This is a genomic window from Paeniglutamicibacter sulfureus, assembly GCF_030512175.1.
Lineage (GTDB): Bacteria > Actinomycetota > Actinomycetes > Actinomycetales > Micrococcaceae > Paeniglutamicibacter > Paeniglutamicibacter sulfureus.
Map to the genome: position 1 here is coordinate 801,314 of NZ_JAULBL010000001.1, position 230,686 is coordinate 1,031,999.

Annotated in this window: 198 protein-coding genes, 9 tRNA genes, 3 pseudogenes and 4 riboswitches (1 of these 214 only partly in view); of the genes and pseudogenes, 75 read left to right on the top strand and 135 right to left on the bottom strand. The window is 64.8% G+C overall.

Annotated features, from left to right (window positions below; all coding sequences use genetic code 11):
* Positions 1–414, bottom strand: the 5' portion of a protein-coding gene (locus tag Q2T94_RS03520; protein WP_264268490.1) for a cupin domain-containing protein. The gene continues 162 nt to the left of window position 1, outside the view; the window shows 414 of its 576 coding nt (coding positions 1–414); the start codon lies at positions 412–414; the stop codon falls past the left edge of the window.
* A 161-nt stretch (positions 415–575) separates the two neighbouring features.
* Between Q2T94_RS03520 and Q2T94_RS03525 the strand changes: the two genes are divergently transcribed.
* From Q2T94_RS03525 to Q2T94_RS03545, 5 genes are all read left to right on the top strand, one after another.
* Entirely contained in the window at positions 576–2,102 is a 1,527-nt protein-coding gene (locus tag Q2T94_RS03525) for a sodium:solute symporter family protein (RefSeq protein ID WP_302262901.1), read from the top strand.
* A gap of 127 nt (positions 2,103–2,229) precedes the next feature.
* Entirely contained in the window at positions 2,230–2,808 is a 579-nt protein-coding gene (locus tag Q2T94_RS03530) for a DinB family protein (RefSeq protein WP_302262902.1), read from the top strand.
* A 12-nt stretch (positions 2,809–2,820) separates the two neighbouring features.
* A riboswitch (SAM riboswitch) is annotated at positions 2,821–2,932 on the top strand.
* Between the two features lie 18 nt (positions 2,933–2,950).
* Positions 2,951–3,223: a hypothetical protein gene (locus Q2T94_RS03535; RefSeq protein ID WP_264268493.1), complete on the top strand. Its 273-nt coding sequence runs from the start codon at positions 2,951–2,953 to the stop codon at positions 3,221–3,223.
* Between the two features lie 240 nt (positions 3,224–3,463).
* Positions 3,464–4,567, top strand: coding sequence for a VIT1/CCC1 transporter family protein (locus Q2T94_RS03540; protein WP_302262903.1), 1,104 nt, complete (start codon positions 3,464–3,466; stop codon positions 4,565–4,567).
* A gap of 195 nt (positions 4,568–4,762) precedes the next feature.
* A complete protein-coding gene (locus tag Q2T94_RS03545; protein WP_302262904.1) occupies positions 4,763–6,169 on the top strand; it encodes a DUF222 domain-containing protein in 1,407 nt (468 codons plus the stop codon).
* 117 nt (positions 6,170–6,286) lie between these two features.
* Here the strand turns inward: Q2T94_RS03545 and Q2T94_RS03550 are convergent, their stop codons facing one another.
* From Q2T94_RS03550 to Q2T94_RS03585, 8 genes are all read right to left on the bottom strand, one after another.
* Positions 6,287–7,159 (bottom strand): sugar phosphate isomerase/epimerase family protein, encoded by an 873-nt coding sequence (locus Q2T94_RS03550; protein WP_302262905.1) that lies wholly within the window; start codon positions 7,157–7,159, stop codon positions 6,287–6,289.
* Between the two features lie 59 nt (positions 7,160–7,218).
* Positions 7,219–8,253: a Gfo/Idh/MocA family oxidoreductase gene (locus Q2T94_RS03555; protein WP_302262906.1), complete on the bottom strand. Its 1,035-nt coding sequence runs from the start codon at positions 8,251–8,253 to the stop codon at positions 7,219–7,221.
* Complete coding sequence (locus Q2T94_RS03560; RefSeq protein WP_302262907.1) at positions 8,250–9,305, bottom strand: Gfo/Idh/MocA family protein; 1,056 nt, start codon at positions 9,303–9,305, stop codon at positions 8,250–8,252. The genes Q2T94_RS03555 and Q2T94_RS03560 overlap by 4 nt, the downstream gene beginning before the upstream one ends.
* 74 nt (positions 9,306–9,379) lie before the next feature.
* Positions 9,380–10,321 (bottom strand): ATP-binding cassette domain-containing protein, encoded by a 942-nt coding sequence (locus tag Q2T94_RS03565; RefSeq protein WP_302262908.1) that lies wholly within the window; start codon positions 10,319–10,321, stop codon positions 9,380–9,382.
* A gap of 28 nt (positions 10,322–10,349) precedes the next feature.
* Entirely contained in the window at positions 10,350–11,405 is a 1,056-nt protein-coding gene (locus Q2T94_RS03570) for an ABC transporter permease (RefSeq protein ID WP_302262909.1), read from the bottom strand.
* Between the two features lie 72 nt (positions 11,406–11,477).
* The gene (locus Q2T94_RS03575; RefSeq protein WP_302262910.1) at positions 11,478–12,473 is read right to left on the bottom strand and encodes a substrate-binding domain-containing protein; all 996 of its coding nucleotides are present in this window, start codon (positions 12,471–12,473) and stop codon (positions 11,478–11,480) included.
* A gap of 336 nt (positions 12,474–12,809) precedes the next feature.
* The gene (locus Q2T94_RS03580; protein ID WP_302262911.1) at positions 12,810–13,805 is read right to left on the bottom strand and encodes a substrate-binding domain-containing protein; all 996 of its coding nucleotides are present in this window, start codon (positions 13,803–13,805) and stop codon (positions 12,810–12,812) included.
* Positions 13,806–14,048: 243 nt separating this feature from the next.
* Positions 14,049–15,074: a LacI family DNA-binding transcriptional regulator gene (locus tag Q2T94_RS03585; RefSeq protein ID WP_302262912.1), complete on the bottom strand. Its 1,026-nt coding sequence runs from the start codon at positions 15,072–15,074 to the stop codon at positions 14,049–14,051.
* 139 nt (positions 15,075–15,213) lie between these two features.
* Between Q2T94_RS03585 and Q2T94_RS03590 the strand changes: the two genes are divergently transcribed.
* The 4 genes from Q2T94_RS03590 to iolB all read left to right on the top strand — a co-directional run bounded on the left by Q2T94_RS03590 (position 15,214) and on the right by iolB (position 19,380).
* A complete protein-coding gene (locus Q2T94_RS03590) occupies positions 15,214–16,395 on the top strand; it encodes a Gfo/Idh/MocA family protein (protein ID WP_302262913.1) in 1,182 nt (393 codons plus the stop codon).
* 114 nt (positions 16,396–16,509) lie between these two features.
* The gene (locus Q2T94_RS03595) at positions 16,510–17,580 is read left to right on the top strand and encodes a Gfo/Idh/MocA family protein (RefSeq protein WP_302262914.1); all 1,071 of its coding nucleotides are present in this window, start codon (positions 16,510–16,512) and stop codon (positions 17,578–17,580) included.
* A gap of 128 nt (positions 17,581–17,708) precedes the next feature.
* Positions 17,709–18,449, top strand: a complete 741-nt coding sequence (locus Q2T94_RS03600) for a GntR family transcriptional regulator (RefSeq protein WP_302262915.1) — start codon at positions 17,709–17,711, stop codon at positions 18,447–18,449.
* A 37-nt stretch (positions 18,450–18,486) separates the two neighbouring features.
* A complete protein-coding gene (iolB, locus tag Q2T94_RS03605; RefSeq protein WP_302262916.1) occupies positions 18,487–19,380 on the top strand; it encodes a 5-deoxy-glucuronate isomerase in 894 nt (297 codons plus the stop codon).
* 212 nt (positions 19,381–19,592) lie between these two features.
* Here iolB and Q2T94_RS03610 read toward each other — a convergent pair whose 3' ends face one another.
* From Q2T94_RS03610 to Q2T94_RS03635, 6 genes are all read right to left on the bottom strand, one after another.
* Positions 19,593–20,525, bottom strand: a complete 933-nt coding sequence (locus tag Q2T94_RS03610) for an intradiol ring-cleavage dioxygenase (protein ID WP_302262917.1) — start codon at positions 20,523–20,525, stop codon at positions 19,593–19,595.
* 42 nt (positions 20,526–20,567) lie between these two features.
* Positions 20,568–21,506: an aldo/keto reductase gene (locus Q2T94_RS03615; RefSeq protein WP_302262918.1), complete on the bottom strand. Its 939-nt coding sequence runs from the start codon at positions 21,504–21,506 to the stop codon at positions 20,568–20,570.
* A 96-nt stretch (positions 21,507–21,602) separates the two neighbouring features.
* On the bottom strand, positions 21,603–22,682 hold the full coding sequence (locus tag Q2T94_RS03620; protein WP_302262919.1) for a maleylacetate reductase: 1,080 nt from the start codon (positions 22,680–22,682) through the stop codon (positions 21,603–21,605).
* Between the two features lie 86 nt (positions 22,683–22,768).
* Complete coding sequence (gene mmsB, locus Q2T94_RS03625; RefSeq protein ID WP_302263356.1) at positions 22,769–23,938, bottom strand: multiple monosaccharide ABC transporter permease; 1,170 nt, start codon at positions 23,936–23,938, stop codon at positions 22,769–22,771.
* Between the two features lie 59 nt (positions 23,939–23,997).
* Entirely contained in the window at positions 23,998–25,536 is a 1,539-nt protein-coding gene (locus tag Q2T94_RS03630) for an ATP-binding cassette domain-containing protein (RefSeq protein ID WP_302262920.1), read from the bottom strand.
* A gap of 69 nt (positions 25,537–25,605) precedes the next feature.
* Positions 25,606–26,757, bottom strand: coding sequence for a substrate-binding domain-containing protein (locus Q2T94_RS03635; RefSeq protein WP_302262921.1), 1,152 nt, complete (start codon positions 26,755–26,757; stop codon positions 25,606–25,608).
* Positions 26,758–27,009: 252 nt separating this feature from the next.
* Here Q2T94_RS03635 and Q2T94_RS03640 point away from each other — a divergent pair, with 252 nt between their 5' ends.
* The 4 genes from Q2T94_RS03640 to iolG all read left to right on the top strand — a co-directional run bounded on the left by Q2T94_RS03640 (position 27,010) and on the right by iolG (position 31,863).
* Positions 27,010–28,620 carry an IclR family transcriptional regulator gene (locus Q2T94_RS03640; protein WP_302262922.1) on the top strand — a complete coding sequence of 537 codons (1,611 nt, stop codon included), beginning with the start codon at positions 27,010–27,012 and terminating at the stop codon, positions 28,618–28,620.
* Between the two features lie 158 nt (positions 28,621–28,778).
* Entirely contained in the window at positions 28,779–29,879 is a 1,101-nt protein-coding gene (locus Q2T94_RS03645) for a Gfo/Idh/MocA family protein (protein ID WP_302262923.1), read from the top strand.
* Positions 29,876–30,757, top strand: coding sequence for a sugar phosphate isomerase/epimerase family protein (locus tag Q2T94_RS03650; RefSeq protein WP_302262924.1), 882 nt, complete (start codon positions 29,876–29,878; stop codon positions 30,755–30,757). Before Q2T94_RS03645 ends, Q2T94_RS03650 begins: the two co-directional genes overlap by 4 nt.
* An 89-nt stretch (positions 30,758–30,846) precedes the next feature.
* On the top strand, positions 30,847–31,863 hold the full coding sequence (iolG, locus tag Q2T94_RS03655) for an inositol 2-dehydrogenase (RefSeq protein WP_302262925.1): 1,017 nt from the start codon (positions 30,847–30,849) through the stop codon (positions 31,861–31,863).
* A 165-nt stretch (positions 31,864–32,028) separates the two neighbouring features.
* On the opposite strand, the gene Q2T94_RS03660 is transcribed toward iolG, so the two are convergent.
* Both Q2T94_RS03660 and Q2T94_RS03665 read right to left on the bottom strand, forming a co-directional pair.
* A complete protein-coding gene (locus Q2T94_RS03660) occupies positions 32,029–33,021 on the bottom strand; it encodes a Gfo/Idh/MocA family oxidoreductase (RefSeq protein WP_302262926.1) in 993 nt (330 codons plus the stop codon).
* Positions 33,022–33,151: 130 nt separating this feature from the next.
* Entirely contained in the window at positions 33,152–34,183 is a 1,032-nt protein-coding gene (locus tag Q2T94_RS03665; RefSeq protein WP_302262927.1) for a LacI family DNA-binding transcriptional regulator, read from the bottom strand.
* A gap of 159 nt (positions 34,184–34,342) precedes the next feature.
* Here Q2T94_RS03665 and Q2T94_RS03670 point away from each other — a divergent pair, with 159 nt between their 5' ends.
* Positions 34,343–35,545: a phytanoyl-CoA dioxygenase family protein gene (locus tag Q2T94_RS03670; RefSeq protein ID WP_302262928.1), complete on the top strand. Its 1,203-nt coding sequence runs from the start codon at positions 34,343–34,345 to the stop codon at positions 35,543–35,545.
* A gap of 16 nt (positions 35,546–35,561) precedes the next feature.
* Here Q2T94_RS03670 and Q2T94_RS03675 read toward each other — a convergent pair whose 3' ends face one another.
* Together Q2T94_RS03675 and Q2T94_RS03680 are read right to left on the bottom strand one after the other, a co-directional pair.
* Entirely contained in the window at positions 35,562–36,332 is a 771-nt protein-coding gene (locus Q2T94_RS03675) for a TIM barrel protein (RefSeq protein WP_302262929.1), read from the bottom strand.
* Positions 36,329–37,417: a Gfo/Idh/MocA family oxidoreductase gene (locus Q2T94_RS03680; RefSeq protein ID WP_302262930.1), complete on the bottom strand. Its 1,089-nt coding sequence runs from the start codon at positions 37,415–37,417 to the stop codon at positions 36,329–36,331. Before Q2T94_RS03680 ends, Q2T94_RS03675 begins: the two co-directional genes overlap by 4 nt.
* Positions 37,418–37,533: 116 nt before the next feature.
* Here Q2T94_RS03680 and Q2T94_RS03685 point away from each other — a divergent pair, with 116 nt between their 5' ends.
* Positions 37,534–38,535 carry a LacI family DNA-binding transcriptional regulator gene (locus Q2T94_RS03685; protein WP_302262931.1) on the top strand — a complete coding sequence of 334 codons (1,002 nt, stop codon included), beginning with the start codon at positions 37,534–37,536 and terminating at the stop codon, positions 38,533–38,535.
* Positions 38,536–38,572: 37 nt separating this feature from the next.
* On the opposite strand, the gene Q2T94_RS03690 is transcribed toward Q2T94_RS03685, so the two are convergent.
* From Q2T94_RS03690 to Q2T94_RS03735, 10 genes are all read right to left on the bottom strand, one after another.
* A complete protein-coding gene (locus Q2T94_RS03690) occupies positions 38,573–40,072 on the bottom strand; it encodes a sugar porter family MFS transporter (protein ID WP_302262932.1) in 1,500 nt (499 codons plus the stop codon).
* Between the two features lie 1,043 nt (positions 40,073–41,115).
* Positions 41,116–42,081 carry a sugar phosphate isomerase/epimerase family protein gene (locus tag Q2T94_RS03695; RefSeq protein WP_302262933.1) on the bottom strand — a complete coding sequence of 322 codons (966 nt, stop codon included), beginning with the start codon at positions 42,079–42,081 and terminating at the stop codon, positions 41,116–41,118.
* Between the two features lie 66 nt (positions 42,082–42,147).
* On the bottom strand, positions 42,148–43,032 hold the full coding sequence (locus Q2T94_RS03700; RefSeq protein WP_302262934.1) for a sugar phosphate isomerase/epimerase family protein: 885 nt from the start codon (positions 43,030–43,032) through the stop codon (positions 42,148–42,150).
* Positions 43,033–43,055: 23 nt separating this feature from the next.
* Entirely contained in the window at positions 43,056–44,069 is a 1,014-nt protein-coding gene (locus tag Q2T94_RS03705) for a Gfo/Idh/MocA family protein (RefSeq protein WP_302262935.1), read from the bottom strand.
* Positions 44,070–44,137: 68 nt separating this feature from the next.
* Positions 44,138–45,070 carry a sugar phosphate isomerase/epimerase family protein gene (locus Q2T94_RS03710; protein WP_302263357.1) on the bottom strand — a complete coding sequence of 311 codons (933 nt, stop codon included), beginning with the start codon at positions 45,068–45,070 and terminating at the stop codon, positions 44,138–44,140.
* A gap of 133 nt (positions 45,071–45,203) precedes the next feature.
* Complete coding sequence (locus Q2T94_RS03715; protein WP_302262936.1) at positions 45,204–46,724, bottom strand: CoA-acylating methylmalonate-semialdehyde dehydrogenase; 1,521 nt, start codon at positions 46,722–46,724, stop codon at positions 45,204–45,206.
* Positions 46,725–46,767: 43 nt separating this feature from the next.
* Positions 46,768–48,699, bottom strand: a complete 1,932-nt coding sequence (iolD, locus tag Q2T94_RS03720) for a 3D-(3,5/4)-trihydroxycyclohexane-1,2-dione acylhydrolase (decyclizing) (protein ID WP_302263358.1) — start codon at positions 48,697–48,699, stop codon at positions 46,768–46,770.
* A 30-nt stretch (positions 48,700–48,729) separates the two neighbouring features.
* Positions 48,730–49,653 carry a Cgl0159 family (beta/alpha)8-fold protein gene (locus Q2T94_RS03725; RefSeq protein WP_302262937.1) on the bottom strand — a complete coding sequence of 308 codons (924 nt, stop codon included), beginning with the start codon at positions 49,651–49,653 and terminating at the stop codon, positions 48,730–48,732.
* Positions 49,650–50,648, bottom strand: coding sequence for a 5-dehydro-2-deoxygluconokinase (gene iolC / locus Q2T94_RS03730; protein WP_302262938.1), 999 nt, complete (start codon positions 50,646–50,648; stop codon positions 49,650–49,652). The genes Q2T94_RS03725 and iolC overlap by 4 nt, the downstream gene beginning before the upstream one ends.
* A 186-nt stretch (positions 50,649–50,834) precedes the next feature.
* Positions 50,835–51,251 carry a tautomerase family protein gene (locus tag Q2T94_RS03735; protein WP_302262939.1) on the bottom strand — a complete coding sequence of 139 codons (417 nt, stop codon included), beginning with the start codon at positions 51,249–51,251 and terminating at the stop codon, positions 50,835–50,837.
* Between the two features lie 314 nt (positions 51,252–51,565).
* Here Q2T94_RS03735 and Q2T94_RS03740 point away from each other — a divergent pair, with 314 nt between their 5' ends.
* Together Q2T94_RS03740 and budC are read left to right on the top strand one after the other, a co-directional pair.
* Positions 51,566–52,573 carry a sugar phosphate isomerase/epimerase family protein gene (locus Q2T94_RS03740; RefSeq protein ID WP_302262940.1) on the top strand — a complete coding sequence of 336 codons (1,008 nt, stop codon included), beginning with the start codon at positions 51,566–51,568 and terminating at the stop codon, positions 52,571–52,573.
* Positions 52,462–53,310 (top strand): annotated as a pseudogene (gene budC, locus Q2T94_RS03745) (meso-2,3-butanediol dehydrogenase); the annotation flags it as partial. The gene Q2T94_RS03740 and the pseudogene budC, both read left to right, overlap by 112 nt.
* 100 nt (positions 53,311–53,410) lie before the next feature.
* On the opposite strand, the gene Q2T94_RS03750 reads toward budC, so the two are convergent.
* Both Q2T94_RS03750 and Q2T94_RS03755 read right to left on the bottom strand, forming a co-directional pair.
* On the bottom strand, positions 53,411–54,370 hold the full coding sequence (locus Q2T94_RS03750; protein WP_302262941.1) for an ROK family protein: 960 nt from the start codon (positions 54,368–54,370) through the stop codon (positions 53,411–53,413).
* 140 nt (positions 54,371–54,510) lie between these two features.
* On the bottom strand, positions 54,511–55,716 hold the full coding sequence (locus tag Q2T94_RS03755; RefSeq protein ID WP_302262942.1) for an LOG family protein: 1,206 nt from the start codon (positions 55,714–55,716) through the stop codon (positions 54,511–54,513).
* A 104-nt stretch (positions 55,717–55,820) separates the two neighbouring features.
* Between Q2T94_RS03755 and Q2T94_RS03760 the strand changes: the two genes are divergently transcribed.
* Positions 55,821–59,153 (top strand): DEAD/DEAH box helicase, encoded by a 3,333-nt coding sequence (locus Q2T94_RS03760; protein ID WP_302262943.1) that lies wholly within the window; start codon positions 55,821–55,823, stop codon positions 59,151–59,153.
* A gap of 90 nt (positions 59,154–59,243) precedes the next feature.
* On the opposite strand, the gene Q2T94_RS03765 is transcribed toward Q2T94_RS03760, so the two are convergent.
* From Q2T94_RS03765 to Q2T94_RS03785, 5 genes are all read right to left on the bottom strand, one after another.
* Positions 59,244–61,418: a bifunctional polysaccharide deacetylase/glycosyltransferase family 2 protein gene (locus Q2T94_RS03765; protein WP_302262944.1), complete on the bottom strand. Its 2,175-nt coding sequence runs from the start codon at positions 61,416–61,418 to the stop codon at positions 59,244–59,246.
* Complete coding sequence (locus tag Q2T94_RS03770) at positions 61,415–61,975, bottom strand: hypothetical protein (protein WP_302262945.1); 561 nt, start codon at positions 61,973–61,975, stop codon at positions 61,415–61,417. Before Q2T94_RS03770 ends, Q2T94_RS03765 begins: the two co-directional genes overlap by 4 nt.
* A 178-nt stretch (positions 61,976–62,153) precedes the next feature.
* Entirely contained in the window at positions 62,154–63,197 is a 1,044-nt protein-coding gene (locus tag Q2T94_RS03775) for an L-idonate 5-dehydrogenase (protein WP_302262946.1), read from the bottom strand.
* Positions 63,198–63,234: 37 nt separating this feature from the next.
* Positions 63,235–64,641 (bottom strand): Nramp family divalent metal transporter, encoded by a 1,407-nt coding sequence (locus tag Q2T94_RS03780; protein ID WP_264268502.1) that lies wholly within the window; start codon positions 64,639–64,641, stop codon positions 63,235–63,237.
* 175 nt (positions 64,642–64,816) lie between these two features.
* Positions 64,817–65,872 (bottom strand): zinc-dependent alcohol dehydrogenase family protein, encoded by a 1,056-nt coding sequence (locus Q2T94_RS03785; protein WP_302262947.1) that lies wholly within the window; start codon positions 65,870–65,872, stop codon positions 64,817–64,819.
* 229 nt (positions 65,873–66,101) lie between these two features.
* Between Q2T94_RS03785 and Q2T94_RS03790 the strand changes: the two genes are divergently transcribed.
* The gene (locus Q2T94_RS03790) at positions 66,102–67,130 is read left to right on the top strand and encodes an agmatine deiminase family protein (RefSeq protein ID WP_302262948.1); all 1,029 of its coding nucleotides are present in this window, start codon (positions 66,102–66,104) and stop codon (positions 67,128–67,130) included.
* Between the two features lie 107 nt (positions 67,131–67,237).
* A riboswitch (SAM riboswitch) is annotated at positions 67,238–67,370 on the top strand.
* A gap of 22 nt (positions 67,371–67,392) precedes the next feature.
* A complete protein-coding gene (locus Q2T94_RS03795; RefSeq protein WP_302262949.1) occupies positions 67,393–67,677 on the top strand; it encodes a hypothetical protein in 285 nt (94 codons plus the stop codon).
* A gap of 19 nt (positions 67,678–67,696) precedes the next feature.
* On the opposite strand, the gene Q2T94_RS03800 is transcribed toward Q2T94_RS03795, so the two are convergent.
* The 7 genes from Q2T94_RS03800 to Q2T94_RS03830 all read right to left on the bottom strand — a co-directional run bounded on the left by Q2T94_RS03800 (position 67,697) and on the right by Q2T94_RS03830 (position 75,108).
* The gene (locus tag Q2T94_RS03800) at positions 67,697–68,704 is read right to left on the bottom strand and encodes a PDR/VanB family oxidoreductase (protein ID WP_264268506.1); all 1,008 of its coding nucleotides are present in this window, start codon (positions 68,702–68,704) and stop codon (positions 67,697–67,699) included.
* Complete coding sequence (locus tag Q2T94_RS03805) at positions 68,701–69,852, bottom strand: aminotransferase class I/II-fold pyridoxal phosphate-dependent enzyme (protein ID WP_302262950.1); 1,152 nt, start codon at positions 69,850–69,852, stop codon at positions 68,701–68,703. The genes Q2T94_RS03800 and Q2T94_RS03805 overlap by 4 nt, the downstream gene beginning before the upstream one ends.
* A gap of 38 nt (positions 69,853–69,890) precedes the next feature.
* Entirely contained in the window at positions 69,891–70,658 is a 768-nt protein-coding gene (locus Q2T94_RS03810; RefSeq protein WP_264268508.1) for an amino acid ABC transporter ATP-binding protein, read from the bottom strand.
* A complete protein-coding gene (locus Q2T94_RS03815; RefSeq protein ID WP_264268509.1) occupies positions 70,655–71,611 on the bottom strand; it encodes an amino acid ABC transporter permease in 957 nt (318 codons plus the stop codon). The genes Q2T94_RS03810 and Q2T94_RS03815 overlap by 4 nt, the downstream gene beginning before the upstream one ends.
* A complete protein-coding gene (locus Q2T94_RS03820; RefSeq protein WP_264268510.1) occupies positions 71,608–72,507 on the bottom strand; it encodes an ABC transporter substrate-binding protein in 900 nt (299 codons plus the stop codon). The genes Q2T94_RS03815 and Q2T94_RS03820 overlap by 4 nt, the downstream gene beginning before the upstream one ends.
* A gap of 161 nt (positions 72,508–72,668) precedes the next feature.
* Positions 72,669–74,345 (bottom strand): HAL/PAL/TAL family ammonia-lyase, encoded by a 1,677-nt coding sequence (locus Q2T94_RS03825; protein WP_302262951.1) that lies wholly within the window; start codon positions 74,343–74,345, stop codon positions 72,669–72,671.
* Entirely contained in the window at positions 74,323–75,108 is a 786-nt protein-coding gene (locus Q2T94_RS03830) for an IclR family transcriptional regulator (protein WP_264268512.1), read from the bottom strand. The genes Q2T94_RS03825 and Q2T94_RS03830 overlap by 23 nt, the downstream gene beginning before the upstream one ends.
* 185 nt (positions 75,109–75,293) lie before the next feature.
* Between Q2T94_RS03830 and Q2T94_RS03835 the strand changes: the two genes are divergently transcribed.
* Entirely contained in the window at positions 75,294–76,502 is a 1,209-nt protein-coding gene (locus tag Q2T94_RS03835; RefSeq protein WP_264268513.1) for a cytochrome P450, read from the top strand.
* A 93-nt stretch (positions 76,503–76,595) separates the two neighbouring features.
* Here the strand turns inward: Q2T94_RS03835 and Q2T94_RS03840 are convergent, their stop codons facing one another.
* The 4 genes from Q2T94_RS03840 to pcrA form a co-directional block, all read right to left on the bottom strand.
* Positions 76,596–77,807 (bottom strand): alpha-hydroxy acid oxidase, encoded by a 1,212-nt coding sequence (locus Q2T94_RS03840; RefSeq protein WP_264268514.1) that lies wholly within the window; start codon positions 77,805–77,807, stop codon positions 76,596–76,598.
* A gap of 195 nt (positions 77,808–78,002) precedes the next feature.
* Positions 78,003–78,905, bottom strand: coding sequence for a succinate--CoA ligase subunit alpha (gene sucD, locus Q2T94_RS03845; protein WP_264268515.1), 903 nt, complete (start codon positions 78,903–78,905; stop codon positions 78,003–78,005).
* Between the two features lie 16 nt (positions 78,906–78,921).
* Complete coding sequence (sucC, locus tag Q2T94_RS03850) at positions 78,922–80,091, bottom strand: ADP-forming succinate--CoA ligase subunit beta (RefSeq protein ID WP_217388367.1); 1,170 nt, start codon at positions 80,089–80,091, stop codon at positions 78,922–78,924.
* A gap of 239 nt (positions 80,092–80,330) precedes the next feature.
* A complete protein-coding gene (gene pcrA / locus Q2T94_RS03855; protein ID WP_302262952.1) occupies positions 80,331–82,736 on the bottom strand; it encodes a DNA helicase PcrA in 2,406 nt (801 codons plus the stop codon).
* 73 nt (positions 82,737–82,809) lie between these two features.
* Between pcrA and Q2T94_RS03860 the strand changes: the two genes are divergently transcribed.
* Together Q2T94_RS03860 and Q2T94_RS03865 are read left to right on the top strand one after the other, a co-directional pair.
* On the top strand, positions 82,810–83,445 hold the full coding sequence (locus Q2T94_RS03860; RefSeq protein ID WP_302262953.1) for a hypothetical protein: 636 nt from the start codon (positions 82,810–82,812) through the stop codon (positions 83,443–83,445).
* Between the two features lie 97 nt (positions 83,446–83,542).
* Positions 83,543–83,619, top strand: a tRNA-Arg gene (locus tag Q2T94_RS03865).
* Positions 83,620–84,089: 470 nt separating this feature from the next.
* Here the strand turns inward: Q2T94_RS03865 and Q2T94_RS03870 are convergent.
* The 5 genes from Q2T94_RS03870 to Q2T94_RS03890 all read right to left on the bottom strand — a co-directional run bounded on the left by Q2T94_RS03870 (position 84,090) and on the right by Q2T94_RS03890 (position 88,220).
* Positions 84,090–84,929 carry an IS3 family transposase gene (locus Q2T94_RS03870; protein ID WP_255257244.1) on the bottom strand — a complete coding sequence of 280 codons (840 nt, stop codon included), beginning with the start codon at positions 84,927–84,929 and terminating at the stop codon, positions 84,090–84,092.
* Between the two features lie 11 nt (positions 84,930–84,940).
* Positions 84,941–85,432: a helix-turn-helix domain-containing protein gene (locus Q2T94_RS03875; protein ID WP_255257245.1), complete on the bottom strand. Its 492-nt coding sequence runs from the start codon at positions 85,430–85,432 to the stop codon at positions 84,941–84,943.
* A gap of 98 nt (positions 85,433–85,530) precedes the next feature.
* A complete protein-coding gene (locus tag Q2T94_RS03880; RefSeq protein ID WP_302262954.1) occupies positions 85,531–86,118 on the bottom strand; it encodes a recombinase family protein in 588 nt (195 codons plus the stop codon).
* 167 nt (positions 86,119–86,285) lie between these two features.
* Positions 86,286–87,506 carry a hypothetical protein gene (locus Q2T94_RS03885; protein WP_302262955.1) on the bottom strand — a complete coding sequence of 407 codons (1,221 nt, stop codon included), beginning with the start codon at positions 87,504–87,506 and terminating at the stop codon, positions 86,286–86,288.
* Between the two features lie 138 nt (positions 87,507–87,644).
* Positions 87,645–88,220 carry a hypothetical protein gene (locus tag Q2T94_RS03890; RefSeq protein WP_302262956.1) on the bottom strand — a complete coding sequence of 192 codons (576 nt, stop codon included), beginning with the start codon at positions 88,218–88,220 and terminating at the stop codon, positions 87,645–87,647.
* A gap of 32 nt (positions 88,221–88,252) precedes the next feature.
* On the opposite strand from Q2T94_RS03890, the gene Q2T94_RS03895 reads away from it, so the two are divergent.
* Positions 88,253–88,546: a hypothetical protein gene (locus Q2T94_RS03895; protein WP_302262957.1), complete on the top strand. Its 294-nt coding sequence runs from the start codon at positions 88,253–88,255 to the stop codon at positions 88,544–88,546.
* Between the two features lie 46 nt (positions 88,547–88,592).
* On the opposite strand, the gene Q2T94_RS03900 is transcribed toward Q2T94_RS03895, so the two are convergent.
* Positions 88,593–89,726: a MarR family transcriptional regulator gene (locus tag Q2T94_RS03900; protein WP_302262958.1), complete on the bottom strand. Its 1,134-nt coding sequence runs from the start codon at positions 89,724–89,726 to the stop codon at positions 88,593–88,595.
* Positions 89,723–89,935 (bottom strand): helix-turn-helix domain-containing protein, encoded by a 213-nt coding sequence (locus Q2T94_RS03905; protein ID WP_302262959.1) that lies wholly within the window; start codon positions 89,933–89,935, stop codon positions 89,723–89,725. The genes Q2T94_RS03900 and Q2T94_RS03905 overlap by 4 nt, the downstream gene beginning before the upstream one ends.
* A 265-nt stretch (positions 89,936–90,200) precedes the next feature.
* Between Q2T94_RS03905 and Q2T94_RS03910 the strand changes: the two genes are divergently transcribed.
* Positions 90,201–91,433 (top strand): tyrosine-type recombinase/integrase, encoded by a 1,233-nt coding sequence (locus tag Q2T94_RS03910; protein ID WP_302262960.1) that lies wholly within the window; start codon positions 90,201–90,203, stop codon positions 91,431–91,433.
* A 700-nt stretch (positions 91,434–92,133) separates the two neighbouring features.
* On the opposite strand, the gene Q2T94_RS03915 is transcribed toward Q2T94_RS03910, so the two are convergent.
* The gene (locus tag Q2T94_RS03915; RefSeq protein WP_302262961.1) at positions 92,134–93,363 is read right to left on the bottom strand and encodes an ROK family transcriptional regulator; all 1,230 of its coding nucleotides are present in this window, start codon (positions 93,361–93,363) and stop codon (positions 92,134–92,136) included.
* 207 nt (positions 93,364–93,570) lie between these two features.
* Here Q2T94_RS03915 and Q2T94_RS03920 point away from each other — a divergent pair, with 207 nt between their 5' ends.
* Positions 93,571–93,972: an NUDIX hydrolase gene (locus Q2T94_RS03920; protein ID WP_264268519.1), complete on the top strand. Its 402-nt coding sequence runs from the start codon at positions 93,571–93,573 to the stop codon at positions 93,970–93,972.
* 10 nt (positions 93,973–93,982) lie between these two features.
* On the opposite strand, the gene Q2T94_RS03925 is transcribed toward Q2T94_RS03920, so the two are convergent.
* The 13 genes from Q2T94_RS03925 to Q2T94_RS03985 form a co-directional block, all read right to left on the bottom strand.
* Entirely contained in the window at positions 93,983–95,839 is a 1,857-nt protein-coding gene (locus tag Q2T94_RS03925; protein WP_302262962.1) for an ABC transporter ATP-binding protein, read from the bottom strand.
* Positions 95,840–96,290: 451 nt separating this feature from the next.
* Positions 96,291–98,612 carry an FdhF/YdeP family oxidoreductase gene (locus Q2T94_RS03930; protein ID WP_302262963.1) on the bottom strand — a complete coding sequence of 774 codons (2,322 nt, stop codon included), beginning with the start codon at positions 98,610–98,612 and terminating at the stop codon, positions 96,291–96,293.
* A 72-nt stretch (positions 98,613–98,684) separates the two neighbouring features.
* On the bottom strand, positions 98,685–99,518 hold the full coding sequence (fdhD, locus tag Q2T94_RS03935; RefSeq protein ID WP_264268522.1) for a formate dehydrogenase accessory sulfurtransferase FdhD: 834 nt from the start codon (positions 99,516–99,518) through the stop codon (positions 98,685–98,687).
* A gap of 63 nt (positions 99,519–99,581) precedes the next feature.
* Positions 99,582–100,781, bottom strand: a complete 1,200-nt coding sequence (locus Q2T94_RS03940) for a molybdopterin molybdotransferase MoeA (RefSeq protein WP_264268523.1) — start codon at positions 100,779–100,781, stop codon at positions 99,582–99,584.
* 10 nt (positions 100,782–100,791) lie between these two features.
* Positions 100,792–101,070 carry a DUF6457 domain-containing protein gene (locus Q2T94_RS03945; protein WP_264268524.1) on the bottom strand — a complete coding sequence of 93 codons (279 nt, stop codon included), beginning with the start codon at positions 101,068–101,070 and terminating at the stop codon, positions 100,792–100,794.
* A 15-nt stretch (positions 101,071–101,085) separates the two neighbouring features.
* Positions 101,086–101,754, bottom strand: a complete 669-nt coding sequence (gene mobA / locus Q2T94_RS03950) for a molybdenum cofactor guanylyltransferase (RefSeq protein WP_264268525.1) — start codon at positions 101,752–101,754, stop codon at positions 101,086–101,088.
* Positions 101,751–102,248 (bottom strand): HNH endonuclease, encoded by a 498-nt coding sequence (locus Q2T94_RS03955; RefSeq protein WP_264268526.1) that lies wholly within the window; start codon positions 102,246–102,248, stop codon positions 101,751–101,753. Before Q2T94_RS03955 ends, mobA begins: the two co-directional genes overlap by 4 nt.
* Before the next feature lie 825 nt (positions 102,249–103,073).
* On the bottom strand, positions 103,074–103,796 hold the full coding sequence (locus tag Q2T94_RS03960; protein WP_302262964.1) for a GNAT family N-acetyltransferase: 723 nt from the start codon (positions 103,794–103,796) through the stop codon (positions 103,074–103,076).
* 44 nt (positions 103,797–103,840) lie between these two features.
* A complete protein-coding gene (locus Q2T94_RS03965) occupies positions 103,841–104,704 on the bottom strand; it encodes a F510_1955 family glycosylhydrolase (protein WP_302262965.1) in 864 nt (287 codons plus the stop codon).
* A 90-nt stretch (positions 104,705–104,794) separates the two neighbouring features.
* Positions 104,795–105,412: a DUF305 domain-containing protein gene (locus Q2T94_RS03970; RefSeq protein WP_302262966.1), complete on the bottom strand. Its 618-nt coding sequence runs from the start codon at positions 105,410–105,412 to the stop codon at positions 104,795–104,797.
* Between the two features lie 100 nt (positions 105,413–105,512).
* Entirely contained in the window at positions 105,513–105,971 is a 459-nt protein-coding gene (locus Q2T94_RS03975; protein ID WP_302263380.1) for a hypothetical protein, read from the bottom strand.
* The gene (locus Q2T94_RS03980) at positions 105,905–108,025 is read right to left on the bottom strand and encodes a heavy metal translocating P-type ATPase (protein ID WP_302263359.1); all 2,121 of its coding nucleotides are present in this window, start codon (positions 108,023–108,025) and stop codon (positions 105,905–105,907) included. The genes Q2T94_RS03975 and Q2T94_RS03980 overlap by 67 nt, the downstream gene beginning before the upstream one ends.
* Positions 108,026–108,472: 447 nt before the next feature.
* Positions 108,473–109,048, bottom strand: a complete 576-nt coding sequence (locus Q2T94_RS03985) for a TetR/AcrR family transcriptional regulator (protein WP_302262967.1) — start codon at positions 109,046–109,048, stop codon at positions 108,473–108,475.
* A gap of 119 nt (positions 109,049–109,167) precedes the next feature.
* Here Q2T94_RS03985 and Q2T94_RS03990 point away from each other — a divergent pair, with 119 nt between their 5' ends.
* Both Q2T94_RS03990 and Q2T94_RS03995 read left to right on the top strand, forming a co-directional pair.
* Positions 109,168–109,395 carry a hypothetical protein gene (locus Q2T94_RS03990; RefSeq protein ID WP_302262968.1) on the top strand — a complete coding sequence of 76 codons (228 nt, stop codon included), beginning with the start codon at positions 109,168–109,170 and terminating at the stop codon, positions 109,393–109,395.
* A 2-nt stretch (positions 109,396–109,397) separates the two neighbouring features.
* Positions 109,398–109,913, top strand: a complete 516-nt coding sequence (locus tag Q2T94_RS03995) for a DUF2269 domain-containing protein (protein ID WP_302263360.1) — start codon at positions 109,398–109,400, stop codon at positions 109,911–109,913.
* Positions 109,914–109,980: 67 nt separating this feature from the next.
* On the opposite strand, the gene Q2T94_RS04000 is transcribed toward Q2T94_RS03995, so the two are convergent.
* Together Q2T94_RS04000 and Q2T94_RS04005 are read right to left on the bottom strand one after the other, a co-directional pair.
* On the bottom strand, positions 109,981–111,234 hold the full coding sequence (locus tag Q2T94_RS04000; protein WP_302262969.1) for a YibE/F family protein: 1,254 nt from the start codon (positions 111,232–111,234) through the stop codon (positions 109,981–109,983).
* A gap of 145 nt (positions 111,235–111,379) precedes the next feature.
* On the bottom strand, positions 111,380–111,529 hold the full coding sequence (locus Q2T94_RS04005) for a DUF305 domain-containing protein (RefSeq protein WP_302262970.1): 150 nt from the start codon (positions 111,527–111,529) through the stop codon (positions 111,380–111,382).
* A 1,480-nt stretch (positions 111,530–113,009) separates the two neighbouring features.
* Between Q2T94_RS04005 and Q2T94_RS04010 the strand changes: the two genes are divergently transcribed.
* Both Q2T94_RS04010 and Q2T94_RS04015 read left to right on the top strand, forming a co-directional pair.
* Positions 113,010–113,426 (top strand): four-helix bundle copper-binding protein, encoded by a 417-nt coding sequence (locus tag Q2T94_RS04010; protein WP_302262971.1) that lies wholly within the window; start codon positions 113,010–113,012, stop codon positions 113,424–113,426.
* Positions 113,427–113,546: 120 nt separating this feature from the next.
* Positions 113,547–113,901 (top strand): annotated as a pseudogene (locus Q2T94_RS04015) (IS30 family transposase); the annotation flags it as partial.
* Positions 113,902–114,061: 160 nt separating this feature from the next.
* Here Q2T94_RS04015 and Q2T94_RS04020 read toward each other — a convergent pair.
* From Q2T94_RS04020 to Q2T94_RS04030, 3 genes are all read right to left on the bottom strand, one after another.
* Positions 114,062–114,913, bottom strand: coding sequence for an NlpC/P60 family protein (locus tag Q2T94_RS04020; RefSeq protein ID WP_302262972.1), 852 nt, complete (start codon positions 114,911–114,913; stop codon positions 114,062–114,064).
* 5 nt (positions 114,914–114,918) lie between these two features.
* Positions 114,919–115,072: riboswitch (cyclic di-AMP (ydaO/yuaA leader) on the bottom strand.
* Between the two features lie 127 nt (positions 115,073–115,199).
* The gene (locus Q2T94_RS04025; RefSeq protein WP_302262973.1) at positions 115,200–116,123 is read right to left on the bottom strand and encodes a M23 family metallopeptidase; all 924 of its coding nucleotides are present in this window, start codon (positions 116,121–116,123) and stop codon (positions 115,200–115,202) included.
* 87 nt (positions 116,124–116,210) lie between these two features.
* Positions 116,211–116,384: riboswitch (cyclic di-AMP (ydaO/yuaA leader) on the bottom strand.
* A gap of 92 nt (positions 116,385–116,476) precedes the next feature.
* The gene (locus Q2T94_RS04030; RefSeq protein ID WP_264268529.1) at positions 116,477–117,172 is read right to left on the bottom strand and encodes an iron-dependent transcriptional repressor DtxR; all 696 of its coding nucleotides are present in this window, start codon (positions 117,170–117,172) and stop codon (positions 116,477–116,479) included.
* Positions 117,173–117,369: 197 nt separating this feature from the next.
* Between Q2T94_RS04030 and serC the strand changes: the two genes are divergently transcribed.
* On the top strand, positions 117,370–118,491 hold the full coding sequence (gene serC / locus Q2T94_RS04035) for a phosphoserine transaminase (RefSeq protein WP_302262974.1): 1,122 nt from the start codon (positions 117,370–117,372) through the stop codon (positions 118,489–118,491).
* A 179-nt stretch (positions 118,492–118,670) separates the two neighbouring features.
* On the opposite strand, the gene Q2T94_RS04040 is transcribed toward serC, so the two are convergent.
* Together Q2T94_RS04040 and Q2T94_RS04045 are read right to left on the bottom strand one after the other, a co-directional pair.
* On the bottom strand, positions 118,671–119,186 hold the full coding sequence (locus tag Q2T94_RS04040) for a DUF3027 domain-containing protein (RefSeq protein ID WP_302262975.1): 516 nt from the start codon (positions 119,184–119,186) through the stop codon (positions 118,671–118,673).
* A gap of 4 nt (positions 119,187–119,190) precedes the next feature.
* Positions 119,191–119,574 (bottom strand): cold-shock protein, encoded by a 384-nt coding sequence (locus Q2T94_RS04045; protein WP_264268532.1) that lies wholly within the window; start codon positions 119,572–119,574, stop codon positions 119,191–119,193.
* A 251-nt stretch (positions 119,575–119,825) separates the two neighbouring features.
* On the opposite strand from Q2T94_RS04045, the gene Q2T94_RS04050 reads away from it, so the two are divergent.
* The 5 genes from Q2T94_RS04050 (at position 119,826) to Q2T94_RS04070 (ending at position 123,849) form a co-directional block, all read left to right on the top strand.
* A complete protein-coding gene (locus tag Q2T94_RS04050; RefSeq protein WP_302262976.1) occupies positions 119,826–120,056 on the top strand; it encodes a hypothetical protein in 231 nt (76 codons plus the stop codon).
* Between the two features lie 133 nt (positions 120,057–120,189).
* Positions 120,190–120,900, top strand: coding sequence for a response regulator transcription factor (locus Q2T94_RS04055; RefSeq protein ID WP_217388348.1), 711 nt, complete (start codon positions 120,190–120,192; stop codon positions 120,898–120,900).
* Between the two features lie 52 nt (positions 120,901–120,952).
* Entirely contained in the window at positions 120,953–122,422 is a 1,470-nt protein-coding gene (locus Q2T94_RS04060; RefSeq protein WP_310289501.1) for a sensor histidine kinase, read from the top strand.
* Between the two features lie 185 nt (positions 122,423–122,607).
* Positions 122,608–122,898, top strand: coding sequence for a WXG100 family type VII secretion target (locus tag Q2T94_RS04065; protein WP_264268534.1), 291 nt, complete (start codon positions 122,608–122,610; stop codon positions 122,896–122,898).
* Between the two features lie 54 nt (positions 122,899–122,952).
* On the top strand, positions 122,953–123,849 hold the full coding sequence (locus tag Q2T94_RS04070) for a DUF4031 domain-containing protein (RefSeq protein WP_264268535.1): 897 nt from the start codon (positions 122,953–122,955) through the stop codon (positions 123,847–123,849).
* A 17-nt stretch (positions 123,850–123,866) separates the two neighbouring features.
* Here Q2T94_RS04070 and Q2T94_RS04075 read toward each other — a convergent pair whose 3' ends face one another.
* From Q2T94_RS04075 to Q2T94_RS04090, 4 genes are all read right to left on the bottom strand, one after another.
* Entirely contained in the window at positions 123,867–124,625 is a 759-nt protein-coding gene (locus Q2T94_RS04075; protein WP_302262977.1) for a phosphotransferase, read from the bottom strand.
* Positions 124,626–124,839: 214 nt separating this feature from the next.
* Positions 124,840–126,477 (bottom strand): chaperonin GroEL, encoded by a 1,638-nt coding sequence (gene groL, locus Q2T94_RS04080; RefSeq protein WP_264268537.1) that lies wholly within the window; start codon positions 126,475–126,477, stop codon positions 124,840–124,842.
* Between the two features lie 280 nt (positions 126,478–126,757).
* Entirely contained in the window at positions 126,758–127,417 is a 660-nt protein-coding gene (locus Q2T94_RS04085) for a LytR C-terminal domain-containing protein (protein ID WP_302262978.1), read from the bottom strand.
* Positions 127,418–127,511: 94 nt separating this feature from the next.
* Positions 127,512–127,808: a DUF3263 domain-containing protein gene (locus tag Q2T94_RS04090; RefSeq protein WP_264268539.1), complete on the bottom strand. Its 297-nt coding sequence runs from the start codon at positions 127,806–127,808 to the stop codon at positions 127,512–127,514.
* Between the two features lie 135 nt (positions 127,809–127,943).
* On the opposite strand from Q2T94_RS04090, the gene Q2T94_RS04095 reads away from it, so the two are divergent.
* Positions 127,944–128,717, top strand: a complete 774-nt coding sequence (locus Q2T94_RS04095) for a uracil-DNA glycosylase (protein WP_302262979.1) — start codon at positions 127,944–127,946, stop codon at positions 128,715–128,717.
* On the opposite strand, the gene Q2T94_RS04100 is transcribed toward Q2T94_RS04095, so the two are convergent.
* Positions 128,714–130,543 carry a threonine/serine exporter family protein gene (locus Q2T94_RS04100; RefSeq protein WP_302262980.1) on the bottom strand — a complete coding sequence of 610 codons (1,830 nt, stop codon included), beginning with the start codon at positions 130,541–130,543 and terminating at the stop codon, positions 128,714–128,716. The genes Q2T94_RS04095 and Q2T94_RS04100 overlap by 4 nt on opposite strands.
* Before the next feature lie 199 nt (positions 130,544–130,742).
* Here Q2T94_RS04100 and Q2T94_RS04105 point away from each other — a divergent pair, with 199 nt between their 5' ends.
* Positions 130,743–131,801, top strand: a complete 1,059-nt coding sequence (locus Q2T94_RS04105) for an LLM class flavin-dependent oxidoreductase (protein WP_302262981.1) — start codon at positions 130,743–130,745, stop codon at positions 131,799–131,801.
* Between the two features lie 77 nt (positions 131,802–131,878).
* Here Q2T94_RS04105 and Q2T94_RS04110 read toward each other — a convergent pair.
* Positions 131,879–131,955, bottom strand: a tRNA-Val gene (locus Q2T94_RS04110).
* A 477-nt stretch (positions 131,956–132,432) separates the two neighbouring features.
* Between Q2T94_RS04110 and Q2T94_RS04115 the strand changes: the two genes are divergently transcribed.
* A complete protein-coding gene (locus tag Q2T94_RS04115; RefSeq protein ID WP_302262982.1) occupies positions 132,433–133,017 on the top strand; it encodes a GNAT family N-acetyltransferase in 585 nt (194 codons plus the stop codon).
* A gap of 64 nt (positions 133,018–133,081) precedes the next feature.
* Here the strand turns inward: Q2T94_RS04115 and scpC are convergent, their stop codons facing one another.
* Complete coding sequence (gene scpC / locus Q2T94_RS04120) at positions 133,082–134,653, bottom strand: succinyl-CoA:acetate CoA-transferase ScpC (RefSeq protein WP_436836814.1); 1,572 nt, start codon at positions 134,651–134,653, stop codon at positions 133,082–133,084.
* A 979-nt stretch (positions 134,654–135,632) separates the two neighbouring features.
* A complete protein-coding gene (locus Q2T94_RS04125) occupies positions 135,633–136,913 on the bottom strand; it encodes a glycosyltransferase (RefSeq protein WP_302262983.1) in 1,281 nt (426 codons plus the stop codon).
* Between the two features lie 148 nt (positions 136,914–137,061).
* Between Q2T94_RS04125 and Q2T94_RS20510 the strand changes: the two genes are divergently transcribed.
* On the top strand, positions 137,062–137,679 hold the full coding sequence (locus Q2T94_RS20510) for a hypothetical protein (RefSeq protein WP_367281517.1): 618 nt from the start codon (positions 137,062–137,064) through the stop codon (positions 137,677–137,679).
* Positions 137,680–137,984: 305 nt separating this feature from the next.
* On the opposite strand, the gene Q2T94_RS04135 is transcribed toward Q2T94_RS20510, so the two are convergent.
* Genes Q2T94_RS04135 through uriH form a run of 3 tightly spaced genes read right to left on the bottom strand, consistent with a single transcriptional unit; the run spans position 137,985 to position 141,355 of the window.
* Entirely contained in the window at positions 137,985–138,956 is a 972-nt protein-coding gene (locus tag Q2T94_RS04135) for a ribokinase (protein ID WP_302262984.1), read from the bottom strand.
* Entirely contained in the window at positions 138,957–140,378 is a 1,422-nt protein-coding gene (gene uriT, locus Q2T94_RS04140) for a uridine transporter UriT (protein WP_302262985.1), read from the bottom strand.
* The gene (gene uriH / locus Q2T94_RS04145) at positions 140,375–141,355 is read right to left on the bottom strand and encodes a uridine-preferring nucleoside hydrolase UriH (protein WP_302262986.1); all 981 of its coding nucleotides are present in this window, start codon (positions 141,353–141,355) and stop codon (positions 140,375–140,377) included. The genes uriT and uriH overlap by 4 nt, the downstream gene beginning before the upstream one ends.
* 190 nt (positions 141,356–141,545) lie before the next feature.
* Here uriH and Q2T94_RS04150 point away from each other — a divergent pair, with 190 nt between their 5' ends.
* The gene (locus Q2T94_RS04150; RefSeq protein WP_264268547.1) at positions 141,546–142,589 is read left to right on the top strand and encodes a LacI family DNA-binding transcriptional regulator; all 1,044 of its coding nucleotides are present in this window, start codon (positions 141,546–141,548) and stop codon (positions 142,587–142,589) included.
* Between the two features lie 8 nt (positions 142,590–142,597).
* On the opposite strand, the gene Q2T94_RS04155 is transcribed toward Q2T94_RS04150, so the two are convergent.
* Positions 142,598–143,143: an RDD family protein gene (locus tag Q2T94_RS04155; RefSeq protein WP_302262987.1), complete on the bottom strand. Its 546-nt coding sequence runs from the start codon at positions 143,141–143,143 to the stop codon at positions 142,598–142,600.
* 175 nt (positions 143,144–143,318) lie between these two features.
* Between Q2T94_RS04155 and Q2T94_RS04160 the strand changes: the two genes are divergently transcribed.
* On the top strand, positions 143,319–144,221 hold the full coding sequence (locus Q2T94_RS04160) for a dihydrodipicolinate synthase family protein (protein ID WP_302262988.1): 903 nt from the start codon (positions 143,319–143,321) through the stop codon (positions 144,219–144,221).
* A gap of 566 nt (positions 144,222–144,787) precedes the next feature.
* Here the strand turns inward: Q2T94_RS04160 and Q2T94_RS04165 are convergent.
* On the bottom strand, positions 144,788–145,432 hold the full coding sequence (locus tag Q2T94_RS04165) for a cob(I)yrinic acid a,c-diamide adenosyltransferase (RefSeq protein WP_302262989.1): 645 nt from the start codon (positions 145,430–145,432) through the stop codon (positions 144,788–144,790).
* Positions 145,433–145,538: 106 nt separating this feature from the next.
* Here Q2T94_RS04165 and Q2T94_RS04170 point away from each other — a divergent pair, with 106 nt between their 5' ends.
* A complete protein-coding gene (locus Q2T94_RS04170; RefSeq protein ID WP_302262990.1) occupies positions 145,539–147,305 on the top strand; it encodes a BCCT family transporter in 1,767 nt (588 codons plus the stop codon).
* 66 nt (positions 147,306–147,371) lie between these two features.
* Here the strand turns inward: Q2T94_RS04170 and Q2T94_RS20640 are convergent.
* Positions 147,372–147,587: pseudogene (locus Q2T94_RS20640) on the bottom strand (DUF7255 family protein); the annotation flags it as partial.
* On the opposite strand from Q2T94_RS20640, the gene Q2T94_RS04175 reads away from it, so the two are divergent.
* Entirely contained in the window at positions 147,492–147,725 is a 234-nt protein-coding gene (locus Q2T94_RS04175) for a hypothetical protein (protein WP_302262991.1), read from the top strand. The pseudogene Q2T94_RS20640 and the gene Q2T94_RS04175 overlap by 96 nt on opposite strands.
* A gap of 83 nt (positions 147,726–147,808) precedes the next feature.
* Here Q2T94_RS04175 and Q2T94_RS04180 read toward each other — a convergent pair whose 3' ends face one another.
* Complete coding sequence (locus Q2T94_RS04180; protein WP_302262992.1) at positions 147,809–148,063, bottom strand: hypothetical protein; 255 nt, start codon at positions 148,061–148,063, stop codon at positions 147,809–147,811.
* Positions 148,064–148,090: 27 nt separating this feature from the next.
* Complete coding sequence (locus Q2T94_RS04185) at positions 148,091–148,645, bottom strand: hypothetical protein (protein ID WP_302262993.1); 555 nt, start codon at positions 148,643–148,645, stop codon at positions 148,091–148,093.
* Positions 148,646–149,129: 484 nt separating this feature from the next.
* On the opposite strand from Q2T94_RS04185, the gene Q2T94_RS04190 reads away from it, so the two are divergent.
* Positions 149,130–150,695, top strand: a complete 1,566-nt coding sequence (locus Q2T94_RS04190) for a hypothetical protein (protein WP_302262994.1) — start codon at positions 149,130–149,132, stop codon at positions 150,693–150,695.
* A 157-nt stretch (positions 150,696–150,852) separates the two neighbouring features.
* Positions 150,853–150,975: a hypothetical protein gene (locus Q2T94_RS04195; RefSeq protein WP_302262995.1), complete on the top strand. Its 123-nt coding sequence runs from the start codon at positions 150,853–150,855 to the stop codon at positions 150,973–150,975.
* 414 nt (positions 150,976–151,389) lie between these two features.
* Here the strand turns inward: Q2T94_RS04195 and Q2T94_RS04200 are convergent.
* Positions 151,390–151,466 (bottom strand) — tRNA-Thr (locus tag Q2T94_RS04200).
* A 173-nt stretch (positions 151,467–151,639) separates the two neighbouring features.
* Positions 151,640–152,434: a DsbA family protein gene (locus Q2T94_RS04205; protein WP_302262996.1), complete on the bottom strand. Its 795-nt coding sequence runs from the start codon at positions 152,432–152,434 to the stop codon at positions 151,640–151,642.
* A gap of 221 nt (positions 152,435–152,655) precedes the next feature.
* Here Q2T94_RS04205 and Q2T94_RS04210 point away from each other — a divergent pair, with 221 nt between their 5' ends.
* From Q2T94_RS04210 to Q2T94_RS04225, 4 genes are all read left to right on the top strand, one after another.
* Entirely contained in the window at positions 152,656–154,131 is a 1,476-nt protein-coding gene (locus tag Q2T94_RS04210; protein WP_264268572.1) for an alpha,alpha-trehalose-phosphate synthase (UDP-forming), read from the top strand.
* 162 nt (positions 154,132–154,293) lie between these two features.
* Complete coding sequence (gene otsB, locus Q2T94_RS04215; protein WP_302262997.1) at positions 154,294–155,076, top strand: trehalose-phosphatase; 783 nt, start codon at positions 154,294–154,296, stop codon at positions 155,074–155,076.
* A 56-nt stretch (positions 155,077–155,132) separates the two neighbouring features.
* The gene (locus tag Q2T94_RS04220) at positions 155,133–156,257 is read left to right on the top strand and encodes an ABC transporter ATP-binding protein (protein WP_302262998.1); all 1,125 of its coding nucleotides are present in this window, start codon (positions 155,133–155,135) and stop codon (positions 156,255–156,257) included.
* 143 nt (positions 156,258–156,400) lie between these two features.
* A complete protein-coding gene (locus Q2T94_RS04225) occupies positions 156,401–157,732 on the top strand; it encodes a DUF4032 domain-containing protein (protein WP_302262999.1) in 1,332 nt (443 codons plus the stop codon).
* 222 nt (positions 157,733–157,954) lie between these two features.
* On the opposite strand, the gene Q2T94_RS04230 is transcribed toward Q2T94_RS04225, so the two are convergent.
* From Q2T94_RS04230 to Q2T94_RS04245, 4 genes are all read right to left on the bottom strand, one after another.
* A complete protein-coding gene (locus Q2T94_RS04230) occupies positions 157,955–159,859 on the bottom strand; it encodes a glycoside hydrolase family 13 protein (protein WP_302263000.1) in 1,905 nt (634 codons plus the stop codon).
* A gap of 5 nt (positions 159,860–159,864) precedes the next feature.
* Positions 159,865–160,791, bottom strand: coding sequence for a sugar ABC transporter permease (locus Q2T94_RS04235; protein ID WP_264268578.1), 927 nt, complete (start codon positions 160,789–160,791; stop codon positions 159,865–159,867).
* A complete protein-coding gene (locus tag Q2T94_RS04240) occupies positions 160,791–162,404 on the bottom strand; it encodes an ABC transporter permease subunit (RefSeq protein WP_264268579.1) in 1,614 nt (537 codons plus the stop codon). The genes Q2T94_RS04235 and Q2T94_RS04240 overlap by 1 nt, the downstream gene beginning before the upstream one ends.
* A 144-nt stretch (positions 162,405–162,548) precedes the next feature.
* Complete coding sequence (locus Q2T94_RS04245) at positions 162,549–163,868, bottom strand: sugar ABC transporter substrate-binding protein (RefSeq protein ID WP_264268580.1); 1,320 nt, start codon at positions 163,866–163,868, stop codon at positions 162,549–162,551.
* Positions 163,869–164,145: 277 nt separating this feature from the next.
* Here Q2T94_RS04245 and Q2T94_RS04250 point away from each other — a divergent pair, with 277 nt between their 5' ends.
* From Q2T94_RS04250 to Q2T94_RS04260, 3 genes are read left to right on the top strand one after another with little or no spacing between them, the layout of a single operon-like run.
* Entirely contained in the window at positions 164,146–165,897 is a 1,752-nt protein-coding gene (locus Q2T94_RS04250; RefSeq protein ID WP_436836821.1) for a glycoside hydrolase family 13 protein, read from the top strand.
* Positions 165,898–165,952: 55 nt separating this feature from the next.
* Positions 165,953–166,984, top strand: a complete 1,032-nt coding sequence (locus Q2T94_RS04255; RefSeq protein ID WP_264268582.1) for a LacI family DNA-binding transcriptional regulator — start codon at positions 165,953–165,955, stop codon at positions 166,982–166,984.
* Positions 166,985–167,037: 53 nt separating this feature from the next.
* Entirely contained in the window at positions 167,038–168,792 is a 1,755-nt protein-coding gene (locus tag Q2T94_RS04260; RefSeq protein WP_302263002.1) for a glycoside hydrolase family 13 protein, read from the top strand.
* 302 nt (positions 168,793–169,094) lie between these two features.
* Here Q2T94_RS04260 and Q2T94_RS04265 read toward each other — a convergent pair.
* From Q2T94_RS04265 to Q2T94_RS04300, 8 genes are all read right to left on the bottom strand, one after another.
* Positions 169,095–169,171: transfer RNA gene (locus tag Q2T94_RS04265), tRNA-Pro, on the bottom strand.
* 71 nt (positions 169,172–169,242) lie between these two features.
* Entirely contained in the window at positions 169,243–170,625 is a 1,383-nt protein-coding gene (locus Q2T94_RS04270; protein ID WP_302263003.1) for an FAD-binding oxidoreductase, read from the bottom strand.
* A gap of 69 nt (positions 170,626–170,694) precedes the next feature.
* Positions 170,695–171,195, bottom strand: a complete 501-nt coding sequence (locus tag Q2T94_RS04275; protein WP_302263004.1) for an SRPBCC domain-containing protein — start codon at positions 171,193–171,195, stop codon at positions 170,695–170,697.
* A 255-nt stretch (positions 171,196–171,450) separates the two neighbouring features.
* Positions 171,451–172,206, bottom strand: coding sequence for a GlgB N-terminal domain-containing protein (locus Q2T94_RS04280; protein ID WP_264271219.1), 756 nt, complete (start codon positions 172,204–172,206; stop codon positions 171,451–171,453).
* A gap of 246 nt (positions 172,207–172,452) precedes the next feature.
* On the bottom strand, positions 172,453–173,454 hold the full coding sequence (gene rlmB / locus Q2T94_RS04285; RefSeq protein ID WP_264271218.1) for a 23S rRNA (guanosine(2251)-2'-O)-methyltransferase RlmB: 1,002 nt from the start codon (positions 173,452–173,454) through the stop codon (positions 172,453–172,455).
* A gap of 105 nt (positions 173,455–173,559) precedes the next feature.
* Positions 173,560–175,029 carry a cysteine--tRNA ligase gene (cysS, locus tag Q2T94_RS04290; protein WP_302263005.1) on the bottom strand — a complete coding sequence of 490 codons (1,470 nt, stop codon included), beginning with the start codon at positions 175,027–175,029 and terminating at the stop codon, positions 173,560–173,562.
* 54 nt (positions 175,030–175,083) lie between these two features.
* A complete protein-coding gene (gene ispD / locus Q2T94_RS04295; RefSeq protein WP_302263006.1) occupies positions 175,084–176,352 on the bottom strand; it encodes a 2-C-methyl-D-erythritol 4-phosphate cytidylyltransferase in 1,269 nt (422 codons plus the stop codon).
* Between the two features lie 137 nt (positions 176,353–176,489).
* Positions 176,490–176,972, bottom strand: coding sequence for a CarD family transcriptional regulator (locus Q2T94_RS04300; protein ID WP_105551679.1), 483 nt, complete (start codon positions 176,970–176,972; stop codon positions 176,490–176,492).
* A 309-nt stretch (positions 176,973–177,281) separates the two neighbouring features.
* On the opposite strand from Q2T94_RS04300, the gene Q2T94_RS04305 reads away from it, so the two are divergent.
* Positions 177,282–177,812: a hypothetical protein gene (locus Q2T94_RS04305; protein WP_264271214.1), complete on the top strand. Its 531-nt coding sequence runs from the start codon at positions 177,282–177,284 to the stop codon at positions 177,810–177,812.
* Between the two features lie 223 nt (positions 177,813–178,035).
* Here the strand turns inward: Q2T94_RS04305 and Q2T94_RS04310 are convergent, their stop codons facing one another.
* Both Q2T94_RS04310 and Q2T94_RS04315 read right to left on the bottom strand, forming a co-directional pair.
* A complete protein-coding gene (locus Q2T94_RS04310; protein WP_264271213.1) occupies positions 178,036–178,716 on the bottom strand; it encodes a response regulator in 681 nt (226 codons plus the stop codon).
* Positions 178,713–179,930, bottom strand: coding sequence for a sensor histidine kinase (locus tag Q2T94_RS04315; RefSeq protein WP_264271212.1), 1,218 nt, complete (start codon positions 179,928–179,930; stop codon positions 178,713–178,715). The genes Q2T94_RS04310 and Q2T94_RS04315 overlap by 4 nt, the downstream gene beginning before the upstream one ends.
* A 181-nt stretch (positions 179,931–180,111) precedes the next feature.
* Between Q2T94_RS04315 and phoU the strand changes: the two genes are divergently transcribed.
* A complete protein-coding gene (phoU, locus tag Q2T94_RS04320) occupies positions 180,112–180,771 on the top strand; it encodes a phosphate signaling complex protein PhoU (RefSeq protein WP_302263007.1) in 660 nt (219 codons plus the stop codon).
* 246 nt (positions 180,772–181,017) lie between these two features.
* Here the strand turns inward: phoU and Q2T94_RS04325 are convergent, their stop codons facing one another.
* Together Q2T94_RS04325 and Q2T94_RS04330 are read right to left on the bottom strand one after the other, a co-directional pair.
* Positions 181,018–181,320, bottom strand: a complete 303-nt coding sequence (locus tag Q2T94_RS04325; protein ID WP_071214863.1) for a DUF4193 domain-containing protein — start codon at positions 181,318–181,320, stop codon at positions 181,018–181,020.
* A gap of 304 nt (positions 181,321–181,624) precedes the next feature.
* Positions 181,625–182,368, bottom strand: a complete 744-nt coding sequence (locus tag Q2T94_RS04330) for a phosphoglyceromutase (RefSeq protein WP_264271210.1) — start codon at positions 182,366–182,368, stop codon at positions 181,625–181,627.
* Between the two features lie 86 nt (positions 182,369–182,454).
* Here Q2T94_RS04330 and Q2T94_RS04335 point away from each other — a divergent pair, with 86 nt between their 5' ends.
* The 3 genes from Q2T94_RS04335 (at position 182,455) to Q2T94_RS04345 (ending at position 185,499) form a co-directional block, all read left to right on the top strand.
* Positions 182,455–183,312 carry a class I SAM-dependent methyltransferase gene (locus tag Q2T94_RS04335; protein WP_302263008.1) on the top strand — a complete coding sequence of 286 codons (858 nt, stop codon included), beginning with the start codon at positions 182,455–182,457 and terminating at the stop codon, positions 183,310–183,312.
* 67 nt (positions 183,313–183,379) lie between these two features.
* Entirely contained in the window at positions 183,380–183,847 is a 468-nt protein-coding gene (locus Q2T94_RS04340) for an LpqB family beta-propeller domain-containing protein (protein WP_264271208.1), read from the top strand.
* The gene (locus Q2T94_RS04345) at positions 183,844–185,499 is read left to right on the top strand and encodes a DUF5671 domain-containing protein (protein WP_302263009.1); all 1,656 of its coding nucleotides are present in this window, start codon (positions 183,844–183,846) and stop codon (positions 185,497–185,499) included. Before Q2T94_RS04340 ends, Q2T94_RS04345 begins: the two co-directional genes overlap by 4 nt.
* Positions 185,500–185,536: 37 nt before the next feature.
* On the opposite strand, the gene Q2T94_RS04350 is transcribed toward Q2T94_RS04345, so the two are convergent.
* Both Q2T94_RS04350 and Q2T94_RS04355 read right to left on the bottom strand, forming a co-directional pair.
* A complete protein-coding gene (locus tag Q2T94_RS04350) occupies positions 185,537–185,839 on the bottom strand; it encodes a DUF2516 family protein (protein WP_264271206.1) in 303 nt (100 codons plus the stop codon).
* 18 nt (positions 185,840–185,857) lie between these two features.
* Positions 185,858–186,994: a trans-sulfuration enzyme family protein gene (locus Q2T94_RS04355; protein ID WP_302263010.1), complete on the bottom strand. Its 1,137-nt coding sequence runs from the start codon at positions 186,992–186,994 to the stop codon at positions 185,858–185,860.
* Between the two features lie 65 nt (positions 186,995–187,059).
* On the opposite strand from Q2T94_RS04355, the gene tmk reads away from it, so the two are divergent.
* From tmk to Q2T94_RS04375, 4 genes are all read left to right on the top strand, one after another.
* Positions 187,060–187,773, top strand: coding sequence for a dTMP kinase (gene tmk, locus Q2T94_RS04360; protein ID WP_264271204.1), 714 nt, complete (start codon positions 187,060–187,062; stop codon positions 187,771–187,773).
* 2 nt (positions 187,774–187,775) lie between these two features.
* Positions 187,776–188,924 (top strand): DNA polymerase III subunit delta', encoded by a 1,149-nt coding sequence (locus Q2T94_RS04365; protein WP_264271203.1) that lies wholly within the window; start codon positions 187,776–187,778, stop codon positions 188,922–188,924.
* A gap of 65 nt (positions 188,925–188,989) precedes the next feature.
* Positions 188,990–190,516, top strand: coding sequence for an alpha/beta hydrolase (locus Q2T94_RS04370; RefSeq protein ID WP_302263011.1), 1,527 nt, complete (start codon positions 188,990–188,992; stop codon positions 190,514–190,516).
* Positions 190,517–190,597: 81 nt separating this feature from the next.
* Positions 190,598–190,670 (top strand) — tRNA-Thr (locus Q2T94_RS04375).
* 463 nt (positions 190,671–191,133) lie between these two features.
* Here the strand turns inward: Q2T94_RS04375 and Q2T94_RS04380 are convergent.
* The 8 genes from Q2T94_RS04380 to Q2T94_RS04415 form a co-directional block, all read right to left on the bottom strand.
* Positions 191,134–191,481 carry a J domain-containing protein gene (locus Q2T94_RS04380; protein WP_264271201.1) on the bottom strand — a complete coding sequence of 116 codons (348 nt, stop codon included), beginning with the start codon at positions 191,479–191,481 and terminating at the stop codon, positions 191,134–191,136.
* Between the two features lie 226 nt (positions 191,482–191,707).
* Positions 191,708–192,130, bottom strand: a complete 423-nt coding sequence (locus Q2T94_RS04385; protein ID WP_302263012.1) for an Hsp20/alpha crystallin family protein — start codon at positions 192,128–192,130, stop codon at positions 191,708–191,710.
* Between the two features lie 261 nt (positions 192,131–192,391).
* Entirely contained in the window at positions 192,392–193,237 is an 846-nt protein-coding gene (locus tag Q2T94_RS04390; protein WP_302263013.1) for an aldo/keto reductase, read from the bottom strand.
* Between the two features lie 92 nt (positions 193,238–193,329).
* Complete coding sequence (locus Q2T94_RS04395) at positions 193,330–193,782, bottom strand: hypothetical protein (protein ID WP_264271198.1); 453 nt, start codon at positions 193,780–193,782, stop codon at positions 193,330–193,332.
* A 91-nt stretch (positions 193,783–193,873) separates the two neighbouring features.
* Complete coding sequence (locus Q2T94_RS04400) at positions 193,874–194,587, bottom strand: proteasome activator (RefSeq protein ID WP_302263014.1); 714 nt, start codon at positions 194,585–194,587, stop codon at positions 193,874–193,876.
* A gap of 191 nt (positions 194,588–194,778) precedes the next feature.
* The gene (locus tag Q2T94_RS04405; protein WP_302263015.1) at positions 194,779–195,027 is read right to left on the bottom strand and encodes a YbdD/YjiX family protein; all 249 of its coding nucleotides are present in this window, start codon (positions 195,025–195,027) and stop codon (positions 194,779–194,781) included.
* A 2-nt stretch (positions 195,028–195,029) separates the two neighbouring features.
* A complete protein-coding gene (locus tag Q2T94_RS04410) occupies positions 195,030–197,276 on the bottom strand; it encodes a carbon starvation CstA family protein (RefSeq protein WP_302263016.1) in 2,247 nt (748 codons plus the stop codon).
* A gap of 123 nt (positions 197,277–197,399) precedes the next feature.
* A complete protein-coding gene (locus tag Q2T94_RS04415; RefSeq protein WP_302263362.1) occupies positions 197,400–198,377 on the bottom strand; it encodes an NAD(P)H-quinone oxidoreductase in 978 nt (325 codons plus the stop codon).
* Positions 198,378–198,575: 198 nt separating this feature from the next.
* Between Q2T94_RS04415 and Q2T94_RS04420 the strand changes: the two genes are divergently transcribed.
* Both Q2T94_RS04420 and Q2T94_RS04425 read left to right on the top strand, forming a co-directional pair.
* A tRNA-Ser gene (locus tag Q2T94_RS04420) sits at positions 198,576–198,663 on the top strand.
* A 163-nt stretch (positions 198,664–198,826) separates the two neighbouring features.
* Positions 198,827–199,612 carry a VOC family protein gene (locus tag Q2T94_RS04425; protein ID WP_302263017.1) on the top strand — a complete coding sequence of 262 codons (786 nt, stop codon included), beginning with the start codon at positions 198,827–198,829 and terminating at the stop codon, positions 199,610–199,612.
* Positions 199,613–199,671: 59 nt separating this feature from the next.
* Here Q2T94_RS04425 and Q2T94_RS04430 read toward each other — a convergent pair whose 3' ends face one another.
* Positions 199,672–201,705 (bottom strand): FAD/NAD(P)-binding protein, encoded by a 2,034-nt coding sequence (locus Q2T94_RS04430; protein WP_302263018.1) that lies wholly within the window; start codon positions 201,703–201,705, stop codon positions 199,672–199,674.
* A gap of 103 nt (positions 201,706–201,808) precedes the next feature.
* Positions 201,809–202,906 carry a type I restriction endonuclease gene (locus tag Q2T94_RS04435; RefSeq protein WP_264271193.1) on the bottom strand — a complete coding sequence of 366 codons (1,098 nt, stop codon included), beginning with the start codon at positions 202,904–202,906 and terminating at the stop codon, positions 201,809–201,811.
* Positions 202,907–203,050: 144 nt separating this feature from the next.
* Here Q2T94_RS04435 and Q2T94_RS04440 point away from each other — a divergent pair, with 144 nt between their 5' ends.
* Complete coding sequence (locus Q2T94_RS04440; RefSeq protein WP_302263019.1) at positions 203,051–205,261, top strand: prolyl oligopeptidase family serine peptidase; 2,211 nt, start codon at positions 203,051–203,053, stop codon at positions 205,259–205,261.
* On the opposite strand, the gene Q2T94_RS04445 is transcribed toward Q2T94_RS04440, so the two are convergent.
* On the bottom strand, positions 205,251–205,691 hold the full coding sequence (locus Q2T94_RS04445) for a hypothetical protein (protein ID WP_302263020.1): 441 nt from the start codon (positions 205,689–205,691) through the stop codon (positions 205,251–205,253). The genes Q2T94_RS04440 and Q2T94_RS04445 overlap by 11 nt on opposite strands.
* A 138-nt stretch (positions 205,692–205,829) precedes the next feature.
* On the opposite strand from Q2T94_RS04445, the gene Q2T94_RS04450 reads away from it, so the two are divergent.
* Positions 205,830–205,918: transfer RNA gene (locus Q2T94_RS04450), tRNA-Ser, on the top strand.
* A 155-nt stretch (positions 205,919–206,073) separates the two neighbouring features.
* Here Q2T94_RS04450 and Q2T94_RS04455 read toward each other — a convergent pair.
* The 3 genes from Q2T94_RS04455 to Q2T94_RS04465 form a co-directional block, all read right to left on the bottom strand.
* Entirely contained in the window at positions 206,074–207,051 is a 978-nt protein-coding gene (locus Q2T94_RS04455; protein ID WP_302263021.1) for a hypothetical protein, read from the bottom strand.
* Positions 207,052–207,308: 257 nt separating this feature from the next.
* Positions 207,309–207,593, bottom strand: a complete 285-nt coding sequence (locus Q2T94_RS04460) for an SCO4226 family nickel-binding protein (protein WP_302263022.1) — start codon at positions 207,591–207,593, stop codon at positions 207,309–207,311.
* A gap of 135 nt (positions 207,594–207,728) precedes the next feature.
* On the bottom strand, positions 207,729–209,864 hold the full coding sequence (locus Q2T94_RS04465) for a RecQ family ATP-dependent DNA helicase (protein WP_302263023.1): 2,136 nt from the start codon (positions 209,862–209,864) through the stop codon (positions 207,729–207,731).
* Between the two features lie 119 nt (positions 209,865–209,983).
* On the opposite strand from Q2T94_RS04465, the gene Q2T94_RS04470 reads away from it, so the two are divergent.
* The 4 genes from Q2T94_RS04470 (at position 209,984) to Q2T94_RS04485 (ending at position 213,916) form a co-directional block, all read left to right on the top strand.
* On the top strand, positions 209,984–211,471 hold the full coding sequence (locus Q2T94_RS04470) for a phosphomannomutase/phosphoglucomutase (RefSeq protein ID WP_264271187.1): 1,488 nt from the start codon (positions 209,984–209,986) through the stop codon (positions 211,469–211,471).
* The gene (locus Q2T94_RS04475; protein ID WP_264271186.1) at positions 211,468–211,950 is read left to right on the top strand and encodes a hypothetical protein; all 483 of its coding nucleotides are present in this window, start codon (positions 211,468–211,470) and stop codon (positions 211,948–211,950) included. The genes Q2T94_RS04470 and Q2T94_RS04475 overlap by 4 nt, the downstream gene beginning before the upstream one ends.
* A gap of 159 nt (positions 211,951–212,109) precedes the next feature.
* Positions 212,110–212,556 carry an RrF2 family transcriptional regulator gene (locus tag Q2T94_RS04480; protein WP_367281518.1) on the top strand — a complete coding sequence of 149 codons (447 nt, stop codon included), beginning with the start codon at positions 212,110–212,112 and terminating at the stop codon, positions 212,554–212,556.
* Between the two features lie 178 nt (positions 212,557–212,734).
* On the top strand, positions 212,735–213,916 hold the full coding sequence (locus Q2T94_RS04485; RefSeq protein WP_302263025.1) for a globin domain-containing protein: 1,182 nt from the start codon (positions 212,735–212,737) through the stop codon (positions 213,914–213,916).
* Between the two features lie 141 nt (positions 213,917–214,057).
* On the opposite strand, the gene Q2T94_RS04490 is transcribed toward Q2T94_RS04485, so the two are convergent.
* The 3 genes from Q2T94_RS04490 to Q2T94_RS04500 all read right to left on the bottom strand — a co-directional run bounded on the left by Q2T94_RS04490 (position 214,058) and on the right by Q2T94_RS04500 (position 217,919).
* On the bottom strand, positions 214,058–215,341 hold the full coding sequence (locus Q2T94_RS04490) for an alpha/beta fold hydrolase (protein WP_302263026.1): 1,284 nt from the start codon (positions 215,339–215,341) through the stop codon (positions 214,058–214,060).
* Positions 215,338–215,865 carry a PadR family transcriptional regulator gene (locus Q2T94_RS04495; protein ID WP_264271182.1) on the bottom strand — a complete coding sequence of 176 codons (528 nt, stop codon included), beginning with the start codon at positions 215,863–215,865 and terminating at the stop codon, positions 215,338–215,340. Before Q2T94_RS04495 ends, Q2T94_RS04490 begins: the two co-directional genes overlap by 4 nt.
* A gap of 224 nt (positions 215,866–216,089) precedes the next feature.
* A complete protein-coding gene (locus tag Q2T94_RS04500; protein ID WP_302263027.1) occupies positions 216,090–217,919 on the bottom strand; it encodes a phosphoenolpyruvate carboxykinase (GTP) in 1,830 nt (609 codons plus the stop codon).
* Between the two features lie 308 nt (positions 217,920–218,227).
* Here Q2T94_RS04500 and Q2T94_RS04505 point away from each other — a divergent pair.
* Positions 218,228–218,304 (top strand) — tRNA-Arg (locus tag Q2T94_RS04505).
* Between the two features lie 409 nt (positions 218,305–218,713).
* Positions 218,714–218,787: transfer RNA gene (locus Q2T94_RS04510), tRNA-Arg, on the top strand.
* 74 nt (positions 218,788–218,861) lie between these two features.
* Here Q2T94_RS04510 and Q2T94_RS04515 read toward each other — a convergent pair.
* Complete coding sequence (locus tag Q2T94_RS04515) at positions 218,862–219,533, bottom strand: esterase/lipase family protein (protein WP_302263028.1); 672 nt, start codon at positions 219,531–219,533, stop codon at positions 218,862–218,864.
* A gap of 217 nt (positions 219,534–219,750) precedes the next feature.
* Positions 219,751–220,776, bottom strand: coding sequence for a lactonase family protein (locus tag Q2T94_RS04520; protein WP_302263029.1), 1,026 nt, complete (start codon positions 220,774–220,776; stop codon positions 219,751–219,753).
* 154 nt (positions 220,777–220,930) lie between these two features.
* On the opposite strand from Q2T94_RS04520, the gene Q2T94_RS04525 reads away from it, so the two are divergent.
* Genes Q2T94_RS04525 through Q2T94_RS04535 form a run of 3 tightly spaced genes read left to right on the top strand, consistent with a single transcriptional unit; the run spans position 220,931 to position 224,651 of the window.
* Positions 220,931–221,737 (top strand): ABC transporter ATP-binding protein, encoded by an 807-nt coding sequence (locus Q2T94_RS04525; protein WP_302263030.1) that lies wholly within the window; start codon positions 220,931–220,933, stop codon positions 221,735–221,737.
* Positions 221,734–224,052: a YhgE/Pip domain-containing protein gene (locus Q2T94_RS04530; protein WP_302263031.1), complete on the top strand. Its 2,319-nt coding sequence runs from the start codon at positions 221,734–221,736 to the stop codon at positions 224,050–224,052. Before Q2T94_RS04525 ends, Q2T94_RS04530 begins: the two co-directional genes overlap by 4 nt.
* The gene (locus tag Q2T94_RS04535) at positions 224,049–224,651 is read left to right on the top strand and encodes a TetR/AcrR family transcriptional regulator (protein ID WP_302263032.1); all 603 of its coding nucleotides are present in this window, start codon (positions 224,049–224,051) and stop codon (positions 224,649–224,651) included. The genes Q2T94_RS04530 and Q2T94_RS04535 overlap by 4 nt, the downstream gene beginning before the upstream one ends.
* Positions 224,652–224,670: 19 nt before the next feature.
* Here the strand turns inward: Q2T94_RS04535 and Q2T94_RS04540 are convergent, their stop codons facing one another.
* From Q2T94_RS04540 to Q2T94_RS04560, 5 genes are all read right to left on the bottom strand, one after another.
* The gene (locus tag Q2T94_RS04540; RefSeq protein WP_302263033.1) at positions 224,671–226,386 is read right to left on the bottom strand and encodes an ABC transporter ATP-binding protein; all 1,716 of its coding nucleotides are present in this window, start codon (positions 226,384–226,386) and stop codon (positions 224,671–224,673) included.
* The gene (locus Q2T94_RS04545) at positions 226,383–227,546 is read right to left on the bottom strand and encodes a DUF1611 domain-containing protein (RefSeq protein WP_302263034.1); all 1,164 of its coding nucleotides are present in this window, start codon (positions 227,544–227,546) and stop codon (positions 226,383–226,385) included. The genes Q2T94_RS04540 and Q2T94_RS04545 overlap by 4 nt, the downstream gene beginning before the upstream one ends.
* 183 nt (positions 227,547–227,729) lie before the next feature.
* Positions 227,730–228,677: an EamA family transporter gene (locus tag Q2T94_RS04550; RefSeq protein WP_302263035.1), complete on the bottom strand. Its 948-nt coding sequence runs from the start codon at positions 228,675–228,677 to the stop codon at positions 227,730–227,732.
* Between the two features lie 3 nt (positions 228,678–228,680).
* Positions 228,681–229,202 (bottom strand): SixA phosphatase family protein, encoded by a 522-nt coding sequence (locus Q2T94_RS04555; RefSeq protein ID WP_302263036.1) that lies wholly within the window; start codon positions 229,200–229,202, stop codon positions 228,681–228,683.
* Between the two features lie 111 nt (positions 229,203–229,313).
* Positions 229,314–230,111: a winged helix-turn-helix domain-containing protein gene (locus Q2T94_RS04560; RefSeq protein ID WP_264271170.1), complete on the bottom strand. Its 798-nt coding sequence runs from the start codon at positions 230,109–230,111 to the stop codon at positions 229,314–229,316.
* Positions 230,112–230,686 lie beyond the last annotated feature (575 nt).

A 230,686-nucleotide genomic window follows, 5' to 3' on the forward strand; every position in this document is an offset into this window, starting at 1 on the left:
ATGGAGCACCTCCACCTCGCAATCCACCGAGTAGAGCTCCTTTTCACCCTCGCCGTGCGGGGCAATGACGGCGCGAATCACCTGCAGGCGCCGCTCCGAACGCGCCGTCACCAACCTTTCGACAATTCCTTCGCCTCCCAGTGAGATGCGAGGGGCCTCGGCAAGCCTGACCACGTGGGTGTCCGGCTGGGTGAAAAGCTCCCCGACCTCCAGGGACAGTACCTGGCAAAGGGTCACCAGCGATGCCACCGAGGGGCTGGTCAAATCGCGCTCCACCCGGGAGAGAAAACCCTTGGTCAAGCCCGTGGATTCGGCGATCTGGTCAATGGTCAGACGCTGGGCATGACGCGCCGCCCGGATCCGCGAGCCGATGGCGAGGGCAGCACTGCTGGGCTCAACGGGCAGGGCTTTCATCGGCGCGGGTCTCCAGGTGGGCTCGAGGGAAATATTGCGTTCATACAGCTTAGGTGCAATTGACGTGTGCGACACCTCACATTAGCCTGTAGAACAACAAAAGTTTACCCCTAGGCATCCCAGAGTTGCACCCAAGTTCATTCCCAGCAAAGGCTCCCCCCATGGAATTCATCAATGGCACGATCGTTGCCGTCTATTTGGCGGCTATGCTCATCTTCGGCTGGTGGGGAAAATCGCGCACCAAGAACAGCAGCGACTACCTCGTGGCCGGCAGGCGGCTCGGCCCGTTCCTGTACACCGGCACGATGGCGGCGGTCGTCCTGGGCGGGGCCTCCACCGTCGGCGGCGTCGGCCTCGGCTACAAGTTCGGGATCTCCGGCATGTGGCTGGTCGTGGCCATCGGCGCCGGCGTCATCCTGCTCTCGCTGCTCTTCGCACCCACCCTGCAGCGCCTGAAGATCTTCACCGTCTCGCAGATGCTCACCCTGCGCTACGGCAGCAAGTCCGCGACGAACACCTCGGGTATCGTCATGCTCGCCTACACACTGATGCTCTGCGCAACCTCCACCAGCGCCTATGCGACGATCTTCGTGGTCCTCTTCGGCTGGGAGCGCTGGCTGGCCATCGCCATCGGCGGGGTCATCGTGGTCATCTACTCCACCATTGGCGGCATGTGGTCGATCACCCTGGCCGACCAGGTCCAGTTCGTCATCAAGACCGTGGGCATCTTCTTCCTGATGCTGCCCTTCGCACTGAACGCAGCCGGCGGCATGTCAGGGATCCGCGAACGCGTCGGGGCGGAGTTCTTCAGCTTCACCGGCATCGGCGTCCAGACGATCATCACCTACTTCGTGGTCTACACCCTGGGCCTGCTCATCGGCCAGGACATCTGGCAGCGCGTGTTCACCGCCAAGACCCCGAAGGTGGCCCGCTGGGGCGGCACCACCGCCGGCATCTACTGCGTGCTCTACGGGGCAGCCGGCGCCATCATCGGCATGGCCGCCAAGGTCGCCTTGCCGGAGATCATCGGCGCTGACACCAACAAGGACGTGGTCTACGCGGAGGTCGCCACTCAGCTGCTGCCCGTCGCCGTCGGCGGACTGGTGCTGGCAGCCGCTGTGGCAGCCATGATGTCCACTGCCTCCGGCGCGCTGATTGCCGCTGCCACAGTGGCCCGCACCGACGTCACCCCGTTCGTGGCCAGCTGGTTCGGCAGGCACGTGAAGGTGAACACCAACGAAAACCCGGAGCACGACGTGCGTGCCAACCGCATCTGGGTGCTGCTGCTGGGCATTGTCTCGATCGTGCTGGCCATCATGGTCTCCGACGTGGTCGCGGCACTGACCATTGCCTACGACATCCTGGTGGGCGGCCTGCTGGTGGCCATCATCGGCGGGCTGGTCTGGAAGCGCGGGAATGGGCTGGGGGCCGCCGCCTCGATGGCTGCCGGAACCATTGTCACCTTGGGCACCATGATCGTCCTGGAAATCCAGGCCGAACAGCGCTTTGACGGCATCTACGCGAACGAGCCAATCTACTTCGGATTGATTGCCTCGGCACTGACCTTCATCGTGGTCTCCCTGATCACGCGACCCACCTCCGCGGCGGTCATCACCCGCTGGAACGCCCGGGTCGCCGGCCATGCCGACGCCGAGGGCGCGGAAATCACCGAGGTCGCCGGCCGCTAGCACCGGATTCACGGCACGGACCGCATCCCGAAGGGAGCCCGTCTCCGCGCACTGCGCGCGAAGACGGGCTCCTTCCTTTCGCCGCAGCCCTTCCCCGGCGGGCCCCGTCGCTCCTAGGCTGGGCCGCATGGACAATCTCAAGGACCACCTCACCACGTACCTGGACAGCACGCGCGAAGCCATGCTCTGGAAGGTCGAGGGGCTCAGCGAGCAGGAAATGACCCGCCCCATGGTCGGGACGGGCACCAACATCCTGGGCCTGATCCAGCATCTGGCCACCGTCGAGTACGGCTACTTCGTCGAATGCCTCGGGTTCACGGTCGAGGATGAACGCCACGACGCGCTGATGGCCGATCCGGAAGTCAGCGCCGACATGTGGGTGCCCGCCGATGTCCCCTGCTCCGAGATCCTCGATTTCTACCGCCGCGCCATCGCCGCAGCAAACCACAACATCGCAGCCCTCCCCCTGGATGCACCGGCCACGGTTTCCTGGTGGGTGCCGGAGAAACGCGACACCACGCTCGGGCGCCTGCTGCTGCACATGAACGTGGAGACCGCACGCCATGCGGGCCATGCCGACATCGTGCGGGAGCTCATCGACGGTTCCACCGGAATGCGCCGGGACAACACCAACATTCCTCCCTACGACCCCGTTGCCTGGACGCAATTGCACGCAAATATCTTGCGGGCCTCCGAATCACGGTAAAGTGGACCACAGCTTCACGAGACGCGTCGGCAAGCTCCGACTCAGACGCGCACCAACCCCAGGTTCATGGGTGGTTCGGATGAAGAAGCGGTCGCGGACCACTTGGCCCCGGCAAGAGCTCACGAAAGGCTTTCGCCCCCACATGGCACCTTCCATCCCCGTTTTGCCCCTGCTCGATGTCCACCGTGCGGTCGTCGAGCTGCGCCTTGCCGGTTCCTGGCACAGCTACCACGTTGCGGACGCACCTTCGCTGGCCGCGGCCCTGGCCAATGCCGTCGGCTCGCCGCGCTTCGACGCCCACGCGAGGGAGCTGTCGGTGCGCATCCCCCGGGCCGGAAAGCCCGCCGGACAGGCGTTGTTTTTTAGTCTCAACGAATTTTCACTTGTCCTGCCAACGGCTACACTCGTGGGTTGAAGGGGAGTAGTTCCCAGACCCGCCGGCACGGCGGGACAGCGGTGCGTCGACATACTGGTTACAGCGTTGTAACCCGGCAATCCACCCGGGGCCACGGGCAATCCAGCCCGGCCCGGGCGAACGAGACCTTCGGTCCACACATTGGTGGCCCGAGGCTCAACGTACCCAAAAAGAAATCCTGCTGGGCCTCCCCATCGCATGGCCTCCCGAGGCCGTGAACGCCCACATGAGGATGAGAGCATGACGCAACAAGCGCCGACCCCCACTCACGCCCAGATCAAGCGCTGGCGCCAGTACCTGGCCGACGAAATCGCCGAAGGCGCGGTCTACCGCGAACTGGCCAACAAGCGCCAGGGTGAGGAACGCGCAGTCCTGCTGGGACTGGCAGCCGCCGAAACCCGACACGAGGAACACTGGCGCTCGCTGCTGGGCGAGAACGCCGACAAGCGCACCCGGCCCTCGATCCGGCGCACCATGCTCCGCTTCCTGGCCCGGCACTTCGGTTCGGTCTTCGTCCTGGCCCTGGCCCAGCGTGCCGAGGGCAACTCCCCCTATGCCGCAGACACCGATGCCAGCCGCCAGATGGCCGCCGACGAACTCGTCCACGAGGAGGTCGTGCGCGGCCTGGCCACCCGCGGCCGCAACCGGCTTTCGGGCAACTTCCGGGCGGCGGTCTTCGGCGCCAACGACGGCCTGGTGTCCAACCTGGCCTTGGTCATGGGCATCGGCGCCACGGGCGTGGCAACCTCCTTCGTGCTCTTCTCCGGCATTGCCGGGCTGCTGGCCGGGGCCCTGTCGATGGCCGCGGGCGAATACGTCTCGGTGCGTTCCCAGCGCGAGCTGCTCTCGGCTTCCAAGCCCACGGAGGTGACCCTGGCCGCGGCGCCGGACCTCGATCTGGATGCCAACGAGCTGGTATTGGTCTACAAGGCCCGCGGCATGAGCGACGAGGACGCAGCACACCGGGCCGCCGAACGCATGGGCATCTACTCCTGCGACTGCAACCCCTCCACGTCGCTCCGGTCCGAGCTCACGGTTGCCGCCGATAGCCGGGAACACGAGGAAATCGGCTCCGCCATGGGTGCGGCTTCCGCGTCCTTCTGCTTCTTTGCCTCCGGGGCGGTCATCCCGATCCTTCCGTTCATTTTCGGCATGGACGGCACCCCCGCGATCCTGCTCTCCGCCGTGCTGGTGGGCATCGCCCTGCTGGCCACCGGCGGCGTGGTCGGCTTGCTTTCCGGCGCATCCCCGGCCAAGCGCGGACTGCGCCAGCTGGCCATCGGCCTGGGCGCCGCGGCGGTCACCTACGTCCTCGGACTGCTCTTCGGCAGCTCCGTGGCTTAGCGGCACCACTGCAGGGACACTGGCACGTGCCGCCACTTTCATGGATCGGGGATCCGGCGGCACTCTTTCCTCGCTGTGCCCGAACGGGATGGCACTCGCCGGGAACGCAGTCGCCCACGATCCTTACTAGAACATATTTTCTAATATTCATGAAAATATCTTCCAATTGTCGGCTACTGGTTCTAAAATTGAAGTATGGCAACGACGTCATCGAGCGGTACCCCTTCTGACGGCACCACCGGTGGTGCCGTCAGGGACCTGGGCTACGATGCGCTATTGCACGACGGGGCGGACATGGACGCACTGGTTGCCGAACACTTGGCCCGCACCGGCACCGACGGGATCCTGTCCCTGGCCGCCGCGGTGAACGGAGCCCCGGTACTGACAGGAACCCATGAGGCGGTGACCGCCGTCGGCGCACTGGAAACCTTGAAATGCGCCGCCACGGCGAAGCAGGCCGACCACAGCGTCGCCTACCAGGATTCCTTGGTCGCCGATCGACAGCGCGCCGGGGTCAGGGAGAAAAACCCCGCATGGGGCTCAAGCGGGGACGTAGCCCTGATGCTGCATTTGTCCCCGAAAAGCGGAACCAAACGCACGAACGACTTCCGGATACTTGCCGAAGACCTGCCACACTGCCACCAGGGGCTGCGCCGCGGCATCATGACTTGGGACCAGGCGCACGTGGTAATCAGCGGCACCCGGAGCCTCAAGATCGAAAACCGGAGAATGATCGACGAGCTGCTGTGGGAGGACACCCACACCTGCTTCGAGGCCGGAACTGCGTCGCTGCGTGAGCTGGTCAACTACTGGGCCCTCGTCCTTGAACCTGAAACCGCCGAACAAGAGGAAGAAGACGCCACCGAGAAGCGGTATGTCAGCGGCTACCAGGTGAACGAAAACACCGTGCGGATCGTCGGTGACTTCCCGCTGGACCAGGGCGTTCCCATCCTGCAGGTCCTCAACCGCGAAATGGAACGCCCCCGGAAGCCCGGGGACGACCGCACCAACGCCCAGGTCGCGGCAGACACCGTCTTCGAGGCGATCACCGACACCAAGGCCACCGGCTCCAGGCCGGTGGAGCTGTTGCTGATGATGGACCCGGAAAGCCTCACCGGTGCCAGTGATGAACCGGCACTGATCCCGGGCCACGGATACATCAGCGCCACCAGGGCCCGGTCACTGGTGGCCGGCGACCCAGAGCACCCACTGAACACCTGGTACCGGCGCCTCTATGCAGCCCCGGACACCGGCAAATTGGTCGCGATGGATTCGGCCGCCCGCAGCTTCGCCGGAAACCTCAAGCGCTTCATCACCCTCCGCGACCAACGCTGCCGCACCCCTCACTGCAACGGCCGCATCGAGGAACTCGACCACGTCGTGCAGGTTCGCCGCAACGGGAAGACCACCGAGATCAATGGTTCTGGCCGCTGTCGAACATGCAACCGGACCAAGGAAGCGCCCGGATGGCACGAGGAGCCTCTGCCCGGACGAGGCCGCCATTCCTTCAAAATCACCACCCCGAGCGGCCACAGCTACACCTCCACGGCCCCGCCACCGCGGCCCGGCACCGGCAGTCGCCGGCCACCCCAGCGGATTTAGCCGCCCGCCGCCACGGGCGGGAAATCCACACCCAACGCCACCGGGGATGCAGCCACGCATCCCCGGCACACCCATGGGCCCAGGGCTGCAGGAGGCCCTGAATAAGTCGGCGAGCGCCTACAACCCCAGCAGGAAGTCGATCGAGGCGCGGACATCGGTCTTGGCCGCGGCGCCGTCCAGGGCCGACTCCAGCACCGCATCCTGTTCCATGACATACCAACCCTCGTAGCCGGCATCCTTGAGCAGTCCGACGATCTCGGCGATCTCGCAGTCGCCCTGACCCAACGGCACGAACATGCCGTCCTTGACTGCCTGCACGAATCCGAGCTCCCCGCTTGCCACCTGGGCGGCAATCCCGGAGCGCACGTCCTTCAGGTGGGCGATGCCAACGCGCGAAGCATGGTGGCGCACCAATTCCAGCGGATTGGTGCCACCCACCAGCAAATGGCCGGTGTCCAGGCAGATCTGCGCCGTGGTGGTTTCCAGCAGCCGCTGCACGCTGGCCGCCGATTCGACCATGGTGCCCACATGCGGGTGCAACACGGCCAGGATCCCGACTTCGGCGGCCAGGTCCACCACTGCCTGGAGGTTTCTCTCGAACACCGCCCATTGCGCCTCGTCCATTTCATGGTGCGCCTCGTAGTCGCCGGTTCCGGCGTCCGCCGCCAGCACCAGCACGGAGGCACCCGCCACGGAGAACGCCTTCAATTCGGCCTCGACCAGCGGCATCGGATCCACCGCCGGATCGTGGAGCACCACCGGCAGGAAACCACCCACCGCCTTCATCCCGTATCCCTCAAGGTGCGCGGCGCGTGCCGAGGGTTCGGTTGGCAGGAAACCGAGCGGGCCGAATTCGGTGGCCTTGATGCCCAGTTCCCGCATGTCCCCCAGTACTTGTTCGGGGCTTAGCTGCACTCCCCAATCGGCGGCCTCGCACACGCCCCAGGAAATCGGGGCGGCCGCGAGCTGGTTGGCGATGGTGGTGGTCATGGATGGGGTTCCTTAAGACGTGGGAGGCTGATTCGTTCTTGGTGTTGACAGGGTGGGTTCTAGGAGGCGGGAACCATGGCAACGGAAACCGGCGCCCCGGTGCGCAAGGACTCCTGGGCTGCGTCTGCGACCCGCGACGCGGCCACGGCGTCCCATGGCGAGCATGGGTTGTCCCGTTCGCCCAGTACATACTCGATGAAGGCCACGAGTTCGGCACGATAGGCGTCGTCAAAGCGCTCGATGAAGGTCTGGTGTGCGGTACCCGCGGGAAAAGCGACGCCTTGCTCGGCCGAACGCAGGGCTGACTTCTCGTCGAGTCCCACCACCACCGTGTCCTTGGACCCCTGGATTTCCAGGCGCACGTCATGGCCGGCCCCGTTGTAGCGGGTGGCGATCGCAGTGGCCACGGTTCCGTCCTCAAAGGTCAGCACGGCCAGCGCGGTGTCCACGTCGCCCGCGGCTCCGATTCCCGGGTCCCCGTTGTTCGAAGCCTTGGCGTAGACTTCGACGATTTCCTTGCCGGTGATCCAGCGCAGGATGTCGAAGTCATGGACCGAGCAGTCGCGGAAGAGCCCGCCGGAAGAGGCGATGAACTCCAGGGAAGGCGGGAACATGTCCCCAGTGATGGCGCGCATCGAGTGGATCCACCCGATGTCACCGGCTTCGAGGCGGCGCTTGGCCTCTAGGTAGCCGGCGTCAAACCGTCGCTGGTGGCCGATCTGCACGCGTCCGCTCGCGGCGGCGATTTCCTCCAGCAACGGCAGGGCCGCTTCCACGTCGCCGGCCACGGGCTTTTCGCAAAAGACCGGCAGGTTCGCGGCGATGCCGGCCCGGATCAGGTCCGGATGCGTCATGGTCCCGGTGGCAATGAGCAACGCGTCCACCCCGGCATCGATCATTCCCTGCACGGAGTCGAAGAAGTTGGCGCCCAGCCCCTCGGCCACGGTGCGCGCGTAGTCGGCGGCGACGTCAGTGATCCACAGATTCACGTCCAGGCCGCGTTCGGCCAGCTGCGGGCGAAGCGTATTGAGGTTGTTGGCGTGCATGGTGCCGATGCGGCCGACTCCGATGAGCCCGAGGTTCAGTGTCTTCATGGTTTCTGCTTCCGTTTGGCGGTGTCTGGGAATTCTATGCCGGTCTGGCGGCGGATCTCGTCGGCCAGTTCGAGTGTGGTCAAGGTGTCTTCCAGCGGACGCTGCGGCGTCTGCTGCAACCCCGCTGCGATGCTTCGGGCCACGGCTGCGGCCTCATAGTGCAGCCCCTCGAAGTGCGCTCCGGGGGTGTCCTCGTAGCGCAGTTCGCGCCCGTCAAAGTGGCGCAGCGTGAAGCCCCCGGGCATGTTGAAGGGGCCGTCGATGTGCAGTGTGGCCTCGGTTCCGGTGACCACTGCGTCGGTGGGGGTGAAATTGTAGAGCTGGGTGTTCACGATGCCCTGTGCACCTGAAGAAAATCCCAGGACGGTGGAGAGTTGTGAGTTGACTCCCGCGGGGTGCGCGGTGCCGATGGCGGCAACGGTTTCGGGGGCGCCAAGAACCCGGGTGGCGAATGCCAGGGGGTAAGTCCCCAGATCCATCAGCGGTCCGCCGGCGAGCGCGGGGTCGAAGATCCGATGGCCGGGTTCGAAGTGCTCGCCGTATTCGGCCAACACATTCACCAGCGTCCCCAGGGCTCCCGATTCCAGTAGCTGGGTGATCACGTCGAACTTGGGCAGGAAGAAGGTCCACAGGGCTTCGGCGGCGAAGACGTTCTTGGCGCGGGCGGCCTGCACCATGGCGCGGACCTGTTCCGCGGTGATTCCCATGGGCTTTTCCACCAGTACGTGCTTTCCGGCCTCAATGGCGGTCATCGCCACGTCGAAGTGCTGGGGGTGCGGGGTTGCCACGTAGACGATGTCAACGTCCGGGTCCTGCGCCAATTCCTTGTAGCTTCCGTGGCTGGCTGGTATTGAGTGCTTGGCGGCGAATTCGGCCGCACGTGCGGCCGACCGTGAGCCGACGGCCGTGATGTTCTGTGTGGAGTGGGCCTTTACCGACTCGGTGAATCGTTCGGCGATCCAGCCAGGACCGGCGATTCCCCAGTTCAGAATCGGTGCGTCTCGTGAATCGGGGACCCGGGATTCGGGAAGTGCGGCGGGGAATCCGCTCATGTGTACTCCTGTGCTTTCTGGCTTTGTCGACGTGGCTAATTGCTGGCTATGCTGGCTGCTGCCGGGACCGGAGGCTACGAGTGGCGCCCCGCGGCCGGGACATCTACGGTTTCGGCAACCTCTGCCTTGACCTCGGCCAGCACGTCGTCGTGTCCTCCGGTCTGCTCGAGCTCATGGGCAAGTTCAGCCAGTTCCGCGCCGCCGGCCATTTGGCTGGTCAGCTCGTCGATGGTGATGTCCTTCTTGTCGTAGTAGCCGATCGACTTGCCGCGCTTGAGCAGCAGGAAGCGGTCGCCGACGGGGAAGGCGTGGTGCGGGTTGTGGGTGATGAAGATGACGCCCAGGCCGCGGTCACGCGCCTGCAGGATGTAGCGCAGCACCACACCGGACTGCTTGACGCCCAATGCCGCGGTGGGTTCGTCGAGAATCAGCACCTTGGCACCGAAATGCACTGCGCGCGCAATCGCGACACACTGGCGTTCGCCGCCGGAGAGTTGTCCGATGGGCTGCTCCACGTCCCGCAGGTCGATGCCCATGGCGGCGAGCTCGTCCTTGGTGATTTTCTTCATCTTCTCCACATCAAGACTCTTGAACGGGCCCACCCCCTTGGTGAGCTCCGACCCGAGGAAGAAGTTGCGCCAGATCGGCATCAGGGAGACGACGGCGAGGTCCTGGTAGACGGCTGCAATGCCGGAGTCCAGTGCCTCTCGCGGGGAATTGAGCTTGCGTTCGGCACCCATGATCTCCAGTGTGCCGGTGGTGTGCTGGTGAAGCCCCGCAATGATCTTGATCAAGGTCGATTTGCCGGCCCCGTTGTCACCCAACACGCAGGTCACGCGTCCGGTGTCCACGGCCATGGTGACGCCGGTCAGGGCGATGATGTTGCCGTAGTGCTTGCCCACGTCCTTGAGCTCCAGCAGGTGCACCGGGGTGTGGGTGAGCGGGTCGGTCTGTTCCTGCAGCAGCGTCGCCTGGTCGATGCGTTCGAGGGCTGGGGAATTATTGGTGTTCGTCATGGGATTGGCTCCTTGGTTCCTTGCGCTGCTACTTGGTCTCGGCACGTTTCTTCACGACCAGATTCACGATCGTGGCCAGCAGCAGCATTAGGCCCAGGAAGAACTTGAACCAGTCCGGGTTCCACTCGGCGTAGACGATGCCCTTGTTGGCCATGCCGAAGATGAAGGCGCCGATGGCCCCGCCCACTGCCGAGCCGTAGCCGCCGGTGAGCAGGCATCCGCCGATGACGGCGGCGATGATGTAGAGGAATTCGTTGCCGATGCCCTCACCGGACTGGACCGTGGCGAAAGCGAAAAGATTGTGCATTCCCAGGATCCAGGCACAGAAGCCCACCCCCATGAACAGTCCGATCTTGGTGCGGATTACCGGTACACCCACTGCGCGTGCGGCATTTGCGTCGCCGCCCACGGCGAAGATCCAGTTGCCAATACGGGTTCGCAGCAGGATCCAGGAGGCCACTGCCACCAAAGCGATCCAAATGAACACGGTGATCTTCACTTCGACCCCGGCGATGTTCACCGATGAGGCGAAGATCGCCCGTGCCGATTCGAACCCATCCATGTCGGCGATCGACGGGGTGGAAACCGAGCCTCCGATCAATCGGGTCAATCCCAGGTTCAGGCCGGTCAGCATCAGGAACGTGGCCAGCGTGACAATGAAGGAAGGAAGGTTGGTCTTGATCAAGATCCAGCCGTTGATGAATCCGACGGCCAGCGAGACGACGAGCGCGAGCACCACACCCACCCACACATTGGTTCCGAAGTACCAAGAAAAGAGGGAAGCACTCAGTGCCGAGGAAATCACCGCAACGCCGGTGGAAAGGTCGAATTCTCCACCGATCATCAGCAGCGAGACGCCCACCGCCATGATCCCGATGGTCGAGGACCCGTAAAGCACCGTGGCGAAGGATGAAGGCTGCAGGAATACAGGGGCCACGAAAGCGAAGAAAGCGAACATGGCAACCGCGCCGACGAGGGCACCGAATTCCGGGCGACCCAACAGCGTGGAGATGGCGCCTTTGGACGCCACCCGCTCATCGGCCACCTTGGGGGCGGTCGGCGGGGTGAGGAGTGTGTTCGTCATGATGTGAATTACTTTCCGTTGGTCCGTGGTGGCGGTGGTTTAATCCACCGCCACCACGTGGGTCTTTGACTGTTAGCGGATACCCTGTTCGGCGAATTCGAGGACCGCTGCGGCGTTGTCCTTGGAAATGATGGCCGGACCCGTCAGCACCGGCTGGCCGCCGCCGATCTCGAAACCGCCGCGGGTGTTCTGCCATAGCGCATCCACGGCGCCGTATCCCTGCAGCCAGGGCTGCTGGTCAACAGTGAAAAGGACGTTTCCGTCGACGATTTGCTGGGCGAGTTCGGGGTTCATGTCAAAGGACGCAACCTTGGCATCGGAATTGGCGCCGGCAACCGACTTCAGGATGGTCAGGGTGAACGGTGCGCCGAGCCCGATGACGACATCGACGTCCTTGCTGGCCTGGAGCTTGGCCGTGACAGTTGACTGGACTTGGGTCATGTCGGTGCCTTGCACGTAGAGGATCTCCGATCCGGGGACCTTTTCCTTGACACCCGCACAACGATTCTCAAGGCCGACGTGACCTTGTTCCTGGATGACACAAACGGGGTGCTTGAAGCCGTCGGCCGCGAGCTTCTCGCCGACGGCCTCGCCTGCGAGTTTTTCATTGGAACCGAAGTGGGTGAAGGCGCCGAGTTCCTTGTAGCGGTCTTCGCCTGCGTTCAGGCTTACCACCGGGATACCGGCATCGCGGGCCTTTTTCAGTGCAGACGCCAGCGCGTCGGGCTTGGCAAGCGTGACGGCTATGCCATCGACCTTCTGGTCGACGGCTTGTTCGATGAGCTGGGCCTGGCGTCCGCCGTCCGGGTCCGAAAGGTATTGCAGGTCGACGTTGTCCTTGACGGCCGCTTCCTCGGCACCCTTGCGCACGGTGTCCCAGAAGGTGTCACCGGGTGCAGCGTGGGTGATTAGGGCGACATTGATTTTCGGTGTCGCGGCAACAGCGCCTGCATCGCCACCATTGGCTGTTTCAGGTGCCCGACCGCCGCCGCTTGAGCACGCTGCCAGGCCGAGGGCAGGGACAATGAGCGCTGCCACCGCGGCTTTGCGCCAGGAAAACTTTGACATTGCAAGAATCTCCTTGAGTCGTGGGCTCGCCTCGTTGATCCAAGACGGCCAAAGGGGCTCCAGCCAAGTGTCGGAGGCGCCATTGGCGCCAACAAGCTTTTCCCTTTTCATCGATCATCGTGACTACAGTCACACATGTCAAGAGATTGTCAGGACATATTTACATCAGCTCTTATTTTGGGGTGATTGTTACGCACGCGTGAGGCCGCTTTACGACGGGCGGAACACTACTCAAGTCGCGGAAAGTCGAGGAATTCTTGTGGCGCGACGCCCCGGGCCACCACGGCAACGGAGGTAGCAAAACGAGGACCCTCCGCCACCCGTCACCGTCTTCCGTTAGCGGAGGCCTTCCTCGGCGAACTTCAGCACGGCCTTTGCGTTGTCCGTGTCCACAATGCTCGGGCCAGTCGGCACCGGCTGCCCACCACCAAGCGCAAAGCCGCCCACGGAATCGAGCCAAATCGCGTCGATCGACTCATAGCCCTGGAGCCACGGCTGCTGATCAACAGTGAAGAGGATCTCGCCGTCGACGATCTTCTGGGCCATTTCGGCATTCATGTCAAAGGATGCGACCTTGGCCGAGCTATTGGCTTCGGCAACTGATTTCAGCAGCGTCAGGCTGATGGGCGCACCCAGCCCGATGATGACGTCCACGTCTTTCGATGTTTGCAGCTTCGCGGTCGTCGTCGACTGCACCTGGGTCATGTCGGTGCCCTGGACGTAAAGCACCTCGGTGGCGGGGATCTTGGACTTCACCCCGGCGCAGCGCGCCTCGAGCCCCACGTGCCCCTGGACCTGGATGACGCAAATGGGCTTCTTGTAGTTCTCTTCGAGAAGCTTTTGCCCCACGGCCTCTCCGGCTGCACGTTCGTTGGAGCCGAAATTCGCGAAGGCACCCAACTCCTTGTAGCGGTCCTCGCCGCCGTTGAGGCTGGTGATGGGAATGCCCGCCGCCTTCGCCTTGGCCAAGGCGCCGGCCACGGCGTCCGGCTTGGCCAGGGTCACGGCGATGCCGTCAACGCCCTGGTCCACGGCCTGCTCGATGAGCTGGGCCTGGTTCCCGCCCTCGGGGTCACTGAGGTACTGCAGGTCGATGTTGTCCTTGGCAGCCGCGGCCTCCGCACCCTTGCGGACAATGTCCCAGAAGGTGTCCCCGGCCGGGGCGTGGGTGATCATCGCAACCTTGAGACGCGGGGTGTCGGCGACGGCACCCTGTGCCGAGGCGTCCGGCTCGGGGGCGCGCCCGCCCTGACTGGAACAGGCGGTGAGGCCGAGCGCGGGAATCAGCAAGAGCGCGGCCGAAGCCGTGCGCCAGGAAAATTTTCTGGACATGGGAATGCTCCTCGAAATGAAAGTGAATTGATTGCGATTGCGATTGCCTCGGGAACTGGCAGGTGTGTGCGGCGGGACCTCGGGTCGGCCACTCGTTCGTTCACAATCGAGCATGATTTGTTAATTTTGAGAAGTCAATAGATTGTCAGGACAAATATTTTTACCAATATAAAATGGCATGCCAAAGAAATGTCATTCATCTATTCAATGATTGGCGCGCCTTGTGCGCTTGGGCGCGGCCCCCTAGCTAGCCACCCTCGCAGTGGATCCGCGCACCACGAGCCAGGGTTCCACCAGGCATTTGGCCTCTACCTGCTCCGCTCCGTCGAAGCGCGCCAACAGTGCCAAACCGGCCTGCCGCCCGACTTCAAGGTTCAGGGCATCCACCGTCGTAAGCCGCAACAGGTTGGAGGATGCCAGCGGGGAATTGTCGTAACCGAGGAGGGATATGTCCTCCGGAACCCGCAGCCCCAGGTCCCTGATGGCCGCAGCCGCGCCCATGGCCATCGAATCGTTGGCCGCAAAAACAGCAGTCGTCTCGGGATTGGCCTGCAGCAGCATCTTGGTGAAGTGAAATCCGTCCTGCTCAGAAGTTCCCGCATCCCCCAGCACCACGGATTCAACCCCGGCCTCATGAAGCGCGTCGACAAATCCCGCGGCGCGCTCGCGCGCCGAACCGCCGCCGCCAGTCACATGGCCGATCTTCCGGTGCCCCAGGCCCAGCAGATGGTCGGCCGCCAGATTGCCTCCGCGCTTGTCGTCACTGGTAACGACGTCCGCCCCGGGAATCTGCCGGAGCCGGTTCCCGGCCAAGACGGAAGGCACGCCAATCCCATCGCCCATCTCCGGGCTCGGTTCGGAAGCAACGACGATGCCGTCGACCCGCATGGCCAGAAACCCCTCCAATGGCGAAGCATCCACATGGGCATTGAACGACCTGTCGGCCACCGCCACCCGAATGCCGCGTTCGGCCAGGACCTCCTGCATGCCTTGCAGGAAGTCGACAAACCACAGATTTCGGTAATCGTCGATGATGACCCCGATGGTTCCGGTGCGACTTCCGGCTAGCGCGGCTGCAGCCCGGCTGGGTCGATAGTTCAGTTCGGCAATTGCGGCATCCACTGCCGCACGTCGTTCCGCCGAGACGTTGGGTGAACCGCGGAGCACCAGGGACACCAAGGACTTGGACACCCCGGCCTGCTTGGCGACGTCGTAGATCGTTGGGCGCGACGCACCCTGGGGGCGGATGGACGCGGTTTTCTCGTTCACTTTCAAATCCTTCCGGAAAAAAGATTGACAGGACATATGGACAACCGTAGCGTTCATATGGAGCGCTCCAACAGTCTAGGGCATCATCAGCAAATGTCACCACCAGCCCCCCACTTTTTAGTTTCCGAGGAGACACCCAATGTCGAATGAAATCAGGGTTGCCGTCATCGGTGCCGGAATGGCCGGCAAGGCCCACGCCGCCGCCTTCCGCAGCGCCTCCACGCTCTACTCCCCCGTCCTGCCACCCATCAGGCTCGTCTCCATCGGGGACATGAACCCGGAATTCGGTTCGTTGGCCGCGCGCCGCTTTGGCTACGAACGCACGGACAGCAGCTGGCAGGCCATTGCCGAAGCCGACGACATCGATGTTGTCAGCGTCGTGATCGCCAACTCGCTGCACCGACAGGCCGTCGAGGGACTGCTGGCAGCCGGCAAGCACGTGCTGTGTGAAAAGCCGCTGAGCGACACCATGGATGACGCCCGCGCCATGGCCGAGCTCGCCTCCAAGGCCAGCGGGATCGCACGCGTCGGCTTCACGTTCCGCCGCACCCCAGGCATCGCCTACATCCGCGATCTGATCCGCACCGGCGTGCTGGGCGAAGTCCTGCACTTCAGCGGCCGCTACTGGACCGACTACGGATTCGATGCTGCAGCACCCATGAGCTGGCGCTACAAGGGCGGGGCCGGTTCCGGCGCCCTGGCCGACGTGGGAAGCCATCTGGCCTATGCCTCCGAGTTCCTTTGCGGCGACATCACCGCAGTCAGCGGCGGACGGCTGAGCACCGTCATCAAGGAACGCCCCCTGCCCCTGGGCGCCGTCATGGGCCACGACCACACCCCGGTCAGCGACACGTTCGAACCGGTGGAAAACGACGACTACGCCGCCTTCTCCGCGGAATTCGCCAACGGCGGCTCCGGCGGCTTCGAGGTTTCCCGCGTCGCCGCAGGCCACGCAAACTCCTTGATCTTCGAGGTGTTCTGCGCCAACGGGTCGGCCCGCTTCGACCAGCGCCGTCCCGCCGAGATCGAACTCTTCCTCAACGAGGGCGCCAGCGCACAAAACGGCTACCGCCAGGTCATCCTCGGCCCGGAGCACCCGTATCTGGCCGGCGGCCTGCCCATGGATGCGCCCAGCGTTGGATTCGGCCAGAACGAGGCCTTCGCCTACCAGGCACGTGCATTCCTCGAAGAGGTTGCCGGTGTATCCGAAGCGGAGTCGCTGCCGCGCTGCGCCACCTTCGAGGAAGGCGTGCGGAACATGGAGGTCCTGGCCGCGGTCGCCGCCTCGGCGCAGTCCAATGGAAAGCTCGTCAACATCTAGCGCAGCCCGGGGCCAACGTGCGGCGGCTGGCACAGAACGGTGCCCGCCGCCGCGGACCAACACATGCCAGGTGCCACGGCCCCGGCAAGCACCTAAGGGGATGTGACACCTGCCATGAACGAAGAACCCGATATCCGCATTGGATTGGTTGGCTACGGCTGGGGAGGAAGATACTTCCATGCCCCCGTCATCGAAGCCGCCGCCGGTGCCGTGTTGGCCGGTGTCGTGACAACCTCGGCTGCACGGCGCGCCGATCTGGCTATCGAGCACCCCGGGGTCCGTGCCCACGACTCCCTTGATTCCCTGGTGGCATCGGGGATCGATGTCCTGGTGCTCTCGGTGCCCGCCCCCGGGCGGGAAAACCTGGTCAGGGAGGCCTTGGGCTCGTGCGCAGTGGTGATCCTGGACAAGCCCTTTGCCATGGATGCCGGCCAGGCAAGGGAGTTGGCCGCATATGCCGAGGTTTCCGGGGCACGCCTTGGCGTCTACCAAAACCGTCGTTGGGACACCAACATCGCAACGCTAGGCGCGGTGCTTGCCGAGGGTCGGCTCGGTCCGGCGCACAGCCTGGAATCGGTGTTCGACCAAAACGAACCACGATCCGTCGAATCGGCCTCCAGCGGAGGAGCCCTGTTGGATCTGGGCAGCCACTTGGTGGACCAGGCGCTTTGGCTCTTTGGCCCGGTCGACAACGTTGCAGCGGGCATGACGTGGACGCCCACCTCATGGGGAATCAACGACTCGGCGTTCACCATGCGCCTGGACCATGCCAGCGGCGTCACCAGCTGGCTGTCCGCGAACAAGCTGGCGGAACAGGGGCAACGGTTGCTCAGGGTTCAGGGTGCGGAAGGCCAGCTCACGATTCGGGGCAACGATATCCAAGCCGAGGCCCTGCTGGAGGGACGACGCCCAGCGGACAGCCACGCCAACTGGGGCTTCGACCCAGTCGAAGCCACTCTGGCCATCGGCGGCCGAACGGCGGGGGTGGCCTCGGCCCAGGGACGGTACCACGCCTACTACGAGTTGCTGGTCGATTCCGTGCGCTACCAGACACCCCTGCCGGTGTGCGCTTGCGAGGCCGTTGCCTGCGTGCAGGTTTTGGATGCGGCCCGGCTCAGCGCCACCCTGGGCGGCACCGAGGTCCCCGTACCGAAGGCGAAAAACGAACCGTGTCCGCAATGCTGAACCCCTGACCTGAACCGAGGGCGATGCACCCTCCTCCGCGAGCATCTGGACTGCTATGCTCAACTCAAGTTAGAATGTCTTATCAAACTATTCGTGCGGAATGCCGACGGGTTTCATGGAGGAAACAATTGAGCTTGGACCTGAATATCCAGATTGATCGTTCGTCTCCCGTGCCGCTGTACCACCAGATCGTCCAGGGCATCGAGACCGCCATCCACGACGGAACCCTGGAAGCCGGCAGCCGCCTGGAGAACGAGATCGATCTTGCGCAGCGCCTGAACCTGTCGAGGCCAACCATGCGCAAGGCCATGGACGAATTGGTTCGTTCTGGGCTTCTGGTGCGCAAGCGCGGCGTGGGTACCCAGGTGGTGTCGAGCCAGGTGCGTCGGCATTTGGAGCTGTCCAGCCTCAACGACGACCTCGAACGTTCCGGGAAGACTCCGACCACCGAGTCGCTGAGCTTCAGCCACGGACCTGCCGACAAGCGCGTGGCCGACCTGATGAAGCTCCCGGCCGGGGTGCAGGTTTACCACTTCACGCGCCTGCGCAGCGTAGACGGCAGCCCGCTGGCGCTGATGGAAAACTGGGTGCGCGACGACATTGTCACCATCGACGAGCAGTCGCTCAACGAGCACGGGCTCTACCAGATCCTGCGCGATGCCGGAGTGAATTTCCGACTCGCCAACCAGCGGATCGGCGCCATGATCGCCAACGACTACCAAGCCCCGCTGCTGAAGGTCGCTGAAGGCTCCGCCCTGGTGACCATGGAACGCACGGCTGTCGATGACACCGGCCGCAGTGTGGAGACCGGCAGCCACGTGTACCGCGCTGATTCATACAGCTTTGAAATGACTCTCGTCCAGCGTTAGAAATGCCGGGCACCACGAACCTCGAAAGGGCAAAACCTTGACAGATTGGGTATATCCGGCCGGAACAGCCATCGACGGAGCATGGCAAACATCCATCGGCGCAGCGGATTCGCAGCTGGATGTCGCCGGCTGGGCGCACACCGGCATCAAGATTGCGCAGCTTTCACCCGGCGAATCACTATCGATGCCTGCAGCGGCGGAGGAACGCATCATCGTCCCACTGCAAGGGGCCTTCACCGCCGCGGTTGACGGTCAGGACCATGAACTTGCGGGGCGCTCCTCGGTGTTTCACGGGCCTTCGGACGTCCTTTACACCGGCATCAACACCGCGGTAACGGTCTCTTCGGTGGCCGGTGGCCGCTTTGCCGTCGCTCTTGCACCTGCCGAGGCCGCCTACCCCACACGACTGGTAACGGCGGCCCAGACGCCGGTGGAACTTCGCGGATCGGGCAACTGCTCCCGGCAGGTCCACAATTTTGGCACGCCCGCGGCGCTGGAGGCCGACCGTTTCATTGTCTGCGAGGTCATCACCCCGGCAGGCAACTGGTCTTCCTATCCACCGCACAAACACGACGAGGAAAAAGAGGGAGAAACCAACCTCGAGGAGATCTACTACTTCGAGACCCGGGTGGCGAAGGATTCCCCGGCACCTGAGACAACCGACCCCATCGGATACGCCCGCGTCTACGCCTCGGATGGGCGACCCATCGACGTGACCACGGAGGTGCGCACCGGTGACGTGGTCTTGGTTCCCTACGGCTGGCATGGTCCGGCCATGGCGGCCCCGGGCTACGACCTGTACTACCTCAATGTCATGGCCGGGCCGGGCCGGGTGCGCGAGTGGCTGATCAGCGACGACCCGCACCACGGCTGGGTCCGCGGCACCTGGAACGAGGAATCGATCGACCCACGTCTGCCTTTCACACCGTAGGCACATGAAATCAAGGAGCCGGTTTCCCCATTGCGGGGAAACCGGCTCCTTGTTGTAGGTCCCGCTGCGGAAGAACGTCGCGCGGGAATTTTCAACTCACGGGGGAAGGCCCTGTATCCCTACAGGGTCTCCCCTTCCAACGACCCGTCAGGAGCCTCCGCGCCTGATTCAGGCCATGAGAAGTGGGCTATCCACAAGCGGGTCGCAGTTCCTCAAGCCACCTCGGGGGCCAATACGATGTCGAATCGCACCCTTGACCAGTCGCTGTCCTCGAGTTCGCGTCCGTCGGGCACCGGAGTGCCCGGGAGTTGGTGGTCGAAGTCCTTGACGAGGCTGTCCTTGACGCCAAAAACGGTGTCGGACTTGATCAGTTCGTCGCCGCGCACGAAAATATGCGTCACCAGGGTGCGGAAACCGGGGGCAGTCACCATGAAATGAAGATGCGATGCCCGCATGGGCGACCGGCCGGTGGCTTCCAGCATCTTGCCGACCGGGCCGTCGTGTGGAATCGGGTACGGAGTTGGCGTCAGGCCCCAGAAGTTGTAGCTCCCTGCCTCGTCGCTAAAGAGGTGTGCCCGGCCCGAAACCCGGTCATCGGTGTACTGGACATCGTAGAATCCGTCTTCATCGGCCTCCCACACCTCAATGCGTGCGTTGGGAATGGCGTTTCCCTCCACATCCTTGACGCTGCCTTCCACCCAGCAGGGCTGTCCGACACCGGCGCCGGCAATGTCGCCGCCATTGGCGATGAGGGGGGCATCGTCAACAAAGAACGGCCCGAAGACGGTGGCCTCGGTGGCGTTGCCCACGGCTTCGTTGTTGACGTTGATCGTTTGCATGGAAGCGCCCAGAACATCCGAGAGCAGGATGAACTCCTGGCGCCGGTCGTCGGTGATGTGGCCGACCGCGGTGAGAAATTCAATGGACCTTTCCCACTCGGCTTCGGTGAGCCGGACCTCGCGGATGAAGGCGTGCAGGTGGCGCACCAGTGACTGCATCAATTGCTTGGTCCGCGGCTCGGTGCATTGTTCGAAAGACCGGAGAACATTTTCGATCAGTCGTACTTCAACGTCCATCTGCGCCGGGGAAATTGCCGCCCGGCGGGCTTCGTCCGCTGTGCGTGCTACTTCAATTGAACTGCTCATGTTGTTTCCTCCTCTTAGTTGGTGGCCATGCACCAAAGGTGTTTACGGCTGTGAAGCTTCATCAAGAAGCTGCACTTCGGCTTCGGTGAGGGTCAGGTGCATGTTGGCCACCAGGGGCATCAGCTGTGCCACGGTGCGTGCACTGGCGATCGGCGCGGTGATCCCGGGTTTTGCCCTGAGCCAGGCCAGGGCAATCGGGGCGAAGGGGCACGTCCGGTCGGCCGATACCTGCGCGAGGGCGTCAAGAACATTTTCTCCACGAGCCGTCAAATACCGGCCTGCGTCGGCGGCCCGAACGCTGTCGACCTCGGCCGTGCCACGATATTTCCCGGTCAGGAATCCGTGCGCGAGCGAATAGTACGGAAAGACGTCTAGGGAGTGTTTTTGCGCCAGCGGTAGGAGCGATGCCTCGACGTCGCGTTCCATGAGATTGTAGTGGGGTTCGAGGGCCACGGGAAGGGGGAAGCTTTCGCGTTCGCTGATCTCAAGCCACTGGGCGATCCGCTCCGGTGAATAGTTGGAGATGCCGATGGAGCGGATCTTGCCTTGGTCGACGAGCCCCGACATTGCCTCGATGCTTTCCACCAGAGGGGTGGACGGGTCATCGAAATGTGCGTAGTAGATGTCGAGGTAATCGAGCCCGAGTCTGGTCAACGATCCGTCGATGGCTGCGTTGATTGTCGCCGGAGCCATCCCCGAGAGCTGCGGATGGTGACTCACCTTCGAGGCCACCAGGATTTTGTCACGGTCATCGCGTTGCGCCAGCCACGACCCAATGATGGTTTCGGCCTCGCCGCCCGAGTTCCCTTCGGCCCAGAACGAGTACGAGTCAGCGGTGTCAATGAAGTTCCCGCCCATCTCCACGTACCCGTCCAGGATCCGGTGGCAGACCTCGACATCGGCCGTCCAGCCAAAAACGTTGGTGCCGAGCACCAGGGGTGCTACCTTGATTTGTTGTGAAACTGCTAGCTGTGAAGACATGGTCCAACTCCAGAAAGTACGGGGGTGCGCCAGGAGCGCACAAGGGATGCTTGGCGCGCCGCGTCCCGACCTGAACGCCGCACTGGTCTGAGGTGGCTAGGCCGAAGGATTTTCACGTGGCTTGTCCCCTGCCCAGGCATCACGAAGGATCCCTCGAACCGCGGCCAGATCAATGGGGCGGGGGTTGCCGTAGGAGTAGCTGGTGACTTCCTCGGCAATCCGCTCGATGTCTTCCTCGAGCATTCCCAGCTCGGCCAGCGACCGGGGGGCTCCGAGTTCCTCGGCCAGGTCCCACAATGCCAGTGCCGGATCCTCCACATCCCCCAGGGCCCGGGACAGTGCCTGTTTCGCCTGCGAGGCGGCCGGCTGGTTGAAGGCCAACGCGTAGGGCAAGACCACCGTGTGGGTCTGGGCATGGGGAAGGTTCAGGGTTCCGCCCAGTGCGTGGCAGAGCTTGTGGTGAAGCGACATCGTCGTCGCCCCGAGGCAAGCGCCGCAGAGCCACGACCCGTACAGGGCATTGCTCCGGGCTTCCAGGTCGGCGGGGTCCTTCACGATGAAAGGCAGCGCCTCGACCAGGGCGCGGACCCCGTCTTCGGCCATCAGGGAGATGATGGGGGTCGCATCCGGTGCGTAGAGGGCTTCGACCGCGTGCGCAATGGCATTGATGCCGCTGGTCACCGACATGGCTGCCGGCAATGTTGCGCTCAGTTCCGGGTCGTAGACGACGCTGCGCGGAAGCACCCGGGGATCCCTGCCGGTCTCCTTCCGTCCATTGGTCGTCAGGCCCCAGACGGGGGTCATTTCCGAGCCCGCATACGTTGTGGGAACGGCGACAATCGGCAGGTCGTGGTTCAGGGCGATGGCCTTGCCCAGGCCGATGGCCGAGCCCCCGCCCACGGTGACGCAGCCGTCGGCGCCCACCCGTGCGGCCTCGTCGCTGGCGCGTTTCGCTGCTTCGGCGGGCACGTGCATCACCGCTTCGGCCAGTACGCCCACGGCGCGCGAGCCGAGTACCTGGGCGATTTGGTCTCCGGTGTCCTTCTGCTCGGGTGAGCACAGGACCAGGACCCGCTTCAGTCCTAGGTGGTCAAGCTCGGCCGGCAATTCGGAGAGCGATCCGGCTCCGAACCGGACTCGCATGGGAAGGGCGTCATAGGTGAATTGCGTGGTCATTGAATGGACTCCTCCAGGGGATACTTCGTATGCAAGGTGTTTCCGGGTCCGCCGTCGGTGGCATTCCGGAAGTGGTGTTCGCGGGTTTAGTGTGCCCCGGCGCGGCGCTTGTTCCAGATGTCAAAGGCCACCGCGAGCAGGAGCACCAGCCCCTTGACGACGGACTGCAGGGACTGGTCGATGCCCATCAGCTGCATGCCGTTGCTCATGACGGCCATGATCAGGCCTCCGGCCATGGCACCGACGACCTTTCCGACGCCACCGGTGACAGCGGCGCCGCCGATGAAGGCCGCCGCGATGGCATCGAGCTCGAACATGTTCCCGGCACCGGGCTGGGCTCCATTGGTGCGCGAGGAAAAGACGATGCCGGCCACGGCCGAGAGCAGTCCCATGTTGACGAAGATCCAGAAGTTCACGGCACGGACCTTGACGCCCGAGAGCGAGGCGGCGGCCAGGTTGCCGCCAATGGCGTAGATCTGGCGACCGAAAACGGTGTGCTGCATCATCATGGTGTAGGCCATGATCAGGACGGCCAGCATGATCAACACGACCGGCAGTCCGCGCGCCGAGGCCAGCTTCCAGGCGAATGCCATCACGAGCACTCCCACGGCCAGGATCTTGAGGGCAAACATTGACAGGGGCGGGACCGGCTGGTGGTAGCCCATGCGGGCCTTGCGCGAGCGGTATTGGCTCACGGCGAACCCTGCGACACCGAGGGCGAAGACGACCAGGGTGAAGACGTCGTATCCGTTTCCGCCGAGCCACCCGTTGATGAATCCGGAGGCGATGACCCCGTATCCTTCGGGGAATGGTGAAAGCGAGACATTGTCTAGGACGAAGAGGGTCAGGCCCCGGAAGAGGAGCATGCCGGCAAGGGTCACGATGAAGGCCGGAATGCCGACGTAGGCTACCCAGAAGCCGTGCCAGGCACCGATCAGCAGCCCGGCGGCCAGCGCCGCCAGGACACCTACCCACCAAGGCATCCCGAACTTGATCACCGTGATGGCCGAGATGGCGCCGGTCAAGGCCACGACGGAGCCGACCGAGAGGTCGATGTGCCCGGCGATGATCACGATGACCATGCCGATGGCCAGGACCAGGATGTAGGAGTACTGCAGGACGATGTTGGTGATGTTGCCGGCCGACAGTGAAGCCCCGCCGGTGATGAGGGCGAACAGGGCGACCAGTGCCACGAGGGCGACATAGATCCCGCTGGTGCGCAGGTTGCGGGTCATGGCAAGGCGAACGTCGTCCATGCCGTTTTTTCGGGGAGGCGGTGCAACGGAGCCCATGGGTCCGCGCGGGGCTGTGACAGTCATCCTATTGCTTCCTTTTCTTTGGTCATGAGGGTCATGAGTCTTTCTTCAGTTGCTTCCGCTACCGGGAGTTCGCCGGTGATCCGTCCACCGGAGAGCGCATAGATCCGGTCACAGGTGCCCAGCAGTTCCAGTAGGTCCGAGGAAATCACCACGACGGCCTTGCCTGATTCCACGAACTCGTTGATCAGGGTGTAGATCTCGAACTTCGCGCCCACATCGATCCCCCGGGTGGGTTCATCGATGATCAGCACCTCCGGGCCAGTCAGCAGCCACTTGGACAGGACGACTTTCTGCTGGTTGCCGCCCGAGAGCTTCCCGACCACCGATTGGACGTTCGGGGCCTTGATCCGCATCGAATCCATCGAGTGCCTGGCGAGCTTCGCTTCCAGGTTCGCGTCCACGAATCCCCGCTTGGCCAGCTTGGGCAACGCCGCCCCGGAGATGTTGCGGGCAATCGTATCGAGCAGGTTCAGACCCAGTTGTTTCCGGTCCTCGGTCACATACGCCAACCCGTGGCCGATCGCCTCGGCCACCGTGCGGGGGGCAACGGGATTGCCGTGCATCAGCGCCTGTCCGGAGATGAAGCGACCGTAGGAGCGTCCAAAGACGCTCATGGCCATTTCGGTGCGCCCGGCACCCATGAGGCCAGCGATGCCCACGACTTCGCCGGCGCGCACCTGGAAGGAGGCACCGTCAACCACGAGCCTGTCCTGTTGCGGGTGGCGCACCGTCCAGTCCCGGACCTCCAGCACCACCTCGCCGGGGGTCGGGTTCCGTTCCGGGTAGAAGGATTCGAGGTCCCGGCCCACCATGCTGCGCACAATGCGGTCCACGTTGACCTCGGGCGCGGCCATGTCCAGTGTTTCGACGGTCTGTCCGTCACGGATCACGGTCGTGCGGTTGGCCGTTGCCTCGATCTCGTTGAGCTTGTGCGAAATGATGATCGAGGTGATTCCCCGTTCCTGTAGTGCGCGCACCAGGCCGAGCAAATGGGCGGAGTCGTTGTCGTTCAGGGCCGCCGTCGGCTCATCCAAGATCAGGAGCTTGACGTCTTTGGCCAGTGCCTTGGCAATTTCCACCAGTTGCTGCTTGCCGACGCCCAATTGCGCGACCGGGGTCGTTGATTCTTCGTGGAGCCCCACACTCTGGAGCAGCTGCGTGGCCTCGGCATGGGTCCTGTGCCAATCGATCAATCCCCCAGTGCGTCGGCGTTCGTTGCCCAGGAAGATGTTTTCGGCAATCGACAGGTGGGGAACCAACGCCAATTCCTGGTGGATGATGACGATTCCTGCACGCTCGGAGTCACGGATGCTCGAAAATTCGCAGATTTCGCCCGCGAAGAGGATTTCACCCCCATAGGTACCATGTGGGTAGACGCCGGAGAGCACCTTCATGAGCGTCGACTTGCCGGCGCCGTTTTCGCCACAGATGGCGTGTACTTCTCCGCGCTCCGCGGAGAAGGTGACATCCGCCAGTGCCTTGACACCGGGAAAACTCTTGGTGATGGAACGCATTTCCAGTATGTAGTCAGGCACGGCGCTGTCCTATCGCTTCTCTATACATGGGGATGGGGTGAGGGATTCCTGGTGGTCGGCAGGGACCCGTTAGAGCTGGCCGGCCTTGATCTGTTTCGTGGTGTAGTAGTCGGAGTCCACCAGGAGCTTCTTGATGTTGTCCTTGAAGACCACGTCGATCGGCATGAGGTAGGACGGGACCGCTCCGGCACCGTTGTCATACGATGTCGTGTCGTTGAGCTCGGGCTCCTCGCCATTGAGCAGGGCCTGCGTCGCTTTCACTGCCTGGGCGGCCAGCAACTTGGTGTTCTTGAAGACCGTCGCGTACTGGACATCGTCGTTGATCAGCTTCACCGATGCGATTTCGGCGTCCTGGCCCGTGGTGATCGGCATGGGTTGTGTTGCCTTGTCATGCTTCGGTCCGTAGCCGGAGTTGCCCAGCGCCGTAATCGCTCCGCGCGCGACGCTGTCGTTGGGTGTCAGGACGGCATCAAGTGTTGTTCCGTCGGAGTAGCTGGAGGTGATCAAGTTGTCCATGCGGGACTGGGCTTCCTGCTGCGACCAGTCCTTGGTCGCGATCTGCGACAGCTTCGTCTGGCCCGACTTGATCACGATCGTGCCGTTGTCGATGTATTTCTGCAGCACGGACATGCCGCCGTCGTAGACGAAGGTTGCATTGTTGTCATCGAGCGATCCACCGAAGAGTTCGACGTTGAACGGGCCCTTGGCCTTTCCCTCGGACCCGTCCTTGTTCAGGATGCCCAGGCCCGTCAACAATGCCTTGCCCTGTTCGGCTCCGACCTTGTAGTTGTCAAAGGTGACGTAGAGGTCAACATCCGGGCTGTTCCGGATCAACCGGTCGTAGGAAATGATGGGTATCTCGGCATTGACCGCGGCTTGGAGCTGCGGCGCCAGGGCCGTGCCGTCAAGCGGGGCAAGGATCAGCAAATCGGCGCCCCGCGTGATCATCTGGTCCACTTGCTGCTGTTGCGTGGGAATATCGCCGTTCGCATACTGCAGGTCCACTTGGTAGCCGAGGTCCTCCAGCCCCTTCTGGATGGCACGCCCATCGGTAATCCACCGCTCCTCGTCCTGGCTGGTCAGGGACACCCCGATGCGGGTGTCGGCCGGGTCCTGGCTCTGCACGTTTGTTGCCGCACCGCCTGCGCCCGTTCCGCCGCAACTTGAAACCAGCAAGGTTGCGGCCACTGCGGCACCAGCCAGAAAAATTCGTCTTTGCATGTCTACTCCCAAAGTTTTAAACGAGCTGCTTGTCGTGGGTGCGTTGCCGCCAGGATCCTATGAAGACTTATAGTCACTAGTGGCATACACTGGACAACGTGTTCAGACAGTATCACATGATCTGGATCACTGCGAGGGCTGTCGACGGAGAGCGTTGCCGGAATTTTCCCTTTCGAGAGGATCAGGCAAAATTGGACTCATCGGCTCCGCAGGAATGGGTAAGTCGTGAAGAGACAAGTCAAGGAGCAATAGATGAAACCCGCAGCGAACATGATTCAGCTGGTCATGAAGGCGACGCAGGTGGTCGATGAAATCTCCAACCTCGGACCATCGACATCGGCCGAACTGGCCAAGGCCGTGGATGAGCCCCGCCCCTCGGTCTATCGCATTGTTTCCGCCCTTGAGCAGGCGGGCCTGGTAAGGCGCTCCGAGGACGGACCGGTGGAACTCGGGACACGGATCCTGCATCTCGGGGAGGCCGCTGCAGATGCGCTGATGGACCGGGAAATCCTGGCCGGACAGCTCAACGCCGTCCAGCGCCAGCTCGGACTCACGGCATCCTTTTGGATCCCGCGCAAGGAGACCGCGGTATGCCTGGAGCAGGTCGACGCCACCGATGTCGACCTCTACGGACTCTCCTCCGGACGCATCCTTCCCCTCTATGCGGGGGCGGCATCCCATGTGCTCCTGGCCTTCCAGCCCGAGGAAGTCCTAGACAGCGTGCTGGGCGCCGCGCCCTACCAACCCTTGTCGTCACGAACCCCGCTTGAGGCCGAAACGCTGCGGAAGCACGTGGAGGAAACCAGACGCCAAGGGTGGCGCCTGGAGGTCAATGAGGTCGTTGACGGGATTGCCGCCATCAGCTTCCCGGTGCTGAATCCCGATGGCACGGTGTTCGGTTCGCTCACGGCCGCCGGCCTGGTGGACCAGGTCCTCTCCCTGCAGGGCCAGGCCCGGGACGTGATCGCCCGGGCCGCGCAAACCCTGACCGAATCCATGCGCGACTTCGCGCCCCAACCCACTCTGCGCGTCCTGAGCACCACCCCCTCCAACAGCACATCGATCATCGCCAAGGCCAATGCGCTCATGGAGGCCCTGGCCAACGAGCGCGTCTGCACCTCCGCCCGACTGACCGAACTGCTCGACGAGCCGGTAAGTTCGGTCTATCGCATGCTTGCCACCCTCGGCGAAGCCGGCTGGGTCGAACAACTGGGGCCCCGCGGCGCCTTCCGGATCGGCAGCAAGCTCATCTCGCTGTCCGGCAAATTGCTCAACGATCTTGACCTGCGCCGCGCGGCGGTCCCGGTCCTTCGCTCGATCCATGAGGCCACGGGCGAAACGGCCTTCATGTGCATCCGGCGCAACACCCGGGCCGTCTGCATCGAGCGCATCGACGGCAAGCGCGTGAACAGCCGCTTGCTGGCGCTGGGCGGCTCGCTTCCCCTGCATACCGGAGCGGCTCCCCGCGCCCTCTTGGCCTTCGAGGATCGACAGGCCTGGGAAAGCTACTTCGCCATCGTTTCGCAGAACAACGACGTCCAATTCGATGTGCGCTCCCGGACGAAGTTCTACGCGGACCTCGAGGCGATTCGCTCTGCGGGGTACGCCATGAGCGACGACGAGCTGACCCCGGGCATTGCTGCCATCGGTGCCCCGATCTTTGACCACAAGGGCCACGTGGTCGCATCCCTGTCCGTTAGCGGCCTGCGCGAGGGCATCCTGGCGGAACCGGAAGGCGCCCAGAGCGTGATCGAGGTTGCCAGGGACGGTGCCCGCAGGCTCTCGGAGTATCTGGGTGCCCCGACCTCTGCGCTCGGCCATGAGCCTTCACTGGTTGGCCAGCCTGTCCATTCCGTGACTTGACCCTCGCTCATGTGACGTGCAATACTTTGGACACACTGTCCAATAGATGCGACTAGGTCGGAGTATTCAACCTGGTTTCCGCATGGCCATGACCCACCAGGACCCGAGCCCCTTCGCAGAACGAAGCGGCTCGGGAAACAGCTACAGGAGAAAACTCGATGAAACCTATCGTTGTGGGACTACTGGGAATCACCCACCCGCACGCATCTGCCCGGGTCAGGGCATTGCGTGAAATTGAGAACGTGGAAGTGGTTGCCGCCGCCGACACGGATCCACGGTTGGGCTACTTCGCCGAGAAATACGATGTCGAGCTTCGGGACATCGACGGGGTGCTCGACGACGAGCGCATCAACGCCGTCATGATCCATTCCAAGAGCAAGGACATGGTCCCCCACGCCCTTCGCGCCCTGGCGGCCGGCAAGTCCGTGGTCGTTGAAAAGCCCGGCGGCGGAACGGTCGAGGACCTCCTGCAGCTGGCCGAAGCCGAACGAGGGGTCCCCTCGACCCAGGTGGTCCAGGTGGGCTACAACGTGCGCCTCGCCGAATCGATCACCCGGGCAAAGCAACTGATCGATGACGGCGCCATCGGCGAGGTCGTCACAGTTTCGGCGCGTGGCGCGGCCATGGTAGGCGAGCATACCACCGAGCACCTGAACCAGCCGGCCGACATGGGCGGGGTCCTATGGATCCTGGGTTGCCACATGCTCGATTCGCTGGTCCACATGTTCGGCGCACCGGAGTCCGTCAACGCCCGCGTACACAAGTCCACGCGCCTCTCGGATGAAAAAAGCCGGGAAGATTCCGCATCGGTGCTGCTGAACTACCCCGACATGTCCGCCACTTTCAGCTTCGATGGCCACGACAAACTCGAATGGTTCGAGAGCTCCCGCATTTTCGTCTACGGAACGCGAGGAATGCTCGAAATCGGCATTCTTCCCCAGCGTTTGCGCGTTTACCTGGACGAGCCCGCCGCAGGGCTGGCTGCAGGCTGGACCGAGTGGACGGAAAGCCATTTCACCCCGCCCTTCGCGCGGACCGAAAGCAACAAGTTCTCCGAACTTCCGGAGCTGGAGAACATCAGCAATTTCCGCACCGAGATGCGTGGCTGGGTCAACAGCATGCGCACCGGTGCACCGAATGTCGCCCCGGTATCCGATGCCCTGAGCGTGGCCCGCATCGTTGATGCCTGCTACCGCTCGAGCAACAACAACGGCGGCATGGCCAACATCGTCGAACCAACACTTATCGAGGTGCCATGAGCATGCAGAACAACGAATCCATGAATCCGAACCCGCAGCTGATTGCCACGTGTTGGACCAGCGCCGGGGATGCCGCGCCGCTGGGCCCCACCGAATGCAGCCCGCTGGCCATTTCTGACCGCATCGCCGCCATTGCAGAAACCGGCTGGGCCGGCATCGGCCTGGTCCATGACGACCTGCTGGCGGCCCGCGACACCATCGGTTATGAGGAGCTTGGGCGGCAGATCAAGACCGCCGGCCTCGGCATCGTCGAGGTTGAGTTCATCAACGGATGGTGGACCACCGGTGCCGAACGCAAGGCCGCGGACAAGGTCCAAGCCGAACTTTTCGAAGCAGCGATCCTGCTGGGCGCCAGGCACATCAAAGTGGGGGCCGGCAACGCCGACGAACCGCTGCCCCTCGAATTGATGACCAGCGCATTCTCCGATCTTGCGGATCAGGCGGCCGAGGCCGGCATCCGCCTGGCCCTGGAAGCGACCCCCTTCTCCAACCTGCGCACCACCGCCGAGGCCATCCAGGTGGTGGACAAGTCCAACAGCGCCTCCGGCGGGCTGATGATCGACATCTGGCACACCGCCAAGTCGGGACTGTCCCACGAAGAACTGTGGGACATGGTTCCCATGGACCGCGTGTTTGCGGTGGAAATCGACGATGGTTTCCACACCACCGTTGGAACCCTGTTCGAGGACACCATCAACAACCGCGCATACTGCGGCAAGGGCGATTTCGATCCCGCAACCTTCGTCAGGCTGGCCATCGAGGGCGGCTACCAGGGGCCGTGGGGCGTGGAGATCATCTCCCGCGAGCACCGGGAAACCCCCATGCGCGAAGGGCTCCAGCGGGCCTTCGACACAGCAATCGCCGCATTCCCCGCCTAGCCACCACCGCCACCCGGGTGCACCGGGGTCCCTCTTCGCCACCCGACGAACCCAGGATCACGCTTCACCGTCCCTGAAAGGACCACAACATGACTTCACCACGCCCCCTGCGCATGGCACTTTTCGGCTCCGGCCGCATTGGACAGGTCCACGCCCGCAACCTTGCAGCCCACCCTGACATCGAGCTGGTACTGATTGCCGATCCGTTCATTGACGCCGCCCGCAAGCTTGCGGAACAGACCGGAGCACGCGCCGTGCAGGACCCGGATGAGGTGTTTGCCGAGCCCGGCCTGGACGCCGTGATCATCGGCTCGCCGACAAGCACCCACGTCGACCTGATCACCCGCGCAGCGGCCCACGGGCTCGCCGTCCTGTGCGAAAAGCCCATCGACCTGGATCTGGCCACCGTCATGGAATGCCGCGACAAGCTGAAAGACACCACGGTGCCCATCATGCTCGGCTTCAACCGCCGGTTCGATCCGAGCTTCGCTTCCATCAATTCCCGCGTCGCCGCCGGAGAGATCGGGTCGTTGGAACAGGTCACCATCATCAGCCGCGACCCGGCCCCGGCACCGCGCGACTACATCGAAACCTCGGGCGGAATCTTCCGTGACATGACCATCCACGACCTGGACATGGCACGCTTCTTCGTTGAGGACATCGTCGAGGTCACGGCGGTGGGCTCCAACCAGTTCAGCAGCGACATCGAGGAGCTCGGGGACTACGATTCCGCCGTGGTCACGCTGCGCGGCAGCCGGGGCGAGCTCATCACGATCACCAACTCGCGTCACTGCGCTTACGGATACGATCAGCGGCTGGAGGCCTTCGGATCCGAGGGCATGCTTGAAGCCAAGAACATCACCCCGACCACGGTCCGCAAGTACGGCGCGTCCGGCACCGCCGAGGGCGAGGCCTTCATGCCGTTCTTCCTGGAGCGCTATGCCCAGGCCTACAAGGCGGAACTGGATGCCTTCGCCATGGCAATCCGTTCGGGGACGCCTTGCTCCCCAAGCTTCGAGGACGGGGTCGCCGCGCTGGTGCTGGCCGATGCGGCCCTCGAATCCGCGCGCACCGGCAAGACGGTGAAGCTCAAGCCCATCGCTTAGCAGTTTGGTGAACTGCCCATCGGCCACATGCCACGTGCGTGGTTTCCCGGTAGGGGAACCACGCACGTGGCATGTGGTTTCACACCGGTATGGCCGGCGGGTTCGGCGACGCCTGGTGAGGGTGCGTCGTGGTCCGCCACCCACATGAGGACAACACCGGCCCGCTCAGTAGGCAACAGGCACGAACTGTCCCCCGCGGCGCATCGATTCGACCATGGCCTCACCGACCAGCGAGGCGTTCAGGCCGTCCGTGCCCGAGGCCAGCGGGTTCGGGGCGCCGTCGGTGATGGAACGGATCCAGTCCTGGAGTTCGGTCCTGTATGCCTCGGCAAATCGCGGCCTCCAGTCCGCGGGGTATTCCACGAAGTTCTTGCCGTCCCGGTTGAATTCGACGTTGGCAGGTTCGCGTAGCGACACCGTGCCCTCCTCGCAGACCACCTCGCATTGGGTCGAATAGCCGTGCCGGGCATTGAGGTACAACTCCAGGGTCGCCAACACGCCGTTCGCGGTCCTCAGCAGCATGAATGCGGGATCTTGGAAGCCCTCGGCGTGTGCGCTGCCGGCACCGCCCGGGATCCAGGCAACCTCGGTGATGGCGCTGCCGAGCAGCCACGGCAACGAGTCCAGCTCGTGGATGGCCGAGTTCATGATCGCCGATTCGTTGCTGGTCCCCGGGGCAGATGAGACATTGCGGCTGACGCAGTGGACCATCAGCACCTTGCCCAGCGTGTCTTCCTCCACGATCCGGCGCAGGCGGAGATGCCCCGGGTCGAAGCGGCGCATGAATCCGACGCCCAACAGGCTCTTTCCCGCCCTCTGGCTGGCGGCACGGGCGGCGTCGACGATGGCGCGGCTGTCGGCGGCATTTTGGGCCAGCGGTTTTTCGCACAACACGTGTTTCCCTGCCCGCAAGGCTGCCAGGGCCAGCTCGGCGTGCGTGGAGTCATGGGAAGCGATCAGCACGGCATCGACATCCGGGTGGTTGATCAGCTCCAGCGCATTGTCGGTGCTGAATCCACCATGGGCGTGTTCCCTGGCGCGGGCCGCATCAATGTCGGCGACACCCGCCAATGAAGCTCCGCCGATGTTTTCGGCGAGGTTGCGGGCGTGGTCGGCTCCCATGATGCCGGCCCCGATGACTCCTACGCGTACGGGCATGGACTGTCCTTTGGGTTTGTGTGGATTGGGCACCGACCGAAAGCGTCAACCGGCATAGGAAGAGTCTTACCGCCTGCAATCACCGTGTCAATCATTGTTCTGACATTAAGACAATTTAGGCGCTTTGGTTCTACCGCGCGGAAGATGCAGGCATGTTGTAGGGCGTATGGATGTCTATCGGCGAGCGCTCGGGCTCCCACGCGCCGGGCAGTGCACCGTGGTGGTGCATCAGCGCACGGCACGCTCCATGCATATCGGTGCGCAGGTTGTGCCCCAGGACCGCCTGCATCGATCCGCGGGCCAGCAACAGGGAATTCTCCTGGTTCAGGTCATGGCCAAGCAGAACGGTGCCATGTATTCCGTTCCGTTCGATGGCGCGGGCCAAGCCGGAGTTTCCGCCACCGATCGAATAGATCCCGGAAATGGCCGCATGCCTCGCATAGAGGTCCTCCAAGTGGCATTCGGCCGTTGCGTCGATTCCGTCCGAGTCCGGCAATTCATGGACTCTGCGTCCGGGTGCCAGCGCACGCATCGTGGCACGGAAGCCCATCTCCCGTTCCTCTTCGCCGCGGAAACTATCATGGCTCGCCGTCAGTGCGATGTCCCCTGGCCGTTCACCCAGCCAGGAACACATCAGGTAGGCGGCGGTGGAACCCGCGGCCCGGTTTTCCGGTCCCACATAGGCGATCCTTGCCGTGGAGGGCAGGTCGGTCACCACCGTCACCACCGGGATGCCCCGGGCGGCGAGCCGTTCGACGGCGTCGGCTATTTCCGGGGAATCGACCGCCTTGAGCAGCACTCCATGCGAACCCCTGCGGGCCACGGCATCCAGTTGCCTGGCGCATTCGACAGCACCCCAGCGTTCCCTCAGGTGGAAACGGGCCCGGAATGCGGCGGGGCGCAGCAACGGAAGCTCCGCTTCGAGGGCGCTGCGCAGGGCCCCACTGAAACGCGCGGGCGCATCAACCACCAGGTCGATCACGAAGCTGCGGCCGGAAAGCTCCAACTGGGTTTGCTGGCTATCGAGTTCCGCGATGGCGCGCGTGACCTGGCCCACCGTCCCCCGGCGCACCCCCGGGCGCTCGTGCAGCACCCGGTCGACGGTGGCCACGCTGAGCCCCGCCTGTCTGGCGATCTCCTTGAGGGAAAACCGGTGAGCCATTTTCGATCCCTTCCTGAGGTGTTTTTGAGGTGTTTGGGGCTGGTTCACCACGGTGCCACGAAAGCAGAATGGGATGCAAGGGCAACACAGCCCATCCACCAACCGGGATCTTCCCGGCGTCGCCCCGATTCCCCTTGAGTACCGTGAAAGGACCTCGCCATGACCACCACCCCGATCCCGACCGACAGCGCCGCACGCTGGTTCCGAGCCGAGGACTGCAATCTTGATGACTTCAAGCGCATCACCTCCCAGTGCACGTCCCTGGCCGACTACCCGTATGCCGATGCCGTGGAACAGAATGTGCTCGTTTACGGACCCCGCCTGCATTCGTACCTTGAATCGACGGACGAACGCGCGGACGTCCAGGCGGAACTGGCCAAGGCGCTGACGGATGGTCCGGGCATTGTGGTGTTCAAGGGAGCATTCCCCGATATTTCGGTCGTGGACCGCGCCACACTGGCCTTCAACAAGCTCATCGATGCCCAGAAGGCATCCGGCGTCCAGGGCGGCGACCACTTCGCCAAGCCCGGGGCAAACGACAGGATCTGGGGTGCCCTGGACAAGCTGGCGCTGGCCGACCCCGCGGTGTTCGCCGAATATTATTCCTCCGACATCCTTGCCCTGGTGTCGCAGGCCTGGCTGGGACCCAACTACCAGGTGACCTCCCAGGTCAACGTCGTCAACCCCGGGGGTGTGGCGCAGCGGGCGCACCGCGATTACCACCTGGGTTTCATGTCCGCAACGCAGGCCGGCGCCTACCCTGCGCATGCCCACCTGCTCACCCCGGCGCTCACCTTGCAAGGTGCCGTCGCGCACTGCGACATGCCGCTGGAATCCGGGCCGACCCTTTACCTTCCGCATTCTCACAAGTACGCGGCCGGCTACGTGGCATTCCACCGCGAGGACTTCACCGAGCACTTCCTGCAGCACCATGCGCAGCTGCCCCTGGAGAAGGGAGACGCGGTGTTCTTCAACCCCGCACTCTTCCACGGTGCCGGCACCAACGTTTCAACCGACATCAAGCGCATGGCGAACCTGCTCCAGGTCTCCTCGGCCTTCGGCCGCGCCATGGAAACGGTGGACCGCACGGCCATGAGCAAGGCCCTGTACCCGGTGCTGCTGGAACTCAAGTCCGCGGGGGCCTCCGAGGCCGCCCTGCACAACATCATCGCCGCCTCGGCGGAGGGCTACGCCTTCCCCACCAACCTGGATCTGGACCAGCCGATCGGCGGGCTCGCCCCGCAGTCGCAGGCCGAGCTGGTGGCCGAGCACCTCGCGCGCTCCGGATCCCCGGCCGAGCTCAACGAGGCCTTGGACGCACAGGGAGCCCGGCGCCTGGGCACCGGGTTCCCTCCGGCCTAGCCTGGGATTGCCGGCTTCAGGAGAAAGCGTTCCTGAAGCCGGCAAGGGCTTCCTCCGGATCCCCGGAGGCCCAGCCCTCGAACCCCACGGGGCCCGAGTATCCCAGCGAGCGCAGCTCGGCCGCGATCGCCGGATAGTTGATCTCCCCCGTGCCAGGTTCGCAACGTCCCGGCACGTCTGCCACCTGGACCTCGCCGAGATGGGGCAGGGAATCGCGCAGCAGCTGGATGAGGTTCCCCTCCCCGATCTGTGCGTGGTAGAGGTCAAGCATCATCTTCACGTTGGGGTGCCCCACGCCGGCCACCAGCGCCAGGGTGTCCTTGGCCCTCCCCAGCGGAATCCCGGGGTGGTCCAGGATCGTATTGAGGTTCTCGAGCACGAACACCACCCCGTGTTCGGCGCCGAGGGCACCGAGCTTCTCCAGCGTGCGCGAAGCGGTCAGCCACATTTCCCCGGTGGCGCGATGGCGCGGGTTTGCCGCCTGGCCGTCGATAAGTTCCGCGGGGTGGATGACCAGCCGCTCGATGCCCAGTTCCAGGGCCGTGGGGATCAGTTCCGCCGCGGTTCGCAGCACCTCCGCGCTTCCCTCGGGGTCGATGAGGCTTCCGGCGGAGTAGCCTGTCATCGAGCCGAAGTTCGCGCCCGTCGCTTTCAGGGCCGCGAGATCCCTGGTGCGCGAATCCCACATCTCGATCCCGAAGCCCAACGCGTGGAGCTTCTCCACGCGTTCGACGAAGGGAAGATCGAGGAACACCATTTCCGCACAGACCGCCAAGTCAAGGCTCACAGGACACCGCCCGTGGTTTCGCGCTCGAGCACCACGGGCGCACCCGTGCGCACGGACTCGACACAGGCCAGGGCGATTTCCAGTGCGTCGATGGCTGCCTGCGCCCCGGGCGTGGGCACCGTCGGGGCCTCGCCAAGGCCCTTGCGCGCGGCGATGAGGCGGGCGAAGTGCGCCAGTTCGTCGCGGTAGGCCTGGGCGAAGAGCTCGGTGTTCACGCGCGTGGTGGGCGCCAGCGCCCCGGCCGCGGTGTAGCTGCCGCTGTGGAGCTGCACCGGGTTGCCGGCCACGGCCATTCCCGCGGAACCGAAGATTTCCCCGCGCACGTCGTAGCCGTAGAGGGCGCTGAAGCTGGCCTCGGCCACGGCGATCGCTCCGTTGTCGTAGCGCAGCGTCACCACTGCGGTGTCCAGCAGACCCGCCTCGCGGTAACCGGGTTCGACCAGGGCATCGGCGATGGCGCGCACCTCGGTCACCCTGGCACCCTCGTTGTACCAGTTCAGCGCGTCGAAATCGTGGATGAGGGTTTCGGTGAAGATGGTGTTGGGCTTGATGTGGCCTGCATTTGCGATGCCTTCGGCGACTCCCGGGTCGCGGGTCAGCGAGCGCATCAGCTGCACCTCGCCCAGGTCCCCGGCCTGGATACGCTTCTTGGCCTCGGCGAAGTCGGAGGCGAAGCGCCGGTTGAAGCCGATCTGGAATTCGACGCCTGCACGTTCAACGGCATCCAGGGCCGCGTGCAGTTCCTCGAGCCCGTGGCCGGCTGGCTTCTCGCAGAAGATGTGTTTTCCCGCGGCCGCAGCCTGGACTATCAGTGCCGAATGGACGGCCGAGGGTGCCGCGATGAGCACGCCGTCGATATCGGGATCCGCGAAGAGATCGGCCGGGTCGGTGGTGTGCTTGGAAATGCCCAGCTCGGCGGCCAGCGCCGCCGCGGCTCCGGGAGCCGGATCGGCCAGGGCCTCGAGCCTCACCCCGGGCAGGTGGCCTGCCAGCGTGCGGGCATGGAAAGCACCGATCCATCCGCAGCCGATGACGGCAATGCGGATGGTTTCCTTGGCCGGGGGTACTTCAAGTGAGTATGACATTGCGGGGTATCATCCTTCTATTCTAGAACGTTCTAGTTTCTGCTTTCCCGGCAACTATGCCACACTGTGAAACAATCGTCTAGATCGTTCTAGGTGAATACACGGAAGGCACCCCCATGGCCCCGAGCACCCCCACGCCCCGACGCCCCACCCTTGCGGATGTGGCCCGGGAATCCGGCGTCTCCGTGGCTCTGGCCTCGATCGTCATGCGCGGTGCCGAGGGCGCCAGCGAGGCCTCACGCACCAAGGTCAAGGCCGCCGCGCTGGCGCTTGGATACCGGCCGGATTCGCGCGCGCGTTCACTGCGCAGCCACCACAACCGGACCGTCGGCGTGGCCCTGCGGCTGGGCGAGCCCGTGCATGCCGAGCTGGCCGATGCCCTGTACGCCGAGGCCGACGCCCGGGGCTATGAGATCATCCTGGGCGCGATCGGGGGCAATCGCGACGAGCGCCGCGTCATGGATACCCTCATCGATGCGGGGGCGGAGGCCATCATCGGCATCTCCCTCACCCTCACGGCGGCACAAATGGCCCCGGTGGCCAGCCAGGTGCCGGTGGTCAGCCTGTTGCGCGGCTACCGCCAGCTGCCCTCGGTGCTCACCGACGAGGCCGCGGGAATCGACGAACTGGTGGCGCACCTGTTGCATCTCGGGCATCGCCGGCTGCTCCATCTGGATGGCGGCCCCGCCGTGGCGGCCGCCCAGCGGCGCACCGCCTTCGAGCGGGCCGTGGCCCGCGCGGCGGGCAACGTCGCCGGAACCGTGCTCGGCGCCGGACCAGACGAGGCCACCGCCTTCGACGTGTTGGACGCATACCTGCGGGAGACCGCGGCCGACCAGCGGGCCACCGCGGTGCTGGCATTCAACGACAGGGCCGCACTGGGCGTCCGCAGGGCGATCGACCTGGCCGGCCTCCGGGTGCCCGACCAGATCGCGCTGACCGGGTTCGATGACAGCGAATTCGCCCGGCTGGCCCATGCCGACCTGACCAGCGTGCGCCAGGATGTCGCCGCGCTGGCCTCGGCCGCGCTGGCCGCGGCCACGTCACCCGGCGCAGCCTCCAGCCGGCATGCCCCGCACCTGGTGGTGCGGGGCAGCAGCGCCACCTCAAAACATTGACGGACCACCGATAGGGGCGGTCCGGGTGCACCGTGACTTACGCGTTGGCTTCGGCGTCTTCCGCCCGAACGAGGTAGATCGCGCCGGTGGAGACGTCGCCCTCGAGGGCCTCGAGGGTACGGCCGCGGGTCTCCGGGACCTGGGTGGCCACGAAGAGCAGGGCGAGCACACCGATCCCGGCGAAGAGGAAGAATGAACCGGTGATCCCGATCCCCGAAACCAGCGACGGGAAGAACAGGGCCAGGAAGCCGTTGGTGGTCCAGCCGAAGAACACGGAGATGCCGATGCCCAGGCCGCGCATGTGCAGCGGGAAGATCTCGGCCAGCCACACCCACACTGCGACATTCAGGAAGGTCTGCATCGAGAAGACGAACGCAACGACGAGAACGAGGATCACGATGGGACGGGCGGCGCTGCCCTCGGGCAGCAGCATGCCGGCAACACCGACCAGCACGTGGCAAATAGTGGTCAGCGACAGACCGATCAGGAACGTCTTCCGGCGGTCCAGGCGGTCCATGTTGCGCAGGGCAATGACGCCACCGACCACGGCAACCACACCGAAGGCGATATTCGCGAGCACCGCCTGCTGGGAGGACATGCCGGACTCCTCCAGCACGCGGGTGCCGTAATACATGATCGAGTTGATGCCGGTCAGCTGCTGGGCCATGGACACGCCGATGCCGACGAGAATGATGCGCATGAGCCACTTGTTCGTCACCACGGCCTTGATGCCGATCGGTTTGTTTCCCTTATTCTCCGCGGCGGCGGTGCGCTCGACATCGTGCAGTTCGGCCAGGGCCCGTTCCGCGGGGCGCACGGTTTTCAGCACCCGCAGCGCCTCGGCGTAGCGGCGCTTCTCGACAAGCCAGCGCGGGGATTCGGGCATCCGCAGCATACCGATGAACAGTGCGACGGCCGGAACCGCACAGACGGCGAACATGATGCGCCAGATGCCATCGATGGTGCCGCCAAGGGTCGCGGCGATGATCGCATTGACGACGAACGCGGACAGCTGGCCAACGACGATGGCAAGCTCGTTGCGCCCGGTGATCGACCCGCGGATCTCGTAGGGGGCGATCTCGGCCAGGTAGACCGGGACGACGGTGGAGGCGCCGCCCACGGCAATGCCCAGCATGATTCGCCCCGCCACCAGAATGGCAAAGCCGGCCGGTGAGAACGTGCCGGGTTCCGGGCCGCCCGGGGAGAAGATCACCAGCAGTGTGCCGACGAAGAACAGCACCGCCAGCATGATGATGACCTTGCGGCGCCCCCACATGTCGGAAATCTGACCGCAGACCAGCGCGCCGAAGGCGGCGGCGAACACCAGCGAACTGATGACCACGCCGATCTGGATCAGGCTCAAGCCCAGCTCCTCGGCCATCGGCCCCTCGGCGCCGTTGGCCACGCCGGTGTCGTATCCGAACAGGAGGCCACCGAAACAGGCGACGATCGAGATCAGTCCGATTCGCTTCCGATGCGGTCCCGGCGTCAATGGGGGCAGCTTTGCCCCCGCCAAGACCTGATGCTTTTCGGACATGGGAACTCCTTTGTTGTGACCGGTTGAAGTGCGTGGGGTCGGTGGAAACTCGAGGATTCGAGGAGACCGGGAATGCGATCCGGGTGACCGGAGCATTGTGCTTCACCACCGAAGGGAGTGACGCGCTTCACGGAATCAATATGTAAGGACATTACGTCATTAGATTGTTCGATGCAATGGATCGCAAGAAATTCGCACCCAGAAAACCCCACCTCCGGGCCCCGGGATGGCCTCGGCGTCGGCGTTCAAATATGGATAACCCCTAGTGGAAGCGCGACGCCGCTTTGCCGCGGTGCAGAGCCCCGTCGAAAACGGGCAGGCAGACTTGTGCGGAGACGGCCTGGCTTCCGGCTACGGTGACCCTGACGCCCCGGTGACCGCAACGATAATCCCCATGTCGCGCACCCTCGGCGAACGCTGCGCAGCACGGCTGCGATTCGCCCTCCGGCAGCCCGGCGACCTCCCCGGCGAAGGCGCGGGCCTGGTGACCCACGGTGGCCGGTGCGCCCGGACCGGCCCCGTCCCGGTGGAGCCGGGGCGCCGGCCACGCCGATTCAGTCCGTCCGGCGATGTACTGCGGGGAGGAACCAGGGCGTTTGAAACCGGAGCGATCGGCCCCTGCCTGCCCGAACCCGGACTTGCCCCGCCGGCCGGGACCAACCGGACTTCGGGGAGCCCAGATAAATACAGGATCTTGGCCGCGCGGTACACCACGGCACGGGCAGTGCCAGCCATGCCCGCGCCGATGACGGCGACTCCGACGGAATCGCTGAGGAAACCTCGTGGATGATGTGTTGATCTTGATGTGTGGTCCGCAGGCAGGAGAGCGACCCGGCTTTGGACTTGGCATGTTGCAACCGCTCCACGCTGGATTTCCAGTGCCGGTGATCACGGATTTCATGGAACGGCACGCTGCCAGGGGAACGTGCAGACAAGGGGCGGGCTCTCCGATATCCATGTCCGATGCCCGGCCTGCGGGCGCGCGCATAACAAGCGATACCGGACCGCCAACGGAAACGCATTGCCTCTTGTCGCAAACCGTTCTAGACGTCGGCCGGCTGCCAGTCCGGTGCCGCACGCAGCGCCACCTTGCCCAGCAGTGCGGCCGCCCGACGTACCCCTTCCTCGGAGTTGACCAGCACGTCCTCGTGCTCGATATTCAGCGTGCCGTCATACCCGGCAGCGCGCAGCTGGTACACGAAATCGGCCCAGAAGGCCTCACCGGCCGGATGTCCCAGGCCCAGCGTCACGTAGTTCCACGCTCGATCCTGCGGCAGCGTCATGGCCGTGCCGTCGTGCAGACCGTTGGCCGCGACGATCGGCGCGTTCAGCCGCACGTCCTTGGCATGGACATGGACGATCGATCCGGCCAAGTCGCGAATCACGCTCGGGATATCGGCGCCCATGGCCATCAGGTGCGAGGGATCCAGGTTGACTCCGATTGACCCGCTGCCCACGGAATCGATCAGCCGCCGGGCGGTCGACGCGTTGTAGACCAGCTGCGCGAAGCACGGCTCGATGGCCAGTTGGACGGACTGCTCCGCGGCGAAGGACGCAAAATCCCTCCAGTACGGAATCGCGACCTGCTCCCACTGGTATTCCAAGATCGCCACGTTCTCCGGAGGCCACGAGCTGGTTACCCAGTTCGGTGAACTGTCCCCCGCCGCCGCGGGCAATCCGGACATGCATACGACGGTGGGCACCTCCATAAGTCGCGCCAGGCGGACCGTTTTGCGCAATACCGCGTCCTGCGCCGGACCCGACACCGGGTGCAGCTGGTTCCCGTTCGCGTTCAGTGCGCTGATGCGCAATCCGTGCTCGGCGACCTTGCGCAGGTAGTCCGCACGCGCCGTCTCGGAGTCCAGCAAACGGTCCAGGTCCAAGTGGGGCGCCTGGGACCAGTTGCCCGTGGGCAACTCGATCGAGCTGAGTCCCAGGTCAGCGGCGATGTCCAAGACGTCATCGAAGCCGCGTGAGGACAGCGAGTCCGTGATCATTCCTATCTCCACGGCGGAGCACCTTCCCGTTACCGTGCTTGAGTCCAGCCCTTCGGGGCCGGGCGCAAGCGGTGATGACTAGACTCGTGCGGCGTGGGCCGCGGCCACACTGCTGCGCATGGTTTGCAGCTGGTACTTGGCGACTTCCTTGGCATTGTCGTTCTCGGCAAAGACGCACGAAACCATGACGGTTTCCTCGCGCGAGGTGAAACCGTTCTCCGCCAGGCCGCCGAAGAATTCCTCCCAGTTCACGTCTCCGTCACCAATCTTCAGGTGCTGGTGCACACGGACCGCGTTCCCCGGGGGGTTGGTGATGTAGCGCAGCCCGTGCGAGGCCTGGTGGTCCATGGTGTCGGCAACGTGCACCACACGCAGCCTCTCGCCGACGGCCGCCATGATGTCCAGCGGCTGATCCTTCATGTGGAAGGTGTGTGCCGCGACGTAGGCGAAGGACAGGTTCGGGGAGTTGACCCCGCGGACCATGCGCCAGCCGGCCAGTCCTTCCTCCACGAAGTCGTCGGGGTGCGGGTCGAAGGCCACGTTGATGCCCTCGGACTCGAAGAGCGGGACAAGTTCCTCCATGGAACGGTAGAAGGCGGCCTCGGATTCCTCGGGTTGTTCCGGGCGGCCGGAGAACTCGGTGTTCATCTGGTTCACGCCCAGGTCCACGGTGATCTGGATGGCGCGCTTCCAGTAGCGCACTGCCGCCTCGCGCAGCACCGGGTCCGGGGAGGACCACTTGTGCACCGGCAGCACCGAGGCGATCTCGACGCCGGCCTTCTTGCAGGCGGCCTTCAGGTCGGAGACCAGTGCGTCGTCGGCCTTGGGGTGCGTGAAGAAGGGCAGCAGGTCCTTGTGCGGGGTCAATTGCAAATACTTGTAGCCGAGTTCGGCGGCCAGCTCCGGGAATTCCAGCAGCGAGTGTGTGTGGTGGAACGGTGTCGGGTCAAGGGCGATCTTCATGGTGTGGTTCCTAGGTGTTTCTGCTAGCTGTACAGGGCTGGCTTCTCGTTGAGTTTCACCGCGACGCGTTCGCCGGTGCGCTGGGCTTCGACACCGGCCTCGCAGCAGGCTGCGGTGGCGTAGCCGTCCCAGGCGCTGGGACCGCCGAGTTCACCGCGTGCGGCGGCGTCGACCCAGGCTTGGATCTCGGTGTCGTATGCGGCACCGAAACGCTCCTCGAAGCCGGGGGTCACCCGTCCGCCCCACTGGCCTGCGGTGCGCACATAGGGGCCCGCATCGTTGCCGATGGACACGATGCCGGTCTCGAAGGAAGCCTGGGTGGCGACCTCGTAGCCGAACTGGGCATTGACGTAGATTTCCACGTCCGCCAGCACCCCGGATTCGGTTTCGATGAGCACGTGCTGTGGGTCGTGCTGCCCTTCCGGGGCGTTCTTGGTGGCCTTGCCCAGGCGTACCTGCACCGAGGTGATTTCCTCGCCGGTGAAGAAGCGGATGGCGTCGAATTCGTGGACGACCGAGTCGTTGATCAGCATCTCGTTGGTGAAGCCGGCCGGGGTGTCGGGGTTGCGGTGCTGGTGGTGCAGCATCAGCAGTTCGCCCAGTTCGCCCGAGCGGATGAGCGTTTCCAGCTGTGCGTACTCGGCGTCGTAGCGGCGCATGAATCCGACCTGGATGCGCTTGCGGCCCAGCTTCGCCTCGGCCTGGACGATCCCCCAAGACGATGCGGCGTCGGGGGTCAGCGGCTTTTCGCAAAGGATCGGGATGTCGCGCTCCAGGGCCTTGAACAGGATGTCCTGGTGCAGGAAGCCGGGGGTGGCGATCAGGATCGCATCAACGTTCGCCGAGTCCAGTGCTGCCTGGGCGTCGGTGAGCGCCACGGCACCCTCGATCCCGGCGATGGCGGCGGAGGCCCGGGCCTCGTCGATGTCGACGACGGCGGCGACCTCAGCGCCGGAGATGCGGTGGTGCAGGCGTTGGATGTGGTCGGCGCCCATGCGTCCGGCCCCGATGACCGCTACGCGCAATGGTGAACTCATGTTAGGTGTTTCCTTGTCCTTGGGGCCCGCGGGGGCGAAGCGTGGGGGTTCGGTGGTGTTCGGTTGTTCTAGCGCACGCGGGTGCGTGAGCCGCAGGAGAGCAGGTGAGCTGCGGTGCGCTTGGCAATGGGCATCGGCACCGAGAAGTCGATGACCGGGTACATGTCCTGCTCCACGATCCCGTACACCGGCTTGTCCAGGGCCTCGACGGCCTCGATGACGGCGCGCAGGTCCGGCAGCCCGTTCGGCGGCTCGACCATGACCCCTGCCTTGTTGGCCGCCGCCCACGTCATGTTGGACTCGCGCACCTTGGCCAGCACCACCGGGTCGATCTGCTTCAGGTGCAGGTAGCCGATGCGCTCGGGGTGATTGGAAATCAGCTCAAGCGAGGACGCTCCCCCGTATTCGGCGTGCCCGGTGTCCAAGCACAGGTTGGTGAAGGCCGGATCGGTGTGCTGCAGGAAACGCTCGATGTCGTCCTGCGCGCAGACGTGGGAGTCGGCATGGGAGTGGAACTGTTGCTTCAGCCCGAAGTCCTCGGCCAGGATCTTCCCCAGCCGGTCGTGGCCCTGGAACAGGGCATCCCAGCCACCTGCGGAGAGTTGCTCGTCCTCCACGGCTTCCCCGGTGACGTCATCGCGCCACATGGCCGGGATGACCACGATGTGCTCCCCGCCCATGGCGGCGGTGAGTTCGGCGACCCGGCGGGCCGGTTCCCAGGCCTCGTCCCAAGCCGCGGCGCTGCCGTCCAGTCCGCGGTGGAAGGCGGTGAACACCGTGCCGGCACAGACGTTCAAGTCGCGGGCCGCCAGTTCGTCGGCCAGGCGGGACGGATCGGTGGGCAGGTATCCGTAAGGTCCCAGTTCGATGGTCTTGTACCCGGATTCGGCGACCTCGTCCAGGAAGCGTTCCCAGGGCGTCTGCTTCGGGTCCTCCGGGAACCATACGCCCCAGGAGTCCGGCGCGGTGCCAATGATCAACTTGTTTTTGATGTCCAGCATCATGCGGACCTTTCGTTCATGAAGCGGGGGGGCTGCGAGGCAATTCGGGGTTCCGGCGGCGGGAGGCGTTTCCCGCCGCCGGTACACCCTCCCCCCAGGGGGGTGTTGGTCCCCGGGGGAGAACGGGGCGGTGCTAGTTGGAAGGGAACGCGAAGGAGGCGTTGGATTCTTCCTTGTGTTCGGGCCAGCGCTGGGTGACTGCCTTGCCGCGCGTGTAGAAGCGCACGCCGTCGGCACCGTAGATGTGGTGTTCGCCGAACAGCGAGTTCTTCCAGCCGCCGAAGGAGTGCCATGCCACCGGGACCGGCAGCGGGATGTTGACCCCGACCATGCCAACGTGGACGCGGCGCATGTAGGTGCGGGCGTCTGCGCCGTTGGAGGTGAAGATCGCCGTGCCGTTGCCGTACGGGTTGGCGTTGACGACCTCGATGGCCTCGGCCAGGGTGTTCACGCGGACGACGGCCAGGACGGGTCCGAAGACTTCCTCGGTGTAGGCGGTCATTTCGGTCTTGACCTTGTCGATGATGGTCGGGCCGACGAAGAAGCCGTTCTCGTGGTCGGCGACGACCAGGTCGCGGCCGTCGACGATGATCGCTGCTCCGGCTTCCTGCGCCTCGCCCACGATCTTTTCGATGCGGGTCTTGGAGGCGGGGGTGATGACCGGGCCCATGTCGGCCTCGGCGTCCAGGCCGTGGGAGACCTTGATGTCCTTGGCGCGGGCAACCAGCTTGTCCACCAGCACGTCCGCTGCGGGGCCGACGGCAACGGCCACGGAGATGGCCATGCAGCGCTGTCCGGCCGAGCCGAAGGCGGCGGCGGTGAGGTGGTCGGCGGCGAGTTCCATGTCGGCGTCGGGCATGATGACCGCGTGGTTCTTCGCCCCGCCCAAGGCCTGGACGCGCTTGCCGTTGGCGGTGGCCGTCTCATGGACGTACTTGGCGATGGGGGTGGAACCGACGAAGGAGATCCCGTCGATGAGCGGGTGGTGCAGCAGGCCGTCGACGGTTTCCTTGCCGCCGTGCAGCACCTGGAACACGCCGTCGGGCAGGCCGGCTTCCTTGAAGAGCCGCGCCATGAAGACCGCTGCGGAGGGGTCGCGCTCGGAGGGCTTGAGGATGAAGGCGTTGCCCGCGGCGATCGCGACCGGCGCCATCCACAGCGGGACCATGACCGGGAAGTTGAAGGGTGTGATGCCCGCGACCACGCCGAGCGGCTGGCGGAAGGAGAACACGTCGATGCCGGTGGAGACCTGGTCGGAGTATTCGCCCTTGAGCGACTGCGAGATGCCGCAGGCGTACTCAACGACCTCCAGGCCGCGGCCGATCTCGCCGGCGGCGTCGGAGAGGACCTTGCCGTGCTCGGAAGTCACGATGCGGGCCAGCTCGTCGGTGTTGGCGGCCAGCAGTTCGCGGAACTTAAAGAGCACGGCGGTGCGCTTGGCGATGGAGGCGTCCCCCCAGGAATCGGCCGCGGCGCGGGCGGCAACCACTGTTGCCTCCAGGTCCCTGGCGGAGGCCAGGGCCAGGTTGGCGGTGACCTCGCCGGTGGCCGGGTTGTACACCGGCTGGGTGTTGCTGCTGTCGCCGGTGGTTTCGGCGCCGTTGATGAAGTGCTTGATGGTGGTCACCGCGGTGGCCTGGGTGGTGGTGCTCATGTCGGCTTTCCTTCTGTGGTGGGGGGGAAGTTGGTTGGGGGCATTAGCCCAGGTAGTTTCGCTGGCGGGCCTTGTGCCCGGAGTAGGTCTGGAAGGCGGCCCGGGTACTCTCGAGGTCGGATTCGCCGGAGACCGGCACGTCCCACCAGGATTCGGAATCCGGGGCGTCCAGCAGCGGGTCGGATTCGACGTGGATGAGGATCGGTCCGCTGCCTTCCGGCGCCGCCTTGGCGGTGGCGATCGCCGCCGCGAGCTTGTCGATGGCGTCGGTGCCCGGTTCAATCCTGATGACGTTTACGCCCAGGGACTCGGCGTTGGTGGCCAGGTCGATCGGCAGCTTGGCCCCGGCGTCGAAGGAATGCGTTTTTGCGTCCAACTCACGGTATTGAGTGCCGAAGCGCTGGGAACCCAGGGATTCGGAGAGCGAGCCGATGGAGGCGTAGCCGTGGTTCTGGATCAGCACGGTGATCAGCTTGATCCCCTCGGCCACCGCGGTGACCAGTTCGGTGTGCATCATCAGGTAGGAGCCGTCCCCGACCATGACCACGACATCGCGGTTTTCCGCCGCGCCGCGGGACGTTTCGTCGATGACCGCGCGCTTGACGCCCAGCCCGCCGGCGATCTCGTAGCCCATGCAGGAGAACGCGTACTCCACGTGGTAGCCGTGGGCGTCCTTGATGCGCCACATCTTGTGCAGGTCCCCGGGCAGGGAACCGGCGGCGCAGATGACCACGTCGCGTTCGTCCATGGCCCCGTGGACCGCGCCGATGATCTCGTTCTGCGCCGGCAGCGGGTTGTGCCGGGTGGCGAAGGCGGTATCCACGGTGGCGTCCCAGCGTTGCTTCTCGGAAGCGACCACGGCTTCCAGGTCGGCCCCGACCCGGTACCCGCCCAGGGCGGTGTTCAGTGCCACCAAGGCCTTGCGGGCATCGGCGACGATGGGCAGCGCCGTGCCGTGCTTGTAGGCGTCCAGCGGTGCGACGTTGATGTTGATGAAGCGCAGCCCGGGGTTCTGGAACGCGGTGCGCGAGGCGGTGGTGAAGTCCTCGTAGCGGGTGCCGATGCCGATGACCAGGTCCGCCTCGGCGGCAAGCGCGTTGGCGGCGGTGGTGCCGGTGGAACCGATAGCGCCCAGGGAGTGCGGCGAGTCCCAGGCGATGGTCCCGACCCCGGCCTGCGTGTAGGCCACCGGGATGCCGGTTTTCTGCGCCAGTTCCAGCAGCGCATCCTGCGCGAAGGAGTACAGCACCCCGCCGCCGGCGACGATCAACGGACGCTTGGCGGCCTTGATTAGCTGCGCGGCGCGGGCGATGTCATCGGCCTCGGGTTCGGGGCGGCGGATCTTCCAGTCGCGTTCGGCCAGGAATTCCTCGGGCACCTCGAACACCTCGGCCTGCACGTCCTGCGGCAGGGAGATGGTCACCGCGCCGGTCTCGACCGGGTCGGTGAGCACGCGCAGCCCGTTCATCATGGCGGAGAAGAGCTGCTCGGGGCGGTTGACCCGGTCGAAGTACTTGGACAGCGGGCGGAAGGCGTCGTTGACGGTGATGTCGTAGCCGTGGGAATGCTCGAGCTGCTGGAGCACCGGGTCCGCCGCGCGGGTGGCGAAGGTGTCGGAAGGCAGCAGCAGCACCGGCAGCCTGTTGGCCGTGGCCAGTGCCGCGCCGGTGAGCAGGTTCGAGGAGCCCGGGCCGATGGAGGTGGACACCGCGTAGGTGGCGCGGCGGCGGACGTGCCGGGCGTAGCCGACGGCCTGGTGCGACTGGGCCTGCTCGTTGCGTCCCTGGTAGTAGGGCATCAGGGACGGGTCCCGCACCTGGAACTGCTTCAGCGCCTGGCCGACGCCGGCCACGTTGCCGTGCCCGAAGATGCCGAACATGCCCGGGATGAGCCGTTCGCGGTAGGCCTGCCCGCCAACGTTGTCCACGGTGTACTGCCTGCCCAGGAATTCCACGACGGCCTGGGCGACCGTCATTCTGCGTGTAGCCATTGCTTTGCGGTGCTCCTACTCGGCGGGGATGGTGGCGTGGTTCAACAGGGAAGCGGCGGTGGCCACCGCCGAGGCGACGTCGCCGTCTGCCGGGTAAAGCAGCGTGCGTCCGACCGTCAGGCCTTGGACTCCCGGCAATGCCAGTGCGGCCGCCCAGGTGGCGAACACCTCGTCGGGAGAGCCCTCAGGGTCCCCTCCCAGCAGCACGGTGGGCAACGTGGTGGCGGCCATGACGCGTTCCATGTCCGGGACCACCGGAAGCTTCATCCAGGTATAGGCGCTGGTGCCGCCAAGCCCGGAGGCGATGCCCACCGACTTGATGACGGCGTCGGGACCCAGGTCGTTGCGGACCCGCCCGTTGTGCCATTCGGAGAGGAACGGCTCGACCATGGCGATGAGCTTGCGTTCGGCCAGCTCATCGATGGCGTGGGCGGTGGCCTCGAGTGTCACGGCGGTCGCGGGGTCGCCCAGGGCAATTCGGGTGAGCATCTTTCCGCCGTCGGCGCCGATGTCCGCCAGCGCCTGTGCGGTGTGGCCGGTGAAGCGGTCGTCGAACTCGTTGACGTATCCGGAGAGCCCGCCGCGGTTCATCGAGCCGAAAACCAGCTTGTGGTCCAGCGCACCGAGCAGCAGCAGGTCATCGAGGATGTCGGGGCTTGCCAGCACGCCGTCAACCGCGGGGTTTTGCAGTGAGATCTGCAGCCTGTCGAGCAGGTCGCGGCGGTCGGCCATGGCCATCGTACGGTTGCCGACCGATAGTGCGCCGCGGGCCGGGTGGTCTGCGGCGATGATGAAGTTCTGCCTCCCGGTCCGCGCCCCCTCGTGGCGGATACGGGTGGCAGCCGCACGGGCCACGGCTCCCGGGTCCTCCAGGCGGATGGTGGTCAGGTGCGCGTAGCGGCGCGGGTCCTCGCGGTCGATGGCCGGGTTGTTGCTCATGGGGAGACCTCGATGGTTGCCGGCCCGGGTACGGTGCGGCCGCGTTCGGCCAACAGCGCGTTGACCTCGGATGGGGTGGGCATGTCGTCGGAGCAGGCCAGGCGGGAGGCGACAATGGCGCCTGCCGCGTTGGCGTAGTCCAGGACCTGTTCAAGGGGCCAGCCGGAGAGCAGTCCGTGGCAGAACGCACCGCCGAAGGAGTCCCCCGCGCCGAGGCCATTGACGGTCTGCACGGGAACCGGGGCAGAGACCACGCGTTCGGTGCGGGTCTTGGCCATGACGCCCTCGGGGCCGAGCTTGACCACGGCGATCTCCACGCCGGCGGCCAGCAGGCGGTCGGCATGCTCGTCGGGGGTGCCCTCGCCGACTGCCACCGCGCATTCCTTGTCGTTGCCGATGGCGACGGTGACGTGGGGCAAGACCTTGGCGACCTGGGCGCGGGCGGCTTCCTCCGATTCCCAGAACATGGGGCGGTAGTCCAGGTCCAGGACCGTGAACTGGTTTGCCGCCAGCGTCTCGCGTGTCCTGAGCTCATGCGCGGCGATGTGGGCGCCTGCGCTTGGCTCCTGGCTGAGTCCGGTGACGGTGGACCAGAAGATCCGCGAGCTTCGGATGGCATCGACGTCCAATTCCTCGGCGGTGATCTTCCAGTCCGGTGCGGTGGGGAAGCGTCCGTAGAAGTAGAGCGGGAAGTCTTCCGGCGGCATGATGGCGCAGAAGGTGACCGGCGTCTGCAGCCCGGGGACCCGACTGACATGCCTGCGGTCAACCTGGAACTTGTCCAGCTCGCGCTCCAGGTAGCTGCCGAACTCGTCGTCACCAATCCGGGTGATGACCGCGGTACGGCGCCCGTGGCGGGCTGCGGCCACCGCCACATTGGTTGGCGAACCACCCAGGTACTTGCCGAAGCTGTTAACCTCGCCGAGGGGAACACCGATGTCGTTCGGGTAGACGTCGACGCTGATGCGTCCGATGGTGAGTACGTCGTGGGTCACGCGGATCGACGTCCTTTCTTGTCTGGTTCCTGGCTGACCGGTTGCCCATCAGCCTCGAAGATCTCTGTGCTGTGAGTCAAGCCACAGGCAATACTCTGCACCATAAACTTTGTCCTGTCAAAGGTTTGTACTGTCATATTTACAACGAGCGTAACGTGACGGACGGCGGGATCGGACCATGCGCCCTCACGGCGCCTCCCCGGCGCCGGGAACTGCCAGCTCGCCGGTGGAATACTGGGCCCGGCCAAAACCAAACGACCAGTCCTCGGCACCGTTTTCCGAGTAACCGATGAAAACGTCCTCGCCGGCCACGCCGACGGCCCGGAGTTCGCGTGCGATCGCGGCAAACAGCGCGGCCTTGGCCTCCCCGGAGCGCCCGCGCTGGGTGAAAACCTGGATCATCACCACCGCATCACTGCGGCCAAACCCGAGCCCGGCATCCAGGGCGACGATCTGCCCGCGTGGATGCTCGGTCATGACGTGGAAGTAGTCACCCTCCGGGATGCGATACTCCCCCACCACCGCGGCATGGATCGCCCTGCTGAGCGCAGCCAACCCTTCGGGCGTGCGCCCCTCGGCGACATCAATGCGAATCATCGGCATGGGTCCGACCCCTCTTTCAGTTCAAGTCCACCGACCCGTCTCGGTCCGGCGGGTCCTGAAAACAGTTTGTCCTGACATACTTACAAAGTCAAGAGTGAATTGTCATTCACCGCGCGAACGCCCCCCTTCCGCATCCATGTATGGACAACGTGACCTTGTGTGGATATATTTTAGGTGCGTCACGTTTTGGAGCGCTCCAAGATTGCGTGTCAGTCTCCAGCTGCAGACGTCGCCCGCCACCGCGGCGGCGGTCATCGGCCGCCCCTACACGGACAGCTGCAAGCCCTTCCCCATCCAAGAAAGCTAGGAAAGCCATGAAACTCGGTGTCTACAACGCCATCCTGCACGACCGTTCGCTACCCGAGGCGCTTGAAGCCATTGCCAAGGTTGGATTGACCGGCATTGAAATCAACACCGGAGGTTTCCTGCCGGCGGTGCACGTGCCGACGTTCGACGAGATCCTCTCCAGTGATATTGCCCGCGACGAATACCTGGGCCTCTTCGAGGGCACCGGCGTCTCGATCGCGGGACTCAATTGCAACGGCAACCCACTGCACCCCAACCCTCTGATCGGCCACGCCCACGCCGAGGATATCCGTCGCTCCATCCGCCTGGCCGAACGCCTGGGCCAGGACCGCGTCGTCACCATGTCCGGCCTGCCCGGCGGGGAACCCGGCGCCACGACACCGAACTGGATCGTCAACGCCTGGAACTCCGCGGCACTTGACGTCCTTGACTACCAAATGGGCGTGGCCGCCGACTTCTGGAAGGAAACCGACAAGCTCGCCGCCGACCACGGGGTGAAGGTGGCCCTTGAGCTCCACCCGCAGAACGTGGTCTTCAACCCGGCCGGCATCCGCGAGCTCGTCGAACGCACCGGTGCGACCCACGTAGGCGTCGAACTCGATGCCTCCCACCTCTTCTGGCAGCAGATGGATCCCGTGGCGGTAATCCGCGACCTGGGCCCGCTGGTGTTCCATGCAGCCGCCAAGGACGTTCGCGTCAACCCGTCGGCCGCCATTTACGGGGTTTTGGACAACCGCTTCCGCAAGCTCGACCCGTCCGAGCCCCGCACCAACCTGGGCGGCGACGAGTGGGCCAACGAGTGGCCGAAGGATGCCGCCTGGGACTTCGTGGCGCTGGGCAAGGGACACGACACCGCGTACTGGACCGAGTTCCTGCGCGCGCTGCAGGAGGTCGATCCCGAGATGTGGGTCAATATCGAGCACGAGGACGTGTCCCTAGGTCGCATCGAGGGCCTGGAAGTGGCCTCAGCCGTACTGCGCGAAGCCAACGCCACCCTGGAGGTTTCGGTCCGTTGATCGCCTGGGCGCGCTACCCGTACGAAGGCAAGGTCGTGCTGGTCACCGGCGCCGGCTCGGGCATCGGGCGCGGCATCGCCCAGGGGTTCCTGGAGCAGGGCGCATGCGTGGCGGTGCTGGGCCGCACCACCGACTCGTTGCGCACCACTGCCCAAGACCATCCGGAAGACCGGTCCCTGGTGCTGGCCTGCGATGTCACCGATCGCTCCGAGGTCGAGCGGTCCGTTGCCGAGTTGCTGGCACGTTTCGGCCGCCTGGACATCGTCGTCAGCAATGCCGGCTGGTGCGAACCCAGCGAACTCGAGACGTTCGAGGACGATGTCTGGGCGCGGATGCACGCTGTCAACGTGGACGCATTCATCTTCCTGGCCAGGGCGGCCCTGCCGGCGTTGAAGGCCAGCCACGGCAACGTCGTGGCCGTTTCCTCGGTCTCGGGAATACGCGGGGATTGGAACCAGTTCGCCTACAACGCCACCAAGGGCGCGCTCAACGCCATGGTCCAAAGCCTGGCCCTGGATCTGGGCACCCATGGGGTGCGGGTCAATGCCGTGGCCCCTGCCTTCACCGATACGCAGCTGACCCGCCAGAGGCTGGAGGACCCGGAATTCGCCGCCCGGCTGCTGGACAGGCTGGCCCTGGATCGGCCGGCGACACCGGCGGACATCGCCCGGACAGTCTTGTTCCTGGCCAGCCCGGACGCCGGTTACATCACCGGGGCCATTATTCCCGTCGACGGCGGAACGACCGTCTTCGGGAACGCCTCGCCCACTTTAGGACACAATGTCCGGAGGCCGGGTTCCACGACCGCGCGGAACCCGCCTTCGGCGTTCCGGGTCTTCAGCCGCGGGGCAGCCGTGCCAGGTCAGCGGCACCGACGAGACCTGCATCCGGTCCCAGCTCGGCCCGGGCGATTTTCGCAAAGGGCCTATACCCCCGCCCGCTCAGCGCCTTTTGGTAGGCGCTGGTCGCCGTCTCGATCAGTGAGGGCGAGGCCGATCCCAGCCCTCCGCCGATGATCATGATTCCGGGGTCCAGCACAGCGGCAAGGTTCGCCAATCCCAGACCGAGCCATTCACCGGCCTCGGCGACGAGGTCGCCACATGCCGGATCTCCGGCTTCCGCCAGACGCGTGACCATTTCCCCAGTCACCGCAGAGGCGTCCCCGTTGGTTTCGGCCCGAAGCGCGTGGGCCACCGGGGAGTTGGAACCGGCCAGGGCCCGCCCCTCGCGTCCCAGCGCGTTGCCCGAGGCGTATTGTTCCCAGCACCCGCGGTTTCCGCAGGCACAGCGATGTCCGCCGGGAACCAGCGTCTGGTGTCCGAATTCCCCGGCGACGCCGAACCTGCCGCGCTGCAGCTTCCCGCCCAGGACGATGGCTCCGCCGATTCCGGTTCCCAGCGTCAGGCAGAGCATTTCGTTTTCGCCACGCGCCGCACCGAAGCGGTGTTCGGCCCAGCCGGCCGCATCGGCGTCATTGCTCAACATCACGGTGCGCCCCAGTGCGTCCTCAAGTCGTGCGCGCAGGGGTTCGTTGCGCCAGGCAAGGTGGGGGCTGAAGAGCACGGTGCTCCCGCTGGAATCCATCCATCCGGCCGCGCCCACACCGACCACGGCCCGGGGCGCCTGCTCACCGAGCTTTGTCACCAACTCGACAACCGTCGCCTCAACGGCGCGTGCATCGTGGCCGGGCGTGGGCCGACGGAGCCGGCCCATCACTGTGCCGTCGCGGGTCACCAGACCTGCCGCAATCTTTGTTCCACCGATATCGACGCCGATGGCTAGGTCTTCCGCTGGCATGTGCCCTCTTCGGTTTTTGCGTGTGCAACGAACCCACGGTGACAGCCCGGCGTGGCGGTCAGGAATTTGGCCGGGGACAGTCGCGGACTTGGGGAAATTATCTTTAGTATCCTACCTTTTACCGCCGCTGGCCGTGGCACTCATGCCAGTCCCCGTACACCGGAAATCGAACCGTCGTTGAGCTCCACCAAAATGCGCACTGCCTCGGACGGCTCGTCGACCAGGAAGACCATGTCCTCCATGGCCCGACCGCGGGCCAGGTCCACCAGCAACGGGTAGGCCGGCAGCGTCCGGGTCCAATAATCGATTCCCACCAGCACCATCGGGCTGATGCTGCCGGCCGCCCCGTAAAAGTTCTCGCAGGCGTCCTGGAAGATTTCCTGCACGGTCCCCGCGGCCCCGGGCATGAACACGATCCCTCCGGAACATTTTTCCAGCAGCACCGCCTCGCGGGTGGCATTGGCGAAGTACTTGGCAATGTGGGTGGCGAACATGTTCGGTGGCTCATGGCCGTAGAACCAGGTCGGGATCCCCAGGTTCGCCAGCCCCACGGGCCAGCGTTCGCGCACGCGTGCGGCGGCCCGCGCCCAGCGGGTCACCGACGAGGCGAACCCGGGCTCGACCGCCAGCATTTCCAGCGCCTCGGCAAGGTTCTCGGTGCTGCCCGCGCCCAGATAGGCGCCCAGGTTCGCTGCCTCCATGGCTCCGGGCCCGCCGCCGGTGGCGACGATGAACCCCGCACCGGAGAGCGCGTAGCCGAGTCGGGCCGCCGTCGCGTAACCGTCGCTGCCGCGCTGTTGCGCATGACCTCCCATGACGCCGACCAGCGGTGCATGGGCCAGTGCCCCGTCGCGGATCTGCGATTCCAGCCGCGCGCCGATGGCGTGGTCGTGCAGCGTGGAGGAAAGGGCCGCGTTCAACGCGTCGTGCGCCCCGGCCCCGTAGCGGTGCGAGAGCCAGGCGTAGATCCGCGCATCCGGGACCGTTTCGTAGGACCCGGTCTCCAACCCCGCATAAAGTTCGCCTCCGGAGTACAGTTCCCCGCGATAGGGATCGAAAGGCAGGCCCGGGATCTCGGGGAAAACCAGCGCCCCTCCCCCGCGCAAGCGGCGCTCGATCTTGCCCTCGATCTCGCACCCCATGAACACCGAACCGGCGGCCCGCAGTTTTTCCAGCATCGCGCCCCGGGCACGCAGGTCAACGGATTGCACGTGCCAGCCGTGCATGGAAGCGGCCAGGCGTTTGTCGGTGAGGGCCAGAGCGGCCGCTGCGTGCCTGTCGAAATCGGCCAGCGACGCAATCTCGATGACGCGCGGGAGCGGGTGCAAGGCCGGAGTGCTGTCCATGACATCAAAGACTAGGCGAATTTCACGGCCAGGGCCCGCATTGGTCGTCCACCTCCGCCCGGTCGCGGTTCGTGCTGGGGTGCCAGACGTGAAACGATAGGAGGATGACCGAATCTGCTTTTCCCATGGTCGATGCGCGTGAAATCCTGCGTGTCGTTGGCGGTGTCTCCTTCACCCGCGGCAAGGTGCTGGCCACCGACGCCGCTCTGAGCGAGTTCCTGTGGGATCCGGATCAGCAGAACCTGTCCGGGACGGTGTCCGAGGACGGCGAACCCGCTTGCGGCGTGGGCATCACGCTGGCGATGAAAAAGGGCGAGCGCGTCATCGACGACGCCACCTGCAACTGCGGCGATGCGCCCAAGTGCCGCCACGTGGCCGCCGTGCTCATTTACTCCAATTCCATGCACCTGCGGGCCAAGGACGTGGTGTACCGCAACACCGCCGTCGCGGTCCCGGCGTGGCAGCAGTCCCTGCAGCAACTGCTTGCCCCGGCCCCGGCAGCCGCCAAGTCCCTGGGCGGACCCAACTCCAAGCACCCGGTGTTGCAGATGGGCCTGCAGTTCGAGCTGCAGGACACCACGCTTTCGGCACACCAGCAGTGGGCCCCGGGTTCCGGGGTGGGGCAGCTGAAGGTGGCCTCCCGGCGCTGGCGCCTGGGCGTGCGCCCGGTGGTGCGTTCCGGGTCCGACCGCTGGGCGCGGTCGAACCTGCGCTGGAACACCATCAGCTTCAAGACCTTCGGGTTGAACCTGGATGTCGAACAGCACCGCTGGTTCTGCCAGTTCGTGCCGCTCTACCGAGCCAAGGGCGAACTCTACTTCGGCGAGGACAACGACTGGCTGTACCTCGACGAGTATTCCTCGGCACTGCTCTGGGAGCTGCTGGCCGAGGCCAGGTCCCTGGGCGTGGCGCTGGTGGGAACCCGGACGTACACCAGGATCCTGCTGGCTTCCCCGGCCCAGGTGGCGCTGGGCACCCGCGCGGCCGAGGACGGCCTGGCGCTGGCCCCCTCGGTGTCCCTGGGCGGGCACGGCTTCATCCTCGATGCGCACACCGCCGCCGGTTCCATCGGCAGCCACGGCGTGTATGTTGCCAACGAGGACCAGAGCGAGATCTTCCTGGGCCAGGTCCCCGGCGGGCTCAGCCATAGCGAGCTGGCCATGCTGCACCACCCCGAGACCCTGAACGTGCCGGCGGCGGAAACCGAGGAGTTCTTCTCCCGCGTCTACCCGCGACTGGCCCGCAAGTTGCGCGTGACCAGCCCCGACGCCTCCGTCGAGCTGCCCCCCGTGCTGCCGCCCAAGCTGGTGGCCAAGATCCGCTACGGCTCGCGGGAAACCGTCGACGTGGACTGGGTCTTCGACTACAACGGCATGGTCGTGGATGCCGCAGACCGCGACACCCTGGTGGAGTCCGCCCTGGAATCGGCGGTGCTGGAGATCCTGAACCGGCACCCCGCCTTCGAGTCCTCGGTGCTCGGGCCCCGGCATTTCCAGGGCCTGGAGGTCATCGACTTCGTGCGCCGCGTGCTGCCGGAGCTCACCGAGGTCCAGGACCTGGTGCTCTCGGAGGCCGGGACCCGCCCGGAATTCCACGAACTCACCGAGGCGCCGGAGCTGGTCATCACCACGGTGGAATCGGACCGCCGCGACTGGTTCGACCTGGGCCTGCTGATCTCCATCGGCGAGCGGCAGATCCCCTTTGCCGACATCCTGCGTGCCCTGATCCAGGGACACACCAAGCTGTTGATGCCTGACCGCAGCTACTTCTCCCTGGCCGATCCGCTCTTTGACAAGCTGCGCGCCCTGGTCTCCGAGGCCGGCGGGCTGCGGGACATGAAGGACAAGGAAGCGGACATCTCGCTGACCCCCTACCAGTTCTCCATGTGGGAGGAGCTGGAGGACCTGGCCTCCCGCATCGAGGGACCCGACGCGTGGGTGGGCGCGCTGAACTCGCTGGTGAACCTGAAGACCACCGAGGTGGCCGACCTGCCCCCGACGCTGAATGCGACGCTGCGCCCCTACCAGGTGGAGGGCTTCGGCTGGCTGGCCACGCTGTGGCGCAACGGCCTGGGCGGGGTGCTGGCCGATGACATGGGCCTGGGCAAGACCCTGCAGACCCTGGCGCTGATCCTGCACGCGCACCAGGTGTGGGAGAACCCCGCGGCGTTCGAGGGCATCAGCGCCCAGGCCGGCGTGCGCGCTCCCTTCCTGGTGGTCGCCCCCACCTCGGTGGTCTCCAACTGGAAGGACGAGGCGGCGCGCTTCGCCCCGTCCCTGCGGGTCGTGGCCATCACCGACACCGAGTCGCGCGCCGCCGCCTCGCTGGCACAGTTGGCCAAGGACTACGACGTGGTCGTCACCTCCTACACGCTGCTGCGCCTGGACGACGACGCGTATGCGGACATCCCCTGGGCCGGGCTGATCCTGGACGAGGCGCAGTTCGTGAAAAACAAGGCCACCAAGGCACACCATGTGGCCAGGGACATGCCCGCCCGCTTCAAGCTGGCGATCACCGGCACGCCCATGGAGAACAACCTCATGGAGCTCTGGTCGATCTTCGCCATCGTCTCCCCCGGGCTCTTCCCCTCGGCCGTGCGCTTTGCGGAGAACTACCAGCGCCCCATCGAGCGCCAGGGACTGGCCGAGCCGCTGGTGCGCCTGCGCCGTCGGATCCGCCCGTTCATGTTGCGCAGGACCAAGGACGCGGTGGTCACCGACCTGCCGCCGAAGCAGGAACAGGTACTGCACGTGGAGCTGGGCGAGGAGCATCGCCGGGTCTACGACACGCACCTGCAGCGCGAGCGCCAGAAGGTGCTGCGCCTGGTCGATGACATGGACAAGAACCGGTTTACGATCTTCCAGTCCCTGACCCTGCTGCGCATGCTCTCGCTCGATGCCTCGCTGGTGGACCCGGAGTACGCGCACGTGCCCAGCGCCAAGCTCGATGTGCTCTTCGAACAGCTGGAGGACGTGCTGGCCGAGGGCCACCGTGCGCTGATCTTCTCCCAGTTCACCTCCTTCCTGAAGAAGGCCGCTGACCGGTTGGATGCCGCGGGGGTGCCCTACGCCTACCTGGACGGGTCCACGCGCAAGCGTGCCGAGGTCATCGACTCGTTCAAGTCCGGGGTCGCCCCGGTGTTCCTGATCTCGCTGAAGGCGGGCGGCTTCGGGCTGAACCTCACCGAGGCCGACTACTGCTTCCTGCTGGACCCGTGGTGGAACCCAGCCGCCGAGTCGCAGGCCGTGGACCGGGCGCACCGCATCGGGCAGACCCGCAACGTGATGGTCTACCGGATGGTCGCCAAGAACACCATCGAGGAAAAGGTGGTGGCGCTGCAGGACTCCAAGCGCCAGCTCATCTCCTCGGTCATGGACGAGGGCGCGGGCTTCGGCAAGGTGCTCAACGCGGACGACATCCGCGAGCTGCTGCGCTAATCCCTCCCCTTGTTTCGGGGCCACATGCCTGATCGAGGGGACGACGCCCGCCGGGCCTGCACCATGTTGCGCAGTGCAGGGCTTCCGGGCCTAGGAACGTTCCTGGGCGGCTTGCGGGACCCGCAGGCTGCCGTAGCGCTCCATCCGGTGCCAACGCAGGCGAACACCGGTGAACGCGGTGACCACCGACTGGATCACCACCAGGTACATCAGCTGCCGATAGACGAACTGCTGCAGCGGGAGCGTCCACAGGGCGTGCAGGGGCTCGCGGTCAAGCTTGAACGCATAGCCGGCCATGACCAGTTGGATCAGCAGGAAGAGGGTCCACACCACGGCGATCCGGAGCGGATCCAGGAAGACCAGCCCGTAGATGGCGAACACATCGACCACCGGCGCGAACAACGGAAGCAGCACCTGGAAGACCATCAGGTAGCCGATCCCCCGACGCCCGAGCTTGCCGGCAGGTCCCGACTGGGCCATGGCCCCGCGGTGCTTCCACATGGCCTGCAAGGTGCCGTAGCACCAGCGGTACCGCTGCTTCCACAGGGCGCCGAGGGTGGCAGGCGCCTCGGTCCAGGCCAGCGCCTCGTCCTCGTAGACGACGCGCCAGCCGTCGCGGGACAAGGCCATGGTGAGGTCGGTGTCCTCGGCCAGGGTGTCGTCGCTGACGCCGCCCACCCGGTCCAGTGCCTCGCGGCGGAACGCCCCGATCGCGCCGGGGACAGTGGGCATGCATTCGGCGACGTCGAACAGGCGGCGGTCCAGGTCGAACCCGACGACGTATTCAATGTGCTGCCATGCGCCCAGGATGCCGCCGCGGTTGGCAATCTTGGTGTTGCCGGAGATGGCGCCCACCTTTGGATCGGCAAAACGCTGGAGCAGGAGGTGGACGGTGTCGGGCTCGAAGACGGTGTCGCCGTCGACCATCACCACCAGTTCGTGGTTGGCCGCCGCAATGCCGGCGTTCAAGGCGGACGGCTTTCCGCCGTTCTGCTTGCGGATGACCACCACTCCGGGCAGCCCGAGTGACTCGACGATGTCGGCGGTGCCGTCGGTCGATCCGTCGTCAACGACGATGACCTCCACCGGGTGGTGCGAAGCGGCGATGGACCGCACTGCCGCTTCGATTCCGGCCGACTCGTTGTACGCGGGAACGATCACGCTGGCAGGTTCGAGGATCTCCTTGCGCATCGGCTGTTCGAACCACCCGCGGTCGCGCTCGGCCTCGCGGCCCAGCCGCTCGGCGCGTTTGTGCCGGGCGGCCACGACCATCACCAGAACGGCCCGCAACAGCGTCAACACCCCGGCCGCCACGAGCGCCCAGGAAATCGCCACGACGACGGCCTCGGTGATCCTGATGCCCCACACAAAGGCATGGCCCGTGACGGTGTCGGCGGTGGATGCGGGCCGGCTGCTGTCCACGCCGATCGAGCCGCCGACCGTGGTGAAGCGATGGCCCTGGTCGGACGACCCTTCCAAGGCCGCATCAAGGGCGGCGAGGGTCTGGGACCTGTTTCCGCCGCCGTCGTGCATCAGGACGACTTCCCCGGCCGCTTCCAGCATGGTGAGCCGATCGGCGATCACCTCGGCGCCGGGGCGGACATTGTCGGCGCTGTCGTGGCTGCTCAGGACAGTGAGGTACCCGTCGTCCGCGGCGGTATCCATGAAGCTCCATTGGACCTGGGTGAGCGCCGCATTGTCGTAGCTGGCCGGCGGGCGCAAGAGGGTCGGGGAGTGCCCGGTGATCCCCGTGATGACTTTCTGTGCCCCGCGGATCTCAAGCTGGCGCCGCCAATCGGGCACCGCGGCTAGGTCGCTGTTCGTGAGCGTCTGGATGCCGATCTCATGGCCCTCCGCAAACATGCGACGAATGAGCTCGGGGTGCCTGACGGCCGCGGAACCGGTCACGAAGAAGGTGGCATGGACACGGTGCTCGCGCAAGGTGTCAAGGATCCTCGGTGTCCACATCGGGTCCGGCCCGTTGTTGAACGTCAGGGCCACGGAGTCGGCGGACGGTGCGGTGGTGCGCACGCCCTCCCCCCGCGGATCCACAATGGGGCCACCCTCCAGGACGGCACCGGGGGTGTTTCCGGCGTTGGAGGCGCGCGCGGAACCGGGGGGAGCGTCACTGTCCACCGGGTGGTTGATGTATCCCTGGATGGCCAAGGCCAGGCCCAGCGTCAGCATGACGGCCGACAGGAGAACCCAGTGCGCCCCGATCCCGTCGCTGCGTGCGGGGCGCCTGGAGCGGCGTCCCGAACTCATGGCCGGGCCTCGCGTGTCGGCTTGGCGGTGGCCCGGCTCGGCTTGGTGTCACTTCGACCCGGGGCTGCTGCGCTCTTTCCGGGGGCGCTCTGCGCGACGGCGGTGCTTGGGGCAGGATCCGTCGGTTCGGCACTCGTCTGCGCTTCCGTACCTTCGGGATCGGCGCTTTCGGTTCGCTGTGCGGAGGCCGAGGTCTCTGCTGCGCTGCCCGGCGCGGATGTTCTCTGCTGTGGTGCGGCGGGACCCGGCGTTTTCCGAGCGGTGGATGCCTCTCGGGGCAGCGGTGCCGGCGATGGATTCGTGGAGGGTTGCTCCCGCAGCGCCACCGTTTCCGCTCCCGCGCCTGCTTCGGCCCGCGGAGGCAGTGGCGGAGCCGCAACCGTGGAACCTCCCAGCAAGGCGAACAGCATCACCAGGGCGTACATCGACATGAATCCCACGGTGATGACTCCGACCGTCAAGACCTGCTGTCGGCGTCTGCCCGACGGGTCGACAAAAATGGGTTCATGCGTTGCGGCGGACGGTGCTTGGGCATGGGGTTTAGTCAAGTCAGGCATCGGGATTTACTGTAGTACACGGCCCCAAAGGTCACAAAAGCATCACGATTGCAAGAAACGGTGCCCAAGGACACATGTTTGACCTGCGATTATGTCCTCCAAGCGCACCGGAGCCCGGCGGTGCAGCGGGGCCGCGGGCCACCGGGCAAGGTACTGGATTCGAGCCGGAGCCGTGTCCCTAGCCCAGGCGAATCATGACCTTGGAGGAACCCGAGGAGCGGTCGGCGGCGAGGTCGAATCCGGCCAGTGCCTCGGCGAGCAGGACCTCGTGCGTCATCAACGGTGAGACGTCCACGCCGGAGGCCATGAGGTCGAGCGCCTCGGAGATCTCATCGACAAAGCGGTAGGAACCGCGGTAGTCGATCTCGCGAGTCACGATGTTCCCCAGCGCCGCGGAGATTTCCCCGCCAGGCAGGTTTCCGACCTGCACCATGACCCCGCCGCGGCGCACCGCGGCGATCACGCCGCCCAGCGCCCGAGGGGCGCCGGAGGCCTCGATGGCCACATCCACGTCCTGCGGCAGGACTCCGCCTGACGCGGGGTTCACGCACTGATCCGCTCCCATCCGCGCGGCAATGTCCAGGGCAGCATCCGAGAGGTCCGCGGCAATGACCGTGGCGGCCCCGGCCGCCTTGGCCGCCGCAACCGCCAGCGCGCCGATCGGTCCGGCGCCGTTGACCAGCACCGTCTTTCCCGCCACGTCTCCGGCGCGGGCCACCGCATGCAGCGCCACGGCGAAGGGCTCGGCCAGTGCCGCTTCCTTGAGCGAGACGCCCTCGGGCACGACGCGCAGCTGCTCGGGGCGCACCGCGCGGAGGCGGCTGAAGCCGCCCTGCTCGTGCGGTTCGAATGCCGCCGAGCCGAAGTAGCGCACCTCGGGCCACAGGTTGGTGCGGTCCGCGGTGTCGGCGGGCACCTGGTGCTCGCCAACCAGGGTTGCGGGGTGCATCGTCACGTTGCTGCCGATGCCGATCCCGCGCGCCGCCAGCGCCGCAGCGGCGTCGGGACCGATTTCGGCGACCGTTCCGGAGACCTCGTGACCCAGGACCAGCGGGGCCGAGAGCACCGCGGTGCCCGAGGCGCCGGACTTCCAATAGGCGATGTCCGACCCACAGATCCCGCCCCATTCCATGGCCACCAGGACCTGCTCGGCGCCGCAGACGGGATCCGCGATGTCCTCGACCCGCAGGTCGTCCTTGCCGTGCACAACAACTGCCTGCATGTGAGAGGTACTCCTTGATACTGCGCCGTGAGGCGGATTAGAACATGTTGACAAGACCCATGACGCCGACGAAGAACACGGCGACTGCGGAGAGGACCAGCATGGCCGTGAAGGCCTTGCCGTCCTTGACACGCGGGTCTGTCTGCTTATGCGAGAGGTAGATGGTTGCCGCGGCGACACCCATCAGGAAGATGGCGTTGAGGATGCCGGCCAGGACAATCAGGGCCAGCGGAGAGGAGACGACGGTGCCAAACAAGCCCCAGACGATGGGGAGCACGATCATGATGACGCGCATCCAGCGGTCGCGCTGTTTGCGGTTGTTCCAGTCGAAGGCCCCGAACACAGCGAGGGTGTTGCCGACCTGGCGGCCGAGCGACGGAACGTTGGCGATGATGGTCTTGAACAGCGCGATGCCGGCACCGACCAGGAACACCACGGCACCCCATTGGCCGACGTTGGTGGAGAAGATGGAGGAGATCGTTGTCATGACCTCGTCGCCCTTGGGCTCCAGGCCCTGCGGGTGCAGCACCGCGGCACCGAGCATGTAGAGGGCGGCGGTGGATACGGTGTAGACGACCCAGGAGACCCAGGCATCGAGCTTCATCACGGAGATCCAGCCGCGGGCCCGCTTGACCCAGGCTTCGGAGCCGTCGTTGGGGCCGGTCCAGGAGGCGTAGCCCTTTTCCACACACCAGTAGGTGTAGGCGGTGATCTCGCCGGCACCCACACCGGTGAGGCCGAACATGGACAGGGCCACGCCGATGGAGCCCAGCGCGATCTGGAAGCGCATGCCGTCGGCCAAGTCGCCGACGTTCCAGCTGAATTCGGTGCCTTGGATGGCGAAGACCATCACGACGGCGAAGATCGTCACCAGGAAGACCAGCACCGTGGAGATGCCCTCGACCACGACGTACTTGTTGCCCAGGTGGATCGCGATGGCGATCACCACCAGGATGGCCACCCAGGTGCCGATGGACAGGAACGAGTACGGGTCCGGCCCGATGGGCAGCAGCGAGGAGAACGCGAAGGCCGAGGCGGTGATGACACCGGCCTGGCTGGTCAGGAACTGCACGAACATCAGCAGGATGAGCCAGGCCATCCAGCCGCGCTTGCCGATCCGCGGCGGGACCTCGTCATAGCCGGTGACGGCGACCTTGCCGGTGGAAATGGACCAGCGGCCCAACTCGATCTGCACCCATACCTTGATGAAGGTGGAAGCCAGCACCAGCCAGAGCAGCATGAAACCTGCCTTGGCACCGAGCGTGGTGGCGGTGAGCAGCTCGCCGGAACCGACGACGGCGGCCGATGTGATCATGCCCGGGCCAAGGAACTTGAACCTGTCCCGCCAGCGGGTGGGCGGGTCCATGATGGACCGGGGATCCAACGCGTACGGGTCGACCGTTTCGTCGCCCAGCGGGCGCGACTCGGGGGTGGTGATAGACATACCGCTCCTTTGAGGTGTGCAACCGGCCTTGAAAGGCCGAAATCATCGGGGGTTCCCCCGCGGCCTCCTGTGCCAGCCGGGTATTGACCTCAATTGACGATCGCCGAGAGAACCAATAAGTATGATATTAGCCACGCACCTCGGAAACAAATCTACGTCCGCTGCGGCCTCCAGATTACGGAATGAGCATCACCTTGATGGCCCGACGCTCATCCATTGCCCTGTACGCCTCCGGAGCCTGCTCGAGATCCATGACCGAGTCGAAGACCAGGCCCGGGTTGATGCTCCCTTCCAGCACGTCGACGAGCAGTTCGGGAAGATAGGCGCGGGTACTGGCGGCCCCGCCAGCCACTGAGATGTTCTTGGAGAACAGCACTGACATCGGCAGCGGGTCATCCCCGTGCGGGACGCCCACGAAGCCCAGGGCACCGCCGGGCCGGGTGCAGCGCAACGCCTGGTCCATGGATTCGGCGGTGCCGACGCATTCGAGCACGGAGTCCGCCAGCACACCCCCGAGCAGCTCGCGCACCTTCGCCGCCGCCTCGGCGCCGCGCTCGGCGACAATGTCGGTGGCCCCGAACGCCCTGGCCAGTGCCGCGCGGTCGGAGTGCCGGGACATGGCGATGATGCGCGTGGCGCCCAGTCGCTTGGACGCGAGCACCCCGCACAAACCCACGGCCCCGTCACCGACCACCACCACGCTCCGGCCGGGTTCGACACGGGCCCCGAGGGCTGCGTGGTGGCCGGTGCCCATGACGTCCGAGAGCGCCAACAGCGACTTGGACAGCGCCTGGTCGGGCTCCGTGACCCCGGGGACCGCGACGAGCGTGCCCTCGGCATTGGGCACCCGCACCATCTCGCCTTGCCCGCCGTCCACGGGCAGCCCGTGCTCGTCCACCCCGCCCCAATGGGCCCGGTGTTCGCAAGCGACCTGGACGCCGTGGCGGCACGGAGGGCAGGCGCCGCAGCTATTGGCCCAGGGCGCCACCACGAAGTCGCCCACGGTCAGGGTTGAAACCCCGTCGCCGACCGCCTCGATACGGCCGATGAACTCGTGGCCGATGCGCCGGGGCCTGGGCGTTTGGCTGACCCCGCGATAGGGCCAGAGGTCCGAGCCGCAGACGCACGAGGCGGTGACGCGCACGATGGCGTCGGTGTCGGCGAGCAATGTCGGCTCGGGGCAGTTTTCGACGCGGATGTCCCGCGGTCCGTGGATCAGGGTGGCGCGCATGTGTTCCTCCGCAAAGTGGTGGGCCGGCAATGGTTCCACCCTATGCCCAGCCTGCTGCCGCTACTCGGATACCAGCGCTGGCTTCCCGCGGAGAGGCGCACACCCCTTGCGCACGCTCCGGTCAACCAGCATAATAAATGAACGATATTCATTTAGCGTAATGGCCATCCCATGCACCTTGTCCGGCGCCGGCGTATCGCGCACCACCTACCAAGCAGGAGCACACACCATGAGTTGGTCAATGCCCGCCGAGACCTCGGCCCAGAAGCGCGTCTGGATGGCCTTCCCCCACGAGGGATACACGCTGGGCGTCACCGGGGCCGAGGCCCACGCGGCTCGCTCGACCTGGGCCAACGTCGCCCACGCGGTGGCCGGGTTCGCCCCGGTCGTCATGGTGGTGGACCCCGCCGACGTGGAAATTGCCGCACGCTATCTCGATGAGCGCATCGAGGTCCGCACGGCCGAGCTCAACGACGCCTGGATGCGCGACATCGGGCCGACCTTCGTTACCGACGAGCACGGCGGGCTCGCCGCGGTGGACTGGGTGTTCAACGGCTGGGGCGCCCAGGACTGGGCTGCCTGGGACAAGGACGAGAAGATCGGTGCCATCGTGGCCGAGTGGGCCGGCGCGCCCCGCATCGCCTCGACCCTGGTCAACGAGGGCGGCGGCATCCACGTCGACGGGCAGGGCACGGTGCTGGCCACCGAGACCGTGCAGCTGGATCCCGGGCGCAACCCCGGCATCACCAAGGCCGAGGTCGAGGAGGAGTTCGCGCGCACCCTGGGCGCCACCAAGGTACATTGGCTCCCGCGCGGGCTGACCCGCGACAGCGAGGAATTCGGCACCCGCGGACATGTGGACATCGTGGCGACCATCCCCTCCCCCGGCACCGTGCTGGTTCACATGCAGGAGGACCCCGAGCACCCGGACTATGCGGCCAGCCGGGAAATCGCCGCGTCCTTCCGCGGCGCCACCGACGCCAGGGGCCGCGAATTCACCGTCATCGAGGTCCCTGCCCCTGCGACGCTGCGCGACACCGAGGGGTTCGTGGACTACAGCTACATCAACCACCTGGTCGTCAACGACGGGGTGGTGGCCTGCACCTTCAACGATCCCAACGACGAAAAGGCCCTTGCCGTCCTTTCCGACGCCTACCCGGGGCGCAAGGTCGTGGGCGTGGATGCCCGTGAGCTATTCGCCCGCGGCGGCGGCATCCACTGCATCACCCAGCAGGAGCCGATGCCGACGGCGAAATGAACCCCTCTCGGGATGGCAAGGTCACTCGCCGTCACAGATGACCGTTTGTTGCTCCCCGCACGTCCGCGCTGGCAAAACGTCCCCGCTTCGCCGTAGGGTTGGATCAGCTTCACGAGTTCTGGTTGCCGCATAGGCATAGCTCCGACTAAAACAGACGCCAACCCCATAGTTGCACGGTGGGTGGTTCGGATGACGAAGCGGCCCTGTCGCGCATCCCGCACGAAAGGGCAAGGACAACGAACCCCAAGGACGTGTGCACATCATGTACGGCCCCACCCTGACTTCCGCCCCCACGGATAACCCGCTTCCGCGCTTCACCGGCGACTGGATCGCCGCCTGGCTCCACCTCGACGCGGACACCGACCTGCTGCACATTGGCGCGGGTCCCGACGAGTGGGTGCTCGAGGCACTGGCCCCGCGCAAGCTCTCGGCCGCATTGGTCGGCCGCGGCCCCGTCGAGGTCCAGTTCAACCCCGAGCTGCTGGTTCTCCTGCTGCCCGGGGCCCACGAACTGGTCGGCAGCTCGTTCTTCCGCCTGCGCGCCTGACGCCCCGCCGGGCCTGGTGCTAGATGTCCAGCACCAGGCGCCCGCCCTTGCAACGCGACACGCAGATCATCATGGTGTCGCCGGCCTCCCGCTCCTGATCGCTGAGCAGCGAATCGCGGTGGTCGATCTCCCCCGCGACCACCGGGGTCTCGCAGGTCCCGCAGATGCCCTCCCGGCAGGAGTTCAGCACCTGCACCCCGACTTCTTCCAGTGCGGTGAGGATGCTGGTGCCCACCGGAACCTGCACCTGAAGGCCTTCGGTCGTCTCTACGGTGAATTCATGGTCTCCCGCGGCAGGCGCGCTCGCGGCCGCGTCGGCGACAAAGCGTTCAAAGTGGAACCGTGCGGGGTCCTGCCAACCGGTGGTGAGCGTGGCGATGTAGTCCAGCAGCGGGCCGGGGCCGCACACATAGGCGTGGAATCCCGCCGCCGGGCCGCCGAGCAGCTCGCCCAGGGGATAGAGCCCGGATTCGTCGTCCGCGTGCACGTGGACCTTCTCGCCGTACTGTGCCAGTTCGCCGGTGAAGGCCATGGAGCTGCGGCTGCGCCCCAGATAGACAAGGCGCCACGGCACCCCGGAGGCCTCGGCCGCGCGCAGCATGGGCAGGATGGGCGTGATGCCGATGCCCCCGGCGATGAACACGTATTCGGGTGCGGGCCCGAGCGCGAAATTGTTGCGCGGGCTCCTGACGCGCAGCTGCTCGCCGGGCTTCAGTTGGTCGTGGATGTAGGCGGATCCGCCGCGGCCGGCGGGCTCCCGCAACACCCCCAGCCGCCAGCGCGGCTCCCCGGGGGCGGAGCACAGGGAGTATTGGCGCAGCAGCCCGTTGGGGAGCATGACGTCGATGTGCGATCCCGGACTCCAGTCCGGCAGGGCGAGCCCGTCCGGGCGGGCAATGCCCAGGGAGAGAACCGATTCGGATTCCCGCCGGATGTCCACCACGTCCACGACGAAGAACCCGTCCTCGCTCGTCTGGCTGGTCGCCACCGGTTCCTCGATGATGTGCTTTTCACTTGTGCTGATCACGATGCACCTCCAGTGCTGTGGATTGGGTGGGTGGTGAGTACTGTCTGCGGCGTTTGAGGGGGCCGCGCCGCTGCCGGCTCGTCCAAGGCGGCCAGGATTGCGAGGGAGGCCAGACGCGGGCCAATGGTCACCCGCACTCCCGCGCCGTCGAAGGCCCGGACCGACACCCCGTGCGCGGCGCACGCGCGTTCGATGACGGTCGCCAGCCGGCCGTCTTCCGGGATCCAGAGGAAGTTGCCTCCGCTGCATGGGACGCCAATACCGCGGGCCTCCAGTTTCCGGTGCAGGAATTCGCGTTCGCCCGCCACCGCGGCCACGGTGCCGAGCAGGTAGTCGGTGTCGGCGAGGGCCGCCACGGCGCCGGCCTCTGCCACCGCGCTCAGCCCAAAGGGCGGGGCCACCTTGCGAATGGCGCGGACGATGCCCTCCCCTCCCAGCAGGTATCCGGCCCGCGCCCCGGCCAGGGCATGGGCCTTGGAGAAGGTCCGCAGGATCACCAGGTTCGGGTACTTGGGCAGCAGCATCAGGGTGTCGCCACTGGATTCGGAGAACTCGATGTAGGCCTCGTCGAGCACCACGAGCACCCGGCCCGGAACCCTCGCGAGGAAGGATTCGACTTCGTTGATCCCCAGCACCGTTCCGGTGGGGTTGTTGGGATTGCACAGCAGCACCACCGCGGTGCGTTCGGTGATGGCACGGAGCATGGCCTCCGGGTCGTGGCGATGGGCCGCGTCCAGCGGCACCTGGACGCCCCGGGCCCCTGCCAGCGTGACCAGGATCGGATAGGCCTCATAGCTGCGCCAGGCGTACAGCACCTCGTCGCCCGGCCCGGCGAACGCGGCAAGGACCTGGCCCAGCAGGGCCAGGGACCCTGCCCCCACCGCAACCTGGGTGCCGGGCAGCCCGAGCGTGTCGGACAGCGCGGCCACCAGCCGGTCCCCGGCCAGGCTCGGATAGCGGTTGGAGCGTTGCACGCTGGCCGCCATGGCCGCAACGGCAGCGGGCGAGGGCGACATCCAGGATTCGTTGGAGGAAGCCACCCACCGCACCTTCCCCGCGGCCGGCGAGCGCGAATAGTTCGGCAGCAGGTTCACCAGGTTGCGCGGCCGTGGTGTCGCCTCGCGTGCGCCGGATTGCTCGTGGGACATCTGGTCCTTCCTTCTCCGGGTGGATTCCATCGACGCCCTTAGGCCAAGACCTTGGACAGGAAGGCCTGGGTTCTGGGTTCGCGGGGGTCCTCCAGGACCTGCCTGGGGCTGCCGGATTCCACCAGCTGCCCGTCCGCCATGAAGTGCACGACGTCCCCGACTTCCTTGGCGAAGCCCATTTCGTGGGTCACCACGATCATGGTCATCCCCGAAGCCGCCAGGGAAGTCATGACCTCCAGCACCTCCCCCACCAGCTCCGGGTCGAGCGCGGAGGTCGGCTCGTCGAAGAGCATGAGCTTTGGCTTCAGGGCCAGGGCCCGGGCGATGGCCACGCGTTGCTGCTGGCCCCCGGAGAGCTGCGCGGGGTAGTGCTGGTACTTGTCTGCCAATCCCACCCGGTCCAGCAGTTCCATGCCTTCGGCCATGGCCTTCGCGCGCGATTTGCGCTGCACGATGGTCGGTCCCTCAATCACGTTCTCCAGGGCGGTCCGGTGCGGAAACAGGTTGAATTGCTGGAAGACCATGCCGACGGATGCACGTTGCCTGGCCGTTTCGTTTTCCTTCAGCTCGTGCAACTTGTTCCCCGAACGGCGGTATCCAATGCGCTCCCCGTGGACCCACATTTCCCCGTCACTGATTTTTTCCAGGTGGTTGATGCACCTCAGGAACGTGCTCTTGCCCGAGCCGGATGGCCCCAGCAGGCACGCGACCTGTCCGGCCTGCACCTCAAGGGTGATGCCCTTGAGGATTTCCAGGTGGCCGAAGGACTTGCGCACATTGTGGGCGCGCAGGACTGGTTCGTTCATTTGCTTGGCTCCAATTCCGGCTCGATGCTTGGCGCTGCCTTTGGTCCCGCGCCGGGGCCGGTTGCCGAGGCAGCGGGCGCCGCGGGCTTCTTGCCCTTGATGGGTGAGAAGCCCCGTTCAAAGTGGCGTTCGATGAAGTACTGGCCCACGGAAAGCACCGCGGTGACCGCCAGGTACCAGATGGCCGCCACGATGAGCAGCGGAATGGTCTGGAAATTGCGCGAGTAGATGATCGACACGCTGGTCAACAGCTCCGAGTACCCAATGACGATGACCAAGGAGGTGTACTTGAGCATGCCGATGGTCTCGTTGCCGGTCGGCGGGATGATCACGCGCATGGCCTGCGGCAGGATCACCCGGCGCATGGTCTGCATCCTGGACATCCCGATGGCCTTCGCCGCCTCGGTCTGGCCCGTGGCTATGGAGCGGATGCCCGAGCGCACGATCTCTCCCATGTACGCGCCCTCATTGAGGCTCAGGCCCAAGAGCGCTGCGGTGAACGGGGAAATCACCGAGTTGGTGTCGATACTCAGCAGCTCCGGTCCGAACGGGATGCCGAGCCCGATGTTCGGGATCAGGGCCGCCAGGAAGAACCAGAAGAGCAGTTGCACCATTAGTGGCGTCCCGCGGAAGAACCACGAGTACGCCCAGGCCGCGGTGGACAGGATCGGATTCGCAGAGAGCCTGCACACCGCCACCACGATCCCCAGCACGATGCCGATGAGCATCGAGATCGCCGTGAGCATCAGGGTCCGCCCCAGGCCCGCCAGCACCGGCTTGGCGAAGAGGTACTCGCCAACCACGTCCCAGTGGAAGCGTTCGTTGGCAAACATCGAGTAGATCAGTATCAGCAGGATGCCGACGACTGCCACCGCGGCAATCCAGCGGCCCAGATAGCGCGCCGGCACGATGACCAGCCCGTTCTCCCGTGGTTCCGGGGCCCGAGTTGTCATTGCTTGACCCCGTTGACGGGGAAGGACTCCATGGTGTGGTCGGCCATGTTGTACTTGGCCAGGATCTTGTCGTAGCTGCCGTCGGCCTTGATGGCCTCGAGTCCCTTTTGGATGGTGTTCATGAGCTGTTCCTGGTCCTTGGGGAAGACTATGCCGAAGGCAAGGTCCTGGTACCGTTCGCCCATGGCCAGGGCGCCCTTGGACTCAGCGGCAATGACCGACCCGGAGGTCGAATCGACCAGGAAGGCGTCCACGCGGTTCGACTGCAGGGCCAGCACGGCCTGGTTCTGTCCGGCGAAGATCGTGACCTTGACCGCCTGCTTGCCGGCTTCCTCGCACTTCTTGGAGGCCTCGGCTGCGTCGGCGTCCTCGGTGGTGCCCTTCACGATGCCCACGTGGGAGCCGCAGAGGTCATCGAGCGTCTTGAGTTTCTCTGCGTTCGCTGCCGAGGTCATGACGCCTCCTCCCGCGGAGAAGTAGTCGATGAAGTTGACCTGCTTCTGGCGTTCGACGGTGTCGGACATCGCCGACATGGCCATGTCGTAGCGTGCCGAGGCAAGGCCCGGGATGATCGCGTCGAAGGCGATGTTGTCGAAGTCCATGGTGACGCCCAACTGCTTCTCCAGCTCGTCGGCGATTTCCCTGTCGATGCCGATGACGGTGGTGCCGTCCGTGTCAAAGGATTCAAATGGCGGGTATTCGACGTTGCTGGCCACGTTGATGGCCCCGGATTTTTGGACCTTCTCCGGCAGTTGACTAAACAGGGGCGCACTTGCGTTGGCTGCGGCCGGATTCTCGGCTTCCGCGGTCCCGCCGCATGCGGAGAGCGCGAGCATGCCGGCCAGGGCAAGTGCACCAAGTGCGCCGGAACGGATGGTGCGCGTGGAGTTTTTCATGGTGGGTTCCTCCTGATGGATGCGTACTGAACTGCTGGAGCGGATGGGGACTTTCATGTGGGTGAATCCGTCGGATTCCGTGACGGGCACGGGCTTTTTGGGCATGGGCAGTAGAGCCACCGACTTCAGTGGTGCGCTGGGGGCGTTGCTGGGTTGTTCGGCTAGCCGGCGAGAACCTTGTTCACGGTTTCAACGACCGATCCGCTGTGCACCAAGTCCAGGGCCTTCCGGACCCGTGGATACATGACCACGTCGGCGAGGATATGGTCGATCGGCCGTCCGTCGGCCGACTTGCTGCCCCGCACCAGAGCCAGCGCGGCCGCGCTTGCCGCGCCCGGGCGGGCATCCCCGGTGTCGGGGTGCGCGGCACGCAGTTCCAGCGCCTGGGCGGCCATGAGCAATTCGATGCCGACCACGGATTCGATGTTGGCAACGATCTGCCGGGCGTGCCGTCCGGCGTTATTGGCCATTGAGACGTGGTCTTCCTGGTTGGCGCAAGTGGGGATGGAATCGACCGAGTCGGGGTGGGCGAGGGTCTTGCAGTCGGACACCAGTGCCGCGGCCAGGTATTGCGGCAACATATAGCCGCAGTCCATGCCCGTTTGTTCGCTGTCGATCAGCATGTCGGGCAGCCCCCGGTTCAGCGTTCCGTCGTCAAGTCGGAAGAGCCGGCGTTCGGTGATGTTGCCGATCTCGGTGACCACGATGGAGATGAAATCGGCGGCGAAGGCCACGTACTCGGCGTGGAAGTTCCCTCCCGAGACGGCTTTGAGTTTGCGGTTGTCGGGCAGCGACGGGAAAATCAGCGGGTTGTCGGTGGCCGCGTTGATTTCGTTGTCGATGATCCCGGCCGCGAAGGCCAAGGTGTCCTTGATCGGGCCAAAGACCTGCGGGATGCAGCGCAGCGAGTAGGCGTCCTGGGGCGGCTGGCGGACCGGGTCGGTTGAGGCGTTGCCGTCAATGAGGGTGGACCCCGACAGCAGTTCGCGGATGCGCGCCGCGACCTCGATTTGTCCGCGCTGTCCGCGGGCCTGGTGCAACTCGTCAATGAAGGCGTCACCGAACCCCATGAGCGCCTCGATGGTCATGGCCGCGGTGATTTGTGCCGTTTCCAGCAGGTTCTGTGCGTCGTAGAGGGCCAGTGCCGCCTGGGCGCAGGAGAACGAGGTGCCGTTGAGCAGGGCGAGTCCGTCCTTGGCCCCCAGCGGGAGCCGCTCGATGCCGGCGTGGCGCATCGCGGCGATGCCGCTGACCACCTTGCCGTCCAGCAGGGCCTCCCCCGAATCCAGATCCACGTCTTCGCCGGTGTGCGACCGCGACATCACGATGGCCACGTGGGCCAGCGGGATGAGGTCGCCAGAGGCGCCGAGCGAGCCGTACTCCGGAATCGCCGGGCAGACCCCCGCATTGAGCATCCGGGCCAGGGTGCTGACGATTTCGGGCCGCACCCCGGAGTATCCCTGGGTCAGGCTGACGATGCGGATGAACATCGTCGCCCGCACGACTTCCTCGTCCACGTGACGCCCCACGCCCGCGGCGTTTGAGAGCACCAGGCGCCGGGACAGTTCGGCGGCGTCGGCCGGCTCGGCGAAGGCCTTGCGCCCGGCCAATGACCCGAACCCGGTGTTGATGGAATAGATCGGTGGTGTCTGTTTGCCCGGTCCCATCGCATCGACGATGCCGTCCAGCCATTCCCGACTGGGGGCCATGGCGTCGAAGACCGCATCATCGATGATTACGGGGCGTCGATGCCGGGCCACCTGAATGAGGTCGTCGAGCGTGGCACGGTGAACGCCAATGGTCACCGGTGCCGTTTCAGCCAATACTGCTGTAGTCATCAAGGGTCTCCCTGGTTGATTTGTTCGGTGTGCACTCTTGCAATGCCTGGGTAAGTTTGTTGGCCGATTCCTGCATGACGCGCAGCGTGGAGGAGATCCAGAAGCGAGAACCGCACGTTGCCTCGGGACCGGCGACGTTGATCGAGCAGACGACTTCTCCCTGGCTGGTCACCGGGATGGCGATGGACAGCGATCCCTGATCCAGTTCGCCGCGGGAAAGCACATATCCGGAGGACCGGGTCTGCGGAATGGACGCCAGGATTTGCTCGCGGTTCATGGTCTTGGCGGTGAACCGGGTCATGGATCCGGTGAGCACCTCGTGAACCACTTCCGGGGGTGCCCAGGCCAGCAGCACCCGCTGCCCCGCCCCCGCATGCAGCGGCAGCAATTCGTTGACCGCGAAGGAGTATTTCAGGGACTTCTCCGGTTCCACACGCCGAAGGCACATGGCCTGGGAACCAATCCGCACGATCATCACGGCCGTTTCCCCGACCTGGTCCACGATTTCGCGAAGCACCGCATTGCCCACCTCGGCGAGGTAGGACTGGGCATGGTGGCGGCCGGCGGACCTAAGAAGCGCCGGGCCCGGCCGGTACCGTCCGTCTTCCTCGCAGACGAAATCCTGTTCGCGCAGCACCTTGAAATAGCGGTACGCGGAGCTTGCGGGAATGCCGAGCTTCCTGGACACGGCCTCGACCGAGGCGTCTCCGTGTTCAATGACCTCGGTCAGGATTCTCAATCCCCGTTCAAAAGACGTTGACATGTCCCAAGCCTCCCTTCCAACCCAAGATGCGGTGTGATGCGCGACATATTCTTGCGCACTGATTCGATGTTGCACGCTGCGGGAGCGAAGGACAATTCCGACTCTCACATAGTGAGAACCACGCTTACTCGCTGAACCGCGGCACGCTAGGTTGAGGGCAGTCACCACGATCTCGGGAGGTACCCATGGACTCGACCCTGGCCGCTGCCACAGCGCCGATATTTACGGAAGACCCCTATTCCCCGGCGCATTTGGCCGAACCATATGGGCTCTTTGAACGCATGCGCGACGCCGGCCCGGTTGTACTGCTCAAGGAGCACGATGTCTTGGCCGTGACGCGCTTCGATGAGTGCAAGGAAGTCCTGGAGGACTATCGGACCTTCATCTCCGGCGCGGGTGCCGGGCCGCGGAACCTTCACCGCGAACCCAGCTGGCGGGCCCAGGGCATCATGGAATCGGATCCCCCGATCCACACCCAGATGCGCCATGCCATAGCCGGAGTCATCTCACCCCGCGGGGTCCGTTCGCTGCGCGCGGGTTTCGAGGAGTACGCCACCGAGCTGGTCGACGAGCTGCTGGAGCGCGGGGAATTCGACCTGGTCAAGGACCTGTCGGAGGTTTTCCCCCTGCGCGCGTTTGGGGATGCCGTCGGTATTCCGCGCGAGGGCCGGGCCGAGAACCTCCTGGCGCTGGGCGCTGCCAATTTCTCCACCTTCGGACCCGACACGCCCCTGGCCAGGGAGCATTTTTCCGCCGGGGCCGGCACCAACGACTGGGCCATGGCCAATACCGCCCGTGAACGGCTGCGCCCTGGCAGCCTGGGTGCGCAGATCTGGGACCTCGCAGACCGCGGCGAGATCACCACGGACCAGGCACCGCTACTGGTGCGGGCCATGCTCTCGGCAGGCCTGGACACCACGATCTTCTCGCTGGGAGCCACGTTGTTGGCCTTGGTCCGCCACCCCGGGCAATATGCGAAGGTCCACGAGAATCCCAAGCTCGTGAAGTTCGCCATCGACGAGGCCTTCCGCTATGAGTCGCCGTTTCAGTCCTTCTACCGCACGACGAGCCAGGCCGCGGAAATCGGGGGCATGGCCATCCCGGCCGATACCAAGGTCGCGGTATTCGTTGGCGCCGCGAACCGCGACGAGCGGCGCTGGGGGCCGACGGCGAACGAGTACGATATCGCCCGAGCAGCCGGCGGGCACCTGGCATTCGGCATGGGCATCCACCAGTGCGTGGGCCAGCCGCTGTCGCGACTCGAAATGGACGTGCTGATCACCGAACTGGCGCGCCGGGTGAAGAGCATCGAGTTGACGGCCGAGCCCGAGCAATTCATGCACACCACGCTACGCGGCTGGAAATCCATTCCGGTGAGGGTCGCCGCCGCTTAGGTGGCCATGGCCTTCGTGGAAGCGACCGGCGCGGTGTTCCCCGAGCGGTTTGCGGGGACAACGCGCCGGTCGCGTACAGCGGTGCCGGCGGCTTCACCCCTCGCCCAGGCGCACGTGTTGCGGACCTAGTTCCGACAGGGTGCGCACGCCCAGCAGGGCCATGGTTTGCCGAATCTCCCGTTCGAGGATCTCCAGGGCGCGTTCAACCCCTGCCTGTCCCCCGGCCATCAAACCGTAGAGGTAGGCCCTGCCGATGAGGGTGAAGTTCGCCCCTGCGGCCAGCGTCGCCACCACGTCGCCGCCGCTCATGATTCCCGAATCGGCGATGATGAGCCGGTCCGGTCCCACGGCCGCGCGGATGGCAGGCAGCTGCAACACCGGCACCGGCGCCCTGTCCAGCTGGCGTCCGCCATGGTTGGAGACCACCACGCCGTCGACGCCGTGCCCAAAGCATGCCACAGCGTCCTCCGGGCCCTGCACTCCCTTGACGATCAAGGTGCCCGGCCATGCCTCCCGCACCCAGGCGAGGTCGGTGTAGTTCAGGGATGCGTCAAACATCGTGTTGAACTGGGCACTGACGTTTCCCGTGTTGTCCGGAAAGTTTGCGAAGCCCAGCGGTTCGGTGGTGAGGAAGTCCAGGCACCAGCCGGGGCGCCTGAGCGCATCGAGAACGGTTGAAGGGCCGAGCGTGGGCGGCAGCGTCATGCCGTTTCGTTGGTCCCGAAAGCGGTTGGACGTCACGGCGGTGTCCACTGTCAGGAGCAGGGCACTGTAGCCGGCTTCCCGGGCCCGGCGCATCATGGCCAGGGACGCCGCACGGTCCTGGCCGAGGTACAGCTGGAACCAGCGGGTGCCCCCTGGTGCCGCGGCGGCGGTTTCCTCGATGGACACGGTACCCATGGTGGAAAGGGTGAAGGGTATGTTCTGCCGTGCCGCTGCTGCTGCCCCGGCGCGTTCTCCGGCGGCATGCATCAGGCGGGTCAGTCCGGTGGGGGCGATGCCCACAGGCAACGAGAATCGCCCACCGGCCACGGTCACGGAGGGGTCCACCGCGCTGACGTCGCGCAGGATCCCAGGTAGCAACTCGGTGTTCCGGTACGCACGGTAGTTCCGTTCCAAGGCCTCTTCGGCGTAGGAACCGCCATCCGCATAGTCGAAGGCCGCAGTGGGAGTGCGGCGCTTGGCAAGCCTTCGCAGGTCTTCCAGGTTCAGCGCCCCACTCGCCGGACCCTTGCCTGGTTTCGGCAATGACTTGAATTTCAACTGGGCGAGGGCCGCAGGAATCCGGGTGAGGGAACGTTTCATGATGCGAAGCGACCTGCCTTTCGAGCGTGGAGGACACTGTCCTCCACGCATCCTAGGCATCGGCGGGGCATGGCGTGCAAACGGCGTTCCCGCCGGGCGAGAAGCGGCCGAGGCCGGTCGGCGCTTAACGGCGAACGGCGGTTGGCCACCGGAAAACCGGATGTCCAACCGCCGTCAGCGGATACTACAGGTGCATTAGAGTGCGGCGAAAACTTCGCGCAGCAGCGTTGCGGTTTCCGACGGGGTCTTTCCGACCTTCACGCCTGCAGCCTCAAGTGCTTCCTTCTTGGCCTGTGCGGTACCGGCCGAGCCCGAGACGATGGCGCCGGCGTGGCCCATGGTCTTGCCCTCGGGTGCGGTGAAGCCGGCCACGTAGCCGACGACCGGCTTGGTGACGTTGGCCTTGATGAAGTCGGCCGCACGCTCTTCGGCGTCGCCGCCGATTTCGCCGATCATCACGATGGCCTTGGTCTCCGGGTCCGCCTCGAACGCAGCCAGGGCGTCGATGTGGGTGGTGCCGATGACCGGGTCGCCGCCGATGCCGATGGCGGTGGAGAAGCCCAGGTCGCGCAATTCGTACATCATCTGGTAGGTCAGGGTGCCGGACTTGGAGACCAAGCCGATCGGGCCCTTCTGGGTGATGTTGTTCGGCGTGATGCCGACCAGTGCCTCACCCGGGGTGATGATGCCGGGGCAGTTCGGGCCGATGATGCGGGTGACCTGGTTGCCGTCGGCGTCGACCTTGGACTGGGCCAGTGCCCAGAACTCGGCCGAATCCTGAACCGGAACGCCCTCGGTGATGACAACGACCAGGCCGATGCCTGCCTCGATGGCCTCAACGACTGCATCCTTGGTGAATGCCGGCGGCACGAAGACGATGGAAACGTCTGCGCCGGTTTCGGCCATGGCTTCCGCCACTGCGCCGAAGACCTTGATCTCCTTGTCGCCGTGCAGCACCGTGGTGCCGGCCTTGCGGGCGTTGACGCCGCCGACGACGTTGGTGCCGGCCTTCAGCATCAGTGCGGTGTGCTTGGTGCCCTCGCCACCGGTGATGCCCTGAACGATGACCTTGGAGTCCTTGTTAAGGTAAATGCTCATGTTCGCGTATCCCTACTTACTTCGCTGCGTTGGCGAGCTCGGCGGCCTTGTCGGCGCCCTCGTCCATGGTTGCTGCCAGGGTGACCAACGGGTGGTTGGCCTCGGCCAGGATGCGGCGGCCCTCTTCGACGTTGTTGCCGTCGAGGCGCACGACCAGCGGCTTGTTGGCGGAGGAACCGAGTTCGGCCAGCGCGCCGACGATGCCCTTGGCAACGGCGTCACACGCGGTGATGCCACCGAAGACGTTCACGAAGACCGACTTGACCTGCTTGTCGTTCAGGATGACGTCCAGGCCTGCGGCCATGACCTCGGCGGAGGCTCCACCGCCGATGTCCAGGAAGTTGGCGGGCTTCACGTTGCCGTGGTTTTCGCCGGCGTAGGCAACGACGTCAAGGGTCGACATGACCAGACCTGCACCGTTGCCGATGATGCCCACTTCGCCGTCCAGCTTGACGTAGTTCAGGTCCATTGCTTTGGCCTTGGCCTCGAGCGGATCCGCTGCGTCCTTGTCCTCAAGCTCGACGTGGTGCGGGTGGCGGAACTCGGCGTTCTCGTCGATGGAGACCTTGCCGTCGAGGGCGACGATGTCGCCGGCGCCGGTGCGAACCAGCGGGTTGACCTCAACCAGGGTTGCGTCTTCCTTCTTGAAGACGTCCCACAGCTTCAGGATGGCGGAGGCGACCTTTTCGGTCAGCTCCGGGGCGAAACCGGCGGCGGCGACGATCTCGTCGGCCTTGGCCTGGTCGATGCCCACGGCCGGGTCAACTGCAATGCGGGCCAGGGCCTCGGGACGCTCAACGGCGAGATCCTCGATTTCCATGCCGCCTTCCACCGAGCACATGGCCAGGTAGTTGCGGTTCGCGCGGTCCAGCAGCACCGAGAAGTAGAACTCCTCGGCAATGTCGGCGCCCTGGGCGATCATGACCTTGTTCACGGTGTGGCCCTTGATGTCCATGCCGAGAATGTCGGTTGCGTATGCGAATGCCTCGTCGGCGGTCTTTGCGACCTTGACGCCGCCGGCCTTGCCGCGGCCTCCGACCTTTACCTGGGCTTTAACAACCACGACGCCGCCGATTTTCTCGGCTGCTGCCTTGGCTTCTTCAGGAGTGTAGGCAACGATGCCGGCCAGCACGGGTACGCCGTGCGACTCGAACATATCGCGCGCCTGGTATTCATACAGGTCCACGGGCTTGTGTCCTTCTTGTCGAAGTCTATGCTGACTCAAGGCATGGCTCCGTAGGCACGGTTCCATGCGTCGAGGGGGTAGAGCCCAACCTGGGATAAGGCCAGGCTCCTTGCTCAGCCTAACGCCTTAGCGCCCAATGGCACAGTTCTACATTCGGTAGAGCCATCGGGCGCGTGAGTACCGACACAACCACATCACCGCAGGTCCGAACGGATGTGTCGACAATGCCCGGGAACCGGCTAGTCAGCCTTGGTTAGCGGGGCGTATCGCAGCAATAGGCGTTTCTCGGCATCGGCGAACTTAACCTTTGCCACTGTCTTGTCCCCGGCACCCTCCAGCGCCAGAACCACGCCTTGGCCGAAGGTCCCGTGTGTCACCTTGTCCCCCACCGACAAGGAAATGATTTCCTTGTTTGGCTGCACACGGCCCTTGGCCCGCGCCGGGGGCGCGGTGCTCAACGTGTGGATCTCCGGGGCGCCGGAAAGCCTGCCTCCGCCACCGCTGCCGGACCCTGCGCCCCAATAGGAACCCGATTCGTAGCGGCTGGTGGCAAAGTTGTTGCGCCCGCCGAAGGACTCAAAGCTGGCCCGCTTGGTGCCCTCGCGTTTCCAGTCCACCAGACTCCCGGGGATTTCCTCGAGGAACTGGCTGGCGGGGTTGTATTGGGACTGGCCCCACAGGCTCCGGTATTCGGCCCGCGTCAAGTAGAGACGCTGGCGGGCACGGGTGAGCCCCACATAGGCCAGTCTGCGTTCCTCCGCCAATTCCTTCTCGTCGGTCAGCGAGCGCTGGTGCGGGAAGATCCCGTGTTCCATGCCAGTGAGGAAGACCACCGGGAATTCCAGCCCCTTGGCCGTGTGCAAGGTCATGAGCGTGACCATTCCCTCACGGTGCGCCATGTCCACGCCCTCCGCATCGTTCGGTGCCTCGGGGATGGAATCGGCGTCGGCCACCAGCGCCACGCGTTCCAGGAAATCCGTAAGCGTTCCCTCGGGATTCTCCTTCATGAAGTCCCGCACCACGGCCACGAGCTCGGCGAGGTTCTCAACGCGGGATTCGTCCTGTGGGTCGTTGGATGAACGCAGCATTTCCAGGTAGCCGGTCTGCTCCAGGACCGCTTCCAGCGCATCGGCAGGTCCCGAGCCCTCTGCGACCACTGAGAGGTCGTCAATGATCTTCACGAAGGCGCCGATCATGTTTTGCCCGCGGGTTCCGAGGCCGGGGGCGTCATCGGCACGGCGCAGCGCCGCCATGAAGGAGATCCGTTCGCGTTCGGCCAGCGCGGCCACCGAGTATTCGGCCCGGTCCCCGATCCCGCGCTTGGGTTCGTTGAGAATGCGCCTGACGTTGATGTCGTCTTCCGGGTTCACCAGCACCCGCAAGTAGGCCAGGGCGTCCTTGACTTCCTTGCGGTCGTAGAAGCGGGTTCCGCCAATGACCTTGTACTTCAGGTCCACGCGGATCAGCTGTTCCTCGAGGGAACGCGATTGCGCGTTGGTGCGGTAGAAGACGGCAACGTCCCCGGGGCGGATGCCTTCCTCGTCATTCAGGCGCAGGATCTCATCGGCGATCCAGCGGGCCTCGTCCGACTCGGACTCCCCCACGTAGCCGATGATCAGTTCGCCGTCGCCCTCCGCGGTCCACAGTCGCTTTTCGGGGCGGTCGGGGTTGCGCTTAATCACTTCGTTGGCGGCCGAGAGGATCGTTTGCGTCGAACGGTAGTTCTGCTCGAGCTTGATCGTTTCGGCGTCCGGATAATCCTTGGAGAACTCGTTGATGTTGCGGATGTCCGCGCCACGGAAGGCATAGATCGATTGGTCCGAGTCGCCCACCACAGTCAGTTCGCCGCCGGGAGTGGGGCCGTCCGGGCCGGTCAGTTCACGCACCAGGGCGTACTGTGCGTGGTTGGTGTCCTGGTACTCGTCGACCATGACGTGGCGGAAACGCCGGCGGTAATTGTCGGCGACCGCAGGGAAGGCGCGGAAGATGTTGACCACGTGGGCAATCAGGTCATCGAAGTCCAGGGCGTTTGCGGCGCGCAAACGCTCGGTGTAGCCGCGGTACACCTGGAGGACGGCCGAGGCGAACGGGTCATTGCCTGCGACTGTGGCGGCATATTGTTCATCGTCAATGAGCTCGTTCTTCAGCGCGGAGATCTTGTGCGCGATCGACTTGGGCGTGAACTTCTTCGGATCCAGCTCCAGGCCCTTGGCCACCATCGTGATCAGGCGCAGGGAATCTGCGGAGTCATAGATGGAGAAGCTGGACTTCAGTCCCACCGAAGCCGCCTCCCGGCGAAGGATGCGCACGCACGAGGAGTGGAACGTTGAAACCCACATTTTCTTGGCCACGTCTTCACCCACCAGGGCGGCGATTCGCTCACGCATTTCGGCCGCGGCCTTGTTGGTGAACGTAATGGCCAGGATCTCGTGTGGACGTGCCCGACCCGTGGCCAGGAGATAGGCAATGCGATGTGACAGCACCCGGGTCTTGCCCGACCCGGCCCCGGCGACAATCAGCAACGGGGAGCCTGCATGCTTGACCGCCTGCTCCTGCTCGGGATTTAAACCGGCAAGCAGCTCTTGGGTGCCTGGCAATTGTGGGGCTGGAGCGGGCGCGACGAAGTCATCGAAAAGGAAATCCATGATGTGCCCTAGTCTACGGCGGAGCAGCCACGCATTGGGCGGGCGCGGATCGATTGACGGCATAATTGGGGTTATGGCCAAGTCACAGAAGAAAAAGAAGAAGTACAACCGCCCCGCCGCGGCAACTGCGCCGATCAATCCCTCGACTCAGCGAACGCCGGAGAAGGCCGCAGGCAACGCCAACCTGATCCTGATTGCCGGTTTGGTCGTCACGCTGTTCCTCTTCGGGTACTTCCACTTACTAGTGTTAAACCAGATGGAAGATCTGTCCAACGGACTGACCATGCCCGACCAAATGATCGGGGGCTATTCCGTGGAGCACGTGGAGGCATTGCGCCAGGCCATGGACGCGGACGCCGCAGGGCAACTGAACTACGTGCATAAAACCGCAGGGTTGCTGTTCCCGCTCTTTCTGGCCTTGATCACCATGCTGGCAGTCAACATCAACACCGCCCGTGGTTCGGTCCGCTGGATCCTGTGGGTGCCCCCGATGGCCTTCGCGGTTGTCGACCTTTGGGAGAACCGGGCGATCGACGCCTTGTTCATCGGCGCGCTGGATCCGGCAGCCGTCTCGTTGGCCTCAACTCTGACCACCACGCGGTGGATGCTGCTCTTTGCAACCGCGGCGATCTTGTTCGGTGTGCTCATTGCCGCCTTTGTGCGCACTTTCCGGGAGAAGTGGGAACTGTCCAAGCGGGGACTGCTCTAGGCCAAGGACCGCGTGACTCCCCGGCACGCGGCGCCACATTAACCACGATTCGCCAAAATACCGTTAGAATTGGTCCGGATCGTTTTTGACGATTCGAGCCTCTGTAGCTCAGTTGGATAGAGCGACTCTCTCCTAAAGAGTAGGCCGTCGGTTCAATTCCGGCCAGGGGCACCAACAGCAAAGGCCCCGCATCCCAGTAAACATAAGGGATGCGGGGCCTTTGTCATGTGGCCGCAAGGCCACTCCTTGACACCGCGATTGTCCTGTGCATTACCTCAAAATACCGGCTATTCTCTAGCTTGTCGTCACTTTTTCGTCACCTCGTCACCGCTGATAGTCAAGTCATATATCGACCTCACTAGTGCTAACGTCCAGTGTGTCGGCGCGCCAGCGCTGACGGTCCGCACCAACCTTGGAGTAGTCACCGTGAAGATCCTTTTAGACGTTCCTGGCCTTGCCGTTGTATCGACCAATGGGCGCATCTCCTATCAGGCCGAAGCTTCCATGTGGAGTCCCGCAGATATCGACGCAGTCATTAGGGGCATCGAGAACCTTTAGGCCAGCTCGGCCCTAGCTGGCCTTAAAAAAATCAAGGCCCCTACATTTGAACTGGTCCCCGAAAGTTGGACTCGGTAAGTAAAAGTCTACGCAGCCAGTGCCTGGGCCCGGTATTTCATCGGGCTCAGGCACTCGAGCGTTAACGAGATGCGGTCATAGTTGTACCAGTGGATGTAGTCGTCGAGCTCGGCGGTGAACGCCTCGACGCTGGTGTGTTCGTGGTGGTGGAACATCTCTTCCTTCAGGTGCCCGAAGAAGTTTTCCATCACGGCGTTGTCCAGGCAGTTGCCCTTGCGCGACATGGATTGGGTCATGCCGGCGTCGGCCAGCAGCCTCTGCCAGCTGGCGTGCTGGTACTGGAATCCCTGGTCCGAGTGCACCATCGGCGCCTCGCCCGCGGCCAGGGTCCCGATGGCCTCGCTAAGCGATTGGTTGGCGAAGGCCACGGTCGGGGACTGCGACACCGAGTAGGAAACGATCGAGCGGTCGAACAGGTCCAGCACCGGCGAAAGATAGACCTTCCTGTCGGCAATCTTGAATTCGGTCACGTCGGTCACCCACTTCAGGTTCGGTGCCTCGGTGTCGAACTGGCGCTTCAGCAGGTTTTCGGCGACCTTGCCGACAGTGCCCTTGTAGGAGGCATACCTTCGCTTGCTGCGGACCTTGCAGACCAGGCCCTCGGCGCGCATCAGCTTCAGCACGGTCTTCTTCGCCACCTGCCACCCGCCGCCGAGCAATTCGGCGTGGATGCGGCGGTGCCCGTACCGGCCCATGGCCTTGGTGAAGATCTCGTGGATCCGTGCGCGGAGCTCCGCGTGCCGGTCCGGTGCCTTGAGCGCGGCCTGGCGGTGGAAGAACGTGGAGCGGGGAAGCCCGGCAGCGGCCAGGAGCAGGGGCAAGGGGTGGGAGGCCTTGAGGGCGATCACCGCGCTGATTTTCAGCGCGGTGGTTGGTTCCTCAAGGCCCGAACTTTTTTTAGGTATGCATTCTCCGCCTGCAGCCGCTGGTTCTCGCGGCGCAGCTTCTCGAGTTCGGTGGGTCCACCCGCTTCGGCGCCGGAAGCGGTCTTGGGACGGCCCTTGGCCTTGGGACGCAGCCCGTCCTCGCCCTGTTCCCGGTAGGTCCTGACCCAGGTCCTGAGAAGGTTCGGGGAGCTGAGCCGGTGTCGTTGGGCAAGCTCCATCAGCGTCGCCTCGCCGTCGAGGAACTGGCGGACGACCGCGAGCTTGAACTCGAAGGAATACACCTGATTGGTCGGTTTGCTTTCCAACGCTGCCCTACCCCAAATCCTGAACCGTTTCTCGAGCCCACGAACGGCGTGTTCACCGGCGTTCAGTCTTGAGGATACCGCCTTATGCCCGATTCCCTGCTCGAAAAGATCGACGGCAGCCAGCCGCTGCTCGGCGGTCAATGAACTATTTTGACGCATGAAAAACTCCCCGAAAGTAAGGATCTGAATTATTCAGTCCAACTTTCGGGGAGCAGTTCAATTCGCAATGAACGCAGGGGCCTTGATTGATCCAGTCGTTACAGCTTGATGCCCAACTTCTCAGCCCGGCGGTAGAGCGTTGTTGTACTCATGCCGCGTGCAGCCGCCGCCGCGCGCGCTGACATGCCGCCCGCGATATCGCGCGCCGCCCCGTGGATAGCATCGTCCCCGTACTGCTCGCGCCGCCCGCCGAGGTCGCCGCCGTTCGCCCGGCGCTTCGCCACGCTATCCCTGTTGCGCTCAGTCTTGATATCAAGTTCCATTTGCGCCAGTGCAACCATGACGGTAAACATCATCTTCCCCATTGGGGTTTGCGTATCCACGTCGCCGCCGCCAAGGTTGAGCACGCGCAGGTTCACGCCTTGATCCTCTAGCTCTTTGGCAAGGACAAGCATGTTCTCAGTCGAGCGGCCTAGCCTGTCCAGCGTCGTGATCACTAGCGTGTCACCAGCCCGCAGCTTTGCCCGTGCCGCGTCTAGTCCAGGCCGCTTGTCCCGCGCGCCGCTCACGCCGTGATCCGTATGCAGATCAGCGGGCAGCACGCCCGCCGCCAGCAGGTCAACCTCTTGACGGTCGCTGTCTTGACCCTTGGTACTAACGCGGGCATATCCGATTAGCTTGTTCATTGTGTGCCTCCAGAGAATAAGTGTCCCGCAACCGGGTTTGATTACAGCAACATTAACACACGGTTGCGTGCCACTGTTGCGGGTCACAAGTTCCCCGTGACCTCGTGACGCCAGACTGTCCCGTCGAACCGTCCCGTTACTGATCGGTTGAGAGACACTTCGGCACCCTAGGAGCGAGAGGCCATACTCCCCACAAAGCCCATGGCCCCTCCCGCAAATGCACCCAATACGGTCGCCCATGCTATTGTCACGGTTCCTCTGCGAGTTGAGCTTTGCTCAACCGCCGCGCGAATGAACTCGAGGTTTATCGCCGCGACATTCTCCTTGCCGCCTCGCAAATCATTTTCGAAGAGCACCCGGATACCGTCGTCCTTCATCTCATCCTCCATCTCACGATCGAGACGAAGATGGTCCCTGAACAACACTTCGAGATTTGCCATCGCCAACCACAACTCAGCAGCCATTCGGCGCGACCGCGCGCCACGCCCTTTCCCCCTCGACCAAGCGATGAGGCTAGTCCAGCCCCTCCCGAGCTTTGCCTTGAGACCAGAAGCTTTGGGCGCAAGTTGAGTTGCATCCAGCGAGAGCAATTCACCCACGACATACCGAGCGTGCTGCTCAAGATCCATGATCCGCTGTCGACAATTCTTCAACTGCGCAAAAGTCAAAGCAGATAGGAATAGATCCAGACTCAGGATGCTCATAATGGATAGAGGCTGAGGGGATCCAATGACGGCACAATCAACCATTGGACCGTCGATTCTCGAGAGCTCCGACAATCCATCAATCTCATCGTTCATTCGAATTACCAGCTCGGAATGAGCAAAGAGGTTTTGACATTCTGGGCTACATGGCTGTGCACGCATACGCATCTCCACTTGACGGGCAGCATCCGTCAGCACGGAGTAAGCCACCTGCCCCGCTGACTCGGCAGGAACTTCCTCACCGTCCTCCCTACCCCAAAGGACGAGGACCGTTGTGCCATCCCAAGCAACCCAGTAGTCCTCAGTTGGCACATCGTCGGCATCCATTTTTCGTGGCTGGTTCTTGATTGGAATATGAAGTCGAAAGTAGATCGGCGAGTTCAACCGAAGTCCTGTAAAGGAATCCGCTCCAGTCACCAGGCAGTGAGGACAATCATTGTCCAGCGGATAGAGATGCGTATCATGCGACCAAGCGTCACGGGCCTCAGTCTCGTAGACATAACTTACACGCGAGTCCGCCTCCAAGGATGAAGTTAGCAGCGACCGCAATTCTTCAGGACCTTCGTCCCTGTCCCGTACGTCCAGTAGCGCGCTACCCAAACGGCCGAAGTAAGCAGTAAAAGCTGTTTCGACTGGTGATTCGACTCGACCAGACGACCGTAGCCCCATAGATTCATTACTCATGTATCCCCCAATTGATTCGTCACCTTTGGATCAGCATATCGACCGGGGGGGAGAACCCTTTCTACGGGCATGGAGCCCCTATGGGTCTTAGCAGCTTTTTGTCCGGACGGGATGGGGGGTTTTTATATCCTCCAGAACCTACACTCCGTGAATCAAAACCCTGTAATCACGGCGGCAGGATCGACGTTCATCGAACCGGCCGCCGTGATAGATCGTGGAAGATTCCTTACGCCCCGTGGTCGGGAACATGGCCGCCGTATTCTGGGAGTAACCGGACGTGGTTCGACGTGCCGCCGCCGCTCGATTCGCTCTCTGAAGGTTCAAGAGCTTGACATCATTTTGGTGCGAGTCTTCCCGAGCGACCTGTTCAACCGGTATGCCACGTGTCGCCGCGTCCATCAACTGAGTACCGGAGTGCCGCGCCAGGCCCCTGGCTCGCTTTCCAGCCGTCGCACGCTCGGCGTACTCCGCCGCATCCAGTTCTCGGAACGCGGTCGGCAGAACGTCGTTCACGGCTCCCATGGCGTGGTCCCTCACGACAGCGCCATCGACAACCGGCGCAAGCCCACCGTCCGCGTTCCACTCATTCTGCCGAAGTTCGCGAAGTGGGCTTCGCTTGAGTCGGACAGTTAGTGCTCGGTTAGCCAGGTTCCAAGCGGCCGCCTTCGTCTCGAGCGCTTGCAACTTCTTTCGAGCCGCCGTCGCGATCTTCACGCCCTCCCCTCAAAGTCGGGACGACTGTCCGCGTGATCGCATGCCTCGGTCAGAACGTCGCCCCACTGGGGCAGCTTGTGCGCCTCGCTCGCGGCCTTGATTGCCACATCCAAGACTTCGATCTGCTTCGACGCTTCCAGCACCTTGACGGGCAACTGGAGGTACTCCCCGGCGTCGATCTCGACCTCGCCAGCATGGCCGCGTCCATCTCGGCAACGCGTGCTTCGACGCTCGCCAGCTCGGCGTACTACGATGCTCGCATTGCCTGCAAGTTGTTGAGTTTAGTTGCTGCTGCTTCGGTGTTAAATTTGTTCTCCTGTGATTGAGTGGGGCACGCAGTGCCCCCGTTTTGTGTGGTGTTTGCCTGATCCGCTATGCGGCGTTAGGGCGCGGCGGGCCGATGGGCGTTGCCAGTGTGGTTCGTCTTGCAAACGATTCGTGGGCCTTCGCGTCGGCAATTTCGCGCCCCGTCGGGTCGCTGATGAAGTCCGCAAAGTTTCTCTTGAGCTGCTTGCCAAAAACGGACATGGCTGTCAGGCGGTCGTGCTCATCGGGCCAGAGTTCCCACAGATGATCGGGGCGAACACAAGCGCGCTCCTCGCACCTGTGGTGCAGCTCCTTGCCTGATGTGATCGACCCGCGCGCGGCGTAGTAAGTGATGCGGTGAGCGCGCACGCCGGGAGACAGCACGCCATCCACGACGCCATAGCCGGATGCGTCCACCTCGCCGCCGTAAATCCAGCACGGCGTTCCCGGCTTCCAACGCCAGCGGTCGCGGTCATCCTCGATGGATAGGGCATTGATCGCCTTGGCAAGGTGACCATATGCCGCCGGGCCGAACCGCTCCCGACCCCGTTGTTTCAGCTCCTCGTGCTCGGCCTCCCGCTCAGCCTTCGGCTTTGTCCGCCAGCGCTTGAGTCGCCCGTCAAGGTGCGCGGCGATAGCGACCTGTTGCTCGCCGCTGAGGTTGTGGAATGTGTAGAGCTTCCCCGTCTTGTGGTTTGGATTAGGTGCGACCGTGACCACCTTGACGGGCAGGTCTGCCAGCAAGGCCAGGTGATTACGAACGGTGTTCGGAACGCTCGACGTTGATAGCTTCTTGACCTCTTTGAAAGTGAGCGCAACGCACTTCGGCGCGGCCTGCCAAAGGTTGCCCGGGCCGATGAAATCCGACGCACGAAAGCAGTCGATAAGCGCCGCAGAATCGACACCCTTTTGCAGGGTATCTGCTGCACCTTTTTTCGTCACCTTCAAGAGCGTGGGAATGCCGGGCACCTTCGACCCTTTTCGCTCGATCAGACCATGACCTTCGAGCACCTTTAGCGCCGTGGAAACTGTGCCGGGCGATCTTCCCGTATGGGTCACAATCTCGGCTTGAGCCAATCGCCCAGAGCCACCGGGGAGCAGTGCCGCCAACGCCGACAGGACAAGCCGTTGGTTGCTGGTCAATCGCACCCGCTCAGGACTGACCGCGCCAGCGGGCAGGCCCTCCGCACCCGCGCTCATCGAACCACCACGCGCTGAGACATAAACGCTTTCAGGTCACTAAGCCGATACAGAACGGTGCCGAACACCTTCGCGTACCGTGGCCCCTTCGCCCGGTTGTTCGCCAGCGTCTGCGGAGAGATCCCCATGTACTTCGCTGCTTCGGGTCGGCGTACCCAAACGTCACCGGTCATCTCTCGTGCCATGTCCGCGGTAATCATGTTGCTCATATTTCCCCCTAGGGCTCGTTGTTTCTTGCCTTACCACCTTGCGGCCTCGTGCCGTAGGTTGGTGCTGGGTTCATAGGTGCAAGCCACCTCGTCCAGACTCTTAACGAATGCGTCTATAACATCCCACCGTTGGGCAGATATGCAATAGACGCACGTCACTAGTTTGCCACGATCATTACTGATTGTCCTAATCCGTTACCCATGACCTGCGCGACGTGACAGAACAAGCTACTCCTTTTCTCGTCACTTATGGGATGGTTGCCCCATGGCAATCACGGATCTTCACAGCGAACCAGACCCGAACAAGCCCGGCAAGACGCGGCTCCTCCCCAAGGACGCCCGGCGTGGCAAGCGGTGGCAAGCCGACTGGACAACCAGCACCGGCAAGCGTGAGCGCGCCCGCTTCGACATCAAGGCCGATGCTGAGGCTTACCAGGCCGAACAGCTCCGCCTCAAGAGTCGCGGCGTCACGGTGGATTCCCGCGCTGCCCAAAAGACTTTGGTGTCGGATCTGTGGAAACTGTTCCGCGTTCGCCTAGTGACCGTGGGCGCGGCGGGCCGCAGCCCGGCAAGCGCTCGCACACTCCAGAAATACGATCGCGTTTACCGTGGCTATATCGAACCACGTTGGGGGGCATCACCCGTTGCCGCCGTTCGATACGCCGACGTGTCCGAGTGGATTGTCAACCTCGAGGCCGTGAGCGGTGGCGCAGCCACCGTATCAACACGACACGAGGTATCCGGCATATTCCAAACGCTGATGAAACACGCCGTACGTGAGGATCTTCTCTCGACGAACCCTGCCTATAACGCCGCCGGTGAATCGGACTATAAGCCCCGCGCCACGACGGCCAAGGACCACGTCTACCTGACCATGCCCCAGCTTCTCGCCCTCGCCGCCAGGACGCCCGGCTATGAGTCGCTGATCCTAACGGCGGGCCTATGCGGCCTTCGCTGGGGCGAGATCACCGCGCTGCAAGTCCAGGACGTGACACTGGGTAAGCGGCCCGAACTTATCGTGCGCCGGGCCTATGAAGATCTAGCCGGGAAGCTCAGCCTCAAGACCACCAAGAACGGCAAGGATCGCCGCGTGCCGCTTCCGCACCTGATCGCTGACATTATCGCCCCGCTTGTCACTGACAGGCCCGCAGACGCCCACGTGTGGAACTCGCCCCGCGGTGCAGTCCTGCGTCATTCGGGATTCACGAAGCGGAACCTTGCTAACGCAGTCGCGGCGGCGGCAGCCGACGCAGCCAAGACCAAAGAGACATTCCCAGAGCTCACCTTCCACGACCTGCGCCATACAGCCGTCTCTCTCGCTATCACTGAGGGTGCCAACGTGAAGGTTGTGCAGCGGATCGCGGGCCACCACTCCGCAGCGCTCACCCTCGACACATACGCCGGTCTATTCGATGATGATCTACACGACAGCGCCGCCCGGTTGAATGCAGGACTGGGGCGTCATCTAGAAAACTATCGTCACTTGTTCGTCACCTAGCGGGCGCACTTCCCTTTACCCGCATGGATAATCCGGCCCTCTCCTAAAGAGTAGGCCGTCGGTTCAATTCCGGCCAGGGGCACCAAAACGAAACGCGATCTGCATGTATGCAGGTCGCGTTTCGTTTATGCAAAATCCGTCCGCGCCCATCTGCAGTTGCGCCAGCACCAAGGGAGCCGGCGGGCGAGTCCCCAGAGCGCCAAGCCCGTCCCGGCAATGACGCCGGTCACTTTGCCTCGGAGGCGTAGGGGACGAAGAGTGCTTTGCGCATTCAGAGGGTGCCCCGTCCGCGGGGAAGAACGGCATTTCCACGGCCGCGGCACCGCATTGGCGAAGGGGGCGATAGGCCGCAGCGACACGGTATTTTCTCACGAGCATCGCCTGCGTGAAATCCGGATGGACGCTTAAATGGGAGTGCCGTCGACCGGTGAATCCGTGGGATAACTCCCATTACATCCTACGGCACCGGTCGACGGCGTTAAGAGTCGGGTCCCCAGCAGCCGACCTGCCGTTCCCCCACGCACTGTGTTCGCGGATAAACAAGACCAACACGAAAACAACGGTGGGCAGCTCGGTTGCCACCAACTCTTATTGGTCATCTAAATTCATTAGAGAAAGTTTGTCAACTGACTCATGGGTAATAAGTCAAAGGATCGTTCAAAACGGTAATGAACGATCCTTTGACGTAATATACGACCGCTTAGCGCAGCAACAGTGCCGCGGCCTTTGGCGAGAGGCTCGCGTCCATGATCGCGCAGGCCCCGCCAATTGCGCCAACTTCGTGGCCCAATGTCGAGGAGCGAACCTCGATCGCGTGCACGTGCTTGGAGCTGAAGCGTTCGTTGATGATCGCACGCACATCTTCGAGGCACCATTCATCGACCTCTGCCCACAAGGGGCCAGCCAAAATCACCAATCCGACGTCGAGGGTGTTGCAGAGCTGTCCGGCAACCTGGCCCACATGTCCCATGCATTCCCGGATGAGTTCCACAGCCACTTCATTGCCGGATTGCGCCAAGGCCACGATTTCGTTCATGCCGGCCGCGCGCTCTTCGGCGTTGCCGTCATCTGGTGCCGTGAGGTTCAGGCCTCGCTCGCGTGCCTGCTGCGCAATCATGTTGAACGACAATGAGGCATGCAGGCAATCGTTGCGGCCGCAAATGTTGCAGTCCTGGGAAATGACGCCGGTGGAGTAATGCCCGATTTCACCTGCGTTGTTGCTGATGCCGCGATGGATTTCGCCGTTGAGGACCATCCCTGCACCGATTCCGGCACCGACATACATCGTGACGAAATTGTCGCGCTCGGCGTCGTTGCCCTTCCACTGTTCCGCGATGGAGGCGGCAATGGTGTCTTTTTCAATGATGACATCGAGCTTGAGCAACCGGTGCAAGGGTCCGACCATGTCAACGTCTTTCCAACCGTCGAGCAGCGGCGGATCGATCATCACCCCGCGTTCGGGATCCAAGGGACCGGCAACAACGACACCCACGCCCAACACGTTGGAACGCGGTACTCCGGATTCGGAAATAATCTCGTCCACGGTCGTCGCCATGGTTTCGATGGTCTTTTCCGGAACCTCGACGGCGGGAATATCCAGGCGGCGCGAGTGCAGGATTTCACCCCGCAGGTTCAGTATCACCACGGTGATTACGCCGGGATCCAGGTGGATACCTACGGCCACCATGCGGTTGGATTCAAGTTCCAAGACGGTACGCGGTTTGCCCGGGCCCGAAACAATCGTCCGGTCCTCGCGGACCAGACCTTCATCCAAGAGTCGGCGCACGACGTTTGAAATGGTCTGTGGGGAAAGCCCGGTCGAGCCTGCAAGCTCCACACGGCTGACCCCGTCAACTGCACGGCGAATCGATTCAAAAATGACCGCCTGATTAAAATCCCCGAGTCGACCTAAGTTGGTGCCCCGCTGCATCAATTCTCCATTTGTAGATCCACATTTGATCCCCCATTGGCAATGCCCGAACCACTTGTCCCCAATGACTAGTGGGGTTCCTGGAACACGGCGCGCTGGCGAATTGTCTCCAGTATCCACGAGTAAATGGAAAAACGCGCCCGTAGGCCTGTCCACAAAGCACGCTATCACCCCACCTGTGCTTTTAGCGGTTGTTAAGCTCAAGTTGTGCCAAAGATTCTTACCATCGCAGCCTTGCAACTACTAGACGCCTCCGGACGCATCCTTTTGGTGCGCAAGCAGGGGACCACTACCTTCATGCAGCCGGGAGGAAAACTCGAATTCGGGGAAAGTCCACTGTCCGCGGTATTGCGGGAAACACAGGAGGAAATCGGACTGGTTTTCAGTCCCGACCAAGTCACCGCCATGGGGATGTGGAAGGGGCCTGCAGCCAACGAGGCCGACACCGACATCCACGCCTATTTGTTTGCCGCGCGAACCCTGGAGAGCCCGAGAATCCAAGCCGAAATCGACCAAATCATGTGGCTGGAGCCGGAAACTGCGATGGCCCGACCTGACATCGCGCCCCTACTTCGCGAAAAGGTCTTGCCCGGCTTGCTGGGTCGCTGACACCCCGGCCCTACTGCGCGAACTGGGTGTCGTGCAATTCGGCATAACGGCCTCGCACGGCCATGAGCTCGGTGTGGGTGCCGCGCTCGGCAATCCGTCCATCCTCGATGACCAGGATCATGTCGGCCGTGCGGATCGTGGAGAGGCGGTGCGCGATGACCAGGGCCGTCCGGTTTTCCAGTGCTTCGGCCAACGCGGCCTGGACGGCCGCTTCGTTGGAAGAATCCAGCGCGGCGGTGGCCTCATCGAGAATGACCACCTGCGGGGCGGCCAGGAGCAGCCGCGCAATGGTCATGCGCTGGCGCTCCCCACCCGAGAGCCGGTAGCCACGTTCCCCCACCACCGTGTCCAGCCCGTCGGGAAGCGCTTCGATGGTGGGTTCCAACCGGGCTCGCTGCAGCGCCTGCCAAAGCTCCGCGTCGCTGGCCTCCGGCTTGGCCAGGCGCAGGTTTGATCCAATCGTCTCGTGGAAAAGATGCCCGTCCTGCGTGACCATGGAAACGGTGGAGCGCAACGAACCCAGTTTCAGTTCGCGGATATCGACCCCCGCCAACTGCACGCTGCCCGAATCAACGTCGTAGAGCCGCGCCAGCAGGGAAGCGATCGTTGATTTTCCGGCCCCCGAGGAGCCGACCAGGGCCACCGTGGTCCCGGCGGGGATCTCGAAGTCGATACCGTGCAATACCGTTTCCCCGCCCCGGGTGTCGAGCACCGCGACGTCTTCCAGGGAGGCCAGGGACACCTTCTCCGCACTGGGGTAGGCAAAGGAAACGTTGGAAAACTTCACCGACACCGGGCCTGGATCCAGCACGCGGGCATTGGGTGAGTCGCTGATCAGGGGCTTGAGGTCAAGGATTTCAAAGACGCGGTCAAAGCTCACCAGGGCACTGGTGATTTCCACCCGGGCGTTGGCCAGCGCAGTCAGCGGCGCGTAGAGCCGGGTGAGCAGCAATGCCAACACCACCACATCACCGGCGGCCAGCTGGCCGCGCACCGCGTAGACACCGCCGAGCCCGTACACCAGGGCCAGGGCCAGGGCAGCCACCAAGGTGAGCATGGAGACGAAGAAGAACTGGCGCATGGCCATCTTCACCCCGATGTCCCGCACGCGTCCGGCGCGGGTGGCAAACTGCGCCGATTCGTCGGCCGGGCGCCCGAATAGCTTTATCAGCGTAGCCCCGGGGGCGGAGAACCGTTCGGTCATTTGGGTGCCCATGGAAGCGTTGAGGTCCGCCGATTCCTTGCGCAGCAAGGCCAGGGATTTGCCGAAGTGGCGTGCGGGAAACAGGAAGACCGGCAGCAGCACCAACGCCAGCGCAGTGACCTGCCAAGACGTGGAGAACATGACACCTGCGGTCAACACCACTGCCACGGTGTTCGAAACCAGGCCCGAGAGGGTTCCGGCAAAAGCGGATTGGGCTCCGATCACGTCATTGTTCAGGCGGCTGACCAGGGCCCCGGTGCGCGTGCGGGTAAAGAATGCCACGGGCATCTTCTGCACGTGGTCAAAGACTGCGGTGCGCAGATCGAAGATGATTCCCTCGCCCAGTTTCGAGGAGAACCAGCGGACCACCAGCGAGATGACGGCGTCCAACACCGCCACGATCGCGATGATCCCCGCCAGATTCAACACCACCTGGATCCCGGTTTGGGCCACGATGGCATCAACCACGCGTCCGGCCAACACCGGGGTGATCACTGCCAAGACGGCCGACAGCACAGAGAACAGCACGAAGACCAAAAGCCGGTTCTTGTAGCTCGCGGCAAAGGCCAGCACCCTCCGCGGTGTCGTGGACGCATATGCCTTGCCCTTGTCCGGTCCGGACATTCTCCACAATGAATGCCAGGCCGCAGTTTCCATGCTCATGTTTTTGTTCTCGCCATTCAGCCGGGTTGTCGTGCCGTACCCGGCCAATGACTCCGCCGGGGATTAAAAAGATCGTCGATCGTGGGCCAGCATACGCAGGTGCCCGCCTCCGACATAACCACCGTGGCGCCCGGGTTCTTCCCGGATCCGCCGCCGGCGCATATGGAGGCACGCCCCGCGGGAGTAAAGTGGGCGACCTCGAGGCCATCCCCGGCCGGCTCCCACGACGCAAAATTGGTCGCAATTCTCCGGTGAGTGCCACTCCGGGGAGGGTGAAACGAAACGTGCGCAGGGGGAGGTGCGAACGGCTTTGACCCGGCTCGGGATCACAGTTTCTCGCCGCCGGGATCACCAGAAGCAGCTGCCCACGCAACGAAGGTCCCGGTGACTTGCCCACCGAGACCTTCGTGTTGCTTCCGCAAAGCTACGGGCTCGCCGCGCTTTTTCGGGGCTAGCTGTCCAGCGTCGGGCCCGGCGCGAGTTCGTGCGGCACGAAGCGCACCATGATGGCCTTGAATCCCGGCGTATTGGATTCGCGTGCCACCAAGTCTCGGTGGACCAGTGCATTGGCTTCCGGGAAGTAGGCTGCTGCGCAGCCCTTGGCAGTCGGATAGGAGACAAGCCGGAAGCGGTTGGCCCGGCGTTCGGTGCCGCCAAAGGTGGAAATGACGTCCACCAAGGACTTGTCCTCCAAACCGAGTTCTGCAAGGTCCTGCGGGTTGATCAGGATGACGCGGCGCCCGTCCTTGATGCCGCGGTAGCGGTCGTCCAGACCGTAGAACGTGGTGTTGTACTGGTCGTGGCTGCGCATGGTCTGCAGGACCAGGTGGCCCTCGGGCGCGTAGAGCGCCTCGAAGGGCGAAACGGTGAACTTACCCTTGCCGATGTCGGTGGCGAAGGACCTGGTGTCGCGCGGAGGGTTGGGCAGCACAAAGCCGTTGCGCCCGCGCACCCGCTTGTTGAAGTCCCCGAAGCCCGGCAGCACGCGGGAGATGTGGTCGCGAATGACGTCGTAGTCCTCCGCCATTCCCTTCCAGTCGACCGAGTGGTCCTCGCCGAGAATGGCTTGGGCCATCCGCGCCACGATAACCGGCTCGGCGAGCAGGTGCTCGGAGACCGGCTTGAGTCGGCCCTGGGTGGAGTGGATGACCGACATGGAGTCCTCCACCGAGAGGAATTGTGCGCCGCCCGGGTGCTTGTCGTCCCGGTCGGTGCGTCCCAGGGTCGGCAGGATCAGCGAGGTCTGCCCGTGCACCACGTGGGAGCGGTTGGGCTTGGTGGAGATGTGCACCGTGAGCTTGGCGCGCTGCATGCCCGCCTCCAATGCCTCGGTTTCCGAGTTTGCAAGGGCGAAGTTCCCGCCCATGGAGACAAAGACGTCTACCTCGTCTTCCTCGAAGGCTTGCAGGGCCTCGGTGGAGTCGTAGCCATGGGCGCGCGGGGAATCGATGTTGAATTCGGCATCCAGGGCGGCCAGCAATGCCTCGCCCGGCTTTTCCCAGATGCCCATGGTTCGGTCGCCCTGGACATTTGAGTGTCCGCGGACCGGGCAGGCACCGGCGCCGGGCTTGCCGAAGTTCCCCTGCACCAGCAGGAGGTTGATGATTTCCTTCAGCGTGGGCACCGAGTGCGGCTGCTGCGTCAGGCCCAGCGCCCAGCAGAAGATGGAGGCCTTGGACTTGATGAGCAGGTTGGCAACGGTGGTGATCTCGGCACGGGTGAGCCCGGTGGCTTCCTCGGTGGCTTCCCAGTCCAGGGTTAAGCGGGCTTCCTTGTACGCTTCGAAGCCGTCGGTGGCCGAGTCGATGAACTCCTTGTCGATGACGGTGCCGGGGTTCTTGGCCTCGGCCTCGAAGATCAGGTGGCCGAAGGCCTGGAAGAGGGCCAGGTCCCCGCCGACCTTGATCTGCAGGAAGTGGTCGCTGATGTCATCGGAGCGTCCCAGCATGCCATTGAGCGACTGCGGATCCTTGAACCCGAAGAAGCCGGCCTCGGGCAACGGGTTGACCGCCACGATGTGGGCGCCGCGCTTGCGGGCATCGGCGAGGGCGGAAAGCATCCGGGGGTGGTTGGTGCCGGGGTTCTGGCCAATGACAAAGATCAACTCGGCGTGTTCGAAGTCCTCAAGGGAAACGGTGCCCTTGCCGATCCCGATGGTGGGGTTCAGCGCGGAGCCGGAGGATTCGTGGCACATGTTTGAGCAGTCGGGCAGGTTGTTGGTGCCCAGCGAGCGGGCCAGCAGCTGGTACATGAACGCGGTCTCGTTGGCGGTGCGCCCCGAGGTGTAGAACACGCACTTTTCCGGCGTGGTCGCGTTCACATGCTCACCGATGGTGGCAAAGGCCTGTGACCAGGTGATCGGCGTGTAGTGGCTTTCGCCCTCGCGGATGATCATCGGCTCGGTGATCCGGCCTTGGGAGCCGAGCCAGTACTCGGTCTTCTCACGCAGCACGTTGATGGGGTGCTTGGCCCACCACTCGGGAGTCACCGTGCGGGCGCTGGCTTCCTCGGCGATGGCCTTGGCGCCGTTCTCGCAGAACTCCGCGGGCTTGCGCGCCCCGGTGATGGATTCGGGCCAGGCGCAGCCCGGGCAGTCGAACCCGCCGCGCTGGTTGATGCGCAGCATCGAGCTCAGTGTCCGGCTCACGCCCGCCTCGGAGAAGCCGCGTTCCAGTGACACCATCACTGCCTTGACCCCGGCCGCGCTGCGTTTTGGCTCGGTGACTTTCAGGTCATCCTCGTTGATGTCCTGCGTTGGGGCTGGCCGATGCATGTATCCTCCACGTCGAAGTGCGGTGTTGTTGACCGTAGTCGCGCGTGCCGGAAACCGGGTGCCTTATTCGGGCTATGAACCGGTTTTCACCCGGTCGGCATGCGTATATAAGTTCACCGTACTACCCCGTGAGAAACCCGCAAGCGTCAACCCGGTTTCATCGGCCAATTCCACTGCCAGCGAAGAGGGAGCACTGACCGCCGAAAGGACCGGGATCCCTGCCATCGCGGCCTTTTGCACCAGTTCGAAGGAGGCCCGCCCAGAGACTTGCAGGATGGTGTCATGAAGCGGTAATTTTTGTTCGCGTAGCCCGGCCCCGATGACCTTGTCCACGGCGTTGTGCCGTCCCACGTCCTCGCGAAGGACCAGCAGCTCGCCGTCGGTGGTGAACAGCCCCGCCGCGTGCACTCCCCCGGTGGCGCTGAAGAGATTTTGTGCCTCGCGCAGGGTGTCGGGCAATCCCAGCAGCACCTTCACATCCAGGTGGCCCCGGGCCGGGTCCAGCGGATAGGAGGACTTCTTGGAGACCTCGTCGATGGAGTTGGTGCCGCAGATCCCGCAGGCCGAGGAGGTCACGACGTTCCGTGCCGCGGAAAGATCCGGGGCCTGGGCCCCGAAACCAACCTGCACGTCGATGACGTTGAAGGTCTGGTTGCCGTCCTCGTCGGTGCCGGCGCAATAGCGCATGGAGACCAGGTGCTCGGTGCGGCTGATGATTCCCTCGGCGAGAAGGAAGCCGGCGACCATGTCGAAGTCGTCTCCGGGGGTGCGCATGGAGGTGGTGAAGGACGTCCCGTTGAAGCGAATTTCCAGGGGTTCCTCGACCGCGAGTTTTTCCTCGCGCGCGATCCGCGCACCATCTAGCGTGGCGCGGACGATGCGCCTGCGTGCTATTTTCCGTCCCATATCTTTATTGCCCTTCTAGCCTTGGCCGCGTTCCGCAGCTCGCGCGGTGCGGCGACCGCACACCTACCAAGGTAGCCGAAGATAGGGCACCGGGTCGCCGGCTGTGGCGCCGTCGGGACCCACCACCAAGATGGCGTCGGCAGCGGCCAGTCCGCGCAGCATGGCAGGTGCCACATGTTCGGCCGGTGCCAGTGCATCGGGGTCGGCACCGCCGGCAGCCGGGACCCAACGGGCCGGGACCAGACGGGTCCTGCCCGGTAGCTTGGTGAAGTCCGTGGCCGAGGTTGCCGTGTGGAGTTCGGCCAATGCGCTGCCGTTTGCCCCGCGCAGGATCGGGTCGACGAGTGTTGCAACGGCCATGAGCGCGGCCAACGGGTTGCCGGGCAGGGCCACCAACAGGCGGTTGCCGGGAAGCACCGCGACCATTGACGGGTGGCCCGGTCGCATGGCCACGGAGGAGATGGCTTCCCGCCCCCCGATGGCGCTGACCGCGGCGCGCACGAAGTCGCGCTCGGAGAATCCAGTGCCCCCGGTGGTCACCACCAGGGCAGCCGCCCTGGCGTCTTCGCCGTCGATGGCCGCGATGGTGGCAGCAAGGGTGTCTCCGATGCGGGTACTGCTGGCAACCGTGCCGCCGAGGGCCGCTACGACCAGGGGCAGCACCGGGGAAAAACCGTCTCGGACCTGGCCAGGTGTCGGGTGACCTGAGGTGATGACCTCATCCCCGGTGAACACCAGGTGCACGGGCGGGACGGCAGCGACCGGGAGTTCGTCGTGTCCCGCCACCGCTGCCGTGGCGATCACACCGGCCCGCAGCAGCGTACCCGCGGCGGCCAGCACATCCCCGGCGGAGGCCTCGGTGCCGGAGGGCCGGATGTCGTCGCCAGCGCGCAATGTCCGCTCGCTGGAGAGCAGGCTTCCCTGGAGCGTCGAGTGCTCGACACGCAGGATGGCCGTGGTGCCCTCGGGAATCAGGGACCCGGTGACCACGGCGCTGGCTTCGCCGGCGGCGAGCACCACGCGGTCCGCCGCAGCGGGGTTGGCTGCGTGCGCCCTGAGCAGTTTCCACGGCCCGGTGCCGTTGACGGCGTATCCGTCCATGGCCGAGGTGGCGCAATGCGGCATCGGGTAGGCGGCCGTCAGATCGGCGGCCAGGATTCGTCCGCCGGCCAGGTGAAGGGGAACGGTTTCGCGAATGCCGGCAATCCTGGAGCCCAGCGCATGGGCATCGGCGCGCGCGGCCTCCCACTGGTGGTCTTCCATGGCGCCCGTGCTAGGCGTTGTCAGGGGAGTCGGTGCGTGCTGCAAGGACCTCGCGGGCCAATCCGTCGGCCGCGTCCATGGCGTCCAGTTCGCCCGACCGGGAGCTGCCGACGGCCAGGCCGGCCGCGTAGCCTGCCACGTAGGTGGTCAGCGGTGCCGCCGGACGGACAATGGTGTGGGCGGCCACCCCTGCAAGCGAAAGAACCTGGTCGATGTCGATCCTGGTGTCGGCGAGGTCAAAGGCCGCCAGCAGTTCCTTGACCCAATCCTCGAGCTCGGCTGCAGGCATGGTGCGTTCTCCTTGTCAGTGGCCGTTGGCCACCGCTATCCCGTGGCGCCCGGCATCCCCGGGCGTATCGATGTCGCTGAAGTCCGCATCCGGGAGCTTCAGGCGTTCCATCTGCACTGTAGCAAGCAGACGCATCATTGACGCATTTTCGAGACTTCCGCGGGGTTCGGTGGCCTGGTCGATGGCCTGTCGCAAGGAGGAAGTGAGGATGGCGCAGGAGAGTGTCTGCAGCACGCCCGAGGCATCCTGGGGTACCCACGCCTCCACCCCTTTGGAGGGCTTCCCTGTGGCCGCCAGCAGGGCGTCCACGACAGGACCCGGATCCAGGAAGTCCGAAGCCAGCACCACGGTCAGTTCTGAGGCCTGGTTCTGGCGTTGGGCGCTCTCGTCGTCGGGGCCGTCGTCCAGGGCCGCCCGTCCGGCGGCGACCGCTGCCGCTGGACCGGAAAAGCTGGGGTATTCGCGGGTGATGACCACGCGCTGGAAATCCGGCGCGGTATCCATGTACCGGGTGACGGCTTCGGCCAGGGCATGGGTGCCGACCACGGCGATGGCCTGCGCGTCCCGGACGGCGTTCAGGGAATGCTCCAGCAGCGTTTCCCCTCCGTGTTCCAGTAGGGGCTTGCTGACGCCGCCCAGGCGGGATCCACGGCCACCGGCCACAATAATCGCATCGAATTTCATGCTGCACTCCGTAAGAAGGGACTCCAGGCCTCTGCGGGGCGCTCAAGCTCGGTGATGAACCACTGGGCGCCACGCGGTCGGCTCGGGGCGAACCGCAGCTTCCAGCCAAGCTGTGCTAGCGTCCGGTCCCCCTTGGCGCTGTTGCAGCCTTGGCATGCCGCTACTAGATTCTCCCACGAATCCTCCCCGCCGCGGCTGCGCGGCACGATGTGGTCAATCGTGTTGGCGCTGCGTCCGCAGTATCCGCAGCGGTGCCCGTCGCGGCGCAGCACGCCGCGGCGCGAGACATTGACGGTGTTGCGGTAGGGAAGTCGGATGTACCGATTTAGCAGGATCACCGTCGGCCGGGGCATCACCTGGTTGACCCCGACGATCGGGTCTCGGTCGTCATCGGCAAGGACGGTGGCCTTCCCGGTGAGGACAAGGAGAAGTGCCCGGCGGAAGGTGATGACCGCCAGCGGTTCAAATCCTGCATTCAGTACTAGGGTTCGCATACGCGCATCCTTAGATCCTGACCCGGCGCAACGCGAGGGACCCGTCCACGACGGAAGTCCCTCACGGTGGCGCACACGGCACTCGGCTTTGGCTCCTGTGACCTAGCCTAAGACAAGAAACAGCGGTTTTGCGTGTATTTGTGGAAAACCAGTTGAAATTGCCACCATAATTTTCCCTGCAGTACACCCCTCGAACACCTGGCGGGCAGGGAACCCGGACTCATTCCTTGGGTCAGCGGCCCGGAGTATGGCGAACCGTGAATCCCTTGGCGGAATTGGTCGAATGCTCGACTCCGGCTGAACTGGAAATCCAGATTTGCTTCTCATCTGCGCTCATGGCGACTGCTTTGAACATACCCATGGCCTGAGTGACCTCACTCCAGCTCACCCCCCGTCCGTGCTGGTACACGCGACATTTTTCGCCGGCTACGTGACCTTGGCCCATTCAACTTTTTTGAGTGGACGAATCATGTATCACCCACTGTCAGCGGAAAGCGGGTTCTTGCCGTGGCAATCTCGGGTGGGCCCGCCCGGATCACGGAGAGCGGTCGGAGCGCCACCCGGGGCTTCAGGCTAGGAGGCTCGACCTCCGGCTGCTCACGCTACTCCCCTGCCCCGGCACCAATGAGGGCTGCAGGTAGAGGTGCTTGCGGGCTTCCTCCCGGACGCGTTGAATCTTGTCATGGTGCTTGCCCTTGGTTGACTTTTCGGCCAGACCTGTGGCCTGATCGTTCACCCGGCCACCGGCCTGCCTGCACTCGGAGTTCTTTGTTGCTTCCATCATGATCCTGCGGAATTTATCCAAACCCGACCCAGCGTTTCCCGCTACGACCGTTCCTGTCGGGGAGGTCGGTCTCTATCAGGTGTCCCTGGGGACAAATGGACGCGATAGGTCTTGGCTGTTTCCCCGTCCTTGGTTGTATGTGCATGCACGGGTGCCCATCCGAGCCGTTCGTAGAAGCGCCCGGCTCCGCCCGGACCTGCCTTGGTCACGAGTTCGGCCAACGGTGCCCCCGCGTCCGAAGCCTGGGAGAGGAAATGTTTCACCAGCCGTTCGCCCACACCGTGGCCCCGGGATTCCGGGTGCACCACAAGAGCGGTGATGACAGCGACACGAGGCACGGGCACAGGCACACGGACGGCCGCAGGAGCCACCTCGGTGACCGGCCGCTTGAGCAGTCGTCTCAGGTAGGACCTGCCGCGGGTGCGCAAGAACCCCAGGAACAGCTTGGGCCGTATCACCAGGGCGAGGCCTCCCTGGACGGCCAGCCGCGTCCGGTGCCCTCGGAGCACGTCATCGACGTGACGGAGCTGGTCGCTGGAGCCGAACAGGAAGCCCAACGGTACCTGGCCGTCCGGGCCCTGGGCTTCGGCGATGAATGCGAACCCGCGCGGTGCGTCGAGGAAGGTCGCATGCCAGTGCCGGACGAACCTGGGACCCAGCCGGGGAAACAGCCCGTCGCGGAGGTACCGGCATTGCCAGTGGCCCGTCAGGGAAAGATCGGAGGATGAGGCGCGGCGAATCGTGACGCCTGCAGGAAGGGGCATTGGCTTGGTGTTCCTCCGGATTTTGGGGCGGTAACCGAACGGGATCACTTGCCGTCCGTGCTGAAGGATTCTCCGCCGTCGACGGAATGCTCGATGCCGGTGGGCGTGGCAACCCAAATCTGCGGGCGCTCATCCGGGCCAGCGGCGGCAAGGGCCGAGGGCTGGCCGGTGACGGCCCCGGTGGCCCGCCAGGTCCGGCCCGCGTCCGAGCTGACATGCACTGCCCCGTCCGGTGCCACGCCGATGACCGTTGAAGCGGTGGCAAAGGCTGTCAGCAGCAGGACCGGCCCGGCCGAGGGTGCCGCCCAGGTTTTCCCGCCGTCGGTGGAACGGTGCACGCCTGCCTCCGTGGTGGCCAGGACGATATCGCCGGTCGGTGTCCCAGACAGGTGATAGGGCTCGAAGCCTCCGTCGTGGGTGGTCCAGGTTTTCAGGTCCGTGGTGGTCTTCAGGGTTCCGTCAAAACCGATGATCCCGCTGCGGGTGACCGCCAGGGCGTGGAAATCAGAGACGCCGCCCAGGGAGAGCTGTTGCCAGGTTTCCCCGCCATCCTGGGAGCGGAGCAGTCCTGCGGGTTCGGGCAGGCCGGTGTCAGGTGCCGGGTGGCCGGAGGCGTAGTAGTGGTCATTGCCGGCGGGTGCGAAGCCCATCAGGTCGATGGCGGGGCCAATCTTCTCCGGGGTTCCGGAGCCGAGGCCGAAGAGCCCGTCATGGGTGGCCAGCATGACTTTTCCGGTGTCGGAATCGACCGCCATGCCGTGGATGTGGGCGAAGGGTTGGGCCGGTGCGGCGGCGGGTTGCGGGCCCTGGGGGGATGCGGGGGTGCAGGAAGCCAGAAGCATCACCAAGGCCGCGGCGGCGGCCACACGGGCCGTGGTGTGGGCAGCAAAAAAGGACGGACGGATCACGAGGGAGTCTCCAAGACAGGAACAAGGGGGGCGTTGACGAGGGAGCTGCGGGGCGCATCGTGCGCCCCGCAACCAGATGGCGCGGTGCCTTTAGAGGCCGGCCAGCATTTCCTTCATCGTCTCGATTTCTCCGCCCTGGTCCTGGGCCATTTTTTCAGCCTGGGCGACGGCGTCAGGGTTGGACCCGTTGGCGGCTTCTTCCTCGGCCATCGTGACCGCGCCCTCGTGGTGCTTGATCATTTGGGTCAGGAAGAGCCTGGCGGCCTCGGTTCCCTGGGCGGCTTCCAGGGATGCCATGTCGTCCTCGGTCATCATGCCTTCCATGCCGTGGTCCCCCGACATGGTGGCCGGTTCACCCCAGGCACTGAGCCAGTCGGTCATGGTCTTGATTTCCGGGCCTTGGGCGGCCTTGATGTCTTCGGCCAGGGCGGTGACCGCCGGGTCGATGCCGTCCTTGGCGAGCATCACCTCGCTCATCTCCACGGCTTGCTCGTGGTGCGGGATCATCATCTGGGCAAACATAGCATCGGCGCTGTTGTGGTCTGCCGCCGCGGGGGTTTGGGCGGACGGGGAGGCGGACATGGTGCCGTGGTCCATGCTCGGAGTGGCGGTCGTGGTGGTGGTGTCCGTTCCGGTCTCGGTGGCGCAGCCGGTCAGTGCCAGGGCGGCTGCAAGAGCGGTCGCTGAAATAAGGGTCAGGTGTTTCATGGGAGTTTTCCTTCACAAGTCGTTCGGATGCTGTCAATCGGCCCGCGGGGGTGCGGGCGCGCGAAAACTGGCCCGCACCAATCTGGCGGGGGCCAAGGTTTTACGTGCGGCTGATGGACAGTTCGATCAGTGAAGGAGGGGGTAGGAGGTAATCGGTGGCGCCAGTGACCGGCGGCGGGCCGCGCAGCCCCAAGTCGCCGGGGAGGACCAGGAGTACCGGAAGGAAAAGCCAGGACAGGCTACCGGCCCCCGGTGCCAGGTCGCAGCCCGCTGCCTGCGGCATGTCACTGCAGCAGCTAAGGCATGCCGTCTCCGCCCCGGCCGTCGCCGGGGAGGACACCGATGAATCGTGGGTGTGGTCCGCGGGACCGGCACGGTGGTGGTCACCACCGGACGCGGGAGCCGCCACAGGGGAACCGGCCATGGATGTTCCGGCGTGGGCGCCGGTGATGGTGTGCATTCCCATCAGGCTCAGGACGAGCAGGACCAACGTCAGAAGGGTCGGTAACGGGAGGAAGCGAGCAGCGTGACGCCGCCGCAGCGCTGTGCCGATGCGCATGTCTCCCGCCTTTCGCTCGATTGTCTTCCCTCCAGCTTACCGGGGTGTTCCGGGGTCCAGTGTCCCGGTTGGGGGATAGTGGTCGGGCTTAGTGGTTGATGGTTAGTGGTCGGGTCGAGCCTGAGCCGGCGCAGCAGTTGCGCGTTCAGGGCGACCACAATGGTGGAAACGGACATCAGGATCGCGGCCACTGCCGGGGAGATGGCGACCCCGGCAAAGGCCAAGGCCCCGGCGGCCAGGGGAACGGCAATAATGTTGTAGCCGGTGGCCCAGGCCAGGTTTTGGATCATCTTGCGGTAGCTGGCCCGGGATAGATCGACCATGGAGAGCACCGCGCGCGGGTCGTTGCCGGCCAGGACCACCCCGGCCGATTCCACCGCGACGTCAGTGCCGGCGTCGATGGCGATGCCGACCTCGGCCCGTGCCAGCGCGGGGGAGTCGTTGACCCCGTCGCCGACCATGGCGACCTTCAGTCCTCGGCCCTGGAGCTCGGCGACCTTCTTGTCCTTGTCCTGCGGCAGGACCTGGGCGAAGACCTCGTCGATGCCCAGCTGTGCGGCCACGGCCTCGGCGACCTGTGCCGCGTCGCCGGTGATCATGGCGACCATGATGCCGCGGTTCTGCAAGGCACGGATCGCTTGGAGCGATTCCTCGCGCACCTCGTCCTCCAGGGCGAGGGCCCCGATGACCTGTCCGTCCCGGATGACGTGGAGCACCGAGGCGCCGCGGCCGGTCCACGGCGCAGTCAGTGATGCCAAGACTGTGGGGATGTCGTAGTGTTCCGCGGCGATCAGGTTCGGCCCGCCGACCGATAGCTGGCAGCCGTCGACTTCGGCTGTGGCCCCGCGCCCGGTCAGGGACGCGAACCCGGTGGCCTGCGGCACCGCCAGGGCCCCTGCCCGTGCCGCTTCGACGATGGCCCGGGCGGAGGGGTGCTCGCTGTCGGCCTCGACGGCGGCGGCCAGCGCCAACACCTCGTTCTCGTCCACGCCGTCGGAGCCGGCGATTCCCGTCACGGCGGGCCGGCCCTTGGTCAGGGTGCCGGTCTTGTCAAAGAGCACGACGTCGATGGTGCGCATCCGCTCCAAGGCGATGCGGTTCTTGATCAGGACCCCGGCGCGGGCCGCCTGTTCGGTGGAGATGGCGATGACCAGCGGAATGGCCAGTCCCAGGGCGTGCGGGCACGCGATGACCAGCACGGTCACGGTGCGTATGACCGCTTCGTCGGGGCTGCCCAGCAGCAGCCAGATGATGAAGGTGAGGGCGCCGGCGCCGAGTGCGAAATAGAACAGTAAGGCAGCGGCCCTGTCGGCCAGGGCCTGGGCCCGGGAGGAGGAGGCCTGGGCTTCGGCGACCAGCCGTTGGATGCCGGCCAGCGCGGTGTCGGCGCCGGTGGCGGTGACCCGCACGCGCAGGGCGCTGTCGGTGGCCACGGTGCCGGCGATGACGGTGTCCCCGGGGCTCCGGGGTACGGTCTTGGATTCCCCGGTGATCATGGATTCGTCCAGCTCTGCCCGGCCCTCGGTGATTTCGCCGTCGGCCGGAAGCCGTGCCCCGGAGCGGACCAGCAGGATGTCTCCGGAGGCCAGTTCGGACAGGGCCACCGTTTCGGTGCCGGTGTCGGTGATGCGTTCGGCCTCGTCCGGCAGCAGTTCGGCCAGGGCATCCAGGGCGCCGCGGGCCGATCCGAGGGCGCGCATTTCGATCCAGTGACCCAGCAGCATGATGACCACCAGCAGGGACAGTTCCCACCAGAAGTCCAGGTTGAAGCCGCCGATGCCCAGGGTGGTGGTCCAGGAGGCGGCGAAGGCGACGGTGATGGCCAGGGAGATCAGCAGCATCATTCCCGGCTGCCGGTCCTTCAGTTCGCTGGCCCCTCCCTTGAGGAACGGGGTGCCCCCGTAGAGGAAGATGATGGTGCCGAGCACCGGGGGTATCAGGGATGAGCCGGGGAAAACGGGGATGTGGTAGCCCAGCAGATGGCCGACCATGGGACTGAAATAGAGCACGGGGACCGACAGTGCCAGGCTGAGCCAGAACTTGCTCCTGAACATGGCGGTGCTGTGCCCGGCATGCTGGCCATGGCCGTGGACGACATGATCATCCTCGGTACCGGGGTGCGCGTGCCCGGCAGGCATAGCTCCGCGCATAACGTGTCCCCCCTCGGGCTGGCCGGAAGCGTGGTGGCCGTCTTCTTGTTGATTGACGGGCAGAGGTCCGGGGTCCATGTGGTGTGGTCCGCTGTTCATGATTCTCCTCAATCCCGACGACGCCGCGTCCTGGGATCCGGTAAGGGCAGGCTCCTTTGTGGAGCACGAATCCGATACCACCGAAATTATACCCCCCTAGGGTATATGTCAACAGGGAGGTGGACCGTACCCGGGACAGGCCCGCGCGGGGTCGGTATCCTTGAAGATTGTTGGCATCAGCCGTCTCGCCGATACCCGACGCTGGCCGGAATGGGGTGCGGCGACCCGCTAAATGGACGGTTACTGCGCTTCCTATCCGCCGGAATGGTCCTGGATTCCCGCCAGGATAACCACGATGAGGCGGCGCACGGCATCCTCGGAGGGCAATTCGCGGGCGGCGGCGGTTGCATGCAGGCAGTAGCCGGCCAGTTCCACCGGGGTCAGGTCCTTTCGGAGGGCTCCGGCATTCGCTGCCTCGGTGACCAGGTCCTCGAGGAAGACGATGAGATGTTCCTGCGCCTGCGCGACATGGGTTCCTTGGTGGAGCAGGGCCGCCGGCCCCTCGCCGCCGTGCCGGAAGATGATCAGTGCGTAGGCCTCGAGTACGGCACGCAGACGCTCCAAGGGGCCAATGGCGGAATCCCGGACACCGGCGAGATGGACCAGGTGGTCGTGGACCTGTCGCTGGTGCCAAGAGGTGAGGATGGCTTCGACATCCGGAAAATACTTGTACAGGGTGGCCCGCCCGATGCCGGTCCTCTCGGCAATCTTCGACATGGTCACCGACATCAATCCATGGTCGGCCACCAGGGCCGCGGCGGCGTCAAGGACCGCCCCGCGCACCGCCTGGCGGTGCGCATCGATTGTCTCGCTCCATAACTTAGGCACACACCTAGTATACGGAACGCCGATGTAACAGCGCTTTGTTTGTGGCGTGACAATATGTCTCGTAAAATAAGGGGTGCTGGTACCTCCGCCGGCTCCCGTACCCCTTCAGGAAGGCCGCCATGGACAGTCCAACCTCCGGTTCCCACCCCCCGGATACCAGCAGCGGACGGCCGCCACGCGGACCGGCCCCCAAAACGCCCCGCTGGGTCAAGGTGTTTGTGGTCATAGCGCTGGTCCTGGTGGCGTTCTTGGTCATCGGCCTACTGAGCGGCGGAGAACACGGCCCCGGACGCCATTTCTCCGCAGAGGGCGCTCCTTCCGGAATGGCGGAGGCCGATCTGCGGTGATCATGGCACCAAAGTTGCGCAAGGCAGCATTGACGGCACACATCGGCTGTTCTGTGGGTTGGCTCGGTGCGGTCGCCGGATTCCTTGCCCTGGCAATCGCAGCCGTGACGACCGGGGACCGGCAGGTGGCGCAAGCGGCCTATATTGCAATGGAGCTTATGGGCTGGTCGATCCTGGTCCCGCTGAGTGTTGCCACGCTGACGACCGGCCTCATCCAGTCTCTGGGCACCGCTTGGGGCCTCATCCGGCACTACTGGATCCTCATGAAACTGCTAATCACCGTGCTGGCGACCGCCGTCCTGATGATGTACATGCAGACTTTGCGCCATTTGGCCGACGCCGCAATGGGTACCGCGCCAGCTGCAGGGGAAATCCTTCCCAGCTTTTCCCCGGTTCTCCATGCCGGCGCCGCGCTGCTGGTGCTTGTGGTGGCACTTGTTCTGTCCGTGTTCAAGCCGCGCGGAATCACCGGGTGGGGACTGTCCCGCAAGCAGGAGGCGACCGAGTCACCAAGTTGACCTACCCATTAGCCTTGAGCGGGACGGGGGCGGTCGTGCTGCGGTACCTTGATGCCGTGCCGACGGATCAGTCGACCTCGGACACGGCCGGCTCCATGGCGCGTCGGCCCAAGGGCTTGGCACCGGAGCCGGTGGCCTTGACCACGGCCACGGCAATGGCCGTAGTCACCGGAATGGCCAATACCAGCCCGATCGAACCCACCAGGATTCGAATGACTTCCTCGGCCATTTGGCCGGTGGTGAGGGTGTCCATCAGGGGTCGGTCGTACAAGCTCACCAACACCAGGATCGGCAGTGCCGCGCCGGCGTAGGCGAAGGCAATGGTGTAGACGGTCGAGGCGATGTGGTCCCGGCCGATGCGCATCCCCGAGGCGAAAAGCTGCCGGGCAGTGGAATGCGGTGCGATTTCCGCCAGCTCCCAGACCGCGGAGGACTGGGTGATGGTCACGTCGTTGAGCACGCCCATGCCGGCGATGAGCAGGCCGCACAGCAACAACCCGGAGAGACTGAGTTCGGGCACCACCGTGCTGAGAGTCAGGGCCGAATCCTCGGTTGCACCGGTCAGCGCCGCAGCGTCGGTGGCCCAGGTGGCTATCGCCGCGGTGACGCCCAGCCCGAACAGCGTGCCCAGCAGCGCCGTGGAGGTCCGTGCGGAGAATCCGTGGGCAAAATACAGTGCTGCAAACATGACGATGGTGGACGTCGTGAGCCCAACCAGCATGGGGGATTTTCCTTCGAGCAGCGCCGGCACCATGAAGCTCACAATGAAGAACAACCCGCCGGCGAGCCCTGCCAAGGCACGCAGCCCGCGCCACCGCGCGACCATGCACACCACCGCCGCATAGGCGATGCCGAGCAGGGCCAGCGGGGTCGAGCGCACAAAATCAACGAAGACATACGGCGCGGATGTATCCGTGGTGTGCGACAGGTCGAGGTACTTGATCTTGTCCCCGGCCTCAAGTGGCCGGGACTGGGTCGTTTCCGGCGGAACTTCCAGGGCGAAGGATGCGCCGCCCGCCTCGGGGGCGACATAGGAAATCTCGCACATCAGTTCCTTGCCGCCGACCTCGTCCAGTCCCTGGGAGGACGGGCAGACTTCACTCACGGTCCGGGTGACGGTTCCGGTGGAAAGCTCCGCACCGTTGGCGGTGTTGAAGGTGTCGTTCAGCGGGGACTTGGCGATGTCGCCGCTGGGCCAGAGCATGATGGTTGCGATGAACGCCAGCACCCCCACCGGGGCAAGCAGGATCCAAAGGATGAGGTTGGCGCGTCGGCGCCGGGCCGGGTCAACGAGTACGTCGGCGTGGTGGTGTCCACCCATAAAAGGTTCAGCTCCAGACTGATTGAATGAGCGCGGTATGGCGAGATGCGGGAACATGTCGGGCCATAGCGAACAGGGAAGAAAATGTGGTCGGTGGTGGATCCGCATTGCCGCGAATCCACCAGCAAAAATGGGTCAGGACTCGCTACAGGGTGGAGAGCAGGTCATTTATGTTCTTGAATTCGGATTCCTGGGAAGAGGCGATGCTCTTGGCCAGGGCCACGGCGTCGGCGTTCTTTCCGTCGGTGACCTCGGTCCCGGCCTTCTCCACTGCGCCTTCGTCATGGGCGATCATCCCCGACAGCTCTGCGCCGCGGTGGGGGATCTCCGTCCGAGCGATGTTCGCTTTGCCAAAGTGATGCCCTGTCACAAAAAAGGAGTTCGCCGAGAGCTTGGACCATGCGGTTCAGGCTCTCGATGCTGGGGACGAATCTAGGAACGGTGCCCTGTTGGTGGCTGGCTACTGACAGCGTTGTATGCCTGATCCGGCAACGCTGCAAAAGGACAGCCGGGACCGTGAACTCCGCTGATTCACGGATTTCATCCTTCGCGGACAGGATTCTTGCTCTCGACCCCGCTTCGCTATCGAAAACGGGCACGGCAAAAAGATGGCTGGCCTCGGGGCCCCACCACTGCTTTACGTGCGACTGATCGAAAGCTGGATTAGCGAAGGTGTTATGTGTGCATGAATCCGGGGGACCGAGGAAACGGGTGGGGCGGGTAGTCCCCGACCTGGTACGGACCGAAATGTCCTCGAAACAGGATGGACGAAGAGTCCACCGATAGATAGGGCAAGAACACACATGCCGATCAAGGCTGACTCCACACCGCCCGGGGAATCCCCCGTAACTAAAGCAGGGGTATCGTCGGCCGGGGGGTGCTGAATCAGTGCTGGGAGCAGGTTCGGATCGTGAGCGGAATCCAGGATGGCTTCCTGACCGATGACCCCGACCCAGGGACTATGAGTTGCATGTGGAACATGGTGATCCACACCAAGAATGTGCATCCCGAGTAGGCCAAGGAACAACGCGATCAGAATATAAGCATGGCGAAACACCAACGGCAAGAATGCTCGGCTTTTTATCATGTCGGGCTACCTTCCCTGATAGGCGTTTCGGACCATGCCGTTGGGCCGAGGGCCTCCGTTATCACGACATTTGTCGACAATGGCGTAGCCCGGCTTTGGAGCTGGCGACATCGCAACACTGGCAAGATCGAAAAGTAGTGTGTCAATACCACATCAATGCCCTTGGGGCCCGTTGTCCCGGCTGCGATTCATCCATTTTACGACAACTTGTGTGGGAAACGGCAATCGCAGAGACCACAGGGGAAGAACGCTTACCTCATGAATCACGCCACCTCATGACCTGCAGATCGGCTCCGGAGGTAGTGCACCGCCAAAGAGAGGAGCATTGCGGCCATTCGGTTTTTGAGGGCTTCGACGTACAGTTCTCTTCAATTTTTTGCAGCCGGATGTTGAACGTCCATCAGCGCCCGAACGCGGGGTAGATCTGACTGGACCAGGTCAACGCTGTAGTCAGGGCCCGAAGAAGGCGAGAAACGACGAGTTCAGGGAACTGGGGGGGAATGCCGTCGCCTCGACCGAGAGTGACCCGGGGTGATGATGAACGCCCTTCGGTTGACTCTTTTTTTCCTGGAGGAAGGGGGGGGCCGCCCCTCTTTGACAAGGCTACTGTGGCCAAAGCGGGGCGGCAGACCGCCGACTCTCATAATGCTCCTGGATTAGAAGCAGAATGATGAGTCATATCACTTGAATGCTGGAGACCTATCCGAAGGATCTCGGTGGCACTGACCGCCAAAAACTTGCCGAGTGCATCGCTGCGTGTTTTGAATGCGCGCAGACCTGCACCGCCTGCGCCGATGCCTGCTTGAGCGAAGACATGGTCGCTAAGCTGACCAAGTGCATCCGTACCAACCTGGACTGTGCGGACATCTGCGCCACCACCGGGAACATTCCTTCCCGGCACACCGGGCATGACGCCAATATCACCAAGGCCGTATTGGCAGCCTGCGCGGCAGCATGCAAAGGATGCGCCGATGAATGTGAACGGCACGCCGGCATGCACGAACACTGCTGCTTCGGCGCTGAAGCTTGCCGCCGTTGCGAAAACGCCTGCAATGAACTGCTTGAATCCCTCAGACGCGGAGCTTCCGAATACAACCAAGAATAGAAGCCTTCCCAGAAGAGCGGTTCAGGAATCGAAGCGGTGATGTGGCCTTTACCAGGAAAATGTCGGAGACAACGAAGAACGCCGAAGGAGAGCATCAGAACGCGCATCAGGGCAACCGACCACACCGCCGCCACCGTCCGCGACGGACTCATCAAGACCATGGGCGGGCTGCCGGAACGCCTCAGAGGGTTCCCTGACCTGGGACCAGGGAGCCGAAATGGCGACGCGCAGGGCATTCTCCCTGGTCCCCGACATGGATGTCTACTTCTGGGATCCGGCCAGCTCCTGGCAGCGAGGCTCCAACGAGAACACCAACGGACTACTGCGCCAATACTTTCCCAAAGGAACCGACCTCTCGGTCCACAGCCCGGACGAGCTCGAACGAGTCAGCCGACTGCTCAACGCGCACCCGCGCAAAACGCTCGCCTGGGATACCCCAACCGAGCGTCTGCGTGGAGTACTCTTGGTAGTTTAGCCACCAGGTGTTGCAACGACTCCTAGAATCCGCCACACACCCGGGGCAGACACACTGTGCCTATAAGCCGAGAATTGCCCATGGGAGAGGAAGCGGGGTAAACGAACAAAGCCTCTGACTATTCCTTGCGGATTGGTCAGAGGCTTTGAAAACCTTACAACTAGCCCTTGAGGGTGTAGTAACCGTAGAGCGGGTTGCGAGTGACGTTATGGAGAATGGTGTCCGTTGTCGGATTCTGCGCACCGATCATCTTGCCGCCGCCCAGGTAGATACCGACGTGGCCGCCACCGTTCTGGAAGACCAGGTCGCCCGGCTTCGGGGAGCTGGTGCGAACAAACTGCCCGGAGGCGCGGATTGCCGCGGTGCCACGGGCAATGTTGATGCCGTGCTTCGCGTAAACGTACTTGACGAAGCCGGAGCAATCCCAGCCCGACGGCGTGTTTCCGCCCCAAACGTAGGGAACGCCCTCGTACTTGGCAGCGGTGGCAGCGATACCGGAGAGGTTGGCGGTGTTCATCGAGTCGCTCTTGGGCTTCGGAGTCGAGGCTTCCGGCGCGCTGTCGCGGTTCGATCGGGTGACCGGGGCGTAGGCGTCCGAGTCGTTGTTGGAGCGGGTCACCGGAGCGGTGTCGTTGGAGCGCGTTTCCGACGCGGTGCTGCGCGGGGCTACTTCCTTGGCCACGGCGACGACAACAGGGGCGGGAGCCGGCTTGGAGGTGAACGCTGCGCGTTCGATGCTCAGGTCCTTGGCCTTGGCAGCCGAGACCGAAACGGCCTTGACGGCTACGCGGTCCGCGGAGAGACCTTCCACGGGAACCGCGCTTGCCTCGCGGGAAACATCGCCCTGGGCCGGAACGCCCAAGGTGAGCACGAGGCCTGATGCGGCTGCAATGACTGCTGCCTGGCGTCCAACCGAACCAGCGTTCGAGGCAACTGCCTTCGAGATGGATTCGAGTGGGTTGGTCCGAACCGGGGTCGCGCGGTGGCGGCCCAATGCTTGACGTGTAGTCACGTAGTAATGCCTCTCCTGATGCCTGCGAGGTGAGCTGTCGGGTTCGAGTGGGAGTCACTCGGCAATCCGGCCGCCAGGCCGAACCACTTAACCCCAAGGCTTCCTGTGTGGAAACCGAATGTGGGTCCCCCGCCACTGCCAAACGAGTAATTGAACGGACACCGTGGGCTGGCAGTGCTCGGCACTTCCCGCGGCGGTGAACAGGGATGATCCCTGGTCACGTATCTAGAATATATGAAGCGAATCCAAAAGTCACGTTCTGATCACGGAACGGTGACAATTGCCGTTATAACCAGGCCTCGGGGTTTACCCACTTGCCGTTGACGATGACTTCCAGGTGCAGGTGGGGGCCGGTTGAGTTGCCCGTGCTGCCAGCCAGGGAGACGACTTCGCCGCGCTTAACCTTCTGGCCCACCGAAACCTTCAGCGCCGAATTGTGGTTGTAGCTGGTGTGCAGTCCGTTGCCGTGGTCGATCTCCACACGGAAGCCCGAGTGGCCGGCCCAGGCGGCCTGCACGACGGTGCCGGCGGCGCTTGCCTTGATCGGCGTACCCATGGGAACTGCGTAGTCCAGGCCGTTGTGGTTCATGTACCCCGGACCGGTCGGATTCTTGCGGAAACCAAAGCGCGAGGTCAACCGGATGCTGTCCACCGGCTGGGCCAGGACTCCTTCGGCGGCCAGCTTGGTGACGTCTCCGCCGGCTGCGGTCAAGACCGTTGCCAGCTTGTCTTCCTCGGTGAATTCGCTGGTCAGCGAGGCTCGCTCGATCTTGACCTCGTCGTCGGCCGGGGCCATGACGTCGACCACGACGGACTGGGCGACGCGCTCGGATCCCGCAGCTGCCGTTTCGGCTTCCTTTGCGGGAGAGGCTGCGGCGAACGCCAGACCGGAAACGGCGGCGACTGCCGCCAGCTTGTGCGTGAAGCCAAGGCGGGGGCGCTGGGCCCGGGGGGCGAACTTCAGGACATTGTCCAGTTCGTCGACCTCGGCCGGGGCGGCAACGGGTGCTGCCGGCGCAGCCAGGGCGACGGGAATTTCGGTGGCGGCAATTGCGTCCGCGTCCGGGGATACGCCATAGCGCAGGCCCGCTACGAAGCGGCGGCCGGTGTACTGCGTGTTGTCAGGGGTCTCGACGGAATCAGGGACCGCGCTCAGGGCGCGTCGACCGGAACGTCGGGAAGTGTTTTCACCACTCAGGGCGGTGTCCACGATCTGCTCTAGTGAACCTTCAGCAGGCGAAGCATCAACGGGTCCGGAAGCACGGCGGCGCCCGGGAGTGTGCTGCTGAGTCAAATGTCAACCTCTCATGTATCGCCTGCGAAGTTAGCTGTCGGATTCGAGTCATGAGATCAACTCGGCAGAGCCTACATAGTGGACTCAGCTTCACCCCAAGATCCATGGTCCAAGACCAGGAACGGCTGAATGGGTCCTCCGCCCCTACCGGGAATTCTTGCTCCGCGATCCGCCGGTAGGGTTATGCGAACCGGATCGGGACTAGATTGCCTAGGTGCAACCCAACGTGAAACACTACCGGGATTAATGTCAAAGTTACAATTCCGTTATCAATCCATGCGGCGGACAAACACGTGGGCGCTGACTTCCGTCGGAAGCTCCAGCGCGCCCTCGATCCCCTGCACCCGAACGACGACGTAATCGCCGGCCCGTTCGAGGGTGACTAGGGCGCCTGGGCGGATGCCGCCCTCATCGAGCTGCACCAGCAGCTCGGGTTCAACCTGGATGGTTTCGGCCAGTCGCTCGACGCGGACCGGGCCCGTATTCCCGTCGACCAGGGCCGAATCGAGACTTTGGACACGTATCGAGATTTCACCCAGTTCCGGTCCTCCCAGGGTCTCGAGCCCGGGGATCGGATTTCCATAGGGGGAGGACTCGGGCGAACCGAGCAACTTGAACAGGCGCTGCTCCACGCGCTCGCTCATCACGTGCTCCCAACGGCAGGCCTCTTCGTGGACGTACTCCCACTCCAGGCCAATGACGTCGGCGAGCAGGCGTTCGGCCAGACGGTGCTTGCGCATCACGCCCGTTGCAACTTCTGCGCCATGGGAGGTCAGTTCGAGGTGGCGGTCGGTGGTCACCACGACCAGTCCGTCGCGCTCCATGCGGGCCACCGTCTGTGAAACCGTGGGCCCGGAGTGCCCCAGTCGCTCGGCAATGCGCGCGCGCAGGGCAATGATGCCCTCTTCCTGGAGTTCCAGGATGGTGCGCAGGTACATTTCGGTGGTATCGATCAAATCTGACACGTTTGCAGCTCCCGCAGGGGTTGATTGTTACAAGAGATCACTACGCGATCCACTCTACCCGCGTTCACATTGGCGACTCGCTATTACACAATGGGCCGCCCAGTGCGCGATTATTGAACCACTGGGCACCCTCAATGCGCATCGGATTGCCGCATCGGAAGTGCCCACAGCGGATAACCCCCCTTATGAGGAGCAACATGAGCACCGGCGTGACCATCCCCCAAGACCTTTTGCCCGTGGACGGACGATTCGGCGCAGGACCTTCCAAGGTCCGCCCCGAACAGATCCAGGCCCTCATCGATGCCGGCACGCAACTCCTGGGGACCTCTCACCGCCAGGCCCCGGTGAAGAACCTGGTCCGCGACATCCAGGAAGGCCTCAAGACGTTCTTCAACGCCCCGGCCGACTACGAAGTGGTCCTGGGCGTGGGCGGATCCACCGCGTTCTGGGACATTGCCGCATTCGGCCTGGTCCGCCACAAGGCCCAGCACCTCTCCTTCGGCGAGTTCGGCTCGAAGTTCGCCGCCGCCACCAACAAGGCGCCGTTCCTTGAGCCGTCCTCCATCATCGTCTCCGAACCCGGCACCCGGCCTGTTCCCGTGGCCGAGGCAGGCGTGGATGTATACGCTTGGCCCCAAAACGAGACCTCCACGGGCGTCGCTGCACCGGTTCACCGCGTTGAAGGTGCCGACGAGGGATCGCTTGTCCTCATCGACGCGACCTCCGCAGCCGGCGGACTGGACGTCGATGTCTCGCAGGCAGATGTGTACTACTTCGCCCCGCAGAAGAACTTCGCCTCCGATGGCGGCTTGTGGATTGCGCTCTGCTCTCCCGCGGCCATCGCCCGCGCCGAGGAAATTGCCGCCTCCGGCCGCTGGATCCCGGACTTCCTGAGCCTGAAGACGGCGATCGACAACTCGCGCCTGAACCAGACGTACAACACCCCGGCCCTGTCCACCCTGGTCACTCTCAACGCCCAGGTGCAGTGGCTCAACGCCAACGGCGGCCTGGCGTTCGCCGCAGCCCGCACCGCGGATTCGGCCTCCCGCATCTACGACTGGGCCGAGGCTTCCGAAGTGGCGACCCCGTACGTCACCGCCCCCGGGGAACGCTCCAACGTCATTGCCACGATCGACTTCGACGATTCGATCGATGCCGCTGCGGTGGCCAAGACCCTGCGCGCCAACGGCGTGGTCGATGTCGAGCCGTACCGCAAGCTCGGCCGCAACCAGCTGCGCGTGGCGACCTTCGTCGCCATTGAGCCCGAGGACGTTTCGTCCCTGCTCAAGTGCATCGAATACGTGCTGAAGAACAGCTAGCTTCTTCCGTCTACGAATCGGGCGGCGCCCATCCACGGTTGATCCCGCGGGGTGGGCGCCGCCCGATCTATTTGAGCCGATGCCTACCGCCCGACGGCAAGGGAGCGGGTAGCGATCCGACGATCGCTACCCGCTCCCTTGTTCATTTCAGGGGACAAGTCCCCTGGTTGTCTATTCAGCTATTTGGCGTCTTCGTCCCAGACGTCTTCATCGGAGACGACCTCGTCCGTCGCGGCCGCGGATTCGGTCTCGGTTTCCGCGGATTCTTCCTCCGTGCCTGAGGGGGCGGAATTGTCCGAGCCCTCCGGAGCCGAGGCTTCGGCGATGCCGTCCGCAACCGCGGCGGCGTCTTCGGCGGCCTGGCGCTCGGCGTCCATTTCCTCCGGTCGAACTCGCTCGGCCCACGGCACCCAGGCCGGGGCCAGCAGTGCGTCGTCGCCGGGCAGAATCCCGACCTCGCACACCGTGAGGTCCTTGGCCTGGGCACGCGGGATGCGGGTCAGCGTGGCAAACCAGCTCCAGCCCTCGTAGCCGGGGAGCAACACGTCGAATCGGTGGGTCACCAGGCGTTCGCCGTCGTTCACGGCTTCCTGGTATTCACCGATCATTGCCTCGTCGGTGATTTCCAGCAGCGCCTTGCGCGCCTGGTCCACGGCCTTGGCCAGTGTCGTATCGAGCATTACTTTGCGGGACATGGGTTCAGGCATCCAAATCGTCGGCTACGGCGCGCAGCACTGCTGCAACCTTGGCGCCTTGGGCTTTTTCGGGGTAACGGCCCCTGCGCAGTCCGTTGGAGACCGAGTCCAGCACCTTGATGAGGTCTTCGATCAGCACCGCGGTGTCCTCGGCAGGCTTGCGCTTGGCGCGGGCCACCGAGGGTGCGTCGTCGATGATGCGAACGCTCAGGGCCTGGGCACCCTTGCGGCCTTCGGCGACACCGAATTCCATGCGGGTACCCGGTCGCAGCTCGGTCGTGCCCACGGGCAAAGCCGAGGCATTCAAGTACACTTCCTGGCCTTCGTCGGTCACCAGGAACCCGAACCCCTTGGAGGGCTCGTACCACTTCACTTTGCCGGTTGGCACGTCTAACTACCTCGTTCTTGCGTCTCAATGGGGCAACGACGGCGGGCCATTCAGGTTCCGCGTTCCCATTTCTGGCGATGTCCCGGCGCGAAACCACGCAGCCCGTCCCCCCATGGGGGCTTGCGGGCGGGCTCATGCGTCCGGGGAAGTCTATATCTTCTAGGGTACGACATCAGCGGCTTGCCCCCTTCCCACCCACGGGCCAGGGCCTCCATGATGGCCGTTTCGCCGGTGCACGGTAGTTTTAAGGGGTGAACACCTCCGCCGCCGCCCCCACATCCCTACGCATCCTGACCTTTCTTGCCGGTGGCGTTGCCATCGCCTCACTCGCCGCGCTGGCCGTGATCCTCATCCAATACGCGATGCAGCTTTCCCCTGCCCCGGCGCTGCTGGCCGTGGCGCTCTATGGATTGCCGTTGGCGTTCATCCTGCTCATCGTGATCCTGGTGCTGAACTTCCGCGAGCGCCGTCGCTCCCACTAGCCCACGTCGCCCGATACCCGCCCAAGTCCCCTGCCGGCTCCGGGCATCTTGGGGGTGATCATGGGGCGCGGCACCCTTGCCCGCACACCAAACACACAGCGTTCTTACAGATAGCGGTTGCAGACTGGTACCCATGAATGCCAAAACCCCCGAAGCGAAGCTCCTGGTCGTCGACGACGAACCGAACATCCGCGAATTGCTCTCCACCTCCCTGCGTTTCGCGGGCTTCGAGGTGGTTGCCGCGGCGAACGGCCGCGAGGCCCTGGCAGCCGTGGAGGCCGACACCCCCGATCTGGCGGTGCTCGACGTGATGCTCCCGGACATGGACGGATTCACCATCACCCGCAGGCTGCGAGCCGCGGGCAAGCACTTCCCGGTCCTCTTCCTCACCGCACGCGACGACACCGAGGACAAGGTCACCGGGTTGACCGTCGGCGGGGACGACTACGTCACCAAGCCCTTCAGCCTCGACGAGGTGGTCGCCCGCATCCGTGCCGTGCTCCGGCGTACCCAGCCGGCCGAGGAAGACAGCGCGATCATCCGGGTGGATGACCTCGAGCTGGATGACGACGCGCACGAGGTCCGCCGCTCCGGCGAGGTCATCGAGCTTTCGCCCACCGAATTCAAGTTGTTGCGCTACCTGATGATGAATCCCAACCGGGTGCTGTCCAAGGCACAGATCCTTGACCACGTATGGGAATACGACTTCAACGGGGACGCTTCCATCGTGGAGTCCTACATTTCCTATCTGCGCCGCAAGATCGATTCCCGCGCCGAGTGGCCCTCGCTGATCCAGACCAAGCGCGGCGTCGGGTACCTCATGCGCACCGCCGACCGCCGCTAAGACGAAAGGCCGGTTCCCACACGTGGAAAGTGCCCGCAGATTCTGGCGACAGGTGTCGTTGCGGACCAAGCTCGTGGCGCTCATGAGCTCCCTGATGATCCTGGGGATCGTGGTCACGGCCGTCGGCTCTGCCCAGTCGCTGCGGCTGATGCTCACCGCACAGCTGGACACTGACCTGAGGTCCAACAGCGCGACGATCACTGCCACCATGCTCAATGACTATGCGGGCATTGCCAATATCAACCCCAAGTCCAACGGGCTCGCCCGTTTCTACGGGGATCTGCGCAACGAATCGGCCGAAATCCTCTACACCATGCCGCGCCGTGCCGCGCCGGACAACAAGCCGCTGGATGCCCCGGCTGTCGATGCGCAGGTCATCGAGCGCTTGCGGGAGGACCCCGCAGCCTCGCTCTCGGTGCCCGGCAGCACCCTGGGTTCCGCCGGGTGGCGGGTGCGCATCGTGGACCTACCGCGCACCGACTACGACCTCATCTATGCCCTGCCGATGACCTCGGTGCAGGACACCGTCACCAAGGCAACGATGCTGGTGATGTCCACCGGAATGCTGGCCACGCTGCTGATGTCGATGATCGCCTACGGGATCACCACCCGGGCCCTGCTGCCGTTGCTGCGCGTTGAACGCACGGCGGCGGCCATTGCCGCCGGGGACCTGTCCCGCCGCGTGGAGGACTACCCTCCGGAGACCGAGGTCGGGCGGCTCTCGCGCTCGCTCAACGCCATGCTGGCGCACATCGAACACGCCTTCCGCGGGCGTGCCGCTTCCGAACGCAAGATGCGAAGATTCGTCCAGGACGCCTCCCACGAACTGCGCACCCCGTTGGTGACCATCCAGGGGTACTCCGAGTTCTACCGGCAGGGCGGGCTCAACGACCCGGAAATGCTGCGCACCGCCATGGGGCGCATCGAGGCCGAGTCCAAGCGCATGGCCCAGCTCGTCGAGGACCTGCTGACCCTGGCGCGGCTCGACGAGCAGCGCCCGCTGGACCGCAAGCCCATCGATTTGCTCCTGCTGGCCGGTGACGCCGCCGAGGACACCCGGGTCAATGCCGTGAACCGCAAGGTGCGCCTGATCGGCCTGGATGGCGGGGCCCCGCAACCTGCACCCACTTCCGGGGACGAGGCCCGGCTGCGGCAGGTGGTGGCGAACCTGATGACCAACGCGCTGCGCTACACCCCCGAGGGCAGCGACATCGAGATCGCCGTGGGCGTCAAGCCGGTCATCGACGGAAGGTCCGATGCGGTGCTGGAAATCCGCGACCACGGCCCGGGGATTTCCGAGGAGGACGCGGGACGGGTGTTTGAGCGGTTCTACCGCGCCGATTCCTCGCGCCAGCGCGAGACCGGCGGCACCGGGCTGGGGTTGGCCATTGTCGCGGCGATTGCCGCGCAGCATGACGGCTCCATTCGACTCAGCGAGACCCCCGGCGGCGGGGCCACCATGTCGATCCACCTGCCCTACGTCAAGCCCGAGGACGACCCGGCCGAGGATGAGGACGACTGACCCATCGGCCGCGGAGTTGTCCACACCCCGTCGCGACCACGGGGTCGCGGCGGGACAGGGGCCCTAGCCTGAACTCGGAGGCGTGCATCCATCCATGGCGCGCCTCCCGCCGGGCCGCTTGCGCCATTGCCATTGCGTCCCAAGGCCCGGTGCCAAACAGCCATTGCACGGGAGTGAAGCCAATCATGAGCACCTTTGCCGCCAACACCAACGAAATGCAGGCCCGGTCCATGAACCTGCATGCCACCATCGAGCGCGTGCGGGCGGAGGTGAACTCGCTGACCTCCTCGCTGCAGGACCTCCAGGGCACCTGGCAGGGAGCGGCCTCGACCAACTTCCAGTCCGTGGTGGCCGACTGGCGCAACACCCAGGCACGCGTCGAGGAATCCCTCTCCTCCATCGGCACCGCGCTGAACCGGGCCTCTGTGCAATACGACGAGGCGGAAGCCGCCAACGCCTCCCTGTTCACGTACTGACCTTTCCAAGGCCACTTGCCGGGACGGGGTGTGCAGGCGTATTAGTCTGGGGACGTGTCCATCCTAATTGATCCCCCGTTCTGGCCGGCCCACGGAACGCTCTTTTCGCATTTGGTCTCCGATGCGTCGCTGGACGAATTGCACGAATTTGCCAGGGAACAGGGCCTGCCCGAGCGCGCCTTCGACCGCGACCACTATGACGTGCCGCAAAAGCGCTACGACGACCTGGTCGCGGCCGGGGCCGTCCCGCTCCCGGCCACCGAGCTGGTGCGGCGGCTCATAGCCTCGGGGTTGCGCGTGCGGGCCAAGGAACGGCCCGAGCGCCTCGACGCGGTGCTGCTCGCGCGCTGGGACAACTTGGGCCTCAATGACCCGGGCTTGGGCCGCGAACTGCTGGGGTGCTGGAGCCAAGAGCAGCGCGTCTACCACGACAGGGCACACCTGCTGGCGGTCCTGACGGCCCTGGACGCCCTGACGGGCGGGGCCGCCTCCGCGCAGTCACACCTGTCGGTGTATCTGGCGGCTTGGTTCCACGACGCGGTGTACCGCGGCACGGCAACCGATGAAGATGAATCTGCCGCGCTGGCCGCGGCACGCTTACCGGACCAAGGCATCGGCTCATCCGTGGTGGACGAGGTCGTGCGCCTGGTCCTGCTGACCAAGACGCACAAGCCCGCACCCGGCGATGTCGCCGGGGCCCTGCTCTGCGACGCGGACCTGGAGGTCCTGGCCCGTCCGGCGGCCGCCTACCGGCGATACACCGTGGCCGTGCGCCGCGAGTACGCCCACGTGCCTGACGCCGATTTTGCCCGCGGGCGTTCAGCGATCCTGCGCGCATTGCTGGCCGGCGGCTCGCTCTACTCCAGTGACAGGGGCCGGGCGTTGTGGGAAGAAGCCGCTCGGGCCAACCTCGTGGCTGAGCTTAAGGACCTGGAAGCCCTCGCCCCATAGGCTTCGGCTGCCTGGCCCTAAAGCGCAAGGGCTGACACCCAGAGCGCTTCGTGTTTCCTCACGAATCTGGCGGCATCGGCCCAATGCCGGCCATGCCCGTTGGCGAACATCCGGCCCCACGGCTGGACGTCCTTGAGATGGGCGTCGCGAAGAAAGCCGTACATGGCTTCGGTGCGTTCGCCCATGGCCGCCGGCAGCTTGGCGCGCAGATCGGCATCGGCCCTGTAGCCGTTTACGACCAACGTCCGCAACCGCGCCGCGGCCTGGTCCGGATCCTCACCGGAGACAAGAAGGGCAAGCGACTGGGCAGCATAGGCCAGATCCCAGAGACGCGTGCTTGGCCCCGCACCGTCCCAGTCGATGAAGGCCGGGCGGTCCCGGCCAACCAGGTTCCAGGGTGCCAGGTCGTTGTGGCAGATCAGGTCCTCACTGGGTGCCTGGATCAGGGTGGACCAGCAGTCGTCAGTGGATCGCTTGAAGCTTGCGGAGGCGTCATGGATCCGGCGTACCAGGTCCCCTGCTTCTTCCAGGGGTTTCTGCGCCAGGGGCCGGTCGTGGGGCGCTGGGGCACCGGAAACAAATTCCGTAATTTGCCGGCCTTGCCTATCCCGGCCCAATGGCCGTGGGACCTCGGACAGCCCATGCTCACGGAGGTGGGCCATGAACCTGTGAACCGATGGCGTGCTTTCTAGCCAGGGCTTGCGCACTGTGGAACCGACGCGCACCACCTCACCGGCGGCGTTCCCGCCGACCAGCGGCACTTCGATGTGGGTCACGGCTCCATGCTAGCCCGCCGCAAGCAATCCCCCCATGCCTGAAGGCGTAACCGGCGCGCATGGCGGTCCGGGCGTCAGGAGCCCGTTAACGCCGCGAGCCGCCTTCCATGCGGTGTCCCATCCTCCCCGAGGGGGAACGGGACACCGTGGGAAAGCGGCTCACGGTTTAGTGCCAGGTACTGCTAACGCGCGGGGCGTGGTGAAACAGGAGGGATTAGAATCCGCCCATGCCGCCCATGCCACCCATGTCGTCGCCGCCCGGTGCTGCTGCGCCGGCCGGAACCGGCTTGTCAGCGACAACCGCTTCGGTGGTCAGGAAAAGGCCGGCAATGGAAGCGGCGTTCTGCAGGGCAGAGCGCGTAACCTTTACCGGGTCGTTCACGCCGGCGGCGAGGAGGTCCTCGTAGACGCCGGTGGCTGCGTTCAGGCCGTGACCGGCAGGCAGGCCCTTGACCTTGTCGGCGACAACGCCCGGCTCCATGCCGGCGTTGAAGGCGATCTGCTTCAGCGGAGCCTCGATGGCAACGCGGACGATGTTCGCACCGGTTGCTTCGTCGCCGGTCAATTCCAGCTTGGCGAATGCTGCAGCGCCAGCCTGGATGAGGGCCACGCCGCCACCGGCAACGATGCCTTCTTCAACGGCAGCCTTGGCGTTGCGCACTGCATCTTCGATGCGGTGCTTGCGTTCCTTGAGCTCGACCTCGGTAGCGGCACCGGCCTTGATGACTGCAACGCCGCCGGCCAGCTTGGCCAGACGTTCCTGCAGCTTCTCGCGGTCGTAGTCCGAATCGGAGTTCTCGATCTCGGCGCGAATCTGGTTCACGCGACCGGCGATCTCCTCGGCGTCGCCTGCACCCTCGACGATGGTGGTCTCGTCCTTGGTGACAACGACCTTGCGGGCGGAGCCCAGCAGGTCGATGGTGGCGTTTTCGAGCTTCAGGCCGATTTCCTCGGAGATGACCTGGCCACCGGTGAGGATGGCGATGTCGGCCAGCATGGCCTTGCGGCGGTCGCCGAAGCCCGGTGCCTTGACGGCGACGGACTTGAACAGGCCACGGATCTTGTTCACGATCAGGGTGGCAAGGGCTTCGCCCTCGATGTCCTCGGCGATGATCAGCAGCGGCTTGTTCGACTGCATGACCTTCTCAAGGATCGAAACCATGTCCTTGACGTTGGTGATCTTCGAGTTGACGATCAGGATGTACGGATCCTCAAGGACCGTTTCCTGACGCTCGTTGTCGGTGACGAAGTAGGCCGAGATGTAGCCCTTGTCGAAGCGCATGCCCTCGGTGAGCTCAAGCTCGAGACCGAAGGTGTTCGACTCCTCGACGGTGATGACACCTTCCTTGCCGACCTTGTCCAGTGCCTCGGCGATCAGGGCGCCGATTTCGTTGTCGCCGGCGGAGATCGATGCGGTGGCGGCGATCTCTTCCTTGGTTTCGATTTCCTTGGCGGAAGCCAAGAGCTCAACGGTGACGGCCTCGACGGCCTTCTCGATGCCGCGCTTCAGGGACAGCGGGTCGGCGCCGGCGGCAACGTTGCGCAGGCCTTCCTTGACCAGTGCCTGTGCCAGGACGGTTGCGGTGGTGGTGCCGTCGCCTGCGACGTCATCGGTCTTCTTGGCAACTTCCTTGACGAGTTCCGCACCGATCTTCTCGTACGGATCCTCGAGCTCGATCTCCTTGGCAATGGAGACACCGTCGTTGGTGATCGTGGGGGCGCCCCACTTCTTTTCCAGAACGACGTTGCGACCACGCGGGCCAAGGGTGACCTTGACGGCGTCGGCCAGGATGTTCAGGCCGCGCTCAAGGCCGCGGCGTGCTTCCTCGTCAAATGCAATGATTTTGGCCATAGCGGCTTATGTCCTTTCGGGACGTTCATGCGTATCTACGACCTGAGGCAACGCCCGCGACGGACGAAGAATCCACGATGTCATGGGACGATCGCAAAAACTTCTCGCTGCCCTGGTCAAGGACTCACTCAAACACCGCCCCAAGGCTGCATGTATCCGCTCGAAACTCCGATCGAATTAGCAGTCGGGACGTGCGAGTGCTAATACAAATCTTGGCACTCAACCACTCGGAGTGCAAGCTGTGGGTCTTTGCCGTAAGCGTATTGCGGCGCCAGTGCGGCTAGTTGTAGTTGCTTCCCAGCACGATGGCGATATTGCCCGGGATGTTTGCGCTCTGCATGACCGAGGTGATGCCCAAGGCGTCGGCCGCGGCCTCCGCGGTGGCCCGATGGGTCTCGGCGCGGTAGTAGACCGTGGAATAGTTGACTTTCTTGGTCCAGTTCGATGCCGCGACATTGCCGAACCCGGCATCCTGCAACTCCGTGCGCGCCTTGCCGGCAAGGCCGCCGACCTTTGCACCGTTGTAGACGCCCATTGCCATGGAGGTGTCAGCGTCTTCCGCCAGGCCGCTTTCGCTGGCCTCGGTGGAGGAGCTGGCTTCCGTGGATTCGCTAGCCTCGTCCGCCGATTCGCTCTCTGCGGGCGTTTCGCTGGCTTCGTCTGCCGATGTGGACTCTGAGGAGTCCGCGGCGTCCTGGGTGCCCGAGGAGCTGGCGGCAACCGGTGCCGGGTCGGTCGTGGCGCCCGTGAGCTTGGGCAGGACCATGAAGGAGAAAAGTCCCACCACCAGTGCAATCGCCCCAAAGACCATCAGCCAACGCAAGCCGGAACGAGCCCCGCCCACGGATGCGGCGGAAGCCCAGCCGTTTTCGCGGTGCGAGCCGCTACGGTTGCTGAACTCTGGGACGCGATCAAATTCATCGCGCGGATAGTTGGTCATGCCCGTCCTCGGTGATCTGGCTTGCAATGTGGGCACGCGCGGCTGCAGGAATACAAGCGCGGCCGGGCCCCGAAACGCCAGACGTGCGTTGCAATCATGCCTCGGGTCCGAGCCGTTTCGCCGACCGAGCGCGATGCCTCGTCGTTCGTAGTCTACGCAATCGCTTGACCAGCATGGGGTCATGGGCCAGCGCTGCGTCCGTGTCGATGAGTGTGTTCAACAATTGGTAGTAGTTGGTTGGCGAGATGGAAAACAGCTCGGAGATGGCTTGTTCCTTGGCCCCGGCATACTTCCACCACTGGCGTTCCAGCGCGAGAATCCGCTGGGAACGCTCGTCCAGCCCGCTGGATTCGTCGAGCTCAAACTCGAGCTCAAGTGCCTCGGATGACATTGCACTTCCCTCAACTATCCGGTTCCCGGTTTACGGTGAACTACCGGGCAATCTGCCCCAACCGTAACTATTCTAACGTGTTGCCCCCGCAAACCGTTTGCCCTCTCGGCTTGGCATCTGCCCACAATGTATGTCATGGACACCCATGAGACGCCGCTCTTCGAGCTCCCCGAGCCGCAACCCGACGCCACTGTTTTCCCCTTCGGCCAAGGACTCGCCGAGGCGGTGGACGGCGGATTCGTTGCCGCCGACTGGGCAGAGGCGCTTGCCCCGGTGGAGGGAAAGCTGGTGTCCCTCGCCAGGGAACTCGAAGCCAGGCGCGACTTCGGCGAGCGCATCCTGCCCGCACCGCCGAACATCCTGCGCGCCTTCAGCCGCCCGTTGGCCGAGGCCCGGGTGTTGGTCATGGGCCAGGACCCCTACCCCACGCCCGGCCATTCCATGGGGCTGAGCTTTTCCGCCCTGCCACAGGTGCGCCCGTTGCCACGCAGCCTGAAGAACATCTACCTCGAGTTGCACGAGGACACCGGCCTGCCGATCCCGGCACACGGCGACCTCTCCGCCTGGGCAGACCAGGGCGTGATGCTGTTGAACCGGGTGTTGACGGTGGGTGCGGGTGCCGCGGGTTCGCACCGACGGCTTGGCTGGGAGTCCGTCACCGATGCCGCCATGGCGGCGCTGGCGGCACGCGGGGGGCCGCTGGTGGCGATCCTGTGGGGCAAGGACGCCCAGGCGCTGGCGCCGGCGCTGGGCTCGATCCCCATCATTGCCTCGGCCCATCCCTCGCCCCTTTCGGCGCGGCACGGGTTTTTCGGCTCCAGGCCCTTCACCCGGGCAAACGCGCTTTTGGTGCAGGCTGGCGGCGCGCCCATCGACTGGGCACTGCCCCTGGTGGTCCCGCGCGGCTAGCGGCGGCGGATGTTTCGGCGCTCCGCCAGCACCTCGGCACCGATCAGCGGGCGGGCGATGGTGTCGCCGAAGACCACACCCCCGGCAATCGCCATCATGATGGTGAACGCGGTGAACATCTGCACGATGGCCGAGTTCATGTCGTCGACGTCAAAGACGATCCCGTACATGGAACGGAAGATCATCAACCCGGGCAGCAGGAACACGATGGCGGGGGCGGCCAGCACCAGCTGCGGAGCACCCATCTTGTAGGCCACCCAGCGCCCGGCCAGGCCAACGAAGGTCGCCGCGACGGCCGGCGCGGCCCGGTCTCCCACGCCCAGGGCCTGGATCCCCAGCAGGATCAGGTAGCCGAGCAGGGCGATGCCGCCGGTGGGCAGCAGGAGCTTGGGTTCCGATTGCTCGGTGATCGCGCCCATGATGACCGCCGCAACGACCAAGGCCGCCAGCAACCAGCCGGGATAGGAAATCGTGTCGATGACCCGCACGTCCAGCTCCGGGGCGCCCAGTAGCTCGCCGCCGACCAGTGCCGTCATGATCCCCGTCAGGATCGCGGCATAGGTCAGTGCGGCGGAGAAAAACCGTCCGGCGGCGGTGACGGGGAACCCGTTGATGGCATCCTGCAGGGCGGAGACAAACCGGGCCGAGGGCAACAACAGCAGGATGCCGCCGGCGACCACCAACGCCGCGTCCATGGGTGCATTCAGGGCGTGGAAGAGCACCGCGATGGCGGTGACGACAAAGCTTGCGGTGGCAATCGAGAAAAACTCGGGCACACGCCAGCGTGCCGCATACTTGATGATCTGTCCGACAGCCAACGAGGAGACGAAGGCCAGGATCGCCCCGGGCAGGGAGCCGCCGATGAAGATCACGAAGAAGGCAGCAAAGGCACCCGCGGCCGAGCCGATCATCCAGCGCGGGAAGGGCTTGGGCCGACGCGAGATCTCCCGCAGCCGGTCCACCGACTGCTGCCGGGTCACGCCTCCGGAGACGATGTCGGAAACCAGCCGATGCACCTCCGCCAATCCGGCAAAGTTGTTGGTCCAGGAGCGCACCACGCGCAGCATCGAAAACGACTCACCCTCCGGCGGGGAAAAGTTCAGGTGGATCGACTGGTTGGTGATGTCGACGTCCGTGTAGCTGAGCCCGAGGGCCGCGGTCACGGCAATGACGCTGGTTTCCACTTCCAAGGCGCCGGCACCGTAGCGGAACATGGTTTCAGCAAGGTCCAGGGCGAATTCCAGGGTCTTGCGCGCCGAGGCGTCCTGTGCGGCATTGACCTTCGGGTTGGCATAGGGGGTTCCCTTGAGCCGCTCGACGATGTTGAACGCCTGGGTGGGCGGGGTGTCGGAGGCCAGCAAACGCGAAATCATGCGCTTGGCTGCCGGGTTGGCGCGCGGCGGCAGTGCCGGGGCACCCGTGGAGGTGATGCCGACCTGGCCGGTCTTGGCGTTGATGGCGTCCTGGGCCAGTGTGGTGGGCCGCGGCCGCTTCGTGGGCTTGGCAGGCTTGGGCGCCTTAGGCGGCCTGGGGCCCCCGACCCGCTTGGCGGCCGGCCTTCCCGACGGCTTGCCCGCCTGTTTGGGGACGGGCTTCGTGGGCGTCGGCGCGACGGCCGGCGTGCCGGTTGCCGGTTTGCCGGTTGCCGGCGTGTCAAGGTGGGGGAACAGCGGGGAGTTCTTGGCGTGCGCGGCAGCGTCCTTCAGGGCCTGGGCAATATGGGTCATTTCCCCCGCTTCGACACGGCGAATGCTTGAGACCTGCGGGTTGGGATCCTCGCCCGGTGACGCCGGGGCGGTGGCGTCCGGCCCCTTACCTGAAGACACGCTTCCTCCTGTCGTTTGCGCTTGCTTCACCCACCATACCGCCGCCTTATGGCCCATTGATCCACTGGCCACGCAACTCACATTTGACTGATTGGACACAGTGCGACGCCGGACCCCGGGAATATCCGCAAGGATTCCGGAGTTGAGCCACAATGAATGCAAACGCATATAACTCACGGCAGGAGAAACACGGGAAATCATGAGTGAATCCACCACGAATACACAGCAATTCGAGATCGGCATCGAGACCTTCGGCGACATCACCGACGACGCCAATGGCCAACCGCTCCACCCGGCCCAGGTCCTGCGCAACGTGGTCGCCGAGGCCAAGGCCGCCGAGGCCGCCGGACTCGACTTCTTTGGGGTGGGCGAACACCACCGCGACGACTACTCGGTCTCCGCCCCCGAGGTGGTCCTGGGCGCCATCGCCTCGGTGACCGAAAGGATCAAGCTGGGATCCGCCGTAACCGTGCTGAGCTCGGATGACCCGGTGCGCGTCTACGAACGCTTTGCAACCGTCGATGGCCTGTCCAACGGACGTGCAGAGGTCATCCTGGGGCGCGGCTCCTTCATCGAGTCCTTCCCGCTCTTTGGTTACGAGCTTTCCGACTATGAGCTGCTCTTCGAGGAGAAGCTCGCGCTCTTCGCCAAGCTGCGCAAGGGCGAACCTGTCAGCTGGTCCGGCCAGACCCGCTCCGCGCTGCGGAACCAGTCGGTCTACCCGCCGATTGAAAACGGCACCCTGGACGCCTGGGTGGGCGTGGGCGGCAGCCCCGAATCGGTAGTCCGTGCGGCACGGCACGGCCTGCCGCTGTTCCTGGCCATCATTGGCGGACAGCCCATGGCCTTCGAGCCGCTGACCCGGCTCTACAAGCGATCGCTAGAGGAATTCGGACACCAGCCCCAGCGCATCGGTGCGCACTTCCACGGCCTGGTGGCCGACAGCGACCAAGAGGCACTGGACCAGCTGTGGCCGCACTACAAGCTCACCATGGACCGGTTGGGCTCCGAGCGCGGCTGGCCGCCGGCGAGCCGCATGCGTTTCGAGGCCTCGGCGGGCCGCGACGGATCACTGCTGGCCGGCAGCCCGGAGACCGTGGCCCAGAAGATTGTCCGCTTTGCGAACGGGCTTGGCCTTTCGCGTGCCGACATCAAATACTCTGCCGGCTCGTTGCCGCACGAGACCATGATGCGAAGCATCGAATTGCTGGGGACCAAGGTCAAGCCCCTGGTCCTGGAGATGCTCGAGGCAAAGTAGGGGGCCGTGGCTTCCCGCGGAAGCGCGTTCCACGCTTAACAAAAAGAACCCCCGGTTTTCCGGGGGTTCTTTTCCATTGGTGGTTCTTAGCAGACTCGAACTGCTGACCTCTCGCGTGTGAAGCGAGCGCTCTAACCAACTGAGCTAAAGAACCGCGCTGTCTCTCCCAAAGGAGTACCTAGCAAGATTAGCCGAGCACCGCGGTGCACGCCAAATCGACATCAAATCCAACGGCGCTCCCCGACCTGCGACCCGCTCGCCCCACCGGCTGCAAGCCTTCGGTTTTCGCGCCACGCCCGGGCATCAAATACACAGGTGAAATGCTGGCGAACGAACCACTCAGCGAACCCGTCAAAACCACCGGAATCGCGGTGATTTTCGACGCTTGAAACCACGCCGTGCGGAGGATGCTTCGGGGCAACCGGCGCGTCGCCCCCAAGCCGTATTTACAACATGGCTTTCGGCAGGTAATAATTTCACTGTCGACTTCTTCGACGCCCAAACTGGGCCCTACAAGGAAGCTGCCGGGAACCGCCGGCAGCGGTCCCCTACCGGCCAAAGAACCGGCCCGGCGTAATTCCGGGAACCCCTTCTTTCGTTCGCTCTCTTTTTGCTTAGAGGACCGCTCCCAGTGCTTCCCAACATCGAGTATTCCCTGTCTTACTCCGCGCCCACCGGCATCGAACGCGATGCCCTCTCCGCGCTCGCCCTGAACCCTGACGCGCGCTGGCACGAACGCATGGACCATGCCCTGTTCGTGGTCACCGCGCTGCACGAGGGTATCCGGGTTGGCCTGGGAATCGTACACAATTCCGTCACCGCACCGACCCAGGCACCGCGCCCCATGGAGCTTGGTGGCATGTTCGTGCACCCCGCCTATCGCAGGCTGGGCATCCGCCAGCACATGGCCGAATCACGGCTGACCTACGCATTGTCCATGGGCGGCACCCCGATCACCGTGATCGACAACCGCAACCAGGCTTCATGGGGCTACTACGAGCGCTCGTCCCGATGGGCGCGCGAACGCGAATACACCGGCTACTTCACCGGACTGCCCATGACGATCTGGGTATCCACGGAGTCCTCCTGGCACCGCACCGGCATGGGCTTGACCCCGCTGGTCCCGGCCCAGCCGAACACCGTGCTGCCCCAAGGCCTGAACCGGGCAGAGCCGCTTGGTTTTGGCCCCGACCAGGGAAACGCCGTGCCTGCTTAAAGCATGGAGCCCGTTTTGCCCACCCCAAAGGCGTGCAAAACGGGCTCCACTGGGTTGCCGGACCCTATGCTTCCGCCGCTGCCGGACGCATGTCGCCGGTGTCGATGTAGCGCTGGTGCCAGGACAACGACTCTCCGAGCAGGTGCGGTGTGTGCTTGCCGTAGCTGCCCACCTTGGCGCGGTCGAAGTAGTCCTGCAGCATCGGGCGGTATGCCGGTGCCGCGCACTTGTCGATGACCACCTGGGCCCGCTGCTTGGGCGAGAGCCCGCGCAGGTCGGCCAGACCCTGTTCGGTAATCAGGATCATGGTGTCGTGCTCAGTGTGGTCCACGTGGCTGGCCATGGGCACGATGCCGGAGATCTTGCCGCCCTTGGCGACCGACGGTGACATGAACACCGAGAGGTAGCCATTGCGGGCGAAGTCGCCCGAGCCGCCGATGCCGTTCATGACGTGCGAGCCGACCACATTGGTGGAATTCACGTTGCCGTAGATGTCGGCCTCGATCATCCCGTTCAGGGCGATGCAGCCCAGCCGGCGCACGAGCTCGGGGTGGTTGGAGATTTCCTGCGGGCGTAGCAGGATGCGCTCGCGGTAGAAGTCCACGTGCCTGTTGAACTCGTCGATGCCGTCGGAGGACAGAGAGAAGGAGGTTGCCGAGGCGAAGCCCAGGGTCCCGTCCTTGAGGAGGGACAGCATGCCGTCCTGGATGACCTCGGTGTAGGCCTGCAGGCCCTTGTAGCCGCCGCGCGCCAGCCCGGCGAGCACCGCATTGGCGATGTTTCCCACGCCCGATTGCAGCGGCAGCAGCTTGTCGGTCAGGCGCCCTGCCCTGATCTCGTGGTCAAGGAAGTCCAGCAGGTGGTCGGCGATCTGCGTGCTGGTCGCATCGACCGGGGCAAAGGGGCTCAGCCGGTCAGGGGCGTTGGTTTCCACCACGGCGACGATCTTGGCCGGGTCCACGCGCAGGTAGGGCTCGCCAATGCGTTGGTCGGCGGTGGTCATCTCGATGGGCTTGCGGTGCGGCGGCAGCGCGGTGCCGTAGTAGATGTCGTGCATGCCCTCCATGGCGGCGGACTGCTGGCTGTTGACCTCGATGATGACCTTGTCGGCCATGTCCAGCCAGGTCTTGTTGTTGCCCACCGAAGAGGACGGGATCAGGCTGCCATCCTCCTTGATGCCCACCACCTCGATGATCGCCAGGTCGATCTTGCCGTAGAAGCCGAACCAGGCGTGCTGGGCCACGTGGGAGAGGTGGATGTCCATGTATTCCATCTCGCCGTCGTTGATGCGCCGGCGCAGCTCCGGATCAGACATGTAGGGCAGGCGCAGATCCATGCCCCCGGCCCGGGCGAGCACCCCGTCAAGCTCCGGGGCCGTCGAAGCCCCGGTGAGCACGTTGATCTTGAACGGATTCCCCGAGGCCTGTTCCTTTTCCATGAGGGCGGCGAGCGCTCCCGGGACGGTTTTCGGGTAGCCGGCGCCGGTGAAGCCGCTCATGGCCACCGTCATGCCGGGCTTGACCAAGGCCGCGGCCTGTTCGGCCGGCATTCGAAGGTCGAGAAACTTGGGGTATTGGATCCGATCGTGCACGGCTGCCCTTCCTGAAGATGTGTGACACACGTTGCTTCGTGTCATTCGCGCCACTTTAGTCGGTGATCGCGTCACATTTGGGCCACTTTGCGCCTTCGATGCGCCGAACCGTTGGCTGGCTCGGTGAGGCGGTCAGTATTTGCGGTGACTGGCACCCGGCAGCAGACCTTCCGGCTACCCCGGCCGGATCGAGGGGCGCCGGAAATTAATGGGGGTAGTTGGGGATGCCGCGGGGCCGTGGTCATCGCCGACCGGGTCGTTGGTTCGAACATCCCGGCCCGGCTGCCCTCCCCTCTGGTCCGCCACGGGGCCGGACCATCGAAAAGGGTGCACGCGCCAATGGCGGGTGCACCCTTTTTCGCTCGTCATGGGCCCGGACCTGCGGTACCGCGCCACCTATATTCCTAGGTGGCGAGACCATGGTGAAGGCGGTATTGATGAGTGCTTCATGATCTGGTGTCATAATGGTCGGTCATTCACGACAGGGCGGCAGATCGACGGGCGTGCCGCGCTTTATTCACCGCCGGACGCGCCGTGTTCGACGCCGGGAGGCGTCGAACAGTTGGCACATTCCTAGTGGTGCTATTGCATGCACTCCACCTCGATGGAAGGGCATGCCGAATTTCGAACAATCCTCGTTGATCCACCGGTCCACTGACCGGCCAACTCCAACGTGCAATCGACATCCGAAGCGACGTGCAGGGGCCTGCCAGCAAAGATTTCTGGCAGGCGTGCATCATCGAATCGCGCGGCCCGTTTTCGGTTCAGGCTGCAGAGCGTGGGTACGGGGGATTTGCTGTCGCTACCTTCAGCGCTGCATCCGGCCCTGACAAATTCATCCCGGCCCAACTGTCCGTTCCGCCCAAGTGTTTGCACTGCTATACGAGCGGCCGTGCGGAAAATTCCGCTGCTCACGCTCTTCTGGCAAACCTCAAGGGGACCTTTAACTGTCGCATCTTTGTACGAGAAATACAAATCGGCAGGCACATCGTCGTCCAACGCGCGCCCGATCCGTCACTGGGAATCACCATTCCACCTCGGCAAGCAGGAGTGCGCCGTTGGCGGCGTCGCGCTCGATTGCCCCGCCGAGCTGCACCGCCGCCTTCCGGTAGCTCTCGGTTTCCAGGACCTTTGCAATGGCCTTCGCGATCCGGGGTGCGGCTGCGCCGCGCGGAACCGCGATGCCTGCCCCTCGTAGCTTGACCCGGACGGCATTGCCGGATTGGTCACGGCCGTGATGCAAGATCACGAGCGGCAATCCGGCGGCCAGCGCCTTGATCACGGTGCCGTGGCCGCCATGGGTGACCACCATGCTGGCGCGTTGCATCACGTGGTGGTGGGGCGCGGCGGCAACGACGGTGACATTGGCTGGCGCACGGATCTCCTCGGGGTCGATCGCGGGGCCAGTGGTCACCAGTCCGCGCACCGGCAGGCTCCCGAGCGCGTCCACGATTCGTTGCATGCACTGCACATGATTTTGGAAGGTCGAGGACATGGCCACCAGGACCAGCGGCGCCTTTCCGGCGGGCGGGGCCCACGGGGCATTGGAGGTCCACGCCGGGTCATCGAGGATCGGTCCCACATAGCGGGCGTTGGCCGGCAAGTCGGCAGGGAAATCGAAGGCTGACGAGGTGAGAATCAACTGGCGTCTGGCATGGTGCATCTGTTCCCATGTATTGGCCAGCGGGACCAACCGGTACTCGGCGCGCAGTTCGTTCAACGGCGCCAACGCGTAGCGGTCAATCAGCTTGGTGCCGCCGAAAGTCGTCATGCGGTCGCGCAGTACACCCAACGGGCCCCGTGCGGGGGCAAAGCCGGTGCCGACTTGTGGCATGCCCTTGGCCGGAAGCGGGTAGGTATTCGGCAGCAGGACATCGAACGATACCCCTCGCGCCTCCGCCGCAATCATGGCGCCAAAGGCACCGAAACCCGTCAAGACGAGGTCCGGCCGCACCTCGTCGATGGCCGACGCGGTGTCCCGTGCCTGCTGCGGGGCAGGTCCCACAAACATGCTCTTGACCGTGTCTCGGGCCAAGCCCATCGGGGTCCGCGCCGCCCAGTCGCGGATCTCACCGGTTTCGCCATCGGTCCAGGAACGGAAGGTGACTCCTGTTCCGGTTGCCTGCTCCTCCATGGAACCATCGGCGAGCATCACGACACGGTGTCCCCGATCAGCGATCCGGCGGGCCACGCCCAATTCCGGCGGGACCGTGCCGCCGGCGTCCTTGAGTGCGAAAAGGTAGGTGCGGCGCGAGGCTTCCGTGGGGGGTCCTGCGCCCCGGAGTCTGTCAGTGGGATCGCTCATGGCAGCAACGGTACGCCGCGGGCATGACGCGCAACATCCGTGCCAGTACCCGCTTATTTCCTGCTTCGTGCCCTTGGGGAACGCCCGTGGAGATCTCCGCCTGCCACCCGACATCCGCTGTTCGCCGGAGCAGAGTAGGCTTCCGTCCATGACCACCGCCGTCGTTTTCGTCGCCGTGCTTGCCATGCTGGCCCTCTTCCAGGTTGCCCTGGCGCTCGGTGCCCCGTGGGGACGGTTCGCGTGGGGCGGGCAACACCCCGGAACACTGCCGACCGGCTTCCGGATCGCCTCTGCGTTCTCCATCCCGGTCTACGGCTTCATCGCGGTGCTCGCCCTGGACCGTGCCGGGATGCTGGACGTTTTTCCGGAAGGCTTCTCCCGGATTGGCATCTGGGTCGTGTTCGCCTACCTCGCCCTCGGCGTGGTGATGAATGCGATCTCCCGATCCAAGCCGGAACGATATCTCATGACACCGGTGGCACTCGTGCTTGCGGTACTCGCGCTGCTCATCGCGCTTTCACCTGCCGCCGAGAGGCCTTTCGCCGGCATGGTGTTGGACAACGGGAACGGGCCGGTGTTCTGCACGACCGTCATGGAGTCCTACCCGCCGCAATGCGGCGCCGACTCCCCCGCCGTGCTCGGCTGGGACTGGAATTCCGTGGATCACGAGCAGTCGCAGTCGGTACGCTGGGGCGAGTACAGCTTCGAGGGAGTGCGAGAGCGCGACACCATCACTCTCGGCGACGGGGCAGCTCCGTTGCGCTGAGCAGGGCGGGAAGAGCGGGTGCAGCGATGAAGGCCACCAGGTACGGTGGCTGGTTCGCCGGAATCCTGACGGCAGCACTGCTGCTGTCGGGTTGCTCGGCCCCTCAAATGTGGCGGAGCGGGGCGTCCGGTCACCTTCACCCTGACGTATCCGAACCAAGGTGAACCGACGATGTTATCCCTGGACTGAGCACCTGCCGCAACGCTCGAACGCCAGATCCCTCCCGGGGAAAGGTCCGGGAGGGATCTGGCGTTGAATGAACCCCGGTTCGTCCCCCGGGGATCGGGGACGAACCGGGAAACCCCCTAGCCCTTCAGCCTGGCGTTGACCGCGGCGGCATCCGGGTAGGCGGCCTGCGTACCCTTCTTGGTGGCTGCCAGGGCGGCACCCACCGAGGCAAAGGCTGCCGCGTCGGCCAGCGCGTCTCCGGCGGCCAGGCGTGCGGCAAGCCCGCCGGTAAAGGCGTCGCCGGCACCGGTGGTGTCCACCGCGTCCACGCGGGCGGGATGGATGCGGACAATGCGCTTCTGCGCTGCCGCGGTCGAGTCCAGCACCACGGAGCCCTGGGCACCGAGGGTCACCACGGCGCTTGGCAGCCCGCGTGCCACCAGGAGCTCCAGCACCGGCTCCCAGGCCGCGGCCTCGGCGTCGGGATCCGGGATTTGCTCCCCGTCCAGGAACTGCGAGGCCTCGTGCGCGTTGACCAGCAACACATTGGAGAGCCTTGCCAGGCTGGCCGGGATCGGGGCGTACGGGGACAGGTTCAGCAGCACCGTCGCGCCGACGTCGGCACCGGCGCGGGCCGCTGCCTCTACGGTGTCCACACCGACCTCCAGGCACAGGCAGAGCACTGCGGCGCCATCGAAGGCGGAGCCGGCGGCCTCGACGTCGGCCGGGGACAGGGTCCCGTTGGCTCCGGCGGAAATGACGATGCTGTTCTCCCCGTGCGCATCCACGGTGACCACGGCGACCCCGGTCTCCACGCCGTCGGCACGGCGCACCTGGCTGACGTCCACGTTGGCCGCGGCGCAGGAGTCAAGCAGCATCTGCCCGTTGGCGTCCCGGCCCACGGCGCCCACCAGGGACACGTTGCCGCCCAGGCGGCCGGCGGCCACTGCCTGGTTGGCGCTCTTGCCGCCGGGGTTCACGGTGAAGCCTTCGCCGTGCAGGGTCTCCCCCGGGGACGGCAGGCGCTGGGTGTAGATGGTCAGGTCGGCGTTCAGCGAGCCGACCACCACGATCCTGCCGGGCTCTTGCCCCTGGGCTTGGGTCTGCATTTACTTCACCTCTGCGTCGACGGGCTTGGGGATCAGCAACGAGGCGGCGAAGGCCGCCACGGTGATGACCAGGCCGACCACCACCACCGTCACGTAGGAGGCGCGGTCGCCCAGGGACGAGGTTCCCACGAGCACCGCGGGCAACACCAGGAAGCTCAGCCCGGCGCCCAGGTTGAAGGCGCCCGCATTCATGCCCGGCAGGAAGCCGGGGTTGCCCTTGGGCGAAAGCACCACGCCCAGGCCGTTGAGCATGATGTTGGCGGTGCCCGCGTACATGATGCCCAGCATCGCGGTGCCGGCAACCATCATGGGCAGCGAGTCCATGCCGAAGAACACGATCAGCAGCAGCGCGGCGACGGAGCCGATCATGCCGATGCGCAGCACCTTGTTATAGCCCCACACGGGGGCCAGGCGTCCGCTGATGGGCCCGAAGACCCATCCGAGCAACGCGTAGGGGGTGAGGATCAGCAGCGCGGTCTGGGTGGGACCGACCCCGAAGCCGGGGCCCGCTGCCTGCACGTAGGCGGGGACGATGCCGTTGATGACGGCGAAAATGCCGGTCATGGTCAGCACCGTGGTCAGCAGCGGCGCCCAGGTGGCGCGCTGGCGCAGGTGCTCGAGCTGCACCATGGGCTCGGCCACGCGCTTCTCGGTGGCCCAGAAGCCGTAGAAGGCGGCGGCGGCCAGGGCCAGCAGCACCAGCGAGGTGATCACGGTGGCCGGGTCGATGCCGCTGACCAGTTTGGCGGCCTCGTTCAGGGCGGTCAGCAGGGCGCCGACGGCAACGACGATGAAGAACACGCCGAGCCAGTCCATCTTGGTGCCGGCTTGCGGCTTGGACTCGCGCGTCAGCAGCGCCACGGCAGCCGCTGCAAGGACGGCCAGCACCACCATGAACCAGAAGATGGAACGGAATCCATGGTTCTCGGCCAGGTAGCCGCCGAGGAAGGAATCGACGCCGGCGACCCCGCCGTTGACGGCAAGGATCAGGCCCATGAGGGTGCCGTAGCGGCGCGGGTTGGGCACCGCGCTTCGCAGCATCAACAGGCAGAGCGGAACCGTGGGACCGGAGATGCCCTGGATGATGCGGCCAACGAAGAGCCATTCGATGTTCGGGGCCAGGGCCGCGACGACGGAGCCGACGGCGGTCAGCAGCATCATGATGACCAGGATGCGCTTGCGGCCCACCACGTCGGAAAGGCGGGGCAGGAAGAGGGAGAACAGCGCGGCGGTCGTGAAGAACCAAGTCTGGGACAGGCCGATGGCCGCCTGGTCGGTTCCCAGCTCCTCGCCCATGGTGACCAGCGCAGGGCTGAGCATGGAGGCGTTGAGCTGGAACGCCACGCAGGCGGTGAGCAGGGCGGCGGTCAGCGCCGCGGCGCCGCCGCGGGTGCCGGTGGCTTTTTCGGTCAGGGTGCTCATGCGCTTGCGAGCTCAACGTCGCCGATGCGCACCAGCGCGTCGGTCACCAGGTTCCAGAAGCGCTCGTGGTCAAGGTCCACGGCGACGGAGGTGTGGCAGTCGGCGGGGGCCGGGGCACGGAAGTCGGCCACCGTCATGCCCAGGGTCAAGGTGCCCGTCAGTTCGATGTTCACCGGCACCTTGCGGGTGGTGACGATGGTCGGGTCGATGACGTACGCCACGGCGCAGGGGTCGTGGACCGGCGGGAAGTCGAAGCCCTGGGCGTCCTTGTAGGTTGCCTTGAAGAAGTCCATGAGTTCGCGCACGAACTTTGCCGGACCGGTGCCCACTGCCTCGATCTGGGCGACGACCTCGTCGGTGGCCAGTGCCTGGTGGGTCAGGTCGAGTCCGACCATGACGACAGGCCACTTCTCGTTGAAGACGATGTGCGCGGCCTCGGGGTCGATGATGATGTTGAATTCGGCCACGGCGCTCCAGTTGCCCACGTGGTAGCCGCCGCCCATCAGCACGACTTCCTTCACGCGATCGACGATGCGCGGCTCCTTGCGGGCGGCCATGGCGATGTTGGTCAGTCCGCCGGTGGGTACCAGGGTGACGGTGCCCGGCTCGTGGGCCATGATGGTGTCGATGATCAGGTCAACGGCGTGGCGGGGGTCCAGCTCGATGGCGGATTCGGGCTGGAGGGGGCCGTCCATGCCGGATTCGCCGTGGATGTCGGGCGCGTTTTCGATGGTGCGCACCAGCGGGCGGTCGCAGCCGGCGGCGAAGGGAACCCCGGTGATCCCGGCGATGGTCCCGGTCGCGAGTGCGTTCTTGGTGACCTTGGCCAGGGTCTGGTTGCCGACCACGGTGGTGACGGCAAGCAGCTCGATCGCGGGGCTGCCGTGTGCCAGCAGGATCGCAACGGCGTCGTCGTGCCCGGGATCGCAGTCGAGGATGATCTTCCGCGGTTCGGTTGAAGCGAGGGGTGCGCCCATGGTTTTCTCCACATCTTCGGGGATAACTTACCGGGGTTTGCGGCCGCGGAAAGGAAATGCTGTTTCCCCGAAATTCTGGCACCCTGGGGCAGCTTACGTCAAACGCTTAACTACGACCGCGGATATGCCCTAGTCAAACGCTTGACTTTCGACGGGTCCCGACTGCTGCTGCTCGACTAAGATTAAGGTCATGCATTCGACCCAAAAGCCGCGCGCCACGGCAATCAACCGGCGACGGGTCACGGCCGCCATGGTGGCAGAACGCGCGGGGGTCTCAACGGCCACGGTTTCCCTGGTTGCCAATGGCAAGGCCAGCGGCCGGGTATCGCCTGGGAACGAGGCCAAGGTCCGCGAGGCCATCCGGGAACTTGGCTACGTGGTCGACGGGATCGGCAGTTCGCTGGCCAGGGGTGTGAGCAACACCGTCATCATGGTGGCGCCCGACATCTCCAACCCTTTCTTTGCCACGGTTATTGCCGGGGTCCGCGCCGCGCTCGGCTCCGAATTCCAACTGCTGCTCTCGGTCACCGATGCCGGCCAGCTGCCCAGCGCCGATGACACTCGCCGCCTGCTGGGCCTGCGCCCGGCCGGTCTCCTGGTTGACGCCCCGGACCCCTCCTTCCTCGAGGAACTTTCGGCGCCAGGTCCCCTGGTGCTGCTTGATGCCCCGGGACTCGGGCCCGAGGTCCCGGCCGTGAACCTCGATGTCGCCCAGGGCGGACGGCTCCTGGCCGAGCACTTGGCCGCCACCGGCCACAAGAAGGTGGCCTACATCGACGGCACCACTGGAACCACCACCTTTGAGGTTCGCCGCATCGCCTTCCTCGAGGCCGCGGGCGCCCTGGGCATGGAAGTCCCCGAGGGAGCGCGGATCGCCGCGACCATCAATGTCGGCCTGGCCGCCAATGCCTTCGCCGAGGCCTGGCCGCAGTGGAAAAAGCTGGGGGTGAGCGCGGTGGTCTGCGCAACCGACACCCACGCCTATGGCGTGCTGCAGGAAGCGCGGGCCGCCGGCATCTCGATTCCCGGCGAACTCGCGGTGACAGGCTTTGATGACCTGCCCTATTCGACCACCAGCTCCCCCGGCCTGACCAGCGTCAACCTGCCCGGCGAACTGCTGGGCCGGCGGGCCGCCGAACAGTTGCTGCGCCTCATCGCGGGCGAGGACCTGGAGACCCAACAAGTCACCCTGGAGAGCACGCTCATGGTCCGTGGATCGACCGTCCAGGGCTGACGCTTTCCTCAGGAAGCTGGCACCCTGCGCAACTGGACCCGGGTTCCAGCCGCCGCGTCGTGCGGTCCACGTCCGGTGACAAACACCAGCACGATGTAGAGAAGCGCCGCGACCGTTACCGCGTTCAGTCCCACGAAGACCCATGCCGGCGGCGTTGCCTCATAGCCTTCGCGGTAGTACACGTACATCATTTGCCACACGAAAAAGTGGGCGCCTTCCCACGGCAGCAACTTCACGATGGTTCTCAACAGGATTTTCGTGCGGTTCGGCGCCGCACCGTCTGCGGCCCTCACCTCCAACCCCAGCTTGCGCTTGCCCCAGGTCGCATGGTGCGGCCCGGACTCGGTCCTGTACAGGTAGACGCCGACTACGAACGTGAGAAGCAAAAAATAGACCAACTGACTGCCGAGCGGGCCAATGGTTCCCAAGGTGTCGGGCAGTTCCCCGCGGATCAGGAAAACGACAGTTGAAACCACGCCGAGAACGATCATCCAAGCCAAGATGATCACGTAGTCAAGCCCCAGGGCGGCCAAGCGCCGCGTCCGCTCACGCATGGAGCCAGCCTAACTGGCCCGGTATTTCTTGCCAACGGTGCCAATGTCGCTGGACAGGGCCTCGGAATCGCCAGCAGCCGAGAGGACTCACAACACCGAACCGCCGTGGGACCGACTGTGCCAAGATAGGCTTCGTCATGTTGCTGCCCCCCATTTTCCTTGTGGAAGGACCCTCATGAAGTTCACCGGCCTGAGCGCTTTTCCCTTGACGCCACTCACCGCCACCGGCATTGACGAGCGCGCCTTCGAATCCATAATTGGCCGACTCGCGTCCGCAGGTGTCGATTCGATCGGCGCCCTCGGTTCCACCGGCAGCTATGCCTATCTCGACCGGAGCGAGCGGGCCCGCGCGGCATCCCTGGCCGTTCAGTGCGCCGGCGGCGTCCCGGTGATCGTCGGTGTTGGCGCGCTGGGCACCAGGGAGGTGCTGCGCAATGTGGAAGATGCCCAGAGCGCCGGAGCGGACGCCGTGTTGCTGGCGCCGATGACGTACCAGCCGCTCAGCGAGGACGAGGTGTTCGGGCTGTATGAGGATGTCTCGGCGAACCTTTCGGTGCCCTTGGTTGTCTACGACAACCCCGGCACCACACGCGTGAATTTCAGCGATGAGCTGCACGGCCGAATTGCGCAGCTGAAGGGCGTCGCATCCATCAAGATTCCACCTGTGTCTGCCAATCCGGCCGAAGCTGCGGAACGTGTCGCTGCCCTCCGGGCGCTGGTGCCCGGGCATGTAACCATCGGCGTCAGCGGTGACGGCGCGGCCGCCAATGGACTACTGGCCGGATGCGACGCCTGGTACAGCGTGATGGCGGGGATCCTGCCGGAGCATTGCCTGGCGATCATGCGCGCCGGCACTTCCGGCGACGTGGAAAAGGCGCGATCGCTGTCGACGGCCATGGAACCCCTGTGGGCGCAGATGGCCCGATACGGGAGTTTCCGGGTCGCTTCGGCAGTGGCCGAGGATCTCGGATTGGTGAAGCCGGGAAACCTGCCCCTGCCGGTAAGAAGCCTGGACGCCGATGGGCGCCTCGCGGTGCGGAGCGCCCTGAATGAAATTGGGATTACCACTCTGGCCTGACGAGCGGCCCTTGCTCCGGATCATGTGAATCCAACTGTGCGCGAAAGCCGTTTGGCCACGTCCCACGGAGGCGCCCGCACCATGGGACGAGGCCGGGATCGATATCGGTCTCCCGCTCGGCGATGGATCCTCGGCGGTTGGCCGCCACAGCCAATCGGGAATGCGGGGTTCATGCCTGGCGGGAAGTTGACTGAGTTGCTTTTCCGGACACGCGGCCGGCTTCGTCTGGGCGGGGCCTGCCCAACTCTTCCTTGTCCTTGGGGTTTCCGGCTTTGAGCCCGGGCGGAGCCCGCGGCCCTGCAGCTCGAGACGCATGGGGCCCTGCACGTCCTGGACTCGGGCCGGGACTGCGGAGCATTCCTGGTGGTGCAGGCGTGGACAGAGCCGGATGAATAGCAGCAGCCGCGCCGCGCCCCCACCCTCTACGTGCAGGATGGCACGGACCTGGCTGGCGGCGGCTACATGCTGTGGGTGTGGACTCCGGAGAAATCCGGATCAGCACCGAATTGCCGCACACCGAACGGGCTCACCGGCGTCGAGGTGCTGGGCCGCCGGTCCGCCGGTTCCTACTCGCCGGGCCCTTGGGCGGCGGCGTCGTCGTCAGTGTCGGTGTCGACCGGCTGCACCGATGCCTCCGGGATCCACACAATGTCCCCGTGCTCGGCATTGGCCCCCCGCGCCAGGACGAACAGCATGGAAGACAAGCGGTTCAGATAGCGGGCGGTCAACGGATTGACCGCATCCGGATACTCCTCGAGGGCGATCCAGACCGCCCGCTCGGCGCGCCGGACCACGGCCCGGGACATATACAGCAGCGCCGCCCCTGCAGTGCCGCCGGGGAGCACTGTGCCGCTGACGTCCTCGGAATCCGCGTCGAAATGCTGCGTGGCACGTTCCAGCCGGTCGATATGCCCCTGGACCATCCTTGCCCGCGCCGGCTCCTGTCGGGATAACGGGACAGAGAGGTCCGCCGCAAGATCGAAAAGATCGTTCTGCACGCTCACCAGCATGGATGTCAGGTTGATTGGCAGACCGCCCATGGCAACGGCGACGCTGATGGAGGCGTTGGCTTCATCGCACTCCGCAAAGGCGACAACCCTTGCGTCTCGCTTGGCCACGCGACCGTGGCCGCCGAATTCGGTGTGTCCGTCGTCTCCATTCCGGGTGTAGCCGGCGGGCTCCGGTGCTAGGGATTCTTCGCGCTCACTCATGTCTGCAACCATACTGACGAAGGCCATGCGGCGAACAACTAGCCATCCTCCCGGACGGCGGACCGCACAATGACCCGGCATTGGCCGCCAGTTGGTGAGGAGTTCGATGAAACATCATTCAAGCGACCAAAACCTGGAGGAGCGGGTGGGGGAACCCGCATCATTGCCGCCGACCCAGGGCTGGGCGAGCGTTGACAAGACGGTCTTCGGCGTCTCAGCCGGACTCATTGTGGTGCTCATTCTGCTCGGCGTGTTCTTCACGGATGCCGTCGGGGACAGCGCAGCGGCGGCCCTGTCCTGGATCACCAATACTTTCGGCTGGCTGTTCATCCTGGGTGCCTCCGGATTCGTCGTCTTTTCCCTGGTTCTGGCCTTCGGCCGCTACGGACGGATCCCGCTTTCCAATGAAGGCGAAGCGACAGAATTCAGCACCCTCTCCTGGGTCGCCATGATGTTCAGCGCCGGCATGGGGATCGGGTTGATGTTCTACGGCGTGTACGAACCCGTCACCCATCTGGCTTCCCCGCCGCCCTTTGTCGACGTCGCGCCCGGCAGCCCGGAGGCCGCCAGCACTGCCATGGCCTACACGATGTTCCACTGGGGTCTGCATCCTTGGGCGATTTATTCCGTCGTCGGGCTGGCGCTGGCCTATTCCACCTACCGGATGGGCCGCGGCAACCTGATGAGCGCCCCGTTCCAGTCCCTGTTCGGCAAGGAACGCATCGAAAAGAGGGGCTGGGGCAAGCCCATCGACATCCTGGCCATCATCTGCACCAAATTCGGTACCGCCACCTCGCTCGGTCTCGGGTCGCTGCAAATCGCAGCGGGCCTCGCGCTGCTGCGCACCGGCGAGTTCGAGGAAGACCCCTCGGCCGCGGTGCCGATCATCGTGATCTGCGTGCTGACGGTCGGCGTGGTGCTCTCCGCCGCCAGCGGCATCTCCAAGGGCATTAAATGGCTGAGCAACACCAATATGGTCCTGGCCGGAGTCCTGTTGGTGTTCGTTTTCGTGGCCGGCCCCACGCTCTTCATCCTGGATCTGCTGCCCTCTGCCATCGGTGCCTACCTGACCGAGCTGGTCCCGATGAGTTTCCATTCGGCCGTCTTCGGCGGCAGTGACTGGCTGGCCAGCTGGACCATCTTCTACTGGGCCTGGTGGATCTCCTGGACCCCGTTTGTCGGCACTTTCATCGCCCGGATTTCCCGCGGTCGCACCATCCGGGAATTCGTCCTGGGCGTGCTGCTGGTGCCCACCGCCGTCAGCATGGTGTGGTTTGTCATCTTCGGCGGGGCCGGCATAAACCTGCAGCTGAACGGCGTGGACATCGCCGGCACCGGCAGCGAGGCGGCGGGGTTCTTCGCAGCCCTGCAGAACTATCCGTTCTTCATCGGGGCGGCGTTGGTGGTCATGGTTCTGACCGCCGTCTTCTTCATCAGCGGCGCCGACGCCGGCGCCCTGGTGCTGGGGACTTTGTCCACACGCGGCAGCAAGCACCCCTGGAAGCCGCTGGTGATCTTCTGGGCCGTCCTCACCGGCGCGGTGGCCGCGGTCCTGCTGGCCGTCGGCGGGCTCGCTGCCCTGCAGACTTTCACCATCCTGGCCGCCAGCCCGTTTGTGCTGATCATCATCGGGCTCTGCGTGGCACTGTACGCTGACCTGCGCCGAGACCCGCTGCGCCAGCGCCGGCCCGGCCCGGTTCGCGGAGCGACGGGGCTGCAGGCAGCCGTCCCCTTCAGCGAGGCGGCCATGGCCGAGGCCGAGGCCGAAGAAGGTGCCGACCCCGCCGACGACGGAAGCGGGACAAAAGAAACACCTACGCCGCCCGCCGGTGGGAGCGAATTTGGGCCGGATTTGCCCAAGACGCCCCGTTGAATCTCTTCCGACTCCGGTGAAGTCGCGCTTGGGAGCCGCGGTGCCGAATTGCTTCTCCGCCGGCCCGGTCCAGAATCGTCGATCCACGCGCGCTTTGGTCTCAAAGTTGGCGCAGTACCTGCGGTAGTCGTCCGTCCAGGGCAGCTGTTCGGACCAGGGCAGCGAGAGTGACTCGGCCCGATACCGGTGGAAGTGCGAGGCCTCGTCGCATTCCAGGAACAGGCCCTCGTCATCGGCCAAGTCCCAGTCGCCGGCGGTGAAAACCCCACTGGCTTCTTCCAGTCCGCCGAGCTCTCGGAACAACTGCTCGAAGCCCTGCTGCCGGGCTTCCTCCAAAACGGCGGTTGTGGCTCGCGCGAAGCCCCGGTCTTTGGTTTTGCGGAGCGGAATGCCTGCATCCAGAAGGGACGCTTCGAATAATGTTGCCTTGGAATCCTTTCCCGCACGCTCATCCTAGATCGCTCGCACCTGGTAATAGCGGAGGCTCGAGGCGCCTAAGGCTCCTAACGCACCTGCCGCTTCGGGGCGAGAACATACAGGGTGGTGAACAATGCGCCGAGCACCCCGAACGGCAAGGCAATCCACAGCAACTGGTCGGCTGGGGTGATAAAGGCGTTTTCGGTGGTTCCCCACAGGGCCGCGGCCACGGAGTAGGCCGACAAGGCGAAGCACAGGATGGACAGCACGAGCCAGCGCCGGCGAGGGCCCCGCTCCTTGCGGACGTTCGGCGCGGCTTGTGCTGCTGGGATCGGGTCCAAGGAAGTCTCGTTTCTGTTTGGTGGGCATCAGTTGCGAGGATTGCAACGGGGTCCGTAGCGCCGGCCGAGGAACTTGGAGCGTTCGCCGGCGGTGGTGGACGGGTCGCGCGCATCCAGCCGTTTCAGATAGATTCGACCGACGATGAGTGAAACGAGGAACGTGGCTACAACGAAGGCACCTGCCCATACAAAGGACCCGACGGCCGCTTCGGTATCGAGTACCACCGAGAACCCGGCCAGGGCGGCGGCCACGGCGGCGGCGCCACATGCCGAAGCAAATGCCTGCTCCCGGATGGTGACAGGTGAACATTTCGCGGACTGGATGGCCATGGCGGTGATTGCCCCGGCCCCGGCAACGAGGCCGTAAAAGAGGCCCGCCACGGCACCGAAAAGCGTCCAGGTCGACATGATGCTCAGGTCGGCACTCAACAGTTCGCTGTCCCAAAGTCCAGGCTCGGCCAAGTAGGGCGACACTGTCAGCACCCCACTCAGCGCCCCGCCGATCAACGCGCCGGACAAGGCCGCCAGTGCGAATACCGGCGCTATCAGTGTGGAGATGGATCGCGCGGAAGAATGTCCCATGACCTCATCGTATGCATAAAGCAGGATGAGAGAAGCACCTGTGCTTGCAAAGCGCCGCTGCCAGGACGTAGCTGTTCGTTAGCGCCTGCTCATGGTTGACCTGTTTACCAATAAACAAATCTTATCGGTTGTTTAATTGAAATACGATAGGTTATCGGCTGTTTGAAATTGCTGGGGGAGCGGCCGTAGTTTCGTCTTAGTCTCGGTGCGGTCGCCTCCGAAAATCACTATCCGAAGTCCGGGATACGGACCGCCCTTCGCCCACGGCACACTTACCCAACCGAGGATCTGGGCAGGGCCGTCGACGCTGCTCGGGTTGGTCAAGGAATTGCACATACGCAGCCCGCAACTGCCTGATAAGCAACACAGCTTGAGGATTCCCGCCGATGACTGAGATCCACATGTACTTCAACTAAAAAAGGTGGCGCCGCCGGAAAGCTCCCTATATGATCTGTCGAACAACTGGATCATTATCGGGGGAATATTGAGAAAAGCGCTTGCCACCCTGGCCTTGTCCGGGCTTTTGCTGTCCGGATTTACCGTTCCCCCTGCACCTCCGGCGTCCGCGGTGCCCCTCGGCCCGTCATCCGAGCAGGTCGACACCGATCACCAGATCAGCAACCTGACACTGCGGATCGCCAACGACCCGCGGCTTCTGGCCATCGGCTACACCAACGATATCGCCCATGGCGGCGCCACGGTCACCGCCAACGCCACGGCCCCGGGCGCCGAGAGGATCGAATACTTCTGGGTACCCGCCGGGCACGATGCCCCGACCCCAGACGCCCTGGACATGGGTGCGGTCATGACCCTTGACAGCGGGCTGTGGTTCGACAGGGCGCCGGTGACTATCTGGGCTCGGGCAACCTGGCCGGACGGGGAGATCCGGGAAAGCTCCACCCGGCTGGACACCGGCTACGTATCCGGCCAGGCGGCAACATTCAAGGCACCGGCATCGATCCGACCAGGAACCATGATTTCCGGTGACATCATCCAACTCGGCCCCCTGGCTAAGGCCGCCGCCGAACAAGGACATGTTTCGATCGTTTGGCGGGCCCAGTCGAAGGCAAACCAGGGGAGGCTGTGGAACCAGGCGGCCAAGTTTGGCATGGGCCCCTTGGCCATCCAGCCCTCGTGGCGGGGAACCAGCCTGATCCTTCAAGTCTCCATCGAGTCGCCCGAGGGATGGAACATTGAGAGCTCGAGCATCCGCATCCCAATCGAGGATGTCGACCCGGCCCCGGTCAAGGTCAGCCTGCCGCCTTTCGCCATGGGCCTCCACCGATCCTTTGGCGCCAAGATCACCAATCTCCCCGCGGGCTCCATCCAGGAAGTACAGTGGATCCACAACGGCAAGATCGCCCGCGACTTCACCGCCCATTTTGGACCCCATTTCGCTCCCGAAACGAACCTTCCCGGCGACACCCTGCAGGTCAAGGTTCGGTCGGTCTTTCCGGACGGGACAATCACGGCCCCGGCCGTGTCAAACAAGGTGGTGCTCTCCACTCCGGCGTTCAAGGCCCCGCCGACAACCTTGGTGGGATCCCCCTTGGTCGGGCAGAAACTCACCGCCGTGCGGGGCGAAGGCTACGTGCCCCCGAAGGTCAAGGTCACCCGCCAATGGCTGCGCGATGGCAAGGCCATCCCCGGGGCCACCGGAACCACCTACAAGCTTGGGCCGGCCGACGGCAACAAGAAGATCAGCGTCACCACCAGCTACAAGCCGTTCGACCGGGCCGCGGTGTCCTCCACGTCGCGGGCCACCGCAAAGGTCAAGCTGCTGCTCATGCGCATCGGAGTGGTGGAAACCGCCGGCACCGCGAAGCCCGGCAGGACACTCTCGGCGCGAACCGCCCACTGGCAGAAAGGTGCCGCCTTCGAGTACCAATGGTTGCGCGCCGGAAAGCCCATCAAGGGCGCCACCAAACCCAAATACACAGTGACCAAGACGGATGCCGGCAAACGAATCGCCCTGAGAGCCACGGCGACCCTCCCGGGCTACAAGACGGTCGTGAAGTCCAGCCACTCAAAACTGGTGGCCAAAAGGTAGGAATGCGGACGGTTTGCTCCGGCCGCGGCCAGTGCTTACACTTCCGGGATCACACCCGCAGCAACCGATGGATTTGCCATGGCCCAGGATTACGACGAAGTCCGCCCAGACGTAGCAGAGGTCTCGGACCAGGTCCTGAAGGACGTTCAGAAGATGGATGCCCCCCACGGCCAAGAGCGTCACCGCCGAACTGGATGAAACCGACCTTTCCGAGGGTGCGGAGCTTCCCGGTGCCATCGTGCTCGACGAACTGGTCGTCGAGGTGGTCCCCCAAAGCTGACGACGGCCGACAGGCCAACTCAAGATAAGCACCTGAATTCCGCTGACAGATCGTAACTGTCTTTGACTGGTATCGTTCCGACAGCGGGACAATACTGGCTGGCCGCATAGACACAAAATTAGAGCAGGAGTTCTCCCAGTGATAGGGGTGCCGGTGCAGGGTGCTGGCTTACCCGAGGGATCGGTTGAGTGCGAGTACCGCAGAATCGTTCAGCTCACCACCATGAGCTCAACGTTGTCGGCCGGGTGCGAGTCCGCAAAACGGCCTCGACTCACCACCATTTTTGTGGACGTCCATTTTCAATCTGGACAGTTTCTGGCCTATTGGGGGCGGTCTCGGCGCCGATGGACTGTTTGACAGCAAACAGAAGAACCGTTACTTCCCTTTCTTTGTAAGGAAAATAACGGTTCTCAGTGGAGCCCCCTGCCGGATTCGAACCGGCGACCCCCTGTTTACAAGACAGGTGCTCTGGCCAACTGAGCTAAGGGGGCGGACTGCCCGGGGTCGATAAATCATGACCCAAGTGCAGGAACTAGCGTAGCCGACAATGCCCCGCAGCAGGAAACGGGATGCCGACCGCCCATCGAACCGGTGCCCGGGGTTGGGCGGTTCACCAGCATGTGGTTAACCGTCCAACCCCGGCAAAGGTCCGGTGTATGGCTTTTTACTTGTTGGCAGCGATTGCTGCGTTGACGACGGAAACGAAGTCCGGCTCGGCGTTCGCATCCCAGTACTTGCCCTGGATGAAGACGCTCGGGGTTCCGCCGATGGAATCCACGCGGGAAGCCTCGTCGGTGAACTTCACGAACGAACGGAAGGTCCCGTCTTCGATGCAGCTGGAGACATCCGCGCCGTTGTCCTTGGCGAGCTGGGCCAGTTCCGCATTCTTCATTTCACCCTGTGCATGGTGGGCGAACAGGCCCTTGGCGAACGGCAGGTACGAGGCCGGGGCTTGGTCCGCTACGCAGGCAAGCGCGTTGGCGCCACGTGAAGAGTAGTTGGTCGGCGATCCGCCATCGAGGTACGCCACGTTGCGGTACTCGACCTGCACGTCGCCGGCTGCAAGCCAGGTGCTGATCTGGTCGGCATACTGCTCTTCGAAGCTGGCACAGTGCACGCAGTTAACGTCCACGTAGATCAACAAGTTGACCGGCTCGCCCTTGGGAGCGGCTTCCGCATCGCGCGGCGCAGGAGCCTTCGCCTCGGTCGGCTTGGTGCCGGCCTGGGTGACGTCCACCGTCAAACCGGAGGTGCCGGCCACGGTCGTATCCGAGGTGAGCGTAATGCCACCGGCTTCATTGCCGCCCTTGGGCACGGCACCGGAATCGGCTACCTTGCCGGCGTTGTTCTGCAGGACGATGCCAACGATCAACGCAATCACGGCGAGCACGGCCACCAGCACGCCAAGTTTGATAAACAGTGACTTGCGCTTGTCAGCGGCTTCCTGGGCGACACGCATGGACTGTGCCTGCTCTCGCGCGCTTGCTGTCCGTTCGGCCTTGCTCGGCCGCTGGCTATTGGATGCCATAGGTCAAAACGTCCTTTAAGTTTGGTTTGGTACTCCCCCGACCCAACCAGTTTAGGGTAAGTCGGCGGCGTAGCTTAGCGCCATGGTGTCGCTTACATCACGAGCTTCCCCTAAGCTCAACATTAATCTTGAGCAAGAAATGGAGGGTCAACATGCAAGCGGATTTCGAAATTGAACATGCATCCGGTAGCGACAAACCAAGCTACGACTTCATCGTGGTGGCCAATCGACTGCCGGTGGACCGCGTACAGGGCGAAGACGGCGAGCTGTCGTGGCGGCGTTCCCCCGGAGGGCTGGTGACGGCAATTGCTCCGGTCATGCAGGAATCAGACGGAGCCTGGGTTGGCTGGCACGGAGCCACCGACGAAGAACTGGAACCCTTTGAAAACGACGGAATCCACTTGATCCCCGTTCCGCTTGAAGAGTGCGATCTGGAGTTGTATTACGAGGGGTTCTCCAACTCAACGCTCTGGCCGCTGTACCACGATGTCATCGTGCCCCCTGAATTCCACCGTACGTGGTGGGACAACTACAAGAAGGTCAACAAGCGCTTCGCCGAAGCCACCGCAAGCGTCGCCAAGCCGGGCGCCACGGTATGGGTACAGGATTACCAATTGCAGCTGGTGCCCAAGCTACTGCGTGAGGCCCGTCCGGACTTGCGCATCGGGTTCTTCAACCACATTCCTTTCCCGTCCCCCGGAATCTTCTCCCAGCTGCCCTGGCGCAGGCAGATCCTCGAGGGTCTGGCAGGAGCCGACGTGGTGGGCTTCCAACGGACCGCCGATGCCAGCAACTTCCTGCGCTGCATGCGCCGCTTCACCGACCGCACCGTCAAGGGCTCCTTGGCGATCCCGCCGGCATCGCCCGGGGAGAGCGGATCCACCGGCAACATCTGTCGTGCCGAAGCGCACCCCATCTCCATCGACACCCAGCAGGTAGCCGAGCTGGCGCACGATCCCGAGATCATGGCTCGGGCAAAACAGATCCGACAAGAACTGGGCAACCCGAAGACCATCATGCTGGGGGTTGACCGGCTCGACTACACCAAGGGCATCCGGCACCGACTCAAGGCCTATGGCGAGCTTTTGGCCGACGGAGAGATCCACGTCGGCGAGGCCTGCATGGTGCAGGTCGCGAGCCCCAGCCGCGAGAATGTCGAGCGCTACCAGCAGCTCAAGGACCAGGTTGAGCTCATGGTCGGCAACCTCAACGGCGAGCACGACACCATGGAACATACAGCAATCCGTTACCTGCACCATTCCTACCCGCTGCGGGAAATGATTGCCCTCTACCTGGCGGCGGACATCATGCTGGTGACCTCGCTGCGTGACGGAATGAACTTGGTGGCCAAGGAATTCGTGGCTGCACACACCGATGACACCGGGATGCTGGTGCTTTCCGAATTCACCGGTGCCGCCGACCAACTCACCCAGGCCGTCCTGGTGAACCCCCACGACATCGACGGGATGAAATCCGGGATCATGCGCGCGTTGCGCATGGATCCGCAGGACTCGGCCCGGCGGATGCGACGCATGCGTCGTCATCTGCGCGACCACGATGTGGCCACGTGGTCCCAGACGTTCCTTTCCTCGCTGGCCCAGCCTTTGCCGGTTGACACCCTGGTCTAGGCCGATTCGTGTTGCGGCGCGGATGCAAAGGGGGAAGATCGTCCCCCTTTGCATCCGCGCATGACATTTTGATGTTTGGTCTAGGGTCGAGCCGGTGACCTGCCTTGACCCAAGTTTCCGCTTTTACCCGCCCCGAACGCCTGAAGGATCCACCGGACACCCATGAGCCCCATTTCCCCTGACCTCGCCGATGCCATTGAAGCCCTGGTCGACACCCCAATCCTGCTCGTAGCCGTGGACTTCGACGGAACCATGGCCCCTTTGGTGGACCGTCCCGAGGACGCGCGCCCGTTGCCGGCAGCTTCCGAGGCACTGGCCAACCTGGCCGCCCTGGAAAACACCGTGACCGCCGTGATCTCGGGCCGCGACTTGGCAGCGCTGAGGACCGTCGGCAGCCCGCCCGAACAAACACTGCTGGTGGGCAGCCACGGCACCGAGCGCTGGGCACCTGCCGCCTTTGACGCCGAAGACGAACACATCGACCTCAGTCCCGCACAGACCTCGGCGCTGGCCAAGGCCACCGAAATCCTTGAAGCCGTCTCCTCTGCCCACCAGGGAACCATGCTTGAATACAAGCCCGCCTCGATCGTTCTGCATGTGCGGCAGGCCGACCCGGAAGTCGCGGCCAGGGCGTTGCGGGCCGCCCACGAGCAATTGGACGACATCGAGAACCTGCAGGCGTTGGACGGCAAGGCCGTGCTGGAAGCTAGCGTGCTGGTGGGCACCAAGGGAGACGGGCTGAATTGGTTGCGCGAGGTAGCCGACGCCTCCACCGTACTCTTCGCCGGTGACGACGTCACTGACGAGGATGCCTTTGCCGTACTTCGCCCGGGAGACATTGGGGTAAAAATCGGCTCCGGAAATACCAAGGCACAATTCCGCCTTAATGGGCCAGGGGAATTGCCAGCCCTTTTGGAATTGGTACTCGATATGAGAAGCTTGTGATTCCATTCACTACGGACCGTCGGGCACGTACCTGCCCGTGAAAGGATCGCTGCTTCATGGCATCAGTAACTTTTGACCAGGCCACCCGCATTTACCCCGGAGCCACCACGCCTTCCGTGGACAAGATCTCCCTGGAAATCGCCGATGGCGAATTCCTGGTCCTTGTCGGCCCCTCGGGTTGCGGAAAATCCACCACGCTGCGCATGCTCGCAGGCCTTGAGGACGTGAACTCCGGACGAATCCTCATTGGTGACCGGGACGTCACCAACGTCCCGCCCAAGGACCGCGACATCGCCATGGTTTTCCAGAACTACGCGCTTTACCCGCACATGAGCGTCGCCGACAACATGGGTTTCGCCCTGAAAATTGCCGGAATCGACAAAGAAGAGCGTGCCCGCCGCGTTCAGGAAGCAGCCAAGCTGCTTGACCTCGAGGACTACTTGGACCGCAAGCCCAAGGCACTCTCCGGCGGCCAACGCCAGCGCGTGGCCATGGGGCGCGCCATCGTCCGCTCCCCGCAGGTCTTCCTCATGGATGAGCCCTTGTCCAACCTGGATGCCAAGCTCCGTGTGCAGACCCGCACGCAGATCGCCTCACTGACCCGTCGTCTGGGCGTCACCACCGTGTACGTGACCCACGACCAGGTCGAGGCACTGACCATGGGCGACCGCGTTGCGGTACTCAAGGACGGATTGCTGCAGCAGGTCGGCACCCCGCGCGAACTGTACGACCGCCCGTCCAACGTCTTCGTGGCCGGCTTCATCGGCTCGCCTGCCATGAATCTGCTGGAGCTTCCGGTGGCCGATGGTGGCGTCGCCTTCGGAGGGTCCATCTACCCGGTGGCCTCGTCGACGCTGGAGGCGGCAACCGGCAACTCGGTCACCCTGGGCGTACGGCCCGAGGACCTGGACCAGGTCTCCGAGAACGAGGGCCTTGCCGTCGAGGTCGACGTGGTCGAGGAGCTCGGCGCCGATGCCTACGTCTACGGCCACACCACCGTGGGCGGCACCGAATACCAGATGGTGGTGCGTGTCGACGGTCGCAAGCCTCCGTTCAAGGGCGAAACGATCCACGTTGCGCCGAAGATCGGACACGTGCACCTCTTTGACACCGCGTCCGGCGAGCGCCTGGCCGAGCCGTCCCGGAACGGTGCACACGCACAGGTGTCCTCCGACGCCTAGGGACTTGCCCGTTATCGTGTGATTGCACGATAACTGCCCATGGCGGCCGTATTCAGCCCGGTGCTGGGTGCGGCCGCCTTCGCATTTCCGCTTCCCCCAATCACCCCCACCTCATCACCGCACCAAGGGACGGCACACACGCCATGATTCGCCACACCGCCAGCTGGCGCGACGAGCCCACCAACCATGCCCAGAACGGCAAGCTGCCGCGTGATTCCGCCCCTGCCGCTCCCGCGCCCGTTGCCGGTTCGCTGTCCATCACCGCGGCCACCGCCGATCCGGGTCTGCTGAACCTGCCGTGGCAAATCCCGCTGGAGGACTGGCCGAGCGACACGCTGGCCCCGTTGCCGCGCGGCATCTCCCGGCATGTGGTGCGCTTCGCCCTGATGGGCAAGGCAGTCATCGCCATCAAGGAAACCGGTGAGCACGTGGCCCGGCACGAATACCATATGCTGCGCAAGCTGCGCCGCCTGGCCGCGCCCTGCGTGGAGCCGGTCGCGGTGATCACCGGGCGCACCGACACCGAGGGCAACGACCTTGACCCGGTGCTGGTTACCCGGCACCTGAAATACTCGCTCCCGTACCGCGCGCTGTTCTCCCAGAAGCTGCGCCGCGACACCTTGACCCGGCTCATTGACGCCCAGGCGCTGCTGCTGGTGCGCCTGCACCTGATTGGCTTCTACTGGGGCGATGTGTCGCTGTCAAACACGTTGTTCCGGCGCGATGCGGAGTCCTTCGCCGCGTACCTGGTGGATGCCGAGACCGGCGAGCTATACCCCGAGCTATCCTCCGGCCAGCGCGAATACGACCTGGAAATCGCCCGGGTGAACATTGCCGGCGAGCTCATGGACCTGATGGAAGCCGGACTCATCGAGGACACCGTGGACCCGGTGGCCACGAGCGAGGACATCCTGCACGCCTACCGTGGACTCTGGGCCGAGCTCAACGACAAGGAATCCTTTGACCTCTCCGAACGCTGGCGGGTCGATGAACGCATCCGCAGGCTCAATGAACTCGGCTTCGACGTGGAGGAGATCAGCCTCAAGACATCCCCCGACGGCGGCCAGCTGCTCATCCAGCCCAAGGTCGTGGACGCCGGGCACCACACCCGTCGGCTTTTGCGGTTGACCGGCTTGGATGTGGAAGAAGGCCAGGCCCGCAGGCTGCTCAACGACCTGGATGCCTTCCGGGCCAAGAAGCATCCTGACGCGGATGAGGAAATTGCCGCGGCCCGTTGGGTCACCGACGTTTTTGACAGGATTACCGGGGCCATCCCCCGCGAATTCCACGGCAAGCTGGAACCCGCCCAGATCGTGCATGAGGTCCTCGAGCACCGCTGGTACATTTCCGAGGCACGCGGTTCCAACGTTCCGATGGAGGAAGCCGTCGCGTCCTACGTGGATGCCGTGCTGCGCCACCGCAGGGACGAGGCCCGGCTGGTGTATGGCCCGGAAGAGCAGTCGACGACCACGTAGCCTGCCATCACCGCGAATTCGGTTTCCGGTGGTTTATTGGTTGATCGGCCGGAATATAGGAGAATCTTCACCTATATGTATCGTCTCCCCTGGACACTCCTGCCGTCAGCCCGAAGAATTCGGCGGCGCATCCCCGTCCGACGACGCGTTCCGAGGGTTCCTGCCCATCCTTGTCGCGATCTTGGTGTTCACCGCTGGGAACGCCATGACGACTCCCGGGCGCTAATGCCACGCTCCGCTTGCGGTGCTTCGGTGGAGCGAAGCACCGGGACCGCTCGCACTGACCCGCAGCTCCCCTGCTCCATTCACGGCCAGTACAGGCACCTGTCCCACCGAGGCGAGGACATCGCCTGGTTTCCCAGCCAATCGCACTGCGTGCCCCAGGTTGGTTTCCGGGACCACTCCCCGGGCCAGCACGCACAACACCGAGCCGGTTGCATGCTCCCGGAGATAGACCAACAGGTTCCCCTCGGCGATGATCCAGCGCAAGGATCCGTCCACGAGGGACCGGTGATTGGTGCGCAGTGCCGCCAGTTCCGCGTACAGCGGCCGCAGGTTCTTGCCCCACTTTTCGGGTTGGCCCCAGGGCATGGGAGTTCGGGAGTCCTCGCCGTTGAAACCGTGCAGCCCGAACTCGTCCCCGGCAAACACCAGTGGGATTCCCGGGAACGTGAATTGCGCGCAGGCGGCGATCTCCTGGCCCCCGACGATCATGTGGCTGGCGGCACGGGCGGTGTCGTGGGTGTCCAAGGCATTGGCGTTGGCAAGCCGCACCTCCCAGCTGAATCCCGCCGACATTTCCCGATGCGTCGCCACGAAGTCGGCAGCGTCGATGCGCGCTGGTCCCGGTTGTGGCAAGCCAAAAAACCACCCGTGTTCCGGCGTCGTGTCCTTCGCCAGCCATTGCCACAGCGGCCGGGTGAAATTGCTGTAACTCACCACTCCCTGCCAGCCGTCCCCCGGAACATCGTGCGCCGCGTCGGAGGTTGATTCGGCCAGCAGCATGGCCCCGGGTTTCACTTCCTCGATACGTTCGCGCAGCATCCGGGCGATCTCGTGGTTCAGGTCATCGCTCCCGCGGCGCCCGGTCATGTTCCCCACGTCGATGCGCCAGCCATCGAGGTTGAACGGCTCCTTGAGCCAGCGCACCGCCACAGAGTCCTCGGCAAGGATGAATCGCTCGCGCAGCGCGGCGGAATTCCAATTCAGCTTCGGCAGCGAGGGCACGCCCAGCCACGCCTCGTAGTCGCTGTTGTCCTCGTTGAAGTAGTAGTACTCCCCCGTGGACGCCCCGGGATTCCGGTGGGCATCAACGAACCAGTGGTGCCCGGCCCCGGTGTGGTTGGTGGTCAGGTCGCCGACCACGCGCAGGCCAAGGGCATGGGCGGCCTTGACCAGCGAAACCAGGGCAGCATCCCCGCCGAGCAATGGGTCGACCTCGTCAAAGGAAGAGGCATCGTAGCGGTGGTTGGAGGAAGCGGGGAAGACCGGGGTCAGGTAGAGCACCGTCGCCCCCAATGAAACCAGGTGATCGAGCTTGTCTTGGATCCCCGGAAGGTCGCCGCCATAGAATTGCCGTGACGTATCGGCACCACTTCCCTGCACTTCGGTGTCCCAGTCGCAGCCGACCATCCATCCCGCTTTTGGCTTTTCGGCACCGGAGTTCGCGAACCTGTCGGGGAAGACCTGGTACATGACCGATTCCTCGATCCAATCCGGGGTCCCGCGCCCGGCATGGACCCTGAAGTCAAAGGCGTCGGGCACATCGCGTCGGTGCAGGCCCGCAGCGTTGAGCCAACGGTAGTGATGAGCGCCTTCGGTGTCCCGGTATTGCAGGTACCAGCGGTAGCGCTGCACCGGATTCACCATCGACAGCGTGGCCTCGAAGAAGACCTGGGTGGCGCCACCGCACACCTCGCCCGCCGGTTCAAGGTGGGGTTCCCCGTCGCGCAGGCTGCGCAGCCACACGGACACAGGGGTCGCGGCGCCCTCCGGCACCAGCAGGCGCAGCCTCAGCACGTCCCCGAGGCTGAGCACGCTCGGCCCCGTTACGTACGCGGGCGATCCGTCGTGGTGGGGCTGCAGTGACAACGTCGAGTCGATGGCGTGCATCCGGCTGCCGGGCATGGGCGCTATCCCTTGACGCCGCCGGCGGTCAGGCCGGAGGTGATGTAGCGCTGCAGGAAGAGGAAGAGGGTCATCACCGGGACCGCGGCAATCACGGCGCCGGCGGCGAAGACACCCCAGTTCTCGCTGCGCTGCTGGGCCACGTAGGAGTACAGGCCAACCGCCAGGGTCTGTGATTCGGGGTCGGTGAGCACCACCGAGGCGATCACGAACTCGGAGGAGATCCCGATGAAGGCCAGCAGGCCCACGACCGCAAGGATCGGAGTGACCAGGGGCATGATGATCCTGAAGAACACCTGCACATGGCTGGCCCCGTCGATGCGCGCGGATTCGTCAAGCGACATCGGCACGGTGTTGAAGAAGCCGTACATCAGGTAGGTGTTCACGCCCAGCGCACCGCCGAGGTACACCATGATCAACCCGAGCTGGGAGCCCAGCCCGAGGGCCGGGATGATGTCGCCAATGAAGTTCAGCAGCAGGAAGATCGCCACCACCGTGAGCAGCTGCGGGAACATCTGCAGCAGCAACAGCGTCAGCAGGCCGAAGCGGCGGCCGGAGAAGCGCATGCGCGAAAACGCGTAGGCGGCCAGCGCCCCGAGGAACACCGTGGCAGCAGAGGTGACCAGGCCGATGACCAAGGTGTTGACGAACCAGCGGCCAAAGGGCCGTTCCTGGTTGGCAAAGAGCGCCTCGAAGTTGCCCCAGCCGAACTCGGTGAACATCGTGCTGGCCCCTGCCATGGTGCCGGTGGGGTTCAGCGCCGCGGAGAGCACATAGAGCAGCGGGAAGATGGAGAAGGCCGTGGCGGCGATGGCCACCAGGTGGCGCCAGCCCTTTGACTTGAACCATTGCCCCAATGTGGGCTTGTTTGCCGTGGCCGGCGGGGGCAGGGTTTCGAGCACCGGGGTGTGCGGTGCGGTCGCGGTGCTCATTAGTTCAGTTCCTCCAGGGCCTTGGTCTTCTTGAAGCTCAGCGCGGACACCACGGCGACGATGATGAAGATCAGGATGGCCAGCGCGCTGGCCAGTCCGTAGTCGCGGCCGGTGCCGGTGCCGAAGGCGATCTTGTACACCATGGTGATCAGGATGTCGGTGGAGCCGATGTCAAAGGTGGTGCCTTCAAAGCGCGGCCCGCCGCCGGTGAGCATGTAGATGACGTTGAAGTTGTTGAAGTTGAAGGCGAAGGAGGAGATCAACAGCGGCGCGAGTGAGACCAGCAGCAGCGGCAGCTTGATGGCGGTAAAGATTTTCCACACGCTGGCCCCGTCCATGCGGGCGGCCTCGTCGACCTCCTCGGGCAGCGACTGCAGGGCGCCGGTGCAGACCAGGAACATGTAGGGGTAGCCCAGCCAGAGATTGACCATCAGCACCGAGATCTTGGCCAGCACCGGATCGGTGAGCCAGGGGATGTCCGCCCCGCCGAGCAGCGCGTTGTTGATGAACCCAAATTCCGGGTTCAGGAGGCCCGACCAGACCAGGCCGGAAAGGAAGGCGGGGAACGCGTAGGGCAGGATCATCAGGATCCGGTAGATTTTCTGCCCCTTCAAATCCGCCCGGTTGAAGGTGATGGCCAGGAACAGTCCCAGGGCGAACGTGGTCGCCACCGAGAGGATGGCGAAGGCGAAGGTCCACGCGATCACCTGCAGCAGCGGGCCCTGGAGATTCGGGTCGGTGAACGCGCGCTGGAAGTTGTCCAGTCCCACATTGACCTTCCAGCCGGTGTTCAGCGCAGTGCCGTCCTCGGCCACGAAGGAACCGCGGCCGTTGTCCGCGTAGCTGGCCCCGGTGGCGGTGTCGGTGAACGTGTCGGCGTTCGCGTCGTACTTGAGCTTGGGCGTGTACACGTAGGAGGTGGAGCCGTCGGCGGTCTTCAGCGCCCCTTCCTCGGGGTTCTCGCTGATCGGCACCGTGAGGGCGGTGATCTCCTGCTGGTGGGCCAGCAGGGTCGCGAAGTCAAGGGTCGTGTAGCCCTCCACGCCGGTCGCGGCACCCGTGGGGCCGGTGGCGGAAGGTGTCACTGTTTCCAGGGGCTTGCCTGCCGAGCCGATTCTTGCCTCGCCCTCCGGCGTGGTGACCAACAGGAAGTAGCTGCCACCCTTTTCCAGGACGGAGGTGGGGAATTGCGGGGAATCCGGGACGCGCTCGGAGGCCGAGAGCTGGATGGAGGCAATCGCGTCGGCCTTGGTCGAGTTGTGCCCGTCGCCGTAGTTGGTGAAGGCGATGTAGGTGGAGAAGATCATCACGAAGACCTGGAAGACCAGCAGGAAGATGATGCCCGGTGCCAGGTACTTGGCCGGCAGTCCCCCACGGCGCAGGTAGATCCAGTTGATCACCAGCGTGGTGAGCAGGGAAATCCCGAAGATCATCCATTCGGCGCTGAGTGCCAGCTGGAAGAGGATGAAGGCTGCCACTGCATCCGTGATGCCCAGCAGGATGATCTTGGCGAGGATGCCGCCGAGGGAATCGGGGCCCCGGCCTGCGGAACGCGGCCGCTTTCCGTGTCGCCGCGGCGGCGCCACGCTGGGCTTTTCTTCGATTTCAACCATGGGGTCCAACATCTTTCCTCGTGCGATCGACCGCCGACCGGCGATGGGTGTCGGGCCGCTGGCCCGGATCCGGCTGCGTGAAACCGGTGGTGCGCGTGCAGAACGCACCACCGGTTCCCCGCAGCCGGAGCTTGCTTCCGTCGGCTACTTGCCGCCGGAAATCTTCTTCTCGATGTTGGCCGTCATCTTCGACCAGGCCGCGGCCGGGTCGGCTTCCTTGCCCTTGATCAGGTTCAATTCGGTACCGCCCCAGTCGGCCCAGACGGCGTCCATGGCGGGAACCGCGGGCATCGGCACGCCGTTGGCGCCGATCTCGCCGAAGGCCTTGACCACCGGGTCGCTGGCGGCCTTCTCGAAGGACGCGGTCAGCGCCGGCGGGCGGCCGCCGACCTTGAACAGCTCGTCCTGCGCGTCGGGCTGCGAGAGGTAGTTGACCACGAATTCATTGGCAGCCAGGGCATTCTTCGACTTCGCGGAGATGAAGAAGCCGTTCACGCCAATGAATGGCTGGGCGGGCTTGTCCCCGGCAGTGGGCAGCGGGTCAACGGCGAACTTGATGCCCTTGGCCTCGATGTCGGGGATGTTCCAGGGGCCGGTGAGGAAGTACGGGGATTCGCCGGCCAGGAACTTCTCCTTGGCGATGTCGCCGGTGATGTTGGAATTCAGGACCTTCGAGCCCTTGTCGCCGAGGTCGGCCAGGAGCTGGGCGAACTTCTTGCCGCCCTCGTTGTCCAGGGCCAGTTCGCTGGCGTCGTAGCTGCCGTCTGCGTTCTGGGCGAAGACCGGTGCCCCGAGGGAGGTCTGCAACGGGTAGAGGTGGTACGGGTCGGCCTGCTTGGGATCGAGTCCGACCAGGAACGGGAACTTGGCATCGCCCGCGGCCACGGCCTTCTTGCCCTCGGCGAGGACGTCGTCCAGGGTGGTCTTTGCCTCGGGAGCCAACGTGGTGTTGCGGACCAGGGCGACGTTCTCAATGGAGTACGGAACGCCGTAGGTCTGCCCGTCGTAGGTCATGGCCTTGATGGAGCTTTCGGCGAAGGTCCCCGCCTTGTCGCCAAGCTGCACCGGGGCAACCACGCCGTTCTGCACCAGCTTTCCCAGCCAGTCGTGCGGGCCGACCATGATGTCCGGGCCCTTGCCGGTGGGTGCCTGGGTGATGAAGTCGTCGCGCACGGCGGCGAAGTCCTTGACGACCAGCTTGACGTCGATGCCCTTTTCGGCCTTGAACTTGGCGGCAATGTCCTTCAGCGCCGGCGAGCGCTCGGCGTCGACCCACAGGGTCAGGCTGGTCCCGGTCGCCGGCACGCTGGCTGCGGCACTGGTGGCCGCCGCGCTGCTCGAGGGTGCGGTGGCGGGTGCACCGCCGCCACAGGCCGTCAGCGCCAGCGCCGAGAGGGCGCCGACCGCACCCAAGGTAAAGGTGCGGCGCGTGAGACGTGCACCGGGTGAGTTGTTTCCCGTCATGGTGGTTCCTCTTTCGAGTGTTGCGCGCCCGGTGATCCCATCGGCGCTGGTGTCGTGAGATTTAGTGTAAACGCTTCCACCGCTGTCGTCCAGATCACAATGGAGAAGTTTCCACCAAGCACTCGTCCCCGACTTCCGGGATGCACCAAAAACGGCGTCTTTATGCAGAAACGCGACGAAACCGCAACCTTTGACGGGACGTTCCCAAGCCGGAGAATCGAAACGCATGTATGGAAACGCTTCCACTTTTGACGGTTTCGTCGTTATGCTTGAGCGCATGCCCCAGACCGACGAGCACCCAGCGACCCCACCAGCCCATCTGGAGTTCCGGCTCGAGGACGCGACCCACGCGCCTTCGAGCGGCAATGAATGGTGGCGCCGCTCGGTCATTTACCAGATCTACCCCCGCTCGTTCCGCGACACCACCGGCAGCGGAATCGGAGACCTTCCCGGCATCACCGCGGAGCTGCACCACATTGCCTCCCTGGGCGTCGACGCCATCTGGCTCTCCCCGTTCTTCGCCTCCCCGCAAAAGGACGCCGGCTACGACGTCTCCGACTACCGCGCAGTGGACCCGCTCTTCGGAACGCTGGCCGACTTTGACGAGCTGATCGCCGAGGCCAACCGGCTCGAGATCAAGATCCTGGTGGACATCGTGCCCAACCACTGCTCCAGCGAACACGCCATGTTCCGCGAGGCGCTGGCCTCCCCCCGGGGATCGGCTGCCCGGGAGCACTTCATCTTCCGGGACGGGCGGGGAAAGGACGGCCAGTTGCCTCCCAACAACTGGCAGTCCCACTTCGGCGGTTCAGCCTGGACCCGCGTCCCCGACCCGGACGGTGCCCCCGGGCAGTACTACCTGCACCTCTTTGATCATTCCCAGCCCGACTTCAACTGGGACAATCCGGCGGTGGGCGACGAGTTCGAATCGATCCTGCGATTCTGGCTGGACCGCGGCGCCGGCGGGTTCCGCGTGGACGTGGCCCACGCGCTCATCAAGGCCTCCGGGCTGCCGGACTGGCATGGCCGGGCCGACGGCGCCGATTCCCCGGGCTATCCGTTTGCCGACGCCCCGATGTTCGGCCAGCCCGCCGTGCACGATGTCTACCGGCGCTGGCGCTCCATCTGCGACCAGTATCCCGGCGAGCGCGTGCTCTGCGCCGAGGCCAACGTGCACCCCATCGAGGCCATGGCCGATTGGGTGCGCCCGGACGAGATGCACCAGTCCTTCAACTTCCCCTTTCTGCACACCGGCTGGGACGCCGCCGCGCTGAAGGCCATCATCACCCGCTCGCTGAAGGCTTTCGACGCCGTCGGCGCCCCCAGCACCTGGGTGCTGTCCAACCACGACGTGCCCCGCCACGCCACCCGACTGGGCGCCGTCTCCCCGGCTCTGCGCCCCGGCGACGGGCTGGGGCCCGAGGACGTGCAACCGGATTCGGGGCTGGGTCTGGCACGCGCACGTGCCGCAACGCTGTTCATGCTGGGGCTTCCCGGAGGCGCGTACATCTACCAGGGCGAGGAACTTGGGCTGGGCGACCACACCCTGCTCCCCCATGAATACCGCCAGGACCCCTCCTACGCGCGTACCAACGGCGAGCGCCTGGGCCGCGACGGCTGCCGGGTCCCGTTGCCCTGGAGCGACTCGACCCCGTCCCTGGGCTTTAGCGACGCCGCCGGCTGGCTCCCGCAGCCCGAAGGCTGGGAAACGGTCACCCGGCAGGCACAGGAAGCCGACCCCGACTCCACGCTGCACTTCTACCGCTTGGCCCTGGATCTCCGCCGGACCCACAACTTGGGCCTCGGCAACCTAAACTGGGTGGAGGGAACGGACGGCGCGCAGCTGCTGGGCTTCGGGAATTCCGGGGTGCTGGTCCTGCTGAACCTGGGCACCGCCCCCGTGCCGTTGCCGGCCGGAGAGGTGTTGCTGGCCAGCTCCGCCACCGCGGTTGCCCGCTCAACGGAGGCCGCGTCGGGGCTGGCGCTGAATCCGGATGCGGCCGTGTGGCTGCGCCCGGAGACCGCCTAGCCGCCCCCATTCCGTACCCCAGCACGACCGCCCGAGGACAAGGAAGCCGCACATCATGGCAAGCATCAAGGACGTGGCACTGCGCGCCGGGGTCTCCGTCGCCACGGTCTCCCGCGCCCTGTCCGGAAACGGGAAGGTATCCGCGGCTTCCCGCGAGGCGGTCGCCAACGCGGCCAAGGACCTGGGCTACGTCCTGTCCTACAACGCTTCTTCGCTGGCCTCGGGACGCAGCCGCAACATCGGGATCGTCATGCCCACGGTCTCGCGCTGGTACTACGCCAATGTGTTGCAGGGCGCCACGCAGGAACTCAACGAGCGCGGCTACGACCTGACCCTGTACAACACCAGCGGCGAGCAACGGCACCGCGATGCGGTGTTCCAGGACCTGCTCATGCGCCAACGCCTCGACGCGGTCATCACCGTGACCCTGAAGCTCACCGATCCCGAGCTGCACCAGCTCCGCTCCGTGGGCAAGCCGCTGGTGGCCCTGGGCGGGCTGCTGCCCGAAGTCCAGACCATCCGGGTCGACGACTTCAACATCGCCTCGCTGGCCACCGAACACCTGGTCTCCCTGGGCCACACCGACATTGCCTTCCTGGGCGGCGCCGACGCGTTCAACGTCGACTTCAAGCTGCCCGGTGCGCGCCTCGACGGGTTCGAATACGCCCTGGACCAGGCGGACATCGCGGTGAACCCGCAGTGGCTGCTGGATGCCGACTTCACCACGGCCGGGGCCTACCAAAAGGTCCGCAGCCTGCTGTCCAACCCCCGCGGCCGGCCCACCGCGTTGCTCTGCGTCTCGGACGAGATGGCATTCGGTGCCATCATGGCCGCCCGCGACCTGGGGCTCTCGCTGCCCGGGGACTTCTCCGTGATCGGCATCGACGGGCACGAGCTCGGCGAGCTCTTCGGGCTGACCACCATTGCCCAGCACCCCGCGGCCCAGGGCGAGGCCGCCGTCGCGCGCATCATGGAACTGCTCGGCGAGGGCGGGGCGGAAGATCCCGCGCAAACCCTGCCTGTGGATGAATTCTTCCCCACGGAATTCGTGCTGCGCACCTCCACCGCGCCACCGGCCGCCGGGTAACCCCGCTGCATCGGCCCCAACGAAAGCACCGTCCAGTAGATAGGCTTGACACCATGTCGCTACCGAAGGACGCGTCTTCAGCGTCGGATGCCCTGACCACCTCCGCCACGCCCTACGCCCTGGGCCCGATGCTGCACAAACCCGCGGAGGGCGAGCAGTGGTGGCGACGGGCGGTGATCTACCAGATCTACCCGCGTTCCTTCAAGGACTCGACCGGATCGGGCATGGGCGACCTGGCCGGCATCACGGCCGAGCTGCCCAAGATCGCGACCCTGGGCGTGGACGCCATCTGGCTTTCCCCCTTCTTCCCCTCCCCGCAAAAGGACGCCGGCTATGACGTCTCGGACTACCGCGGCGTTGACCCGCTCTTCGGCACCATGGACGACGCCAAGACCCTGATCGACACCGCCAAGTCCTTCGGCATCCGCATCATCATCGACATCGTCCCCAACCACTGCTCCAACGAGCACGCACTGTTCCAGGCAGCCCTGGCCGCCGAGCCCGGATCCCCCGAACGCGCCATGTTCCACTTTGCCGACGGGAAGGGCGAGGGCGGGAACACCCCGCCAAACAACTGGGCTTCGCTCTTCGGCGGCCCCGGATGGACCCGCGTGCCGAACCCCGACGGCACCCCGGGCCAGTACTACTTCCACCTCTTCGACGCCACCCAGCCCGACTTCAACTGGCGCAACCCCGCGGTGCAGGAAGAATTCGAAAAGACCTTGCGCTTCTGGCTTGACGCAGGCGCCGGGGGTTTTCGGATCGACGTTGCCCACGCGATGTTCAAGAAGGAGTCGATGTCCGACTGGGGCGGGGCACCGGACGGCACCCCGCGGCCCGGCTTCCCCTTCGCCGACGCACCCATGTTCGGACAGCCCGAGCTGCACCAGGTCTTCGCGCGCTGGCGGGAAATCTGCGACCAGTACCCCGGGGATCCGGTGCTCTGTTCGGAGGCGAACGTGCGCCCGCTGACCCGGCTGGCCGACTGGGTGGCCCCGGGCCAGATGCACCAGTCGTTCAACTTCGACTACCTGCGCACCCTGTGGGACCGCGACGCCCTGGCCACCGTCATCGGCGATTCGCTGGCCGCCTTCGACACCGTCGGCGCGCCCACCACCTGGGTGCTCTCTAACCACGACGTCTCCCGCCACGCCACCCGCTTCGGACTGGACGGGGTCGCGCTGGACCTGGGCGACGGGATCGGTCCGCGCGACCCGCAGCCTGACACCGTGCTGGGCCTGGCCCGGGCGCGCGCCGCCACGGTGTTCATGCTCGGGCTGCCGGGCGGCGCCTACCTCTACCAGGGCGAGGAACTGGGCCTGGGCGACCACACCACGCTGGCCGACGAGTACCGGCAGGACCCGGGGTTCCTGCGCACCAACGGAGCCAAGACCGGGCGCGACGGCTGTCGCGTGCCGATCCCCTGGGTGCACGACGCACCTGGCTACGGGTTCTCCCCCAGCGGAGAAACCTGGCTGCCGCAACCCGGTGACTGGGCGGAATTCTCCCGTGACGTGCAGGAGAACGACCCCGCATCCACGCTGAACCTGTACCGCAGGGCGCTTTCGCTGCGCAGCGAACTGGGTTTGGGCCTGGGCTCGCTGTCCTTCTACGCCAATCCGGATCTGCCCGAGGTGTTGGCCATCCGCAACGGGGAGACCGTGAGCGTGCTGAACCTTTCCGACGCCCCGGTGCCGCTGCCAGCGGGCGAACCGCTGCTCTTCTCCGACGCCAACGGGGCAGAACTGGCCGCCGAGGGCCTGCTGGGCGCCAACGCGGCGGCCTGGCTGCGGGCCACCGACGGCTAGGTCCGGTTGGCTGCACGCCCCTCGCGGGCCTGCAGTGCTGATTTAAGTGGGGCCCGGCAACTGCTGGGCCCCACTCTTGTGCACAAGATATGAGGCGCCGGGGTCTCTTACGGCCCGAGGGATTCGGGATGGGCCGGCAGGCGCTGCTAAACCGGGCCCTGACATGGCAAAGCCCCGGGTGACACACCCGGGGCAGACACACTTTTTTGCCTATAAGCCCTATAGCCCCCCGCGACTTCGGAATCGGTGGCTTAAATGGGACGAGCCCCGCAGGAAACCGAAGTTTCTTGCGGGGCTCACATTGGTCGGGATAACAGGATTTGAACCTGCGACCTCGTCGTCCCGAACGACGCGCGCTACCAAGCTGCGCCATATCCCGGTGTTGTACCAACGAATAAAAAGTTTACCGACTTTTCACTCGAACGCCTAATCGAGGCAGTGGGCCCTGCATCACAGGATCGCCTTGCCGGGGTTGAGGATGCCCTGCGGGTCGAAGACCGCCTTGATCTTGCGCTGCAGCTCCAGAACTTCCTCGGACTGTTCCCAGGCCAGCCAGTCGCGCTTGGCAGTGCCCACGCCGTGCTCGCCGGTAATGGTCCCGCCCACCGCCAACGCTGCTCGGATGGATTCCTCCAGGGCTATGTCAAGCCGCGCCACGCCTTCGTCGCCATCGTCCGGGTCGACCCAGAAGGTGGGGTGCAGGTTGCCGTCCCCGGCATGGGCCACGACGCGAACCATGACTCTGTTCCGTTCGGCGATCCGGTCAAGGGTCCCCATGTAATCCACCATGGCCGACCTGGGCACGGCGACATCCTCACCGACCCGGTATTTGTCGTCCTGCCCGTCCCCGCGGCTGGCTCGTCGCATCTCGATCAGCCGCACCGCTTCTTCGTCACCCGGTGCGCTCACCTGCGCACCGAGGCCTTCGAGGGCCGAGCGCACGATGCCCGCCTCGATCTCGGCGCCATGGCCGTCGGTGCGGATCAACAGCATGGCCCCGCCCCGCGCCCCGAGGTCCGAGCCGTAGGCGGCATCCAGCACGCGCATCGTTCCGAGGTCGATCAACTCCAGGATGGCCGGCTGCACGCGCACCCGCGCGATGGCCACCACGCCGGCGGCCGCCTGGGCGACGTCGGTGAACACCGCGGCGATCGAGCAGGTCTTTTCACTGAGGTAGCGCAGGCGCACGGTGACGGAGACGACAATGCCCAAGGTCCCTTCGGAACCGACAAGCAGCGAGGTCAGGTCGTAGCCTGCAACGCCCTTGAAGGTATTCCGCCCGGTACTGATCAGGGTGCCGTCGGCCAGGACGACGTCCAGGCCAAGTACGGAGTCAGTGGTGACCCCGTACTTGGCGCAGCGCAGCCCGCCGGCGTTGGTCGCCACATTCCCGCCAATCGTGGATTGCTGGTAGCTGGCGGGGTCGGGTGCGTACATGAGCCCGTATTTGGCCACGGACCTGTTCAGCACCGCGTTGATGACACCGGGCTGGACCACTGCCACCTCGTCCTCGGGGCGGACTTCCAGGATCCGGTCCATGCGTTCGAGGGATAGCACGATGCAGCGTGCGGTCGCGTGGGCGCCGCCTGAGACGCCCGTGCCAGCCCCACGGGGGACGACCTTGACTCCAGCCGCTGCGGCCAGGCGCAGGGTCGCCTGGACATCTTCCACGCGCTCTGCAAAGACGACGGCCAAGGGCAGCTGGTGGTCAACGATCTTCCCGAAGTCATGGCTGTGGGACAACAGCATCTTGGGGTCGGTGGTTACAGCTTCCTCACCGATGTGCAGGATCAGATCGTCAATGAGTGCCGAGTCGGCGGTTTCGAGGTTCATGCCACCCTTTCAAGGCGTTTTTGATATGGCTGTGCCGTGAATGGGCTACGGCGGGCATATTCCATGGGCCTAGCGGTCTGGCCTGCTGTTCGCTCCCATGAAGCGAGCGTAGAAATCGAGAATCTCCGGCCACTGCGTGTAGTGCTCGAATTGCTCCTTGCCGATCTGTCCGGAGCTCCACCCTTCATGGGTCAGGATAAGCTCGGTGCCGGACCCCTGCTCATGGAATTCAAGACTCACATGGGTGGGAGGGGCAGTTTCCATGCCCAGTGTAAAGTCCAGGACTATGGTGTGCGGAGCATCAAAATGAACGATCTTGCCCCAGAGATGCTGGTTGCCGTCGTCCGATTCCTCGAGGAGGCTACCCTTTTCAAACGTGACATGGCTGCCCGGCCCGAAGTGAGAGAGCTTGCCTACCGGCCACCACAAGTGTATGTATTCCGAGAAGCCTTCAAAGGCCTGGTCCGCAGACACCGGGACGCTGACCGTATGCCGGTGCTCCGGCAAGCGGTAATCATCTTGGGAGCCAGAATCGTTGGCTGATGCCGCGTGTGAGAATAGTCCGTCCATGCCTCAACCCTAGCGGCTCTGCATGCGAAGGGAGCTCTCGAGACATCTGCGAGTGGCGCGTTGGTAGCGGAGCCAGACGATCCAAGAAAGGTGCATTTTGGGCACCAGGGGTCCAGGAACCCCGCAAAGACGGGAAATTTCCATCCCTCGGCACCAGGGAATCACCAAAACAAGGCAGAATACCTTTTGTGAGCTGGCCCATAGGAATTACCGCTTAATGTCTGGGATTCACCGTCCCCGTGTCTGACCTAAGATCTAGGCCTCAAACCCCTCGGGTTGGACCACACATATGGTGTCGGGATCCTCGGTCGAATAGTGGCCAACAGGATCTGCATACTCGACCCATGTGCCGGTGGGCTCTAGGTATTCGAATCGGTACTTGGAGCCGACCGAAACGCCAGGAATAAAGATTTCCCAGATCCCGCTATGGCCAAGCTGGCGCATGGCATGGGCGGAACCGTTCCAAATGTTGAAATCGCCGCAAACCCGCACTGCAACGGCCTCATCCTGCCTGACTACGAAACCAGTGCCTTCCACGTCCCCCATGGGTGAGGAGTAGTGCTGTGGATGTGCACCGAGCAAGAGTTCCTGCACCTGCGTTCCTCCGGTCCGCAGGCGATGGAGCTCCAGCTCACCCAAACGGGGTGTATGCCGATATGGATCATCGATCACGCGGACTCCCCCGAGCTCAATGCGTTGGATCCGGTAGTCGGGAACTCTGCCAATGTCCTTGGACTCGATCAACCCCACCCAGAGGTCTCCGTGCTCGCGAAGCATGGGTACCGTGGCCGTCGCGGTCAGGATGTTGATGGCCAGGACATCGCGCTGCAAGGTCCGGACGCACACATGCCCCAACAGGTTCAGGTGGGGCCCAAGGACCGCGTGCGGGGATTTGTCTTCTCCCCGTTCAACCGCTTCGAGGACCTCGGGTCGTACGTGCAAGGGCGCTCCCAATGATTCTTCTAGCCGGTGCGGCGCATAGTCGTCGGCGTCGAGCTCCGCTTGACCCATGGCTTTTCTCCATCCCCCTCGTTGCATCGTTCCGGGGTGCCCATCTTGCTTGTCGGCACCTGGGGTTCCGATTCACCTCACGCTATCGAGAATCGGTGGCCTTGGGAATAGCCACCCCTGTAGAGGCCGGTGAAGTAGGGCAAGGCTCGTTAACGAAGAAAGTGGCCCGACGAATCCTTGCCAGAAACGTCGAACCACTTTCATGAAATTCTAGTGCCATCCGGGCGGGGCCCGGTGCACGGTGCCTTAGGCGCTGCGCTTGCGCGAAACCTCGTAAAGCGTGATGCCCACGGCCATCGATGCATTCAGCGACTCCATGGAGGAGTTGATCGGGATCGAGACGATCATGTCGCAGTTCTCGCGCACCAGGCGGGACAGGCCCTTGCCCTCGGAGCCCACCACGATGCACAGCGGATCGGTGGCCAGGCCGAGATCCGGCAAGGAGACGTCGCCGTCGCCGTCCAGGCCGATGACAAATACGCCGGCTTCCTTCATGCCCTTGAGGGTGGAGGTCAGGTTGGGGGCACGGGTGACCGGCACGCGCACGGCGGCACCCGCACTGGTCTTCCAGGCCGAGGCCGTCATGCCCACCGAGCGGCGCTCGGGAACAATTACGGCGTGGGCATTGAATGCCGAAGCCGAACGGATGATCGCACCAAGGTTGCGCGGGTCGGTGATGCCGTCCAGTGCAATGAACAGCGGGGCGTTCTTGACGTAGCCCTTGCGGTGCTTGGAGATGGTGGCCTTGACGGTTTCCAGCGCATCGGCGTAATCGTACGGCGGGATCTGCAGGACCAGGCCCTGGTGGATTGCCTCGTCGGTCATCCGGTCCAGTTCCGGCTTGCCGGTTTCCATCACGGGGATGCCGCGTTCGGCGGCGATCTTCAGGGATTCACGCACGCGCTCATCCATGTCGATCCGGATGGCCACATGCAGCGCCTTGGCAGGAATGCCGGCGCGCAGGGCCTCGACGACCGAGTTGCGTCCGGTGACCAGTTCTTCGCTGTTCTTCGAGCGTCCGCCGGTGCTGCGGCCGCGGGAGGCGGGGCCGCCCTTGGAGGTTCCGCGCTTTGCCGCGGAGCGCTCGGCAAGCTCCTTGTTCTTGAAGGCCTTGTGGTACGGGCGGTCCTCGGCCTTGGGCGTGGGGCCCTTGCCCTCAAGCGCCTTGCGGCCATATCCGCCGGTTCCGACGGAGGGGCCCTTCTTGCTCTTGCTTTTGGCGCCGGAACGCCTTGGTGCAGCAGACATGATGGTGTATTCCTAGGATCGGGGCGGACGGCACGGCGATTTCACGCACCGCCCCGCCCATTTTAGCGACAAGGAAGGCATATTCCTTGCCCTTTGTGTGGCAACTTACCCTTTCAGGCTCCAACGGGCGCCGTCCGCCGAGTCCTCAACCACGATTCCGGCCTTGGCCAGGGTGTCGCGAATGGCATCCGAACGCGCCCAGTCCTTGGCCTCGCGGGCGGCTGCCCGGTCGGCCAATTGGGCGTCAACCAGCACCGAAAGTGCGGCGGACTGCGCGGCATCGGCGGAACCGCCGGCCTCGATGGTGTCGTCCAGGCCCAGCGTGTAGGTCATGGCCATGACCTGCTGCATGGCTTCGTCGGCCGCCTCGAGGTCGCCGGCTGCCAGCGCAATGTTGCCGCGGCGCACCGTCTCATGAAGCGACGCCAGTGCCTGAGGCACGTTGAGGTCATCGTTCATGGCGTCGGCAAAGGCCTCGGTCACCTCGAAGTGGTGCATGTCGATTGAGAAGTCCTCGGTGGGACCCACGCCGTGGATGCGGTCCAGCGCGTTGGACACGAAGGTGTCTATCCGCTCGACCGCGGACGTGGACTCGGCGAGGGAATCGGGGCGGTAGTCCAGCTGGGAGCGGTAGTGCGCCTGGCCCAGAAAGTAGCGCACGGCCCGGGGGCTTGCCATTTCCAGCATTTCTGCCGGGGCAATGGTGTTGCCGACGGACTTGGACATCTTTTCACCCTCGTAGGTGACCATGCCGTTGTGCATCCAGAAGTTGGCGAACTCGTGGCCCGCGGCCATGGACTGGGCCATCTCGTTTTCGTGATGCGGGAAGCGCAGGTCCAGTCCGCCGCCGTGGATGTCGAAGGCGGTGCCCAGGTACTTGGTGACCATGGCGGAGCATTCCAGGTGCCAGCCGGGGCGGCCGGTTCCCCATGGGCTGGGCCAGGAAGCGCTGGCCGGATCGGTGTCCTTCTGCCCCTTCCAGAGGGCGAAGTCGCGCGGATCGCGCTTTCCGCGCGGGTCTGCATCCGGGGCGCCCTGCATGTCATCGACGTTCTGGTGGGTCAGCGAGCCGTAGGCCGGGAAGGAACGGACGTCGAAGTAGACGTCGCCGGAGTCATCCAGCGCCGGGTACGCATGGCCTGCCTCGATGAGTCGGGCAATGAGCTGGTGCATCTCCGGGATGTGGCCGGTGGCGCGGGGTTCGTAGGTCGGACGGCGCACCCCCAGGGTGTCATAGGCCGCGTTGAATTCCTGCTCGAAGCGGTAAGCCAGTGCGAACCACTGCTCGCGGGCAAAATAGTCTTCGTTTTCCTCAAAGTCCTCGGCGAAGGAGGCAGCTGACTTCTCCAGGATCTTGTCGTCGATGTCCGTGACGTTGCGGACGACGGTGACCTCGAAGCCGCGGTTTTCCAGCCAGCGGGTGAGGATGTCGAAGGCGATGGCGCTGCGTACGTGTCCCACGTGCGGCATGCCCTGGACGGTGGCGCCGCAGTAGTACAGCCCGACCTTGCCCTCGGTCAGGGGCACGAAGTCCCGGGTCGTTGCCTGCTGGGTGTCATAAAAACGGATGCTCACCTGTACAGGTTATCCGAGGTCGTCAAACACCCGGTGCGCCGCGATCGGCGTTTTTCAGCGCACCGAATACACCAATGCGGTGGCATAGGCGGTGACTCCCGCGCCGGCACCCTCGTACCCCAGGCCGTCGGAGGTGGTCGCGGTGACGCTGACCGGGGCACCGGCCGCCTTGCTCAACACGGCGTCGGCTTCCGTCCGGCGGGCGGCGAACTTGGGACGCCGGCCAACGAACTGGACCGCAACGTTGCCGATCTCGAATCCCGCGGCACGCACCAGGCGCGCGGCCTCGGCCAGCAACGTGGTGCCCGAGGCCCCGGCATATTCGGGACGGTCGGTGCCGAAGTGTGTTCCCAAATCCCCGATGCCGGCGGCCGAGAACAGCGCGTCGCAGGCGGCGTGGGCAACCGCGTCGCCGTCGGAGTGACCCGACAGGCCCTGGTCCTCGGGGAAATGGAGCCCGGCCAGCCACATGGCCCGGGGCTCGGCGGGATCGGCGACGGCATGAACATCGATGCCGATGCCGGTGCGCGGGATCAGCGGGGGCTGCTGGCCGCCGGAGTGCGGGGGCATAGGGGATTCCTTCGGGGGGTGTGCCGGCAACATGGATTCGGCCAGGACAAGGTCCGGCTTGGTGGTGATCTTCAGGGCCGCCGCTGCACCGGGGACGGTATCGACACGCTCACCCAAAATTTCCATGAGCATCGCATCGTCGGTGATGGCCTCGGCCTTGGCCCGGTCCCAACCCGTGGCTTGTTGGTGTGCCGCCAACAGGGTGGGTGCGTGGAAACCCTGCGGGGTTTGGACGGCTCGCAGCAGATCGCGGGCCGGCGTGCCGGTGACGTGCGGCTGGCGTCCCGGATCGCTGGCCACCTGCTTGATGGTGTCCACCACCGGCATCACCGGAATCACCGCCCGTGCCCCCGCAAGAAGTGCGCTCACGACTTGGAGGAAGACCTCGGGTGGGGTCAGCGCGCGGGCTGCGTCGTGAATCAGGACGCGTTCGGTCCCGGGTTCCAGCGCCGCGAGTCCGGCACGCACCGAGTCGCTGCGGGTTGCTCCGCCGCTCACGCAGTGTGGTCGCAACGGATGGTTCGCCGCGATGGAAGCAAGTTCCGCTTCGTCCTCCGGCAGCACTGCAATGACTTGGGCGGCGCAGCCGGCCAGCTGGATTTGGTCCAGCGCATGCGCGAGCAACGACCGGCCGGCCAGCGGGACCAGGGCCTTGGGGATGCCGTAGCCAAGCCGGGTCCCCGAGCCGGCGGCCACCACGATGACTGCCGTCTGGTGGATCTCTTGCTCGCTAAACGAAGTTGGGACATTCACGCCTTCCAGCCTAACGGTGTTCCAACGGCCCTTCCGCGCTGACTTGCCAGCGGCCTTTAATTGCCGGTGGGGGTCCGAAACGCCTTGCGGTGTTTCGGACCCCCACCGGGGTTCAAACCAAATAGAACTCGTGGCTGCTAAGAGGCCAAAACCTCGTCGAGCACGCTCTCGGCTTTTTCCTCATCGAGCTTCTTGGCCAAGGCCAGTTCGCTGATCAGGATCTGGCGGGCCTTTGCAAGCATGCGCTTTTCGCCTGCGGAAAGTCCGCGGTCGTTATCGCGGCGCCACAGATCGCGAACGACCTCTGCAACCTTGATTACGTCGCCGGAAGCGAGCTTTTCCAGATTCGCCTTGTAACGGCGCGACCAGTTGGTAGGCTCTTCTGTAAACTCGGCCCGCAGCACGTCGAAGACGTGATCCAGACCTTCCTGACCAACTACATCGCGCACACCAACGAGATCGACATTTTCTGCCGGAACCTCGATGGTCAGATCACCCTGGGCAACCTTAAGCTTGAGATACATCTTCTCTTCGCCCTTGATGGTGCGCATTTTGATCTCTTCGATCATTGCTGCACCGTGGTGCGGGTAGACAACTGTCTCGCCAACCTCAAAAACCATGTGGATAAACCCCTTTCCCACTACCTAGTTTACCACGATTGTTTGGCAAATTGATTCGGGGGGCTCCCCTACTCCCTTGTAATGGCGGGGTTTTGGGTCTTCCCAAGCGGCCGATCTCCTGCTATGCAAAGCAGTCATTTCGGGTCGTTTCATGGCTGTGATCAGCGCATTGATGACTCTTACGCCGGTGGCCGAATCATACATTCTCGACAAAACCCATTAGGCTAGGGGGCGAGAGTGGCTCCCTCGGGTGTATCCCGTGTGCCCACGAGCTCACCCGAACTCGAACCTGATTGAGGAGTTTGTGCCGTGATGACCGCACAGAAGAACCGTGGACGCCGCGTCGTTGCCGCAGCAGCCCTTGCCATTTTGTCCCTTGGTGTCACCAGCTGTGGTGCCATCAACGAGCAGGCAACGACCTTCCAGTACGCCGCATCCGATGGAATCGTTCTTAACGTCGGCGACGTCGAAGTCCGCAACCTGATGCTCGTCACCAAGAGCGCCACCGACGAGGCCCGACTGCTCGGCTCCCTGGTGAACAGCACCGATGCTGCCCAGAAGCTGGAAGTAACGCTTGCTTCCGGTTCGGTCAGCATCGATGTGCCAGCCAAGTCCGTCGTGTCCCTCGAAAAGACCGAAAACGCCAAGACCGTGCCTTCCACCGGAGTGCTTCCGGGCGCACTGGCCCAGGCGACCCTGAGCATCGGCTCGGGCTCCGACGAGGTCCGTATCCCGGTGATCGACGGAACCCTCGAGGAGTACCGCGACTACGTTCCGGGCGGACATGACCCGAAGAGCCTTGAGCACTTGACCCCGTCCGAGAAGCCCGCCGCACACTAAGGCGGCTTCGGCGCCCCAGCGGCGACGGCGAGAGAGCATAAACAGCGAAGGCGATGGGCCCGGAAGAATTCTTCCGGGCCCATCGCCTTCGGCGTTTGGATAGGCACCGGCAGCACGCACGGACTTCGCGCCGCGGCCTCTGCCTCACCACGACTACGAACGGCAACGGGCCCGCGGGGCGTCATTCCTGACGCCCCGCGGGCCCGTTGCCTTGATGCGTTCGCTATGCCTCGAACTTGTATCCCAGGCCGCGCACCGTGACCAAGTGGACCGGGGTCGCCGGCTCCGGTTCGATCTTCGAGCGCAGGCGCTTCACGTGCACGTCGAGGGTCTTGGTGTCCCCCACGTAGTCCGAGCCCCAGACCCTGTCGATCAGCTGCCCGCGGGTCAGCACCCGGCCGGCGTTGCGCAGGAGCATCTCCAACAGCTCGAATTCCTTCAGCGGCATCGGCACCTCCGTGGTGCGCACCGAGACCACATGGCGTTCCACATCCATGCGGACGGGGCCGGCGGCAACGATGTTGGACACCAATTCGTCGCCCTCGCCCTGTCGGCGCAGCACCGCGCGGATGCGGGCCACCAGTTCCCGGGAGGAGTAGGGCTTGGTGACATAGTCGTCGGCACCCAGCTCCAGGCCGACGACCTTGTCGATTTCCGAGTCCTTGGCGGTCAGCATGATCACCGGCACCTGCGAGACCGTGCGGATCTGGCGGAACACCTCGGTCCCGGGCTGGCCCGGCAGCATCAGGTCAAGGAGTACCAGGTCGGCGCCGTGGCGCTCGAACTCGGTGACGGCATCCAACCCGTTGTCGGCCACGCGGACCTCGAAGCCCTCCTTTTCCAGCAGGTACGTCAACGGGTCTGAAAGCGATTCCTCGTCCTCAACCAGCAAAATACGGGTCATCCCCGTCCTCCTTCCGGCAGCGCGCCAGGCGCATGGGCCGTTTTGTGTTTATGGTCGTTCCTCGAGGGAAGCGACTCGTCTTGTTCGCCGGTTTCTTCAAGCATCGGAAGGCGCACCGTGAAGGTCGACCCTTGTCCGGGCTGGGACCACAGGGTGATTTCGCCGCCGTGGTTGGCCACCACGTGCTTGACGATGCTCAGCCCCAGGCCGGTTCCGCCGGTGTGCCGCGAGCGCGCCGCGTCAATGCGGTAGAAGCGTTCAAAGATCCGGTCCTGCTCGTCCGGGGCGATGCCGGGGCCCTGGTCCGTGACGGAAATCTGGACAAGCCCGTCGCGCTCCCGCAGTCCCACGCCCACGGTGGTGTCCTCGGGCGAGTAGCGGATAGCGTTGTCGATTAGGTTGCGCAGTGCCGTCATTAGCAGGTCGCGGTCTCCGAAGACCGGCTGGTGCACCGAGCCTCCCACCGAGATCTTGATGCGTTTTTCCTCCGCTGGCAACTTGTTGCGGTCCACGGCCTCTGCCAGCACCTCGTTGAGGTCGATGTTCTCACCCATCAGCACCACGTCGGTGCCCTGCAGCCGGGACAGTTCGATGATGTCCTGGACCAGCGCCGCCAGACGGGCCGATTCCTTGTGCAAGCGGGCGGTGAAGCGACGCACGGCCGTTTCGTCGTCGGCGGCTCCGTCGATGGCCTCGGCCAGCAGCGAGATCGCCCCGACGGGGGTCTTCAGTTCGTGGGACACGTTGGCCACAAAGTCGTTGCGGACCGCGGCGGTGCGGGTGATCTCGGTGCGGTCATCGGCAAGCAGCAGGATGTATTCCTCGCCCAGCGGGGCAACCCGCACATGGATGATCATGCTCGCGGCGCCCATGGTGCCCCGAGGGAGCTCGAACTCGCGTTCGGCAATCACCCCGTCGGCGCGGACCTTGCGGGCGAGGGTGCGCAATTCATCATGGATGAGCGTGTGCCCGCGCACCAGCCCATAGGCATAGGAGGCGGGGTTCGCACGCACCACCCCGTCGACCTCGTCGAGGATGACAAAGGCGCGGCCAATCACCGACAGCACTTCGGCGGAGCCCTCGGGCAGCGTCGGCTCGCCGACCACCGGCAGGCCGCCGCGGGAGCGCATCGAACCGCGGTACGCCATGATGCCCACAATGCCAAGGGCCAACCCGACGAGGCCCGCAACAAGGGAAAGCAAGACATCATTCACACCTCCTAGCCTAACCGGGGTTCAACCGTCCACCGGCTCCAAACCAGCCAATGACGCGACTCATTCACGAAACGTTCACCTCGTTTCCCCGGCCGATTCACCTGGTGCTGTAACAATGGACATGAACAGTTCCGTCGTCCGTGCCGGACGCGGTGACAAATCGTAGTGAAAGGACGCCCGCGTGCGTAAGGTTTTCCAGGCCGATCTGCAGCAAATCGGAGAAGAACTCATCGAGATGTCCCGTCTTGTGGCCACGGCCATGGAACGTGCCTATGAGTCGTTTACGAATGCGGACATCGATTTGGCCCAGGAAGTCATCGCCGAGGACGCCAAGATCGATTTCCTGCAGAACCAGCTCGACGAACGCGCCATCGACGTGTTGGCCCTCCAGGGTCCGGTCGCCTCGGACCTGCGCATGATCGTTGGATCGTTGCGCATGAGCGCCTCGCTGGAGCGCATGGGCGATTTGGCCCGACACGTGGCCCAGCTGGCACGTCTGCGCTTCCCGCAGCAGGTGGTCCCGGAATCCATCGCCCCCACCTTCAAGGAAATGGCGGAGCTCGACATCGCCATCGCCATCAAGGTCGGCGAATTGCTGGACACCCGCGACCTGGCCATTGCCCGGGAAATCATCGAGCTGAATACCAAGATCGATGAACTGCACTCCTCGATCTTCAAGGTCGTGGCAGCTCCGGATTGGACCCACTCCGGGCCGACGACAGCCGACGTCACGCTGACCAGCCGCTATCTCGAGCGCTTTGGCGACCACGGGGTATCGGTGGCCCGCAAGGTTTCCTACCTGGTCACCGGCGAATGGGATCCGGACATCAGCGTCTTCTAGGCAACATGCCTCCGGCGGCACCGCGGCTTTCCGCCGGTGCCACCACGCGCGATGGCCCCGCCGGAACGGCGGGGCCATCGTTTTTTGCGTTTTGGCCAGGTGGCATTAAACGCCAAACCGCCACATGCCTTCCCGTGGAGCCGGGCGTCTTTCCGTGGAAGACACGACGTCTTCGGGGAGTGGGCGCACAGCCTGGGAAAATTGATGCAGCGGCAGTCGTTCTAGGCGCTGGGGCGTTGCTTGGCCCTAGCCTTCGCAGTCGCGGCAGTATGCCACGCCGTTGGCCTCGCGCGCCAGGAGCGTGCGATGGCGGATCAGGAAGCAGGAGCCACAGAGGAACTCGTCTTCCTTCTGCGGAACGACGGTGACCGTCAGTTCCTCGTTCGACAGGTCGGCACCCGCCAGCTCGACACCATCCGAGGTGTCTTCCTCATCCAGGTCTCGGGACACGCTACGTGCGTCGGGAGCGTTTGCGGACTTGACCGCTTCAAGGGAGGCCTTACGGGCCTCGGCTACGTCTGGCCGGACCTCATCATAATCAGTTGCCACGAAATGCAATCCTTACGTGATTCAGGGGTACGTCGAGACGACACAGTACAGCATGAACCCGTGTGCGCAAGTGCCAATTTCCCATTTTTCGCCCCCCGCGCAGATTTTGTGACCAGTCGAACATTCCCGACGGTCTCCGAGACCGTATTTCCATGGCCCGGGACACAGTGGGGCCAGGGGTCTGCCCGCGCCGGATTCCGCAGCGAACACCTGTCGACACACGGCAAAACGGGGCTGCGTTCCATGCCGGCCGGCATGGGACGCAGCCCCGTTATTCCATTTGCAGGGAGGGAAGCGGTGGACCCTAGCGGCCCTGGTTGGCGACGGCCTTGATGGCGTCGGCAGCGGCATCCGCGTCAAGGTACTGTCCACCGCGGGTGACCGGGGTGAAGTCCTCGTTGAGTTCGTACACCAGCGGGATGCCGGTAGGGATGTTCAAGCCGGCGATGTCCTCGTCGCTGATGTGGTCGAGGTGCTTGACCAGGGCGCGCAGCGAGTTGCCGTGCGCGGTGACCAGGACGGTCTTGTGCGCGGCAAGGTCCGGCTTGATCTCGTCTTCCCAGTACGGGAGCATGCGATCCAGGACGTCCTTGAGGCATTCGGTGCGCGGTGCGTCGTCGCCCAGGTTGGCGTAGCGCGGATCGTTGATCTGGCTGAACTCCGAGTCGTCGGACAGCGCCGGCGGCGGGGTGTCGTAACTGCGGCGCCATTCCATGAACTGCTCCTCGCCGTATTCGGCCAGGGTCGCTGCCTTGTCCTTGCCCTGCAGCGCGCCGTAGTGACGTTCGTTCAGGCGCCAGCTGCGCTTGACCGGGATCCACGACAGGTCCGCGGACTCCAGGGCCAGGTTTGCGGTGATGATGGCGCGCTTGAGCAGCGAGGTGTGCAGGACAGCAGGGGCCAGCTTGGCCTCGGTGAGCAGCTGCCCGCCGCGAACGGCTTCGGCACGGCCCTGTTCGGTCAGCGTGACGTCGTACCAGCCGGTGAACAGGTTCTTTTCGTTCCACTCGCTTTGCCCGTGGCGCAGCAGGATCAGGGTGTAAGTCATGAAACCCATTCTAGGGCGCGTGAAGTGCCTTACTTTATTCCGTGACACGCGCGGGTCGCGGTGCCGGGCACTTTACGCTTAAGCCAATGGTTCAGAAAGCGACTCGGCTCGGCGGACGGTCGCTGACCGGTCGCCCGCTGGGCAATACGACCCGCGGGACCACAAATCCCAATCGCATGCGCCGCGTCGACCGCTGGATGACCGGCCCCCAGGCCTGGCGCCTGCGCCCCGGAACCACCGGGGCACCGCCCATTGCAGTGGACCTGGGCTACGGGGCATCGCCGGGAACCGCCGTCGAGTTCTTCGACCGCATCCGCTCCATCTCCCCCTTGGCGCGCGTCATCGGCATCGAGATCGAACCCGAACGGGTCGCCCGCGGCACCGCGCTGCACCTTGAGGGCCTTGATTTCCTCCTGGGCGGCTTCGAGATCCCCATTGCAGCCCAGGCCACCGTGATCCGCGCCTTCAACGTGCTGCGGCAATACGACGAGGCCGACGTCCCCGGCATCTGGAATACCATGGCCGGGCGGCTGACAGAGAACGGCGTTCTCATCGAGGGCACCTGCGACGAGATCGGCCGGCGCAGCTCGTGGGTCGCCGTCACCAAGGACGGCCCGCAGACGCTCAGCATCTCCCTGCGCTTCGGTGCCTTCGCCCGCCCTTCCGACGTGGCCGAGCGCCTGCCCAAGGCGCTGATCCACCGCAACGTCGACGGCGAACGCATCCACGACTTCCTCGCCGCGGCAGATGCCGCGTGGCTTTTCGCCGCACCGCTGGCATCCTTCGGCAACAAGCAACGCTTCGTGGCCATGTGCCGCGCCCTGCGTGAATCCGGTTGGCCAATCTGCGACTCGGCCGCCCGCTGGCGCCTGGGCGAGCTGACGGTGAAATGGGCGGCCGTTGCCCCGCGCACCGGAGCCCTGGCCCTTGCGGAACTCAACTAGCCAGCCACGGATTTTGCCCGCACCAAGGATGGGTGCAATCGGCCCCTTGCGGCCCCATACTGGATCCATGGTCAAAGGTGTTTCACGGACCGGGAAGCCACTGGTCCTGCTGCTGTGCGTGATTGCAGCACTTGTGCTCTTGTCGTTGCTCGTCGTGCTCACCCGCGGGGCACCGAAGCCACTTGATGCCGCCACCCCTGCCGGGGTCGTGCAGGGCTATGTCACCGCCGTCATCGGCGGCGACGAGGCCGCCGCGGCGGCCTATCTGGACCCCGGGCAGGACTTCAGTTGCGAGGAGTTCGACGCCGTTGCCCCCGAGCGGAACGTCCGGGTCGCGCTGGTGTCCACCACCGAGCGCGACACCACTGCCGACGTGGTGGTGTCCATTTCACACACCAATGTCGGCGGACCGTTCGGAAGCGCCGAATACGCCAGCGAAGAATCCTTTGACCTGAGACTCGTCGAAGGCAAGTGGCTGATCTCCGACGCCCCGTGGCCTTTGGTTGTCTGCCCTGAGAAGGGCATCGCGCCATGAGCACCGGCAACACCACCGTGATTCGCCCCGCCGCCCCCGCGCTGGGCACGCTGCGCCGCGTCATCCTCTACCTGCTCCTTTTCGCACTGGTGTCCCTGGCCGCCTCCGGCGTCAGCGGGCTGCTGGGCATGCTGCTCACCGCCGGCGATGCGATCGCGTTCAACGATTCATCCTCGCTGGCCCTTGCCATGGCACTGGCGCTGGTGGGCGGCCCGCTGGGCGCAGTGGTGTTCTGGGCGTCGTGGCGACTGCTGGCCGATCCTGCCGAACGCCGCGCCACGGCGTGGGGCATCTATGTCTCTGCCATGTACGCAACTTCCCTGCTCACCGCCACCGGATTCGGCGTCGGCGCCCTGGCAGCGCTGGCGGGCGGGGACACCGGTTCCTGGAAGTCTTCCCTGGCCACCGGCCTGTCATGGGCCGCGGTGTGGGTCTGGCATCGGTGGATGCTGCACCACCGGACCCGGGGGCCGTTGGCCTTGGCGAAGGTCCCGCACGTGCTCGGCACCGTCATTGGACTGGTCATCGGCCTGGGCGCCGGCACGGGCGCGCTTGCCGTGCTCTTCGAACAGGCGCTGGGAACGCACGGGGAGCTGGCGGTCATCGGTGCTCCCTGGTGGCGCGCCGTCCTGGCGCTGCTGGTGTGGGCAGCGGGCGGGATCCTGGTCTGGTGGTGGCACTGGATCCGCGAGGGAACCCGTGAGCTGCACACCAAGCTGGCGGGGGTGGGACTGGTGGCCGTCGGCGTCGGCGGGTCCGCGATCCTGGCCCTGGGCGGAGCCGGCGTGCTGTTGTTCGTGCTGCTGCGCATGGGCCTTGACCGCAGCGATCCGCTGCCGGTGCTGCTGGAACCGGCACCCGAGGCCCTGGCCGCTGCGTTGCTGGGCACGCTGTCCTGGCTTTACCACGCCAGGATCGCAGGGAACCGGCCCGAACCTGTTCCCGCAGCTGCCGGGCTGGCCGTCTCCGGGATCGCGCTGGCTGCGGCGGCATCGGGCATCGGCGTCGTCGTCAATGCGGCCCTGTCCACGGCAACCACGCGGCTGGGCGGCACCGACCCGACCGAGCTGCTGCTGGCGGGCCTGAGCTCGCTGGCCATTGGTGGGCCGCTGTGGTGGTTCACCTGGCATCCGACCCGGCCGGCCGACCCGCGCGGCCGGCGGATCTACCTGGTGTTGGTCTTCGGAATCAGCGCCGTGGTGGCCCTGGTGACGCTGCTGGTGATCGGGTTCCGGCTCTTCGAATTCATGCTCGGGGATTCCGGCGGTGCCGGCCTGCTCGAACGCGTTCGCGCACCTCTGGGCCTGCTGGTGGCCACCGGGCTGGTGGCGGGTTACCACTTCGTGCTCTGGCGGCACGCCCGCTCTGCGGGTGCCGGGGACGAGCCCGCGCCGGAGCCCGGGCGCGGCATCCGGGAGGTCATGCTGGTGGCCGGTGAGGATGCCCGAGAGCTCGCCGCGGCGATCCACGCACACACCGGCGCCAACGTCACGGTGCTGCACCGCCACGATGGCGCCGAATCAACGCTCTCCCCCGACCGGTTGTTCAGGGTCCTGGGGCCCGTGGCGGCAGAGCGCATCCTGATGGTGGCCGGCCCGGCCGACCGCCTGGAGATCATCGAACTGACGGCCGATATCCGGGGACGGGACTAGCCACCCAAGCGGCACACGGAGCGCGCCGGATGCGCACCTAGTAGGAGTAGCCGCCCTTGCCGGACACCGCGGGCTTGACGTCCGCCAGGTATACGCAAGCGATGCAGGCGCCAACGAGCTGGAAGATGCCGCCGCCGCCACCGCCGAGCACCGACAATACGCAGACCAGGGTCGCGGCCGCTGTCATGCCCATCCAAAACGGCTTGCTGCGCTTGTTTTCGCGCTGGAAGTTGGCCGCGGGGTGCCGCACCGCGTCAAAAAGCGCCACCAGGGCAATCACGGCGGCCAGGATACCGAGCGCGAGCAGAAGATAGTGCTCGAACAAGTGCGCAAGATTCATGGATCCAGCTTAGCCGCGTTAGCCCAGCGCCGCGGTCAGGTCGACGTGCAAGTCCTCGACATTTTCAATGCCGACGCTCAGCCGCACCAGGTTGTCCGGCACCGTCCCGGGTTCACCCGGGTGGCGACGGCGCCGCTCGGCCAGGGACTCCACGCCACCGAGCGAGGTTGCCGGGGTCCACAGCAACAGTTTCGCGAGCATCGCATCGGCGGCTTCCGCGCCGCCGGCGACCTCGATGGCCACGATGGCCCCGAAGCCTTCCAGCTGTTCAGCCGCGCGCTGGTGACCGGGGTCTTCGGGCAGACCGGGATAGCGCACCCGGGAAATCGCCGGGTGCCCGGCCAGCCGCTTGGCCAGTTCCATGGCGCTGGCTTCTGCCCTGTCCAGGCGCAGGGCCATGGTCCGGATGCCGCGCAGCGTCAGCCAGGCCTCGAACGGGCCGGCGATCGCCCCGTGCAGGGTCCGCATGCCGTGCAGTCGGGAACGCAATTCGGGATTCCGGGTCACTACGGCGCCCAGGACCACGTCAGAGTGGCCACCCATGTATTTGGTGGCAGAGTGCACCACCACGTCGGCGCCCTGCTGCAGCGGCCGCTGGCGCAGCGGGGTGGAGAAGGTGTTGTCCACCACCGTGAGCACCCCGGCCTCGCGGGCGGCTGCCAGCAGCACCGGCAGGTCGGCAACCTCGAGCATCGGGTTGGTGGGTGACTCCAGCCAGGCCATGTCCGCACCGGCCAGGGCGGCGATCGCGGCGTCTGTGTCGGCCAGGTCGACGCGGCGCACCGAGAGTCCCAGCGTCTTTTCCAGCTCGGCCACCAGCGAGAGCGAACCGTTGTAGGCATGGGACGGGATGACGATGGTGCCGCCCGGAGGCAGCAGGGAGAGGGCCGCGGCCACCGCCGCCATGCCGGAGGCGTACGCCAGGGCGGGGAGTTCGCAGTCCTCGAGCTGGGCGATGGTTTCTTCCAGCGGGTCCCAGGTGGGGTTGGTGAAGCGTCCGTAGACCTTCTCCCCGGCGTCCGGCTCCCCCAGCGAGTGGAAGGTGGAGGAAAGCACGATGGGCGAATTCACGGGCTGGTCAACTGCATGCGGCGGGCGTCCGGCGGACACCACAACGGTGTCCGGGGCCCACGGCGCGGATTCTGGGCGGGTCATGATTTTTAGGTTACTCCCTGGCCAGGCCCGCGCCCCAGCCGATGACGTACAGGTGCGCACACCGGATGAGCCGACAGGGCCCCGGTGCGGATAGGCTAGAAGGCGTGAGCAACGCGCAGCCAAACCCCGTCAACGCAGGCCGCTTCATCGTCTTCGAGGGCGGTGACGGGGCTGGAAAGTCCACGCAGGCCGCCCTGCTGGTCCAGGACCTGCGCCAAAACGGACACACCGTGCTGCACACCCGCGAGCCCGGCGGCACCCCGATCGGCGAGAAGCTGCGCTCCCTGGTCCTTGACCACGGGCAGGGCACCGTCGATGCACGCACCGAGGCCCTGATGTATGCGGCGGCCCGCGCCGCCCACGTCGAACAGGTCATCCGCCCCGCACTGGCCGCCGGCACCATGGTTGTCTGCGACCGCTACGTCGATTCTTCCCTGGCTTACCAGGGCATCGGCCGGGAGCTCGGTGAGGACGCCGTGCGTTCCATCAACGACTTCGCCACCGGCGGGCTCCAGCCGGACCTGACGGTGCTGCTCGATGTCACCCCGGCCGACGGCCGTTCCCGCCGCACCGTCGGCGCCGACGGCAAGCCGCTGGCCGAGGACCGCCTCGAATCCGAACCCGACGAGTTCCACTCCCGCATCCGCGACGCCTTCGTGCACTTCGCCGCCCGGGAGCCAAACCGCTATCTGGTCCTGGATGCCGCCACCGGGGTCCAGTCGCTGGCCGCCGCCATCACGGAGGCCGTTGCCGCACGGCTCAACGGTCCGGGAGCCTGAGCATGGATGTCTGGGACGACCTGCCGGGACAGGAGAAGGCCATTGCCGCGCTGCGCCGCGCGGTCGCCGAAGGCAACCCCGCGCATGCATGGCTGTTCACCGGCCCGCCGGGCTCCGGTCGCTCCAACGCGGCGCGCGCCTTTGCCGCCGCCCTGCAATGCCAGCACCCCGATGCGGCGCTGCGCGGCTGCGGAAGCTGCAAGGCCTGCGTCACGGTGCTTGCCGGCACGCACCCGGATGTCGCGCTGATCGCCACCGAAAAGGTCAACTACCAGATCGAGGACGTCCGGACGCTGATCACCAAGGCGCAGGACCGGCCCTCCACCGCGCCCTGGCGCGTGATCATCGTGGAGGACGCGGACCGGATGACCGAGCGCACCACCAATGTGCTGCTCAAGTCCATCGAGGAACCTCCCCCGCACACCGTCTGGATCCTCTGCGCTCCCTCACCGGCCGACGTGCTGGTGACCATCCGTTCACGCTGCCGCTCGGTGTCCCTGGCCGTTCCGACCCGCGCCGCTGTGGCCGAGTTGCTGGTGCGCCGAGACGGACTCTCCGAGGAACAGGCCGACTTCGCCGCCCGGGTTTCCCAGTCGCACATCGGCATCGCCCGGCGCCTGGCCCGCGACCCGGAGGCACGCCGCCGCCGCGACACCACGGTGCGCCTGCCGCTGCGCATCCGCACCGTCTCCGACGCGGTGATGGCAGCTGCCGAACTGGTGGAGCTGTCCACCGCGGAGGCCACCGCGTCCGCAACGGAACGCGCCGAGGCCGAGGCCGCCTCCCTGCGCACCGCGCTGGGACTGGAAGCCGACGCCCCGGTGCCGCCCCAGCAGCGCAGCGCGTTCAAGGCCCTGGAGGAGAACGCCAAGCGCCGCGCCCGGCGTGCCACCCACGACGCGCTGGACCGCTCGCTGATCGACATGACCACGTTCTTCCGCGACGTGCTGCTGGTGCAGTTGAATGCCTCCACCGAGCTGGTCAACGACTACCTTTCCGATCCCCTGCATGCCTACGCCAACGCCTCGCGGCCCGAGACCACGGTGGCAAAGATCGATGCCATCGCCGAAGCGAGGGCGCGTATTGGCGCCAACGTCGCCCCGCTATTGGCCATCGAAGCCATGATGGTCAGCCTGCGTCCGACAAAATAGCCTTTATTCCCCAGTAATTTTCCCCCCATTCCGCGCACTCGCGCCCCAAGGAGCCTGAAGCCCGCATGAGAGCACCCCGCCGCCACCTGTCAGTGATTGCCGCACTCGGCTCCGCGGCCCTGTTGTTGGGCGCCTGTTCCACGGCAACCGCCCCGGCCCCTGCCATCAATTCGGTGCCGGCAGAGTCGGCAGCGATTCCGGCAGGCCTGGAAAAGTTCTATACCCAGGAACTGGACTGGGCTTCCTGCGGCGGCGTGCTGCTGTGCACCGAGCTGACCGTACCCATGGATTACGACGACCCGTCCGGAAAGACCATGACCCTGGCCCTGAACAAGCGCCCGGGCGGCAAGAACGCCGCCGGCTCGCTGTTGGTGAACCCCGGCGGCCCGGGTGCCTCCGGTCTGGAGACCGTCCGCGAGGCGGTCCCGAACATGTTCGGCCAGGATCTGCAGCGCGGCTTTGACGTGGTTGGCTTTGACCCGCGCGGAGTCGGTTCCTCCACTCCGGTCACATGCGAGCAGCCGGCCGAACAAGACGCCGGCCGGGCGGAGCAGTTCGATCCCGGCTCCGACGCGGGAATCGAGGAGATGCGCCGCGACAGCGCCGAGTATGCCGCGCTGTGTGCCGAGCGCACCGGGGACGCACTGGGCTTTGTCGACACCATTTCGGCAGCCCGCGACATGGACGTGATTCGTTCGGCGCTCGGGGACAAGACCCTGAACTACCTGGGCTATTCCTACGGCACCTCGCTGGGCGCCAACTATGCCCAGCTCTTCCCGCAGAACGTGGGTCGCATGGTTCTTGACGGGGCGCTTGACCCCACGCTCGGCAACAACGAGATCACCATGGGCCAGGCCCTCGGGTTCGAAAACGAGATCCGTGCGTACATGCAGGATTGCCTGGATTCGGGCGATTGTCCCTTCAGCGGCGAGCTCGAGGATGCCTTGGACCAGTTGCGCGAACTCTTCGCCGAGGTGGAGGCCGAACCCCTGGTAGGCAGCGACGGACGCAGCGTCCCGATCATCGACTTCGTCAACGGGTTCATCGTCCCGCTTTACGACAATTCCACATGGCCCATGCTCACCGAGGCACTGCGCAATGTGATGGCCGGGAACGTCGATGACATCCAGTACTTCGCCGACCTCACCGCCGGACGCGAGTCCGACGGGAGCTACACCGGCAACGGCACCGCCGCCTTCAGCGCCATCAACTGCCTCGACTATCCCATGGACGCGGACATCCCGACGATGCGCGCCGAGGCCCAGGAGCTGGCCCAGGCGGCCCCGACGATCGGCAAGTACCTGGCCTACGGCCCAGTGGGCTGCCAGGACTGGAAACACCCCGCCACCGGCAATCCCGCCCCGTTGACTGCGGAGGGCGCCGCTCCGATCGTGGTCATCGGCACCACCGGGGATCCGGCCACGCCGTACGCGTGGAGCCAGGCGCTGGCCGAGCAGCTTTCTTCCGCCTCGCTGGTGACCTACGAGGGCCACGGCCACACCGCCTATGGCCGTTCCAACGACTGCATCGCCAACGCCGTGGAGTCCTATTTCCTGGACGGGACGGTTCCGGCCGACGGATTGACGTGCTGACGGACCCTCCCACCGCGTCGTTTTGACCGCTGAGGACAGATTCCTATAAAGTGTTCACTTGTGGTGCTCACGCGCCACGGTGCCTCCTTAGCTCAGTTGGTAGAGCGTTTCACTCGTAATGAAAAGGTCGCCAGTTCGATTCTGGCAGGAGGCTCTGATCCAGCCCCGGGAAACCGGGGCTTTTTCATTTCCTGGTCACCTCAAAACTGCCAAGCTTCAGCCTTCGCCGCAGCCGACTGCACAACCAGCGATGCGCCGGAAAGAGCCACCCAGCAGGCCTTCTGGGCTCAACCTGAGGCCCCCCGCCCACACGTTGAATATCGTGTGTGCAGGCATTGAACTCTCGATCGCCGGTGTCGTTCCCATGACCGCGGACGGCCTTGAGCAAGCACTACCAGAACTTGGTTTGCCGAGGGGCCGACCAGTCAATCATGCAAGAAAAGTCCTAAACCTAGGCTTAGGACCTTTCTTGCATGATTTCCACTGTTGGACCGAATAGGTCTTCCTCCGAGCACGGCCAACCATCTGGCCCACGAACGGCGTCGCCTGGCCCCACCGCGTCCCAAAACGCTCGAGGAACACGCGCAGCAGCGGCGCATCGTAACGATGCCAGGAATTCACGGCATCTTCCTATTCGGGGGCGGGGTCCAGACCAGTGGTCCAGCCACCACGTCGGGCCTGGTCGAGCGGGATACCCGCCTGGCCCTCGCCGGCCTTGCGCCCCGGCGGGCGGATAGGTGTTCGCGATCGTACGCCGACCGGGCGGCGGCGTTGCCCAGGACCGCATAGGCGTCCATCACCGACTGCAGCCGGGAACGCTCCAGCGCTTCCTGCTCCGGTCCCTCAGGCCCGGGCCTGGTGTCGGGATGGTGCAGGCGCATCTGGGCCCGGTAGGCACGGGCGATCTCGGCGGCGCTGGCCCGCGGATCCAGGCGAAGCACCGCATAGGGGTTGAGGGACTCCACGGCAATGCCTTTCAAATCTTCGCGCCGGGGTCGGGCGCGGGCGGCAACTGGGATGCCGAAGATGGTCCCGTCCCCCGCCGGGAATCGGGACCATCTTCCACGGGGACGGCGCCAACCCCGACCCTACGGTGCGCCGGAGGGCGCCGCGGTGTGCCGTTTGGCCAGCACCCGCAGTTACTGATGTCGGGGGCGGGCCGTCCCCGTCGGGTGAACCATCTCCGGGACCTCAGGCGTCGATGGACTGGCGGTCGGACTCCTTGCTGGTAATGGCGATCTTGCGTGGCTTCGCCTGTTCGGCGACCTGAATCTCCAGGGTCAGCACACCCGCGTCGTAGCTGGCGTCGATGTTCTCCGTATCGAGGTTCTCCCCCAGGACCAGCTGGCGGCTGAACACTCCCCGCGGGCGTTCGGCGGCAAGGATTTCGACCTCGTCTCCCAGCGCACCTCGTTCGGCCTTGACTGTCACGACGTTGTTTTCGACATCCAGGTCGATCGAATCGGGGTTTACCCCCGGAAGGTCAAACTCGATCCGGAACTTGTCACCTTCACGCCAGGCATCCATGCTCATGGCCGCCGGCCTGACCGTCGTCCCCCAAACCTGTTGGGCGAGCTTGTCGAGTTCACGGAACGGATCTGGGCGCATCAACATTGTTCTCTCCTTCACAGCTTTGTCGTTTGCCGATCCCGCTGCCCCGTGTGGCTGCGGGTATTAATTTTTTAGCATCACTCCATCGCCCGCGCAACAAGAAATTGTTTGGGAAATTGGCGCTTTTTGCCCCGGACCCGCAGGGCGCCGCAGCTCGAACGGCCGGGGAGCAGCCCCCGTCTTAAACGTGTGCGGGGACCCGCTGACGGGTCCCCACACACACTTGTCTTGACGCTGTTCCGTTGCCGGGAGCCTTTTTGTCGACTAGGCGAAGTCGCTGACGGCCGGATCGGCTGCGATGCGGCCCTCGGCGCCCTTGTCCAGGGCGTTGATCGCGGCGAGGTCATCGGCGTCCAGCTCCACGCCCAGCCCCGAGTGGTTCTCCACGATCCGCGAGGGGGTCACCGACTTCGGGATGACCACATTGCCCAGGGCCAGGTGCCAGGCAATGACGACCTGGGCGACGGACGCGTTGTGCTTCTCTGCGATGGCCACCAGTGCCGGGTCGTTAAGCAGTTCGCTGCCCTGGCCCAGGGGCGACCACGACTGGTGCAGGATGCCCTTGGAAGCCTCGAACTCGCGCAGTTCGGTCTGCGGGAAGTACGGGTGGGTTTCGACCTGGTTGATGACCGGCAGCACTCCGGTGGCTTCCTCCAGCTCGGCGAGCGCCTCGATGGTGAAGTTGCAGACGCCGATGGACTTCACGCGACCCGACTTCTGCAAGTCAATGAGCGCACGCCAGGTGTCCACGTATTTTCCCTGCTTGGGCTGCAGCCAGTGGATCAGGTAAAGGTCAAGATACTCCAGGCCCAGGCGTTCCATGGATGCGTCGAAGGCGGCCAGGGTCGAGTCGTAGCCCTGGTCGGCGTTCCAGACCTTGGTGGTGATGAACATGTCCTCACGGGGCACGTCGGTGGCGGCAATGGCGCGGCCAACACCCTCCTCGTTGCCGTAGATGCGGGCCGTGTCGATGTGGCGGTATCCGGCGGCGAAAGCTTGGACGACCACGTTCGTCGCGACGTCGTCCTCGACCTTCCACACCCCGTAGCCAAGCTGGGGAATGGTGTTGCCGTCGTGGAATGTGAGCTCAGGGGATACAAGGTTCGTCATGTTTCCCATCCTGCCACCGTGCATTGACCGGAATTGCCGGACCCGGCATTGATCAGCGCTGGGCGAAACCGAAATCCCCGCAGCCCGGAACGCTAGTGCTTGGCCATTTCGGCCTCTGCCGCACTGATGCCGTCGGCCACCAGATCCGCGCGCATGGCAACGTTCTCCAGGCCCGCCGACGCATAGCCCCAGCGCTCCCCGTCGAGACGTGCCATGGCCGCCACTTGCGCGGTGGTCGCCAGGTCGTTCGCGGCCTTGGAAAGCAGGCGGTGCACGGCGTAGAGCTCGTGCGGGACGGCTTCGCCGGTGCTCGGGGCCTTGGCTTGGGCGGCGACGCACACCAAGCGCACCCGACCCTGGAGCTCGGCCAGGTGGTTGGCGATCAGGATCAGGGCATTGTGGAGGTCGTCGTCCTCGATGCCCTCGAGGACCTGGTGCACCCGATCCAGGGAGCGCCCGAACCTGTCATAGGCCCGGCGCCAGACCCCGTCGCCGAGTTCCTTGTTGTCGCGGCGTGCGCCGCGTACCGAGGAGAACAGCCCCATCTACGTGTTTGCCTTTGTTGTCGCCATGATGTCCCCCGGTGGTTCTGGTCGCCCGAGGAACAAGTCGTTACCCGTGTTGCCACTTTCAATTCTAGAGGTATTGCCCAAACCCGCCGTCGCCATCGGTTCCCGTGCCCGGCGCAGGACCCTGCGGTCCCGGTGCCGCGCCGGGATCTCCTTGGGTCATGCGTTCGGGCTCGCCCTGCTCGTTGATGATGATTCCTGGGGCCACTTGCGTGCCCGGGGGAAGCTGGCGCATGGCCATGCGCTGGGCGAGTTGTTGGTTGGCCATCTGCTGGGCGGCCATGGCCGCCTGCAGTCCGTGGAAGACGCCTTCGAGCCAGCCCACCAGCTGGGCCTGGGCCACGCGAAGCTCGGCCTCCGAGGGTGTCTCGCCGTCGGCGAAGGGCAGCCGGATGCGATGGAGTTCCTGGGCAAGTTCCGGGGACAGCCCGGTCTCCAGCTCGTGGACGGAGCGTTCGTGGATGTCGGCCATGCGGGCGCGGGCTTCCTCGTCCAGTGGCGCCGAGCGGACCTCTTCGAGCAGCTGCTTGATCATCCCGCCAATGCGCATGAGCTTGGCCGGTTCCCCGATGCTCATCACGTGCGCACTGTCCTTGCCCGGCGCGTGGCCTTCCTTGGCGCCCGGGGCGTTGCCGGGACCGGGTGCTGCAGGACCCATTGGCATGGTTCCGGGGCGGGTGCCGGCCTCGGCCGCAGCCTGGAATGGGCCGTTCACCTCATCGGGCGTCAGGGTGTTGGACGCAGCGTTGGGATCGGGGATCTGTTCACTGTGCTCGCTCATGGCTCCATCTTGCCATGTGAATCCCCGGTCCGGCAGGGAGATTTCCTTGTTGGTTCGAAGCTGGCCGCAGGCACGGCCCGCAAGGGCGATCCCTGTCGGCACCGCACACAGGCGGGCCAACGGACGCGGGGCCGGCGGACAACGTGTCCTCCGGCCCCGCGGCGCTGACGCACTGATGCGCGGAAAGCTGGTCAGCAGCACCGACCCTGCGGGTTCTTCTCCTGCCAGTCGGAGTAGTCGCGCCAGAATTCCCGTTCGCCCATGGGAGCGACGCCCGGGTGCGTGCGGGCCTGGTGCTCGAGGTACACCCGGTATTTGTCCGCCCCCAGCACCCCCTCGAGGTAGCGCACGATCCCCCGGGCGATCTTGCCCGTTGCGGATAGTCCGCGCGCCAGCACCGAGGTGCCGCCGACCGGTGGGGTTCCGCCTGTGCCAGCCATGGTCAGTGACCCCCGCGTGCCATCTGTTGCTCCGGAGGAACCTGCTTCCAGGCCTGCTCCAGCTCCTTCTCCGCCGGGGAGGAAACCAGTCCGCTCGGGGCGTAGATCCTTGAAGGGACCTCCGGATCCTCGGTGTCGGTTCCCCCGCCGTTGGGGTAGGCGCGGATGGTGGCGATGATGGCCGTGACGATCACGATCACCGAAAGCACCAGGAAGATCACCGAAAGCCAGCCCTGGACGCCGGTGTTGCGCACCACTGCCTCCATGGCCTCGACGTTCTTGGCGGTGCCGAATGTGGTTTCCCCGCGTTCGAGTGCGCCCTTGAAGGCATTGTGCTGGGCGAAGTAGCCCACGGCCGGGACCGGGGAGAAGATCTTCAGGAACGACGCGTACACCGTGACGACGGTGGCGAATGCCAGCGGCAGCACCACGATCCACAGGTACTTGAAGTTCCCACGCTTGGCCACGATGGTCATGACCACGGCCAGTGCGATGGCCGCCAGCAGCTGGTTGGAGATGCCGAAGAGCGGGAAGAAGGTGTTGATGCCGCCCAGTGGGTCGGTGACCCCGAGGATCAAGATGTATCCCCAGCCGGCGACCATGATCGCCGTACACGCCCAAGCACCGGGACGCCAGGAGGTGTCCTTGAACTTCGGAATGAAGTTGCCGATGGTGTCCTGCAGCATGAAGCGGGCCACACGGGTTCCGGCATCAACGGCGGTGAGGATGAACAAGGCCTCGAACATGATGGCGAAGTGGTACCAGAAGGCCATCATCGCCGGCCCGCCGAACCACTGGTTCATGATGTGTGCGATGCCCACGGCCAGGGTCGGGGCGCCGCCGGTGCGCGAGACCACGGATTCCTCGCCCACGCCCGCCGCCAGGTCGGTGAGCATGCTCGGGGTCAGGTTCACGCCGGTCAGGCCCAGCGAGTTCACGAACGCCACGGCGCCCTCAACGGTGCCGCCGGTGGCCGCAGCCGAGGAGTTCATCGCGAAGTAGATGCCGCGGTCGATGGAGATCGCCGCGACAAGGGCCATGATGGCCACGAAGGATTCCATGAGCATGCCGCCATAGCCCAGGAAGCGGGTCTGGCGTTCCTTTTCAACCATCTTCGGGGTGGTTCCCGAGGAGATCAGCGCGTGGAACCCGGAGAGGGCACCACAGGCAATGGTGACGAAGAGGAACGGGAAGAGATGCCCGGCAACCACCGGGCCCTTGTCGGAGCCCGCGAACTCGGAGATCGCCGGAACAGTGATCTCCGGGCGGACCACGATGATGGCAACTGCCAGCAAGCCGATGACACCGATCTTCATGAACGTGGAGAGGTAGTCGCGCGGGGCCAGCAGCAGCCACACCGGAAGCACCGCGGCAATGAAGCCGTACACGATGATGAACCAGGCCAGGGTGGTGCGGTCCAGGTGGAAGAGCTCGGCACCCCACGCGGATTCGGCAACCCAGCGACCGGAAATGATGGCGAACATCAGCAGCACGAAGCCGATCAGCGAAATTTCCATGACCTTGCCCGGGCGGATGAAGCGAAGGTAGACGCCCATGAACAGGGCGATCGGGATGGTCAGACCAACCGAGTAGACGCCCCAGGCGGACTCGCCCAGCGCGTTGACAACCACCAGGGCCAGGATGGCGACGATGATGACCATGATGGCCAAGGTCGCAATCAGTGCGGCGGTGCCGCCGATGACGCCGAGCTCTTCACGGGCCATCTGCCCCAGCGAACGTCCGCCGCGGCGCATGGAGAAGAACATGACCAGGTAGTCCTGGACCGCGCCGGCCAACACCACGCCGATGATGATCCAGATGGTGCCCGGAAGGTAGCCCATCTGCGCCGCAAGGATCGGGCCGACCAACGGCCCGGCTCCGGCGATCGCCGCAAAGTGGTGCCCGAAGAGCACACGGCGGTCGGTCGGCATGAAGTCCTTGCCGTTGTTTTTGTACTCGGCAGGGGTCGCCCGGAAGTCATTGGGCTTGGCGATCTTGCGCTCAATGTACTTGGAGTAGAAGCGGTAGGCCACCAGATAGGTGCACACCGCCGCGAAGACGAACCAGATGGCGTTGATGGTCTCCCCGCGGGAGAACGCCAGGATGGCCCAGGCGACGCCACCGAGCAGCGAAATCGCCACCCACAGGGCAATCTTGGCCGGCGTCCATTTACGTTCCTCGGCCTCCGCAACTTGCGGGTCGACACCTGCCGGGGGAAGCCCTGGAGCTGAAGGTTGGGACGTGCTCATGTTTTCCTCTCACGTGACGGATGGATCGGACGATGCGAGTGATCCTTTGGGCGCACGCCGCGGACCTTAGTGGTCCACGACACCACCCTCTGAGATACACCGTAGCCCGTGGGAAAAACAGTTTCAGAACTTTACGATGATTTTCCCCGTGTGGTTCCCCGAATCGAAGTATTCATGCGCCAAACGGGCTTCCCTGAAGGGGAAACGTCGGTCGATCGACAGATCCAGCGTGCCCTGGGCCAGCATCGGCAGCGCGTGTTTCCTCACTGCGGCGACGATTTCCTCCTTCTGGTCCAGCGGACGGGCACGCAGCGTGGTGCCCATGACCCTGGCACGCTTGGTCATCAGTGCCCGGAGATCCAGTTCCGCCTTGGCCCCGCCCTGAAGGCCGATGACCACCAGGGTCCCGCCGGTGGCCAGGATGCGGACGTTTTGCGAGAGGTATTTGGCGCCCACGACGTCCAGGATCACGTCCACCCCGGCGCCGTCGGTCAGCTCCAGGATGCGTGCCGCGAAGTCCTCCTCGCGGTAGTTGATGCCCGCGTAGGCGCCGAGCGCAAGGCAATGGGCGATCTTTTCCTCGCTCGAGGCCGTCACCAGGACCTGGGCCCCTGCAGCGGCCGCCAGCTGAATGGCCATGGAACCGATCCCGCCGGCCCCGCCGTGCAACAGCACGGTGCTGCCCGCGGTAAGCCCGGCTTCCAGGAAGAGGTTCGACACCACGGTCCCGGCGACCTCCATGAAGCCCGCGGCGTCGACCAGGTCCACGTCCTGCGGGAGCTCGATGACAAGCCCTGCGGGCACCGTCACGTATTGGGCATATCCGCCCCCGGCCAGGAGCGCGCACACCCGCTGGCCAATGGCGGCCGAGACGACACCCTCCCCCAGCGCCTCGATGGTGCCCGACACCTCGAGTCCGGGGATGTCGCTGGCACCGGGAGGCGGCGGGTAAACGCCCCGGCGCTGTTGCACATCGGCACGGTTGAGCCCGAAGGCCGCCACCTTGACCAACACTTCCCCGGGCCCGGGGACCGGCATGGGGCGCTCGGTCTCGACCAGCACCTCGGGACCGCCTGCACCGCGGAATTCAATGGCCTGCATCGTGGTCATGGTGTTCTCCCGTTTTCCTTTGCTTCGATCGCGGGTTTTGCCCGGCGGCCCATGCTTCTTAGGTCCCGGCATCCGCGTTTTTCCTTCTTGGGGCCACTCTAACCGCCGGGAAATTCCGGCTCCCGTTTGTGACCGGCGGGGCGTGGCGGTTCGAAGGCACCCGCGGGCTGGCGTATACTTTTTGGGTCTGGATGGTTGTCCGAGCGGCCTAAGGAGCTGGTCTTGAAAACCAGTGTGCGGTAACCCCGTACCAAGAGTTCAAATCTCTTACCATCCGCGCAATTCAAGGAGGCGGTTCCCGTACCCACGGGAACCGCCTCCTTCCGTTAACTATGAGGCCATGTCCAAGTCCAGTGTTCGCACGTAGGATTCGAATCATCCGGGCAAGCACGATTCCCGGATCCCGAACCAACGGCAACCAGGATTGGAAGCGTTCGAAGATGACCCTGCGCAACAGCACCCCCGCCGGAAACCCGGTCTGGACCGACATCATGAGCACCGACATCGAAGCCAGCAAGAAGTTCTATGCCGCCCTCTTTGGCTGGGAGTTCGAGGAACCGAGTTCCGAGGAGTACGGCGGGTACCTCAGTGCCACGAGGAACGGGCGCCTCGTCGCCGGGCTCTCCCCCTACCAGCCCGAGTTCGGCGGCATTCCGAACATCTGGTCGCTGTATTTGAAGAGCGATGACATCACCGCCACCGAGGCCAGCGTCCAAGACTCAGGCGGCCAGGTCCTGATGCCGCCGATGCACGTGGCGCCATACGGGCACATGGGCATCTTCCTTGATGCCGGCGGTGCCGCATTCGGCGTCTGGCAGCCGCAGGAGCACCAGGGGTTCGGCGTCGATTCCGAGCACGGGTCCCCGGCTTGGCACGAGCTGTATTCCAAGGCGTACCCTGCGGCGGTGGAGTTCTACTCCAAGGCCTTTGGCTGGGACATGCATGTCATGTCCGATGCCCCTGAATTCAGGTACACCACCTATGGGCAGGGCGACGATGCCCGGGCCGGGCTGCTGGACGCCGCAGGCTTCCTCCCGGCCGAGGTCCCCGGATTCTGGGTGACCTATTGGGGCGTGGACGACGTGGATGCGGCCTGCGCGACGGCGGTGGCCAACGGCGGTGCAGTGACCGAGGGCCCGGAGGATTCGGAGTTTGGCCGGGTCGCCGCGATCACCGATTGCTGCGGTGCTTCCCTGAAGCTGGTGGGTGTGAAGCAGACCCAGTAGGTTCGGGCCTCGGGGGGGGGAAGGTGCGGGTGCCGGCGCCCGCACCTTCCCGCGTGCCGTCAAAGCGGCTGGACCAGGTCCTTGACCTGGCTCATCCGCAATACCTCGCGGGCAATATCCTGGGCGTCGCCGAGCGTCCGTGCCGCACCGTCAAGCGGCGCCCCAGCCTGGGCGGCAATCGCTGTGCCCCACTGGGCCGAGGACAGCTGCAGCCCGAGCACGAAGATCGCCCGGTGCGCCAACCCCCGGGCATCGACCATCCGGTACGGCTCTCCGACGACGTCAAGCCCCTGGCCCGGGATCGGTTCGCCCTGGTCGTTGCGCATGGTGAAGGCAGCCGCCAACCCGTCGTCAAGTAGTTGCTGCAGTAGCGGTGAATCTGTTTGCAGCACGCGGTTGGCCGGCATCATCGCCTCGATGAGCGTCCGTGCCGTGTATGCCGGGGCATCGACCCAGGGCGAGGACGCGGTGAACATCCCGGTGGGCACATCGATCTCGAATTCCGGGTCGGGGCCGATGAATTCCACGACCTTGGCGCGCGCCAGCGCTGCCAGTTCCTCGATGCGCTGCAGGGGCGGACCGGAAGCCAACCCCTCCACCAGGGGCTCGAACCAACCCTGTACCTCGGCCAGCCGCGACTCGTCGGAAATCAGGCCCTCGGCGAGCAGGTCCTTGACGATCATGCGCCCGGCGTTCAACGTGGCGATGGCCATCTTCAGTGGGTCCTTCTCACCCTCCACCGAGGAAATGGCATCGTACTCCAGGTATTCCATGACCGCTTTTTGGTATGCCTTCAGGGAAGGGAATCCCTGTTCCGCAAAGGGATGCCCCAGCCCCGGAACATCCAGGAACCCCATGGCCGGAGCCAGTTCCCCCACGAGTCGTCGGGCTTCCTGCAGCCATACCTGGGACCCCGCCTGGTGCTCGGCATCGAGGGCATCGGTGAGCATGTCAACGAACTCGTCCGGGTCCACCTCGAAGCGGGAGGGATGGCGCCGAGCCGCCGTGCGGTAGTACGCCAGCAGGACATCGCGGTGCAGCAACGGCCACACGTGGGCGTCGAAGCGCACCGTTGCCTCCGGGTTGAGCATCCGGGCCTCGGCGACCCTTTGGACGAGCACCTCGCTATCCAGGTAGCGCAGCCGGACCGAGTCCGGGATGAAATCCTCGATGCAGGATTTCGCGCGGTACGGCGTCCCGCGGCGGGAGGCTGCCACAATGCGCGGCTCGCGGCCCGTGGGCCAATACTCCAGGGCCCGGCCGGGCCCTCCGTTGATTTCGTTGAATTGACCCCCGCGTCCCACCGTCAAGGCAACCATCACGTCAAAGAAGTTCAGTCCCAGGCCCCGTACCAATACCGTCTCCCCGCCCGGCACCTTGTCCCAGGCAACGTCCCCGGGCACGTTCGGGCCCTGGTAGAGCAGGCCGGCATCATCGGCGGCCTGGGCCATGGCTCCCTGTGACGGGTTCAGTCGTGCCGAAACATGTCCCAGTGCCAAGACCACCGCGTCGGCGCGCCGTTCGAACTCCGGTCCCGACCGCCGCGGGTGGGGGCGGGTGCCATCGACGGGGTGGGCCTGAAGCAAGTAGTCGGCCTCCCCGCGGTGCAGCGCGGTGACCTCTGCACGCTCGAAGCGCACCTCGGAAACCGCCTCATGGGAACGAAGCGCTGCAACCGATCCGTCAAAAACATGACGCAGGTAGCGGCCGTAGAGGGCCCGCGGAGGGTAGGAACCTCGTTCCATCTGCTCCAGTTCCGTTCTTTCCACGCTGCTGAGCGCCGCCCCGTCGCCGCCGGCGGCACGCCACTGGTCAAAGCTCAGCCCAGGCTCGTCCGGGTGCGTGCGGACGGGGGCCACCGTGGGGAACCCTGCCGGGGTGTTCATCAAGAAGAGACGGGACTGGGCCGTGGACCAGACATGACCGGCACCCGGGTCATGGACGTCATAGACCACCACAGTGATCTTGCGTGAGTGGCTCTGGGTGCGCCGCAATTCGGCAGCCAGGCGTTCGAGGACCGAGGTCCCCCTGGGCCCTGCACCCACAATGGCTATGACGTACGGTTCCCTACCGAAATTTTTCTTCTCACTCACGGATTCAGCCTAGTCTGCTGTTGCGGTCCATCGCTTCGCTTGGGCGCAGCATTTGAAGGCCGCGCCCAAGCGAAGCGAGGGTCCGCACCGCTGGCAGGATCACTTAGGCCGCTTCATAGCTTTCGACGGTGGCACGCAGGGCATCAGCATGCATGTAGATTTCGTCCAGGCTCTCAATGGGGATACGCGTCTCAGCCTTGTCCTCCCCAAACAGACCCAGGTACTTCTGCGATCTGTTGAAATGCAATCTGGCGATGGGCTTGCGATTGTTGTCGTCGAGGAGAACCGCAAAATAGGACTTCGCATCTCGATGCGCAATGCGGTTGACCTTGACGGTTTTGCAAACAATGGCTCGAACAATGTGGAAGCCTTCAATCTCTTCCAGGGTCGTGTCGACTCCATCGTCTTGCTCGAGGTCTGCCTCGGCCACGGGTTGGCTGGTTACGCTGGCCGCTGCCGCCGCCGCGGTAACCATGGGGATGTTCGGCTCCCCGAGTGCTGCCTTGAGCCGATCATTCACCTGATCCGCAAGGTACTGTTTCGTGGCCTTGGCAACGAGGCCCGTGAACTGCTCGCGAACCCGTTGCGTAAACTGGCCCCCGTAGACGCCCGCAGAGAGGAATTTGACCCACTCGGCCGTTGGCTCTTGGAAGTTCGCCGCGATGGCACGTTTGATTTCCCCGACATAACGTAATTCTTCGGCTGCGCTGACGATGGATTCAAGGTCAAAAGCGTCGCGGGAGAGCTTGCGCAGTTCGGGGATCAACGTTTCGTCGATGTCATTCATATCGAGGATCAAGAATGGCTTCGCATCCATCTTGTTCGGTGCATCAAGATCGGTATAGAACTGGTAAACCTCGCCATTGGTCAAGATCGCGATCCGTGCGGTGGTTGCTGCGAAGTACCGGTAAAGCTGAGACGCATGCTCATACTTCAGGCCACCGACCGATCGCTTGCACTCAATCAGGATCTGCACCTCGCCATCAAGCATGATTGCGTAATCGATCTTTTCGCCCTTTTTGATCCCGATGTCGGCGGTGAATTCGGGGACAACTTCCAGCGGATTGAAAACGTCATAACCAAGGATCGTCGAAATGAACGGCATGATGAATGCGTTCTTCGTCGCTTCTTCGGTTTCGATGATCGTGCGTTGTTGCTGAATCTTTGCTGCCAGCGCTGCTAGCCGTTCTCCAAATTGCATTGATTTCCCCTATTCAACGAAACTAAGACCCAGTGCCCAACCTACCCACTAACCCGAACAAAAAAGTGATTCTCATCAGCAATTGAGTAACGAATCGGTTACGAACCCGAAGCACAAATCCAACCGCATCCTTAGACTGTCCATATGAGCACCCCTCCCCTGGATACGCCCGCGCCGACAACTCTCACCGAACCGACTAATACTTCCACGACCCAAGCAATCGATCCGATTGCTCGAACAAATGTGCCCCGGCCTGTCACTGACACCCCAACAGATCCGCTTCTGTGGCTGGAAGAGCTGGATTCAGAGCGCGCCATGGACTGGGTGCTCGGACAGAACGCCCGCACTGAAGCGGAGCTCTTCGACGAGGATTTCGCCGCCACCCAGGAAGAAATCCTCAAGATCCTGGATGCTTCCGACAGGATCCCGATGGTCACCAAGCGCGGGCAGCACTACTACAATTTCTGGCGAGATTCCGGGCATCCCAAGGGTTTGTGGCGTCGCAGCAGCTGGGAGTCCTATCGGCAAGACGATCCGCAGTGGGAACTGCTGCTCGACGTGGATGCCTTGGCAGAAGCCGAAGGTATCGACTGGGTCTTCTCCGGGGCGCAGATGCTGCGCCCGGCACCGGGTGAAGAGTACGCTCGGGCCCTGATCAAGCTTTCCCCAGACGGAGGCGACCAAGTGCGAGTGCGGGAATTCGACCTGCCCTCCCGCGCCTTTGTCCCGGGCGGCTTCGACTTGCCCGTCGCCAAGACCAACGTGTCTTGGGCGGATGCCGACACGTTGTACGTGGCCACCGATGTCGGCGAGGGAACACTCACCCTCTCCTCCTACGCCCGCACCGTGCGTCGGCTGGTCCGCGGACAGGACCTGGACGTTGCAGAGGAAATTTTCGCCATTGACCAGTCACACGTCCTGGCCTATGTCTCCCACGATTCGACGCCGGGCTTCGAACGCGACGTCGCCCACGACGTCATCGACTTCTACAATTCCAAGACGTTCGTGCGCCAAGAAGACCAATGGGTGCACTTGAACGTCCCCACCGATGTGGGCGTCTCGCTGCACCGTGGATGGGTGTTGTTCTCCCCGCAGACCGCCTGGACCCGCGACGGAACCACGTACATTCCGGGATCGCTCGTGTTGGCCGATCTTGGGGATTTCATGAGCGGTGCGGCCACATTGCGTGAAATCTTTGTTCCCACTCCATCCACGTCCCTGCAGTCCATCGATTTCACGGCAAACCACATTCTCCTCAACGTCCTGCAGGACGTCTCCTCACAGATCCTCGTCTGCGATCCGGCAAACGACTTCGCGCTGCATCCCTTGGACATCGGCTCCCCGCTGCACAGCTTCAGCATTTCGGCCGTCGACGACGAAGACCCAGTATGCGGTGATGACTTCTGGCTGACGCTCACCGGATTCCTCACGCCCACCACGCTGGCCCGCGGAACCGTCAGCCTCAACCCCGACACCGAGGGCCCGGCTGTTCCACAGGTCGTCAAAAGCGCTCCTGCCCGATTCGAGGCCGGTGACTTCGAGGTCTCCCAGCACTTCGCAATTTCCGATGACGGAACCCGGGTCCCATATTTCCAGGTGTCCCCGCGCGGGCTGCCGCTCGATGGAAAGAACCCGGTGCTGATGAATGGCTACGGCGGGTTCCAGACCAGCCTGACCCCGGGCTACCTGGGTGCCCTGGGCCCTGGCTGGCTGACCCGCCGCACGAAAGAGGGCAGGCGCGGCAGCTATGTGGTGGCGAATATCCGCGGCGGCGGCGAGTACGGCCCACGCTGGCATCGCGCCGCCTTGCGGGAGAACCGTCACCGCGCCTACGAGGACTTCGCAGCCATAGCCCGCGATCTCATCGCCCGGGGTGTCACCTCGCGCGAGCACTTGGCCGCCACCGGACGCTCAAACGGCGGACTGCTCATGGGAAACATGATCACCGGCTACCCGGAGCTTTTCGGGGCGATCTCCTGCGGCGTTCCACTATTGGACATGCGTCGCTACACCCGTCTTGCGGCCGGACATTCATGGATTGCCGAGTACGGGGATCCGGATGTGCCCGGAGACTGGGATTTCGTGCAGACCTTCTCCCCCTACCACCGACTCGATGATGCCCTCCCCGAGGGTATCGAGTACCCGGCCTCCCTGATCTGGAGCGCAACCAGCGACGACCGGGTCGGACCGGTGCAAGCCCGGAAGATGGCCGCGAAGATGATGCTCATGGGTGTGGGCAATGTTCGTTACCACGAGTCTCTCGATGGTGGCCATGCCGGGGCCAGTGACAACAAGGCCTCGGCCATCATGCTAGCCACCAGCTATGAGTTCCTCTGGCGGCATGTCAGCGGTTGAGCCGAGACTGCCGGATCGTTAGACCCTGGTCCTCATGGGTCGCGGTGTCGGTTGCCGCGCCGATGCGCTTGAGTAGGCGTTGGCTCAGCCGGACCTCGTGAGGCAGTTCCCGGAGTTCTGCGGGATCAATGTCCAGATCCTGCCGCTCAAGGATTTCGCCCAGGTACTCCCAATAGTCCGCCGCCATGTCTTCTTCAGTCTGGTCGCCAGACGGTTCATCCGGTCCAACCACAACCAATGCGGTTTCCCTGATGTCCTCTTCCGACGCCTCCGACCACGTCGCGGTCGAGGACCAACCGCGATCATCCAACAAAAGTACGTCACGTCCCGTGTCAAGAACGACAGCGAGCCGGGCCGTCACCGAAATACGTCCCTTGTTGGACGAGTGGTAGTCGAGATCGGCAATGGTGACCAGTCTGGTGGCTTTCATGGGGCCAACGCTACCTGCCACGGGGCGTCACTGGCCTCCGAAACCCACGGATCCCAGGGCTTTGTGGCCACACAAAAACACTCGTTTTGTGTGCCGCCCCAGCTTTGGGTAGTCTAGGGGAGCTGGAAACAGCAAAACGGACACGTGCCAGAGCGGCCGAATGGGCTTCACTGCTAATGAAGTGTCGGGGTTAAACTCGACCGGGAGTTCAAATCTCCCCGTGTCCGCTGAAAAACCCCTACTTCGGTGGGGGTTTTTTCGTCTTCACCCCCGCGGCCGGAAGAGGGTTGTTCGGACAAGAAGAAACCGCGTGCGGCTGGCCCCGGGAGCCAACCGTACGCGGCCAGAAGTCCAGGTGCGGCGGCAGCACCGCCGGCGGCCCCTACTTGTCTCCGTCGCCAAACGCATTGAGCAACGTGCGCACCATGTCGTCGGGCAGGCCGGTGTGGCGGACGACAATGGTCGTGGCCTCATCAAGCTCGCCCAGACGCAGGTGTTCCAGCAATTCCGTGCGTTCGGGTTCGGCAAGGTCGTTGATGCTGAATTTCACGGCACCGTCCGGGCCCTGGCCTTCAAAACTGAAGTCTGCAATGTTTGCCGTGGGTGTCTCGCCTCCGCCCAACGGGGAGGCCGCGAGCATTCGCAGGATCTCTGCTTTCTCCAGGCCGGAGTGCTTGGCAATGAGCTCCGCGGCTCCCGGAAGGTCCTCGTCGCGCACCAACGAAAGAAACTGGTCGTACTCGGCAGGCGGCAAGTCCTCGCTGGCAAACTCGCGGGACTCGCCGTCCACCAGATAGGCGACCTTGAACTGCGTGGAAGTCCGTTCCGATTCGCTGCCGAATTCCTTGGCCCATTCACTGGGCACCACCCAGGGGTCATCGGATTTGTCGGAGTTTTCCGGCGCGGCTATGTTTTCGTCCATCCCGCCTTCAACGGCAGGAATGGCGGGCTCCGGCGTCAGCGGGATTTCGGTGGCCGCGCCGGTCTGCGGTTCGGAGATTTCGGATTCCTCTGCCCGGCGTTCGGCTTCGACCTGCTCGGAAATCGTGGGTCCGCCGGCGGAATCTTTACGGATCTGGGGGAACCGCTCCAGACTGCGGACGGCAATGATGCTGGCCTTGTACCCGGCCGCGGTCATGGCCTTGTAGTTTTGCACTGCGGCCATGAAGTCGCCCTGGGCCAAGGACTTGTAGACGGCTCGGTGACCCTCTGCTGTCAGCTGTGCTGCGGCTGCCTGGGCCGATTCCGGGGTGATTGCGGCAGAAACCTCTGCCGAGTTCTTGATGCGCAGCTTCTTCAACCCGATCCACGCAAGTCCGAGAATGAGCAGCGGAACGACGACCCAAAGCAGAATTTCCATGACTCTAGCCTACGGCCCCGCGGGACACAGTGCGGAACTAGGCGGCTGCCGGATTGTGTCGGCCCAGGCCCCGATGCCCGGTGTTGGCGAGATTTTCCATCCCCGCATGTTGACATCCGAGGGACCGAAAATCCCCCATCCGTCCTCGGCCATGCGCAGGGGTCGTGAAGCCGCCGAAAATCGGCTGCATCACGACCCGCATTGCGCCTTGCGCTCCAGCCAGCGATTGGCTCCCTAGGCCCCCTCGGCACCGAGGATCAGACCACCAACGGGACCTCGTAGATCTCATCGGCCAGATGGCCTGCCCGCTCGTGGACCCGCTGGACCGCTTCTTTCGAGGGACCTTCGGACAGGCAGAAAATCTTCCCGCTTTCCGGATCGGCCCATGCCTTCTTGAATTGCACGTTTTCCTCGTCCTGGATGGCAAGATCGGCCGCGTGCGCAGCCTTCAGATCCTCCGCAGACAAGCCCTGCATGTGATTGTGCACGTCCATGAATTCAGCCATAGCAACACTTCCTTGGATTGTGGCAAACGCTTTCATGACTCAGCGTTCGCCTCATTGTAGGAGCTACATCGAGGCTTATACAGAGCTGGATGACTAGGATTCTTACGGGAACCACACACCAGCAGGAAAAGGCCGGATTGGTACCTTTCCGGAACCGATTCCGGGGCTTTGCTAGCCCGCTGCTCCCAGTACGAAGGGAAGCACCCCGGGGGCACCTGCCTCGCGCAGAATCCTGGCTGCTTCTGTCAACGACCATCGGCTGTCTGCCAGGTCATCGAGCAGCAGGACCGGTCCGGGTGCTCCGGCAAGCTTCTCGGCCATTTCGCCGGGAACCACGAATTGGTCCCAGACCGCGGCGAGCCGGAAGGCGGAGTTTCCGCCCGAACCGCCGCGTGGTCCGTGATCCCGGTATTCGAGCTGTCCCAAATATGGAAGCCGCCCAATGGTCGAGATGCCCTGGGCAAACGATCCAACCAATTGCGGTCGGGTCCGCGACGGCATGGAAACCACTGCCACCGGCCGGGTGGACCATTTCCACTCGCTCAGGACCTTCACGCAGGCATCGAGCATGGCCTGTGAAATGGGTGCATCCGGTTCATCCGCATTCTCCAGCAACGCACGCAACCGGCCGCCCCAGCCCAAGTCGGTCAGGCGCGCCAGCGCGCGGCCGTCCTCGGCCTGGAACTCAGGCTTGATCTTGCCCTTGAGCTGCACACCAAGTTTTTCCATGCCGCCGGGGTACATCCGGCGGGCCTCCACCAATGCGCCTACCCTGCCCAGCGCGGTCTGTGCCGAGTCCTTGGCCGAGTCCTGGATGTCATCCCTGAACCAGACGCCTGCGCAGTTGTCGCAGCGGCCGCACGGTGCGGCGGCCGGGTCGTCAAGAGCCCGGGCGAGGAATTCCATGCGGCAGGTCTTCAGGTTCTCGTAGTCGAGCATGGCGTTTTGTTCGGCCACGCGTGCTGCTGCAACGCGGGTGTAGCGTTCGGCGTCGTAGAACCACTGGGCGCCCGAGCGGATCCACCCGCCGGAGACTCGTTCTACGGCCCCGTCCACCGCCAGCACCTTGAGCAGCAGTTCCAGGGGCGTGCGTTTGATGTTGACGCGGGCCTCGAGTGCGGGAACCGAGAGCGGGCCCTGGGTGGTACCGAGTTCCTGAAGGACGGCGTGCGCCTTTTGCTCGTCCGGCATCGAGCTCGTGGCAAAGTAGCGCCAGATTTCTCGATCCTCCGGGCCCGGCAACAGCAGGACGTCGGCGTTGATGCTGCCACGTCCCGCACGGCCCACCTGTTGGTAGTAGGCCACCGGGGAACTGGGCGCCCCGACGTGGATGACGAAGCCAAGGTCCGGCTTGTCGAAGCCCATGCCCAGCGCGCTGGTGGCGACCAGCGCCTTGACCTCGTTGTTCTTAAGCGCGGTTTCGGCGCGGTGGCGTTCCTCGGTGTCGGTTCGTCCCGAATACGCCAGCACCTTGTGTCCGGCCTCGGCCAGCAGCCGGGTGATGTCCTCGGCCGCGGAGACCGTCAGCGTGTAGATGATGCCCGAACCGTGGAAGTCGTTCAGGTGCGTGAGCAGCCAGGCGAATTGCGAGCGTGGCGATGCCAGCCGCAGCACCCCCAGGCGCAGGGATTCGCGGGCCAGCGACCCGCGCAGCGTGAAGACCTCGGCACCTCCCACGGCCAGTTGCTCCTGCACGTCGTGGACCACCCGCTCGTTGGCCGTCGCGGTGGTGGCAAGCACCGGGACGCTGCCGGGCAACGCGTGGATGAGGTCCTTGATGCGGCGGTAGTCGGGGCGGAAGTCATGGCCCCAGTCGGAGATGCAGTGGGCTTCGTCAATGACCAGCAGCCCCATCCGCGCCACCAGCGCGGGCAGCTGGGTGTCGCGGAAGACCGGGTTGTTCAGTCGCTCCGGGGACACCAGCAGCACGTCCAGTTCGTCGTTGTCGAGCTTTTGGGCAATTGATTGCCAGTCAAGGGCGTTGGCGGAGTTGATGGCCTCGGCCCGCACCCCGGCACGGGACGCCGCGGCCACCTGGTCGCGCATCAGCGCAAGCAGCGGGGAGACTATCAGCGTCGGCCCGGCGCCGCGGGCCCGCAGCAGCAGCGATGCCACGAAGTACACGGCCGATTTTCCCCAGCCCGTTCGCTGCACCACCAGGGCGCGGCGTCCCCCGGCAACCAGGGCCTCAATGGCCTCGAACTGCCCGTCGTGGAAATCGGCGTCGTCCCTGCCCACCAAGGAACGCAGGATGGCGGTGGCAGCGGAGCGCAAGTCCGAATCGATGCTGGGTGTGTAGGCGTCCATGGCCCCCAGTATTCCAGTGTCCGCCGACACTTGCCCGAACCGCAGGCAACCGCGCCCTATGGAACTACTCACCTTCGATGACTCAAATCCGCGCCGCACCATGCCAACCCGATAAGCTCATGGATGTGAGTGTGGAAATCGATCTTTCTGAGTCCTTCAAGGCCTACGACGTGCGCGGCATCGTCGGGGCCACTATTACGGCCGAGGCGGTCGAGGCCATTGGCGCCGCATTTGTCGACGTTCTGGGCCTGGCCGGACAGGACGTCCTGGTGGGTGGGGACATGCGCCCTTCCTCTCCAGAGTTCGCCGCCGCCTTCGCGCGCGGGGCTGCCTACCGCGGCGCCAACCCGAAGATGCTGGGGCTGATTTCCACCGACGAGCTCTACTTCGCCGCCGGGTCGCTGAACTGCGCCGGGGTGGTGTTCACCGCGAGCCACAACCCCGCCGCCTACAACGGCATCAAGATGGCCAAGGCCGGTGCCGTGCCGGTGTCCTCGGACACCGGGCTCTTTGACATCCGCGACCTGGCACAGAGCTACCTCGAGGAGGGGCTTCCGGTGTCCACCGAGGCCCCCGAGGGCACCGTCGGCGAGCTCGACGTGCTAGCCGGCTACGCCGACTACCTGCGCTCCTTGGTGGACCTGTCGGGCATCCGCCCGCTAAAGGTCGTGGTGGACGCCGCCAACGGCATGGGCGGGCTCACCACCCCCGCGGTGCTGGGCGACACCCTGCTGCCGGGTTTGCCGCTGGAAATCATCGAGATGTATTTCGAGCTCGACGGCACCTTCCCCAACCACCCGGCCAATCCGCTGGAACCCGAGAACCTGCGAGACCTGCAGGCCGCGGTGCTCGAACACGGCGCCGACATCGGCCTGGCCTTCGACGGCGACGCCGACCGCTGCTTCGTGATCGACGAAAAGGGCGAGCCTGTCTCCCCCTCGGCCATCACCGCGTTGGTGGCGGTGCGCGAGATCGCGCGCGCGCAGGCAGCGGGCGAGGAAACCCCGGTGGTCATCCACAACTTGATCACTTCCCGCGCCGTGCCCGAGGCAGTCACCGCGGCCGGCGGCCGCCCGGTGGTCACCCGCGTGGGCCACTCCTTCATCAAGGCCGTCATGGCCGCCGAAGGTGCGGTCTTCGGCGGGGAGCATTCCGCCCACTACTACTTCCGCGACTTCTACAACGCTGACACCGGCATGCTGGCCGCGATGCATGTGCTCGCGGCACTGGGCCACCAGGACACCGCACTGAGCGACTTCGCCGCCGAGTACGAGCCCTATGTTTCCTCCGGGGAGATCAACTCCGAGGTCGAGGACAAGGCAGGGGCCGTGGCCCGCGTGCTCGCGGAATTTGCCAACGGGTACGAACACAACGCCGATCGAAGTGGCCTGGTCTGCCCGCCCTGCCATCCGGATCTGGCGAATCGAGAGACCGTTGTGGGTACCATGGACGGGACGACCGTGACGGCAGCCGATGGCTCGTTCTGGTTCAACCTCCGTCCCTCCAACACCGAACCCTTCCTCCGCTACAACGGGGAAGCCATTGACCGAAAGACCATGGAACTCGTCCGTGACGGAGTTCTGGATATCGTCAGGAGCAACGCATGAGCACCCCCGAAAACAAGATCACTGAACTCGACGAAGCCGCCCAGGCGGAACTGAACAAGGTCCTGGGCACCGCCCTGGGTGTCGCACGTGAGCAGCTGGAAGAACAGGGCGTGTTCCTTCCCTTCGCCATCGCCGTTGAGCCCGCCACCGAAGAAAACGCCGAGCCCGAACTGCGCTTGCTGGCCGTCCAGCCCACCGAGGACCTGGACGATCCCGAAGCCGACATCGACGCCGAGGTGATGATGAAGGACCTGGTCCAGCTACTGGCCGACCAGCGCGATTCCTTCAACGCCGTCGCCTTCGTTTCGGATGTCACCTTGCTCGATGACGGCATGGACGCGGTCCATGTACTGGCCGAACACCGCGCCGGAGCTTCGATTGCCATCGTTCAGCCGTACACCGCGCCGGATCCGGAAACCGGCATCTGGGAATTCTCCGAGCCCAGCGCCGAGGGCGGCCAGATCCAGGTCTGGGCATAGCCCCCTCCAGTGCTTTCCGGCCTGTGGCCCGGAACCCGGGAATCCGGGATCCGGGCCACAGGTCTTTGTACAGGTATTCGGGGAAACAGATGTCGCACGTCGGCTGCCCACTGTGCACCTCGGCACAGCCCGCGGCACGGAGGGCCAACACCTGCGACAATGGAACACGTGAAACTCAGCGCCTTTGCGGATGTGTGCCTGCGCACCTTGATGTTTCTCGGCTCCCGTCGCGACCAACAGGTCACCACCAAGGAAATCGCCGAGCAAATCGGCGTGCCCTACAACCACGTGGCGAAGGCCATTGTGGAGCTGCGCAACCGCGGTGCCCTGGACGTGGCACGAGGACGCTATGGCGGTTCGCAAATCACCGACCAGGGCTTGAGCCTGCGTGTGGGTACCCTGATGCGCGACCTTGACGGCCGCGAGGATGTCGTCGATTGCGTCTCCGAAGCCGGTGTCCCCTGCCCGCTGCTCGCGGGATGCAAGCTCCGCGGTGCCCTGCGTCGGGCCCGGGAGGCGTTCTATGCCGAGCTCGACCTTTTGTACGTAAGGGATCTCACCTCGCCTTCCGCCAGCGTATTGCTCCCCTTCCCGACGCTCCCCTAACGGCCTGCTGCCTGATATTTTCGGGCGACGTGCTCCAATCCAAGCTGTCCGGGAACCGCTCCCGGGCCTACAAACCAACAGGCCGATTTGCTTCCGACTTCTACTCCGTGTAGAAATGAATTATCAATCTTGCATAACAGATGCAAGATAAAGATCATCCTTCGTCAGGAGCCATCAGATGCTTTCCGAGAAGTCCCGCCCGGTCATCGAAGCCACGTTGCCAATCATTGGCGAGCGAATTTCCCACATCACGCCCAAGTTCTACGACCGGTTGTTCGCGGCCCACCCGGAGCTCTTGGACGGACTCTTCTCCCGTGCCAACCAGAAAAACGGAGCACAGCAGCAGGCGCTGGCCGGATCCATCGCCGCTTTCGCCACCCACCTGGTCAACAACCCGGGCACCCTGCCGGAGGCCGTTCTGTCCCGAATCGCCCACAAGCACACCTCGCTGGGCATTGTCGAGGAACAGTACCCGATCGTGTACGAGCACCTGTTCGCCGCGATCGTCGAGGACTTGGGCGACGCGGTGACCCCCGAGGTCGCAGAGGCATGGACAGAGGTCTACTGGCTCATGGCCGACGCGCTGATCAAGATCGAAAAGGGCCTCTATGCCAAGCAGGCCAACGACAAGATCTGGACCCACTGGAAGCTCGTGTCCAAGGAAGCCGCCGGCACCGGATCCATCACCTTCCGCTTCGTCCCGGCAGACGACACCCCGGTCACCGTCGCCAAGGCTGGCCAGTTCGTCTCGGTCCGCGTCCCGCTGCTGGATGGATTGCGCCAGTGCCGCCAGTACACGCTCAGCGACTCCGTCACCTCCACCAACGAGCGCGTGATCACGACCAAGTTCGACGGCGGCGGCGAGGTCTCCCCATTCATGCACCAGCACCTGAGCGTCGGGGACGTCATCGAGCTCTCCAACCCCTACGGCGACCTAGTCATCGACACCACCGGCGCTCCGATCATCCTGGCCACAGCAGGCATCGGCTGCACCCCGAGCGCCTCCGCACTGGCCACCCTGGCCGCTGCAGGCTCTGACCGCCAGGTCATGGTGCTGCACGCGGAGGCCACCGAGGATGCCTGGGCGCTGAAGGAGCAGATGCTCGAATCCGTCGAGTCCCTGCCCAACGCCGAACTGAAGCTGTGGCTCGAGGACATCAGCGCCAAGGCCGAGGACACCGAAGCCGCCGAGGGCTACATGTCCCTGGCCAACCTGGAGCTGCCGACCGATGCCCGCCTGTACCTGTGCGGCCCGCTGCCGTTCATGCGCGCGGTCCGCTCGCAGGCCATCGAGGCGGGAATCCCCGCCACGAACATCCACTACGAGGTCTTCGGCCCCGATCTGTGGCTCGCCGCCTAACCGGGCATTCCGTCATGACGGACGCAGAACGATAGGCGGGGGTCTGCGGCAATCGAAGGACTCGTAGGGTCTCCACCGCACTTGCGGCGGGGGCCCTACGCTTTTCGGGCTCCCGCGGCCATCCGTGAGCAGCGCGTGATCCTACTGTCCGGGCTCCTGCAAGCGAGGGTGGGCGGTGTGCTTTTCGATCCAGGCCCGCACAGTGGCGTTGAAGAGGATGGGATCTTCGATGTTCCACTGGTGGTGCATGCCCACGGCGGTGCGGAACTCGGCCTGCGGGAGGGCGCGGGCCAGGGCCGGGAAGGACTTGGCCACCAGCTTGGGTTCCTTGCTTCCGGCAATCACCAGCACGGGTCCCTTGTAGTTCCCGAGCTTGTCCGGGACGCCGCCGGGATCCACCTCGTCCATGATGGCGCGCATATTGTCGGCACGCAGGTGCGTGCCGTGTTCGGTGAAGAGTTCCTTCTCGTCGGCGACCATGCCGTAGGCGCCGGCCTGGAAGCGCCAGTACCATTCGCTGCCGAAGAGGCGAAGTTGCATCCGGCTCATGGTCCGCATGGAAGCCGAAACTCCTGCGGCCGGGACGCCGGAAATCAGCAATGATTCGACGAGTTCCGGGTGCCTGGCCAACACGCGCAGTGCCACGACACCGCCCAGGGACAGTCCCACAAGGTGGGCACCGCCGTTGGAGACCTCGTCGGCAATGACGGCTGCCACGTCGTCGGCGGCGCTGTCGAGCCCCGCCCAGTCCTCCTGGGCCCGGGCGCCGAAGCCGGGAAGGTGCGGGGTGAGGACCTCGTAGTCCCCAAAGGCCCGCACCTGGGGGTCCCAGGTCCAGTTCGCGACGTTGCCGCCATGCAGGAATACGATGGTCTGCGCGGCCTTGCCGTCCCGGCGCGGGCGTGTGGGCGCATGGAACTCCGGGTACGCGCCGGGATCACGCGGTGCCGGTGAGGACGCCTGCCTTGATTCGGTGCCCGGCGCCGCCGCAGCCTCAGGCTCGGTGCGTGTGTGCGGGACCGTCGGCCTGGATTGTCTCGGGGCCTTGGCAGGGCGCGCCGGCTTGTGGGTTTCGGAGGCCTTGTCCCGGACAGCGGTCCGGGGCACTTCACCGGAGGGTTTCGCGGGTTCCTGCATGGCGGCGGCTTCGGCCGGGGCCTTCGGCGCCTCAGCAGCGGCTGGCACGGCCTCCTTCGCCTCGGGCTTCACGGCGTCCTTGGCGGCAGTCTTGGACGTTGGCTGCGGTTCGGGGCGCGGCTTGCGTTCCTTTGGTTCGCGTTTCGGGGATGTCGCCTTGACCGGACGATCTTCCTTGGGGGCCTTGGCCGGCTTGCCGGCAGCGGTGGGCTCGTCCGCGAAGGAACGGTCCACGAATTCCTCGTCGGTTCCGGCATCACCGTCGGCGGGGTGCTCGTGGCGGTTCATGGCAGGTACTCAGTCACGGCGTCCAGCCATTCGAGTTCGGCCGATGCGTGGCGGATTCCGTTGTCCAGGGTTGCCGCCATCAGGAAGCTGCGGCGGTCGGCTGCTGCTCTCATGTCAATGTCCTCACGCTGGGAGAGGTAGTCGTCCAATACCTCTTGCGTCGCCTCGCGTCGGGACTGGATCATCTCCAACACCGAGTCGCGATCGAGTTCCGCGGCAAAGAACACCCGGGCCAGGAACGGCTCGCGAGGCGTGTGCGCGGTGACCTCGCCACCCAGCCATTCCACGAGCTCCCGGCGACCCTGGTCGGTGATGTGGTGTTCCTGGCGGTCCGGATAATTTCGCTGGGCAATGGTGGTCACGGTCGCGTGGCCGTCCTTCACCAGCTGGGCCAGGGTGCGGTAGATCTGTGCCTTGTCGGCGTTCCAGAAATGATTGATGGACGAGTCAAAGTGCTTCTTCAGTTCGTACCCGGTCATGGGCGCCAAACTCAAGAGCCCGAGGATCAAACGCGCAAGAATCATACTTTCATCCTGACACATCCCCTAGGGGATTGTTCCAGCAGCCACGCACTTAATAACGGATCCCATCGACCAAAGGCGTGCCCCACCACCGGCGATGACGAGAAAGGCAGGCCTTGTCGCGGGGTAGCGGAAGGGCCCCGCCCTCATCGCTCCCGCCTTCCCGTAACCGGGGAGGCGGGCGATGAAAACGGGGCCCTGGAGAACTGCCGTCTGCGCGGGGAAGCCTAGGCCCCCATGCGCTCCTTCAGTCCATCGAGTTCACTGCGCAGCGACGCCGGAAGCGCCTCGCCGAACTTTGCGTACCATTCCTCGATGCTGGCCAGCTCGGTGGTCCATTCTCCCTTGTCCACTGCCACTGCGGCGTCGACGTCTGCTGGGGTCATGTCCAACCCGGTCAGGTCGACCGAGTCGCCGGTCGGCACGAATCCGATGGGGGTTTCGACGGCGTCGGCCTTGCCCTCGATGCGATCGATGGCCCACTTCAGCACGCGGGAGTTGTCCCCGAACCCGGGCCAGGCGAAGCCGCCCTCGGCGTTGCGACGGAACCAGTTGACCAGGAAGATCTTGGGCAGGCGTTCCGGGTTGGCCTTGGATTCGATGGAGTCCCAGTGATTCAGGTAGTCACCGGCGTTGTAGCCGATGAAGGGAAGCATGGCCATCGGGTCGCGGCGAACCACGCCCACGGCGCCGGCGGCTGCAGCCGTGGTTTCCGAGGACAGGGTCGAGCCCATGAAGATGCCGTTGGTCCAGCTACGTGCCTGGGTCACCAAGGGAATGGTGGTCTTGCGACGTCCGCCGAAGAGGATCGCGTGGATCTCGACGCCGTCCGGGCTGTAGTACTCCTGGGCCAGCATGTCGACCTGCGAGATCGGGGTGCAGAAGCGGGAGTTCGGGTGTGCGGCGGGACGGCCGGAGTCCGGGGTCCAGTCGTTGCCCAACCAGTCGGTCAGGTGCGCCGGGGCCTCGTCGGTCATGCCTTCCCACCAAACGCCGCCTTCGTCGGTGAGCGCAACGTTGGTGAAGATGGAGTTGCCCTTGGTGATGGCGCGCATGGCGTTGGGGTTGGTGGACCAACCGGTGCCCGGAGCGACGCCGAACAGGCCGTATTCCGGGTTGACGCCGCGAAGCTCGCCTTCCTTGCCGATGCGCATCCAGTTGATGTCATCGCCAAGGGTCTCGGCCTTCCAGCCGTCAATGGTCGGATCCAAGAGGGCCAGGTTGGTCTTGCCGCAGGCGGACGGGAAGGCGGCGGCGACGTTGTAGCTCTTGCCTTCCGGGTTGGTGAGCTTGAGGATGAGCATGTGCTCGGCCAGCCAGCCCTCGTCGCGGGCCATCACCGAGGCGATGCGCAGCGCGTAGCACTTCTTGCCCAGCAGGGCGTTTCCGCCGTAGCCCGAGCCGTAGGACCAGATGGAGCGCTCTTCGGGGAAGTGCACGATCCACTTGTCCTCGTTGCACGGCCATGCCACGTCGTCTTGGCCGGGAGCCAACGGGGCGCCGACAGAGTGCAGCGCGGGGACGAAGAAGGCTTCCTCGGCTTCCATCTTTCGCAGCACGTCATTGCCTATGCGGGCCATGATGCGCATGGATGCGACAACGTAGGCGGAGTCGGTGAGCTCGACGCCGTACTGCGGCTGCTCTGCGTCCAGCGGTCCCATGACGAATGGGATGACGTACATGGTTCGACCGCGCATGGCGCCATCGAACAGTCCCTTGAGCATCGACTTCATCTTGACCGGGCTTTCCCAGTTGTTGGTGAAGCCGGCGTCCTTCTCGTTTTCCGAGCAGATGAACGTACGTTCCTCAACCCGGGCCACGTCCTTGGGATCCGAGAATGCAGCGAAGGAGTTGGGGAACGAAGGATCGGTGAGCTTCTGCAGCGTGCCACCGGCAACCAGTTCAGCGGTCAGGCGATCGTTCTCCTCCTGCGTGCCATCCACCCAATAGACATGGTCAGGCTTCGTCAGTTCCGCGATTTCCTGCACCCAAGCGGCAAGCTTTGAATGCGTTGTCGGTGCTGCGTCGATGACCTTCTGGTCCGAGCTCTCGCTCATGTCCATTCCCTCCATTGGGCTGAATTTGCAATATGTCGATGCTATGGGGCCGATCCTCGGAGCCCCTGTGACCCATATCGCCAAAAAACCCGGAAAATGATTTAGTTAAGCCGAAAACCCCGGCATTTCGGGCTTTGCCCATTTGCCCCTAAACGCAAGAAGTGACGAAGGTCACGTAGACCGGTATACTTCATGAAATGCCTCCCCGAAACCTTTCATCTCGAAGGCCCCTGGATTTTGCGCGGGCGACATTCCTCTGTATAGTTATTCGAGGTCGAACCGCGAGGTTGGTACCAAATACAGAATATGCGCCCATAGCTCAGCTGGATAGAGCGTCTGTCTACGGAACAGAAGGTCAGGGGTTCGAATCCCTTTGGGCGCACCAACGAGAAAAGCCACGAGAAATCGTGGCTTTTCTGTTTTAATCACGGGCCAGGCCGCTCGAGAATTCGCGCAGTCACCGAACCTGTCGCCGATGAAGCCAGCCTCAGTACGGGCGGGGATTGCGGCTCGGTGATGTTCTCCACGGACGTGACCACCACTTCTCGCTTTTCTTGCGCTGCCCCTTTCGTCACCTCTTTTGCGCATGAAATGCTCATCGGCCAGGTATCCATCAACACCGCTATTGCCGAATCCGGCCCGCCGCCTTGCCCCAAGGTTCAGCAGCACATGCCCCGGATCGCCACGGGAAGCGTGAGTTCGCGCACGAATATCCTGTTTGAATCGACCAGCACGCCAAAGGTATGTATAGTTGTTCGAGGTCAAGCCGCGAGGCAGGATCAAAAATCGAATATGCGCCCATAGCTCAGCTGGATAGAGCGTCTGTCTACGGAACAGAAGGTCAGGGGTTCGAATCCCTTTGGGCGCACTCATATGAAGAGAGCCGCAATCGAAAGATTGCGGCTCTCTTCATATCCGGCTTGACTGCCTATACGCCGGCCCTCAAGTATCCAGTGCCAGGAAAGCCACGGCATCGTCGACGGCAGCCAGCAGGACCGGTTCGCTCAGCGAGCGGAAATGCCCTGCAACTTGAAGCCTCACGTTCCTCGCACCGACAAGGGCACTGCCAACGGGAATGTGCGGATCAAATTCCGGATAAATGGAAACAATCCGGTCATTGACCTCTTCCTGCGCCTGGAGCGAGACAAGGACTGCGTTCGTCGGCGAAAAGTGGCGCAGCGTGCGCGAGAACAGGTATTTGGCATAGATGGAGCCGGCAAATGGCGTTCCAATGGCCACCAGACCCAGGATCTGGGTCTCCGAGCCAGGTGCCGACTTCATCTCGGTCTTCTGCGATAGCAGCACGTCGAGCATTGCGTGTTTGCCCGTCAAGCCGCCCTTGCTGTGGGCCAGCAAAAGGCACTCGTTGATCCCATGTTCCCGGTGAAGATCTGCGAGGCGCCGCCGCACGATCTGCGCGGACTCGGGCACCGGACGCTTGTTGATTCCCAATTCCGGGACAGTGAACACTCGGTACCCTGCCTCGTTGAGCCGCGAGGCTGCCGGCTCAAGAAAAAGCCAGGTTTCGTACACTCCGGGGAGCAACACAATTGCAGGAAGCGACGCGTCGCCGTTTCGGTACGAGGCGGGACTTTCGCGGCGGACCAACGACATGAATTGCCGCCAACCGGCATATGCGTAATCCAATAGCCACCACCGTGCGCGCGACCAGCGGTTCATGGCGTCCCTTCAATGTCTTAGTTCCCCGGCTTGCGGTGAGGCCGGCGATCGGCGGGATGCCGCGGCATCCCTGGTTCCGCCACACACAATACCCAAGCCCGGCCATCGGCGTGCACGGCTCCAGCCGGGAGTCGGCTCGGTCGCCGCTCGCCTAGCTCGGCATTTGCGCGATGATGCAGGTGGGGCTATCCAATGCCAGCGAGTTCAGGTGCTTGAGTGACAAGCCGTCTTCTGGACCCAATCCGAGGACCTCTATGGTGTTGGAGAGTTGGTTGGCCACCAATAGCGAGTTCCCTATCTGCAGATGATGTCTCGGCCACTCGCCCGCACACGGCACGGCTCCCAGGACGAAGGGCCGTCCGCCTTTGAGCTCCAGCACGGAAATGGCCCGGGCTCCACGCACCCCTACGTAGAGCTTGTTGGTGTGCCGGTCCAGGGATATCTCCGCGGGGAAGTGCTCGCCGGCGAGGATGCCGTCGCCCAGGGAATCGCGCGACACTTCCTGCCATTCACCCGCGGCGTTGACGGCCAGCGCAATGACCTGGGCGCTGTGTTCAGTGACCACGTAGATGAGCCCCGATGGATGCTCCACGAGGTGGCGCGGACCGTCGCCCTTGCGCAAGGCGACTTGCCGGTGCAGCCGCAACTCCCCTCCCACCAGGTCCCACATCCGCAGTGAATCGTGGCCCAGGTCGGTGGTGACGATCTTGCCGGAGCGCAGCACCGTGCCTTGGTGAGCACGGGAGGCCCTCGGGTGGTGACCAGGGCTGGCAAAGGGGTCGGTCGATGCCGGCGCAATGGTGGGCTTGGCCAGCGAGCCGTCCGTTTTGATCGGGTAAGCCAGCACCCGCCCGTCACCGTAGCAGCTGGCAATCAACACGGTTCCGGCGCCGGCGACGGCCAAATGGCACACCATCGGACCGGCAGCCACGGGCTTGCCCAGGGACTCAAGCTTGTCCTTGTCCAGGATTCGGTACGCGGCGATCTCGCCGCGGTGTTCCAGTGCCGCATACAGCACTGGAAGCTTCGGGTGGGTTGCCAGCCACGAAGGTGAATCAGCGGCGTGGGCCAGGCCGAGATCCGTGAGCAATCCGCGGCTGATCTCGATGGCCCGGATTCCCAGGCTCGTCCCGCCGCCGTCCGGGGAATAGCCGCCAACCCAAAATCTCTTGCCCATATCCCCATCTTCTCCCGCGCCCCTGTCCCTGCGGAGCCCGGTGGCCAAAAGATGCTTGATTGTGTCATTGGCCCACCCGTGGGAACGAGATTCGTGGCGAACCAGACACCCATACTATTTGAACTGACCGGTCAGTTCGGTTTATGCTCTAATCGTGCTTATCGCCGATAGCCTGGCCATTGCCGGCCGCCACCTGCCCCTCCTGCATCCAACGAGCCTCACCGTTGCGCGCGGCGAACTCCTGCTGGTCCAGGCGGTGCCCCAGCCGACCCGCACCGCACTTGCACTGGGCCTCAGTGCCCGCATGCGCCCCACCGAGGGAACGGTGAGCTGGTCGGGCAATTCCACGCTGGGCGCGGTACGACGCATCAGCGCACTGGTCGATTCCCCGGAAATCAACGAACCCGAGGCACACCTCCGGGTGCGCGACCTCGTGGCCGAGGACCTTGCGCTGCAGCCCGGACCGATCTGGCGGCGAAGCGGGATCGATGCCTGGATCAGGAAACACCACATGGACGAGCTGGCCAATGAATGGCTCGACGCCATCGACCCGCTCGCACGTCTCGCGCTGCTCACCCACTTGGCGCTCGAGGACCGCGGCGTCGAGATGCTGGTCTTCGATTCCCCCGACCGCCATGGCATCCCCGAGGACGACTGGTTCCACTATCTGCAATCGGTGGCCACCGGGCGCCGTGCCCCGGCCGTGGTGGCGGTCGTCCAGCGCATCCCGGCGAATTGGGGCGGGTCGACGGCTTGGGCCGGCGGGGTGCAGGACAAGCTGGCGGTTGCTCCGGCACCCGCGGCGGACCTCGATACGGAAGACCAGGCGACCGCCGCACCCCGGGAGAACTCCGGGGAACCGGTCGCCGAGGCATCCCCAGTGACTGTCCGGGGCCTCGCCGATGACGCCGATGCCGCGGCACCCACCACGCATTTGACCGCACCGAAGGAAGAATCATGACCACGTTGCGCCTGGCCCTCTCCGAACTCAAGCGCATGACCTCCGGGCGCCTGCCGCGGATTGCCATCATCGCCATGTGCCTGGTCCCGTTGCTCTATGGCGCCCTGTACCTCTACGCGAACTGGGACCCGTACGCACACCTGCACAACGTCAAGGCGGCCATCGTCAACCTCGACGCCGGTTCCGCGCAGGACGGCCAGGAGCTGAAGGTCGGCGACGACGTCACCGCCGAACTGCTTGAGGACGGGACCTTTGGCTGGAGCGTGGTCACCTCCGAGGCCGAGGCGGATGCGGGGGTCGCGGCCGGCGACTACGCCTTCGCCATGACGATCCCCCAGGACTTCTCGGCCAACCTCGCCTCCCCCGGCGATTTCGAGAAGGCCAAGCAGGGCATCCTGAAGATCACCACCAATGACGCCAACAACTACATGGTCGGCACCTTCGCCGACAAGCTCGCCGGACAGGTCCACAACACCGTGGCCAAGGAGGTCGGCACCCAGACCGCCGATGCACTGCTGACTGGCTTCTCGGACATCCACACCTCCATGGCCAAGGCCGCCGACGGCGCCGGGGAACTGCACACCGGCACCGTGAAACTCTCCGATGGGCTCACTTCCCTGGCCGATGGCACGAAAACACTTGGCAACGGGGCGACCAAGCTCGACTCCGGTGCAGGAGATCTGGCGGACGGGGCCGACGCCCTGCACGATGGCACCGGTTCGCTGGTGGCAGGGCAAAGGAAGCTGGACAACGGCGCGGACAAGCTTGCCGACGGTGCCGGAACCCTGGCCGCGGGCACCAAGGACCTCGACGACGGGCTGGGGGAACTGAAGGCCAAGACCTCCTCGCTTCCTGCCAAGACGGCGCAGCTCGATGACGGGGCGCAAAAGGCCGCCGACGCCTCCAAGAAGCTTTCCTCCGGCGCCGCCCAGGTCGCCGCCGGCAACAAAGCCCTGGATGACAAGGTCGCCCAGGCGGCCGAGACGCTCACGGCCTTGGAGAAGGATGCCGAGAGCCGCATTGATTCGGCCACCGAAACGCTGGATACCCGGCTGGACACCCTGGTCGAGGCCGGGGTCTTGACCCCCGAACAGTCACAGACCGTGCGCAAGGACGTCACGGACGCGGCGGCCTCCAGCGGCGTGGCCGGCCAGGTCGCCGACACCAAGAAGCAGCTGACCACCGCCCGGTCGCAGATCTCCGCGCTCGCCGACGGGTCCGCCCATGTCGCCGCCGGCGCGAAGGAACTCTCCGGAGGGCTGTCCACGCTCGCTGACGGAACCCATCAGCTGGCCGGGGCCATGCCTGCCTTGAAGACGGGCATTTCCGATGCCGCGGCCGGCGCGTCCAAGCTCAACGGCGGTGCCCAGCTCCTCGCCGACGGGGCGGGCACCCTGGCCGAGGGACAACACGATGCACTGGCCGGGGCGAAGAAGCTCGACTCCGGGGCCGGTGCGCTGGCCGAGGGTGCCGACACCCTGCACGAGGGAACCGGCGTGCTGGCCTCGGGCGTGAAGAAACTGGGCACGGGCGTGGGCGAGCTGGGCGACGGCGCCACCGAACTGCGCGACGGCTCCGGGGAACTGTCCACCAAGCTGGCCGACGGAACCTCCGAGGTGCCCAACCCGGATGCCTCCTCACGGGAACAGGTTTCCTCCGTGATCGGGGACCCGGTCGACATCAAGCGCACCGACCAGGCCAAGGCCGGGGTCTACGGCGAGGGGCTCGCCCCGTTCTTCATGACCTTGGCCATCTGGATCGGCGCGTTCATCCTGGTGCAGATCATGCGCCCGATCACCAAGCGCGCGCTGGCCTCCAACGCCGCGAACTGGAAGATCGCGATCGGCGGCTGGCTGCCGTTCCTGGGCATCTCGATGCTCCAGGGCACCATCCTCTACGCCGTGGTGCTCTACGGGTTGGGACTGGACACCGTCCACCCGTGGATGACCTGGGGGTTGTTCCTGCTGGCTTCCATGGCCTTCACCGCCATCATCCAGGGCATCTGCGCGCTAGCCGGAACCCCGGGCAAGATGGTGGTGCTGGTGCTCATGGTGCTGCAGCTGGTCTCCTCCGGGGGCACCTTCCCCTGGGAAACCACCCCCGAGGCACTGCACGTGGCACACCGCTGGCTGCCCATGGGCCACGTGGTCACGGGCCTGCGCCACCTGATGTACGGGGCAGACCTCTCGGTGCTCGGTCCCATCGTCGCGGGGCTGGTCGGCTACACCGTGCTGGGCCTGGTGGCCAGCACCGTGGCGGTACGATTGCACAAGACCTGGTCCCTGAAAACACTGCATCCGGAGCTAAGCGCATGAGCCAGAACACCACGCCCCGGCCCCGGGTGCGCGCGACCGACTCCAAGCACCGGCTTTTCACCGCCTCCATGGAATTGATCGGCGCCCGCGGGCACCAGCAGGTGAGTGTGGATGAGATCGCCAAGGCCGCGAGAGTCTCAAAGGGCACCGTCTACTACAACTTCGGGTCCAAGAACGAGCTTATTGGCGAGCTGCTGAACTACGGCATTGCCATCCTGTTCGAACGCCTCGAGCCCGGCACCACTCACGCGGACCCGGACGCCGGGTTGCGGCTGATGGTTGCCGAGGCCCTGGAATTCATTGCCGAATACCCTGCATTCTCGCAGCTTTGGATTTCCGAGCAATGGCAGTCCGACAGCCAATGGGCAGGGGCGCTGGCGCAGATGCGCAACGACGTCATCGGGATGGTCCGCACGGCCCTGTCCCGCCTGGCCGACGCGGCCCCGGCCGGGCATCCGGTGCCCGACCTTGACGCGCTGGCCACCGCGTTGTTCGGGGCCACGCTCATCCTGGGCCGGGACCGCCAGGTCTTCCACCCGGAGCGGAGCGTCGAGGAATGCGTCGGGGCAGCGATGGCTTTCACCGCTCCCCTGCGCTGATTCCCCGGCCGGTCCTCGATCAGTCCGCCGGGCCGTCCAGGTCCCATTGGCGGTATCCCGCGCACCACTCGGAGTCGGAGCACACGATTACCACGCCACGGTACCCGTCCAGCATTTGTTCGAGCTGCCCGCGGGCGGCTGTGTCCAGATGGCCGTCGATCTCGTTGAGCAACAGCAACGGCGGGGAGCCGAGCATGGCGCGGGCGACCATGAGTCCCGCGCGCTGCGTGGCATCAAGCGGCGCCCCGCCGCGGCGCAGGTGCGTGTCTTGTCCGTGCTCCAGCGATGCCGCGTCTAGTCCCAGACGCGCAGCCAGCGCCAGCGCCTTGGCCGGATCGGCGTCGGGTCGGCGGTAGCGCAGGGCACGCAGCAAGGTGCCGCGCTCGGGCACCATCGAGGCGAAGGCCGCACCAATGAGCCGGCGCCGCTTCTTTTCATTCACCGACCCGGGAATCACTCCGGCCACCACGTAGCACTGCCCGCGATGGGCAACATCGTCGCCGAGGTCACCGAGGATCGGACCGGCCTGCGTGCGCGCGGTGGCCAGCACGCTGAACAGCTCTCCGCGCAACTTCGCGTCGGCTCCGGTCATCCGGATCCGTTCGCCGGGTTCGGCCCGCAGCTCCGGGACCGGCTTTCCGTCGATGTCCACGCCGTGCAGCCACAACCCTTCGACCCGCGAGGCCTGGATCTGCGCCGCGGCCCGCTGGGCCTTTTGGCGCAGCACCGGGCCCGCGGACAGTGCGCTTTCCTCCCGCAACAGCGGGGCAATGATCCGGGACGCCGCCCGATAGTTCTGCCGGTATTCCACGATGCGTCCCCACTCGCCCACTGGGGCTGCGCACAGCCCCAGCAGCGTCAGTGCGGTGGCGATGTGTCCGGCGTCCAGGGCCGCGTTGCGCGAAACCAGCACCACCACGGCGGTGGCCAGCAGGGGCATGCCCAGCGAACAGGCGCGCAGCACCGCCGCCAGCCGGGCCCGCGACACCGCGGCGTCCACGACCTTCTGGCCGCTGGATTCCACCCGGGACAGCTCGCGTGCCACTCCGCCGGCCGCCACCACGGCGGAGGAGGCTGCAACGGTGTCGGCAATGCGCGCGGCCAGGTTCCCACGGTGACGCCGCAGGGTCCGCGCCCGCTCGTAGGCGGGCTTCGCCAGCAACAGCAGCGCACCTGCCAGCACCAGCACCGGCAGCCCGAGTGCCAGTGCCAGCACCGGATGAAGCATCCAGAGCCCGGCCATGGAAATGAGCACCAGCGGGATGCCGGCCAGCAGCGGGGCGATGCCCTGGGCCACCCAGTTCCGCACCGAGGACAGGTCGTTGCTGGCCCGGGCCACGGTGATGCCCACCGAGGGGACCTTGGCGGCCAGCAGCGAGTGGGAGATCAGCGAGAGCCTCAGCTGGGCCACGTAGTGCTGCCCGAGCTTTTCGGCCAGCACCCGTTCCAGGTAGCGACCGTAGCCCAGCACCAGGATCAGTGCCCCGATGCCCAGGGACATCGGCAGCACCGCGCCCCCGCCCACCAGTGCGCCGACCAGCAGTGCGATGGCGACTCCGAGCGCGCCGCAGCCGATGGCCAGGGCCAGCAGCGCGGCAAAGAGTCCTCGGCGTTTCCCGGTGACCAGCTTCGGCAGGCGCGGGGCAGGTTCGCGTTCGCTGGCGGCGGGCACGATGTCCAGCGGTTGCGTGGTTGGCCCGCGCTGCCCCTGCCTCAGGACCTCGAGGCCGCTCACAGCGAGGCGGCGCGCACCGGGATCAAGGCGGTGGCGACCTCGGGGCGGCACAGGGCGTAGGTGTCGATGACCGGGACGTCGAGCCGGGAGGCGGCCTCGGCGGTCGCCAGCGGGGAAGCGGTGAGCAGGCCGGATACCGCGGCAACCGGCACCGCCGCGTCCTGCAGCACGTCCAGCCCGGCCCGGGCACCCAGGGCGTCCTGGGCGGAGAACACCACGGTGTCCACGTAGGCGGCGAAGAGCGGGTCGCGCAGCAACCGGGAGGTCTCGCCCTGGTACAGGCCGTCGGCGATCTCGATGACGACCACATCGGCGCCGGAGGCGGCCTGTTCGTCGATCATCGCGGCCAGCAGGTCGCGGACCTGCTCGTAGGCGAGCTTGAAGGTGGTGGGGTAGCCGAAGTCGGTGAAGTCGCAGACCGGGAACGCGCCGGCGTCGATGAACAGGTTCGGGTCGTTGCCCGCCCCGGTGCCGGTGGCCTTGCCCGCGGCCACGTTGAGCCCGGCGTTGGACAGTCCGTTGACCAGGCAGCCCAAGGTGGTGGACTTGCCGGAGTTCATCGAGGTGCCCAGCACCGCGATGACCGGCGGGCGCACGGTGCCCACGGCGCGCAGCGCTGCCAGCGACGGGGTGCCGACCTGCAGCGGCGCGAAGTCGCGCAGGTTGACCACGCCGTTCTTGGTGGCCAGCAGGCCGATGGGCTCGATGGCGGTGGCTGCATCGATCGAGGCGTGCATTTCGGTGACGTACCCGGCCAGGCCGCCTCCGGCCACCAGGTGGCAGGGCTCCAGGGAGTCCGGCACGTGGGCCAGGAACTGGTCCGGGGCGTAGCGGTTGCCGTAGGCGACCATGATTTCCTGGCCGACGAACATCAGCTGGCGGCGGGAGACCGGGGACTCGAGGCGGGTGTGCTTGCCGATCTCGGCGACACGGGCGATGACCACGTCCCCGGGCTGCGGGGTGACGTCCGCCCCGGCGACGAGGTGGAAGTCCTCGGCGTTCTTGGAGAACTCGGTGGCCACGAAGCGGGTGGTGTAGGCGGTGCGGATCTTCAGCGCGCGCTGTGCATCGAGTTTCAGGTGGCGCAGTCGGCCTTCGGCCGCCGCAAGGGCTTCGTTGGCTTCGAAGGTTTCGGTTTCAAGGCTGGAGCTGATGCTCATCTGCTGGGTTCCTTTTCAAGGGGCTCGGTGGCTTGCGTTGCTCCTAGTCAAAGCGGCTCAAATGAGCAAAGGGTGAACGGTCGATGAGGGCGTTCTCATAATCGCCTCACGCGTTCTAATGTTCACCGGTTCGGGGCCCGTGAACCCGGGGTTCCGGGCCGCGGAAAACTCTCATCCGTTTTCTCACGTGTGTTCGGCCACGGCGTCGTTTTCCGGCCTCTCCCGCGGCGCGGGCGCCGCTTCTGGCCTCGCCTTTCCAAACCGCAACGTCCCGACGGCAACCCCCAGCACCAGCACCGCGGCCCCGGCGATTTCCAGCGCATTGGGATACTCGTGGAGCACCAGGGCGGCACTGCCCATCCCGATGGCGGGGATCAACAAGGTGTAGGGCACGACCTTGGCGGTGGGGTACTTGCCCAGCAGCGTATTCCAGATGCTGTACCCAACCAGCGAGGCCACCACTGCGGTGAAGGCAATACCCCACCACGTCTCCGGGCCCAGGGTGGCAAGCGCATCGCCCACGGCGGCGGGCCCGTCGAGCAGCAGCGAAAGGCCAAGCATCGGCAACGGGACCCAGAGCGCCGAGTGCACCACCAGCCCCAACCCGGAGGCGCCGGAGGCCGAACGCGAGATGACATTTCCGACGCCCCAGGCGAAACCGGCGGCAATGCAGATCAGCAATGGCACCAGGACGCCGGCCAGTGCGGCGCCTTCGGGTAGCGAGGCAACCCGGCCAAAGCCCACCACGACAAGCCCGGCAATGCCCAGGATGGAGCCGAGGACCTGCTTTCGCGTGGGGAATTCCCGCAGGAAAAGGGCGCCGAGCCCGATGGTAAAGAACATCTGTGCCTGCAGCGCCACCGGCGCCAGCCCGGCCGGCAGTCCCAGGTGCATGGAGGTAAAGAGCAGCCCGAACTGCCCGGCGCTCATGGCCAGCCCGATGCCGGCGACGACTTTCCAGCCGACCTTGGGTCTGGGAACGAAGAACACCAGCGGGAAGGCGACGGCGGCGAAGCGCAGCGCCACAAACACCAGCGGAAGCGTGTCGCGAAGCCCCAGGTCGATGAACAGGAAGTTCAGTCCCCAGAGCAGGGCGACCAACAGGGCAAGGAGGGTATCGCGGGGTTTCACGGGTCAGCGCGGGACCACGAAGTTGGTCACCCTCATGTCGCGGCCGTCGATCTCCGCCCAGGGCTTCTCGGTCTGCAGCACCGTCAGCCCCAGTGTCGGGTAGTCCATGGCGAGTTCGTAGACCGCTTCCTCGTCCGAGTCCACCGAAGCCAGGCGCATGGCCAGCTCCTGTAGCACCGGCTGGTGGCCAATGACCATGAGCGTGGTCACGGTTTCGGGGGTCTCGTTGATGATGGCGCACAGCCTGGTGCTCGAGGCGCCGTAGATCCGTGAATCCAGGTAGGGCGTGGGCGCCTTCTCTCCCAGTTCGCTGATCACCCACGCGCAGGTGGCGCGGGTCCGCTGGGCGTCGGAGAGCACGATGAAGTCCGGCACCACGTCATTCTCGCGCAGCCAGGCCCCGGCGGCCGGCGCCTCACGGTTTCCACGGGCACCCAGAGGACGGTCGTGGTCACTGACCCCCAGCGGGTAGTCGCTCTTGGCGTGGCGCAACAAGACGAGACGCTTCAGATGGTGTTCGCTCATGCATCCAAGCTTAGGGCGCACGGGGGCCGCAGGCCTCCACTGGACTTAAGCAACTGCGGGGGCGCCGGCATCCGTGGATACCCGCGCCCCCGCAGGGAACAAGAAATGAACTTAGATGGTGTATTCCGGGGCCGCCCAGACGACGACCTCCGGGTGCTCGTAGAAGCGGTAGCCCTGGCCGCGCACGGTGCGCACTGTGTTGGCCAGGCGGCCCAGCTTGGAGCGCAGGCGACGAATGTGCACGTCGATGGTGCGCTCGTTGGGCACCTCTTCGGCGTTGCGCCACAGGTTGGTGAGCAGCTCGTCGCGGCCCACGGTGCGCGTGCCGTTTTCCACCAGGTAGTTCAGCAGCTCGAATTCCTTGAACGTCAGGTTCAGGGTCTCGCCGTCCAGGTGCACCTCGCGGCGCGACAGGTCGATCAGCACGCCGGAGGGGCGCGGCGCTGCCGGGCGGGAATCCACGCGCGGGCGGCGGTTGACCGTGGGATCCCCCAGGGCCTGGCGCACCACGTCGATGTTCTCGCCCTGTGCGCTGGTCGGGGCCAGTGCGACGGCCGCGTGGGTCTGTGCTTCGGGAGAGAGCGTGGCCAGGAAGGCGCGGACCTGCGTGGCAAGCTTGCCCAGCGAGGTCCCCTGCGCCTGTGCCACCGATTCGTCCAAGCCGACGTAGAGCACAAACCCGCGGGCAGTGGTATCGGTGGATACCGGCTGTGGTCCCGGGGTGCCGCTGGGGGCTACAACCGGAGTCGGGGCTGTCATCGGGCGAGGCTCTTGCGCCGCGGGCACGGCATGGAGTTGGCGATAGCCGGCCGGGGCATAGCCGCCGGGAGCAGTGCTGCGCTGCGCTGCGGCGGCGCGGGACTGGGCGTTGCGGATTGAGACATGGACGTATCCGGACGTTACCGACATGCTTTACCTCTAACTCGTGTGAATGCCACGGAATGGCGCGAATGCTTAGGTGCTCCGCTTACCTCGCCGGTGCGAAGCAAGGGGAGCGATGCGAGTGTCACTGAGCGCCGAAGGGTTCCGGTCGCTCAGCTGGGCATTCGACAACAACACTGGCGACAAGTCATCGCCATGCCTCCGAAGAGGCCCTGAGGTGTTGTTGCTGCGCTATTCACAATTTCTAGTTTCCTCGTAATATTCGGAACCCGCAAGTAACAAACTGGGATTGCGTCCACGATGTGAGACATCGAGCGCTTAACGTGTCGATCATCACATTGTACAGATTTGCGCAATGCAGACTCTCCGATCGACGTTATGCGCCATCTTTTCCTCACCACCGGTCAATGTGATCAATCGGCAGTCCCGCGGCGTTTGGAATCCCCGACCTACACCCGGACCGGGTCTCAGGCAATGAACCTGCGGGTGCCGATGGCCCCCGCGCCAGGATGCCGCCAACTGCAGGCCTTAGGCTGGAACGACCAGGCCTCACAGCGCGCACACAGCCGGGCCACAGGGCCGGCCTAAACCTCGGATGGAGA

Coding starts and splice junctions, on each gene's coding strand:
- Q2T94_RS04345 (WP_302263009.1), top strand. CDS start 183,844: ATGAGCACCGGCAACACCACCGTGATTCGCCCCGCCGCCCCCGCGCTG.
- Q2T94_RS04515 (WP_302263028.1), bottom strand. CDS start 219,533: ATGTCGTTGGTCCGCCGCGAAAGTCCCGCCTCGTACCGAAACGGCGAC.
- Q2T94_RS04535 (WP_302263032.1), top strand. CDS start 224,049: ATGAGCCAGAACACCACGCCCCGGCCCCGGGTGCGCGCGACCGACTCC.
- Q2T94_RS03610 (WP_302262917.1), bottom strand. CDS start 20,525: ATGAGCAGTTCAATTGAAGTAGCACGCACAGCGGACGAAGCCCGCCGG.
- uriH (WP_302262986.1), bottom strand. CDS start 141,355: ATGGGCGCACCCCTCGCTTCAACCGAACCGCGGAAGATCATCCTCGAC.
- Q2T94_RS04490 (WP_302263026.1), bottom strand. CDS start 215,341: ATGAACCGCCACGAGCACCCCGCCGACGGTGATGCCGGAACCGACGAG.
- Q2T94_RS04055 (WP_217388348.1), top strand. CDS start 120,190: ATGAATGCCAAAACCCCCGAAGCGAAGCTCCTGGTCGTCGACGACGAA.
- Q2T94_RS04310 (WP_264271213.1), bottom strand. CDS start 178,716: ATGACCCGTATTTTGCTGGTTGAGGACGAGGAATCGCTTTCAGACCCG.
- Q2T94_RS03700 (WP_302262934.1), bottom strand. CDS start 43,032: ATGAAGATCGCCCTTGACCCGACACCGTTCCACCACACACACTCGCTG.
- Q2T94_RS03980 (WP_302263359.1), bottom strand. CDS start 108,025: ATGTTCAGGAGCAAGTTCTGGCTCAGCCTGGCACTGTCGGTCCCCGTG.
- Q2T94_RS04495 (WP_264271182.1), bottom strand. CDS start 215,865: ATGATTCTTGCGCGTTTGATCCTCGGGCTCTTGAGTTTGGCGCCCATG.
- Q2T94_RS04475 (WP_264271186.1), top strand. CDS start 211,468: ATGAGCACCCCCGAAAACAAGATCACTGAACTCGACGAAGCCGCCCAG.
- Q2T94_RS03545 (WP_302262904.1), top strand. CDS start 4,763: ATGGCAACGACGTCATCGAGCGGTACCCCTTCTGACGGCACCACCGGT.
- Q2T94_RS03725 (WP_302262937.1), bottom strand. CDS start 49,653: ATGAGCAACAACCCGGCCATCGACCGCGAGGACCCGCGCCGCTACGCG.
- scpC (WP_436836814.1), bottom strand. CDS start 134,653: ATGACACGAAGCAACGTGTGTCACACATCTTCAGGAAGGGCAGCCGTG.
- Q2T94_RS03830 (WP_264268512.1), bottom strand. CDS start 75,108: ATGTCAACGTCTTTTGAACGGGGATTGAGAATCCTGACCGAGGTCATT.
- Q2T94_RS04385 (WP_302263012.1), bottom strand. CDS start 192,130: ATGTTGATGCGCCCAGATCCGTTCCGTGAACTCGACAAGCTCGCCCAA.
- Q2T94_RS03815 (WP_264268509.1), bottom strand. CDS start 71,611: ATGACAACTCGGGCCCCGGAACCACGGGAGAACGGGCTGGTCATCGTG.
- Q2T94_RS03780 (WP_264268502.1), bottom strand. CDS start 64,641: ATGTCTATCACCACCCCCGAGTCGCGCCCGCTGGGCGACGAAACGGTC.
- Q2T94_RS03925 (WP_302262962.1), bottom strand. CDS start 95,839: ATGAGCATGGAAACTGCGGCCTGGCATTCATTGTGGAGAATGTCCGGA.
- Q2T94_RS04125 (WP_302262983.1), bottom strand. CDS start 136,913: ATGAGCGATCCCACTGACAGACTCCGGGGCGCAGGACCCCCCACGGAA.
- Q2T94_RS04480 (WP_367281518.1), top strand. CDS start 212,110: ATGGAACACGTGAAACTCAGCGCCTTTGCGGATGTGTGCCTGCGCACC.
- Q2T94_RS04560 (WP_264271170.1), bottom strand. CDS start 230,111: ATGTCGGTAACGTCCGGATACGTCCATGTCTCAATCCGCAACGCCCAG.
- Q2T94_RS04405 (WP_302263015.1), bottom strand. CDS start 195,027: ATGGCTGGCACAGGCGGAACCCCACCGGTCGGCGGCACCTCGGTGCTG.
- Q2T94_RS03880 (WP_302262954.1), bottom strand. CDS start 86,118: ATGAACAAGCTAATCGGATATGCCCGCGTTAGTACCAAGGGTCAAGAC.
- Q2T94_RS03755 (WP_302262942.1), bottom strand. CDS start 55,716: ATGGACAGCACTCCGGCCTTGCACCCGCTCCCGCGCGTCATCGAGATT.
- Q2T94_RS03590 (WP_302262913.1), top strand. CDS start 15,214: ATGTCGAATGAAATCAGGGTTGCCGTCATCGGTGCCGGAATGGCCGGC.
- Q2T94_RS04225 (WP_302262999.1), top strand. CDS start 156,401: ATGATTCGCCACACCGCCAGCTGGCGCGACGAGCCCACCAACCATGCC.
- Q2T94_RS03620 (WP_302262919.1), bottom strand. CDS start 22,682: ATGACCACGCAATTCACCTATGACGCCCTTCCCATGCGAGTCCGGTTC.
- sucD (WP_264268515.1), bottom strand. CDS start 78,905: ATGAGCATTTACCTTAACAAGGACTCCAAGGTCATCGTTCAGGGCATC.
- Q2T94_RS04150 (WP_264268547.1), top strand. CDS start 141,546: ATGCATTCGACCCAAAAGCCGCGCGCCACGGCAATCAACCGGCGACGG.
- Q2T94_RS04255 (WP_264268582.1), top strand. CDS start 165,953: ATGGCAAGCATCAAGGACGTGGCACTGCGCGCCGGGGTCTCCGTCGCC.
- Q2T94_RS04410 (WP_302263016.1), bottom strand. CDS start 197,276: ATGAGCACGTCCCAACCTTCAGCTCCAGGGCTTCCCCCGGCAGGTGTC.
- Q2T94_RS03960 (WP_302262964.1), bottom strand. CDS start 103,796: ATGCCCCTTCCTGCAGGCGTCACGATTCGCCGCGCCTCATCCTCCGAT.
- Q2T94_RS04485 (WP_302263025.1), top strand. CDS start 212,735: ATGCTTTCCGAGAAGTCCCGCCCGGTCATCGAAGCCACGTTGCCAATC.
- Q2T94_RS03525 (WP_302262901.1), top strand. CDS start 576: ATGGAATTCATCAATGGCACGATCGTTGCCGTCTATTTGGCGGCTATG.
- Q2T94_RS03570 (WP_302262909.1), bottom strand. CDS start 11,405: ATGACGAACACACTCCTCACCCCGCCGACCGCCCCCAAGGTGGCCGAT.
- Q2T94_RS04085 (WP_302262978.1), bottom strand. CDS start 127,417: ATGACCAACTATCCGCGCGATGAATTTGATCGCGTCCCAGAGTTCAGC.
- Q2T94_RS03955 (WP_264268526.1), bottom strand. CDS start 102,248: ATGCGAACCCTAGTACTGAATGCAGGATTTGAACCGCTGGCGGTCATC.
- Q2T94_RS04195 (WP_302262995.1), top strand. CDS start 150,853: ATGCCCCCCACGGCCAAGAGCGTCACCGCCGAACTGGATGAAACCGAC.
- uriT (WP_302262985.1), bottom strand. CDS start 140,378: ATGAGCACCCTGACCGAAAAAGCCACCGGCACCCGCGGCGGCGCCGCG.
- Q2T94_RS04555 (WP_302263036.1), bottom strand. CDS start 229,202: ATGAGCGAACACCATCTGAAGCGTCTCGTCTTGTTGCGCCACGCCAAG.
- Q2T94_RS04275 (WP_302263004.1), bottom strand. CDS start 171,195: ATGGACGGACTATTCTCACACGCGGCATCAGCCAACGATTCTGGCTCC.
- Q2T94_RS04170 (WP_302262990.1), top strand. CDS start 145,539: ATGAAACATCATTCAAGCGACCAAAACCTGGAGGAGCGGGTGGGGGAA.
- Q2T94_RS03805 (WP_302262950.1), bottom strand. CDS start 69,852: ATGTCCCACGAGCAATCCGGCGCACGCGAGGCGACACCACGGCCGCGC.
- Q2T94_RS03665 (WP_302262927.1), bottom strand. CDS start 34,183: ATGGCTCACCGGTTTTCCCTCAAGGAGATCGCCAGACAGGCGGGGCTC.
- Q2T94_RS04005 (WP_302262970.1), bottom strand. CDS start 111,529: ATGATCGCCCATGACGAAGGCGCAGTGGAGAAGGCCGGGACCGAGGTC.
- Q2T94_RS03530 (WP_302262902.1), top strand. CDS start 2,230: ATGGACAATCTCAAGGACCACCTCACCACGTACCTGGACAGCACGCGC.
- Q2T94_RS03765 (WP_302262944.1), bottom strand. CDS start 61,418: ATGAGTTCGGGACGCCGCTCCAGGCGCCCCGCACGCAGCGACGGGATC.
- Q2T94_RS04520 (WP_302263029.1), bottom strand. CDS start 220,776: ATGGGCAAGAGATTTTGGGTTGGCGGCTATTCCCCGGACGGCGGCGGG.
- Q2T94_RS04530 (WP_302263031.1), top strand. CDS start 221,734: ATGACCACGTTGCGCCTGGCCCTCTCCGAACTCAAGCGCATGACCTCC.
- Q2T94_RS04330 (WP_264271210.1), bottom strand. CDS start 182,368: ATGACTTACACCCTGATCCTGCTGCGCCACGGGCAAAGCGAGTGGAAC.
- Q2T94_RS20510 (WP_367281517.1), top strand. CDS start 137,062: ATGACCACCGCCGTCGTTTTCGTCGCCGTGCTTGCCATGCTGGCCCTC.
- Q2T94_RS03740 (WP_302262940.1), top strand. CDS start 51,566: ATGAAACTCGGTGTCTACAACGCCATCCTGCACGACCGTTCGCTACCC.
- Q2T94_RS03905 (WP_302262959.1), bottom strand. CDS start 89,935: ATGAGCAACATGATTACCGCGGACATGGCACGAGAGATGACCGGTGAC.
- Q2T94_RS04230 (WP_302263000.1), bottom strand. CDS start 159,859: ATGCCCGGCAGCCGGATGCACGCCATCGACTCGACGTTGTCACTGCAG.
- Q2T94_RS04000 (WP_302262969.1), bottom strand. CDS start 111,234: ATGGGTGGACACCACCACGCCGACGTACTCGTTGACCCGGCCCGGCGC.
- Q2T94_RS03930 (WP_302262963.1), bottom strand. CDS start 98,612: ATGCATCGGCCAGCCCCAACGCAGGACATCAACGAGGATGACCTGAAA.
- Q2T94_RS03535 (WP_264268493.1), top strand. CDS start 2,951: ATGGCACCTTCCATCCCCGTTTTGCCCCTGCTCGATGTCCACCGTGCG.
- Q2T94_RS03790 (WP_302262948.1), top strand. CDS start 66,102: ATGAGTTGGTCAATGCCCGCCGAGACCTCGGCCCAGAAGCGCGTCTGG.
- Q2T94_RS03770 (WP_302262945.1), bottom strand. CDS start 61,975: ATGCCTGACTTGACTAAACCCCATGCCCAAGCACCGTCCGCCGCAACG.
- Q2T94_RS03860 (WP_302262953.1), top strand. CDS start 82,810: ATGGCCAAGTCACAGAAGAAAAAGAAGAAGTACAACCGCCCCGCCGCG.
- Q2T94_RS03550 (WP_302262905.1), bottom strand. CDS start 7,159: ATGACCACCACCATCGCCAACCAGCTCGCGGCCGCCCCGATTTCCTGG.
- Q2T94_RS04235 (WP_264268578.1), bottom strand. CDS start 160,791: ATGAGCACCGCGACCGCACCGCACACCCCGGTGCTCGAAACCCTGCCC.
- Q2T94_RS03640 (WP_302262922.1), top strand. CDS start 27,010: ATGAAACCCGCAGCGAACATGATTCAGCTGGTCATGAAGGCGACGCAG.
- Q2T94_RS04465 (WP_302263023.1), bottom strand. CDS start 209,864: ATGGACGCCTACACACCCAGCATCGATTCGGACTTGCGCTCCGCTGCC.
- Q2T94_RS03750 (WP_302262941.1), bottom strand. CDS start 54,370: ATGCCAGCGGAAGACCTAGCCATCGGCGTCGATATCGGTGGAACAAAG.
- mmsB (WP_302263356.1), bottom strand. CDS start 23,938: ATGGACGACGTTCGCCTTGCCATGACCCGCAACCTGCGCACCAGCGGG.
- Q2T94_RS03650 (WP_302262924.1), top strand. CDS start 29,876: ATGAGCATGCAGAACAACGAATCCATGAATCCGAACCCGCAGCTGATT.
- Q2T94_RS04395 (WP_264271198.1), bottom strand. CDS start 193,782: ATGGGGCTGTTCTCCTCGGTACGCGGCGCACGCCGCGACAACAAGGAA.
- Q2T94_RS03940 (WP_264268523.1), bottom strand. CDS start 100,781: ATGGAAGACCACCAGTGGGAGGCCGCGCGCGCCGATGCCCATGCGCTG.
- Q2T94_RS03835 (WP_264268513.1), top strand. CDS start 75,294: ATGGACTCGACCCTGGCCGCTGCCACAGCGCCGATATTTACGGAAGAC.
- Q2T94_RS03875 (WP_255257245.1), bottom strand. CDS start 85,432: ATGCGTCAAAATAGTTCATTGACCGCCGAGCAGCGGCTGGCTGCCGTC.
- Q2T94_RS03635 (WP_302262921.1), bottom strand. CDS start 26,757: ATGCAAAGACGAATTTTTCTGGCTGGTGCCGCAGTGGCCGCAACCTTG.
- pcrA (WP_302262952.1), bottom strand. CDS start 82,736: ATGGATTTCCTTTTCGATGACTTCGTCGCGCCCGCTCCAGCCCCACAA.
- Q2T94_RS03580 (WP_302262911.1), bottom strand. CDS start 13,805: ATGTCCAGAAAATTTTCCTGGCGCACGGCTTCGGCCGCGCTCTTGCTG.
- Q2T94_RS03825 (WP_302262951.1), bottom strand. CDS start 74,345: ATGACTACAGCAGTATTGGCTGAAACGGCACCGGTGACCATTGGCGTT.
- Q2T94_RS03595 (WP_302262914.1), top strand. CDS start 16,510: ATGAACGAAGAACCCGATATCCGCATTGGATTGGTTGGCTACGGCTGG.
- Q2T94_RS04545 (WP_302263034.1), bottom strand. CDS start 227,546: ATGAGCATCAGCTCCAGCCTTGAAACCGAAACCTTCGAAGCCAACGAA.
- Q2T94_RS03645 (WP_302262923.1), top strand. CDS start 28,779: ATGAAACCTATCGTTGTGGGACTACTGGGAATCACCCACCCGCACGCA.
- Q2T94_RS04460 (WP_302263022.1), bottom strand. CDS start 207,593: ATGAAAGCGTTTGCCACAATCCAAGGAAGTGTTGCTATGGCTGAATTC.
- fdhD (WP_264268522.1), bottom strand. CDS start 99,518: ATGGGACGGAAAATAGCACGCAGGCGCATCGTCCGCGCCACGCTAGAT.
- otsB (WP_302262997.1), top strand. CDS start 154,294: ATGAGCCCCATTTCCCCTGACCTCGCCGATGCCATTGAAGCCCTGGTC.
- Q2T94_RS03735 (WP_302262939.1), bottom strand. CDS start 51,251: ATGCCGATGATTCGCATTGATGTCGCCGAGGGGCGCACGCCCGAAGGG.
- Q2T94_RS04270 (WP_302263003.1), bottom strand. CDS start 170,625: ATGAACCTCGAAACCGCCGACTCGGCACTCATTGACGATCTGATCCTG.
- Q2T94_RS04350 (WP_264271206.1), bottom strand. CDS start 185,839: ATGAATCTTGCGCACTTGTTCGAGCACTATCTTCTGCTCGCGCTCGGT.
- tmk (WP_264271204.1), top strand. CDS start 187,060: ATGAGCCGACAGGGCCCCGGTGCGGATAGGCTAGAAGGCGTGAGCAAC.
- Q2T94_RS03680 (WP_302262930.1), bottom strand. CDS start 37,417: ATGTCATACTCACTTGAAGTACCCCCGGCCAAGGAAACCATCCGCATT.
- Q2T94_RS03945 (WP_264268524.1), bottom strand. CDS start 101,070: ATGCCTGCAGCCGAGCTCGAGGATTGGGTCAAGGAACTGCTGGCGGCC.
- Q2T94_RS03885 (WP_302262955.1), bottom strand. CDS start 87,506: ATGAGTAATGAATCTATGGGGCTACGGTCGTCTGGTCGAGTCGAATCA.
- Q2T94_RS04300 (WP_105551679.1), bottom strand. CDS start 176,972: ATGGTTTTTGAGGTTGGCGAGACAGTTGTCTACCCGCACCACGGTGCA.
- Q2T94_RS04355 (WP_302263010.1), bottom strand. CDS start 186,994: ATGACCCGCCCAGAATCCGCGCCGTGGGCCCCGGACACCGTTGTGGTG.
- Q2T94_RS04365 (WP_264271203.1), top strand. CDS start 187,776: ATGGATGTCTGGGACGACCTGCCGGGACAGGAGAAGGCCATTGCCGCG.
- Q2T94_RS04415 (WP_302263362.1), bottom strand. CDS start 198,377: ATGCAGGCCATTGAATTCCGCGGTGCAGGCGGTCCCGAGGTGCTGGTC.
- iolG (WP_302262925.1), top strand. CDS start 30,847: ATGACTTCACCACGCCCCCTGCGCATGGCACTTTTCGGCTCCGGCCGC.
- Q2T94_RS04105 (WP_302262981.1), top strand. CDS start 130,743: ATGAGTGAATCCACCACGAATACACAGCAATTCGAGATCGGCATCGAG.
- Q2T94_RS04500 (WP_302263027.1), bottom strand. CDS start 217,919: ATGAGCGAGAGCTCGGACCAGAAGGTCATCGACGCAGCACCGACAACG.
- Q2T94_RS04240 (WP_264268579.1), bottom strand. CDS start 162,404: ATGGTTGAAATCGAAGAAAAGCCCAGCGTGGCGCCGCCGCGGCGACAC.
- Q2T94_RS04400 (WP_302263014.1), bottom strand. CDS start 194,587: ATGAGCGAGCACAGTGAACAGATCCCCGATCCCAACGCTGCGTCCAAC.
- Q2T94_RS04210 (WP_264268572.1), top strand. CDS start 152,656: ATGCAAGCGGATTTCGAAATTGAACATGCATCCGGTAGCGACAAACCA.
- Q2T94_RS03710 (WP_302263357.1), bottom strand. CDS start 45,070: ATGCTGGACATCAAAAACAAGTTGATCATTGGCACCGCGCCGGACTCC.
- Q2T94_RS04260 (WP_302263002.1), top strand. CDS start 167,038: ATGTCGCTACCGAAGGACGCGTCTTCAGCGTCGGATGCCCTGACCACC.
- Q2T94_RS03685 (WP_302262931.1), top strand. CDS start 37,534: ATGGCCCCGAGCACCCCCACGCCCCGACGCCCCACCCTTGCGGATGTG.
- Q2T94_RS04165 (WP_302262989.1), bottom strand. CDS start 145,432: ATGAGTGAGCGCGAAGAATCCCTAGCACCGGAGCCCGCCGGCTACACC.
- Q2T94_RS04435 (WP_264271193.1), bottom strand. CDS start 202,906: ATGCAATTTGGAGAACGGCTAGCAGCGCTGGCAGCAAAGATTCAGCAA.
- Q2T94_RS03910 (WP_302262960.1), top strand. CDS start 90,201: ATGGCAATCACGGATCTTCACAGCGAACCAGACCCGAACAAGCCCGGC.
- Q2T94_RS04220 (WP_302262998.1), top strand. CDS start 155,133: ATGGCATCAGTAACTTTTGACCAGGCCACCCGCATTTACCCCGGAGCC.
- Q2T94_RS03975 (WP_302263380.1), bottom strand. CDS start 105,971: ATGCGCATCGGCACAGCGCTGCGGCGGCGTCACGCTGCTCGCTTCCTC.
- Q2T94_RS04185 (WP_302262993.1), bottom strand. CDS start 148,645: ATGGGACATTCTTCCGCGCGATCCATCTCCACACTGATAGCGCCGGTA.
- Q2T94_RS03970 (WP_302262966.1), bottom strand. CDS start 105,412: ATGAAACACCTGACCCTTATTTCAGCGACCGCTCTTGCAGCCGCCCTG.
- Q2T94_RS03575 (WP_302262910.1), bottom strand. CDS start 12,473: ATGTCAAAGTTTTCCTGGCGCAAAGCCGCGGTGGCAGCGCTCATTGTC.
- Q2T94_RS04280 (WP_264271219.1), bottom strand. CDS start 172,206: ATGGGTCAAGCGGAGCTCGACGCCGACGACTATGCGCCGCACCGGCTA.
- Q2T94_RS03670 (WP_302262928.1), top strand. CDS start 34,343: ATGACCACCACCCCGATCCCGACCGACAGCGCCGCACGCTGGTTCCGA.
- iolD (WP_302263358.1), bottom strand. CDS start 48,699: ATGACGGTCGCCCAGGCCGTCGTGGAATTCCTGGGCAGGCAGTACACC.
- Q2T94_RS03560 (WP_302262907.1), bottom strand. CDS start 9,305: ATGAGCGGATTCCCCGCCGCACTTCCCGAATCCCGGGTCCCCGATTCA.
- Q2T94_RS03660 (WP_302262926.1), bottom strand. CDS start 33,021: ATGCCCGTACGCGTAGGAGTCATCGGGGCCGGCATCATGGGAGCCGAC.
- Q2T94_RS04340 (WP_264271208.1), top strand. CDS start 183,380: ATGGTCAAAGGTGTTTCACGGACCGGGAAGCCACTGGTCCTGCTGCTG.
- Q2T94_RS04335 (WP_302263008.1), top strand. CDS start 182,455: ATGGTTCAGAAAGCGACTCGGCTCGGCGGACGGTCGCTGACCGGTCGC.
- Q2T94_RS03690 (WP_302262932.1), bottom strand. CDS start 40,072: ATGTCCGAAAAGCATCAGGTCTTGGCGGGGGCAAAGCTGCCCCCATTG.
- Q2T94_RS03760 (WP_302262943.1), top strand. CDS start 55,821: ATGACCGAATCTGCTTTTCCCATGGTCGATGCGCGTGAAATCCTGCGT.
- Q2T94_RS04095 (WP_302262979.1), top strand. CDS start 127,944: ATGGACACCCATGAGACGCCGCTCTTCGAGCTCCCCGAGCCGCAACCC.
- Q2T94_RS03785 (WP_302262947.1), bottom strand. CDS start 65,872: ATGCGCGCCACCCTGATCCACGGACCGCGGGACATCCGCGTCGAAAAC.
- Q2T94_RS04245 (WP_264268580.1), bottom strand. CDS start 163,868: ATGACGGGAAACAACTCACCCGGTGCACGTCTCACGCGCCGCACCTTT.
- Q2T94_RS03775 (WP_302262946.1), bottom strand. CDS start 63,197: ATGCAGGCAGTTGTTGTGCACGGCAAGGACGACCTGCGGGTCGAGGAC.
- groL (WP_264268537.1), bottom strand. CDS start 126,477: ATGGCCAAAATCATTGCATTTGACGAGGAAGCACGCCGCGGCCTTGAG.
- rlmB (WP_264271218.1), bottom strand. CDS start 173,454: ATGTCTGCTGCACCAAGGCGTTCCGGCGCCAAAAGCAAGAGCAAGAAG.
- Q2T94_RS04010 (WP_302262971.1), top strand. CDS start 113,010: ATGCTGGAGACCTATCCGAAGGATCTCGGTGGCACTGACCGCCAAAAA.
- Q2T94_RS04040 (WP_302262975.1), bottom strand. CDS start 119,186: ATGTCCCGCAAAGTAATGCTCGATACGACACTGGCCAAGGCCGTGGAC.
- Q2T94_RS04470 (WP_264271187.1), top strand. CDS start 209,984: ATGGATGTGAGTGTGGAAATCGATCTTTCTGAGTCCTTCAAGGCCTAC.
- Q2T94_RS04425 (WP_302263017.1), top strand. CDS start 198,827: ATGACCCTGCGCAACAGCACCCCCGCCGGAAACCCGGTCTGGACCGAC.
- Q2T94_RS04250 (WP_436836821.1), top strand. CDS start 164,146: ATGCCCCAGACCGACGAGCACCCAGCGACCCCACCAGCCCATCTGGAG.
- Q2T94_RS03540 (WP_302262903.1), top strand. CDS start 3,464: ATGACGCAACAAGCGCCGACCCCCACTCACGCCCAGATCAAGCGCTGG.
- Q2T94_RS03715 (WP_302262936.1), bottom strand. CDS start 46,724: ATGAGCACCACCACCCAGGCCACCGCGGTGACCACCATCAAGCACTTC.
- Q2T94_RS04440 (WP_302263019.1), top strand. CDS start 203,051: ATGAGCACCCCTCCCCTGGATACGCCCGCGCCGACAACTCTCACCGAA.
- Q2T94_RS03990 (WP_302262968.1), top strand. CDS start 109,168: ATGGACAGTCCAACCTCCGGTTCCCACCCCCCGGATACCAGCAGCGGA.
- Q2T94_RS04160 (WP_302262988.1), top strand. CDS start 143,319: ATGAAGTTCACCGGCCTGAGCGCTTTTCCCTTGACGCCACTCACCGCC.
- mobA (WP_264268525.1), bottom strand. CDS start 101,754: ATGAAATTCGATGCGATTATTGTGGCCGGTGGCCGTGGATCCCGCCTG.
- Q2T94_RS03820 (WP_264268510.1), bottom strand. CDS start 72,507: ATGAAAAACTCCACGCGCACCATCCGTTCCGGCGCACTTGGTGCACTT.
- Q2T94_RS03795 (WP_302262949.1), top strand. CDS start 67,393: ATGTACGGCCCCACCCTGACTTCCGCCCCCACGGATAACCCGCTTCCG.
- Q2T94_RS04135 (WP_302262984.1), bottom strand. CDS start 138,956: ATGCAGACCCAAGCCCAGGGGCAAGAGCCCGGCAGGATCGTGGTGGTC.
- Q2T94_RS04390 (WP_302263013.1), bottom strand. CDS start 193,237: ATGACGAACCTTGTATCCCCTGAGCTCACATTCCACGACGGCAACACC.
- Q2T94_RS04205 (WP_302262996.1), bottom strand. CDS start 152,434: ATGCGTGTCGCCCAGGAAGCCGCTGACAAGCGCAAGTCACTGTTTATC.
- Q2T94_RS04155 (WP_302262987.1), bottom strand. CDS start 143,143: ATGCGTGAGCGGACGCGGCGCTTGGCCGCCCTGGGGCTTGACTACGTG.
- Q2T94_RS03840 (WP_264268514.1), bottom strand. CDS start 77,807: ATGAAACGTTCCCTCACCCGGATTCCTGCGGCCCTCGCCCAGTTGAAA.
- Q2T94_RS04445 (WP_302263020.1), bottom strand. CDS start 205,691: ATGAAAGCCACCAGACTGGTCACCATTGCCGATCTCGACTACCACTCG.
- Q2T94_RS04090 (WP_264268539.1), bottom strand. CDS start 127,808: ATGTCATCCGAGGCACTTGAGCTCGAGTTTGAGCTCGACGAATCCAGC.
- Q2T94_RS03995 (WP_302263360.1), top strand. CDS start 109,398: ATGGCACCAAAGTTGCGCAAGGCAGCATTGACGGCACACATCGGCTGT.
- Q2T94_RS04455 (WP_302263021.1), bottom strand. CDS start 207,051: ATGGAAATTCTGCTTTGGGTCGTCGTTCCGCTGCTCATTCTCGGACTT.
- serC (WP_302262974.1), top strand. CDS start 117,370: ATGAGCACCGGCGTGACCATCCCCCAAGACCTTTTGCCCGTGGACGGA.
- Q2T94_RS03900 (WP_302262958.1), bottom strand. CDS start 89,726: ATGAGCGCGGGTGCGGAGGGCCTGCCCGCTGGCGCGGTCAGTCCTGAG.
- Q2T94_RS03705 (WP_302262935.1), bottom strand. CDS start 44,069: ATGAGTTCACCATTGCGCGTAGCGGTCATCGGGGCCGGACGCATGGGC.
- Q2T94_RS03915 (WP_302262961.1), bottom strand. CDS start 93,363: ATGCAGCGGGGCACCAACTTAGGTCGACTCGGGGATTTTAATCAGGCG.
- Q2T94_RS04370 (WP_302263011.1), top strand. CDS start 188,990: ATGAGAGCACCCCGCCGCCACCTGTCAGTGATTGCCGCACTCGGCTCC.
- Q2T94_RS04065 (WP_264268534.1), top strand. CDS start 122,608: ATGAGCACCTTTGCCGCCAACACCAACGAAATGCAGGCCCGGTCCATG.
- Q2T94_RS03810 (WP_264268508.1), bottom strand. CDS start 70,658: ATGAACGAACCAGTCCTGCGCGCCCACAATGTGCGCAAGTCCTTCGGC.
- Q2T94_RS03565 (WP_302262908.1), bottom strand. CDS start 10,321: ATGACGAACACCAATAATTCCCCAGCCCTCGAACGCATCGACCAGGCG.
- Q2T94_RS03555 (WP_302262906.1), bottom strand. CDS start 8,253: ATGAAGACACTGAACCTCGGGCTCATCGGAGTCGGCCGCATCGGCACC.
- Q2T94_RS03615 (WP_302262918.1), bottom strand. CDS start 21,506: ATGTCTTCACAGCTAGCAGTTTCACAACAAATCAAGGTAGCACCCCTG.